A 230,686-nucleotide genomic window follows, 5' to 3' on the forward strand; every position below is an offset into this window, starting at 1 on the left:
GTGCAATACGTGTCGATCAAGTATTCCGAACGGTTGGCAGAGGCAGGTATCGAACCTTCCGTCGGAAGCGTCGGCGATAGCTACGACAACGCTCTCGCCGAAACGATCAACGGCCTTTACAAGGCTGAGGTCATCCATCGCCGAGGACCATGGCGCAACTTCGAAGCTGTGGAGTTCGCCACGCTGGAATGGGTCGATTGGTTCAACAACCGGCGTCTACTGGAGCCCATTGGAAACATTCCGCCTGCAGAGGCCGAGGAACGATACTACGCCATGCTGGACGCACCAGCATTGGCCGCATAACTTAAACCAAACGGTCTCCGGCAAAGCCGGTGCGGTTCACCTCGCATGGGTATGCCGCTACTAACCCCTCCATCTTGCACAAAGAATGGATCGCATCTCACTAAGGAAATGTAGTTTTCCACGGCTGTTTGGTTGAGGCCTTCCCAGATCACCTCGGAGAGCTTCAGTAATTTACTTTCTAAAGCCCCCTAGAATGAGGTTTCACCCATTGAAGGACCAAGGAATGGAGCGCATTCGCTTCACAAACAAGAGGTCGCTGGGTATTCTGAAGACGCAGCAACGCGAGCCTATCAATCTCCAACGGCAGCGAGTTCACCAGAAATGCCTGTGACAAGCGGACCAAACCACAGGGAATAGTGCCATCACTCGGACGTCCGAAACTGAGTGAACTCCGTAATATCCGACCATATTCACAAGGCATGTGTATCGATCCACAAAGGCTTCAACGCGACCATTGCATAAGATTCGACGCCGCAACTTAATGTTGCTGCCGCAGCAACTCTCGCTAATATGCCCGCTTGTAACGGGGGACAGCGGATGACGGTAGAAAGCTATGATGCTTCGGTCGCAGTGGCCGATGGTGAGGGAGAGCACGAATCTGGGTTCGGCGAGATCGGAGATGAAATCGCGAAACCAAAAGTCAAACGTCGTCGCGGCAACACACTGGAAAAGTGGGAAGCAGCCTTAGTTAAGGCGATGATCCGCCGCAAGACCTACAACGATCAGGACATCCTTTCCTACTTCACTCGCCCTACGCGGACCGTGAACCACCGACTGATCGGTGAGATAAGAACAGGTTTAAAACATAAGGCTGTGAAAGGCGTAGACGACGAGGAACTAGAAACCTTCCTCTCTACGTGGCCCGATATCGATCATGAAACGGGCTTGAGTGTCCGTGGTGACGAACTCCTGATCAAGGCTCGCGAAGCGATGATCGCCGCCGTTCATACTTTCAACAGCGCGGGCCTAACGTTCCGCGCCGAATTATTTGTTGTGACCGCTATCATCGCCTGGACGTATTTATTGCATGCATACTTCAAGCGAGAGGGTGTTCCCTATGTCTATAGGGCGAAGAAGACGCCCAATGGACAGGACCGCTTCTGGGACCTGACGCAATGTCTGGATACGGGCAAGTGCCCTCTATCTTTGGGGGTGAAAAACAATTTGCATTTCCTGATCGGACTGCGAAACGAGATCGAGCATCAATCCACCAGCAGGATCGATGACGCAGTTGGGGCGGAGCTTCAGTCCTGCTGCCTAAACTTCAACGACGCCTTGAAGGAGTTGTTTGGGCACCAGTTCGGTTTGGAAAAGCGCCTGCCCATTGCACTACAGTTTGTGTCGTTCGGTTTGGATCAGCGCACCGCATTAAAGAAAGCATCAAGCCTACCTGTTCACGTGTCCTCCTTTATATCTGCATTTGAACACGATCTGACAGAGGAGCAGGTCAAGGACCCGGCGTTCAGGTTGAAAGTAGCTTTCGTTCCTATAGCAGCGAAGAGGGCTGCAGGTGCCGATCAGGCTGTCGTGGTCGTTTCGCCCGGTTCTTCCCTCGCCGAACAGGTTGAGGTGGTTTTTAAAGAGGTGAACCGCACACGTTACATTAGGCAGGACATCCTCGATAAGGTCGCAGAAGCAGGGTTCCCGAAGTTCGGTTCAGGCGCACACACGAAACTGATGAACCAGCTTGATGCGAAGAATCCCGCTAAGGGGTACGGCTGCGTGGGTGACTATAAGGCCCACTGGGTATGGTTTGAGAAATGGCTGGAGACGGTTTTACAGCACTGCAAGGACAACGCAGAGAAGTACCTTTAATTCGGTCGAACGCTCCACTTGCGTTGACGGCGAAAGCGCTAATAAGCTTCTCCGCAACCTTATGTTGATCGATGAGTCGGAGAAGAGCTTGAGCGACTATTGGACAGACAGACCTGGCGCAGCGAGCAATCTCCGCCTCCTGACCCGGGAAGGAAAGTGGCTCGCATGGGAGGATCAGGAAGCCGACCCAGACGACGCCAGCAGCAGAAGGATCACTGGCGCTAAAGGACTTGTCAACGAGGTTCTGACGCAGTCAGTTCACGCGACCAATGTTTTGACGCTCCTTGGTTCAGGTGCTTCGTTCTGTGCGAAAAACGCTGACGCGCGGCAAGCACCTGGCATGGGCGATCTTTGGCACGCCGCTAGAACAAAAGTTTGCGATGAGAATCTGGCAGGCCATTCGGATTTCGACAGCGTTGTGCTGGAGATAATCGGCACGTTGCCGCCTGAAGACGGTGGGAAGCGACGAGCTGGCGACATCGAAAATCTCCTGAGCCTCTGCAAGATGAAACTTGAATTGATGGAGGTTCGAGCCACGGAAGCTGAAAAGGCTGATCCTGCAAGTCCGATCACCAGACTGAAGACCTTTATCACGAAAGCCGAAGGAGCAATTCTTGAAAAGGTCGATTTTGTTAGCCAAATGACGGAATTGCCCGCGCACAAAGGCCTAATCCAGAAATTTGCAAAACGTGCTGTAGATAAACATCGCGTCAAGTTGTTCACAACGAACTACGATCTTTGCGTCGAAGAAGCCGCTTCTCGCCTAGGCGTCGTGCTCATCGACGGCTTTTCCCATAGTGCTGAACAACGTTTCAACCGCGACTACTTCCAGCATGATATTGTAAGGCGGCAGACGTCCGGTACAAAGGCCGACTACATCGACGGCGTCTTCCAACTTTATAAGCTTCATGGTTCGGTCGACTGGCGACGACGTGCCGATGGCGTGGTCATCCGTTCCCGTGCTAACGATCCGTCCCTGATGCCGGTATTGATTTATCCTCGGTCCACAAAATATCAAGAAGCTTTTGAAATCCCCTATCTTGACATGTTCGCGGCATTTCAAGCTGCTCTTCGTGAACCAGATACCGCCCTTCTGATAGCCGGGTTTGGCTTCGGCGACGATCATATCAGCACTCCCATCTGGTCAGCACTGGAATCAAATCTCAGCCTCCGCCTTATTTTGGTCGATCCGTCTTTCATCCCATCGGTGAAGCTGGACGCCCATCCCGCTCCCGACCACCTTCTCGACGTTGGGCTACCGACAAGGAAATATCAAAATCGGATGGCTCGCCTGGTCACAGAAGGCGATCCACGAGTGACCTTGCTGAACGGTAGATTCGAGGACTTGGTCGATGCCATTCCCGCGATCACGGGCGAGTCAGATCGGCAACGCCTCCAGATGCGCCTCGATCAGATCAGGGATGCCGCAGTATGACCGATCCAATAATCGCGTTGATCGATCCTGACAAGCGCGTCGGCACTGTGACGAGGGTGAGCGCGTCTTCGATTGAGCTGACTATCCCGAAAGCGCTGGCTGCAAGCGGCCAACGAGGCTTGGCGAGAGGCGCGACCGGTGACTTCGTGTTCATCGATTGCGATCACGAAACGATCCTCGGCCGAATAACAGATGTCTTCATCCCCGACCGGCAACGGCCTGGATTAGAACGGCAGATGGAAATTGACGCGAGTGCCGAACCACAAGGTCGTGCCCAACTTCTTGCCACTGTGAACAAAGCAACTCACAAGGTCACGCGGGGTATCAATGTCAAGCCGCGCGTTGGTGACGGGGTCCATCTGGCAGATGGCAGAGCACTCGCGGCTGCCATCAGAGAAGCGCTGCAAGGAGAAGTCGAGCCGGGAAAGGATGAGCGCCTTCTGGTGAATCTCGGAAGGTTGTCTGGCATTGCGAACGCGACAATTGCGATGCCCCCGGAAAAGTTGTTTGGGCGGCACTGCGGAATATTTGGAGCAACCGGGGGCGGCAAGAGCTGGACATTGTCAAAGCTTCTGAATGAAACAGTCCGCCTTGGAGGAAAGTGTATCCTTTTTGATCCTACGGGCGAGTTTGCTGGCAAGGTGTCCGGCGCAACGGAGTTTTCGTTCTCGAAAGCGAATGACAAACAGCCTCTAGCGAGGTTTCCATATCGGCAACTTTCGGAAATCGACCTCTATGCTCTCCTAACACCGTCGGTTCAAAGCCAAGGCCCCAACCTTCGCAGCGCGATCAAGAGCCTGCGCCTGGTCACTGCCCTTCGTAAGACGCCTCACAGATATGCCCAAACTCTGGAGGGCGCAAACGAGCGCTATCAAATTGGAGACAGGGGGTACGTTGAGGTTCGACGTAAGGGTGTGGTAAAAAAAGCAGGAAACAGTCGGAATGCGCTGTCTGTGGCTGTGATTGAGTTGACCAGCGAGTTGGACTCTCATTTTTGCGACTTCGACATACGCCTCCTTTCTGATCAGATCAAAGAAGAGTGCATCAAGCAGCATACGCCTGACGAAATGGGAAAGTATGGCAACTATGACGATTTTTCTTTGGGTAACTGCAATTCCTTGAATGTCCGCATCGAAAACTATTTGTCTTCACCGGAAATGCGGTGTCTTTTCTCTGACGACGGCGCTAACATATGCGATGAGATAAAGAAATTCATCGACGATCCTAATCGGCACGCACTTGTTCTATCCTTCGAGCATGTCAGCTTCAAATATAATACGCGCGAACTGTTGTTGAACACCCTAGGCCGATACTTGCTCGGCCTTGCTCGGCAAAATGTCTTTCAAAGGTGCCCTCTGGTCTGTTTCTTGGACGAGGCCCACCAGTTTATCGGTCGATCCATTGGTGACGATACGAACCATGTGACACTCGATGCCTTCGGTCTAATTGCGAAGGAAGGCCGGAAGTACGGGCTAACGACGACCATAGCCACACAGCGCCCCAGAGACGTTCCCTCGGACGTCCTGAGTCAACTCGGTACCTTATTCGTCCACCGCCTCACGAACGACCGCGACCGGGAGACTATCGAGCGTTCATGTGGAGAACTGGATCGCGACGCTGCGGCGTTTATTCCCTCACTAGCTCAAGGAGAAGTGATCATCGTTGGCCCAGAGCTTCCCGCACCACTCCCCGTCCTCGTTGATCGCCCCGAGAAAGGGCAGCAGCCGGAATCCCATGGTCCTCGTTACCAAGCATATTGGGGTACTTCCCCTGACAAAGAGGACGCCGGGATTTAGAGCCGTGCGATATTTTTAGAACGTCACGCAACTAATCTTTGCGACATTACTTTCTTTGACGTGTGCTTCGGCATCACCGAGTAGAGCCTTGAGAATTGGTAAATAACTACAATCTTCCGATTGAACGATACTCAGTTTTTGAGAACCCAATGCCCCGCCACTCCTGGCTTTATGGCGAAACGTTCTTCGGGAGGCGTTGAGCTTTTGAGAATCTGGTGCATATCCATTAAAATCTCCCTCGCCTCCGAGACGTAACTGTGACCAAGTTCCAGCAAGCCTCCCTTCTCCACCTCAACGGTGTCCATCGAATCCATTAGAAACACTGGTGGTAAAAAACCAACGCGAGCGAACTGGTGCAGAATAGCGGACAGCTGTACCGCCTTATCTCTCGAACAAACGTAAGATGTGGTACTGCCAGAATTGCCAATCACATGTGCGCCGACATTTCGCATAGTATCTTGATCGACATCTGCAGCGGCAAAAATTAAGTGATTGAACCTCTTCAGTTTTTCTGGATTTGAAGACCCGATGATTTCGAGGGCCCCTGCTAAGCAGCGGCACCCCATGCTGTGAGCAAGGACATTAATCCTCCGCCCGCCAGCATTTTCAATGAAATCTAATAGGTATGATGCAAGATGATACTTGCTGGCCTCAACTGCCGCTTCGTCGGCCTGATACGCATGCACTTGGTCTCGTGATGGCCAACTGAAAAGATTTATCCCCCGCATCAAGCCTAGGTCATAACCGATCTGAGCGGCCCAAAGTACAGCTTGTTCGAACCCAACATTGTAACCGTGGATAACAACAGTTGGCGGCGTACTATTAAACAATTCCGAGAAATTCTTATGTACGAATTGCCAATATAAATCGCTGGTCAGGTAATATATCCGTCGAATTTGTAGTCGGTCGTCCCCCTTTAGCAACCGTTTCCAAAGTGGCGATCCTAACGACCCGACCTTGTGTGAACTTGGGACCAAAACCTGACAAGCGCCGTAGTGAAGCCTGCTATCTCTCTGTTCACCAAAAGTTACCCACTCACGCTCCCTAATAAGATTGCGGTTAGTCGCAAACGTGACCAGATAGGTCGGCTCTTTCTTCGGTGCTACCGTAGGCGTGTTAGCTTTGCGTGCCCCGAAAAACTCCTTGAAGCTGGCCTGAAGCCCGGAGTCCAGCCTAATAGGGGGTTCTTTTGAAATCTCTGCCCTCTGGCTGAGCGAGAGGCTGTCTGCCTCCGAAAAATCTGGAGCGAAATATGCGTCTCGCAGAATTGCATTTGTCCATTCAACATTTGGGAACCTAGCGTCCTGAAAGGAAGATTCTGCAGCAACAACGCCGTTGAGATTTGCGTTGTCGAAGGCTGCGCCATCGAAGCTACTAAGCGTGAGATCGGCATGGGAAAGGTCTGCTGATTTAAAATTTGCTTTCGAAAAATCCAAATCTATTAGCTTGGCGTTGCGGAGATTAGCTTCCGAAAAATCGTAACGAGAGAAGAAATTTGAATGCGGAGCGCTCAGAAACGCTTGGTCGAGAACTTCACGAAAGTCGACACCGGCCAGATCAGGCTTGAATTTCACTAGTTTTCGACGGCCGTTCCAAGCATCGCGGCCCTCTCTAAGCCATTCAACGTGATCAATATTTGCCATAGATGTCTCAGATAAATGGTGTTTGTTTTGGTCCGACGGGACGATGAAAGTTGTCGCAACTTAACGATGCATTCCTAAATGATCGGTTTCCCTGGATGCTTGCGTCGGCATTCTTTCCTCGAAAATACTCAATCAATTATGCGATCTGCCGCGTGAAGTAGTACACTGGTGGAGCAGTAGGCGGGGAATTTAATATCTCAGACAGGTCAACGCGCACCGGCGAGACCACCAGCCTGCAAATTCTCTTTGTAGAGGCCCATGAGCCGCCGTCTCTGACAGATTTTGCGCCAACCAAAATCTCAGGCGATTGTGGAAATGGAAGGAACAGAGAACACCGAATTTCCCTCGGATTCGCCCGTGAGGATATCAGCGTTCCGATTGGGCTGCGCCGGAATCAACCTCCGCCTCCGTTTGCTTTTGGAGGCCAAGGGTGTCGTCACCATCTGCCGAACGTTTAATTTACCGCAACACGAAAGAAGATGAAGTCGTCGTTGACGCTCGTGACCAACCTCTCTAAACCCCGCAGCCGGTGCTGGTTCGTTCCGGCGCGCCAGGGGATTTTCCGGAAGCCAGCCAGAACGAACACACCTTGCTTCCGCAGGCTGTAAAGCAGCGCCAGGAAGGAAAACGACATGTCGCTTTTTGATCGTGCAGGCATCGCCCTGCTAGCATTCGAAATCGTGTACTTCATGATCGCTCCGGCGATCTTGTCGTAAAACGAGATGTGCGGGGTACGGCAATACCCCGCACGTTCATCGGAAGTGAAACGACCGACTTTTTGATGATGCCAAGTTAAAGTTCGGCGGCATCAGTGTCAATTATCACGTCGGGAAAAATATCGCAGCGTTAGGCTCGACCTGATCAGACAGTTTTTATTAACCATATTTCCAACGCACAAACTTCCCCCGCTAGACTCGCGGTACCGCCCCTGACTATCTTCTGTCCCAGTTTCAAACACGGAGCCCCAAGATGATACGCATCGTCATTCTAGGAAAGACCTTCCTCAGCTCCATCTGACGTAAGGACATCGTGTCCTTTACCTCCGGATGGGCTGCCACCCATGTGCGCCCAGGAGGTATCTATGCGCCCATCAAAAAATGTTTTGCACCACGTGTTGGTGCGTCGTGCCATTCTGAACGAATTGCGCTCCGGTGCCGGAGAGGACATTCGCTCCCGATTTGAGGTGTTCCAGGACACCGGATCGGACGCGGATAAGCAGGCAATCGTCGGGATGCGTACGTCACGATGGTAAACAATCCCCAATCCCCCATTTTCATCGATGGCGAACCCCTGCTGTGGGTTGAACCGTTGCGCCACGAAGGCGTGCGTAACGTCACCCCCAAGCACCTGTTGAACACGAACGGTTCGAGCGTTTTCAATAATCGCGAGGTGCAGCACGAAAGCGGCACCGAGAAAAAGGTCGCTTCGGTGCTTAAGGCACGGCCCGGCGTTGTCGAGGTGCGCTCGCAGTTCATGACAGTTGAGTATCATGACGAGGAAGGCGTGCTTCACAAACACACCATCGACTATTGCGTCCGTGATAAACGCGGCCGTTGGGAGGCCGTTGCGGTCAAGCAGGAGAAGAAGAAGGCGGAAGTCGAGGCCGTCTTTAAGGGTATGTTGCCCGAGTATCGTGATCGCTTTCATAAACTGACGATCATGACCGAGCACGATGTTCCTTGGTGGGTCGTGCGCAATGCCGATAGCATCCTGTTTTATCGAGAATTGCACGACGACCATCACGTTCAAACCCTGCTGGATGAGCTTCAGCAGCGAGCCGAGGCTAAGGTGTGCTTCTACCAGATGTACACGTTGGGCATCGACCGGCCGTCCCGTACGGCCGCCATATGGCGGCTCATCGACCTTGGGTACCTAAAGCCCGAGCCAGGCCTCATCAATGAGCTGACCTGGTTCATGGTCGAAATCTAATCGCCCCCTAGCCCACAACCCATTCCATCCCAGCCCAGCCCAGCCACTTCGAGCACCTTTCGGAGCACGGCGAAGCTATGTCCAAGGAGGACACCATGACTGACAACTCTGACGCCAACGGCAAGCTTGAACTGCGCCCCGCTCCGGAAAGCACACCTTCAATCCCCCTCATGACGTCGAACGACCGTTTCGTCTATGAGGGCACCCCCCTCATCGCCATTTCGTACCGGGCGACGGATACGTTGTTCTTTCACGAGAGCGATCCAATGACGCACAAGCGCATCAAGCATACCGAAATCGAACTCGCAATCGATGAGGGTCGCGCGCAGTTTTACCCAGGTTTTTATACCGAGGCAGGTGTGAAGGCTTACGAGCGGTTCGGCAACAAAACCGTCGACGAGTTTAAACCCGACGGCGTTGCCATTGCTCGCTACCACGAATTCCTCGTCTTGAAACACCGTGCCTGGTGTGTCGAGGTCGGGCAGTATGTGCCCCGCAGCCTGAAACCAGCAGCGGAAATGCCTGGCGGGCGTTCCATGGAAGAGCTGTTGCTGAATTGGACCGTCGAGTATCAGCTGCTTCAGAAGGAAAAAAACGAAGAGACTGGGAAAGTACGAAAGAAACGTGCCGGTAAGAAGACCAACGGCTTTGAAGTGCCAACAGTACGCAGCTTCAACTCCTACGTTAGCAAATATGAAGGCTGTGGTGACGATGTGCGTGCGCTCATTCCCCAGCAGAAAGGTCCGAAACGCCGCCATTTGCAGGTCGAATGCGCCGAAAGCTATGCGATCTGGCGGCAGGCTGCTGCCGAATATGCTTCGAAACGCAAAGTGCCGATGTCGAAGGCACGGAAAATCGCGAACGCCCGCATCCACGAAGCCAACAAGGCGCGAACTGAAGACCAATCCAAACTGATCTTTGTCGAGCGTAAGCGCTTTGAGAATATGATTAAACAGCTGAGGGCTTTCGACGTTCTCGCTGCTCATGAAGGCGAGCCTTACGCTCATGCAGTCTACAAGCCGAAAATGGATTCTTACGACGTAGTTCGCCCCGGTGAGCGTGTCGAATTCGACGACTGGAATGTCGATTGCATTACCCTGATGAAAGAAACCGGCGTCTGGTTGCGTCTTCCTGCCAAATTTCAGACCGCCCTGGAAAAAGCCTCAGCAGACAAACCCCAGCGCATTTGGTTCGTGGGTGCAATTGACGCCGCGACCGCCATGCCTTTGGCGCTGAAGGCAACTCGAAAGCCTTGTGCTTCCGCCGTAGTCGAGGCCCTCGAAATGGTAATGTCGGATAAGACACACATTTCGAACCTCGTGGGTGCAAAGACCCCTTGGGCCGCAAAAGTGCGGCCGGAGAACGTGGTCACTGATAACGGGACGCCCTACATCGCTGATATCACACGTGACGCCTTCCTCATGAGCAGCGTGTCCCTGACTCGACCGCCAGCGGGTCAAGCATGGAAACGACCGTTCATCGAATCGCTGTTCAAGACATTTGCGAAAGACTTGATGTCGTATTTCGATGGTCGCACGTTTTCCAACGTTGTCGAACGTCGCGACTACGATTCCGTCGCTAATGCAACCCTAATCGTCGACGAGTTCATGGTGATCGTTTATCGCTGGCTTTGCGATGTGTTCATGAACACTCCCAGTGCCCGCCTGAACGGATTGACGCCCTATGAGGCGTGGGAACTGAAAAAGCGTACCTATCCGATGCGCCCAGTTCCTGGTCGACACGAAAAACGTCACATCTTCGGAGTGAAGAAGGACAAGATTATCCGCAGCGAAGGCATTTTCCTTCACGGCATTCCATACAACTCCGATGAACTCCAGTCGTACCGCCGTAAGCACGGTTCGAAGAAGCTCTTCCCCGTCCGCTTCCATCCTCGCGACCTGGAATCGATTTCCGTCCACACTGAGGACGGATGGTTGACGGTCGGAAATTGCATTGGAGTACCTCCGTATGTTTGCCTCGAAGAATGGTACTTGGCGAAAAAAGAACTTGAGCGGCTAAACGAAGAGCGATCAGCGCGCTCCGCGCCCACCATGTATGACGGCATCAACTGGGTACATGGCGTCGTAGATGCTGCTGCTCTGCGTGGTGGTATTTCCCCCCATATGCGCAGTGCCGAAGACATGTCTCGCGCCACTGCGAGGCTTTTCGAAGGCCGCGCCATCACGAAGGCAGAAGCTGGTGAGCTGGCACTTCTGGCAACTCCTGCTCCTCAGGCAACTCCTTTGCTTCAGGGGCGTGTTGGAGAGCTTCCTGCTGAAATCCTGGCCACGAAGACCCCGAAAAAGAAGGCTGTCGAGCCCGAGGTCCCCATCATCCCTGAGGTAGATGAGGCTGTTGCCGACATTGATGAGGACGACGAAGATTCCCAGCTCGGAGATTACAAGTAATGAGCGATTTCAGCAACATGTCCATTGAGGACCGCAAGCTCCATATGGAGCTGAAATACTACCTTCAGCTCAAAGACAGAGAGCTTGAGGACATGGTGACCGATCTCGTCAATAACGCGAAGCGCTGCGAGAGGGGAGGCGGATCGAAAGATCGTATTCTCTTCGTAATCGGAAACTCTGACACTGGCAAAAGTACCGCCCTCGCACGCCTCTTCAAACAAATGGAAGCGTTCCAGCCGTACGAAGATGAGTTCGGAAAGCGCGTGGTTCCATTGTTGAGCATAAGGTGTCCGCCCGACTGCTCACCCAAAAGCTTGGCCGACACCGTTTTGAACAAATGGAATCTGTACGCTAAAGCCAACCAGAATGCGGTTTCGCGATGGGCCATGATTGCCCGCCAACTGCAATTTAGAGGGATCAGGTACCTGCACTTCGATGAAATGCAACACGTGAATACAGGTGGGACTGAAGGCGCGATACTGCAGGTGCAAGATTTTGTGAAGGGCTTAACGGAGATTGACGATTGGCCGCTTCACTTGATCCTTTCCGGTACGCCCAAGATGAAACGCTTTATGGAGAGCGATGAGGTTGCCAATCGAGCGAAGGTCCAACGCTTCCATCTCGTGAAATTCACAAAGAAAAACGCGGAAGCTATCGGCAAGGTCGTGCGCCAAATCGTGGAAGACGACGCAGGGCTACAGATTGGGTGGACTGAGGAAGACGAGCTGATTGCCCGGCTGATCGTGGCGTCTAAGGGTGCATTTGGGACCATGATCAAGATTACCCAGAAAGCGTGTTTTCGCGTCCTGGATAGCGCCGGGACAAACGTGACCGTTGGGGACTTTGCCGCCGCCTACAAATCCCGTCGCGGGAACCTCGCAGCTGACAACCCATTCACGACTAGCGATTGGAGGAGCATCAATCCTTCGCACTCCCTGTCTGATATGGATTAGGCGGAAGGAGACTAAAAATGAGCAATTCTGGTCGACTTCCATATGTCGTGTTGCCCTTTGACGACGAGACGGCGGAGAGCTTTGTAGCGCGGTTGGTGTGGGCGAATGGCTTTCATTCTCTGGCAGAGTTTTGCGACTTTACCGGTACCCGCCAGGCCGGAATCATTGCAATGGATCGCGATGAACTCGCTGCGATAACTCGGTGGAGCGGCGTGTCGGAAGCACGCCTGCAGGCGTTCGCCATCAGGCGAGATGGCATCGTTGCTTTTGGTTCTGCGCAAGTGAAGCGTACACAGTTGAGGGCAACCCACCGCAGGTACTGTCCGCACTGCTTTTCGGACGACATTCGAAACGGGACAGGTCATCCTAGAACCCGCATTTACATGCGGGCAACTTGGCGTTTAAGCGTGATCTCTAGGTGCTCGCGACACGGAGTTCCGCTTGTCGATCTTCCCGAGGATTTTGACACTCTTGATCTGAAAGCCCTTACAGATATCAACGTGAAGGATGCAGTGGCATCTGGCGCATTGCCGCATGATCGGTACTTTTCAGAGCGACTGTTAGAACCACCTGCCACTTCTTATCTCGACACGCTGCCCCTCTACGTTGGCGCTGAACTTTGCGCGGTTCTCGGAGGGCTTCATCACTTCGCGGCCGAAGGAAAGATTTCTGATCGCGTGCCGGGAGGCATGACGAACCCCGAGTGTCTGGCGTCAGGATATGCAATCGCTGCGGAAGGGCGAGAGGCAGTCTGGGATTTCCTGACGTCATACATCGTGAAGATGGTCGGTAAAGCTTCCAAATACCCGATGGTCTATTCGCTGCCGTTGAGATGGCTGCGAGACGAGGTCCCCGGCGGTGATTACGGCTCCATCAGGGAACTGTTTCAGGATCACGCCGAGAAACATCTTCCGCTTGAACAGGGCGAAACATTTCTGACTGTCGTCAGCCGCAGGCGGGTTCACACCGTATATTCTGCAGCAAAGGAATATGGATTGCCGGAGGCTCGCGTTCGAGATGTTGTCATCAATCAGGGAGGTGGGAACGCCGTCATCGCGGTTTTTGGGAGTCGCAGTGTCGTTTTTCGAAAAGACGAGGCCCATGGGTCGCTGATTGAGGCCGCATCGCAGCTGACAACGACCCAGGCCGCCGAACGTCTGGGATGTGCGATGACGCAAATGGAAGCGTTGTTGAACGAGGGATATCTCCCATTCACAACAAATGGCGAGGCAATGGGCCGAGTGTACCGTTGGGTATCGGCTGATGAGGTGCAGCGGTTTCGGGATCGCGTTAAGGCTCGTCTTTCGCTTATTCCAACAGAACATAATCTCGTCCCGGTATTGGACGCCACTAAAATTTGCCATCGGACGTTCATTGAGATCATCGCACTCATCCTGGATGGCAAGCTGGCCCACGTTCAGATGTCCGCACCTGATTTTCGGCTCGATAAAATCATGGTCAACCCGACTGAGATTGACGAGCTTTCTGCATCATGGTTCGGCGGAGAATTCCTTGATCGCGCGAGTGCTGCTGCTGCGTTGGGTACTCGCCGGGAGACTATCAACGATCTTTTCGACCTGGGTATCGTCCCTACGATGACGGTCCCGCATCGAAAGATTAGGAGCCAAATTCTCGTCGTACGATCAGACGATCTGGAAAGGTTTTCGCAAGATCATGTTTTGCTCGATGTCCTTGCAAAAGAACGGGGTGAAGCCGCAATTGTTGTACGTAGGCAGCTTGAGAAATTGGGTACCTATCCCGTGTACGAGACCAGTCGTAAAGCAACCAAAATCTACCGTAGAAGTGATATCGAGCGTGTAGGCCTTTAAACCCCAAATTTTTGTCTGCACTTTGAAAGCCCGCTATTGGCGGGCTTTTTTGCGCTATAAGCTTTTCTAGGAAAGTTGTTAAGGGGCGCAGTCTCGCGGCACTTGGCGAACACGAACTTGAAATTAGTAAATGATTTCAGTAAACCGGCTCAGTTAGGGAAAATCGTTAAGGGCCGCACCAGAGACCTTATCCGGTCAAGGATCATCCTACGTCGCCAGATAAAAACGTCTGGCATTGCCATGACCGATATCTGCCTGCTCATCCGGTGAAAGCGCCGACAGAAACGCTCTCGTCATGGCGATCCACTCCGGCAGGCCGGAGCCGAGATCGACCACCGGCCAGTCGCCGCCCCAGACCATTCTTTGGGGGCCGAACAGCGTCAATACGGTTTCCACGTAAGGTCTCACGTTTTCCAGCGTCGTTTGCCCCGGCGCACAATAGGCGGTGACACCCGAAAGCTTGACGGAGAGATTGGGCAGGCTGGCCAGATCGGCCATGCGCTCGCTCCAGGCGGAAAAATCGTTTCCGGCGATATCAGGCGTGCCGCAATGGTCGAGCATGAAGCGGACATTGGGGCAGGCACGGACAAGTTCGGCGGCAATGGCCAGCTGACGGGAATGAAAACACAGATCGACCGGCCACCCGGCCTTGCCGATCTTACGCACATTTCGGCGATAGTTTTCCGCACGGCTGGTATCGTCGGGCATGACCTGGAGGATACGCCGGAAGCCGACCACTTTGAGGTGGCGGCATTCCTCCAGCCAGGCATCGAACCCCTGATCCGTTTCCGGCCGGCAGCTGGCGATCTGGCCGAACATCGGCAAGGTCCCTTCCCCAACCATGCCGGCCACAAGCCGGGCTTCCGCCCGATAATCACTGTCATCGACCCCGGTTTCCATGAAGATCGTGCCGACGACACCGCTGCCCTCGACAAGAGCTGCATAGTCCACCCGGGTGAAGCTTCCCGCAAGGCTCGGCTCGCCGCGCGTCCAGGCATAACCGAGTTTGCCCCGCAAGATCAGATGCTGGTGGGTGTCAATGAGGTCCATGGCGTCCTTCTCCCTGTCGTGCCAGTCAATCTTCAAGAGCGAGCGCGTCAAAACCCGCCCAGGCGGCGTCCGGCACGGCCGTTTCGAAAATAGATAGATTGCGCCGGAGGCTGTCCGGTTTTGCCGTGCCTATCAGCACGCTGGCGACATCGGCGTTTTGCAGCGGAAAATGCAAAGCGGCCGCCGCGAGCGCGACGCCGTGGCTGACGGCGTGATCTTCCATGGCGCGCACCCGCTCCATGACATCAGGCGCAGCTTCATTGTAATTGAAGGTCGCGCCCGGCTTTGCACCGGTTGCAAGAATGCCCGAGTTGAAGACACCACCGATCACAAGCGCGGTGCCGGTTTCCGCGCAACGCCCAAGCAGCCGCACCGCCGCCGACCGGTCGAGCAGCGTATAACGGCCTGCCAGAAGGATGCAGTCGATTTCGTCGATCTCCATGAGGTTCAGACAGGCCGGAACCTCGTTCACGCCAAGGCCGAACGCGCCGATCCGGCCTTTCGCCTTCAACTCGTGCAGCGCCTCGATGCCGCTTTCGGTGAATATTCCGAAATGATGGCGATAGGCTTCCTCTCCAAGCGTGGTCTCCTCCAGATCGTGGACATAGAGAATATCCACCGAACCGAGACCAAGCCGGGCGAGGCTCTGCTCATGCGAGCGCATGATGCCGTCATAGCTGTAGTCGTATTCCACCACGAAAGGCAGCGCGTCGACAAAACCGTAATCCGGTGTCACGCCCGCTTCAGCCGGTTTCAGGATCCGCCCGACCTTGGTGGACAGCACGAATTCGTCGCGTGGTTTTCCCTGAAGAAAATCCCCGACGCGTCGTTCGGAAAGGCCCTGCCCGTAATAAGGTGCGGTATCGAAATAACGGATACCGGCGTCCCAGGCGGTTTGCAGCGTCGCCATCGCATCCTCGCGGCTGACGCTGCGGTAGAGATTGCCGATACCGGCAGCGCCGAAGGAAAGCTCGCTCAGCGACAGCGCCGTGCGGCCAAGTTTGCGGGTTTTCATGCGGCCCCCTCCTCGCGGCGAAGCTGGCGTTCGACGGTGCGGATGACACCACGGAGTTCGCCGAGACCCTTCATGCGGCCGATATAGGAATAGCCGGGGTTGGTCTTTTTGGTGATGTCATCACCCAGCAGATGGCCGTGGTCAGGTCGCATTGGAATATTGGTGCGGCGGCCAGCCTTGGCGGCGGCCCGCTCCTCGCGCAACAATGCCTCAATGACGCCGATCATGTCCGTTCCGCCATCCAGATGATCGTCCTCGAAGAAGGAACCATCCGCTTCAACGGTCACATTCCTCAGATGGGCGAAATTGACGCGGGACGCGAACTCTCGTGCCATTGCCACGAGATCGTTGTCGCTGCGGGCGCCGTAGGAGCCGGTACAAAGGGTGATGCCGTTGTTCGGGCTTTCAACGGCCGAGAGGATGGTGCGGATATCGGCAGGTGTCGAGACCACGCGCGGCAGGCCGAACAGCGAGAATGGAGGATCGTCAGGGTGGATGCCGAGATGCACGCCCACTTCTTCCGCAACTGGCACGACTTCCCGCAGAAAGGCGAGAAGATTGCCCTGCATGGTCGTGCTGTCGATACCATCGAACGACGCGATCAGCGCGGCGATGGACTGGCGCGTCTGCACCAGCGCGCCGCCTGGCAGACCGGCTATGATGTTGTGCTCCAGAAGAGACTGCTCCTCTTCGCTCATGTGCGCAAAACGCGCTTCGGCCCGTGCAACCAGCGCAGGATCGTAATTTTCCGCCGCACGAACACGCTTCAGGATGAAGACGTCATAAGCGACGAAATCCGCCATTTCGAAGCGCAGCGCCAATCCGGTATTACGTGCCTGCCAGCGCAGGTTCGTGCGCGTCCAGTCCACGACAGGCATGAAATTGTAGCAAACGACGGGAACGCCAGCGCGGCCGAGACGGGCGAGCGTATCCTTCCAGCGCGCAATCGCCTTCGGGGCATCTGCATCACCACGCTTGACGGACTGTTCCATGGGAATGGATTCGCAGACACTCCATTCCAGACCGGCCGCCTCGATCATCGCCTTGCGTTTGGCGATCTCTTCCGCCGGCCACGCCGTGCCGTCGGGGATCTGGTGCAGCGCTGTTACAACGCCGCTCGCACCCGTCTGCCGCACATGCTCAAGGGTGATCGGGTCCGATTCTCCGAACCAGCGCCAGGTTTCCTTCATAGTTTACTCCTCCGAAAAATGCCGGTCGATGGCGCCGAGAGCGCCGTATTGGACGATGTCGCGGTGGGCGGCCCGAAACGCCGTGACGAACGCCTCGTCCGCCTGCCACTCAGGCCCGAAGACGCGACGGAATGTTAAAAACCGGTCGATGACCGCGTCCGGCTCCTCGCCGCTCCCGGTAGGCGCACCCCACTCCGCAAAGGCCGGATCAGCCATGACAATTGCCTCTCCCTCCTCGTTCAGCGCTGCGCAGGACCGTATCCACATCGCAACCGCAAAAAGAGCGGCCGTATTCGGCGCGCCTGCGGCACGCAGCTCCGCAAGCGGCGCGAGAATGCGTTGCGGCACTTTCTGTGAAGCGTCAGAGGCGATCTGGGCGGCGCGATGACGAAGGGCGGGGTTGGCAAAACGCTGGCGCAGACCGGCAACATAGTCCGGACCGCTGACGGCCGGGCTCAAGGTCGAACCGACCTCCCGCCAGTAATGGTCGATGTAACCGCGGACACGCGCATCGGCATAGATATCGGCGATCGTCTCAAGCCCGCTGCATTGACCGATTGCGGCCATGGCGGTGTGGGCGCCATTCAGCATCCTGAGCTTCATATGCTCATAGGGCTCGACCTCGTCAACGATTTCGGCACCTGACAGCTCGATGCCAGGGCGACCGTGCGGAAAGCGATCCTCGATCACCCAACGGAAATAAGGTTCCGCAATTACCGGCCAGGCATCCTCGCAGCCGAGACGCGCCGTCACACGCTCACGGTCAGTTGCGGTGGTGGCGGGTACGATGCGGTCCACCATGACGCAGGGGCAGGAGAGATTTTCCGCGATGAACGCAGCGAGATCCTCGTCGGTGATACCAGCCATCTCCACCAGAAGACGGTGCAGGATGCGTCCGTTGGACGGAAGATTGTCGCAGGAGAGCAAAGTCAGCGGCACAGCCCCCGCGGCCCGCCGGCGTCTTGTTGCTTCCAGCAGAAAACCGAGCGCGGAGCGCGGCTTTTGTGGATGCGCCAGATCATGAACAACGTCGGGATGGTCACGAAGAAGCGCGCCCGCCGACAAATCGGCGAGGTAACCCTTTTCCGTCACCGTCAAAGTGACGATCCTGATACGCGGATCGGTCATGGCTTGCAGCAGCCGCTCCGGATCTTCAGGGGCGACGATGGTCTCGAGGATGGAACCGACAATCCGCAGCGTCTCGTTTTCACCGTCACGCAGGCAGAACGTATAGAGATTGTCCTGTGGCGCGATGGCATCGCGCGTATCGGGGCTGCGCAGCGATGCAGCAACAATGCCCCAGCCGGTTTCGCCACGCGCGAGACAATCATCGATGAATACGGCCTGATGGGCGCGGTGAAAGGCGCCGACGCCGAGATGCACGATGCCCGGTGTGACCGCTTTGCGGTCATAAGCTGGCACGAGCACGTCTTGCGGAAGATGGGGCAGTGCAAGGGAAGAAAGACGATTGGTCACGTTTGTTGTCTCCGTATCTCAGCCGAATTGCAGGCCGCCATTCATGTCGACGACAGTGCCGGTCATGAAGCCGGACAGCGGCGAGGCAAGGAAACGCACGGCATGGGCCACCTCTTCCGGCTGGCAGAACCGCCCGACGGGAATGGCTGCGAGTTGCCGCTGACGGTCTTCCTCAGACAATTGCTCCATGATCATCGGCGAAACCACATAGGCCGGTGCGACTGCATTGGCGGTAACGCCGAAAGGCGCAAGCTCGCGAGCGGACGAGTAGGTGAGGCCGACCATCGCCGATTTTGACACCGAATAGGCCGTGCCCGCCGTTAGTCCGCCGGATTTCCAGGCGTAAGAGGAAATGTTGATCAGTCGCCCCCAGCGGTTTTCCTTCATGGCGGGAACGACGGCCTGCGTCAGTAGCAGGGCGGCATCAAGATTGACGGCCATCAGCTTGTGCCATTCGTCAAGCGTGGTCGCGGCCAGTTTGTGCGGAGACAGCACACCGGCATTGTTGACGAGAATGTCGATGACTTCGAAACGATTGGCGACATCTTTCATGACGGCCTGTAGTGCCGCCGCATCACCGAGATCGACGGCAATGGGATCACAGGCGTTGCCGAACCCCTCCGCGAGCGCTGTAACAGCCTCGATATCGCGATCGAAGGCGAGCACCCTTGCCCCTTGCGCCACCAGCGCCGCGACTACGGCGCGGCCGATGCCGCCGCACGCGCCCGTCACGAGCGCGGTCTTGTGTTTCAGTTCCATTCCGTCTCCTCCACGTCCACTATCAAATGGACAAATGCTTGCGCTCTTCTTCGGGCAGCTGTTCGTAGATCACAAAAACCATATCCAGATGCGTCACCAGCGCCTTTTCCGCGGCGTCGGCATCGCCCTGATCGAGGGCGTCGACGACCGCCAGGTGCTCCTCGATCACGGCGGGCAGGCGCTCCGGTTTCGCCCAGTAGCGATGGAACCGCGACAGCGTCACCTTGGCGGCAAGGATTGCCTGCCAGACGCCCTCACGGCCGGAAAATGTGCCGAGCAGCCGATGAAACGCCTCGTCGGCATGAAAGAAGCCGGATGCGTCGTTGGCGGCGATCACCCGTTCCTGCTCGGCGATGACGTCGCGCATCGTGCGGCTCATCTCTTTCGTCCATTTCGGCGCAACTTCGCGCAGCAGCGCCACTTCCAGCGAACGGCGGATAAAATGGCTGTCCTGAATTTCACCGAGCCTGATCGGTGCGACGAAGCTGCCGAGCTGGGGATAGACATCCACAAGCCCCTCTTCAGACAGGCGCTGGATGGCGGCGCGCACCGGCGTGCGCGACACGGAAAACTGACGGCAGATGGAGTTCTCGCTGATTGGCGCACCGGGCGCCAGCCGCACTTCGACAATGGCCTGACGCAGGGCCGCATGAACCTGATCGGCCACGGATCCATAGCGGTTGACCACAAGCTCCACGCTTTCGATTCCAGGGCCTGAGGCCTCCTGATGGCCGCCGCGTCCGGCAAAGCCGGCATTGGTGTTTTTCGTCATGAACGCTCCCCTTTTGAAAGGCCGTCGTGAAAATCTGATTGCAACTTGGATACAAGTATACTAGGGTCCATAGTGCTTACGCAAGTCGGCTGTTGGGAGAAAAAGCGATTAAGGGAGGTTCCAGTCGCTTTTTTAAAGAAACAGGCCGTTTCATGGAGGAGAGAAACATGACGCATTTCATGCGCAGCCTCGTCGCTGCCGCAATCATCGGCGCTGGAGCCTGCGGTGTTGCGCAGGCGGCGGACGCCAGCAAGGTCGCCCTCGTTCCGGGTGGTCCGCACCCTTATTTCGCCGCCTGGGAACAGGCTGGAAAAGACGCCGCCAAGGACTTTGGTCTGGCGGGCGCGGATTATAAGGTGCCGCAGAAATGGGAACTGGCGCAGCAGAACCAGCTTCTCGAAAGCCTTCTGAGCCAGGGTTATAACGGCTTCCTGATTTTCCCCGGCGATCCCGTCGGCGCGGTCTCCACGGCTGAAGAACTGACCGGCAACGGCGCAAACGTGATTGCCGGTGCCGGCTGCTTCAAAGACCCCTCGCCTGCCGCCTTCTGCCTCGGCACCGACACCGGCAATTCGGCCTATCTCGGCACCAAGGAACTCATCAAGGCGATGGGAACAGGCAAAAAACGCATCGCCCATTTCACCGGCTTCCTTGTCGATCCCAACACCCAGCTCCGCATCGATGCCGTGAAGAAGGCGGCTGACGAGGCTGGCGCCGAGGTCGTACAGGTCATCGCCGATATCGACGCGCCGGAACCGGCCGAAGAAAAGATCAACGCCTACCTCGCCGCTCACGCCTCGGAAGTGGATGGCATCGTCACCACGGCCTGGGTTCCGGCAGTTGTCGCCTCCAACGCGCTGCGCAAGATCGGCGACAAGCGCATCCACATGGTCGGCATCGACCACGACGAAGTGGTGCTGAAGGCGATCAAGGACGGTTTCGTTGACGGCACGATGCTGCAGAACCCCTATGGCCAGGGTTATGTCGGCTCCTTCGCGCTGAGCAAATTGCAGTCCGGCTGCAAGGTGAAGGCAGATGCGCCGTTCAAGTCCAACGCGCTGACGACCAAGTTCATCGATTCCGGCACCGCCTATGTCGATGCCACAAAGGTCGATAACTATGTCGATGCCATGCGCGCCGAGACCAAAAAGCTGCTGGCGAACTTCGATACGACGTATCTGAGCTGCAAATAAGCAAGCCTTTTGCGGTCGCCGGGCGGCTGACGAGCACGCCCGGCAACCAGCTCTGCCGGAAAAACGTCTTCCGGCGGGAGTATAACGTCGAGGCCACCCGGAGAGGTGCCTCGGGCCGAACCAATACCGGGACAATTTCATGACCGTGAACGATAGTTTGCTCACAAAAGGCGTGCAGGAGGCAGACGAACGAATGGGTTCCGGCCTTTCGCACGGCCGCTTTTTTCTTACCAATGAATTCGGCCTCATTCTGCTGATTGTCGTCTTCGCCGTTATTTTCGGCGTGGCGGCCAGCGGCTTCCTTTCGCCTTTCAACCTGTTCACGCTCGGACGCAGTGCCGCAATCAACATCATGATCGGCCTGTCTATGATGGCGGTGATCGTGACCGGCGGCCTCAATCTTGCCGTTGGAGCGATCGGCGTCTCGGCCGCCATGGCCTGTGGTTATCTGATCGAGATGCTTGGCGTCCCCTGGCCGCTCGCTGTCATTGGCGGTCTCGCCACAGGTGCAGCGCTCGGTTTTGTGAATGGCTGGACCGTCATTCGCACGGGGCTGCACAGCTTCATCATCACGCTTGCCACCATGAGCATCTTTTTCGGGGTGATGATCTTCCTGACGCGGGCCGAGGCCTATCGTGGCCTGCCGCCCATCTTCGCAGCCTTCGGAAAGATGAAGCTCGCGACCTATTTCTCGCCGCTGCTTCTCGTCACGCTCGCAACGGCCCTCGCCCTGTCCTTTCTCTACCGGCGCACCGTTCTTGGCCGCGAAATGCTGGCAGCAGGCGCACGCCCGGAAGCGGCGGAACTTTCCGGCATCCGCGTCGACCGCATCTTTATTGCGTGCCATATGCTGTCGGGCCTGCTTGCCGCACTTGCTGCCCTGATGCTGGTAACCCGCACGGGTGCGGCCATTCCTTCCATGGCCGGCCAACTCGGGCAGGACTGGCTGTTGCCAGCCTTCCTGGGGCCTGTCCTCGGTGGCACGCTGTTGCAGGGCGGCAAGGTTTCGGTTCTAGGCACCTGTCTCGGCGCACTTTTGGTCACCATGCTGACCAGCGGCCTGCTGCTGCTCCAGCTCGGTGAATTCTGGGTCCAGACATTTCTTGGCCTGCTGCTGTTGCTGGCGGTTTTGATGGACAAGGCGCGGCGAAGCTATCTCGCCCGGCGCAATCTGGCTTGAGGACTGGACGATGACGACCGACAACACCCTTCTACGCCTTGCCAGAACCGACTGGTTCGGCCCCCTGCTGGTCACGGTGCTGGCAATTGTGCTGATCCGCGGCTTCAGCCCCAACTTCCTGTCTTCCTTTAATATCCAGATCCTGCTTCTGGCCATCTCGGTCAATGCGCTCATCGCCTTTTCACAGATGATCATCATCGCCATCGGCCAGATGAACCTCTCCGTCGGCGCAATCGGGGGCCTTGCGGCAATCTCCTTTGCAGGACTGATGCAGGTCTGGGGGCTTCCGGCACCGGTGGCTGCCATTGCCGCTGTGCTGATCGGTATTGTCTGCGGCATGCTCAACGGCCTGCTGATTGCCATCACCGGCATTTCCGCCTTCGTCATCACGCTCGCGACACTGTCGATCTACAAGGGTATCAACCTCGGCATCACGAGGGCGGAGCCCTTCTATGGCATACCTGAATCGGTGAAAGACTTCGGTTCGGCCCTCATTGCCGGGCCCGTGCCATGGCTTGCTGTCCCGACCATCATCATCGCATTCGCCCTGTGGTTCATGCTGCGACGCCAGCCGATAGGCCGCTTCATCCTTGCTATCGGCGGCAACAGCCATGCGGCGGAGCTTTCCGGCATCTCGGTGCGCATGACGGTTATCGTGGCGCATGGCATTTCCGGCTTTCTGGCATCGGTAGCGGGCATTCTGCTCGTTTCCCGTCTGCAGATCGGCCAGCCTTCGATCGGTGACGACTGGCTCATCCTGTCCTTTGCCGCCCCCGTCATCGGCGGCGCCGTGCTGGCCGGCGGGCATGTCAGCGTCGGGGCGACCCTGCTCGGCGTCGTCATCGTCGCCATCATCACGCAGGCACTGGTGTTGTTCTCCATCGATCCGTTCCTCGTGCAGGTGGTGCTGGGCGCGATGATCCTCGCCGCCGTCGGTATCAACCGCCTGCGCGAAACGCATCTCGGCAAAAAGACAGGGAAGGCCTGACACCATGGACAAACAACCCGTTTTTCAGGCGCGAAACGTCGAAAAAGTCTTTCCCGGCGTCAGAGCCCTCAAGGGCGTCAATCTTTCGCTGCAACCCGGCTCGATCCATGCCCTGCTTGGGGAGAACGGCGCCGGCAAATCGACGCTGATCAAGGTCATCACCGGTGTCCATCATCAAAGCAGCGGCCAGATTCTCGTTGATGGGCAGGAAGTGCGCTTCAGCAATCCGCGCGAGGCGATTGCCCGCGGCATAGGTGTCGTCCATCAGGAACGCAACCTCATTCCGCGCTTCTCGATTGCCGAAAATATCCATATGGAAAAGCTCGGGGCGCATTATCTCAAACCCATCGACTACGCCGCGCTGAACCGCGATGCGCGCCGCTGGCTTGCAGCGCTCAATCTGGAAATCGATCCGGCAACACCGGTATCCGGGCTTTCCGTCGCGCAGATGCAGCTGGTGGAAATCGCCAAGGCGCTTTCCCTGCAAAGCCGTGTGCTGCTCCTCGATGAACCGACGACCTCGTTGACGCCGAGCGAAACGGACAATCTCTTCCGCGTTCTGCGCCGCCTGCGCGACGATGGCGCAAGCCTCGTCTTCGTCAGCCACAAGCTGGAGGAGGTTCTCGACATCTGCGACCGGGTGACGGTTTTGCGGGATGGTGAAAACGCCTGCGAAAGCCGCTCCATGGAAGGCCTCGGGCGTCAGGATCTCGTGCGCTTTATGATCGGACGCGCCGAAAGCGGCGGCGGCTGGCGCAAACGCACGGTCGAACACCATCCCATGGTGCTGGAACTTGAGGGTGTATCGACCGCGATCGGTCACCGCGATGTCAGCCTGTCCGTGCGCAAGGGCGAGATCGTCGGCCTTTACGGGCTGGTCGGCGCCGGTCGCACTGAACTCGCAAAATCGATCATGGGCAAATTCGCGGTCACGGCCGGCGACCTGCGTATTTCGGGCCGGCCGGCACGCATCCGCTCCGTTGCCGAAGCGATCCACGACTACGGTGTCGGTTATGTCAGCGAAGACCGCAAGGGTGATGGCCTCATTCTCCAGCACTCCGTTCTTGCCAATGCAGGCGTTCCCATCTGGCGCAAACTCTCGAATACGTTCGGCGTGCTTTCGGATGGGCGCATCCGGGCGGCGGTAACGCCTTTTCTGAAAAAGCTGGAGGTGAAGACGCCAAGCCTCAGCCAGACCGTCGGCAATCTGTCCGGCGGCAATCAGCAGAAAATCAGTGTCGCCAAATGGCTCGCCGCCGATGTCAAACTGCTGATCGTCGACGAACCCTCCGTCGGCATCGACATCAAAACCAAGGCCTATCTGCATGACCTGCTGCGCGAACTGGCAGATAACGGCACCGCCATTCTCGTCATTACCAGCGACATGCCGGAAATGGTGGCACTGGCAGACCGCATCGTCGTGATGGACCAATACAGAGTGAAGGGTATCGTGGAAAACAATGGCGTCTATGCCGATATGAGCCAGCACATCATGGCACACATTCACCATCCGCAGGAGAGCGACGTCAGCCTCCTCACGGCGTAGACGCTTCGCCGAGGACTTACGGTCGGCCCTGTGTTTCAGCCCCCGGAGGGGGGCGGCTGCGGTGCGCGTCCGCTTTGTGTAACGACGCCGACCTCGATCGCTTTACGAAGCCCTTGAAAGGGCGCCGTCATGACGGGCGCGATCGCAACCCTCACGAAACTTTGCTTGTTCATCCTGCCAATAGTGCCGGGCTTTCATTTGCCAGACGCAGCGGACTGGATTAGACGAATCCCGTTACACCGTGGAAATCGGCGACTTAATTTCGCCATCACGCCCGCCTTTTTGAAAGCCCGTCCGGGATATCTGCTTCTTTTCGAAGTTTGAGGAAAACAACATGGCCAATGCGACCACCGCCGACAACAGCCGCACGCTCGCCGCCCTCGGCGTCACGGCGGGAATGATCTTCACCGTCGGCTCCGCCCTCGGTTTCCAGCATATTGGCGGTTATACGCCCTGTGCGCTTTGCCTGTTGCAGCGCGATCCCTATTATTACGCCATTCCGCTGGGCATATTGGCCATTGCGACCAGCGTCTTCAAACTGCCGACCCCGATCACAAGACTGCTTCTTGCCCTTATTGGCGTGGCGATGCTGATCGGCGCCGGGCTTGGCGTCTATCATGCCGGCGTCGAATGGGGTTTCTGGGCAGGCCCGATCACCTGCGCGACCGGCGCTCCTTCCATAACCACCAACGCCGGCGACCTACTGGGTAATCTGAACGCCATCAAGGCACCCTCCTGCAACGACGCCGCATTGCGGGTGCTCGGCCTTTCCTTTGCGGGCTGGAATGTCATCGCAAGCATTGCACTTGCGGCAGTCGCCTTTTTTGGCGCGAGCCGTAAAAGCTGGTAAGCGGAAAAACCTCTTCGCAGTCCTGAACGGTCAGGGCTGGAGTTCGGTATCCCAGTAGAGATAGTCCATCCAGCTTTCGTGCAGATAGTTGGGCGGGAACAACCGTCCGTTATTGTGCAGATCCTGAACCGTCGGCTGGAAAGGCTTCTGCGCCGGGAACATGCCCGCCTGCTTGGGAAGCTTGCTGCCTTTTTTAAGGTTGCAGGGAGAGCACGCCGCAACGACATTGTGCCAGGTGGTTTCACCGCCATGCGCGCGGGGAATGACGTGGTCGAAGGTCAATTCGTCCCGCGTGCCGCAATACTGGCATTCGAACTTGTCCCGAAGGAAAACGTTGAAGCGGGTGAAGGCGGGGTTGCGGGTGGGCTGCACATAGGTCTTGAGGCTGACGACGCTCGGCAGCCGCATGGAAAAGCTGGGGGACGACACCGCGTGATCATATTCTGCAATGATGTTCACACGGTCTAGAAAGACGGCCTTGATCGCGTCCTGCCAGGACCATAACGACAAGGGATAATAACTCAGTGGCCTGTAGTCTGCGTTCAGAACGAGCGCCGGCAGGGCCTGTGGTGAAACTGCAATCGTCAAGGGCTTCTCCTGAGCGATTCGGCATCTGCACTTGTATATTAGGTCCGTTGTTACAGGATTGTGAAGCCTATAAATGCAGCGGCGAAGAGCTTAATTTTTGAGCCGTAAAATGGCCTTTTTTGCATTCCTGACGATCGAACAGCACGGTGACACCTCCTGGCGTTGTGACACCGCTGGCCGATGCGGCAGGAAGGCGATTCGGACCTTCGCCAGGCACAAATCCTTCTCACACCGGATGCACTATCGGTGATATGATTACCCCCGACGGACGACTGGAAAATCAATGCGCGCCGGGCATGGCAAATGTGCGGCGGCGGCATTCACCATTTCCGTCAATGGAGGAAGGGGCATGAGGTTGGGCAGGCAACAAGCGGCAGCATTGCGGGGCGGCCTGGCGGCCGGCGTCCTGACCGCCATCATCTGCCTCTCCGTGGGCGCCCGTGCCCAGCAGTATCAGAATTTCGAAGTGACGCCGGATGGCCGCGGCGGGGCGCAGGGAACGATCGGCGGGCGCAATTTCGAAGTTTACCGAAATTACGACCGGCCGCCGGCAAGCCGCGCCTCCCCCGAGACCCGGCGTGAACTCAGGCGGGCTGTCCCGCAGCAAACCTGTATTGGCGACACCGAGGGCAGAACCCGATGCAGGTGAGCGCGAACCCGGCTTTCCGGCTGTTTTCAGCGCGCTGTAACAAAATTAGATTTCGTTAAAATGCAATCTATCGACTTAAACGGCCCGCAAGAATGGGTCGCTATGGTGCCAGGCACAAGACAAGACAATTGTGCAGGGGCAAGGACATGGCGAAGAGAACAATCCGTCTGGCAAAGATTTTTGCCGTCGCTGCCGTCGTGGCGGCAAGTGTTGCAACAACGGCATCGGCAGTCCAGCTTGGTGGCCTTGCCCAGACGCCCGGCGCTTCGCGGCCCGGCCAGTTCATGACCACGAGCCGTCCAACCATCGCACCCATTGCCTTTGCGAAATTCTGTGAAAACGCCGCCGACCAGTGCCTCCGGATTGGCGACCGCGATGCAGTGGAACTGAGCAAGCAGAAGCGCACGGAACTCCAGCGCATCAACGCCGAGATCAACACCTCGATAATCTATGCCAGCGAACAGGACGGCGAAGACGACTGGAAACTGAACCCGGCAAGCGGCGACTGCGAAGATTTCGCGGTGACCAAGCGGCAACGCCTCCTGCGCGCCGGCTGGCCTTCAGGCGCCCTGCGCATCGCCACAGCCCGCACGACGGATGGCATAGGACATGCCGTTCTGGTCGTCAGCACCAGCCAGGGCGATCTGGTGCTGGATAACCGCACCAATGTCGTCAAGCCATGGAAAGCGGTGGATCTGAAATGGATCAAGATCCAGTCGCACGAGGACCCGCGTGTCTGGCTGAAACTCTAGAACACTGTTTCAGGCTGAAGCCGCCCTTTCGGAGGGCAGCCATTTCGGTTAACGGTTTAAGGCGCCGTATCTTTCGACCATCAAAACGGGTATCCTTTCCCAGCAGAATCGGCGCGTCAACGCAGCTTTGGCGGGCAATGCGACAGCCGCCTTCAACGCTCTTGACCTTGTGCGGGAGAGACAGTATCGGCAGCTATGCCCAAGGTGCTCAACTGGATTCGCGGTCGTAAACAACCAGCCTCCCGCGACGACCGGAGGCGGCGCAGAATTGACCTTGGCGACAAGCCGGCCTCCTTCCCGATCTATGCCATCGGCGACGTGCATGGCAGTCTTGACCTGCTGTTGCAGGCGGAGCGGAAAATCCTTGCCGATCTGGGGCACGACCCTTCTCCCGCGCTGGTCGTTCTCCTCGGCGACTATGTCGATCGCGGGCGCGATTCCCGTGGCGTTCTCGAACATTTGCTGCAGCCGCCGCCCACGCCGCTGCGCCGCATTGCGCTTTGCGGCAACCATGAGCAGCTCTTCCATGACTTTCTCGAAAATCCGCAGCAGAATATGCACTGGCTCGACTTCGGTGGCCGCCAAACGCTTTTATCCTACGGCGTCGATATCGAATATTTCCTGCTAAAGGGGCGCCTGAGACTGCAGCCATTCAGGGACGCCCTGCTCGGCGCAATTCCGCAAACCCACCGCCAGCTTTTATCCAGCCTGCCGATCTACGCCCGGATAGGACCCTATATTTTCGTGCATGCCGGCTTGAGACCGGGATTGCCGCTGGAGGCGCAGACGGATGAGGACATGCTCTGGATCCGGGAACCGTTCCTGTCGCAAGGGGCCGGGCTGGACCTCGTCGTCATCCACGGCCACACGCCGGTAACCGAACCGGAAACCGGCCCGCAACGGATCGGCATCGACACGGGTGCATTCACCACGGGCAGGCTTACCGTTCTCAGGCTTTCGGATGCGGGCTTGCACCTAATAGGCTAACCCAGGTATTTCTGTACCTACAAAAATCTTGCATATATCGCCAATTTATTGTACGTACAAAATATGAAAATCACTTATTACGAAACGAAGCGGCTGACGAATATCGAGAAGCATGGCCTCGATTTTGCCGATCTGACGATAGAGTTCTTTGCAAGCTCTATCGTTCTTCCCGCCAAGGAAGACCGCTTTATGGCTATAGGTGAGTTTCAGGGTCGCATCATCGTTGCGGTGGTGTTCAGCCCGCTAGGTTCGCAGGCCCTGTCCGTCATTTCCATGCGGCCAGCCAGCACCAGAGAAAGGAGGCTCTCATGCCCGTAAAGTTTTCTTCGAAACGCCCGCTTACCAATAAGGAAGAAGCTGAGATTCAGAAAATGATTGCGTCCGATCCGGACGCCGCCGAAGTTACCGATAAAGAGATGGCGCAAGCCAAACCGTTCGGGGCGGTTTTTCCTGACCTTGCCAAGAGCATTGATCGGGAAATTGCGCGCCGTGGCAGGCCAAAGGCGGATGCACCGAAAACGCCGGTTACGATCCGTCTCGATCCTGATTTAGTGGAGCACTACAAAGCCATGGGCAAGGGCTGGCAGTCACGCATCAATAGCGACCTGAGAAAGCTATCCGGTCTTCCCTGACCACTCGAACGCTCAAAGCCGCCCCGCCTGCGTTAGACCGCGCGACCAAGAGAAGACTCGATGGCGGCATCAAGGTCTGGTTTCAACCAGCCTACCTGGCGCTCAGAATATCATCGAGGACCGCCATTTGCTGGCGATTCCATTCAACGGCGTCCTCAAACGCCCTGTTTCCCAGTTCGTGCCGCTGATCGCGGCTGGAGGCGAGCTGCAGGATCGCGTCGGAGAAAGCCCGATGGTCATTATCTTCCACAATGACCACGCCACGCCGGTATCGCTCCGAAAGGCCCCTCACACCTGTGCGGGTGCTGATCGTCGGAACACCGGCAGCCAGGGCATCGAGCAGTTTTATATTGATGCCCGTTCCGAGCGTGATGGGATTGATGGAGAGTGGCGCGCGCGCGAAGGCGTCCTTCAGATTACCCACGCGACCGAGCTTGAGAATACCCTCTCCGTCTTCGATCTTGCCGCATATGCCGCCCGCCAGAACCAGACGAATATCCGGCCGGGCCGCCCTGACCAGCGGCATGACGTTTTGCACGAACCCCTTCAGGGAAATAATGTTGGCGTCGTTGCCGGAACCGAGGAACAAGAAGTCGCTCGGCGTGAAGTCTTCCACCCTTTCACCGAGATCGAGAATATGGCTGACGGTCGCAACAACCGGCGGCTCTGCCCCCAGCCGCTGCCTGAACGTCCGCTCCTCTTCCTCCTGAATGGCGACAACGACATCCGCACGGCGGAAAGCCTTGCTTTCCATTTTCGGCGGAACGGAAAACCAGTATCCGTATTTGTTCGCGGTATTGACGAAAGCCCTGTGTCGGTCGGCGAAGGAATCATGAGTGTCGAGAATGCGCAGCACACCCTTCGGCAACCCCAGGAACGCCCGCGAATGAAAGGCATATTCGACAATGACGGCATCGAGACCAAGCCGGCGCTGAAGGTCCCGAACCTGCCGGCCGATTTCCGGGTAATAGAACTCGTCGAGGTGATTATAAAAACCGCTGTCGTGACCGGAAAGGCGGTGGACCTTTCGGACGGCTCGAAACGCTATGACTTCAGCTTCGAAACCCAGATCCCCGATAAGCCGTGTTTCAAAGCGGTTTCGCTGCCGTGATACGAAATGCAGGCGTCCGGAACCGAATTCCGCTTCATGCGTGGCCGGATCGAAATCGGCGGCAATCGGGGTATCAATATAGACGAAATGCACCTCATGTCCCAGGCTGCGAACCGCACGTGTCAGCTGGAGAATCCGGCTGCGATTGCCCTCTGACGCAGGAACGGCGGGAATGGCTGAGACGAAAGCAACTTTCATGAGAACGATTGATTCTGTTTTGGAAAGGACTCGAAAATCTGAAAATTGTTTTTTGACAGACTGAGAACATCAGGCAGTTTCCGCTTGACCTGCTCGCGAAGGTCATCCGCATTCTCGACGAACTCCATCAAGGCATTCCTTATTCCGTCATCGCTATAGAAGGCGGAGGGAGCGAGCAGTTCTGACGAAGATAGGGCGAAATGCTGGTATAGCCCTTCGAATTTCCCCTGATAGGCGATGCATATGACCGGAACGCCTTTACCCAGCCCTGCTATTGCGAGATGCATACGCCCACTGACAATTCCATCCAGTTGCGCTGCAATGCCCTTGAGAACGGACGCGGACCACTTGCCGTTCAGATATCGAACCCTATCTGCCAGCGAATCTGGAACCTGCCCGGCAATCGCCTGAAGGCAAAATTGGTCACCGAAACCCTCCCGGTAATCATGCGGCATAAGCAGCCAGCAGACAGGTCGTGCATCCGCCACAAAGTGCAATGCCTCGGCTCCCCGCTTGATGATGGTATCGACCTGGCTGCGATCAGCATTTTTGAACAGCATGGGATGCAGGTTGAAGCCCATCACCCTGTATCCCTCGTCACGTTTCCGTTTGATCCAGGCGACGGTATCCTCATCCGGTTCTGAGGCAACAAGGCTGAACGCCGAATCGGCGACCAGTACCGCGTTTGTCCTGGCGAAGGATTGCAGGCGGCTGAGGGAAACCGGATCGCGCACATTAATCGAGACGTCGGGATGCAAGGCGCTATAAAACATAGCCAGAGCGGGATGAGGCGCTTGATTGAAACTGAAACCGAGGATGACATTTTTTATCCCGGCAGCCGCAGCCAAATCAGCACTTGCCAAGAGTTTTGCGCTGACCAACGGATGGTAATATCCATCCATGACATCCGCCCCAACCACCACGACGCAATCGTACCGCCGCGCTTCAAAGTGGTTACCCAGTGCTCCGGCAAAATCAATTTCGCCAAAGAGATCGACGGGATTAAACCCCCTCTGGCGAACCAAGTCCGCGGCATCTGTTCCCTCGACCAATATATCGACTTCGACATCAGGATTTCTTGCGCGAGCATGCTGAACTGTCGCGGTGATCATGGCATCATCACCGATAGAGCCAAAAACGGAATAGGGATCGCAGGCGACAATCAAAACCCGATTTATATGATCTCCACCGGGGAGTTTTTTTATACGCCGCTTCTGCTCCTGCAGCGCGTGAAAGAAGTGACGAATGGCAACATCCTGATTGCGGCGTTCATTGTACTTCACCCATTCACGATGCAGCGGCGCGGGAATGATTTTTTTTATGAGCTTACGCATTCACTTCCTTCCGTGGGAGTACCTTGCTCGTGACGAAAAGAACGGCCGACCGCGCCTGCGTTCGGGCAACCAGCGCTATGAGCAAAAAATAAGTTAAGACGAAAATGGATCCGAGCAGTATTGCAGACATGAAATCGCCTAAACCCAGGGCGGCAATTTCAGCGCGCATCCATTGAACAATGACAAAGCAGAGACCGCTGGTGGCAAAACTCGGCAGAAGCAGAGACATTATTCTTCGGAGCGGCACGCCCAATTCGCGCGAAACATAAAAGAACGTAAAAGGCGTGGAAGCAAGCTGGCCAAATACGTAAACAATAACGAGTTCATCGATACTGCTTGTCGGTATGAAGACAATCATCAGAATTGTGGCAATCGATTTGACGGCGCCGGCAATCAATACCTTGTTCGGGCTGCCGCGTGCGGAGAGAAACGGGCCGTTTTGAAATTGTACACATTGTAAAGCACCGAGAAGCAGCAGGGGTCTCGCGATCTCATCTGCTCCTTGCCACTGCGCCCCAAACAAAACGCGGCAAATCTCCGGCGTCAATGCCGCAAAAAGCACAAAGGCTGGTGTCGAGACAATTGCGGATATTGCGATCAACTGCTTGTAAAGTTCCGCCATGCGTTCGCGCTCGTGCGAGACGCGCGAAAGCACCGTCAGCGACACGTCATAAAGTGCCGACTGAAGCAATTGCATGAGAAGTTGATAAAGGCGGCTGCCGACGGTGTAGAGGCCAAAGAGCGCGACCCCGTAACGCCCCAGGATCATGAAATCGATCAGGCGCGTGGCCGCGAAATCGACAATGCGAAGGCCGAGCGCCGACGAACCGAAGCGAAGCAGTTCGACGAAGGTGCCGGGGTTGAGAGTGGTGCCCGGCAGCCAGTGCGGCTTTCGCCAGAGCCAGATCAGCGTGACGATGGTGGCGACATAGGTCTGCACGACAAGGCTCCAGACGCCCATGCCCATGAGCGCGAAAACAATCGCCACGCCGCCGCCGACGATGTTCGATATGAATGTTCTGATTGCCAGCGGCTTGAAAGCCAGTGCGCGGCGATAATTCACCTCCTGAAACATCGATGCCGTGTTCAGCGGCAGCAATATGCAGATAGCCACGATCACCGGCGCCAGCCCTTCGACCTCAAACCAGCGTTCCAGTTCCGGTGAGAACACGCAGACGGTAATGGCCAGCACCGTTGCAACCGCAACCGAGGCATAAAAGGGCAGATTGACGTCGCCGGGTTCCAGGTTGCGTTTCTGCACGATCGCATCCGCGAATCCGAACTCCGACACCATCTGGATCAGCATCAGCACCAGCCCGGCGGTTGCGACCATGCCGTAATCGGTGGGGCTGAGGAAACGGGCCAGAACGATGAAGAGAATGGAGGTGAAAAGCTTGCCACCCCAGTTCTGGACGATGGACCAGAACACGCCTTTCAGGGCAGCATTGCCTATCGACGCAGCTTCGGACATCAATCCACCAACCGTAAAACCGGCCGCGTCGACGCAACATGCGCAGCGACCGCAAAATAGTCTAAGCCCAGGCCGTGAAAGCGGAGGCTGCCCTTATTGCTTCCCACCATATGCTCTCTCCTTCGAAGAAAACCGCTTCAACGGACCGGGTCCGTTGCCGGTTAAGATGCACGCAGGGTTCGGCTTTGCCTGTAGCGCGTCAGGACGTCCTCGTAGAGCTTCACGTAATTCTCACCCACTCGCCGCGAGGTGGATTCCTCGACGATGTTTCCGAAATCCGCTTCCGTCGGCAATTCTTCGCGCGAGAGCGTCAGCACGCGGCGGATACGGGCAGCAAGGTCGCTGGCGTTGCCCGGCTCGAACAGCCAGTCATGGTTGGTCTCGCCAATCAGCTCCGGAATGCCGCCGGAGGCTGCGCCGATGACCGGCACGCCCATGGCATAAGCCTCGTAGATCGTGCGTGGCGAAGGCTCCGCCCAGAAGGAAGGAACTATGAGCACGTCGATCTCGTCGAGAAACTCTTTCGGTTTCGCCCAGCCGACGAATTCGATCGGCAGATCGCCGGCCTGAGCCGTGAAGCGTTCGATGGAATCGTCCATCGCATGGCCGGCGACCAGACAGCGCCAGTTGCCGTGACCGATTTCCTTGAAGGCATCGACCATGTTGCCGACGCCTTTTTCCGTATTGATACGGCCGATATAACCGAAGGTCAGCGGCCGGCCAGTGCGGTCGATCTGCCGGCGGGCGACGGGATCGCCCTCGGGAACCGTGCAGGAATAAAAGATGACGCGGCGCAGGCTTTCCGGAATGTGGTGGAAAAGCCCGTGATTGACATGCGTCTTGAGGATTTCCGTGCCGACGCTTGCGACAGCACCGATATAGCGCTGGGTGAATTTCTTGGTGAAATTCACCGCCTGGCAGCCGAGATGTATGTGCTCGCAGGGCTTGCCGCCCTTGAACATGGCGGCATTGCCGCACAGGAGATCATATTCGCAGATCGTGTGAACGATCGGAATGCCGCGCTTATGCGCCGCCCGCCACACCAGCGTCGTCACATCCAGAAGCGAGTGGGTGTTGAGAACGTCAGGTTTGAAATCGTCGAGAACGGCTTCGAACTGCTTTTCGACGTCGAAATTCCACTGCTGCTTGAGTTTCTGCATGCGCCGCTGCTGCGGCGAATATTGCGGCCAGTCCTCGAGCCAGAAATCGTTATTGTGGAACATGCGGTAGACGGAGACGCCGTTGCGCATGGTTTTCGGTTCGGCCTGCCGCTCGATACAGGCGGCGCCGACGGTATGTCCCATGGAAACGAGTTCCTCGGCGAGATGTTCGACCGAGCGTTCGCATCCACCAACGATATGCGGCGGATAAAGGCTGCTAAGATGGAGAATTCTCATGCGGATACGCTCTGTTTTCCTTCATCGAAAATCTATGGCGTCCATCCCGGGCTCGTTCGTCTCCCTTCACTCCAGGAGACCAGTGAGACATCTGCGAAAATAAAAGAGCCGGAGCAGAACTAATGTTTGAAAATATGAATTACCAAAATCTACTTTTCAAAAAGCACGGGAATCGACGCTATTTCAAGTGATTTTTTTCGCGGCGCGGCAAAAGCCATGCGGTGTTGCGAAAAGAACCGGTCTCGTGTTACGGTTTAGCCACTTTAAAGTGCAGGCGATCGGGGGAAATCGGTTGCATTGCTGCTCGTGATTATATTCCAGTTGATAATATCTGTTTTATTTCAAACACATAGATTTCAAGGCAATTATAGATGCCGAAAACTTCCAGGACATTCTGATCTCAACGTGTTGAGAGGCATCATCGCCATTTAAGCGGTGACGTCCATGTGATGACGTCTGGTTTATATTTTCTTCGGAGATACCAGGAGGCGCAGATGAATGGAAAAACGCCGATAGCCATGGGCAGCCTGACACGGCGCAACCTGCTTTCAGCCGCGCCGCTTGCATTGGTCGCCGCCTCCGGTTTGCAGGCCATTCCCGCACGGGCGCAGACGGTTGCTTCGGCCAGTACCGAAGTCTTTCTGGACAGCGTAGGGGTGTGCGGCCACTTCACCCGCCCCACGGGCATCTATCCGGAACAGTTCGAGCGGATCGTGCCCGAACTCGAAGCACTGGGTGTCCGGCATTTGCGCGATGACGGGCTCATCACCACGAGAGACAGTCGCGACAGCCCCGTCTTTCGGCGGCTGCGCCGGATCGTAGCGGCAGGCGTTCGCCTCACCATCATCTGTTACGACAATCTCAACCCTTACGTTTCCACGCCGCTCGACAGGCTGGCGGATTTCTACGACTGGTGTGACGCGGGTATCGATATTTTCGAGGGCAGCAATGAGCCTAACCTGACGAAGGACCCGCAAAATGCTCCGCGTATTTCGGCGGAGCATCAGGCGGCGCTGCACGACACCATCCGCTCGGTTCCGCGCCTGAATGCGGTGCCCGTTGCGGCGCCAAGCTATGTCCTGTCGAACAGAGCGCTGGCGCTGGACCTGAAAAATGCCTGCGACTACGGCAATATCCACGCTTATGCCGGGATGGAGCACCCCGAAACCACGGGTCCGGGGGCGCTCTCGAAATCCATCGCCGCTTCGGCGCATATAGCGGCCGGCAGGCCGGTGCTCGCCACGGAAATGGGCTACCATACCTCGCTGCAAACCAAGACATTTCATTTCCCCGTCACCGAAGGCATCAAGGCGCGCTATATGCCGCGCATGCTGCTCTGGTGCTTCATCAGCGGTATCCGCCGGTCCTACATCTATGAAATGGTTTCAAGCTTCGCCGCCGATCAGACAAACCCGGAATCCTCCTTCGGCCTCCTGCGCCACGATCTGAGCCGCACCCCGGCTTACGGGGCCGTTCGCGCCCTTCTTTCCCTCTGCAGGGCAGAACGGCAAACCGGACCGGAGGAACGACAGCTCGATTTCCTCACTGCCGATTCCCAAAGGTTGTCGCTTCATCTGGCGAGACCGGACGGTGCTTTGCTCGTGCCTGTCTGGCTTGGAATTTCCGGCTGGCAATGGCCGGCCCGCATCGAAAACCCGCCCGCCGAACGGGTTGCGACATTTTCGGTGGCCGGCCAGCATAGTCAGGTTATCGCACACCGTTTCCGCGATGACGGCTCCGTTAGCCAGCAGACAATCACACAGGAAAGCGGACAATACCGGCTTTCGGTCAGCGACCAGCTTACGGTTCTGGAAGTTTTCTGAATGGCGCGGAGGAAATGCCGCACCGCAAAATTGTGTGTATCGCGTCCGTCCATTGCATGATAGCCTGCTTGAATACTGGACTTCTGGCCCCGTAAGAGCGGCCGCAATATAATACCAAATATATCTTTATTTTTATAGATTGACGATGATGAAAAACTTTAAAGAAGCGCCCGCTGCAGGGGCGCAACGTCTTGATGTTCTTCAGGTGATGCGCGCCCTCGCGGCAACCATGATTGTTGCGCTGCACGCGGACGTGAACTGGCAATTCACGCTTTTCCCACTGCATCTGCTGAGGCTTGGCGGCGGTGTCGACCTGTTTTTCGTCATTTCCGGCTTCGTCATCGTTTATGCATCCCGGCCCTATTTCGCCGCAACAGGCGGTCGTTCCGCGTTTCTGCTGCGCCGGTTCCTGCGCATCGTCCCGCTTTACTGGTTTGTGCTGACCCTGCGGCTTGCCATGGCCGCTAGCGTGACCATTATCAGTGCAAAAGCCTTTCCGCCGTTACAGTCGATCCTCACCTCCTACCTGTTTATTCCCTATGACAGCATGGGTTATGGCGACGCCTATCCGTTTCCGCTGATCGATCTCGGCTGGACGCTGAATTACGAGATGTTCTTTTACATCGTTTTCGCAGCGTTCATCTTCCTGCCGCTGGAGCGGGCGGTATTCACGACAGCCGGCGTGCTGTTTGCCGCCGTCATGATCGGCTCCGCCTTCGATCTCGGCCTGCCGTTCAGCTTCTGGTTCCAGCCGATCATTCTCGAATTCGTCGCAGGCATGTTCATTGCGGTCCTCTTCCTGCGAGGCGTTCGCCTACCGCCCCTGCTCGGGCTTGCAACGGCCCTGTGCGGCCTGGCGATCTGGATGCTGACCGATCTGAGCAGGATCGGATTCCAGTGCGATCCCGGCTGTTATTCCTTTTCGCGGCTGCTGGTTTTCGGCGGCGGCGCGATTTTGCTGATGGCGGCGGCGACCTTGACCAGAAACATCTCCCTGCCCCGTTTCGCATGGCCGCTGGCAAAACTCGGCGATTCTTCCTATGCGCTTTACCTGCTGCACCCGTTTATTTTCCGGGGCTTCAAGATTGCGCTCGGCGGCGTTACTTTCCCGCCCGAGTGGAGCAACCTCGTTTATCTCGTCATCGTCGTCAGCACCGTCGCCATAGCCCACACCTTCCACGTCCTTGTCGAAACGCCGGCCAATATCTGGCTGCGTGACCGGCTGATAACATCGCCACGGAAAGTCGCCGTGTCATGAACAAACCGGAGAAAGGCAAGGCGGCCGTTAACAATAGCTGAGGGTTTCCGCCGCAGGTTTATTTTAGCGCTTGATCCTTTGCTTGGGCTGTGCGATTTAAAAAGAAATTTTAGATGTTGGGTAACCTTGCCCGGCATTGGATGTATTTAAAGTCGTATTTTAAAAGATTTGGAGAGTTGGATGCCCCGCATTCGTAACGGCTCGATGCTCGTTGGTGCGATGTTTATTGCCAGCATGGGTCTCTTTTCCGCTGTCGCAAACGCACAGAACGTGGAAACCGCACCGCCGGCCGCACCGCAGCAGGCGCCCTCGGTTGAGAGCGCCGCAACAGGCGCGCCCGTCAAGGCCGCCGATGAAACCACCGCTGCATTTCTGAGCCGCGTCAACACCACCAATCCGGACACGGTTTCGATTGCCGCAGCGGAACTGTTCAAGCAGTCTCCGACGCAGGGAATGATCATGGATCTGGTCACCATCGCTTCCAGCACGGATGCGGCAACGGCCGACGTAACCGGAAAAGTGACGAGCGGGTTTCCGATCATCGCCGTTTCCACCAGCGCGGCGCAGTTCTCCGAACAGCTGTCCGGCCTCATCCTGAGTGACTCCGGCCAGTTGCCCACCATCGTCGCACTGGCCCAGAAGGTCGGCAACAAGGACTTCTCCGAAGTCGTCGGAGAAGGTCTGGCGCTTGCCCACGCCACCGCGATGAGGAACGGCAACACGATACTCGCAGCCGCCATCCAGTTGCAGACAAAGGGCGCCAACGTGCCCGCCGATCTGCTGATCGCCTTTAGCGAGAATATCGAGGGAACGGCTGCCGGTCCGGCCGCCCCTGCGGCTGCCGCAGCGGCGGCCTCGCCGATCGGCGGCGCCGGTTCCTCGCCGGCAAACGCCAACAGCATCGGCGGCTCGGGAACGGCAGGCGCCGCAGAGGGAACCGCTCAGGCGGGTGGCGGCAGTGCACCCGTAGGCGGCGGCGGCGGCAGTGGCGGAACGACAGGTGGCAGCGGCACGTCCTTCACCACGATCAATAATTTCTTCTCGACCGGCAGCACCACCACGCCTGTCAGCACAAGTCCCGTTTGAGTTTGGCTTTATCGCCTTTCCCGTGAGGAAGGCTGCCGCCAGTTCTGTGATGCAACCGTGACTTGGCGGGCCCTGCGCCCGCCGAAAAGAGCGAGGCTGACAGTTGTTACAAAGGCACGATCCCCTGACGATGGCTGACTACGATAAAAGCGGGCTGACGGCCGAATTTATCGATATCGACGCCGTTCTTGCGATGATCCGCCGGCAGTGGCGCATCGTGCTCGCCGCCGTCGCAGTCGCCGGGGCAATCGGCCTCGCTTTTGCCGCAACGGCCGTTCCGATCTATTCGGCGACGGCGACCCTGCTGATCGACCGCAACAACAGCCAGATTGTCGAACAGCTTTCGACGATCGGCGGCGTCATAGAGGATGAAGCTTCCATTCTCAGCCAGGTAGAGGTCCTGCAATCGGAAACCATCGGGCTTGCCGTTGTCGATAGTCTCAACCTCACGGAAAATCAGGAATTCAGGGCAACACGCGCATCACTTCTAAGCTCGATATTCGGCACCGTCCGCTCGCTCGTCAATGTTTCGCAATGGTTCTCGCCAGCGAAGAAAAAAGAGGCGGTGGTTGACGATGGAACCCTGAAGAGATCGCTGTCGGACCAGCTGCTCAACGGCCTCAGCGTCAAGCGCATCGGCCGAACCTACGCGCTTGAACTCACCTATAATTCGACATCGCCGGTTCTCGCGGCGCAGATCGTCAACGCCGTGGCCTCGGCCTATCTGGTGGACAAGCTGAATTCCAAATACGAGGCGACGCGGCGGGCCAGCGACTGGTTGTCCGACCGTATTGCCGAGTTGCGCCAGCGGGCGCTCGAAACCGATCTGGCCGTGCAGAAGTTTCGCGCCGAACATAATCTGATCTCGACCGGCAATGACGGCCTGCTCTCCGATCAGCAGCTGGCGGAATCCAACAGCGCGCTGATTTTGGCGCAGTCGGAAACGGCCAGGGCGCGGGCGCGGGTGCAACGCATCGAACATATTCTCGCCACCGACGATGTCGATGCGGTCGTTACCGATATTCTCGACAGCTCGGTCGCCAACGATCTGCGCAAAAAATATCTCGAAGCCTCCAAGACTGAGGCGGAAATTACCAGCAGGCTCGGCAGCAACCACATTCAGGCGGTGCGTCTGCGCAATGAAATGCAGGAATACCGGCGGTTGATGTTCCAGGAAATCAGCCGCATCGCGCAAAGTTACAAAAGCGATCTGGAAGTCTCCGAAGCAAGGGAAAAATCGCTCGCCGAAAGTGTCGCCAAGGCGACCGACATCAGCAACTCGGCCAGCGAGACACAGGTTCAGCTGCGCGAATTGCAGCGCGAGGCCGAAACCTACAAGAATATGTACCAGACCTTCCTGCAGCGATATCAGGAAGCGATGCAGCAGCAATCCTTCCCCGTGACGGAAGCGCGCGTGATTTCCAAGGCGATGCCGCCCAGAATTCCGAGCAAGCCGAATAAAACCATGATTTTGGCCCTGTTCATGATCATGGGCGCCGCAGCCGGCGGCGGCATTGCCGTGTTCCGCGAATTCCGGGATCGTTTTTTCCGCACCGGGGAACAGGTTCGAGACGTTCTCGGGCTGGAATTCCTCGGCAATACCCCTCTCATCCAGAACAAGGCCATAGTGGAAGATCAGGAAGGCGGCCATCCGGCCCTGACGCGCCCCACCAGCGTTGCGCGCTACGCGGTCGACCATCCGCTCTCCTCCTTCGCCGAAACCCTGCGCAGCACCAGGCTTGCCATCGATCTCGGCATTCCCGCCAAAAGCGGAGCGCGGATTGTCGGTGTCGTCTCGGCCTTGCCGAGCGAAGGGAAATCAACGATCTCCATCAATCTGGCTCAACTGCTCGCCGGTCAGGGTGCGCGGGTCCTGTTGCTGGATGCCGATATTCGCAATCCCGGCGCCACGCGCGCCATGGCGCGTCACGCGAACGAGGGCCTGCTCGAAGTATTGCTGGAAGGCCGCAGCGTGCAGGATGTGCTGCTTCGTGACGAAAAGACACGTCTCGCTTTCCTGCCCACGGTGGTCAAACAGCGTGTCCCTCATTCCTCGGAACTGCTGACCTCGGCGCAAATGCACAAGCTCCTGGCCGAAGCTAGCAATGCTTTCGACTATATCATCGTCGACCTGCCCCCGCTCGGGCCTGTGGTCGATGCCCGCGCCATGGCGGGGCGGATCGACGGTTTCATCTTCGTCACCGAATGGGGCAAAACCGCCCGCAGGGCGGTGCGAAACACGGTGGAGAATGAGGTTCATATCCGCAAGAAGTGCCTCGGCGTCATCCTCAACAAGGTGGACACCGAAAAGCTGAAGCTTTATCGCGCCTATGGTTCGAGCGAATATTATCATTCGCGCTATACACGATATTACCATGACCAGACGTGATGGCGTGATGCGCCTGCGGAAAATCCTCGCGGTCGTACCGGTCCTCGTCATTTCCATCTTTGTCCTGTCCGTCGCGGCGCATGCCTTTTCGCAAAGCCGGCGTTTTTCCGATATTGTCGCATTGGCGCGTATCGCCGACGACAATAATGGCCTCGCGCCTGATCTCCTTGCGGAAACTGTCCCTGAACTTCAGCCCATCGTTAGCGAAAAAATCTGCCGTTCGGATATCGTCAAAGCCGGACTAAGGCTCGTTCTAGCCGATCTCGATGCAAATGGCGTCGATCCGGCATCCGATTCCGGCGCGGCGCGTCTCGGTTTTGCCGAGACCTTTATTCGCCATTCGCTCTCTTGTTTTCCCGCAAATGGCGATGTCTGGCTGCGTCTTGCCATGGTTCGCTCGCTGCGCAACGCCTCGCCCATGGAAGTCGCCGTGCTGATGAATTTCTCCCAGCTCTATGGACCTGCCGATGCCAATCTGATCCGTGGGCGTTTCGTGATGTGGCAGCAGTTTCCGAAGAACACCTTGCCCGAGGCCGAGGCGGCCCGCGAGGCGGACACGGCCGTCGTCTGCGGCAGACAGGGAGAAATCCTGCGATGGACACTGGCGGAAGTCTGCCCAAAGCCACCGCCGGCAGACACAAAACGTCCCGCGCCGCTGTCATGATCTGAAATAATGAAACGGCTGGGCCTCGTCGATATTCGCGGCATAGCCACCACAAACAATTCTGACAAAGCCCAAAGATATGTCGCTCACCGAAGCCCGATCAGAACCGCTCTCCTCCTCGCAACCCTCACCGGTGGCGGTTCGGGACTATGTCCGGCCGGTCGCAATAGTCGCATTCTGGGCAATATTTCTGCTGGCGCTTCTCAATAGGGGCGCAACGGAAATAGAAAGTCGCATCGTCGTCACGGCCGGGATCTATCTCCTGCTGGTGCCAGCAATCCTCCTGTTCGGACCACCGAAGGCCGGTGCGGGCAAGGTACTCGCGGCAGCCTGCCTTTTATTGGGAGCGCTCATCGTTCAGGTGCTGTTGCAGACCTCCTCCATACCCGGCATCGCGCGCCTCAATCCGGCATGGTCCATCGCCGCCATGTTCATGCAGAATGCGCCAGCCGCCACAATCTCGCTGACGCCTGCGGATGACCGGCTCGGCCTCATGAGCGCCGCCCTGCCCTTCGGCGCCTTCATGGCCGGCCTCGTGCTTTTCGATAGCGACGAGCGTGCGGCAAAGACGCTGCGATGGTTCGCAATTGCCGGTGGCTGGCTCGCGCTGTTTTCCATCGTGCAATTCGTGCTTTTCCCCGAAGCTCTCGGCCTCATCCAGAAGCGCTTCTACCTCGGCAGCCTTACCGGCCTTTTTGTCAACCGCAATACCGCCGCGACCTTCTTCGGTCTCATCCTTCTCACGCTCGCCGCACTATTACACAAAAGCCTCCTCGCTCCGGATTGGGCCAAGGTAAAGGCGCTCGTGGCAAATCGCCTGACCGTGCCGGCGGAGCAGAAACAGCTTATCCGCAGGGCCGCTTTTCTCGCTGTCCTCGCGGGCTTTTGTTTCATCGCGTTAATGTTGACGGGATCACGTGCGGGGATCGGCTCAAGCCTCGCAGCGCTGATTGTCCTGATCCTGCTGATTGTCTTCAACTCCCCCGCCAGAGCCGGCCGCAATGGAGCCTCCAGCCGGCGCAGGCAGCGCGGGACGAGACGTCGTGCCGCGCTCCTGATCGCAATCGCCATCGCCCTCTTCGCGCTTTTCGCCAACCGGGTGGCGCTTCGCATGGAAACGCGTTTGGAAGACGATATGCGCTTCTGCTACATGCCGGGCATCGCCCGCGCCATCGCCGACAATTGGCCGCAGGGGTCGGGCCTTGCAAGCTTTACGGAAGTCTATGCGCCCTATCATGTGGCGCGGTGCGGGGTGGACGCCGTCGTCACCCATGCCCACAACGTCTACGCCGAAGGGCTGCTGACACTCGGTGCGGCCTTCCCGTTTTATCTCGCTTTTTTTGTGCTCATCCAACTGGTGATTTTCGTTCGCGGGGCACTGAAACGCAGAAATTATCGTTATGCCTCTCATCTGGGCCTTGCCGCGCTGCTACTCGTCCTGCTGCATTCGACGCTTGATTTTTCACTGCAGATTCCAGGCTTTGCGATGGCCTATGCCGTTTTCCTCGCCCCGGTCGTCACGCTTTGCCTGAACCCGCCGGGAATGGAGCGGGAAGGCCGCAAACGGCGGAGACAATTTCCGGAAGACGCTGCAATGCCGGCGCCGGGCCATTCAGGCCAGACAGTACAAACGCCGCTTCGTCTGCAATAACGTATTTTACGAATGCAAAACAGGTTTCGTGATCTTGAACGCGCAGGAATTTGAGCATGCGGATATTGCAAGTAACCTCGCTGTTTTCTCCGGATCGGGTGGGCGGTGCTGAAATATTCGTGGAAGACCTTGCGCGTCGACTTGCGGATAAGGGGCACACCGTCGCGGTGGCCGCCATCTCGCGTGAAGAGCAGGCAGCACAACAACGCGACGGTTTCACCATTCACCGCCTCGGGCATACCACGCCGTTCTTTATCGGCGACTGGGGGCAACAACCGGAATGGAAGCGAAAATACTATAAGATCGCTGTGCAGCTGGATCCGCGCCTCGTTCGCCGGCTTGCGCGTGTCATCGATGATTTCCGGCCGGACGTGGTCAATACCCATTCGCTATCGGAACTGACGCCGCTGATCTGGCCGATGATTCGCAAGCGCGGCGTTCCGCTGGTTCATTCGCTGCATGATTTCACGAGCATGTGCACCAATGGTTCCCTGTTTCATGACGGGCATATCTGCGATGGCAGCAGCAAAAAATGCCGTGCCTTTTCTTATCTCCACCGGCGTTGCCAATGCGCACTCGATGCGGTCGCCGGCGTCGGTCGCGATATCGTCGAACGCCACGTGCGGGCCGGTTTTTTCACCCATGTTCCCGAAAACCGCCGCACGGTGATCTGGAATGCCATCTCACCGCCCGTTTCGCCAGAACCGCGCATTCCCCGCACGCCCGGCGAACCGCTGGTTTTCGGCTATCTGGGCCGCATCGAAGCGGCGAAAGGGGCTGACTTGCTGATAGAAGCGTTGCGGCTTTTGCCGCCGCAGGGCTGGCGGGCGGTCATGGCGGGCCGCGCGCCGGATGGCATCGAGGCCTATCAGCAAAAGGCAGCCGGCCTGCCTGTCGAATTTCCGGGCTATGTGGAGGCCGATCGTTTCTTCGCCGGCATAGATTGCCTCATCGTGCCGCCCCTATGGCCGGAGGCGTTCGGCCGCACCGTCGCTGAAGCCATTTTGCGCGGCATACCCGTCATCGGCTCAAATATTGCGGGTGTCGCCGAACAGATCGGCGCGGACAGGCCGGAACACCTGTTCGCCCCGGGCAATGCCGCCGAACTGGCCGCACGCATGGCAGAGGCGATGCGCAATCCCGCCATGCTTGCGGAAACACCTGAAACCCGGGAGCGAATTCGTCAAGGCGTTGAGCCCAAAGGGGTCGTCGCGGCGTATGAGAAGCTCTATGCGGATGTGTGCAAAACCGCATGACCGTGACGACAGCGTCCATCTTCAGGCTGCGGCCCCTTGCTTGAAAAGCCGCGCGTAGCTCTCCGCCGCCTTCCGCCACGAATATAATTTGCGGTTTTCATAACCCGCCTGGCGGAGATTTTCTGCCAGTTCCGGATTGTCCAAAAGTCGCTCAAGCGTGTCGACAAGGCTCTGAGCATCCGCCGGATCGAAGGTCAGGGCGCCTTCGCCGGCAATCTCCGGTGTTGCCGAACGATTGGAGCAGACGACCGGGCATCCCAGCTGCTGGGCTTCCAGCACCGGCAGGCAGAAGCCTTCATAAGTGGAGGGGACGCAAAGGCAGGCTGCGTGTCGGTAAAGTTCGGCCAGTTGCCGGTCATCTATGCCGGAAAGCCGGATCACCCGGCCCTGCAGCTCCGGATCGTCCAGCGCACCGGCGATTTCCTCCGCCTCGTCGCGGCCAACATGCACGATGCGCAAATCCGGCCATTTTTTACCGAGTATGGTAAAGGCTTTGCCCAGGAGAGCGAAATTCTTATTGGACGTCGCGTTTCCGACCGCCAGTATGTAGCGTCCGGGAACAGACGACACCGTGTCGAAAACCCCGGGATCGACATTCAGTGTGCTATCGGAATGAATGGTGATGCTCTTATCGGCAGCGGCTGGATAGAAACGCCCCAGATCCTTCTGCGTCGCTTCGGATACGCAGATGACCCGATCCGAACCGGCCATCATCAGCTTGAAGATGAAATCGGTCGTCAGGGTCGCCCGCCAGCCGATCTGTTCGGGAATCGTTTTGAAATAAAGATCATGAACAAGGGTGAGACGCCGTTTGCCCCCGAGGGGACTTCCGAAAGGATCGGCATTAAAAAGCACATCGATACCGTGCCGGCGGCAGAGCGCGGGCAGCATCGCGGCCTGACGCACCACATCGAAAACCATGACGCGCGGCCGTGGAGTCTCGATGAGCTGCAACCGGCTGTCGCGCAGGTTTTCAGGCAGTTGCGCCCGCGTCCAGGGAGAGCGCAGAACATAGTCATCACCCGTCTGCTCCAGCAGCCGCTCCAGCAGGCTGAAGGTCACGCGGGCCACACCAGAGGCCTTGCCACCATATTGGCTCGGCATGTTTACGAGAATGCGCATCCTGATCCTTCCGCCTGCCGGCATTGCCTGTTCCTGTCGATCGCCGAGCGAAACCTCACGCCGCCTCCGTCAGCAGCGCGGAAACGGAGCGGCAGGTTTCCTCCAGCGAGAAACGCTGGCGCACATCCTCCTGCCCCTTTTGCGCCAGCCTTTCCGCCAGTGCTGGTTGCGACAGGACACAGCCGATCGCCGCTGCCAGCGCCGATGCATCCCCCGGCGGCACGAGAAGGCCGGTTTCGCCGTCACGGATGATTTCGGTAACACCGCCGCCGCGCGTGGCGACAACCGGACGCCCGCACATCATTGCCTCCACCACCACACGGCCGAAAGGCTCGGCAACAATCGAGGTATGAGCAACCACATCCATCGCCGCCATCAGTTCCGGCACATCCGGGCGGAAACCGAGAAAACGGACGCGACCCTCGAGACCGAGACGGGACGCCTGTTCGCGGATGCGCGCTTCATAGGCCTCCTGCCCGAAAAGCGCACCGCCGACGATGACCGCCTGCACGCCCTCCATCGCCGCAATCGCGTCCAGAAACACATGCTGTCCCTTCCATTCGCTCAGCCGGCCAAAAAGGCCGACAAGCGGTTGCGGACCAAGGCCCAGTTCCGCACGCAGCCGCGCGGCGACGCCAGGCTCGTGAAGCCTTGCTTTCGCAGGGTCGAAGCCGTTGTAAACGATGCGAACCTTATCCGCCTCGCCGCCGGCCTCGATGAAAGCCCGGCCCGTCTCTTCGGAATTGACAGCCACCAGCCTGGCGAAAAGGCGCGCAAATGCCAGCGAGGCGCGGCGATTGGTAGCGCTGAAAGCCGGATCGGTGACGATATCGTGTAAAATCCAGACAAGCGGCCGGCGGCTGAGCTTCGCGGCCAAGGCGCAGACAAAAAGCGCCTTTTGCGAGTTGGCGCAGATCACATCATAGTGCCTCGCCTCCCGGCTCAATTGCCAGGCAACCGCCATCACGTCGGCCGCTCCGCGCAACAAAGCCCCGAAGGACGCGTTGCGGCGGATCGACAGCATTTTTTCTCCGGCAGACAGCATGATCGGAACTCGCCCTGCATCAACGAGATCATCTGCGGCCGCACCACCACTGAGAAAACAGGCGCGCCAGGAGTGCGGGCCAGCCTTGACGAGGTCCGTCAGAAAAAGTTCGGCGCCGCCCTTCTCTCCGGTATGGCTGACGAAAAGAGCAGATGTCATGACATCTCCCCTGCCGGATGAGAGGACCCACGATGCGTCTGTCTATGATTGCGGGCATGACGAGCCGGCCGGCGGAAAGAACGGAGCTGCCCGAAAGCTAAGTGGAAACGCATATCGCTAGATAAAAACACCAGCATCAAAACCTTTATTCACAATAAAATTCAATAATAACAATAATAAGTAGAATAATATTCTATTTTCACACTTCAAGCGAAATCAAAGAAAAATTCCTGACGCTCGTTTTCATGCGCTGTTTTCTGTTTCGCGCCCGGCACTTTTCCCCGGTCCTCGTGGCGGAACTATGCTGAAGCCAGACCAGGAGAACGAACGATGACACCGCCCGAACACAACATATGCATATATACGGCGCGAACGGAAGAGGTGGTCGCATGATCGGCTTAACGCTCGGCATACGTCCCCGAAACATGGGTGACATCGGTTTTTCCCTTCCCGCGTTCTCGCCCTTGCGGGTCCGTCTGGCAGCCGGCCAGAATGCCACGATCTTCGTGAACGGCGACAGCACCGCCCATGCCGAAGCCGGACCATTTCAACAATTTGCGATGATGCTCGGCGATCTGCACGATACGACTGTTGTTTTATACCGTTGGGCGGAATGGGAGACGAGCGCCGCCACCGGGCCAAAAACCTATGCGGCCCCGGTCACGCTGCGCGCCGGCAAGGAGGCGACGCTGACGCTCTATCTTGCGACGCTGCCCGGCGGCATGGCGGGTTACATGCTTGCGGAACAGCGCGCAGCAGCGCTGAAGATTCCCCGTCCCGATCTCTGCATCATGCATCAGGGCCACAATATGCAGACCTTCGAAGCGTACGGCGGCATTTTGAGCTCCGGACGATCCACCCTGCTCGGACCGCTGGGAATGACCGAATGGCAGTGGCCAAACGCTCCACAACTCATCACCACCCAGAACCCGTGGCGGGATGGGACGGGTTACGACAAGGTCTATCAGGCAATCCTCGACCTGGCCCGAGCCCATCCGAACCTCACGCTGGTGGATACGCATGCCGCATTTCTGGCGAAGGGCAAGGACGCCGCCCTTTATCGGGACAATATCCACCCGAACGAGGCGGGCTCCCGGCTAATCGCCCGGACCCTGTTCGATTCCTATCTGGGATCGGCACGCAATAACAGCTTCCAGACACCTTGCTGGCCGAAGCTGCCTGCCGCCAATCTCATCGGCAATGGCGATTTCACCGATTGGACTGGTTCCGTTCCGACAGGCTGGAGTTCAGTCGCGCCGGGTTCCGCCACGAAAATCGCCGACATCATTTTTTCCCCATTCTTCACCAGCAGCCTCGCGCTCTATGCCAATGGTAGCCAGACGGCAGGGCTAACACGCTATTTCCGCAATGCGGAGGCCGCAGCGATGATCGGCAAGACCGTTTCCTTCGCCGTGCTTTATAAAAACAACGAGAGGCAGCGTTTGCCCTACGTCACGCTGGTTGCGAAAAGCGGTGGCGCAGTCCGGACAATCGTTTGCTCCGCCCTGCAATTCGGAGGTGCCAACATCGCCGGCAATAGCGGCTGGATGTGGGCGATCGCCAACGGGGTCGCCATAGACCCTGACATCAACCCGGCGGGATATAGTTTCTATCTGCGAATCCTGCCGGCATTCGGTACCAGCGCGCCCACCTCAAATGAACCAGTTCACATTCAGCGGATCATTGCCGTCGAAGGGGATTTGCCGAAAGGCAATCTGATCTCATGACGAAACGATAAAATATCTTGCGCGGCGACATCATCGAGCCCACTAATAGTCGCCATATTATATTGATTGCCACGCGGTAGCGCTGTCCTGTGGACAGTCAAAATCCGCTTACAAAAGATTGAGACCGCGGATGAAAAGACCAGCAAATCATGCGGCATCGCGCCAGCCCGCTATACCGGGTTTTGTTTTGGCAATGCCGCTTTACCCTTCAAAGACAATCAATATTCCCGGCATCTTTCTCACGACATTCGTTTTCGCTATTGGTTTCTTCATTCAATGCAATGTGGCGACCAGCAATATCGGCCTGCGTTTCCTCAATATTACCGACATGCTGGTGCTGATGACGCTGCCCGTCATCGCCCTGCTTTACATTCGCTGCCTGACGCCGTCGATTATCCTGTTTTATCTTCTCCCGCTGACGGTGCTGTTTGTTCTCACGACGCTCTTTGCCGATGCGCGCGGCGATGGCGAATTTTATACAACCGCGATGACCTATTTTTATGCGGTCTATTTTCTGTTCTTTGCCTATATGCTGTTCAAGGAAAACCTGCTCGAACTGTTCTGCTGGGGCATATTTGCGGGCTTCATCGCGGTGACGATCCTGCTTTTCCTGGACATCGTCATCCATGACCAGCTCGCCTCCCTCGGTTTGTCCTTCATGTTCGATGAGGCGGGCGTGCTGGAGCTTGCGGCAAAAGGTGAGATAACCCCGCTCCTTTTGCGCGTCGAAAAGGCAGGCGGCATCTGGCCCGTGGGCAACACGGCTGGACCGGTCTTCGCGCTGGCCGGAGCAGCAGCGGCCTATGTCGCCGAACGCCACAAGCGCCCCGCGCTGTTTGCCGTGTTTCTGCTCGTATATCTTGCGAGCTTTACCCTTACGCTTAACCGCTCGGGGGTGTTTGCCGTCCTTGCCATCGGACTCTATTTCTACGTCCGGAATTTTTCGGTCAAAATGCTGCTTAGCACCTATTTCGGTTTTGCCTTGTGCGCCCTCGTCATCGCCGCCGTTTTACCGCTCGGCGCTTTCGACTTTGCGGAACAGGCCTTTTCGAAACGTTTTCTCGAGGACAGCAATAGCAGCAACAACTTGCATGAGCGGTGGGAGACGATCACAGGTGGCTTTCAGGTCATGTTCCAGCATCCTTTGGGCATAGGATTTACCGCGCGATACGAAGAGCTTGCGCGGATATCGAGGATCGGTACGCCACATAATGGTTTTATGGCCACCGCATACGCGTCCGGGTTGGGATTTTGCATCATGAGCGCCTTCGCGCTTTTTTATGCAATTTTCCGGAAACGGAAAATCGGCTTTTTCGCCTATTCGGCAATCGGCGTCATTATCGGCTATCAATTTGAAGAGCTGAATTTCAACCCCGTCTTCATGGCCCATGTGGGACTTGCGCTTGCCTATGCCGCCATTGATCTGGACTTCAGGCTTTTCCTGAAAAACACGATGATGCGGATGCTAGGAACGGCAGACAATGCCCGCAACCGGGAAGAGGCAAATCTCATCGGCAACAGGCCTGGTCTAAGTCCACCTATGTTCTGACCGAACGCTTCAGGCGACGTCGACGATCTCGATCTCCCTCCCGCCCAAACTGACGAGATCGCCGGCCGCTTTTCCCATCAGCACCCTTGCAACCGGGGAAACATAGGACATCGTTCCCGCCGCAGGATCGGCCTCGTCCTCGCCGACGATCCGGAACCGTTGCGTTCGCCCGTCATCGCGGCTGAACGTCACCAGGCTGCCGAAAGCGACAACGCCATCCGCTGGCGGATCAGGCATCAATTGCGCGGTGCGGACCCGCTCTGAGAAATATCGCAGATCGCGAAGCGGGCTGGCGGAAATGCGCCGTCTTTCATTGATGTCTTCAATGGCATTGGCCGCCTCGCAGGCTTCGCGCGCCGCCCGCAACTGCTCTTCCAGCGCCTTCAGCCCGGACTGCGTTACCAGATTGGGATGCGGCGAGATTACCCGATCCGGCAGAACGGTTTCGGCTGCGGTTTCCGCACTGTCTTCCTTGGTAAAGGCTACGCTCAATCCTGACACTCCATTGCCGATATGCCCAATCCTGCCATCGCCCGCAGGGGCACCGCAAGACCGCGCTGCGCCGGCTCAAAAACGAATATGTAACAGGCGGAAGCGGGTCATGACAACGCGCCCGTTCAACAGCTGAATGCAACCGCAACGGAACATACCCCTCATATTTCGGCCTAACAGGAGGCTTTTTGCCCTGTTAGGGTGTGCGACAGGAGGAGTGAGACACCAACGCTAACGGACAGGAGACGGTTCATGGCCCGGACAGTAGTGAATGCGCTTGGAGACACACTCTATTACAGCGGCAGTTCCACGGGATTTTTCTCCGCCACGGGTTCCGGCCCGCTGCTCACCGGCACTGCAGGCAATGATTCCATGTGGGGCGACAGTTCCGTCAACGTGACCATGGCGGGCGGTACGGGCGACGATATTTATTATCTCTATTCCAGCATCAATCGCGCCGCCGAAAATGCCGGGGAAGGTATCGACACCATCGATACCTGGATGAGTTACACCCTGCCCGACAATTTCGAGAATTTGCGGGTAACGGGTGACGGGCGTTATGCCTTCGGCAATTCGCTCGACAATATCATCACCGGCGGGTCGGGCAGCCAGACGATCGATGGTGGGGCTGGCAACGACGTGCTGATCGGCGGCGGCGGAGCCGACACCTTTGTTTTCACGAGCGGCAACGGCACCGATCTCATCACGGATTTCAGCGCCAATGACACGATCCGGCTCAATGGCTACGGCATCACATCTTTCGACCAGCTTGTCGGCAGCGCCACGCAGCAAGGCAGCGACCTGTGGCTCAATTTTTCGAATGGCGAGGCCATCGTTCTTGCTGGAACGACCATAGACGACCTTCAGGCCGACCAGTTCGAACTCAGCCTTGACCGATCGTCCCTCACCCAGACCTTTGCCGATGAATTCGATACGCTGTCGCTGCGCAGCGGCGATCAGGGCACCTGGGACGCCAAATATTGGTGGGCGCCGGAAAAGGGAAGCTCGCTGACGACGAATGGCGAGGCGCAATGGTATATCAACCCGGCCTATGCCGGCACATCGGAGGTCAACCCTTTCAGCGTCGAAAACGGCGTCTTGACCATTACCGCCGAGGAGACCCCGCAGTCGATTGCCGACGAGGTCGAAGGTTATGATTACACCTCGGGGATGCTGAACACCTATTCCTCCTTCAGCCAGACCTATGGTTATTTCGAAATCTGCGCCGATATGCCGACCGACCGGGGCGCCTGGCCTGCCTTCTGGCTCCTGCCCGAAGACGGCTCCTGGCCGCCTGAACTCGATGTCATCGAAATGCGCGGTCAGAATCCCAATACGCTCATCATGTCCGCTCATTCCAACGCCACCGGTGAACAGACCTCAGTCATCAACAATGTCAGCGTGCCGAGCACCGAAGGGTTTCATACTTACGGCCTGTTGTGGGATGCCGAGCACATAACCTGGTATTTCGACGATGTCGCCGTGGCGCAGACGGATACGCCCGATGATATGCATGACCCCATGTATATGGTCGTCAACCTTGCCGTCGGCGGTACTGCGGGCACGCCATCGGACGCGGATTTCAGCGACGGCTCCCAGATGATGATCGATTACATCAGGGCCTATTCACTCTCCGACTGGGCCGCATGAATTAAAACACCGGCAGTCGCATCGGGACTGCCGGTGTTTCAAACATCAGCCTGTCGGCTTACGCCTCGTTCAGGCCCATCACTCGGCCGCGAGCTGGGTGCGGGCGCTATTTAGCAAGATCAAATGCCGCGCCGTTTCGAGGCTTGCCGGCTGTTCGGCGCGATAACGGCGGCCGATTTCCATCATCAGCACGGTGTCGGGCAGGAAGGAAAGTTCCGAGAAGATGTCCTGCCAGTCGATATCGCCCCAGCCGAGCGGCATGTGCAGATCGCCGATGCCGAGTGCTGTGTTTTCCTGCGGAAAATAGGGCTGATAGAAGCCCTGCGGGCGGCCGAAGGAATCGTGCACATGCAGATGGCCGGCAACCGGCGCCATGGCGCGAAGCTCATCGCGGAAATCGAGGCCACGATAGGTGGATTCGAGATAGGCATGGCTGAAGTCGATCAGCGCGACGAGATTGTCGTGACCGACAGCCTTCACGGTCGCTGCCACTTCGGCCGGCGTCTGGCGATATTGGCCGGGTTCGGTGGAGAAGATATTCTCAAGGGCGATGCGCACGCCATAGGGCCGGCAAAACTCCGCCAGTTCGAAAAGCGCTTCCCGCTCGCGGCTGTCTGCATCGGCCCGTTCGGCGATCTGGTCGGCACGCAGCGCGCCGCTATGCTGGACGAGAATGCCCGCGCCGATACGGTCGCATAGAACGGCAAGCGCCTTGGCCGCATCGATCTGGTAACGGCATGTCACCGGATCCATGAAATTCGAAGAGACGAGACCGTGCACGGTGTAGCGGAAGTCGAACTGCTTTGCGAGCGACACAAAACGGTCGGCGCGCTCCTCAATGATCCGGCCGCCGGCGATCATGTCGAGGCTTGTTGCGGCGATTTCCACGGTATCGCAGCCAATTTCGGCAAGCGCACGCAGATCGTTTTCGAGGGTGGCCAGTTCGCCATCGTCCGAGCCGGCGTTGAAGCCGGTACCTATAAGATTGCTCACTTCGTCATCTCCAGGGCAAGAAAGGTCATGGGAGTTCGGACGCCGCCCATGCGACGCCACTTCAAACAGGTCCGGGCGGTCGATATTGACGTCGTCTATCCCGGGCGATGCGATGTCGTAAAAAGGTCCGCTGCCGTGTTGGTAAAAAGCGACCGGAACATGGTGATCCGTTTCCGTTGAAACCGATCACTCAATTAAGTTTCTTCATTTACAGCTTTATGACATTTCCGCAGGCAAACAGCAGGGAGAACGGGCCTTCGCGGCTGGACAGGCGGCAGCCCCAAATTGCGGCGATGGTTCTGCGCAGCAGCGGGCTGAAACCGGATGTCTTCCGGCGGGAGCTGCTAACCGAGATTGTGCACCATGAAATAAATCAGCCAGCAATGCGCGATGGCCAATATAGCCCAGGCCCATTTTGCGGCCCTGATATCGGCATCGACAACCTTGTTTCGGATTTCGGCCCCGCCCGATACTTCTTTTACGGCTAGATCATCGCCGACGGCGGATGCGGGCAATGTCTGGGAAACGGGCTCGCTGACAACATAGAGCCTGTCGCTGCGCAGAAGCGGGCACGGCTCGTCCTCAACGCTCTCCGCATCGGAAAGCGTATCGTCGTCGGAAACGCAATTCACCGCCACAAGCTGCGATGACATCCCCCCGTTACGCATTTGACCTCTATTGGGCATCATAATGTTCCACACAATAAAAATAAAAATATTCCCGGGTGACTTCCGATAAAGCCGTGCTTTACCGGACATGCCGCAATACGCGCATCCATGCCTTCCGCCCGTTGACCCAAAGAGCGCCCCCGCAATCAGGCCACCGGGACTCCCGGCAGACCACGCCTGCCCGCATAGGGTTTTGCCTCCCGCTGGATCAGGAAGACGGACTTTTCCACCGGCAGCGGCTCGATCGTCCGGTAGCGCTGAAACCGCCTGGAATATTCGAACCGGATGAGCCTGTCGTCGAACTTCCCCGCCAGAACGCGATAGCCGTTGACGAATTCATTCAGGATTTCCAGTTCTTCTCCCCACACCCAGCCGCCGTAGGACGTTCCCTCATTCGAACGCAGCACGATCTCGAAAAAGTGCCCGCCCGCCACCAACGGCATGCGAAAGAGAATATCGAGATTATCCTCGTCCTCTTCGTCGCCCTTTTCCGCCGACAGCCTGGCATGCGCGACCTTCGCATGGACCAGCGCCGAGACCGGATAGAACGGACGGCCCTTGAACCACATGAATTCACTGACCGCATATCCGACGTCGTCGGCACGCTGGTAAGGCTCAATGCGCGGCTCGAAGGCCATGTAGCTACCGCTAAACGCTATCACTGTCGAAAATTCCCGATGCCTGCCCGTCGCATGTCCGCTGTTTTCCACCCGTCATTCATGCTTCTGTCTGCGACAATAGGCAGGCCGCGTCACACCAGCGTCAAATGGAACGCTATGATGACTTTCAATTTCCCGGACACGTTGTTAGATGATGATTCATGAGGGGACGAAAGTGGCTGGGAACGCTGAACTGATACCGATCCGGCTTTTTGGCACCCCGCGCTGTGATGCGGTGCGGGAGGCATTTTTTCCGTCCAAGGGCTTCGCCCTCACCGCCGCCCTCATCCTTGCGCCGAACCAGTCCCTTTCCCGCCAGCATGCCGCATCTCTTTTGTGGGAAAATGTCGAGCAGAAAAGGGCTCTCGGTAATTTGCGGCAGCTCATTCTCCGCCTGCAGAAACTGCCCAATGAGGACGATGCCATCCTTCTGACCGAAGGAAACGACCTGAAGGCCGGCAAGCTGGCGCAGCGCACCGACCTTGCCATCTTCCTTGCCGGCGCAAGGGCCGAAGACCCGATGCGGCGGCTCAATGCGCTGCTCGAATTCGGCGGCGAGTTGCTGGAGGGGCTGGAGGCCGGGCAGGACCATCTTTATCTCTGGCTGCTTTCGGAGCGCCGCCGTCTCAGGGACCTGTTTTTTTCGAGCTACACCCAGCTTCTGGAGGAATTGACACGGTTCGGCCGCGCCAGCTCGAACGACATCGCCAGACTTGCCGAATGCGCCTGCAAGATCGAACCGGAGCGCGAAGAAACCTACCGCGCCGCCATGGCGGCCTATGCGCGGATCGGAAATATCAGCGCCTGCGAGGGCATGTACCAGCTTCTGATGGAGCAGCTTCGTCAGGAAAGTCGTTCGCCGGAAGCCGAGACCGTGGCGCTGAGGCGCAGAATACAAAGTCTGGCCGTCACGATAACGGCCCCCGCCGAACGGGAAGAAGGCAGTCGCCGAAAATCAATGGCAAAACCGCGTGTCGCATTCGTGCGCCCGACACGGGTCGACGGGCAGCCGGTCTCGCCGGTCATGCACGCCTTCGTCGAGGATGTCGCCAACAGCCTTGTCCGATACCGAACCTTCACCGTCCTTTCGCCGCACAGCACCTTTGCGCTGGCGCATGACCGGGCCGATGACGGCTACGCCATGCTGCGGGCGGATTACCGCATCATTTCGACCGTGTTCGACGAAACCCGCATGTCGGTTGCACTGATCGAGGATGCAAGCGGTGAAATCGTCTGGTCATTGGAAGCGGTCCTGACCGAACGGCATATCCACGCCGCCTTCCGGCTGCTCTCCAAACAGGTGGCGGCAGCGCTTGCCCGGGAAATCGAGCGGCTTCAGGTGGAGCCCGACCGCAATCATAGCGGCGAGGCCTATCGGCAATTGCTGGAAGGCCAGCAGCTTCTGCGCGGCAAATGCGATCTGCCGCTTCTCAGAAGAGCCCGTTCGATGTTCCGCAAGGCCGTCGATCTCGACCACAGCATGGCGGTTGCCCGCGCCCGCGTGGCGCAGAGCCTGCAACTGGAATGGCTGATGCTGGGCGGCAACGACCCCCATCTCCTGCATCGCGCCAAGGCGGAGGCAGACTCCTCCGTCGAAATCGACCCCGCCCTTGGGGTGGGCCACTGGATGTGCGCGGTGGTGGCGCTCTACCAGCGGGATTTCGATGTCTCAGCCGAAAAATTCTTCGAGGCGGAGGCGTTGGCGCCCAACTCGGCCGACCTCCTGCTCCAGCATGCCGACGCGCTTGCTCATTTCGGCGATGCGGAAATCGCCTGGGAGAAATTTCAGCAGGCCATCGATCTCAATCCTCTGGCGCCCGACATCTACTGGTGGGCCGGCGCCAGCATCGCGTTCAAGCGCGAGGATTACGGCACGGCGGTGGAACTGTGCGGGCGAATGGAAAATGACGAGCCTGCGTTGCGCGTCCTGACCGCAAGCCACGCCCTGCATGGCGATCTGGCCGCCGCTCTGGAAACCGGCAACAGGCTTCAGGAAAACTATCCGGGTATGACGGCGAGGGAGATCAGCAGTCTGTCTCCGGACCGGGACCCGGTAGCGAATGAAAAATTCTATCACGCACTTCGATTAGCTGGGATTAAATAGGAGATATTATGTCCTCGCATTTCTTCATTGTCGGAAAAAAGGGTTTTGGCGTTCTCTTCATTCGCACGGCGCCGCTCAGGGTCGCGTCCGTGTCGCATGAGACAATTGCCGCGTATGAAACCAGCCATCCGGGCGTGGATGGCTATGCCCGTGTGGCCGCGGCCGCAAAGTCCATGCTCGTTCGCCAGGACGGCCAGCCGGAAGCGGAACTGGATCAGGTGCAGATCCAGGGCATCGAAGCCCTCGTCGCCGGCGGCGCCGTGGTTTCCGAAGCCGATTTCGCCTTTATCGGCGAAGTGGTCGACGCCGGCTGGGATTTCAACCGCATGGTACAGGCGCCGATCGAAGCGGCCCTGAAGGCTGTCGGCCCGGCCGGCTCCGTCACCGGTGAGCTGTTCGACGCCATCCTTGCCGACGATAGCAACACGGCGCCCTGATCGCGGTTTCGCAGCCTTGACCGGCGCCGATGCTCCCATATCAGCGACAGCGGCTTCAAGGCATGCCGACGCTTCGTTCTTCGATCCCGGACTGCTTCGGCGGTTCGGGATTACCCGTGTCGGCGACGTGACCGGCCTCGATATTATCGGCATTCCCGTCTGGTTCGCGGCCCGGCCCAATTCGCGCGGGCTGTCGGTCTCGCAGGGCAAGGGGCTTGTCGCGGAACAGGCCCGGCTATCGGCGATCATGGAGGCGATCGAAGGCGCGGTTGCCGAAGAAACCCGCAAACATATCGCCGCCTTCAGCTCCGTTCAGGAGATGTGGGACAAAGGGGTCCCTCTCATTCCCTTCGAAACCGTCGGCAGGGTCGATCCGGACGCGCTCGATCCGCGAAAGCAACGCGCCTGGGTGAAGGGGACTTCCATTCGCCAGCAGCGGGAGATTTTTGCGCCCTACGAGCTCATCGGCATGGATTTCCGCGTGGATTTCCCATGGGACCGGCGGGCTTTCCGCATGAGTTCCCAAGGGCTCGCGGCAGGGTTCGACCATGACCATGCGGTCCTCCATGCCCTGCTCGAACTCATTGAAAATGACGCCTGCGTCCTTGTCGACACTTTCGAGACGCGCGCCATCGCACCGCGACCGGCCCTCATTCCGGCGGGCGTCGATCCTTCCTTCGACGGTCTTGTCCAGCATCTGTCGGATATCGGCCTGCCGCCGTCCTTCTTCGACATGACGAATGGGCTAGGCGTGCCGGTGGTGATGGCGAGCCTGCCCCGGTCGCTTCAGGCGCAGGACGGGCCTGCCACCCGCAGCGCCGCGGGCGCCGCCTGCCGGCCTGATATCCATGGCGCCGCGATTGCAGCCTTGCTGGAGGCGATCCAGTCGCGATTGACCGATATCAGCGGCGCGAGGGACGATCTTTCCCCTCTCCGCTACCAGCGGGATATGGTTGCGGCCGGGTCTTCGGCCCCCGGCGTGCAGCCGATGGAAAGGGTGCCGGCCAATCTCGATTTTATACATGACGCCGCGTCTTCGCCGCCATGGCGTCAACTTGCGACGCACCTGTTCGCCGGCGGCATCGAGGATATCTATGTCTTTCCGCTGGAAACGGAGGTATCCGGCCTGCATGTGGTGCGGGTTCTGGCAAGCGGCCTTGCTCCGGCCGGCGGCGGCCTGCAACACATCTCGCAGCGCACCCTCGATCACCTGCTGAGCGTCGGAGGCCTCGGATGAAGCCGGTGGTTTTTGCAGGCCCGTCCATCCACGGCATCGCGGGCGAATATACGTCCGCTCTCGATGTTCGCGGTCCGGCCGCCTGCGGCGATATTTTCGATGCGGTTCGGCAAGGTGTGGGGACAATCGGGCTGATCGACGGGCTTTACGGCGATTGCGCCGCCGTCTGGCACAAGGAAATTCTGTTTGCACTGGCGAGCGGCGTCACCGTTTTCGGCGCCGCCAGCATGGGGGCGCTCAGGGCGGCGGAATGCGCCCCCTTCGGCATGATCGGCATCGGCGAGATTTTCGAGGCCTATCGGGATGAGCGGCGTTTTTCCGATGCCGATGTGGCGGTGAGCCATGCACCCGGCGCGCTCGATTACCGCCCGCTGACAGTCGCGCTGGTCGATGCCGAGGCGACGCTTGCCGCCTGCCGCGATACGGTCGCTCCAGAGGAATATGACGCGCTCACCCGCGCAGCCAACAATCTGCATTTTACCCGCAGGACATGGCGCGCCATCGCCGCGGAAGCCGGCCTCGGCTCCGAGACGGCAAATCAGCTCGCGGCGAATGCGGTTTCCGTCAAAAGAAACGATGCGATGAGGCTTCTGGCAATGCTCACGGGCGAAACGTTGCCATCCCCACCGCCGCCATCATGGAAGCTTCAGAACACGATGTTTTTCCAGCAATTGGCGGCAAGGCGGGCGGCAGGGGACAAAAGGTCTTGAGCGCCATCCAGCCCCTGCCTCTGATGCCCGATTGCGGCGGGCTGATCCGCACGATTGCGCTCGCACTACCGGCCGCTTTTTTTGCGGAAAACAGGGCCACTGACACTGTTTCACCGCTCATTCCAATCGGAAATCTGCTCTCGGCCCTGCCTGCGGATATCACCGCTTTTATCGTGACCGATCGTGCCAGTCTCGGGTCAGCGCGGGACTGGCTCGGCAGACTGCCAGCCTCCTGCGGCACCGAACTGATACCCCTTGCCGGAAACGACGGCATTTCGCATCCGTGGATACAGGACATGTTCCATGTGCGTGCGGTTGATCCCGCGACAGAATTCGTCCCGGTGGCGGAGAAGGCCATCGGCGTCAGCTTGGCCGAATATCTGGGAGCGGCAACCACGCATTCGGATGTCGCCTTGGCAGGCGGCAACCAGCTTGTCGGCCCGGATTTTCGGCTGGTGGGCCATTCCAGCCTGCAGGATGACAGGGGGATAGGAAGGAATGCGGCCATCCCTTCGCAGCGGTGGCGAAAAATTCAGGCTCTCGACGGCAGAAACATCTTCAGTTTCGGATATCGGCCGGAAGATCTCGGCAAAGTCCCGGTCTCCTCCGATTTTTCCGCGATGGAAACTTGCGGAGCGGAGATTGCCGGCAAAAAAATGCACCAATGCGGCTTCCACGTTGACCAGTTCGTTTCCGTCACCGGTCTGAGAAGCGGCGGCCGGCCGCTATTGCTCGTTGCCGACCCTGTCGCGCATGGCGGACGCAGTGTCCGCGCCGCGACCGAGCTGAAACGAAAACTGGACGCCTCGACACTTTGGCTCGCGCGGCAGGGTTTTGCGATAGAACGAAATCCCATCCCGCTTTCGCCGGCCATCGACACCAACAAATGCCTGCCCAGACTTTATAACAATGTCCTTCTTGAAAATGTCATACGTTCCGGTCAGAAACGGCCATTCGTCTGGGTTCCGCATTTCGGCGATACCGAGTCGCTTGAGGAATTCGATGCAATGAACCGAGAAATTTGGGACAGAATCGGCTTTCAGACCATCGGCGTGGCCGGATGGAGCCATCTTTCCAGCCGCAACGGGGCGTTGCGTTGTGCAACAAAAATAATAAATCGCGGGCCGGACACGCGATTATGAACGAAAAATCGTGCAATTTCGTCAATAAAGCGTCATAATACCCGTGGAAATTGTGTTGAATGTATACCTTCAACGATATTAATTGATCATCGGATTTAGGAACCTCAACCGGAGGAATTTGTAATGCACGCCAAACTACCCAGCCCGATCGACGTCCATGTCGGCGCACAAATCAGAATGCGCCGCAAGTCGCTCGGCATGAGCCAGAGTGCACTGGCCGGGCGATTGGGCATCACCTTCCAGCAGGTCCAGAAGTATGAAAAGGGTGCCAATCGTGTCGGCGCGTCCCGTCTGCAGGCCATTGCGTCGATTCTCGGCGTTGAGGTCAGCTCCCTGTTCGCCAATGCCACGCCCGATGGCGACCCGGCCAATCCGGCCCTTGGCACGATCAATGCCATGCAGACCTTCGTGGCCTCGAATGAAGGCTTTTCGCTCAATCAGGCCTTTTCGCGCATCAAGAGCGCCGCCGTGCGCAGAAGCATCGTCGCTCTCGTGACATCGCTCGCCGCCACTGAAGCGGCGGAAAATGCCGCCGCGCCGGCGGACAAAAAGGACGATTGACGCAGGTGTGACGCTCGCGTGACGCTCGATGTGGTCGAAAATGAACAACGCAACATCATCGCGTTTTCATACTGTCGACTGTCGAGAGGGAATCATGGCGGCGTCTACCACAGATATACTTGAACAGGACAATGCAGACGAGATTCTGGCGCTCGGGCGGATGGTTTCCTATCTTTGCCAGCGTTCGAAATCTCTGGAACTGGGCATGTCGACCTATTTCCTGGAAATGGCATTGTTGTCGCTGGCCCAGGACATCAATCAGCAGGGTCTGCCGCCGGTAAGCGCAGAGCTTAATGTCGGCGCCTTCGCTCAGGCCGATCTGCATTGAGCGCTTTCGCAACGGCGTAGATTCGCCGGGATTGAGCGTTTCCATACCGATCTCCAGTCGCAGCCCGGAAACGTTCTCTCTGCCTGTCCGGCTGGCTCCATCCTCCCGGAGAGGCATTCATATGCCCTCCCCCACATTTTTCAGGCGTAAGCCATGATGGAGGCCCGGTTCTCGCCGGGCCTCCATTCATATCAAAGCACCGCGCGGCGAAGCTCGGCAGCGGCGGCGACCATGTTGACCAGGGCGGGCCTCACCTCTTCCCATTTACGCGTCTTCAAGCCGCAATCCGGATTGATCCAGAGCTGCCGGTCGTCAAGCCGCTCTCGCGCCAGCGCCAGAAGATCGACCATTTCTCCAACCGCCGGCACGCGCGGCGAGTGGATGTCATAAACGCCGGGACCGATCTGGTTCGGGTATTTGTAGCTCCGAAACGCATCCAGCAATTCCATCTTCGAACGCGAGGTCTCGATGGAGATCACGTCGGCGTCCATGGCAGCAATGGCATCGATAATCTGGTTGAATTCGGAATAGCACATATGGGTGTGAACCTGAGTGCGGTCGCGCACGCCGCTGGAGCAAATGCGGAAGCATTCCACCGCCCAGCCGAGATAATCCTGCCAGTCCCGGTGCCGAAGCGGCAGTCCTTCACGAAGAGCCGCCTCATCGATCTGGATCATCTGCGCGCCGGCTGCTTCGAGATCATTGACCTCATCGCGGATGGCGAGCGCGATCTGGCGGCATGTCAGGCTTCTGGCGATATCGTCGCGCACGAAAGACCAGTTGAGGATCGTCACCGGCCCGGTCAGCATGCCCTTGACGGGTTTGTCGGTGAGCGACTGCGAATATTCCCACCAGCGAACCGTCATCGCTTTCGGACGCGACACGTCGCCGAAAATGATGGGCGGGCGCACATAACGCGAACCGTAACTCTGCACCCATGCATGTTGAGTGAAGGCGAAGCCGGAAAGCTGCTCGCCAAAATATTGCACCATGTCATTGCGCTCGAACTCGCCGTGCACGAGAACGTCGAGACCGATTTCCTCCTGCCAGCGAATGGTCGCTTCGGTTTCCTTCTGCAGGAATTTTTCATATTGCGCATCCGTCAGAGCGCCCTTGGAATGTGCCGATCTGGCCTTGCGCACCTCCGGCGTCTGCGGGAAGGAGCCAATGGTCGTCGTCGGGAAAAGCGGCAACGCAATGGCCTGCGACTGCACTTTCTGCCGCTCGGCAAACGGGCTCGCCCGCTTCCTGTCGGCCTCGCCAATCGTCGCAATACGCTTCTGCACGGCGGCGTCCGTTACCTTCGGCGAGGATGCACGCGCGGCAACGGCCTTCGAGGCAGCCTCCAGTTCCGCCGCGATAGCAGCCTTGCCCTTACCGAGAGCCTTGCCAAGCGTGGCAAGTTCGCCGAGCTTCTGGGTGGCGAAGGAAAGCCAGCTTTTGAGATCGGCATCGAGGCCGGTTTCCAGTTCGAGATCGACCGGAACATGCAGCAGCGAGCAGGACGGCGCGATCTGAAACGCCGCCGCACCGCGTACCGCGATGGCGGATTCCAATCGGGTAATGATTGCAGCGAGATCAGCGCGCCAGATGTTGCGGCCGTCGATGATACCCAGCGACAGGACGTGATTTTCCGGCAACGCATTTAACGCCGTCTCCAGCGCATCGGGCGCCCGCACCAGATCGATATGAAGGCCCGCGACCGGAAGCGACGCGACGGCTTCGAGATTGTCCTCAAGCCCACCGAAATAGGTGGCGAGCAGGATTTTCAGATCCGGCGCGGCCTTCGACAAAGCCCGATAGGCCACAGCCAGCGCGTGACGCTCCCCCTCGGAAAGATCGAGCACGGCGACCGGCTCGTCGATCTGCACCCAGTCCGCACCGGCCGCGCGCAGGCGACGCAGCAGCTCTTCATAGACGGGCAGCAGCCTCGCCAGCAGATCGAGCGGCTTGAAGGCTGCCTCGCGCGACTTGGCAAGCTTCAGGAACGTGACCGGGCCGAGAATGACCGGACGCGTATGGATGCCGAGCGCCTTCGCCTCAAGGAAGTGGTCGACCGGCTTTTGCGAGGTGAGCACGAAGTGCTGATCCTCTGAAACCTCCGGCACCATATAGTGATAGTTGGTGTCGAACCATTTGGTCATTTCCAGCGCCGGAACGCCCTGACCATGATGCGAGTGTCCTTCATGCCCATGGCCGCAGCCTGCATGCCCTTCGCTCTGGCTGCCGCGCGCCATGGCGAAATAGGTGGAGAGGGAAACATCTCCACCCGCCCGTCCATAGAGGGATGGAATGGCGCCCACCATCACGGCTGTATCTAGGACATGATCGTAAAGGGAGAAATCGTTGGACGGGATATGGGTAATCCCCTTCTCAAGCTGAAGCGCCCAGTTTTCGGCGCGCAGCCTAGCTGCGGTTTCGAGCAGTTCCGTCTCGGAAATCTTGCCGGACCAGAAGCCTTCAAGCGCGAACTTCAGTTCACGATGGCGTCCGATCCTCGGAAAACCGAGCGATGCGACTGGAATGGTCTTGTCTGGCATTGTCATACCCCATTTGGTTGTGGGGGCATGGGTAAAGCGGACGCGTGCAGGCCCGGCCTTTGCCGGACCATTGCAGCAACCACTGGGACACCCCGCCCGTGGACGTTATTTTGTCCTGGCAGGTCTCCTGGCTTACGGGTCGTCGCCTTTGTCCGTCTTCCCGGGGTTTACCCCAGTGACGTGTTGGACAAAGGCTCGCCGCTTACAGTTGCGGGGGCAGCTCCGGTCTTGCCGATCGTCGGCGCACCGGATTCCCTCTTAGCTCCGGGATCGAACGAGCCCGGAGAACCATGACACCCGCATTTCTCACCACGGGCGTCACGATGTCAATAGACATAAAGAAATCTTTATATCTTTATTTCACTGAGCTCAGAGCGCCACCGCACCCGGCCCCGGCACCGCACCGGCCGGCACCTTGCCCAGAATGATCATGCCAAGCACCTCGTCCTTGGTGACATCCTGCGTGCGGGCATGGCCCACCACCTTGCCGTTCTTCATCACGAAGACCCGGTCGGCCAGATCGAAGACATCGTGAATATCGTGGCTGATGAGGAAGATGCCGATGCCCTGCCGTTTCAACTCCTTGACGAGATCGCCCACCTGCGCCGTTTCCTGCGGGCCGAGTGCGGCGGTCGGCTCGTCCATGATGAGGATGCGGGCATCGAACAGAATGGCGCGGGCAATGGCGACGGACTGCCGCTGGCCGCCGGACAATGCCTTCACCGGCTCCTTGAACCGCCGGAAGTTGGGGTTGAGACGCCCCATGACTTCGCGAGCGGAAGCTTCCATGGCGACATCGTCAAGCGTGCCCCATTTCGTCTTCAGCTCGCGGCCGAGATAAAGGTTGGCCGCCGCATCGACATTATCGGCCACGGCCAGTGTCTGGTAGATGGTCTCGATGCCATATTTCTTGGCATCGCGTGGATTGCGGATATCGGCGTCCTCGCCATTGATGAGAATATCGCCGCCATCGCGCCGATAGGCGCCGGAGAGGATTTTGATCAGCGTCGATTTGCCCGCACCATTGTGGCCGAGAAGGGCAACCACCTCACCGGGGAAAAGATCGACAGAGGCGTTTTCCACTGCATGGATGCCGCCGAAGGAAATGGAAATATTGCGCATTTCCACGAGGGGCGTGACTTGGTCCGTCATAGGAGTTCTCCTCGGTTCTTACTTGGCGCGGGCGCGGTAGATGGTGTCGAGCCAGACGGCGACGACCAGGACCACACCGACGACGATGCGCTGGAAGGGCGTATCGATGCCCACCAGCACCATGCCGGATTGCAGCGACTGCATGACGAGCGCGCCGAGCATCGCGCCCGCTATGGTTCCGACACCGCCGGCAAGCGAGGTGCCGCCGATGACGGCCGCCGCGATGGTATAAAGCTCGTCCAGCTCGCCCTGGGCATTGGTTGCCGCGTTGAGGCGGGCGGTGGAGATGGCGGCGGCGATGGCGCACAGAACGCCCATCAGCGTGAAGATCTTCACCGTCACCCAGCGGGTCTTGATGCCGGCGAGTTCGGCCGCTTCCGGATTGCCGCCGATGGCGAAGACGTAACGTCCGAAACGCAGCCGTGTGGCGATGAAGGTCATGACCGCACCCACGGCAAGCGCCATCAGCACCGGAATGGCGATGCCGTGCGAAATGAACAGACCGCCTTCAGGCCAGGCGATGCCATTGGCGTCGGCATAGTTGCGGGCGATGTTGACCGGCCATGGATAGCTGTTGACCACCGCCACGAAACCGATGACGACAAGGCAACCCAGCGCGGCCAGAAAATATTCCGCCCAGACGGGCCGCAACGGAAAGCCGAAACGGCGGCGCTGATGGCGGGAGTTCAGGATGGCCGCAATGATGGCGACGCAGGCGATGACAGCGGCGATCCAGCTCCATGTCGCGCCGATCGAGCCGCTGGTGCCTCCGCCCATCAGGCGGAAGGTGGAATCCATCGGCGCCACGGTGCGGCCGCTGGTGATGAACCAGGTGCCGCCGCGCCAGACAAGCAGGCCGCCGAGCGTGACGATGAAGGACGGCACGTTGAGGAAGGCGATGATGGAGCCCTGCAGCATGCCGATGGCGCCCCCGACGAGAATGCCGACCATAAGCGTGACGATCCATGTCGCCCAATGTTCGAAGCCGAGGATCTGCGGCAGGATTTCCGCCTGCATGACGCCCATGATCATGCCGGAAAAACCGAGGATCGACCCGACCGAAAGGTCGATGTTGCGGGTGACGATGACGAGCACCATGCCGGTTGCCATGACAGCCACGGAGGCGGTCTGCACGGAAAGGTTCCAGAGGTTTCGCGGCGTCAGGAACAGCCCGCCGGACAGGATATGAAATCCGATCCAGATCAGAAGAAGCGCGCCGACCATGCCGAGCAGTCTGGTATCCAGCTCCGTGGCGTTGATGAAGCGCGTTATCGAGCCTGTTTTTTCCGTCTTTTGCGACGCTGTAGTATTGGACTGGGTCATATCGGCCATGAACTGCCGGTGCTCCTCACATCTTAGAGCGTTTTCGCTTTTCGCTGAATCGCGAAAACGCTCCAAATCTTTGTCTGGCGCATTTCCGGAGGGAAAACCGGGCTCGACTTTTCCTGGAAATACTCTAAAGGCGCCGCGCCATGAACCATGGCGCAGCGCCCGAACCGGGACCTATTCGATCAATCGCAGGCTTTGACCGTTTTAGCCTTCACGCCCTGGCAGGCCGTTTCCTTCTTGATCCAGCCGGCGTCGATGACGACGTTCAGATTGTCCTTCGTGATGGCGATAGGCTTGAGGAAGACCGACTGCATCTTCACTTTTTTCGGACCGCCTTCAAAGGTGGAGACACCCTTGATCTCGGTCATCTTCTTGCCGCCGGCCAGTTCCAGCGCAATGCCAGCCGCTTCCTTGCCAAGTTCACGGCTGTCCTTCCAGACCGACACCGTCTGCGTGCCGAGCGCGACGCGGTTGAGCGCGGCGAAATCGGCATCCTGACCGGAAACGGGAACCGAACCTGCCATGCCCTGCGCGGCGAGAGCGGCGATTGCACCGCCGGCCGTGCCGTCATTCGAGGCGACGACCGCATCGACCTTGTTGTTATTCTTGGTCAGGAACTGTTCCATGTTCTTCTGGGCATTTTCCGGCTTCCAGCCATCGGTATAGGCTTCGCCGACATTCTTGATCTTGCCGCCGTCAATGGCCGCCTTCAGCACTTCCTGCTGACCGGCGAACAGGAAGTCCGCATTCGGGTCGGAAGAAGAGCCCTTGATGAAGACGTAATTGCCTTCCGGCTTCACCTTGAAGACTTCGGCAGCCTGCAGACGGCCGACTTCCTTGTTGTCGAAGGTGATGTAGAAGGCGTTCTGGTTTTCGATCAGGCGGTCGTAACCCACGACCGGAATGCCCTCGGCAACGGCCTTTTCAACGGCCGGGCCAATCGCGTCGCTGTCCTGCGCCAGAATGATCAGCGCGTTGGCGCCCTGCGAGATCAGCGATTCCACGTCGGTCAGCTGCTTTGCGGCGGATGACTGCGCATCGGCGGAGATGTATTTCGCGCCGGCCTTGTCGAGCGCTGCCTTGATGGCCGCCTCATCCGTTTTCCAGCGTTCTTCCTGGAAATTCGACCAGGAAACGCCGACGACGAGATCGGCCGCGATAGCCGCGGTATGCAGGGAAACGAGTACGGCTGTACCCGCCAAAAGCTTGGCAAAAGAATTCATGATGTCCTCCCGGTAAGGGCGAAGCCCCGCACCTCCATGCAGGAAAAACGCCCGGAAAAAGCTGCCGGTCTCTGTGGTTCCACAATTTTCTCGACAGTCGAGAAAATTAATGTCAGAGATTCCCCATGCTGTCAACAACGGCTGCGGGCAGCATCCGGGTGCCTTGATCTTCGCTCTGGCATGCGCCATCAGAGTGGATCAGCACGACAGGAAAAAGGCCGTTCAGGGAGCATGCCCCAGCCCATGTCCGCCATTGCAAGTACGGAACTGGTGCGCCAGAAAAACAGCCTGTCGGTTATGGCGGCGCTGCGCCTGCACGGCAGCCTTTCCCATACCGACATGTCGTCCTTCACCGGCCTTGCCTCCGCAACCGTCTCCGCCATCACCACCGAGCTTGAGCGGGCCGGGCTCATTCTGCGGAAAGAGCAGCTCGCCACCGCCGGCCGTGGCCGGCCGCGCATTCTCTTCGGCCCGCGCGGCGCTTTCTGTCATGTCGCCATCGTCATCATCTCATCCGACAGCGTGCAATATTCGCTGGTCGATTATGCCGGCAAGCTGGTGGACCGCTTCACCGAACAGAGGATTGCGGCTGAAAAAGGCACATTCGGCGGCGTGATCCTCGCTGGCCTCGCAAGACTTGCCGATCGCTCGCGCATCGACCGTCACGACATCCTTCAGGTCTCGATCAGCAGCAAGGGGCTGGTGGATGCGGCCACGGCAACGCTTGTCTGGTCGCCGGTTCTCGGTGACGAAAGGATCGATTTCCAGCGGCTCGTTTCCTGGGACGGCCGCATTCGCGTGACGCTGAACAACGAGACGCTGCTGGCCGCAAAAGCCATCTGGATGCGGGAGCAGGCACGGGAAAACTCAGCGCCGGAAGCCCTCGTCACCCTGTCGCTCGGCCACAGCATCGGCCTTGGCATCGCCCGCTCGACGGGCGGCGCAATCGAGGTCAGCGCTCCCAATTTCGGCCACATGCTGCATCTGGCCGACGGCGCACTGTGCCGTTGCGGCACCAAAGGCTGCATCGAGGCCTATTCCGGGTTTTACGCCATCCTGCGTTCTGCTTTCGAAGCCCCGCCGCAGGCGGAACCGGCGAAATTCGTGCCGATTGCCGAGGTGGACAAGATCGCCGCTTCAGCCCGCAACGGCGCGCGCATGGCGCGGTTCGCCTTCCGCACCGCCGGACTTGCACTCGGCAACGGTCTTTCACGCCTCTTCAGCCTGCATGGCCATATGCCGGTCTTCATCACCGGCCCCGGCACCCGCTATTTCGATCTTCTGGAAAGCGGCCTGCGCGACGGTCTGGCGCAATCGCAGGCGGTGCGTTTCGGCGGCATGCCGAAAATTGCGATAGCGCCCAACGAACCGGAACTGGTGTTCGAAGGGCACATGGAACACGCCCTTTCAACTGCAGACGACTATATCCTGAGCGCCGACGGCCCGGAGAGGCCGGTGAGGAATTCCGGGAGCTGACGGGGCAACCGGCGGATTTTCAGGCCCGCTCCGCCACGGCTTCGGCCTTTTCCTTGCCGCCCGTCAGCACAGCCACGAATTCATCGAGACCGGCAGCCTCGTCCTTGCTCAGGCGCAGGCCCTGTTTTGTGCGCCGCCAGAGAATATCCTCGGCCGCGCAAGCCCATTCGTGCTCTACTAGCCAGCGCACCTCGCATTCATAAAGCGTGCCGCCGAAATGCCGGCCGAGGCCGGAGACATCGGTGGCGCTGCCCAACAGTTCCGCCGCCTTGGTGCCGTAGTTTCTGACAAGTCGCTCCGCATGGCGTCCGTCAAGGAAGGGATAACGGGAGACGAGCGCCCGCACCTGCGCCTCATATCTCTCAGCACCGAAATCGCCGCCCGGCAGGTGGGTGCCCGCCGTCCACGGCTTGCCCTTTTCGCCAATCGCCGCACCGATCTTTTCCAGCGCATGTTCCGCCAGCCGCCGATAGGTGGTGAGCTTGCCGCCGAAAATATTGAGGAGGGGAGCCTCTCCCTCTTCAACCTTCAGCACATAATCGCGTGTGGCTTCCTGCGCTTTCGAAGCGCCGTCATCAAAAAGCGGTCGCACGCCGGAATAGGTCCAGACGATATCTTCCGGCCGGACCGGCTCGCTGAAATAGTCGCTTGCCGCGTTGCAGAGATAGGAAATCTCTTCCTCGGAAATGCAAACCTTGGCCGGATCCCCCTTGTAATCGCGATCCGTTGTACCGATCAGCGTGAAATCCCGCTCATAGGGAATGGCGAAGATGATGCGGTTGTCCGGGTTCTGGAAGAAATAGGCGCGCGGGTCGGAAAACTTCTTGCGCACGATGATATGGCTGCCCTGTACGAGCCGGACATTATGAACATCCTTGCGGCCGAAGACGCCTGAAAGCACGGTATCCACCCAGGGACCGGCGGCATTCACCAGCATGCGCGCCTTGTGCGTGGCCGCCCGTCCGGTTTTTTCGTCCAGCGTCTCGATGAGCCACAGCCCGCCTTCGCGCCGCGCCGAAACGACGCGTGTGCGGTTCATGATCGTCGCGCCGCGATTGGCCGCGTCGCGCGCGTTGAGGACCACGAAACGGGCATCATCCACCCAGCCATCGGAATATTCGAAAGCTCTGGCAAAAGCCGGCTTCAGCGGCTTGCCCGCCGGATCCCTGCGAAGATCGAGCGTGCGGGTCGCCGGCAGAAGCTTGCGGCCGCCGAGATTATCATAAAGAAACAGGCCGAGCCGGACCATCCAGGCCGGGCGCACGCCGCCTTTCTGGATGGGCAGGACGAAACGCATGGGCCAGATGACATGCGGGGCCATGGCCCAGAGGATTTCCCGCTCCATCAGCGCTTCGCGCACTAGGCGAAACTCGTAATGCTCGAGATAACGCAGGCCGCCATGGATGAGCTTGGTGGCGGCGGAAGACGTGCCTGAAGCGAAATCGCCCTTTTCCGCAAGCGCCACGGCATAGCCCCTGCCCACGGCATCGCGGGCAATGCCGCAGCCATTGATGCCGCCACCGATGACAAAAAGATCGAAAATATTCTCGCCGGACATAGAGCCTCCACGACAGCGTCGGGGGATCGCGTCCCCATCGTTGAAAGACAATTGCCATAAAAACGAAAATAAAACGAATGTCAAAAGAAAACAAACGAAACACGTTCCGGCAAAGGCGAACGGGCGCTGCGCGCCGTCCACCGTATGGCCAGCCTCTTACGGGGTCTGTGTTTCAGCCATGTGTCTGGGAAACCTGCTCAAGCTCATAGAGCACGCCACCCATATCCTTCGGATGGAGGAAAAGAACGGGATTGCCATGCGCGCCGATCTTCGGCTCGCCGTCCCCCAGAATTCGAACGCCCTTTTTGACGAGATCGTCGCGCGCCGCGACAATGTCAGGCACTTCGAAGCAGAGATGATGCGTGCCGCCCCCCGGATTTCTCTCGAGAAAAGCGGCAATCGGCGAATTTTCGGCAAGCGGATAAAGAAGCTCGATCTTGGTATTGTCAGCCTGAATGAAAACCACCGTCACGCCGTGTTCGGGTAGCGATTGCGGTTCCGACATCTCTGCGCCCAACAGCCTGTAGCGGGCAATTGCGGCATTAAGATCGGGCACCGCGATAGCGACGTGATTCAATCTTCCGAACATGGCCGTCTTTCCCTCACGCGTTGCGCCTGATGCCTTCTAGCAGGTCGAGCACCTTGTTGGCAGCATCCATGACATTGGTGCCGGGGCCGAAAATCGCGGAGACACCGTGGTCGAGCAGGAACTGATAATCCTGCCGAGGAATGACGCCGCCCACGACGACGATGATGTCTTCCGCGCCCTTCTGTTTCAGCGCCTCGACCAGCTGCGGCGCCAGCGTCTTGTGACCGGCGGCGAGCGACGACATGCCGACCACATGCACCCTGTTCTGGACGGCGAGATCGGCTGCTTCAACAGGTGTCTGAAACAGGGGCCCGGCCAGCACATCGAAACCGATATCGCCGAAGGCAGAGGCAATGACCTTCGCGCCGCGATCATGCCCATCCTGCCCGAGCTTGGCGACCATGATGCGCGGCTTGGTGCCGATCCTCTCAGCCACACCGGAAAGCCGGGCGGCGAGCGTGGCAAGTTCCGGCTCGTCCTTGTAGGCCTCGCCGTAAATATCGCTCACCACCTCCGGCACGGCGGCATGGTCGCCGAAGGCTGCACGCAGCGCATCGGAAATCTCTCCCACCGTCGCGCGGGCGCGGGCGGCGACAACCGCGGCTTCGAGAATATTGCCCTTGCCGCTGCGGGCGATCTCGGAAAGTGCTGCCAAAGCGGCGGTCACGTCCTTGCCATCGCGGCGGCGGCGCGTTTCTTCGATGCGGCGGATTTGTGCGGCCCGCACGGCGGCGTTGTCAATATCGAGAACATCGATATCCTCTTCATTTTCCAGACGATAACGGTTGACGCCAACGATAACCTCCTCGCCCTTGTCCACCGCCGCCTGCCGTCGCGTTGCCGCCTCTTCGATCAGCCGTTTCGGCAAACCTTCCGCCACCGCCTTGGTCATGCCGCCAAGCGCCTCGACCTCCTCGATCAGCGCCCAGGCCTTCTCTGCCAGTTCGTCCGTCAGGCTTTCGACATAATAGGAGCCGGCCAGCGGATCGACGACTTTTGTGACGCCGGTTTCGTGCTGAAGGATAAGCTGGGTATTCCGGGCGATGCGGGCGGAAAACTCCGTCGGCAGGGCAATCGCCTCATCGAAGGAATTGGTGTGCAGCGACTGCGTGCCGCCGAGCACGGCGGACATGGCCTCGAAAGCGGTGCGAACGATATTGTTATAAGGGTCCTGCTCCTGAAGCGAGACACCCGAGGTCTGGCAATGGGTGCGCAGCATCAGCGACGACGCCTTCTGCGGCTTGAACTCCTCCATGATGCGCGACCAGAGCAGGCGCGCGGCGCGCAGCTTGGCAGCCTCCATGAAGAAATTCATGCCGATGGCGAAAAAGAACGACAGGCGCCCGGCGAAATCATCGACGTTCAGTCCCTTGGCCAGCGCCGCCCGCACATATTCGCGGCCATCCGCCAGCGTGAAGGCCAGCTCCTGCGTAAGCGTCGCGCCCGCTTCCTGCATGTGATAGCCGGAAATGGAGATGGAATTGAATTTCGGCATCTCCCTCGCCGTATATTCGATGATATCGGCAATGATCCGCATCGAGGGTTCCGGCGGATAGATATAGGTGTTGCGGACCATGAACTCCTTGAGGATGTCGTTCTGAATGGTGCCGGAAAGGGCGGCGCGGGGCACACCCTGTTCTTCACCCGCAACGATGAAACTGGCGAGCACCGGAATGACAGCACCGTTCATGGTCATCGACACCGAGACTTTTTCGAGCGGGATGCCGTCGAACAGGATTTTCATGTCCTCGACGCTGTCTATCGCCACGCCGGCCTTGCCGACATCGCCCTCCACACGCGGATGATCGCTGTCATAACCGCGATGGGTGGCAAGATCGAAGGCAACTGAAACGCCCTGCTGACCGGCGGCGAGCGCCTTGCGGTAAAAGGCGTTCGAGGCTTCGGCCGTGGAAAAACCGGCATATTGGCGGATGGTCCAGGGCCGGCCGGCATACATGGTAGCGCGCGGGCCGCGCGTGAAAGGTGCAAAGCCCGGCAGGCCGTCGAGATGCGAAATCTTCTGAAGATCGTCAACCGTATAGAGCGGCTTGACCTCAATGCCTTCGGGCGTGTGCCAGACGAGCGTTTCCGGTGAACGCTTCAGCTCTTTCTCGGCAAGCTGCAGCCAATCCCGCACCGTTTTTTCACCCGACATGCATCTCTCCCCTTCTGCATTTCATTTTAGCACCGTGGCCGGTGATCGTGACGAAAATCGAACGATCCGCCCGCAGGTCCGACCCCGTAAACAGCTCCGGCCCACATGCGTTCCGGAAAAAACGGCAGCGGCCATCATTCGAATTCGAGGATAACTTCATCCACCGCGAGGCTGTCGCCCGGTTTTGCCGCCACTCTGGCAACGCGGCCGCGTTTTTCCGCGCGAAGGATGTTTTCCATCTTCATGGCCTCCACCGTCGCCAGCGCCTGCCCGGCCTCCACCTCATCGCCCTCACCCACGGAAATACCGGTGATGACGCCCGGCATGGGGCAGAGCAGCAGTTTCGATGTATCCGGCGGCAGTTTTTCCGGCATCAGCAGCGCCAGTTCCGCCACATGCGGGCTGCGCACATGGGCACGAATATCCATGCCGCGCCAGCGCAGGCGGATCGCAGCACCTGCTAGCTCGACCTTGGCGGCGATAACCTCACCCGCTACCGTGAACAGGCCAAGGCTCTGGCCGGGAAGCCAGCCGGTATCGACGCTGAGCGCCGTCCCGTCTTCAAAACGAACCGCTGTGCCATCCGTGCCGGTTTCAACGCCGACCCTGTGGCGGGATGCGCCAAACGACACCACCCAGTCCTGACCGACAATGCGGCGGTGATTTCCGATGGTGCCGGAAATTTCGACTGCGCGGCTCTGCAGCCGCTGATGGATGATGGCGGCGATGGCGGAAAGCTGGCGCGCCGTGGCCTCATCCGGTTCCACGCCGGAAAATCCCTCCGGAAATTCTTCCGCGATAAAACCCGTCGTCAGGCGGCCGGCGCGGAAACGCTCATGCTGCATGACGGCCGACAGGAAGGGCAGATTATGGCCGATGCCCTCCACCTCGAAACGATCCAGCGCCTGCCCCATGGCGTCGATGGCGGTTTCACGATCCTTGCCGAGAGCGCACAGCTTGGCGATCATCGGATCGTAATACATCGAGATTTCGCCGCCTTCGAACACGCCGGTATCGTTGCGGATGACGGTGCCGTTTTCCTGCGCACCCTCCTGCGGCGGGCGATATCGCGTCAGCCGGCCGATGGAGGGCAGGAAGTTGCGATAGGGGTCTTCGGCATAAAGCCGGCTCTCGATGGCCCAGCCGTTCAGTTTCACATCCGCCTGTCCGAAGGAGAGCTTTTCACCTGATGCCACACGGATCATCTGTTCGACCAGATCGATGCCGGTGATGAGTTCCGTTACCGGATGCTCCACCTGCAGGCGGGTGTTCATTTCCAGAAAGTAGAAATTCCTCTCGCCATCGACGATGAATTCCACCGTGCCGGCCGAATGGTAACCGACGGCTCTCGCCAGCGCCACGGCCTGCTCGCCCATGGCTTTGCGGGTGGCTTCGTCCAGAAAGGGCGATGGCGCTTCCTCGATGACTTTCTGGTTACGGCGCTGGATCGAGCATTCTCGCTCACCCAGATAAAGTGTGTTGCCGTGCTTGTCGCCCAGCACCTGAATTTCAATATGGCGCGGCTGGGTGACGAATTTCTCGATGAAGATGCGGTCATCGCCAAAGGAGGATTTCGCCTCGTTTCTCGAGGACTGGAAACCCTCGCGCGCCTCGGCATCGTTGAAAGCGATGCGCATGCCCTTGCCACCGCCGCCGGCCGACGCCTTGATCATGACGGGATAACCGATCTGCGAGGCGATCCTCACCGCCTCATCCGCATCTTCGATCAGCCCCATATGGCCGGGAACGGTGGAAACACCCGCTTCCGCGGCCAGTTTCTTGGAAGTGATCTTGTCACCCATGGCCTTGATGGCGCCAACAGGCGGACCGATGAAGACGACGCCCGCCTTTTCCAGCGCCTCGGCGAAGACAGCGTTTTCCGACAGGAAACCGTAGCCGGGATGAACAGCATCCGCCCCGGTCTTCGCGATTGCCTCAAGAATCCTGTCAATGACGATATAGGACTGCGATGAAGGGGCCGGGCCGATATGAACGGCCTCATCCGCTTGTCTCACATGCAGCGCATTGGCATCCGCATCCGAATAGACCGCGACAGTGGCGATGCCCATCTTGCTTGCTGTCTTGATGACCCGGCAGGCAATCTCGCCGCGATTGGCGATGAGGATTTTCTTGATCATGCGGTTATTCTCCCCTCGCATCGTCATCATCGTCGCGGAATTTCTTTTCATAGGGCATCATCAGGATCGCCGAGGCAGTGGCGGCGGCGCCGAACAGGGATGCAATGGGCATGACGACCAGCAGCACGGGCACGACCGGATTTGCCGCACGGGCGATGCGCGCGCCCAAACCGCCAATGTCGAGAAAGATCAGCGCTGCACCAACGCAGACACCGATCAGCACACCAACTGCCGCATTGAGCGCCAAGAAACGCAACATCTGCCGATGATCGAGCCGGGCGGCCTCCGGCGTCATCTTTGGTTTCGGATCACGACCGCCGGATGCCCTGCCTGCGTTGCCACCACGACGTTGTTCCAGCCAGCGTCGCAGCCATTGCAGGTCCATATGAAGTATGTCGACAATCATGTTCCTCCTCCCCCTCAGGAAAAATGTCGCCGCCTGCCCTCAAATCTCGAAAAAATTCTCGAAGGATTCCGGGAAGTTCTGCCGGGCGACACGTTCGTCAATGACAAGCATCGCCTGATAGGAAAGCGGATCGAAGTTCTTTTCCGCCGGCACCACCTCGCGGCCGAAGAGCAGGTTGAGGCGGGCGGCGTCGAGATTGCCACGCTCGAAGGGTTCGGCACCGAAATGGTGCCAGAGCGAGTGCAGAAAGGCGGCATCGATGCGATGCTCCTTGGAATCGTCGCGCGCCCTGCGAGGTATCATCTTGATAGGCGTTACCCCCTTGGGGTTCGCGCGGCGGATGGTGAACTGGACGCCCGTGCTCGGCATACCGGAGGGAAACCCCTTGTGTTTGGTCATTTCGGGCAGGTTCGCCATTTTTTGTCCTTCGAAAAGCATGTCCAGTAAAAGCGGGTTCGCCTTTACCTGCGGACAATGCGTAGTTCAAATAATTAGAGCGCTTTCATGGTCCATTAAAACCAGAAGCGCTCTAGTCTTTTCATTATGCCTTGCTGATCTTGTCCTGCGTCTTCGTGTCGAAGTCGGAGGCATCGTGGCGTTCATGCAATTGTTCAGACGGATCGCCGGAGGTCTTGTTGACGATCACGCCGCGTTTGACAGCAGGGCGTCCGCCGATTTCCAGCGTCCAGCGCATCAGGTTCTTATAGCCGTCCGCCTCCAGAAATGCACCCGCATCGCCATAGGCCTGGCCGAGCGCGATCTTGCCATACCATGGCCAGACGGCCATATCGGCAATCGTGTATTCGGAGCCGGCGAGATATTGGTTTTCAGCAAGGTGGCGGTCGAGCACGTCGAGCTGGCGCTTGACTTCCATGGCGTAACGGTCGATCGCATATTTGATCTTGATCGGCGCATAGGCATAAAAATGGCCGAAACCGCCGCCGAGGAAGGGGGCGGAGCCCATCTGCCAGAACAGCCAGTTCAGCGCCTGGGTGCGGGCATTGCCCTCTTTCGGCAGGAAGGCGCCGAATTTTTCCGCGAGATAAACGAGAATGGAGCCGCTTTCGAAAACGCGCGTCGGCTCAGGCGTCGAGTGATCCATCAGTGCCGGGATTTTGGAATTCGGATTGACGCCGACAAAACCGGAACCGAACTGGTCGCCTTCACCGATCTTGATCAGCCAGGCATCATAATCTGCGCCCTTGTGGCCGGCGGCCAGCAATTCTTCCAGCATGATGGTGACCTTCTGGCCATTCGGCGTCGCCAGCGAATAAAGCTGCAGCGGGTGCTTGCCGACGGGCAGTTCCTTTTCATGGGTGGGACCGGCAATCGGACGGTTGATATTGGCGAACTGGCCGCCATTGCCCTTGTCCCAGGTCCAGACCTTGGGCACCTCATATCCGGCGGGGAAATTATCTGCGGAGGAATTTTCGGCCATGAAAATGTGTCCTTGTGCGTTTCGGGAGGACATCCGGACATCCGGGCGCCTGAACAAACATATAGTAAGGTGGCCGAAGCATTTTTCCAGCCCTACAGCAGATCAGAGCGGAATGGTGTCGTGTTTCTTCCAGCGGGTTTCCACGCTCTTGTTGCGCAGCGACGCGAAGGCGCGGGCGATGCGACGGCGTGAGGAATGCGGCATGATGACCTCATCGATGAAACCGCGTTCCGCCGCCACAAAGGGATTGGCGAAACGCTCCTCATATTCCTTCGTGCGCGCGGCGATCTTTTCCGGATCGGCAAGCTCGGAACGATAGAGGATTTCCGCCGCACCCTTCGCGCCCATCACGGCGATTTCCGCCGTCGGCCAGGCGTAATTCACATCCGCGCCGATATGTTTCGACGCCATCACGTCATAAGCGCCGCCATAGGCCTTGCGGGTGATCAGCGTCACCATCGGCACCGTCGCTTCCGAATAGGCGAAGAGAAGTTTCGCGCCGTGCTTGATGACGCCGCCATATTCCTGTGCCGTTCCGGGCAGGAAACCCGGCACATCCACCAGCGTCAACAGCGGAATATTGAAGGCATCGCAGAAGCGCACGAAACGCGCCGCCTTGCGCGAACTGTCGATATCGAGGCAGCCGGCCAGCACCATCGGCTGGTTGGCGACGACGCCCACCGTCTGGCCTTCGAGACGGATGAAACCGGTGATGATGTTGCGGGCAAAGGCCTCCTGCAACTCGAAGAAATCGCCCTCATCGGCCAGCGCGTGGATCAGTTCCTTCATGTCATAGGGCTTGTTGGAACTATCAGGGATCAGCGTATCAAGACGTGCTTCCAGCCGTGCGGGATCGTCATGAAACGGCCGGACCGGTGGCTTTTCGCGATTGTTGAGCGGCAGGAAATCGAACAGCAGCCGCACATGTTCCAGCGTCTCAATGTCGTTTTCATAAGCGCCATCGGCGACCGAGGATTTTTTCGTGTGGGTGGAGGCTCCGCCCAGTTCCTCAGCCGTAACGATCTCGTTGGTCACGGTTTTGACCACATCCGGCCCGGTCACGAACATGTAGGAGGTATCGCGCACCATGAAGATGAAATCGGTCATGGCCGGCGAATAAACCGCACCGCCCGCACAAGGTCCCATGATGACAGAGATTTGCGGCACGACGCCGGAGGCGACGACATTGCGCTTGAACACATCGGCATAACCGCCGAGCGAGGCCACGCCTTCCTGAATACGCGCGCCGCCGCTGTCGTTGAGGCCGATCACCGGCGCGCCGTTGCGCACCGCCATATCCATGATCTTGCAAATCTTCTGGGCATGGGTTTCCGAGAGCGAACCGCCAAGAACGGTGAAATCCTGCGAAAACACATAGACCTGTCGGCCATTGATGGTGCCCCAGCCGGTGACGACACCGTCGCCCGCCACCTTCTGCTCCGCCATGCCGAAATCCACCGCCCGGTGGGTGACGTACATGTCATACTCTTCGAAGGAACCTTCATCCAGGAGCACGTCGATACGCTCGCGCGCCGTCAGCTTGCCTTTGCCATGCTGCGCCTCGATGCGCTTGACGCCGCCGCCGAGCCGCGCCTCAGCGCGCCGCGTTTCCAATTGCTCCAGAATGCCGGGCATGTTTCCTCCATGCGTTGTGCCACGATCAATAGCCCATAAAACATTCGCCAAGAAGCCTTGATCGTGCGCGTATGCGTGCCATAAATATTTGCAATGTTTAATTTTGCAAAGTTGCAACATGGCGACGGAAAAACTCTTCATCGGCCGTAAGGTTCGCGGCCTTCGCGAAAACGCCCGCGCCACGCAGGCGCAATTTGCGGAACGGCTCGGCATTTCCGCGAGCTACCTGAACCAGATCGAGAATAACCAACGCCCCGTTTCGGCCAGCGTTCTGGTGACGCTGGTGGAAAAATTCCAGCTCGACATGGCGGAACTCGCGACCGGTGAAAGCGACCGGCTGGTTTCCGCCGTGCGCGAGGCGCTGAAGGACCCGCTGTTCCTGAATTACGAGCCGGGGCTTCAGGAGTTGAAGCTGATTGCCCAGAACGCGCCGGGTTTTGCCCATGCGCTGCTGCGCGCCCATCAGGCCTATCGCCAGAACAGCGAGCAGCTGGTGCAGCTGGATGACCGGCTAGGCCGCGGCACCGCGCAGGTGGAAAGAACCCCCTACGAGGAGGTGCGCGACTTCTTCCACTTCGTCGACAATTACGTTGCCGAGATCGATCTTCTGGCCGAGGAGCTGGCGGAAGAACTGGAGATAGAAGGCGGCGAGACCTATGGCATTCTGGCGGCGCATCTGAAGAGCCGTTACGGCATCCATATCACCCGAACCGAGGCGGCGGGTGGTCTGATCCGGCACTTCGATCCTGCCGGCAAGACCCTCGCCCTCAGCTCCTACATGGCCGCGCCGACCCGCTGTTTTCAGCTTGCATTGCAGATCGCCCAGCTTCACGCCGGCCCAACGGTGGACAGGGTGCTGGCCGGCGCCGGTTTCCGCAATTCGGAAGCCGCGGAAATCTGTCGTATCGGGCTGCACAATTATTTCGCCGCAGCCCTCATCCTGCCCTATGGGCAATTTCATCGGGCGGCGCAGGAACTGCGCCACGATCTTGAGCTTCTGGCCGTGCGTTTCGGCGCGAGCCTTGAGCAGGTGGCCCACCGGCTGAGCACGTTGCAACGGCCGGGCATGAAGGGCGTGCCGATCTTTTTCGCCAAGATCGACCGCGCCGGCAACATCACCAAACGCCACAGCGCCACGCGGCTGCAATTTGCCCGTTTCGGCGCGGCCTGTCCGCTGTGGAATATCCACCAGGCCTTCGAAAGCTCCGACAGGATCGTGCGGCAATTGGCGGAAACGCCTGACGGCGTGCGCTATCTTTCCATCGCCACGCAGATCGAAAAGGCCGGCGCCGGCTTCAATACGGAAAGACCGCGTTATGCCATCGCGCTCGGCTGCGAAATTTCCCATGCGCAGAATTTCGTTTATGCCGACACGCTCGATCTTGGCAATGCGGCCTCCTTCAAACCGATCGGCATTTCCTGTCGGGTCTGCGAGAGGGTGGATTGCGTGCAACGCGCCGTGCCGCCGCTGAAACGCAAGCTGCATTTCGATCATCTTTCGCGCGGAGCCTTGCCCTACAGTATAGCCGATTTTTAACCCCGCTCAGGGCAGCGGCACCATGGCGCGCCGCATGATGTTGGCGTAGTAGCCCCAGAAAAGCCGCGCGGCCACGGAGCGCCATGGCGACCAGATTGTTGCCCGCTCCGCCAGCCACTTCGCATCTGGCCTCACCTCCAGGGCAAGCGCATGCGCCACCGCCGATCTCAGCGCCACATCGCCGACCGGAAAAATATCCGGGTGCCCGCCGCAGAACATCAGATAGACCTCCGCCGTCCACGGGCCGATACCGCGAAGCGCAACCAGCTCGGAAACGGCAGCGCGTCCCTCCTTGCGCACCACGCCGTCAAGATCGATCTGCCCTTCCGTGACGGCGCGCGCCAGTCCTTCCAGCGTCGTCGCCTTGGCGCGCGAAAGGCCAAAGGTGGCGCGCAATTCCTCGGGTACGCCGAGATAATTTTCCGCCGTGACCACGCCGCCGGTGCCGGCAAGGATACGCGCCCATATGGCATTGGCGCTGGCGCGCGACACCATTTGCGAGACGACGATGTGGGCAAGGCCGGAAAAGCCGGGCTCATGAATGCGCAGTTCCAGCGGACCGGCTTTTTCGATGACGAGGCCGAGAGCCGGATCGAGTTGGGCGAGATGCTCCAGCCCTTCGCTGATGTCGTCCATCCCGGTAATGATTTTCATGTCCGTCATTCCATATGCCGCCAGCCGCTGGCGGGGTGCTTTAAAACATGGCAGAAGAAACCATGCCTTCGCCTCTCCGTCAAAAACCGGTTTACCGTTTTGCGCCAAGCCCCAATGGCCTGCTGCATCTCGGCCACGCGCTTTCCGCCTTCCTGAACCACGATATGGCGCGAGACAATGACGGCCGCTTTCTGCTGCGCATCGAGGATATCGACCAGACGCGCTGCACCCCGGAGCTGGAACAGGCGATCTATGACGATCTTGGCTGGCTGGGTCTCGACTGGGAGAAACCGGTGCGGCGGCAATCGGAGCATTTCGATGCGTACCGTGTTGCGCTGGAAAGTTTGATCAAGGCAGGACTTGCTTACCCGGCTTTTCTGAGCCGTGGAGAAACCAAGGCAATCGTTCGTACTTTCGAGGCGGAGGGAGGGTCGTGGCCCCGCGATCCCGATGGCGCGCCGCTTTACCCGGCCATAGACCGGGAAAGGCCAAAGGCGGAACGGGATGCGCTGCTCGCCTCCGGCCGTCCGCACGCCTGGCGGCTCGACATGGAAAAGGCGACCCGTGCCGCCGGCAGCCCCCTGTTCTGGCAGGAAAGCGGCGATGGCGAGACGGGACAAATCGAGGCCCTGCCCGCGGTTTGGGGCGATGTGGTGCTGTCGCGTTCCGACGCGCCTTCAAGCTATCATCTTTCCGTTGTGGTGGACGATGCGCTGCAGGGCATCACCCATGTGGTGCGCGGTATGGATCTCTATCACGCCACCGCCATTCACCGGCTGTTGCAACACCTGCTGAACCTGCCGCAGCCGGCCTACCACCATCACCGGCTGATCCTGGGCGCGGACGGGCGCAAGCTCTCGAAAAGCGAAGGCAGCACCGGGCTTTCCGCCCTTCGTTCGGAAGGCGTTGCGCCCTCAGATATCCGCCGGCTTGTCGGGCTCCTCTAGAACCTGACCGCGGCGCGCGCCGTTGCCGCCGATATTGCGGCGGATGATCTGGCGGACCTTGTATTTCATCAGCGCGGCATTCACCTCAGCCCCCAGCATGAAGATGACGCCGACCATATAAAGAAACACCAACACCACCATCACCGAGGCGAGACCGGCATAGGTGGCGGCATAATTGGCGAAGGTGGAGAGATAATAGGCGAAGATCGCGGCACCGATGACCCAGAAGATCATCGTCAGGAGAATGCCCGGCCAGACATCCCAGATGCGGCGCTTGCCGGCCGGAAGCCACAGATGCGCCGCCACCAGCCCCGCCGTCAGCACCACGATGGTGCCGTATAGACCGAGGCTGGAGATGGTGTTCAGCACATCCGTCAGCCACGGGAACCGCTGCTCGGCAAAAGATGTGGCGACCGGCACGGCGACCAGCACGATGCTGATGCCGGCAAAGACCACGACGGCGATCAGCACATAAAGCAGGCTGAGCAGGCGGGTGACATACCACCAGCGCGTTTCGGTGACACGATAGGCGCGGTTCAATGAAATGCGCAGCGCCTCGACACCATTGGACGCAAAATAGGCGGCCGCCAGCACCGAAATCGTCAGCAGCCCGCCGCGCGGAATGGTCAGCACCTGCTGCACCTGCGCCGCCAGCGGCCCGGCAATCGCCTCCGGCCAGGTGTCGAAAATCAGATGCACTGCCGTTTCGGAAAATTGGTCGGCCCCCAAAAAACCGGCGAGTGCCGTGCCGAAGATCAGGAACGGAAACAGGGCCAGCAGGATGGACAGCGCCATATGGCTCGCCATCGCCCAGCCGTCATCCTCGGCGAAATGGGAATAGGCATCGAAGGCAACCTTGCCTGCCAGGCGCACTGCGGCAACCATGTCACCTCCATTCATCGGCATTTCATTTGTAACTTCGCCCCGAATATGGGAAATCAGCTTCGCTTTGTACAGCGCGCAAGCTGGCCTTTCGGTTCCAGAAGGGCACGGATTTCGCGCGATCGGATTTTAACGGGCCGGGCAATCGGGCCAGAGCAACAGTCGGTTTCCCGGAGCGGCAAATGTCTGAAAAACCCGTCATCATCATTACCGGATGTTCCTCGGGCATCGGCGCCCATTGCGCCGGCGCGCTCCACCGCGACGGCTGGCGGGTTTTCGCCACCGTGCGGCGCATCGCCGACATGGCCGCACTCGAAAACCAGGGCATCGAGACCCTGATCATGGATTACACCAAGCCGGAGACGATTGCCGCGCTGGTGGACACCGTCGCAGCCCGGACCGGCGGCCGCATCGATGCGCTTTTCAACAACGGCGCCTATGGTCAGCCGGGCGCGGTGGAGGATTTGCCTGTCGAGGCGCTGCGGGCACAGTTCGAAACCAATGTCTTCGGCTGGCACGATCTGACGCGGCGGGTCATTCCCTTCATGCGCGCCCGGGGTGCGGGGCGCATCGTGCATTGCTCCTCCATTCTCGGTCTCGTTCCCTATCGCTATCGCGGCGCTTACACCGCCTCGAAATTCGCGCTTGAGGGGCTGGGCGTCACGCTGCGCATGGAGCTTCAGGGCAGCGGCATTCATGTGAGCCTGATCGAACCGGGGCCGATCACCTCGAAATTCACCGCGACGGCGCTTGCCCATCTCAACGAGCACATCGATCTCGAAAATTCCGCCCATGCGGCGGAATATAAACGCCAGCTGGCGCGCATGGATGGTTCCGGCCCCGTCAACCGCCACAAGCTCGGCCCGGACGCCGTTTATGCCGTATTGAAACATGCCCTGACCGCCAAAAGGCCGAAACCGCATTATCCCGTTACCGTGCCCGCCAAACAGGGGCTTGTGCTGAAACGGCTCTTGCCTGCCGGACTTTTCTATCGTCTGCTGCGCAGATTCGATTGAGGAGGAGTAATACCGCATGTCCGGCTTCACCACCGTTCTGGCCCTTATCGTCATGGGCCTCGTCGTCATCGTGCTGATACGCGGCCTCTTCAACATGCTGAAGGGACAGGACGCCAACCGCTCCAACAAACTGATGCAGCTTCGCCTGCTTTTGCAGGCCGTGGCGATTGTGCTGATCATGTTCACCCTCTGGCTCACCGGCGGTGGCCGCTGACATGGTGAAGCTGAACAAGATCTACACCCGTACCGGCGACAAGGGCACCACGGCGCTGGTTTCCGGCCCGCGCCGCCTGAAGCACGATCTTCGCGTCGAGGCCTATGGCACGGTGGACGAAACCAATTCGGCGATCGGCGTCGCGCGACTTCATACGGGCGGGATGGAAAAGCTGGATGCCATGCTTTTCCGCATCCAGAACGATCTTTTCGATCTTGGCGCCGATCTCGCCACGCCGGAAAGCGGCGAGCCGCTTTCCTATGAGCCGCTGCGCATCGTCGAAAGCCAGGTCACGCGGCTGGAAAACGAAATCGACGATCTCAATGCCGCCCTCGAACCGCTGACCTCTTTTGTGCTGCCGGGCGGCAGTGCTGCGGCGGCCAGCCTGCATATGGCGCGCACCGTCTGCAGGCGCGGGGAAAGACTGATGGTGGAACTTTCCGTCACTGAAAATGAGATCGTCAGCCCGGCGGCGCTGAAATATGCCAACCGCCTGTCCGACTTCCTGTTCGTCGCCGCCCGTTTCGCCAATGATGCCGGCAAGGCCGATATATTGTGGGTCCCCGGCAAGAACCGCTAAAGCGTTTCAATGACGCAACCAAAGGGCGTTCGATGTTCATACCGCTGCACGATGCGAATTCCCTCAAACATATCCGGCTGCAATATGTCACCATCGGCCTGATCGCGGTCAATGTGCTGGTCTGGCTGTTTACCGGGGTGCTTGCCAGCGATACTGAGGCCAATGCGGCAGCCCTCGGCCTCGGTTTCATTCCGGCAGTGGTGTTCGACTACGCCTATCTGGAACCCGCCCTGCAGGTCGTGCCCGATGACCTGACCGTTGTCACCTATGCTTTCCTGCATCTCGATTTCTGGCATCTGGCCGGCAACATGCTGTTTCTCTGGGTCTTCGGCGACAATGTCGAGGATGCGCTCGGCCATTTCCGTTTCCTGATTTTCTATATCGCCTGCGCCATCGCCGGCGCGCTGTTTCACGGTTTCGTCGCCCCCACCTCCGAAGGTCCGCTGATCGGCGCTTCGGGTGCGGTTTCCGGCGTCGTCGCGGCCTATTTCCTGCTGCATCCCAAGGTGCGCGTCTGGGTGCTGGTTCTCATGCGCATTCCGCTTCCTTTGCCCGCCTTCATTCCGCTGGCGCTGTGGATCGGCCAGCAGTTCCTGATGCTGGCGCTCGGGCTCGAGGAAAACGTTTCCTGGGGCGCGCATGTGGGTGGCATCATGGCGGGCGCAATCATGGTGATTTTCATGCGCAGGCGGGGCGTTCCCCTATTTGACCGCACCATTGTTCCGCCGAGGGCGGCGCAGTTCAAGAATCCGTCGCAAACGGCGGGGTTGTCGCAAATCGAACGGGGCTATGACGGGAGCAGATGAGCTCTTGTGAAAGAGATAGAGTATTTACGTGAACGTCAACGTAAGATATGCCTTACGTGCATGTGATAATGAAGATTGCTCCGTTGTAATTGCGGGAAAAATGCTTATCCATGTCGCCAACCTGTTTTTGGAGGTCCGCGCGGTCAACTGACCAAAGCGGACAGGAGTTTGAGGAAAGCCGCCGATGAAAATCCTTGTCCCCGTTAAACGAGTCGTCGATTACAACGTGAAGATCCGCGTAAAATCGGATGGTTCAGGCGTTGAGCTTGCCAATGTGAAGATGTCGATGAACCCGTTCGACGAAATCTCGGTGGAAGAGGCGCTGCGCCTGAAGGAAGCCGGTAAGGCCGAAGAGGTTGTGGTCGTCTCCATCGGCCCGGCCAAGGCGGAAGAAACGCTGCGCACCGCGCTCGCCATGGGCGCCGACCGCGCCATCCTGATCGAGACCGATGAAACGGTCGAGCCGCTCGCCGTCGCCAAGCTTCTGAAGGGCGTGGCGGAAGCCGAGCAGCCCGGCCTCGTCATCGTCGGCAAGCAGGCAATCGATGACGATTCGAACCAGACTGGCCAGATGCTGGCCGCCCTTCTCGGCTGGGGCCAGGGCACCTTCGCCTCCAAGGTCGTGCCCGCAGATGGCAAGGTCGCAGTCACCCGCGAAGTTGATGGCGGTTTGCAGACGGTGGAGCTGAAGCTTCCCGCCGTCGTCACCACCGATCTTCGTCTCAATGAGCCGCGTTATGCATCCCTGCCGAACATCATGAAGGCGAAGAAGAAGCCGCTCGATAAAAAGGCTCCGGCCGATTTCGGCGTCGATGTTTCACCGCGCCTGAAGGTGCTGAAGACCGAAGAGCCGGCAGGCCGCAAGGCCGGCATCAAGGTCGGCTCGGTTGCCGAGCTGGTCGAAAAGCTCAAAGCCGACGGCGTCCTCTAAGGTTTCGGAAAAGGGAGATATTCTTATGGCCATTCTTCTTCTGGCAGAACACGACAACGCAACCCTTTCCGACCTGACGGCAAAGACGCTGACGGCGGCAACCCAGATCGGCGGCGACGTCCACGTGCTGGTCGCTGGCTCAGGCGCCAAGGGTGCCGCCGACGCTGCCGCGAAACTCTCCGGCGTATCCAAGGTGCTGCTCGCCGACGACGCGTCCTATGCCAATGCGCTGGCAGAACCGCTGGCGGCGCTGATCGTCTCGCTCGCCCCTTCCTATGACGTCATCATCGCGCCGGCCACCGCCTCGGCCAAGAACGTGACGCCGCGCGTTGCGGCCCTTCTCGATGTTGCGCAGGTCTCGGAAATCATCGAGGTCGTCAGCCCTGATACCTTCAAGCGGCCGATCTATGCCGGTAACGCCATCCAGACGGTGCAGGCGACCGATGCGAAGAAGGTCATCACCGTGCGTCCGACCGCCTTTGCAGCCGCCGCCGAAGGCGGTTCGGCAGCGGTTGAAACCATCGGCGCGGCCGCAAACCCCGGCCTTTCCAGCTTCGTTTCCGATGCTCTGGCATCGTCCGACCGTCCGGAGCTGACATCGGCCAAGATCATCATCTCGGGTGGCCGTGCGCTCGGTTCGTCGGAGAAGTTCAAGGAAGTCATCCTTCCCGTCGCCGACAAGCTGGGTGCTGCCGTTGGCGCCAGCCGTGCGGCTGTCGATGCCGGTTATGCGCCGAACGACTGGCAGGTTGGCCAGACCGGCAAGGTGGTTGCGCCGCAGCTTTATATCGCTGCGGGCATCTCGGGCGCCATCCAGCATCTGGCCGGCATGAAGGATTCGAAGGTCATCGTTGCCATCAACAAGGACGAAGAAGCGCCGATCTTCCAGGTGGCCGACTACGGCCTCGTCGCAGACCTCTTCGAGGCGCTGCCGGAACTCGAAAAATCGCTGTAATTTAAGCATAAATTGGAGGCGGCGCGTTTTTTAAACGCGCCGCCTTCTCTTTTTCGGCGATATGCGTAACATCGCCGGCAATAACGCAGACAAAATCCCTGAGAGGAGACCAGCCTATGACCGCCCCCTTTAAGAACATCGGTGTCATTGGAGCCGGTCAAATGGGATGCGGCATTGCGCATGTCTCCGCCATCGCCGGCTACAAGGTCCATATCTACGATCTTTCCAAGGAAGGCATCGAGGCTGGTCTTGCCACGATCAACGGCAATCTCGCCCGCCAGGTCACCAATGGCAAGCTTTCCGACGACGCCCGCAAGCAGGCGCTGGCGCTCATCAGCGGTTCGACCGACATCAACGATCTGGCAGCCATGGACCTCGTCATCGAGGCCGCGACGGAAAACGAGGAGATCAAGCGCAAGATTTATGCGCAGGTCTGCCCGATCCTGAAGCCCGAGGCGCTGCTCGCCACCAATACCTCGTCGCTCTCCATCACCCGGCTTGCATCCGCCACCGACCGTCCCGAACAGTTCATGGGCATCCACTTCATGAATCCGGTGCCGGTCATGAAGCTGGTTGAACTGGTGCGCGGCATCGCCACCAATGAAAAGACCTTCGACGCGGCGAAGGACTATGTGCGGACGCTGGAAAAGGCGATCACCGTTGCCGAGGATTTCCCGGCCTTCATCGTCAACCGCATCCTGCTGCCGATGATCAACGAGGCGATCTATACGCTTTACGAGGGCGTCGGCTCCGTGGAAGCCATCGATACCGCCATGCGCCTCGGCGCAAACCACCCGATGGGTCCGCTGCAGCTTGCCGATTTCATCGGCCTCGATACGTGTTTGTCGATCATGCAGGTGCTGCATGACGGTCTCTCCGACAGCAAATACCGCCCCTGCCCGCTGCTGGTCAAATATGTCGAGGCCGGCTGGCTCGGCCGCAAATCCGGCCGCGGCTTCTACGACTATCGCGGAGAAACGCCGGTTCCGACCCGCTGATCCCCTTCACCTGAACCCTCAGGCAATGAGCAGGTAAATGATCGATCCGACGCCGGCGGCGACGACGGATGCGGCCGTGAGCAACCCGCAATAAACGAGCGTTCCGGAAACGGCGGCGACGAATACGCGCCCTACCGCGTTGGCGGCGAGTGCAGCGAGGATCGCGCTCGCCACGATATCCGGCGACAGATTCTGTGCGCTGGTTCGCAACGCACTGAGAACGGCGACATCGGCATCGAATATGGCCGACAAGGCCGTGAGGGCGATGAAGCCGCCCGCGCCGATCCAGACCAGCAGAACGGCATTCAGCGTTCTCGTCGCGGCAAAGAGCGTGGCGAAAATGGCAAGCGGCGCCAGTTCGAACGGGTTCTTTGCGTCGATTTCCTGTCCGGGCTGCATATCCTGCAGCCTTATCAGGCCGGCGCCGCTCAACCCGAGAACCAGTGCGGCGGCCAGTACTGCCGGTGCGATAAGGGAAATTGTCGTCAGCGAAAGGGCAAGAACGATAACGAGGACCCGGAGCAGCGATACGGTCGCGGCCAGCGCCGCCACACCGGCCAGAGGCCACACGTTTTCACCGCTTTTCGCCTTCTGCCCGAAGCTGGCGGTTACGGCGGTCGATGAAACGAGGGCGCCCGCCAGCCCGGTCACCAGCAGGCCACGGGTTGAGCCTAGGAGGCGCACGGCAATATAACCGCAATAGGAAATCGTGGCGCTGAGCACGGTGAACAGCCATATTTCCCAGGGGTTGAAGCCGCCCCACGGATCGATCGTCCGGTTTGGAAGGATCGACAGGCCAACGGCGGTCATCACGGCAAGCACCAGCGCGGAGCGAAGTTCGATCCATGTCAGCCGTTTCAGCAGGCGGTGAAGAACTTCCCTGCCAGCGAGCAATGCCGCAAGGGCAGCACCACAAGCCGCCGCCGCCTGATATTGCGCCGTTACCGCAAGCCCCCCGAGGGCAAAGACGCAGAGCGCCGCAACCACGCCGGTGACACTGAAATCATTGTCATGGCGCGCCTCGCGCAGCTTGAACCATGAAAAACTGAATGCGAACCCCAGAAAACCCGCCGCGAAGGCGAAGGCGCTGTTCTGTTCGGCGGCCAATACGCCGAAGACGCCACCCAGCAGACCGGCAATGCCATAGGTCCTCATCCCGGCGGTGCGGCTGCCCGCCGGCGCATCGCGCTCCCGCCAGCCGCGCTCAAGACCGACAAGCAGGCCGATGGCGAGGGCAAGACCAAGCCGGGGAATAAGCAACTCCATATCGGCACCCATTCATGGCGGAAGCCAGGATCATTATACGAGGCAGGTACGGGCTTGTCTGCACCGGCCCATCCGCTGGAAAGGCCGGCTCTGAAGAGCGGTTGCGGCCTAAAGCCCTCAATGTCCAGCCGCCGGCATTATTTTCCCGTCGCGGCTGTCACCAGCGCCTTGGCATCCTCGCTGTCCCACGCCGCTGGGCCGTTCATTGCCGCAAGCAGGCAACCGTTTTCATCCAGCAGCAGGGTTGCCGGCAGGCCGAAAGCGAGACCTTCCTTTTTCAGAACGTTGAAGACGCCCATGGAACTGTCGCGGTAATGCTTCAGGGCATCGATCCTGTATTCATCCATGAAGGCTTTCGGTTTTTCATCCGCGCCGGTATCGATATTGACGGCCACGACCTCGAAAGCGCTACCGCCCTTTTCTTTTTCAAGCGCGTTCAGCGCCGGCATTTCCTCACGACAGGGCACGCACCATGTGGCCCAGAGGTTGAGAAGAACCGCCTTGCCCTTGAGATCGGCAAGCGTCATGTCCTGCGCCTGCGGCCCCTTGAAGGAGAGGGGAATGACGCGCGGCGTGTCCGTGGCCGACATGGCCGCCACCTGCCCCTTCAGAAACGGCTTCAGTGAGGCGATGCGGTTCGCCGCCCCCTCACATAAACCGGCGTCAGTCACCGCTGCCCCTTGAACCGGGCTCTCAGACCCAATATGCCTGAACCAGACCGCGCCCGCGCCGCTTAAGACACCGGCAACGGCAGCAATTGCAACCAACTTGGCGGAAGGAAGCCTGAACGGCCTTTTTTCTGTCATCGAATACTCCAGGGCACTGCGAACATGGCTGACGGCACAGATCAGAAATCCTCCAACCAGATGTGGGGCGGACGTTTCGCTTCCGGGCCGTCTGCCATCATGGAAGAGATAAATGCCTCCATCGGCTTCGACAAGAAGCTTTACGCCCAGGATATCCGCGGCTCTATGGCGCATGCCGCCATGCTGGCATCTAAAGGCATTATTTCGCCGGAAGATAAAGACAAGATCACCGATGGCCTGAACACGATCCTGTCAGAGATCGAATCCGGCAGCTTCGAATTCTCGCGCAAGCTCGAAGACATTCACATGAACATTGAGGCGCGGCTTGCAACGCTGATCGGCCCCGCCGCCGGCCGCCTGCACACCGCCCGCTCGCGCAACGACCAGGTGGCGCTCGATTTCCGCCTGTGGGTCAAGGAAGAACTGCAAAAGACGGAGGGTATGCTGACCGCCCTCATCGCCGCCTTCCTCGACCGTGCCGAAGAAAATGCCGACACGGTGATGCCGGGCTTCACCCATCTGCAGACGGCCCAGCCCGTGACCTTCGGCCATCATTGCATGGCCTATGTGGAAATGTTCGGCCGTGACCGCGCCCGCGTGCGCCACGCCATCGAACATATGGATGAAAGCCCGATCGGCGCGGCTGCCCTTGCTGGCACCGGTTATCCCATCGACCGCCATATGACGGCCAAGGCGCTCGGTTTCCGCGAGCCGACCCGCAATTCCATCGACACCGTCTCCGACCGCGATTTCGCGCTGGAGTTCCTGTCGATCGCCTCCATCTGCGCCACGCATCTGTCGCGCCTCGCCGAAGAAATCGTCATCTGGTCGACGCCGCAATTCGGCTTCATCCGCCTGTCGGATGCCTTCTCCACCGGCTCCTCGATCATGCCGCAGAAGAAGAACCCCGACGCCGCCGAACTGGTACGCGCCAAGACCGGCCGCATCAACGGCTCGCTGATCGCCCTTCTGACAGTGATGAAGGGCCTGCCGCTCGCCTATTCCAAGGACATGCAGGAAGACAAGGAACAGGTTTTCGACGCCGCCGAGAGCCTGGAACTGGCGATTGCCGCCATGACCGGCATGATCCGCGACCTGGAAGTGCGCAAGGACCGCATGCGCGCCGCCGCCGGTTCGGGTTATTCCACCGCCACCGATCTTGCCGACTGGCTGGTGCGCGAAGCGGGCCTGCCCTTCCGCGATGCCCACCATGTGACCGGCAATGCCGTGGCGCTGGCGGAAAAAAAAGGCTGCGATCTCGCCGATCTTTCGCTGGAAGAATTGCAGGCCATCCACCCCGGCATCACCAAGGGCGTTTTCGACGTTCTGTCCGTAGAAGCATCGGTCGCCAGCCGCACGAGTTTCGGCGGCACGGCGCCTTCGGAAGTGAAGAAGCAGATCGCCTGGTGGCGCGGACGCAACTGATAAGCCGATCTGACGTCGTCACCCCGGACTTGATCCGGGGTCCAGCGCGATCAAGTCTTTGATCGCAAAAGACTCTTTTCACGGCGCGGACGCGCCGTGGCTGGATGCCGGATCAAGTCCGGCATGACGGAGGAGAGATTTTCGCGCTTTGCTCCAGTCTGAGGGTGCACAAGCGCCCTGTTTTTCGTTATCAGAGAGGCACATATTTCCGTTGGACAGGCCCATGCTTTCAAAAACCGCGCGCAAACTCATCGTTCCCATCGGCATGACGCTCGCCGTCAGCCTTATTCTCAGCGCCTGCGGGCGTAAGGGCGACATCGACCCGCCGAGCACGCCGGTCGAAATGCGCAACAAGCGCAATGCCGACGGAACGGAGACAAAGCCGGCGACGGCGGAACGGCCGTTCATTCTCGACAAGCTTCTCTGACGGATAAAAGCCTGTGAACCATTTCGGCTATATCGACGGCGTGCTGCACGCCGAAAACGTGCCTGTGCCTGAGATCGCCAAGGCGGTCGGCACGCCATTCTACATCTATTCGACTGCGACGCTGGAGCGCCATTACAAGGTGTTTTCCGACGCCTTTGCGGATGTGGACGCCATGGTCTGTTACGCCATGAAGGCCAATTCCAATCAGGCGGTTTTGAAGACGCTGGCAAAGCTCGGCGCGGGCATCGACGTCGTCTCGGGCGGCGAATTGCGCCGTGCGCTCGTAGCCGGCGTTCCGGCAAGCCGCATCATGTTTTCCGGCGTCGGCAAGACGGTTGCGGAAATGGATTATGCGCTGGAAGCCGGCATCTACTGTTTCAACATCGAATCCGAGCCGGAACTGGAAGTCCTCAACCTGCGCGCCGTGAAAGTGGGCAAGCGGGCGCATGTCTCCTTCCGTATCAATCCGGATGTGGATGCGCGCACCCACGCCAAGATTTCCACCGGCAAGAAAGAAAACAAGTTCGGCATTTCCTATGAGCGCGCCCGCGCGGTCTATGCCCATGCCGCCACCCTGCCCGGCATCGAAGTGACCGGCATCGACATGCATATCGGCAGCCAGATCACCGAATTGCAGCCTTTCGAGGACGCTTTCCGGCTGCTGCGCGAACTTGTCGAGGCGCTGCGCACTGACGGCCACACGATCAGCCACGTCGATATTGGCGGCGGTCTCGGCATCCCCTATCGCGATGACAATAATCCGCCGCCGCTGCCGGATGCCTATGCGCATATCGTCAAGAACGAACTAAAGAGCCTCAACTGCAAGATCGTAACCGAGCCCGGCCGCCTGATTGTCGGCAATGCCGGCATTCTGGTGACCGAAGTGATTTATGTGAAGGACGGCGGCGAAAAGACCTTCGTGATCGTCGACGGCGCGATGAACGATCTCATCCGCCCGACGCTTTATGAGGCCTATCACGGCATCCGCCCTGTGGTGCAGCCGGCAGAGAATACGCCGCGCATCAAGGCCGATATCGTCGGCCCGGTTTGCGAGACCGGCGATTATCTGGCGCTGGACCGGGAGATGGCTGCCCCGCAGCCGGGCGATCTGATCGCCGTCAGTTCCGCAGGTGCTTATGGCGCGGTGCAGGCCGGCACCTACAACTCGCGCCTGCTGGTGCCGGAAGTGCTGGTGAAGGATGACCAGTTCCACGTCATCCGTCCGCGCGGCACCTATGAAGAGCTGATCGCGCTCGATTCCGTGCCCGCCTGGCTCGATTGATCTCGCTTGCAGCACCGGTTCGCCGATCACAATCAAGCGAAGCTGCCTAAAAAATGGGGGTGAGGGCCTGGGCGCCCTCGTCTTCGCCACAAAGAATGTTATCCTCGCTCCCGTGATATAAACAGCGCGCCGTTCCGGGAATGGCGTTCGACGTGGCCAGAACCGGGAGAACGGATTGATGACCACAGCCGGAGAGGACAGGACAGGCAGAAAGCGCCCGACCGGCGCATTCGCGCAGCGGCCGGACCTTGCCCGCCGGGTTGCCGGCAAGCGCTTCTTCGCGAAAATCGTCCTGCTTTCGGAAAAAATTGCGCCGAAAACGCTCTGGCCGCTCTCCATCGCCGCCGTGTTTCTGGCGCTTGGCTGGTTCGGCCTCTACCGGCAGATGCCGGATTTCCTGCGGCTCGGCGTTGTCTTCGTGCTCGTCTTCTCCTTCATCGCCACTCTCCTGCCAATCCTGCGGCTAAAATGGCCGACGGACCACGATGCATCCCGCCTGCTTGAAGACCGCAACGGTCTCGCGCACCAGCCGGTTGGCGTGCAGGAGGACGAACCGGCCTTCGATACGCCCTTTTCCCGAACGCTGTGGAAAGAACACCAGATCCGCATGGCGGAGCGCATCGCCGCGCTGAATGCCGGCCTGCCGAAACCCGATATCGCCCGTTATGACCGCCTCGCGCTGCGCGCCGTTCCCGCCCTTCTTCTCGCCGCCGCCTTCGGTTTTTCCTATTCCAACGGCGCCGGCACGATTGCCGATGCCTTCCGCAGCCAGCCGGCCGTCGGTCCGCTCAATCCCGATATCCGTCTCGATGCCTGGGTCACGCCGCCATCCTATACCGGCCGCGCGCCGATTTTCCTGACCGGACGCGATGCCACCAACCGTAATGCGGTTTCCGTGCCGCAATCCTCCAAGCTGACGATCCGCATGACCGGCGGCGATGGCGGCGAGGAAGTGACCTTCGAACCGGAAATGGCAGGCGCGCTGCAAAAGCTTGCGCCGGAAGCGGCACGCGCCGATAGCGCAAGCGGCGACGTAGCCGTTCAAACGCCGGCTCGATCGGCAGACCAGCCCGTCGCGCCGCGCACTTTCGCCATGGATGTTACCGAAAGCGGCATGATCACCGCGAATGGCGAACAATGGGTGTTCAACGTCATTCCCGACCAGCCGCCCAGCATCGCCTTCGACAATATGCCGCGCCGGGCCGTCAATGGCGCGCTGGAAGTGGGCTTTACCGCCAAGGACGATTATGGGCTTAAAGAAGCCCATGCCATCATCGAGCCGATTGGCGTTGCGGAAGGTGCGACCGCGCTTTACCCACCGCCGGAATTCAAGCTGGACCTGCCGCGGCAGAACAATCGCGAGATCAAGGGCCTGACCAGCCGCAACCTGACCGAACATCCGATGGCGGGAAAACGTGTGCGCATCACGCTGGTGGCGACGGATGGCGCCGGCCAGACCGGCCGCAGCCCCGCGCATGAAATGGTGCTGCCGGGCCGCAATTTCTCCGAACCGCTGGCCGCCTCCATTGCCGAGCAGCGGCAGATATTCTCGCTCGATACGCGCCAGATGCCGAAGGCGATCGCCTATAACGAGGCGGTGGGCCTGCGCCCGGAAGAGACCATTCCCAACACCACCCATTACCTCCTGCTGCAATCGGCGCAGACCCGCATGCGGCTCGCCTATAATGAGGAGATGCTGAAGGATACGGCCGATTATCTCTGGGAAATCGCGCTCGGCATTGAGGACGGCGATCTTTCGCAGGCCGAAAGACGCCTGCGCGATGCGCAGAATGCGCTTTCCGAAGCGCTTCAGCGCAATGCCTCCGACGAAGAAATCGCCAAGCTGATGCAGGAACTGCGCGAAGCCATGCAGCAGTTCATGAGCGAGCTTGCCCAGCGCATGCAGAATGCGCCGCAGGCCAACATGAACCAGCAGACGCAGAACGTATTGCGACAGCGCGATCTGGAAAACATGATGAACCAGATCGAGAACCTTGCCCGCTCCGGCAATCGCGACGCGGCGCAGGAAATGCTCTCGCAGCTGCAGCGCATGATGAACAATCTGCAGGCGGGCCGCCCGCAGCGTCAGGGCCAGCAAGGGCAGCAGCAGAGCAGCAAGATGCGCCAGCAGATCGACAAGCTGGGCGAAATCCTGCAACAGCAGCAGAAGCTGATGGATGAGACCTTCAAGCTGGATCAGGCGCTGCGCGACCGGATGCAGCGCGGCGACCCGCAACAGGGCGGCGAAGGCGAAAACGACCAGCAGATGGGCGAAAACGGCCAACAGCCGCAGCAGGGTCAGCAAGGCGAACAGGGTCAAAATGGTCAGCAGGGCGGACAACAGCCGAGCGACCAGATGACCGCTGAACAGCTACGCGAGGCGCTGAAAAACCTGCGGGCGCAGCAGGATGCGCTCGGCAAACAGCTCGGCGAATTGCAGCAGGGCCTTCGCGATCTCGGTATGGAACCGGGCGAAAACTTCGGCAAGGCGCAGCAGGAAATGCAAGGCGCCGGCGAGGCGCTGGGCAAGGGTCAGGGCGAACAGGCTGTCGAAGGACAGGGCAATGCGCTGAATGCGCTGCGTCAGGGCGCACAGGACATGATGGGCCAGATCATGCAGGCCATGCGCCAGCAGGGCCAGCAGCCGGGGCAAGGTCAGGAGGGCATGGCGGGCCAGGGCGGCCAGAACGGCCGTGATCCGCTCGGCCGCCCGCGCAGCACCACCGGCCCGGATTTCGGCGACCAGGTGAAGGTGCCGGATGAAATTGACGTGCAGCGCGCCCGCGAAATCCTCGAGGCGATCCGCGAGAAGCTCGGCAACAATCCGCCCGGTGAAATCGAGCGGCGGTATCTGGAGCGGTTGCTGGATATACAGTGAGGGTTACGCACGGATCATAGTGCGCTTCGATACGTCCTCAGCGCCTAAACTTTTCCGTCATGCCGGACCTGATCCGGCATCCAGTTGCTGCGCGTCTGCGCGGCGGAAAGAGTTCTTTCAGCCCAAGGACTTGGGCTGGCTGGATTCCGGCTCAAGGCCGGAATGACGGAGGCAGGAAACTGCGCTGAGCCAGAGGCTGACCAACAAAAAAGGCGGCCTAACAGCCGCCTTTCAATCTCTTCGCCCTTATCACTCAGGCCGCCAGCGCCCGCGCCACGGCCTTGCGGATATCCGGAAGCGCAAAGGGTTTGGAAACCACGTCCACAATCTTTGTCGCCAGATCGTCAGCCCGTTCGCGCTGCTCGGCATAACCCGTCATCAGCAAAATGCGCATGGCCGGGAAGCGTTCGGCGGCGCGGTGCGCCAGCTCGATGCCATCCATGACCGGCATGCGGATATCCGAGAGAAGAAGATCGAAACTGGTTTCCTGAAGCTTTTCCAGCCCCTGCTCGCCATCCGCCGCCTCATGGGTCTCGTGACCGTCGAGACGCAGCGCGCGAGCGACGAAAGCCCGCAATGCATCCTCGTCTTCGGTAATCAGAATCTTCGCCATTACTCATTGCTCCTGGGCATCATTTCCAGCCGTGAGCACCATCGCAGGCTCCTCTTTTCAAGAGGTAAACACCCAGCCCTTCGCTGGGTGAATGGTTAATGAGGCGTCTCCGCGCTGTGCCGTTCCGGCACGGCAGGTATGCTCAGGCGTCGCCGGTCACGACGCCGACAAAGGGCAGTTCGCGGAAGGCATAAGCGACATCCATGCCGTAACCCACGACGAAATAATCCGGACATTCGAAACCGACATAATCGGCCTCCAGATCTTCCTTGCGCTTGACCTTCTTGTCGAGCAGCACGGCGATGGTGACGTTGCGGGCGCCACGCTCGTAGAGCAGTTCCTTGGCGAAACGCAATGTGCGGCCGGATTCGAGAATATCGTCGATCAAGAGGACATCGCGGTCCTTCACGTCGCTGTCGATATCCTTGACGATCCTCACACCTTGGGAAACCGTGCCGGCGCCATAGCTCGACAGCGTGATGAACTCGACTTCAGGGGCAAGGCCGCTGTCATGCAGCGCGCGGATAAGATCGGCCGCGAAAATGAACGATCCCTTGAGCACGGCAATGACCAGCAAATCCTTGGTCGGGCCGCTGGCAATGTGCTTGGCCATATCGCGATTGCGCTCGGCGATCTGCTCGGCGCTATAAAGCGGCTCGATATTTTTTCCACGGACGACGGGCATTCTTTCTCCTGTGCTGCGCCTTGTCGATTTTACCTTTCAGTAAAAATACGAAGACCACGCGTTAGCACAGTCAGCGTTCGGACGCACCCGCCTCAACAAAGGAAAGCTTGATCTCAGGCGTTTTTCCACCGGGATGGCGCAACTTTGCCGAAAAACCGTGGCTGAAACCAGGCTGCATTTCTTTCACCGGCGGTTCGATAACCATGCTGGCCACCAGCTGTCCCTTGGCGGCGAAGAGATCGGCGCGGAGGGCCGGCACCTCTTCAAGATTGCCGCCATTGTTTTCGACGATGCCATTGATGAGCAGAGTATCCATGCCGTCCGCCTCCATCGGGGTCACGGTGACGTGGGAAATGGCGAGCGGGTTCACCGAAGCGGCAACAGCCGGCTTTTCCGGCACGACCACCGAAAGACCGCCCGAGCAGACGAAGACGAAAATCGCGAGCCCCGCCACCAGCGCCGAATAGGCATCTGCCGAAAGACGGGACAATCTGCGGTCCAGCCAGCCGATGAATGCGAGGCCGAGCACACCGATGGTGACGGGTGGTTTTGCCGCCTGCCGGCGCGCAGCACCACGATTGTCGTTTCCGGGTTGCCGCGCACGGTTTTCCTTGATGGTGACAAATTCCGCGTCTACCACATCGCGGTTGGGATTTGCCGCCCGCGCCGTGCGGCGCACCGGCGTTTCCGGCATCAGGAGGTCGAAATCGAATGCCGCTTGCCGGCGAGATGAACGGAACATAGCCATAGAATTCCTTGGGTGAGGTTTTCCGGCCCGCAAAACTGGGCATTGCAACGAATCCTGCCAAGTTTTAAATTTAATTGGTTAATGCTTCGCAAAAACGGCTCGCACAGGCTGCCGGATCCGGGTTAAACCCCGACATCCGAACCCCACGCGCCAGCGGCTTGCGAACCACCACGAAACGAAGAGACTGGAAGTCCGTTGATCCATTTCGAAAATGTCGGGTTGCGTTACGGCATGGGACCCGAGATCCTGAGGGACATGACCTTCGATATCCCCAAGGGTTCGTTCCAGTTTCTGACCGGCCCATCGGGCGCCGGCAAGACGACGCTGCTCCGCCTGCTTTTAATGTCGCTGCAGCCGACACGCGGCAATATCCGCATGTTCAACCGCGATGTGTCGCGCATTCCGCGCAGCGAGTTGCCGATGCTGCGCCGCCGCGTCGGTATCGTGTTTCAAGATTTCCGGCTGCTCGATCATCTGACGACCTATGAGAACGTCGCCCTGCCGCTGCGTGTGCGCGGCAAGGAAGAGAGCGCCTATCGCAACGATGTGATCGAGCTTCTGAAGTGGGTGGGGCTCGGCGAGCGCATCAATGTTCTGCCGGCCATTCTTTCCGGCGGGGAAAAGCAGCGCGCCGCCATTGCCCGCGCCTTGATGGACCAGCCCGAAATCCTGCTGGCCGACGAGCCGACCGGCAACGTCGATCCGCCGATGGCCAAGCGCCTTCTCAACCTTTTTCTGGAACTCAACCGGCTGGGCACGGCCGTCGTCATCGCCACCCATGATTTCGGCCTGATGGACCAGATCGATGCGCGCCGGATGATCCTGACCGAAGGGCGGCTCGACATCTATGAATGAGATCAACCGCAAACAATTGAAGCCGGAAACGGCCCAGCCGAAGCGCCCGCCCATGCGCATACGCCCGATGGCGCCCATCCTGCCGCCCTCCAATATTCAGGGCAATGCGCTGATGGTGGTGATCGCCATCATGGCCTTTCTCGCCTGCCTGACGCTGGGCGCCGTCTCCATGGTGCGCGCCACCGCCGCCACCTGGCAGAGCCAGATTTCCCGTGAGATCACCATCCAGATCAAGCCCGAGGACGGGCTGGACATGGATGCGGCGCTGAATAAGGCGCGCAACCTGGCGCTCACCTTCGTCGGCACGCGGGATGGCACCATCCTCGACGATGCGGCGACATCGCGCCTTTTGGAGCCTTGGCTCGGCAGCGGTCTCGATCTTTCCGAATTGCCGGTGCCGCGTCTCGTCGTCATCACCATCGACGAAAACAATCCGCCCGATTTCCAGGCGATGCGCGATATGCTGAAGGCGGAGATTCCGCAGGCATTTCTGGACGACCACCGCACCTGGGTCGACAGGCTGGTCTCCATGGCCAGAACCACCGTCATGATCGGCGTCGGCGTTCTTATCCTCGTCTTTACCGCCATGGTGCTGACCGTGGTGTTTGCGACGCGCGGCGCGCTTTCCGGCAACCGGCATATCGTTGAGGTGCTGCATTTCGTTGGCGCGGAAAGCAGTTTTGTAGCGCGCGAATTTCAGAAACACTTCCTGAAGATCAGCCTCAAGGGGGCGGCGGCGGGCAGCGCTCTGGCCGCGGCGGTTTTCCTTGTCGCCGGTTTCTGGCAATCGAGCACGGTCGCCACGCCGCAGAGCGATCAGGCGAGCGCGCTTTTCGGCTCGTTTTCGGTCGGTCTCGGCGGTTATTTCGGCATTGCCATGACGATGATCATCATCGCGCTTTTGACCACAATCACGGCGCGCGTGACCGTCATCCGCACCATCGACGATATCGACCGCGTCCGCTCCGATCCATCGAAAAGCGACGGCCTTGCATCGTGAGAACACCCCCGGAATCCTGCGGTAAGACTGAAAGCGTCACAAGCCGGATGTAACCTGCAGACGGTGGACAAAAATGCCTGTTCCTTGCCTTAATCGGCGAGTATTCAGGAGGAATGTTTGTGAGTCGGATGGACCAGGATCAGGCGACAGCGCGACCGGCCAGAAAGGGCCTGTTGTCGCGGCGCGGTCCTCTGCGCCGTTTTATTCGCGGCCTCATCCTGCTTTGCGTCATTGTGCTCGGCGCATTTTCCGGCGGTTTCCTTTGGTTTGCCGATTCCGTCGCCTCCATGCGTCCGCCGGAAGGGGCAAGAGGCGATGCCATCATCGTGCTTACCGGCGGTTATCAGCGTATCGAACAGGCGGTCGGCCTGCTGAGAGACGGCGTGGGCAAACGGCTTCTGATTTCCGGCGTCAACCCGGCCACCACCCGCTCGCAAATCCGCAAGATGACGCAAGGGTCATCCGACATGTTTTCCTGCTGCGTGGATATGGGCTACAAGGCGATAGACACAATCGGCAACGCCAGTGAGGCGGCAAGCTGGATACGCGACCACAATTATTCCTCCATCGTCGTCGTCACCAATAATTATCACATGCATCGCAGCCTGCATGAATTGCGCAGCGCCAGCCCGCAGACGCAATTCATCGCCTATCCCGTCATCAGCGCCGATCTTGCCCGCACCAACTGGTTCGTGGAACCGGATGTGGTGAGAACCATGCTTTACGAATATCTGAAGTTCGTGGCGGCGGCGGGACGCGACCTCACCGGTTTCGGCAAGGGTGACGGTCTGCGCAAGGCCGCCGCCGATCATTCCCGGATAAAGACGACAAGCGCTTCATCCTGACCGGCGAGAACGCGCTTGCTGCGGCCCCTTGTTTTCGTGTAGGCGTCTGGCATCGGCATCCGGCATCGAGGCCTGTCCAAGGCTTCGGAACGGCTGCGCTCCGGGAAGGCTGTTGATGCTCAAGCTGCGCTCTTTTCTTTTCAATACGCTGTTTTATCTCAACCTGATTGTCCGCATGATCGTGCTGACGCCGATCTATTTCATCCTGCCGCGCAAGATCGCCTATGAAATTCCCAAGAACTGGGCGCGATCCAACCACTGGCTGATGAAAACCATCGTCGGCACCACCTTCGAGGTCGAAGGGCTGGAAAACATTCCCGAAACCGGCTGCATCTTCGCACCCAAACACCAGTCCTTCTGGGACACCTATGCGCTGCTGCCCAATCTTCCCGATCCGGTCTATATTCTGAAGCGCGAGCTTTTGTGGATTCCGCTGTTCGGCTGGTACGCCATGAAACAGCGCATGATCCCGGTCAACCGCGCCGCACGCGGCAAGGTGATGCTGAAGGTGATGGAGCGGGCAAAAGAGGAAATGGCCGCCGGTCGCGAACTCATCATTTATCCCGAGGGCACGCGCCGCCCGCCGGGCGCCGAGCCCGAATACCGTTACGGCATCGCAAGGCTTTACCGCGATCTGCAGGTTCCGGTCATTCCCGTCGCCATGCATCCCGGCCTGTTCTGGCCGCGCCGGTCCACCATGCGCTATCCCGGCCATTTCAAGGTGCGTATCCTGCCGGCCATCGAGCCGGGTCTGGACCCCGACGTGTTTTTCAAGCGCCTGATCGATGTAACGGAAAAGGCGAGCGACGAGTTGCTGCTGGAAACCGTGCGCAACAACCCGCATTTGCCGCTGCCGCCGACCGCCGTGAAGCGGATCGCCGAACTTCAGGGCAAGGAAACCGCCGCCGGCTGAGCGGCAAGCGCGCCGACATTTTTGGCGATGCTCTCCAGCAGGGAATCGCGAATGCCCATCTCCTGCAGATGCTGCACGGTGTTGAAGACATAATCCGTATTCGGCCCGGACCGGCCCGATGCGGCTGCGACGATGGTCGCCGATTCGGCAACGCCGAGACCGCCGATATATTGCTCATGCGCGGGATCGGCCACATAGGTCACCGCGCTGCTGCGCCTGCCATCGGAAAGCGCGATGGAAACCAGCCGCTCCTTATAAACATTCGTCACCAGTTCGCGCTCGCGCAGATAGATCATGACCGGCTCGCGGTCCTGTCCGCGCACGCGGAAAGCGACGCCAAGGCAGGAGCCGCCGCGCTCCAGGCCGAGAACGAGACCGGGCTTTTCTTCGGTGCCTCTATAAAAGTTGGAACTGATACAAAGCGAGCGCCGATACCCGTGCAGCCGCGCCTGCTGCCGCTCTTCAAAGGCGAAGCCGGGGTTCCACATCAACGAACCGTAGCCAAAGACCCAAAAATCGTCCATATCCCAAGCCAAATCGAAATTGTCTGAAGTCTGTTCATCGGAGATCAATATGGCAGCGTCAAGCCAATCCGGCACCGCCAAAAAATTCCTCTGGCTCGCCATCGCCATCCTCGTGGTCATCGGACTTTATACCGCCGGGTGGTTTTACGCCGCCGACAGGCTGAAGCAGACGGTTCTGAACGTCATTGCCCCCTCGCAGGCCCGCAGCGTCAGCGGCGAATGCGGCGATATCGCCTTCAAGGGTTATCCCTTCCGGATCGGCCTCTTCTGCTCCAAAGTGACGGTGGATGACAAGGAGAACGGCGTTTCCGCTTCCTTCGGCGAACTTCGCTCGGCAGCGCAGGTCTATAATCCCGGCCACATCGTCTGGGAACTCGATTCGCCCGCGGAGATCCGTTCCGCCCATGGCCTGACAATTTCGGCCGCCTGGCAGAACATGCAGTCCAGCATCGTCACCAAGTTGAAGGGCATCGACCGCAGCTCGCTCGTCATCGACGGGCTGAAGGCGCAGGCGGTTTCTTCCGTCACCGGCCAGACCATCGATTTCGATGCGGTCAAAACGGAAATGCATCTGCGCCAGAACGGCGCGGATCTCGACGGGGCCATCACGCTCACCGACTCCACAACCGTCATCAAGGACTGGCCACAGCTTCTGCCGCGCCTCAACGCCATCGCCGATGTCACCCTTGCCGGCAAGGCGGGCATGGTGGATGGCAGCGACAGATCGGGCCTTTATGGCGCGAGCGGCGAGCTTCGCAGGCTGGTGGCCGATATTGGCGAGGGCCGCACCATGCGCATCAGCGGCCCCTTCTCCTTCGACAATGAGGGCTATCTCTCCGGCCAGTTCAAGCTGGAAATCGAAAAGCTCGGCGCATGGTCGGACAATGCCAAGCAGGTCTTCCCGCAGCTGCAGTCCACCATCGATACGGCCCGCAAGCTGCTCGGCGCGCTCGCCGGCGGCGGTGACCGGGCATCCGTCGATCTCGTTGTGGATCGTGGCCGCGCCACGGTCAGCGGCTTTATTCCGCTTGGGAAAATCCCGCCGATTTGACGTTTAGCGCCATATTCGGGCTTGTCCCGAGGATCTGCAACCGGTTGTTTGTGTTGATGTGTTTAGATCCTTGGGACAAGCCCAAGGATGACGAAAGCAAAGCTCTGACACTTTGCCAGCGGTCTGATGGCCGGATCAAATCCGGCCATGACTGTCGCCAGCGGCGATTTATTTCTTCTGGTCCAGCGCGTGACGGCCGAAGTCCGGTGCGTCAACATCCTGGCCTGCCTGCACGATAGAACGGCGGATGGCGCGGGTGCGGGAAAACAGTTCGAACAGCTTGTCGCCCTCTCCCCAGCGGATCGCCCTTTGCAGGGACGCCAAGTCTTCGGAAAACCGCGCCAGCATTTCAAGGATCGCATCCTTGTTATGCAGGCAGACATCGCGCCACATGGTGGGATCGGAGGCGGCGAGACGGGTGAAATCGCGGAAACCGGAGGCGGAATATTTGATGACTTCCGATTCGGTTACCGTCTCCAGATCGTCCGCCGTGCCGACGATATTGTAAGCGATGATATGCGGCAGATGCGACACGATCGCCAAGACCTTGTCGTGATGTTCGGCATCCATCTCATCGACGCGCGAACCAAGCGCCCGCCAGAAATCCTTCAGCCTCTCCAGAGCCTCGGCATCCGTGCCCGGCACCGGCGTGAAGATGCACCAGCGGTCGCGGAAGAGACCGGCAAAACCGGCATCCGGGCCGGATTTTTCCGTACCCGCCAGCGGATGGCCGGGAATGAAATGCACATTGTCAGGCATATGCGGCGCCATCTGTGCGATGACCGAAGCCTTGGTGGAGCCGACATCGGTGACGATGGCGCCCGGCTTCAGATGTGGCGCGATCTGCTGCGCAACGCTCTCGGAAGCACCGACCGGCACCGAGACGATGACGAGATCGGCATCCGTGACCGCCTCCGCCGCCGAAACGGTGTAATCCGTGCCAAGCGCCAGTTCTTCCGCCCGTTTCAGCGTGTCTTCACTGCGGGTGGAAATGGTCACATGGCGGGCAAGCCCCAGCTCTTTGACATCGCGGGCAATCGACGAGCCGATCAGGCCGATGCCGATCAGCGCGATGCGTTCAAACATGATCTCAGCCATCACGCCTGCCCCATGAACTCGGTAAGGGCCGCGATGACGCCGAGATTGGCCTCTTCCGAACCGACGGTCATTCTCAGTGCATTCGGGAAACCGTAGCCACGTACCGCACGCAGAATGTAACCGCGGCGGCTCAGGAACTCGTCCGCATCCGCCGCGCGCTTGCCGTCCTGATCCGGGAAATGGATGAGGATGAAGTTGGTGACCGAAGGCGTGACGGTGAGGCCAAGGCCGGTAAAGGTCGTGACCAGCTTTTCCATCCACAGCGCGTTATGCGCCACGGCCTTCTCTACGAAGGCCTGATCGCGGATGGCCGCAGCACCCGCCGCGATAGCCGGCGCGCTCATGTTAAACGGGCCGCGCACGCGGTTCAATGCATCGATGACAGCGGCAGGGCCGTACATCCAGCCGACGCGCAGGGCGGCAAGGCCGTATACCTTGGAGAAGGTGCGCGTCATCACCACGTTGCGGTTGCCGGAGACCAACTCGAGACCGGCCTCGTAATCATTCTTGCGAACATATTCGGCATAGGCCGCATCCAGCACCAGCACGACATGTTTCGGCAGGCCGGCCTGCAGGCGGCGGATTTCCGCAACGGGAACATAGGTGCCGGTGGGATTGCCCGGATTGGCGACGAAAACCATCTTGGTCTTCGGCGTCACGGCGGCGAGGATCGCATCCACATCCACCGCACAATCCTTTTCCTTCACCGTCACCGGGGTCGCGCCCGCGCCCATGATCTGGATCTTGTAAACGAGGAAACCGTGTTCGGTGATGATCGCCTCATCGCCGGCGCCCAGATAAACGTGGCAAAGCAGGCCGAGAAGCTCGTCCGAACCGTTGCCGCACATGATATTCGCGATGTTGAGACCGTGCACGTCGGCAATCGCCTGACGCAGCGCGATCGCCTGTCCGTCCGGATAAATTTCCAGATGGCTGGCGGCAGCGCCAAAAGCCTCAATCGCCTTCGGGCTGGGCCCAAGCGGTGTCTCATTGGAGGAGAGCTTATAAACCTTCGCAACGCCGTCCACATGTTCCTTGCCCGGAACATAAGCGGCGATATCCAGAATACCCGGACGCGGAACAGGTTGGCTAAGCTCTGCACTCATTTGATCGACCTTTGGAAAAGCGCCGGAGAACCCGGCAAAAGCAATGCCGGAGGCATTAGACCGGAATGGGCGCTTTGTCGAGGGTCAGCGCGGCTTTCCTTGGCCTGCGGCAGTGCGGGTGGTGGGCACCCCCTGCGGGGCCAGCACGGGCACAAAAACGCGACGCGAGGCGCGCTGGGTGACGGGCAATCCCTGATAGAGACGCTTCTGGGCTTCCACCACGATGACACCGGAAAAAAGCGGCCACAGCCGGCGGCCGGTATGTTCGAGATAGCGGCGGAATTTCAGTATCGGCCGGCTGGTGGTGGGCGGGAAGAACAGCGCCTCGGCGGTGGCGCCCGGCGTGAAATTGGTTTCCCGCAAAAGCGCCGTCAGCTGTCCGCGTGAATAGGGCCTTCCGGAACCGAAGGGCGTATGTTCCATGCGTGCCCAGACGCCGCGCCGGTTCGGCACCACGATCACCAGACGGCCGCCGGGCGCCAGCACCCGCCACAGTTCCTTCAGGCTTTCGCGCGGATTTTCGGCAAATTCCAGCGCGTGCACCATCAAGACCCGGTCTATCGACGCATCGGGCAGCGGCAGTTCCTCGTCGAAAACCAGCGCCGTGGAAGACAGCTCGCCCGCCGGCCAGTTCACCGCCCCCTGCCCCGCCGGCATGAAGGCGAAGGTGCGCTCCGTATCGCGACGAAACCGCTCCAGAAACGGCACGGCGTAACCAAGCCCGACCAGCCGCTCTTCCGGCAAAGGCGGCCATAGCGTCGAAAGCGCCATGGTGATCGCCTGCTCGGCCGAACGGCCAAGCGGAGAATGATAGAATTCGCGCAGATCGACGATATCGGTATTCATGGGCGAGAATGTAGCATCAGGCGGTTGGACTTCAAGGCGTCTGCCCTTACATAGAAGGTCAGGCGGGCGATGCGCCGGTTTTGGCCGGCAAATGGAGAGGATAAGATGAAACCTTTGGAAATAGACGTCTTTCTTTGCCGCAGCGACAATTTCGGGGTTCTCCTGCACGATCCCGAAAGCGGCGCGACAGCCACCATAGACGCACCGGAAGAAGGACCTATCCTGCAGGCGCTCGACGGCCACGGCTGGAAGCTCACCCATATCTTCACCACCCACCACCATCAGGACCATGTGGAAGCCAATCTGGCCCTGAAAGACAAGTTCCGCTGCGAAATTCACGGCCCCTACGACGAAGCGGTTGCGATCCCCGGTCTCGACCGTTCGCAGGCCGATGGCGACGAATTCGAATTCGCCGGCCGTCGCGTTCAGGTCATCGCCACGCCCGGCCATACGGCGGGACATATCTGTTATTACCTGCCCGATGACGGGCTGCTGTTTGCCGCCGATACGCTGTTTGCCATGGGCTGCGGCCGCCTGTTCGAACGTCCGGCGGCGGATATGTGGCATTCCTTCCAGAAACTCATGGCGCTGCCGGATGAGACCAAGGTTTACTTCGGCCATGAATATACACTGACGAATGCCCGTTTCGCCCTCACCGTCGATCCGGAGAATGCTGTGCTGAGCGAGCGCGCGGCCCACATCGAGAAGGCGCGGCAGGCGAATGAATTCACCATTCCCACCACCATCGGGCTCGAAAAACAGACCAATCCCTATATGCGGGTGGCCGATGCCGGTATTCGCAAATATCTTGGCCTTGAAAGCGCCACCGATGCCGATGTTTTCGCGGAAATCCGCACACGCAAGGACAATTTCTGATGGGAACGGATATATCGGCGCAGGCGATCATTCGCGAACTGGGGCTGGAGCCGCATCCCGAGGGCGGTTTTTATCACCAGACGTTCCGCGATAAGGCGGGCGGTGAGCGCGGCCATTCGACGGCGATCTACTACCTTCTGGAAAAGGGCGACCGCTCGCACTGGCACCGGGTTACCGATGCGGTAGAGGTGTGGCACTATTATGCCGGCACGCCCATCGCATTGCATCTTTCGCAGGACGGCCGGGAAGTGCAGACCTTCACGCTCGGCCCCGCCATTCTTGAAGGCGAGCGCCCGCAGGTCATCGTTCCCGCCAATTGCTGGCAATCGGCCGAAAGCCTCGGGGACTTCACGCTCGTCGGCTGTACCGTCTCGCCGGGCTTTGCCTTTTCGAGTTTCGTTATGGCAGAGCCCGGCTGGTCGCCGGGCGATGCGCCGTAATTGCCTCAGCCGCCGTATTTCGTGGCGGTGATGTAAACCTGCCCCACCCGGGTCGGAATGATGGCATAGACGGGCGCATAGACATCCATGTTGTTCGATTTGGCGAACCAGATCTCCATGGAGATGGATTTCAGATATTCGATATCCTTGCGCCCCTGCCTGTAACCCGACTTCGGCACATACCGCGCCTTGCAGACGATGGCGTCGCCATTAAAACCATTGGTCTTGAACGGCTTGGTGCCGCTGGAGCTCAAAACCAGATCGAGTCGCGATTCGCCGTCATAGATCGGCAGGCGGGTCGGGCAGATGCGGCCGCCCGCGGGAATGATGAGGCCGGAGATCGGATCGAGAACCGAGCGCAGGTCGCGGTCCTTCACATCCACCCAGTTGTCCGGCCGGGCTTTCGGCTCAGGCTTCACCGTCGTCGATGTGACGTTGCCGTTGCGATAGACAACGTCATAGGTGCGCACCCGCTTGCCGTCCTTGTAGACCAGCGAATATTCGTTGGCCTGCAGCCGGTGGCCGCGCTTGGCGCCGGAAACGGTCGTCTTGCCGGAAATATCCTTGAGGATGCTGGCAAGGCCGGCGGCGCTGAAGGAACCGGAGATCGAATAATTCGGTCCATCCATGCGAGTCGAGAAACTCGCTTTGGCAATCGGCAAAATGCCGAGATTGATGCTGTATTCGCTTGTGTGGCGCGCTTCGGCGGCGAGCGAGGGGGAGACGCCCGCTAACGCTATTGTCGCGGCCACGAAAATGCTTTTTCCTCTGGCAATCATTTCGATATCACCTTAAAAGAGGCGCGGAAGCGGCCTTATCGGGCGATCATATACGCTGACTTGTGGCAATAAAAAAGCGGATGCCGGTTGAAAACGCCGGAATTTCCTTTCATTTGATCGCGAGCGGCTTGACTGTTAAGTCTCGTCTGACTATAGAACCGCAACTTTCCAATCATGGCCAGTTGGATTGCCACGCCGGTTTTGCCGGTGGCGAGCCAGTGGTGAAACAGACGAAACGAAATAGGTGTACCCATGTCCCGTGTATGCGAATTGACCGGCAAGGGCGTCCAGACGGGCAACAACGTCAGCCACGCCAACAACAAGACCAAGCGCCGGTTCCTTCCGAACCTCTGCCAGGTCACGTTGATCTCCGATGCTCTCGGCCAGCGTTTCCGCCTGCGTGTTTCCGCAGCAGCTCTGCGCTCCGTTGAACACCGTGGCGGCCTCGATGCCTTCCTTCTGAAGTCCGGCGAAAACGAACTGAGCATGCGCGCTCGTCTCCTGCGCCGCCAGATCGCCAAGAAGACGGCCGAAGCTGCTTAATAGCGGTTTCGACATCATCTGAATTCAGAAGGCTTGAATGGCTTTGCCGCTCAAGCCTTTTGTTTGTTCCAGATTTTCGTTGCATCGGGTTTCGCGAAAACCGTTTGAGATGTTTTCCTCCGATGCTTGGCTCCAACTGGTGGCATCACCCAGGATAAAAAAAATGCCCTATCTGCGCTTTACGCTTATCTATGTCCTGCTGATGACTTTGGTGGTCGTCGCGTCCAATATTCTGGTGCAATACCCGCTTTCCGGCTCGTTGTTCGGCGTCAATCTGGGCGATCTTCTGACCTGGGGCGCCTTCACCTATCCGATCGCCTTCCTCGTCACGGACCTGACCAACCGCCAGTTCGGCCCCTCCATCGCCCGCCGCGTCGTGCTTGCCGGCTTCGTCGTCGGGGTCACGCTGTCCTTCTGGACATCCATTCCGCGCATCGCGGTCGCTTCCGGCACCGCCTATCTGATCGGCCAGCTGCTGGATATTTCCGTTTTCAACCGCCTGCGCCGCCAGCGCTGGTGGCACGCGCCGCTTGCCGGCTCCATGCTGGGATCGGTGCTGGATACGGCCCTGTTCTTCTCCATCGCCTTTGCGGCAAGCTTCTCCTTCGTCGGCCCCAACGATGCCTTCGCCATCGAAAACGCTCCCATTCTCGGTGTTTTCGCCGTGGAAGCGCCCCGTTGGATATCCTGGGCGCTGGGTGATCTTTCGGTGAAGGTTCTCGTCGGCCTCGTCATGCTCCTGCCTTACGGCGCGCTGATGAACACGCTGAAGCCGATGCCGCCTGCAAAAGTGCTGTGAAAAGCCGATTGGAAGCCCGCGCGATCGGGCTTTTTATTCCACCAGCTTGAATTCCAGCATCAGGTTGCGCTGGAGGAACGAGTGATTGTCATCGGAAACGATGATGAGGCGCGTCGAGCCGTCCGGCCCCTTCACCACATCCATGCCTTCCATATTGTCGATCTGGTAGGCCATGCCGGCTTCCATGAGGATTTCGCCATCCACCACCGCGCCCGGCCGGATATCGGCCCCACGGATGCGACGGATGCGCATGCCCACGCCTTCGGCGAAATTGAAGCGGCGCTCAAGAAGCAGCAGGTCGCCATTCGGCAGGAACGCCCCGTCCGTCACGTCGAATGACGGATGATGCTTGACGGCAAATGTGCCCTTGCGCGGACCTTCCAGTATGGCGGCGAGAAGATTGCCGTCCGTGTCGATACTTTTTTCAGCCACCACGACCAGAGCGCCGGCGAGCGGCGAATCGGCGGGCGATACCGCGAGAGCCTCCAGGCCGCCATTATGGCGCAACTCGTTGCTGGGGATGAGATATGGCAGGCGGTCGAGCGGCTTTGCGGTGGCGAAGCCCGGATCGGGATAGATATCGATCCTGTGGCGCTGCTCGTAACTGACGAAAACCCTGCCCTCGCGTAGCGCCAGCCCTTCCGCATCCATCTCCATCTTGCGGGGCGGTTCGCGCCCGCTCATGTCCAGCATGGGAGTGATACGGGCATCGGCAAGCCCGGACAAAGCACCGCGAGCGTCACGCAAGACCCTGCCCGTCAGCCAATGGCCGGTATCCAGCACCGCAACGAAATCCTCCCCATTTGGGCGGAAACGGATGGAGGATATCGCCCCAAACAGCTTTTCCGGCGCGCTCATCACCATGCCGCCGATAAATTCCAGCTTGCCGAAACGTTTTTCGCTGGTGCCGACCTCGAAAGAGGAAAGCAGGCGCACGCTCACCGGCATATCGATGGTGGAAGCACCGATGGAAACCGGACACAACGATGCGGCCGCCAGAATGGCGGCCATCGCAAGCGTTTTGCAGGCGGAAGAAGCCCGGCCCCGCTTATCCCGCACGGCGAACCCTGCGGGACGAACCGGAAGCGCCGCTCGTATCCTCGAAGAGCGCCGCAAGCTGCTCGGTCATCGCGCCGGCCAGCTCGTCCGCATCCACGATGGTCACCGCGCGGCGATAATAACGCGTCACGTCGTGGCCGATACCGATAGCCAGCAGTTCCACCGGCGAGCGCGTTTCGATCTGCTCGATGACCGCGCGCAGGTGCCGCTCCAGATAATTGCCCGGATTGACCGACAGGGTCGAATCGTCCACCGGCGCACCGTCGGAGATCATCATCATGATCTTGCGCTGCTCGGGGCGGCCGATCAGGCGGTTATGCGCCCACATCAGCGCTTCGCCGTCGATATTTTCCTTCAGCAGGCCCTCGCGCATCATCAAGCCGAGATTGCGCCGCGCGCGCCGCCACGGAGCGTCCGCCGATTTGTAGATGATATGGCGCAGATCGTTGAGACGGCCCGGCGACGCCGGCTTGCCATTGGCAAGCCACTGTTCGCGCGATTGCCCGCCCTTCCAGGCCTTGGTGGTGAAGCCCAGAATCTCCACCTTCACGCCCGAGCGCTCCAGCGTGCGCGCCAGAATATCAGCGCAGGTGGCAGCCACGGTAATGGGACGGCCGCGCATCGAACCGGAATTGTCGATGACCAGCGAAACCACGGTATCGCGGAACTTGGTGTCGCGCTCCTTCTTGAAGGAAAGCGGCTGCATGGGATCGATGATGAGCCTGACAAGCCGGGCCGGATCGAGATAGCCCTCTTCCAGATCGAAATCCCAGGAGCGGTTCTGCTGCGCCATCAGGCGGCGCTGCAGACGGTTCGCTAAGCGCCCGACCGCGCCCTGAAGATGGGCGAGCTGCTTGTCGAGGAAGGCGCGCAGACGGTCAAGCTCGGCCTCGTCGCACAGTTCCTCGGCGTGGATTTCCTCGTCGAATTCCTGGGTGAAGATGCGGTAGTCGACCTTCTCGTTGAAATCGTCGAAGGGGCTGTTGGGACGGCGGGTCTCGCCGGGCGTTTCGGAATCCTCGTCGAGATCGTCGGACATTTCCTCGTCCGACATCTCGGCGCCGTCCATCTCGCCTTCTTCCATTTCCTCCTGCGAGGCCTCGTTTTCATCGGCAGGCGTCGCGTCCGAGCCGGCCTCTTCCTCGACCTGCTCTTCTTCCGTCTCGTTGGTGCGCGGCTGGTCCTCGTTGGATTCCGCTTCCTGGCTCTCGGGCTCGTTATCCTCGTCGCCGAAATCTTCCGCCATCTGCATGGAGGTCAGCATCTTGCGTACCAGCCGCGAAAACGCCTTCTGGTCGGTGATGACGCTGGAGAGATCCTTGAGGTCGCCGGCCGCCTTGTCCTCGATGAAATCGCGCCACAGATCGACAACCTTGCCGGCGCTTTCCGGCGGCTTCTCACCGGTCAGCTTCTCGCGCACCAAAAGCGCCACGGCTTCTGCAAGCGGCGCGTCGTCCTTGTTGTTGATGCCGGCGAAGTTGGCCTTGGCGTATTTTTCCGTGTTCATGGCATGGATGTTGGAGGCCATGCCCGGCATGCGCAGCGCGCCGATGGATTCCACGCGCGCCTGTTCGACAGCATCGAAGATCAGCCGCGCTTCGGCGCCCTGCGGCGACATCACTGCATGGGTATCGGCATCATGGCAGGCAAGACGCAGCGCCATGGAATCGCCGAGGCCACGGGTAATCGCGATTTCCTGCGCAGTCGGCTTCTTGGAGATTTCCGGCAGGCGCATGCGCTCACCGGCAAGACCCGGTCGCTCATTGGCGAAGACGACTTCGACTTCGGCATCGCCGGCGACGGATCGCACGCATCCGGCAATCGCCTGACGCAACGGCTCCGTATCGACCGCCGTACCCGGTTTTGCTCTGGAATTGTCGCCGCGCCCTGCCATTGTCTTTCCTGTCATTTGTCGGCGCCTGCGGCACGCGATCGGAAGATCGCGCGCCCCACCGGCGTCTTCAAGTCATCGGTGATCTTCTCCGGACAAGCCGGGGACGATCAGGCGCTGAGAACGATGTTCGCAGCGCTTTCCTTCAGCTCGACGCCGAAAGCCCGCTGATATTGCTCAGCCACCAGCGTGCGCTCCAGCTCGTCACACTTGTTGAGGAAGGTTACGCGGAAGGCAAAGGCGAGATCGCCGAAGATTTCCGAATTTTCCGCCCAGGTGATGACGGTACGCGGGCTCATGACCGTGGAAAGATCGCCATTGATGAAAGCCGAACGGGTGAGATCGGCCACGCGTACCATCTTGGAGACGGTTTCACGGCCCTTCGGATTGTCGAAGCTCTTCACCTTGGCGGCAATGATGTTCACTTCCTGCTCATGCGGCAGGTAGTTCAGCGTGGTGACGATGGACCAGCGGTCCATCTGCGCCTGGTTGATCTGCTGCGTGCCGTGATAAAGGCCGGTCGTATCGCCAAGGCCGATGGTGTTGGCGGTTGCGAAAATGCGGAAGGCCGGGTGAGGACGGATGACGCGGCTCTGGTCGAGCAGGGTCAGGCGGCCGGAGGATTCCAGCACGCGCTGGATGACGAACATCACGTCCGGGCGACCAGCGTCGTATTCGTCGAAAACGAGCGCGACATTGTGCTGGTAGGCCCAGGGCAGAATGCCGTCCTTGAATTCGGTGACCTGCTTGCCGTCTTTAAGCACGATGGCGTCCTTGCCGACGAGATCGATACGGCTGACATGGCTGTCGAGGTTGACGCGAACGCAGGGCCAGTTGAGGCGCGCAGCCACCTGCTCGATATGGGTGGATTTACCCGTGCCGTGGAAACCGGAGACCATGACACGTCGGTTGTGAGCAAAACCGGCAAGGATCGCGAGCGTCGTGTCGCGGTCGAAAAGATAGTCGGGATCGAGGTCAGGCACATAGGCGTCGCCCTGGGAATAGGCGGGAACCCGCAGATCCGTATCAATGCCGAAAACCTCCCGCACGGACACCGTCGTGTCGGGCAGGTTGGAAATATCAAGGTCGATTTTGCTCATCACGTCTCCAAGGCGGGCGGCAGCCACCCGGCCACATCATCAATCAGGCGGTAAACACATAAGTTGGCTTAGCAGAAACCTGACTGCTTTAACAATTGATATGCTTGAACAACAGCCCGAAAACGCTCTTCCGAACCACGATCGCCACCATTAGCATCAGGATGGTGCTTTTTGACAAGCTCCTTGTAGCGCCTTTTTATGTCTTCCTGCTTTGCGGTGGAAGAAAGACCGAGCGTATCGAAGGCTTTTGCCTCCAGCGTCTTCAATTTTCGGTCCTGCTGCATGCGGGTGCCGCCTGCCCTTGCGCCGCCCGCAAAACCGCCGGCGAAGCCGAAAGGATCGCGGATACGGGCGTTCCCGCTTGCCGTGCCGGAACGCAGCGTGGAGTGCAGCGGGCTGTCGCGCGCCGTCTTGTTGACGCCCACTGTCCAGGTGGGGCGATGGCCGGTGATCGCTTCCTTCTGGTAACGGGCGATCTCGCTGTCGGACAGGCCGGAAAAATAATTATAGCCCTTGTTGTATTCCTTCACATGCTCAAAACAGAACAGGAAGAATTGCCCCTCGGCATTGCGGCCGACGGGTGCCCGGTGAATACCCGGTTTGTCGCATCCGTCCCACTGGCAGGTGGGGGCCTGAACCTCAGGTTCCCTCTCCCTTTTCCGGCGCGTGCGGATGCGATCGAAATATTTCGAATCCAGTTTCATGATGCCCTGATTATGGGGTGCGAAAAGCCGCACAACAAGAATTGACAAAGCGGAATGTTGCTGGCTTTTAGGTAGCCCCCTTCAAGACCAGCCAACGAGAATGGAGCCCGTCGCATGTCCCTGCGAGAACGCATAGAAACGAAGCTTCGGGAAAGCTTTTCACCGGAGCGCCTGAGGGTCGTCGATGAAAGCCTGATGCATGCCGGCCACCAGCCGGATATGACCGGCACGGGCGAGACGCATATGCGTGTTCAGATAGTGTCGGAAAGCTTTTCCGGCAAGTCTCGCGTCGAGCGCCACCGGGCGATCAACGCGCTTTTGAAGCCGGAACTCGATGCCGGCCTGCATGCACTGGCGATTGAGGCGGCCGCGCCGGGGGAAGCGGTGCGGTTCTAGGCACGGCCTCCTTTGTCTCGCGGCCTTAACCCGGATGCTTTTCCGACAGGAAGGACTGTACCTCGGACGCCGCAACATCATCGGCCACGAAGGACTGGCCGATGCCGTGGGTGAGGATGAAGGTGAGCTTGCCGCCCTTCACCTTCTTGTCCTGCGCGATTGCCGCCATCAGCGTTTCGACCGGCGGCAACGCGCCGGGAATATCCTTCATCGTCGTCGGCAGGCCGACGGCCTTCAGATGCGCCTCTACGCGGGCGGCATCGTCCGGGCTTGCGAGGTTAAGGCGGGCGGAGAACTGGTGCGCCAGCACCATGCCGATGGCGACGCCTTCGCCATGCACCAGCCGCTTGCTGTCGTAACTGGTCGCCGCTTCCAGAGCGTGGCCGAATGTATGGCCGAGGTTCAGAAGGGCGCGCACGCCATTTTCTTTCTCGTCGGCCACCACCACATCGGCTTTCGCCTGGCAGCTCGTCGCAATCGCCTGAATGCGGGCGGGGCCGCCGGTGCGGATTTCATCCCAGTTCTTTTCCAGCCAGAAGAAGAAATCCGGCTTGTCGATCAGGCCGTATTTGACGACTTCGGCGTAGCCGGCGCGAAACTCGCGCGGACTGAGCGTATCGAGCACCGCCGTATCGGCCAGAACCAGATCGGGCTGGTGGAAAACACCGATCAGGTTCTTTCCATGACGGGTGTTAATGCCGGTCTTGCCGCCGACCGAGGAATCCACCTGCGCCAAAAGCGAGGTCGGTATCTGCACGAAACGAACGCCGCGGCGGACGATACCGGCCGCAAAACCGGCGAGATCGCCGATCACGCCGCCGCCGAGCGCGATTACCGCATCGTTACGCTCCACCCTTGCGGCGAGAACCGCATCGCAGACGGTGACGAGATGCTCGAAACTCTTGGTCTTTTCGCCCGCCGGCAAAGTCAGCGAAACGGCCTCGATACCATCCGTCTGCAAGCCGTCCATCAGGCCTTCGAGGTAGAGCGGGGCGACATGTTCATCGGTGATGATGGCCGCGCGCCGGCCCTTCATCCGCGCCGAAATTTCGCCGCCCGCACGTCCGATGAGGCCCGGTCCGATCAGAATGTCATAGGCGCGCTCGCCGAGCGGCACATGCACGAGACGTTCATCGGCGTGGATTTCGGAAGGCGTCATGGGGATCAGTCTTTCTGTTCGATGCCGGCTATGGCGGCCAGCACTTCTGTCACGATGATTTCCTTGCGGACATCGCGGGATTCGATGGTCAGATCCGCTTCCGCATAGATCGGATAGCGCTTCTCCATCAGGGCCGCCAGCGTCGCCTTGGGGTTTTCGGTCTTGAGAAGCGGGCGGTGGTCGCGCTTGTTGACCCTCTCCCACAACACCTCAAGATCGGCCTTCAGCCACAATGAAATGCCGCCGCGCGTGATGTGCCGGCGGGTATTGTCGTTGATGAAGGCGCCGCCGCCGGTGGAGATGACCTTGGGACCGCCGCGAAGCAGCCGCTTGATGACCCGCGTTTCCAGCGCCCGGAATTCTTCCTCGCCATAGGTGGCAAAAAGTTCGGATATTGTCATGCGCGAAACGCGCTCGATTTCGACATCCGTATCGATGAAAGGAACCCTGAGCTGCTGGGCGACCATGCGGCCCACCGCCGACTTTCCAGCCCCCATCAGCCCGACGAAGACGATGTTTCGCCGTCCGAGCTTTGCCCGCGCTTGCTCCCCGAGTGTGGCCGGGACGGATAAATTCGTTTCATTCATAGATTTGAAAGCCCGTTTGGCATGGATATCTGCAAATGTTTACGAAGCGTCAAGCCAAATTGCTGACTGAATTGCGGTGAATCACAATCATCGCCGCATGCGGCACGGGCGGAGCGGGCATTTTGATCTTGTCGCCGCTTTCGCCGCACCGCATATACGTTTCGACCGCCACCTGCACGGAGCCGCCATGCCCACCCTCTTCCGCTTCACGATGATACTGGCGACCATCGCGGGGCTGATCTATGGCGGCATGGTGCTGCTCGTCATGGTCGTCAAACCGCGCGACCGCGAAGTGACGGTACGCATTCCTTCCGAGCGACTGAACCCGCCGTCGACCGAACCGGCAAGGCGCACCCCATGAGCGGACCGGCAGGAGGGCGCGACGGCGCGCGGCTGGAAAGTTTTCTGGAAATGATGAGCGCCGAACGCGGGGCAGCCGCCAACACGCTCTCTTCCTATGAGCGCGACCTTGCTGACCTGCGCGAATTTCTCGGCCGTCGCGGCCAGACCCTGACGGAAGCGCAGACGCCTGACCTTTCCGCCTATCTGACCCATCTTTCCGCTCAGGGTTTTGCCGCAACCTCACAGGCGCGACGTCTTTCCACCATGCGGCAATTCTATCGTTTTCTCTATTCGGAAGGGCTGCGCGGCGACGACCCGACCGGCATCATCGATGCGCCGAGGAAAGGGCTCGCTTTACCGAAAACGATGAGCGTCGCCGATGTGAACCGGCTTCTTAGCCTTGCCGCGCAGGAAGCCGCCACATCCGGTCCCGGCCAGATGGCGCGCATCCGCATGCATCTGCTGCTCGAACTGCTTTATGCCACCGGCATGCGTGTCAGCGAACTCGTCTCGCTGCCGGTCAAGGTGCTGCGTCAGGAAGGCCGCTTCCTGATGATACGCGGCAAGGGCAACAAGGACCGCATGGTTCTTCTTTCCCGCGCCGCCATCGAGGCGATGGAAAAATACGAGGCTGCCAGAAAGGCGCTCGCATCGGAGAAAAGCAAGGTGGCCGCTTCGCAGAAAAAACCGGAGACACCGGAAAGCCCGTGGCTGTTTCCTTCCAACAGCAAGGAAGGCCACCTGCCCCGCCAGGTCTTTGCCCGCGACCTCAAGGACATCGCCATCCGTGCGGGCCTGACCCCGTCTGCGATATCGCCGCATGTGCTGCGCCACGCCTTTGCCAGCCACCTTCTGCAGAACGGCGCGGATTTGCGCGCGGTGCAGGAACTGCTCGGCCATTCCGACATTTCCACGACACAAATCTATACACATGTGCTGGAAGAACGCTTGCAAGAGCTGGTACAAACACATCACCCCCTTGCCAAACAGGGCAAAAACCTTGATTAGAGCGACCGGAACCGCCGGATAATCCGGTCAAACCTTGCGCAAAACGATCGGAAACGGATCTCATGCACAATTATCTCGACTTCGAAAAACCTATCTCGGACCTTGAGGGCAAGATCATCGAGCTGAAGAAGCTTGCCGATGAAGACGAGAGCATAGACACCTCGGAGGAGATCAACCGTCTGGAATCGCGCGTCAACGACGCGATGCAGGACATTTATTCCAAGCTCAACGCCTGGCAGAAAACGCAGGTCGCGCGCCATCCGCAGCGTCCGCATTTCGTCGATTACGCCAAGGCGCTGTTCACCGATTTCACGCCGCTGGCCGGCGACCGCAAGTTTGCCGAAGACGCCGCCATTCAGGCAGGCCTCGGCCGCTTCAACGGTCAGCCCGTCGCCATTATCGGCCAGGAAAAGGGCAACGACACCAAAAGCCGCCTGAAGCATAATTTCGGCAGCCCGCGCCCGGAAGGTTACCGCAAGGCAATCCGCGTGCTGGAACTGGCCGACCGTTTCTCGCTGCCGGTTATAACCCTCATCGATACGGCAGGCGCCTATCCCGGCGTCGGCGCGGAAGAACGCGGCCAGGCCGAAGCCATCGCCCGCTCGACGGAAATGTGCCTCAACGTGAAGGTGCCGATCGTCTCCGTCGTCATCGGCGAAGGCGGCTCGGGCGGCGCAATCGCGATCGCCACCGGCAACCGCGTCTACATGCTCGAACATGCGATCTATTCGGTGATCTCGCCGGAAGGTGCGGCCTCCATTCTCTGGCGCGATTCGACCCGCGCCAAGGAAGCCGCAACCAACATGAAGATCACCTCGGAAGATCTGAAGGCGCTCGGCGTCATCGACGGAATCATTCCGGAGCCGATCGGCGGCGCACACCGTGCTCCGGAAACCGTGATCGGTGCGACCGGCGATATCATCGCCAAGGCGCTGGCGGATCTCTCCCAGCGTTCCGGCACACAGCTGCGCGCTGAACGCCGCCAGAAGTTCCTGGATATTGGCCGGAATCTCTAACGCCGGCCTTATTTTCCTTGAATCTCGCCCCAACTCGGCCATAGTCCGGTCACATCAAAAGATGTATCGGCGGCCGCGGGGCGGATCCGATTTGAGTTAAGAAGATGTAAACGGTTAATACCGTATTTAAAATATACACGGGACGGTGTAGAACTGCCGCCGCTTCGTGCCATCGTCTTTCGGATCAGATCATGCGTTTGACACATTTTGCACTTCTTGCCTGCACCGCGCTCGTTCTTGCCGGCTGCAACGATACGCTCGAAACCGTTGAACGCGACGTCTCCCACGTCAAGAACAAGGTCGATTACCCGCTGTCTCCGGCCATCCTTGCCGAGATCGACAAAAGGGGCATGGACCGCACCTCGCCGATCATGATCCGCATCTTCAAGGAAGAAGGTGCCTTGGAAATCTGGAAAGCCAGGCGCGACAACCGTTTCGAGAAGATTGCCAGCTATGAGATTTGCGCATGGTCCGGCAAACTCGGCCCGAAGGTGAAGGAAGGCGACCGGCAGGCGCCGGAAGGTTTCTACAACCTGACGCCCGCGCATCTCAATCCGAACTCGAAATATTATCTCGCCATCAATACCGGCTTCCCGAACCGCTACGATGCCGCCAATGGCCGCAATGGCACCAATCTGATGATCCATGGCGCCTGCTCGTCCTCCGGCTGTTATTCGATGACGGATGCGCAGATTCTTGAAATCTACGGTTTTGCGCGCGACGCCTTCAAGGGCGGCCAGAAGACCGTGCAGCTGCAGGCCTTTCCCTTCCGCATGACAGCGGAAAACATGGCCCGCCACCGCCAGAGCGAACATCTCGAATTCTGGAAGATGCTGAAGGTCGGTTACGACAATTTCGAGGTGACCAAACGCCCGCCGGAAGTGAATGTCTGCGAGAAGAAATATGTCTTCAACCAGCAGACGGAAGGCGGCAGCTTCAACGCGTCTGCCCAATGCCCGGCCATGAGCACACCGCCGGCGCTCGTCAGCGCGCTTTCGAGCTACGAGAAGACCTACGATCTCGCCTATGAAAAGGCGATGAAGAAATATGACGGCATGGCCTGGTACGACCCGAGCGAAGCCGAGCGCAAGGCGCTGGTCGCCGAAAAGCGCAAGGGCCGCGAGCCCGCCTATGCCCCGACCGGCTCGGCGCTGAAGGCCGGCAAGCTGATGAAGGAAACGGAATATGCCGCGCTGATGGAGAAAAAGGCGCAGCAGGTGACCACCTCCTCTCCGGCCACGACCGCAACCGCTTCTTCCCTGCGCGGCCCACGGCCTTCGGCTGTACAGCCCGCCACGGCACCGCAATCGAACCCGGCCCCGGCGGCACCGACGATGGTTGCCTCGGCTACACCCGCAGCAGCCGGCCAGACCGGAGCTGCCGCCCAGAGCATCCCGGTTCCGGCCATGAACCCGCTTGCCTATTCCGCAGCACCTGCACCCGAAGCGCCGGAAAAGAAGCCATTCTGGAAGTTCTGGGCCAAGGAATGAGCGACACGGCCGAGATTGTCTATGATTTGAGGGGGCTTAAATGCCCCCTTCCGGTTTTGAGAAGCCGCAAGAAACTCGCAACCCTGAAGGCGGGAGATGTTCTGACCGTCGAGACGACCGATCCGCTGGCGGTGATCGATATTACGCATATGTGCAATGAGGATGGGCATAGGCTGGTGGAAACCACTGCGCTGGAAAAGGGGCATCGGTTTCGCATTGTGAAGGGCGTGTAACCGAGGTCCAACGCTTACGCGCCGGGCTTACCCCCCTCTGCCCTGCCGGGCATCTCCCCCTCAAGGGGGGAGATCAGTTGTGGCGACCGCTCGCTTTCTCACAAGCTCTGCACTTCGGGCTACTGCATCGATAAGATGTTCGAAGCAAGCCGCTTGTCGATCTCCCCCCTTGAGGGGGAGATGCCCGGCAGGGCAGAGGGGGGTAACCCCACCCACTGATTTCAACGTCATCGCGTGATCTAAAACCGCAACCCCGAAACCGCCAGCGGATTATCTGTCATCGCCTGCCTGTCCGGCCGGTCGATGCCCGGTGCGCTTGTGAAGGCCGCGAACAGGTCCTGCACGAAAGCCTCCGGCAAATCCTTCGTAATCAGCACCATGCGGGTTCGCTGATCAGCCGGATCCGGCCACGCCGCAAGGCGCTCCGGCGTGTGGAAAATATTCTGCACCCCATGCAGCACCAGCGGCCGGGCCGGATTATCCGACAGCTTGACGATGGCCTTCATGCGCAGGAGCTTTTCACCATGTGCCGAGCGCAGCAGATCAACGAACATGTCGATCGCCATCGGGCTGACTGGCTGATCGTGAATGATCGAGAAGGAACGGATAGACGCATCGTGCCGGTTCACATCGTGATGATGGTGGTGATCGTCGTGATCGCCATGATGGTGGTGATGGTCGTGACCGTGATCATGATCGTGGCGATCGTGTACCGCCTCTTCGCCCAGCCAGCGGCCGACATCGGCATTCTTGCTGCCGGCATCGTAAAGGCCGTTATCGAGAAGCCCCGTAGCGCTCCACTCGGTTTTGTCGCCATCCTCGATGGTCGCGCGCGGATTGAGCGCTTGTAGACGGGCTGTGAGCGCGGAGATCGTGGCGGCATCGGCAAGCGTGCGCTTGGTCATCACCAGACGGTCAGCCACGGCGGCCTGTTTCACCGCCTCCTGATGATTGTCCAGCGTGGAAAGGCCGTTCACGGCATCCACCACCGTAATCATGCCGTTCAGCACGAAATTCTGCGCGATGACCGGGTTGCCCATGACCGACTGCATAACGGGGGCGGGATCGGCAAGGCCCGTGGTCTCGATCACCACCCGTTTTACCGGCTTCAGCTTGCCTGTCTGAATGCCGTCCATCAGTTCCGCCAGCGTATCCACCAGCTCGCCGCGCACCGTGCAGCACAGGCAGCCCTCCGCCAGTTCGATGATGCCTTCACCAGCACTTTCGACCAGCATGTGATCGATGCTGACATCGCCGAATTCATTGATGATGATCGCCGCATCGCTCATCGCCGGATCCTTGAGGAGCCGGTTGAGCAGCGTCGATTTTCCGGCGCCGAGAAATCCGGTGATGATGGAAACCGGGATGCGATCGCGAGACATGATTTGCCTGTGTGTTGATGGCCGCTCCGGCATGTCACTGGACGACACGAAACCCGGAGCCGCTTGCAGCTAAAGAAATCGCCCGCGCCTGGAAGCCGCGAGCGATACTGTAATATCATAACATCATCGACCTGCGAATACACAAACCGCATTGCGACCGCGAGGCTCGGCCTCGAGGCAGTTACCGATCATCAGAATGTCGGGCGCGGGATCGGGATCGGCACGTTGGCCAGTTCGCCCTTGCCGGCTCCCTTGGTGGCATTCACCGCCACCGTCTCGCTGCCCGGAATGAGACCGGCGAAGGAATATTCCGGCGGGCGGGTCATTTCCTGCACATAGGGCGAATGGATGACCATGCGGCCAGCCTCGTCGCGGCTTTCGCTGCGCACCTTGGCGGCCTTCGGGTTGCAGATTTCGGCGCTGATATCGTTGACATCACCGGTATCGCCATAGGGCGCCAGCGCGGCGAGCGAAACGCCTTGGCCCGAGGGCGCCGTCAGCCCCATCTGCAACAGATCGGCCGATTGATCGGTGCGTCCGGCGAGGCTGTCCGCGCCCAGCACGACCGTGATGACCGAGCGGCCATTGCGCACGGCCGACGACACCTGGTTGAAGCCGGAGGCACAGATGAAGCCGGTCTTCATACCATCCGCGCCATCGAAACGGCCAACCAGCATGTTGAAATTGGCGTAGTTCTTCTTGCCGGTGCTGACGCCTTCCAGCGAGAAATAATGGGCATATTCCGGAAACTCGCGCTTGATGATCAGCGCCAGCAGCGCCAGATCCCGGGCGGTCGTATATTGTCCCTTGCCGGGCAGGCCATTGGCGTTGATGTAACGGGTGGAGCTCATGCCCAGCCGCTGCGCCTGCGCATTCATCTGCGCCACGAAATTGTCGCTGGTGCCGCCGATGGTCTCGGCGATCGCCACGGCGATGTCATTGGCGGATTTGATGAGCAGCAGCTTCAAAGCGCTATCCATCGTCAGCTTCTGGCCGGGCTTGAAATACATTTTCGAGGCCGGCTGATCGGCGGCCTTCTTGCTCATCACCACTTCCGTCTGCGGGCTGATCTTGCCGGCCTTCATCTGCGAAAAGGCGATATAGGCGGTCATCAGCTTGGTGAGCGAAGCGGGATACCACTTGCGGAAGGCTTCCTGATGGGAAATCACCTTGCCGGTTTTGACATCGACCACCATTTTCGGATTGGCATTTGCCACGGGTGCTGCGGCAACGAGGCCTGCGGTCATGATGGCAACGGCTGCGGAGAGCCGTCTGGCGGCGATTGGCGATTTAAAAGTCTGTGGCAAGGCTTGTCCTCGAATTCCCGTCTTCGGTCGGGGAATGGCAATATTCACCATATATGTCCTAGCAATGGCAAAGTACATTGATTACGTCAATTATGCGGCGCACTATCCACCACGGAGGATAGGATTTTACGACACGCCGCACCGATGAACCCAGGAATGAACGAATGCCGATTTTGAACAGAGCCGCCGAACTCCAGCAGGAAGTCAGCGAATGGCGGCGTCACCTGCATGAAAATCCCGAGATTTTATATGATGTCGACAACACCGCGGCCTTCGTTGCGGAGAAGCTGAAATCTTTCGGCGTTGACGAAATCGTGACCGGTCTCGGCCGCACGGGTGTGGTCGGCATCATCAGGGGCAATCTTCCGGGCAATCGCACCATCGGCTTTCGCGCGGATATGGATGCTCTCCCAATTTTGGAGGAAACCGGCAAGCCCTGGGCCTCGAAAACCGCAGGCGCCATGCATGCCTGCGGCCATGACGGACACACGGCCATGCTGCTTGGCGCGGCCAAATATCTTACCGAGACCCGCAACTTCGCCGGCTCCATCGCCGTCATCTTCCAGCCGGCGGAAGAAGGGGGTGCGGGCGCGCTCGCCATGGTCGAGGACGGCCTGATGGAGCGTTTCGGCATTAACGAGGTCTACGGCATGCACAACATGCCGGGCATTCCGCTCGGCGCCTTCGCCATCCGCAAGGGCGGCATCATGGCTGCACCGGACAAATTCTCCATCACCGTCAAGGGCCGTGGCGGCCACGCCGCCCAGCCGCACCGCACCGTCGATCCCATCACCATCGGCGCGCAGATCGTCGGCAACCTGCAGATGATCGCCTCACGCAATGCCGACCCGATCCGCTCGGTGGTCGTCTCCGTCACCCGCTTTCAGGCCGGCTCCAGCCACAACATCATCCCCAACGAGGCATTGATCGCCGGCACGGTGCGCAGCCTCGATGAAACTGTGCGCGATCTGGCGCAGGATCGCATCAAGCAGATGGCGGAAGGCATTGCCCTTGCCAACGGCGCGGAAGCGGAAGTCGTCTATGAGCGTTATTGCCCGGTGACCTTCAACCATGCCGCCGAGACCGACCACGCCATCCGTGTGGCCCGCGATGTGGCGGGCGAACCGAATGTCGACCCCGATGTCGATCCTTCCATGGCGGGAGAGGATTTCTCCTTCATGCTGAAGGAAAGACCGGGATGCTTCATCTTCATCGGCAACGGCGATTCGGCCGGGCTTCACAATCCGGGGTATGATTTCAACGACGAGGCCATCGCTTACGGCATTTCCTACTGGGTGAAACTGGCCGAACAGCGCCTGACGAGCTGATTGCGGGCCAACGCGAAGAAAGCCGAGGAAGAGATCGACCGCGATGAAGAACGCGGTTGATCCGCAGGCATCGTCAGGTTAAAGAGCAATTCAGTGTCCACGTAGCTCAGCAGGATAGAGCACAGGATTCCTAAGACAAATTGGGGGTTGCGCCCGGAAACGACGCAATCGATCTGCTCAAAGTCGGGGAAAGCTTCGCTGGTCTTCCAGCATGCCAATCCCGAGCCAAGCTCCGGAGAAATCCGGTGAAGGTGTAGAGACTGGATGGGCAGCACCTAAAGGCCGCAAGGCCCATGGTGAAGGGACAGTCCAGACCACGAACGTCTTGCCGGCAAATGGCGGGACGGCGGCGAAAGCCGAAGCGGTATGAATCCTGGGGTCGGAGGTTCGAATCCTCTCGTGGACGCCAATTTCCTGCAAAACCCAGCAAAAACAACGTTATAGTTTGAGCGCGACCCAGCGGGGCCGATAGCCCTTTGGCAGGCCTCTACTTCGACCGGAGTCTCAGCGACATCCTTCACGAACACGGGAAATTAAAAGCTTCAAAAGGGAGCGTTGAAAGCGGGCAATTGCTTCCTATTTCCTATCTGTGATGATGAAGCGCCTGTCAAAATTAGTTGCGCTAGAGGAAGGAGATTTGATGATCGACGAATATGGTCCATATGTGCAGATGTCCACGCTTGGAGAACAGATGGCTGCCTGCTACCAGACGGATGCAAATCTCTTGCTGGAACCGCATCTGGCGCATTACATGGACGAGGTGGAGGTCAATATCGCCGCCGATAGTTTTAATCACGTTGGCTTTCTGAACAACATCACAAGCCGGCTACAGGTGACACTGACGGCAACGACCAATCCCAGGCGCCGGGAATTTCTACAAGCCGTTGTGGCTTCGCTTCAGGAGCGGATCCACCGCCATTCACTCGATGTGGCGTAATAGAGCTTAGGCACATCATCTTCGTCGTCACTCTTGTACAATCGCTTGCTGCATATCTTTGGCAAGACGGCGAAAAAGAACTGACGAGACGCTCGCGGCGCAAGCCCGGAGCAACCCCTCGTGCAGTTGGCCATCCCTGCTATTCGACGAAAACCCGCACGCTCGAGGCGCGGCCGTCGGCGTCGATGACCGTCAGTGTGGAAAACCCCTGGCCTTCCGGCCGCCATTCGCTGTTGCGGCGATGGGAAGCGTTCGGCAAAGGCAAACCATTGGCGAGCCAGCGGAAGGGTGCGCGCCCGCCCTGCAGCTTCAATACCAGCGGCGAGATGCCCGACTGGCCGGAAAGCTCCACGCGCGCGCCCTCCGGCGGGTAAACGATGCGCGGGGCGCTTTCACGTCTTGAAGCAGAAAGCAGGCCGCTGGCCGTCGTGGTAAAACGCCGCTGGTTGGCGGGGAGGTCATTGACCGCGACCCGCGCGACACCGGAAGGTGCGGCCGGCATCGGCGTGATCGCCACGCCGGATTTTTCGAAAGCCTCGAACAGGATCGGGGCGGCCGTCGCATAACCGGCAATGCCCGGCACCGCGCCATTGTCGGCCCGGCCGACCCAGACGCCCACCACATGCCGCCCGTCATACCCCACCGACCAGGCATCGCGATAGCCATAGCTGGTGCCGGTCTTGTAGGCGATGCCGCGCTGTTTCATGCCGAGCGGCGGCAGCACGCCGGAGAGGATGTCGGAGATGTTCCAGATAGCGGCATCGGAGAATAACCGGTCCCCCTCCAGCCGTTCCGGGGCGGAGCGGACGCCGTCTCCAAGCCGCACGGGATCGCCGCCGGCCAGTCCCGCATAAAGCTGCACCAGATCGACCAGCGAAATACCCGCGCCGCCAAGGGCTATGGCAAGCCCGGGCGCTTCATTGGCGGGAAGCACGAGTTTGACGCCCATCCGGCGGAACCGCACCATCAGCGCCGAGGGGCTGACGGCATCGAGCAGCTTGACGGCAGGCACATTGAGCGACAGTTGCAGCGCCTGCCGGATGCTGACATCGCCCTGATAATGCATGTCGAAATTGCGCGGCCTGTAACCGGAAAAGTCGGCCGGGCGATCCTCTATGATGGTTTCCTGCCCGACAAGACCGTCTTCGAAGGCAAGGCCGTAGATGAATGGCTTGAGGGTGGAGCCCGGCGAGCGAACGGCCCGGCTCATCTCCACGAAACCGCGTCTTGCCGTATCGAGATAATCCGCCGAACCCACTTCCGCCAGAATATCGCCGCTTTGCGCATCGGCCATGACGATGGCGACGGAGACCCTGTCGCCGAGCTTTTCCGCCGCATGGCGGGCAACACCCTCCAGCTCCCGCTGGATCGGCAGCTTCAGCGTGGAACGCACCTCGGCAGTATTCGGGAATTTCACCCGTGCGGCGACGGCCATATGCGGCGCATAGGCCGGCAGGTCCCGCCGGTTGGTGGGCACATTCGCAAGCGCCGACCGTTCCGCTTCCCCCTCACCCACCACGCGTTCCACGGCAAGCCGTTGCAGCACCCGCTCGCGCGCCTGCTTCGCCGCCTCCGGAAAGCGATCCGGGCGTCGCTTTTCCGGCAATTGCGGCAGCGCCACCAAAAGCGCTGCCTCCGCCGTATCGAGCCGGCCCGGTTCCTTGCCGAACCAGGCGAGACTTGCGGCGCGAATGCCTTCGAGATTGCCGCCATAGGGCGCGATATTCAGATAGAGATCGAGGATTTCCTCCTTGCTGAGCCTTCTCTCGATCTGGAGCGCGCGCGCGGCCTGCAGGAATTTCGCCGAAAAAGACCGGTCGGCGCGCGGCTCGATCAGCCGCGCCACCTGCATGGAAAGCGTCGATGCGCCGGAAACGATCCGGCCGTTGCTGGCCAATTGCCAGGCGGAGCGCAAAAGCGCCCAGGAATCGACGCCGTGATGCTCATAGAAACGCTGGTCTTCATAGGCCACCAGCATGCGCAGGAACTGTGCGTCGACTTCGGCGGCCGTGGTTTTCAGCCGCCAGCGGCCATCGGGTGTCGCAAAAGCGCGCAACAGTTTGCCGTCACGATCCAGAACCTCGAAGGATCGTTGCTGCGCAGCGTCCAGCGGCGGCGGATAGGCCTTGTCCAGCGCATCAAGACCAAAGGCCGCGCCGCCCATAAGCAGCGCGGCCGTCATGATGCCGACAATGATCGCCTTCTTCCGCCTCATGGGTTTGCCGAGCGCACCTCCATGCGGCCGGTTGCCGTGCGGGCGGCAAATTGCGGCCGGTACATATCCTCAACCGAAGCTGCCGGATGATCGTAGGTGCCGGGGGTAACGGCGCGGACCACATAGGCAAGCGCAATTTCCGAACTGTCGCCGGCCGAGCGATCGAAGGCCGCCACGAAACGGTCGTAGCGGAATTCCGTATGCGCCGCTTCCGTTTCCGGCAGCCAGTCGAAATTCGAAAGCTCAGCCGAATTGACGAGGCTCGGATTGTCGATTTCGAAACCGGAGGGCAACAGGTCCGTCACCAGAATGCGCGACTGCCAGTTATTCTGCGGCACCACATTCAGCACCACGACATACCGTTCGTTCTGGATCACCTCGCTCGGGTTCACCTCTTCGCCATCCATGGAATAATAGGTGCGGGTGATGGTGAAGCCTTCGCCGCCTGCGGCAAGCGGCTGCGCCGGCGGCGCCACCGTGGTGACGACGGCCGTGACCGGATCGGCCGAGGCATTGGCGATCTTTAAGGGTGCGGCCAGCAATTCATCGCCGCTCATCCGCTTGCCGAAGCCTCCGGTCTGCAGATCGCCGTTCACATCGAGACGGATATCCTTATCCTCGCCTTTGACGGCGCGGGCGGCCAGCAGCATCCATGCCTGTTCCTGGGTGCTGGTATAGGGCTTCTTTTCCCATTCCTTCGCCACCGCACCGGCAAGCTGCGGCACGACGGCCGGAACCGGCCGGCTTTCCGCCGCAAGCGCCAGCGTCGCCGCGCCGTCACGCAGAGCGGAGCCATAATCCGCGCGCGAGAAGCTGACATTGGTGGTGCGGCTTGCCATGTCGAGCGAAGCGCCGAATACGGCCTTCGAACGGGCCTGATCGCCATAAAGCGAGAGGGCGGCGGCAACCTGCGCCTTGGCGAGCGGTGTGGCGAAATCGGCCAGCGCCGTATCCGCGTAATAACGCAGATCGTTGATCGCCGCCTTGCGGTTGCGCGCCAGGACATAAAGCGAATAGGCGATCTCGTTGCCGCGATCCTTGACATTGCTGTCATAGGAAAGACCGTTTTGCAGGTTGTTCAGCGCCTGCACCATGGCGGCTTCGGGCACATCGTAATTCTGCTCGCGGGCGCGGGTCAGGAAGTCGCTGATATAGGCATCGAGCCACAGATCGCCGTAACCCGGCGACCAGAGGCCGAAGCTGCCCGAACTCGACTGGAAGGACAGCACGCGGTAGATCGCCTCCTGCACGCGCTTGCGGGTATCGGGGTCTTCTGCAAGGCCGCTATCCTTCGTCAGTTCCGAAACGTAAAGCAGCGGCAAAGCGCGGCTCGTCGTCTGTTCGGCGCAGCCGTAAGGATATTTGTCCAGCATCATCACCAGCGCCGGAATATCGAAGGCGGGCGAGCGCGTGACATTGACCGCGACGGACGAGCCGAGAAGCATGCTGTCGGCCAGAAGATCGCCATTGATCGTCAGGCTGCTATTGGGCGCGATCTTGATTTCGCGCCGCGTCGTCACCGGCAGAACGGCCGGGCGCACCGGCACGTTCAGAACCTGCTCCAGTGAAAGACCGGCGGCACTGGAAACCTTGATGGTAATCGCGCCGTTGCCGGGCTGTTCGCCCGTCAGCGGGACCGTCAGCGAAGACTTGCCGCCTTTCTGAAGCGCGAGAGTTTGCGACATCTCGCCCTGATCGACGGTCAGCGCCGTATTGCTGGTCACATCCAGCCGGTAATCGCCGGGCTCGCCATCGGTATTGGCGATATCGAGCCGCAATTGCGAGACATCGCCGGGTGCGAGGAATTTCGGCGCGCTGGCCGTGACCACGACAGGATCGCGAATGATGGCATCGGAGACCGCATGTCCCACGCCTGTCTTCGTCCAGGCCACCGCCATGATGCGGGCCGTGCCGTTGAACTGCGGAATATCGAAGCTGACCGTCGCCTTGCCGTCTGCGTCGAGTTCGACCGGACCGGCAAAGAAGGCCACGAGCTTTTCCGTGGGCGGACTGCCCTGAAGGGCTGCCTGCCCTCCGTCACCGCCGGTGCGCAGCCGGCCGGTGGCGCCAAGCGAACCGTCGATCAGGCGGCCATAAAGGTCGCGGATTTCCAGCCCCAGCCGGCGCTGGCCGAAATACCATTCATCCGGCTTTGGCGGCTCATAGCGGGTAAGGTTCAATATGCCGACATCGACGGCCGCAACGATGGCATAGGCCTTTTCGCCGACGCCGGCACCGGCGACGGTGATCGGAATTTCAAGCGGCTGGCGCGGCAGCGTTTTCTGAGGCGCACCGAGCGTGACGGCAAGCTTGCGCTCGGCCGGATCGACGGCGAGCCATTTGATGCCGATGGCGCGCATCGGCATACGGCTTTCCTGCGCATCGCCGGGACGGAACAGCGTGGCTGTCACATAAGCGCCAGCACCCCATTCCTCGGTGACGGGAATGTCGATCTCGCCGCCATCCTCGCCGATCTCGGCATTCTGCACGGCAATCAGCTTTTCCGAACCGGAAGTCACCATCAACTCGCCAGCAAAACGCGAGGAAACCTTGAGTTTGGCCGTATCGCCGATCTTGTAGCTCTGCTTGTCGAGAGCGATTTCCAGCGCATCTGGCGTTTCGGTCGAGCTTGCCTCCACATAAAAACCGGCATCGAACTCAACGCTGGAGACAGGCGCGCCATTGCCGGCGCCCTCCACTTCCAGCCGATAGCGACCCCAGGTGACGGGCACGGAAATCTCGCCGCCATTGGCATCGACCGAAAGCGTGCCCGCTTCCTGCTGCTTGGTATATTCCACCGGTTCGTAACGCCAGGAATTGCCCTGACGATACCATTGATAGTTCCGCTCGACCTTGATGAGCTTCCAGTTGAGGCCGCTCATCGCCTGTTTGGCACCGTCGGCACTGACGCCGATGATGTGGAAACGACCGACGGAATTCTGGGCAAGGTCGCCGGAAAACTGCGGTTTGATACCGATGACCGGCGCTTCAGCCTTGATGGGTAGCGTCAGGAAGCGCTCCACGGCGCGGCCGCCGGCCTCGCGCATGCGCACGGTGATGTTGGCGGAAAGAAGCTGCGTTGTGGATGGCAGATCGGTCAGATCGATATTGAAGCTCGCCTTGCCCTCTTCGTCCAGCGCCGGCAGATCGGCAAGCGTGGTGCGGTTTTCCTCTTCGCTTTCCTCATCGGCCAGACCGAAGAAATAACCTTCGAAATCGGCGCTGGTGCGCGTCGGTTTGATGGCGACCTCGCCTTCCAGCGTCAGGCCGGCTGCGGGCGCACCATAGAGATAGCGACCATCGACATCGATTGCCGTTTCCGCGCCAGGGTCGATCTGCTTTGCCTTGCTGGAAAGATCGAACTCGGTGCGGTCAGGCACGAAATCATCGACGAGGAAGCTCTTTTCGCTGATCGCAGGCGTTTTCGGATCGGTATGGATGCGCAATGTCCAGGTGCCGCGCATGGCATTTGCCTGCAACGGCAGATCGACCGCATGGCCGCCCAGTGCCTTGCCGTCGCTGACGAAACGCCGGTCCTCGACACCATCCGGGCGCGAGAAGATGAAGGTGAGCGGCAGATCCTCGATTGCCTTGCCGTCGACATCGCGGGCAAGGGCTGCGGCATGCACGGTCTCGCCGGCGCGGTAGATACCGCGTTCCGTCCAGCTGAACACGTCGATGGCGCCGGGGGCTGCACGGCCCGTCACGCCGCGATCCGAAAGATCGAATCCGGCGCGGGTCATGTCGAGGAACACATAGTCCTTGTCGCCGTTGCGCGCCGTCAGGATAGCAGGCGCCTGCGCCGCCGTGCCGCGCATCAGGCCGGCCGAGAACACCGCGCGGCCGTCCGCATCCGTCTTCGCGGTGCCCAGCACCTCATTATTCTTGGCGAGTAGCTGCAAATCCACATCTGCCAGCGGCTTGGCGCTGCCAAGGGCACGGACGAAGACATTGAGCCCATCGGTTCCGGCATAGGTGGTGATGCCGGTATCGGATACGAGGAACCATTGCGTGGCGCGCGAATCCCAGGTTTCCGGCGCGGTGCCCGGCGGTACGGCGGTCAGCACATAGATGCCGGGCTTGCGCTCGGGCAAGGCCTCATCCACCGGGAAGCTCGTCACCACATCCTTGTTGAGATCGGGCTGGATATCGATCGAGCCCTGCCAGACAAGCTCGCCAATTTCGTTTTCGATACGGTCGGCGTTATAACCGTCCATCTGTGTCAAAAACTGCGAGTTTGAAAGAAGTGAGGTGATGTTGCGGTCGCCGACGCGATAAAGCTTCAGGTCGGCCTTGTCGGCATTGACAGAGACGATTGGAATGCCGCGGCGCGCCGTGCCCGGCAGCACGAAATTCTCGCCGGTGAAGCGCACGCTGGCGGCACGGTCACGCACGTATATATCGAGATCGACCTGCTTTTCCAGAGGCTCTTCCACCGAAGACGGCAGGCCGGCGCGAAACGCGATCTTGTAACGCTGGCCATGGGTCAGGCCTTCCACGCAAATCTCGCTGCCCTTCGCCTCGATGGCCTTGGGCGCTGCCCCATCGAGCGTGATGAAGGAGGAATAATCGACGCCGTTCTTCACCAGCGGCTCGGAAAACTGCACGCAGGCGCGCGGGCTGATGCTATCGGTATCCACGGTATTGTTGATGACGCGGAAACCCTGCCGCGTGCGCAGATCGGCATAGGCCGCCTTGGTCTGTGCATTGTCGGTAAGCGCGAGGCTTTCCTTATAGGCATTGAGCGCCGCGCGATAATTCTGGGTTCGCTCAAAAGCCTTCGCCAGCCGGTTCAGGGCCTCGGTGCGGGCACTGACCGTGCGGCTGAGCTGATAGGCATTGATGGCAGCGGAAGCGGCTTGTCCCGCTATCGAATAATTATCGGTGACCTGCGCGGCCTTTTCCGACAATTCCGCCCAGAGCGCGCCATCGTCAGGTGTGATCGCAAGGGCCTGTTTATAGGTCGTGACTGCATCGGGAATATTGCCGGTGGCTGCCTGCTGCCGCGCCGTCTCCACGAGGGCTTCCAGACCCTGTTCGCCCTCACCGTCATTTGCCGCAAGGCCGGATTTCAGCCGGCGCGCTTCCTGCTGCAGGCTGTCGGTCACGAAGGACAGGCGCTGCGGTGCGCCGATATCGGCTTCCGCGGCCACTTCCACGATCTTGCCGGCAACTGCGCCAGGGAAGGCGTTCAGCTGATTGAAATCCGACTTGAGGAAGCACCATTTCACCTTGGGATTGTAGGTAAAGGCCTTGCAGGCGGTATCGCCGACGCAAATCTCGCCGCATTGTTCCAGCGAGACATTTTGCTCCGTCCTGAGATCGAAGCCGAAATAATCGCCATTTTGGGTCGTAACAACCTTGCGGGAGGGTTCCGCCGCCATGGCTGGCGGAAAAAACAGGGCGGTTGAGACCGCAACCAGCGAAATCCGGACGAGCGCGCGCAACGACATCAGTTTTCTCCCCGCAACAGACATGTCGGGCGGGACTCTGGTCAAATCCACGCATGGTTGTCAACGCATCTTCGTCAATTCACGACACGCAATATGTGAAGGCGGGCAAGCGGGAAGGTTAGTCTTCTATTTTTCTCGCTTCCGAAATCAGCATGATCGGCACACCATCGCGGATCGGATAAGCAAGCCTCGCGCTTTCGGAGATGAGTTCATTGCGGGCGCGGTCATAGGCAAGGCGCCCTTTCGTCAAAGGGCAGACCAGAAGCTCCAGCAGCTTGGGATCGACATTGCTCATCCTGTCGTCCATGGCGGCGATCCTATTGCAGCACGTTGCCGCCCTCGCCCGATCCCTGGGCAAGAACGATTTCGGTGATGGCGATCAATGTTTCGGCCCGCGTCTTCAGGTCCGGCGCTTCCAGCAGCGCCTGTTTTTCAGCCGGTCCGAAGGGAGACATCATGGAAAGCGAATTGACGAGGACGCGATTGCCCGCCCTTTCCACACTTTCCCAATCCGCTTCCAGCTGGTTGGCATCCAGAAACGAGCGGAATACCCGGAGCAGGTTTTCGCGGTCCACCGCATCCTCGTCATATTCGCCGGAAAGATCAGCGATGAAGGGCGCATGGCGGAAGCTGCGATAGGGTTTGCCCGCCTCCACCTCTTCCAGCAGGCGGAAACGGCACACGCCGGTCAGCGAAATGATATAACGGCCATCGCCGGTTTCGGAAAAGGACGTGATGCGGCCGAGGCAGCCGACCGCGCTCAGCGGACCGCCCTCAAGCCCCGCCTCGATGACATGCAGCGCGGGCTGCACCATGCCGATGATGCGATGGCCGGCCAAAGCCCGGTCGATCATGGCGAGATATCGAGGCTCGAAAATATTGAGTGGAAGATGGCCTTCCGGTAGAAGCAGCGCGCCCGGCAATGGAAAGACCGGCACGGTTTCCGGCAGATCGTCGTTCTTCACATATCTCGCATTTCCGACATGCATGGGAATCAAGCCCCCTGTTCACTGCTGCCCGGCCGGCGGTTCAACCGCCCTGGCCGGGATATGCCCGCATTACGAAAACAGTATCGCCGAAAGCTTCCTGCGGCCGGCAACGGTTGCCGGGTCCTTGAAGCCCCAGGCCTCGAAAAACTCCAGAAGCTGGCGGCGCGCGCCGTCATCGTCGAAGGTCCGGTCCTTGCGCATGATGTAGAGCAGATGGTCCGCAGCCTCATCGCGCCGCCCTTGAGCATTCAGCACCTTGGCAAGCTTCACCCGCGCCTCGTGACGATCGGGATCGAGCGCAAGCTCGCGCTCCAGCGCCACCGGGTCGCCGATCTTACGGGCTTCCTCATATTGCGCGATCTTTTTCGAAACGAGCTGAATGCCCGCATCCTCGTTGAGTCCCGCGGGCAGCGAAGAGAGCAGTTCGCTTGCTCGCTCATATTGGCCGGCGGCGATCATGCATTCCGCGATACCGGCAATCGCTGCCGGATTTTCGGGATCGGCCTGCATGACGGCGCCGAAAAGCTGCGCCGCGCCGTTGAAATCGCCATCCGCCAGAAGCTGCTTCGCCTCCGTCAGAACAGCCTCGATCTCCGCCTTAGGGTCGCCCGCATCAGGCCCGGCGATCTTCTCGATGAACTGCTTGATCTGGCTTTCCGGCACGGCACCCATGAAGCCATCCACCGGCCGGCCGTCGGCAAAGGCGACGATTGCCGGAATGGACTGGATACCGAGCTGGCCGGGAATCGACGGGTGGTCGTCAATATTCAGCTTCACGAGCTTCACGCGGCCATTCGCCTCGTTGATGACCTTCTCGAGCACCGGCGTCAGCTGCTTGCACGGACCACACCAGGGTGCCCAGAAATCCACCAGAACCGGCTGGCGACGCGATTCCTCAAGAACGTCCCTGGAGAAACCCGCCGTGGTGGTGTCCTTGATGTGGCCGGAGGCCGCACCGTTCAGCTCGCCATTATGATGGGCGCTTGCGGTCATCTGCCCGCTATAGGAACCGCCGTAAGGATTATTTTCGCCGCTCATGCCGGTCTCCCGTAACCTCTGTCATATGTCTTATTTGAAGCAAAGATCGTATCTCACTCGGTGACTTTCAAGACAAGCGGCGCATGTCCGGTTGCCTCGAGAAAGCGAATGAGATCCGTGGACGCGATCGTTGTCGTCTGGTCGTTGGAAAGCGGATGGCCATTGACCAGCTCGTTTTCCAGAAGCCCGCTGTCGAGCACGAAGGTGACCTGCCTGTCGGTGTCGTTGATGGCTCCGAACACCGTTACCGAGCCCGGCGCGACGCCCAGATATTCAAGCATCTTTTCCGGTCTGCCAAAGGACACGCGGCTTGCCGCACCGATGGTCTTGTGAACGCTTTTCAGATCGACGACCGCATTTTCCTCAACGGTCAGAACGAAATACTGATCCTTCTTGTCCTTTACAAAGAGGTTCTTTGTATGGCCGCCGGGAATGAGGTCGCGCAGCGACTGGGATTCGGCGACGGTAAACACCGGTTCATGCTGCTTCGTGGTGTGGGAAATGCCGAGTCCGTCGAGAAACTCGAACAGCTCTGTTGCCGTCTTCTGGGAATTTTCCGCCATATCCTGCCACCTGCCTCTGCCGATTCCACTATCCTTGTTTCCTGATTAAGCGGGCAACCGACGCTTGGCAACGCAGGAAAAAACAGCGGGATGAAAAATTCTCAATCATTTCCGCCGCTTGTCGCATTTCTCAAAGAAATTTTCGCGTTTTTGTCATTTCCCTGTTGCATTCCAAAATCGATTGAGCGATATAGCGCCCGTCGCCGCTTGGCGGCCCACGGTTCAGCGAACTACCCCGGACCGGTGGATTTGAGCGGGTGTAGCTCAGGGGTAGAGCACAACCTTGCCAAGGTTGGGGTCGAGGGTTCAAATCCCTTCGCCCGCTCCAAATTTCCCTAAAGATAGAATAATCGTCAAAGTACCCCTGTTCGCGCGTGACGCATTGTTCCGTGTCGTGAGGCTTAAAACTCGGCCTGCGCAGCCCCTCTGTCGGCAAGGCGCGACGGAAATTATTCCGCAAGCGGAACTTATGCCGAAGATGTCCGTTTCAGATCCGAGGCTCCTAACCTCAGTTCCCCTCTGATTGCCCGCCATGAGCGGGCATTTTTTTGCCGATGTCCCTGGAACAGCTTATGTGCGCAGCACGTTCTCCTGCATTGTTCAACGCGGGAAGAGCCATGTCCGCACATCCTGGAAGAATTCTCTTGATTGCCGCAGTCGCTACCTTGTCGATACCCGGCATATCGCCTGCCGCCGATATGACGGTTTATCGTGAGGAACGGGTTTCACCGCACAAAACACATCCTCAACCGCAGCGGATCGAAAATACCTATTCCAATCTCACGGAAATGCGCTGCACCGAAAATATCGTGTCCTATCGCTCCCCTTACCCACGGCACACGGAACAGGTCACGCTCTGCCATCCGCCATTAAACTGGCGAACAGGGCCATCAACCGCAACAATATGGTCGCCTTGATCTTGCCATAATTCATTCAATGTGCTTTTGTGCAGCCGCCCTTGTGGGAGGGGGTAGAGGTTGAGACCCGCTGGCTGCATTTTGGCAGTAAGCGGGTTTCCCTTTTTTTGGTCATAACTTACCGGCCGGCACCCTCGCATCCATCGTTTCTCCGGCTCGGAAAATCAATGAAACATGGCGCAGAATCGTGCGGTTTGGATTTTTCGTATGAAGGAAAGTGGTAGCGGGAGAGGGACTTGAACCCCCGACACGCGGATTATGATTCCGCTGCTCTAACCACCTGAGCTACCCCGCCACAGGGGAAACGTGACAGTCATGTGACCGGCCGTTCCATCAGGATGAGCGGCTTATAAGGTGCCGCTCCCCAAAGTGTCAAGCGCAAGATGCGCAAAAAATTCGCTTTCCGCATCGCTGCAAAAAGCGAATGGTTTCAGGCGGCAACCGGCTTTTCCAGAAGCGCCTTGAGCGACGCCTCGGCTTCCGCCGAGCGTTCCGACCGTTCGATGAAACCGCCGCCGTAAACGCGGGCATCGGCACCCGGCGCGGAATAAAGCACACAGGCCTGACCGGGAGCGACACCGGCTTCCCCGGTCATCAGGTCCACATAGATACCGTTTTCGTCCGCATGCAACATCGCTTCCGTCGGCGGGCGGGTGGAGCGCACCTTGGCGAAACAGGCAAAGCCCTGCCCGGCATCGTTCGCCAGCTCGCCGTCACCCAGCCAGTTCATGTCACGCAGATAGACCCGGCGGGTTTCCAGCGCCTCGCGCGGGCCAACGATGACCCGGCGGCCGCGTGCATCGAGATGCACGACATACAGCGGCTCCCCGGTCGCGACACCAATGCCGCGGCGCTGGCCGATCGTATAATGCACGATGCCATCGTGGCGGCCGAGCACGCGCCCGTCGAGATGGACGATATCGCCTGCCAATGCCGCATTCGGCTTCAGCTTGTTGATGATATCGGTATATTTGCCCTGCGGTACGAAACAGATGTCCTGGCTGTCGGCCTTCTTGGCGACGACCAGCCCCATATCTTCCGCCAGAGCGCGGGTCTCGGCCTTGGAGAGGCCACCGAGCGGAAAGCGCAGATAATCGATCTGTTCCTGCGTCGTGGCGAACAGGAACCAGCTCTGGTCACGGTCGCTATCGATCGGCCGATAAAGCGCACGCCGCCCCGGCTGGCCGGAAACGGGATTGGGACGCGAGCGAATGTAATGGCCGGTCGCCAGCGCATCGGCACCCAGTTCCTGGGCGGTGGCGAGCAGATCGGCGAATTTTACGGTCTGGTTGCAGGCCACGCAGGGGATCGGCGTTTCACCCATCGCATAGGCTTCGGCAAAGGGGTTGATGACGGTTTCGCGGAACCGCGCTTCGTAATCCAGCACATAGTGGGGAATGCCGAGCGTTTCGCAGACCCGGCGCGCATCGTCTATATCCTGCCCCGCGCAACAGGAGCCGGCGCGGTGCACGGCAGCACCGTGGTCATAGAGCTGGAGGGTAATGCCGAGGACATCATAGCCCTCGCGCTTGAGGATACCGGCCACCACCGAAGAATCGACGCCACCGGACATGGCGACAACGATCCGGGTATCTTCCGGCCTCTTGTCAAAATCGAGCGTATTCACGTTTTTTCCCATCGTCAGTCATAACGGGGGTAAAGGCCCCGCCGCCTGTCGGTCATCCGCCGCGAGAAACCTGGCCATCAATGGGGCCGACCTGTCTCGTCATCCTGCGGATTTAAGGGCTGCATATAGAAAGGAATGGCCGCGCACGCAAGTACGGGGCGGAAAACCGCCCCGCAAAGCCGTCAGATTCGGGCTGGGACCGGCCGTCAGGCGCCGGCCGTCTTCTGGCCGCTGCTGCCGAACCACTTGTCGCGCTCCCTCCACAGCGCTGGCAGGGCCAGCAATCCGATAGCCGTGAAGGCGATCAGCGTCTTGTTGAGCTGAGACAGTTCCGCCGTGCGGCCATCCAGATAATAGACACCATAGACGATGGCCACGTGCCAGACATAGACCTGCAGCGAATGGCGGCCGAGCAATTGCAGGAACTTAAGCGACAGCACCCAGATGACGCCCTCGGCGATGGCGCGCACGAGCGGACGGTGGTGCTTCGGACCTGCGATCACCAGCCACGTCAGGCCGACGCCGACAGCGAGGAAGTTGATGAGATAGACCGGGCCGAAATCGGCACGGATTTCCATGGTGGAGAATTTGCCCATCATGAATTCCGGCATCAGGCCCCAGGCTGTGGCGATGCGCAGCGGCATGAAGAACAGGCAGATGACGAGCGCCGCCTTCGGCAGCCACGTATGCTCAGGCGAGAAGATCGCCTTCCACGGAATGCGGTTCTGCGCCGTCATCGCGCCCATCACCAGCGCCGAATAGAATACGAGCTGCCAGCCGAGCAGATTGAAGCTGACGCGAATGCCCTGCTCGTCCGCACCCTTCACGAGTTCGTTGAGCGGGGTCGTCACGATCTGCTGCAGGCCGAGCTGACCGGCCATCCAGACCAGCAGGGAGCCGGCCATGACATAGGCCCACTTGCCATCAAGGCAGAGCTTCACCAGCACCGGCGCAAAGATCATGTAGACGATATATTGCGGCAGAATATCCATGAAGGTCGGCTGGAACAGGAATGTCGCAATCGCCGCCAGTCGCAGCGGATCGTCGAACGACGTCATGCCGAGCCAGTTGTACCAAATATAGGGTGCATGCGGGATGACCATGCGGAAGAACAGCACGGCGATGACGAGACCCATCGCGTAACGATAGAGTTCCAGCGCTCGGTTCCAGATCATCTGCTTGCCAGCGTCATAGCCGTATTTCATCATCTTGCGCGCATAGACCATGCCGATCAGCAGGCCGGACAGGAACACGAAGCCTTGGGCGTCCTCGACAAAGGCAAACTGCCGGTGATTGATTTCCACCAGCCAGAAACCGCCGGCAAACACCAGATGGTTGATCAGCATGAAGACGAGGAAGTAACCACGCATCCCGTCGATCAGGTCAAAGCGTTTCATCTCGATAGCTCTCCGTTCTCGCAGGGCCTGCATTGCCCAGCCACCCAGCCCGGCTTGGGAGGGGCCGGGGATTGGATTGTCAACGCTGTTTTGTGCCTGAGGTTCCCTTTCCAAAGCGGTTTAGAACCGGCACGAAAAGTCACATTGACGTGTATGCATTCTGGTTAGGATGCAGGGACTGAATGCGGGATGAATAAAAAAAGGCAATTCCGTGAAGCGAATGAGCCATGCGCGGGCAACATGCTGCGACAGGCAGGTCTCAAAGCGTTGCATAGCAGGGCGAAGCGGAATTCACCGCCGATGAGCGGGGGAGATATCACCCGTTAGATTTATCAGTCGTTTTTTTGACCGCATCTTTCCGCCCCTTTTGCGGAGCGAGCCTCGGCGTGACCGTGCTTTCTGGAAGCGAGACGAACAAAGGCCCGGCGGTCGCCAAACCGCCGGGCCTCTAACTGTTAAACGCATTCCGATTCGTCAGGCAGCGGCCTGAATAGCGGCCACCTGCCAGTTGTCGTTTCCGGGGCGACGAACGAAGGTCCACATCTCCACCGCCTCAGAAGGCTGGTGCTCGTCACCTTCGATTACCTTGCCGGAGGTGCGGTCGCGCATCACGTCGATGGCGGAGTAGCGCATCGCCACCGTTGCATAATCCTGACCCTCTTCGTGCCATGCTTCGGCAACATCGCCCTGTAGCAGCGTCACATCGCGCACGTCGTTTTTCACGCCGCTGGTGGCGTTGTCGCTCAGTTCCTCTGCGAGGTAAGACATGGCTTCCGGCGTCGTCAGCTTGCGCAAGGTGCCGTAATCCTCGGCGGCATAGGCGGCCTGTACGTCTTCCAGCATTTTCTGGAAAGTTTCGAGATCGCCCTGGGTAATGCCGATTTCATCGCCTTCCGACATGGCATTAGCATGAGGCACAGGCTTTGCCGTTGCGGCAGTGGCGGCCACACCGCCCGCAGCGCCGGCCAGCGCGCCGATCTTCGGAATCTTGAAAGAGGAAGCGGCAGAACCCGCCTGCGAACCGCCATTATAGGAGGAACCGGAATGATCCGTGCGCTGCGATCCGCCGGCCGAGCCATAAGCGGGCTGGCCCTGACGGCGCGAGGCGAAGAAACGCATGGCGAGCATGACCAGAAGACCGATCAGCGCCACCTGCAGCAGCATGCCGAAGAAACCGGCCATGCCACCAAAACCGCCACCCAGCAACATGCCGAACAGACCGCCCATCAGCAGGCCGCCCATCAAACCACCCATCATGCCGCCGAAAAGGCCACGATTTTGCTGCGGCGCCTGTGCGCCGGGACGTGCCGGCTGAGCAGCGCTCGGTGCCGCCTGGTTGGTATTGGGTGTCATGCTGCGGTTGATCGGCGCAGTCTGGCCGGGCGCAGTGCTGGTCGAAGGCGGAGCGGAATAGGTCCGTGTGCCACGGCTTCCGAAACCGCCGCTGGCGCGACGTGCCTCTGCCATATCAACCGCCACAAAAGACACCGCGATACCAAGCGCGGCGACTGCGAACAAACCCTTGAAGCGCCGAAAGGCAGCAAACATCGTTATCTCCTGTTGGCCACCCTCCCATGAGCGGCATCTCGCAAGTCGATATAGCAACTCATGATCATCATTTTTAGACCGGTTGGCTAAAATTTTTTGTGATATGCAACCAAAGCGCGATCCAGATAACAAAAGCCGCAACAATGACAACTGGAAAGCAAAAAACCGGCACAGGGTTTCCCCTGCACCGGTTCCTATTGTCCCCTTGGGAGGAACGATAGATCAGTCGACGTTGAACGTCAGCGGCTTGACCTGGCGGATGGCCGGGTTGGCGCGCAGCTTGTCCAGCACCTCTTCGGAAACCGGGCCGTCAACATAAAGCAGGGCGATGGCGTCGCCGCCTTCTTTTTCACGTCCGAGCTGGAAGTTGGCGATGTTGACGCCAGCCTCGCCGAGCGTGGTACCCATGAAGCCGATCATGCCGGGAACGTCGGTGTTGGTGATGTAGATCATGTGCGATCCGACATCGGCGTCCATGTTGATGTTCTTGATCTGGATGAAGCGCGGCTTGCCATCCGAGAACACTGTGCCGGCAACCGAACGGATCTGGTTTTCAGTCTTCACCGTCAGCTTGATGTAGCCGTCGTAAACACCGGTCTTGTCGCGCTTGACTTCGGAAAGGATGATACCCTTTTCCTTGATCATGACCGGGGCCGAAACCATGTTCACATCCGCAACCTGGCTGCGGATCAAGCCAGCCAGCAGGGCGCTGGTCAATGCCTTGGTGTTCATGCTGGCAGTTGCGCCATCATAAAGGATTTCGATTTCCTTGGTGGCGCTTTCCTGTACCTGGCCGACGAAAGACCCGAGAACATCCGCCAGACGAATGAAAGGCTTCAGGCGCGGTGCTTCGTCAGCCGTGATCGACGGCATGTTGATGGCGTTGGACACGGCACCCTTGACGAGGTAATCCGACATCTGCTCGGCAACCTGCAGAGCAACGTTTTCCTGCGCTTCCGTGGTCGAAGCGCCAAGATGCGGTGTGCAGACGACGTTCGGAAGGCCGAAAAGCGGGCTCTCGGTGGCGGGCTCGACTTCGAACACGTCAAAACCGGCACCGGCGACATGGCCCGACTTGATGGCTTCGGCAAGGGCCGCTTCATCCACCAGACCGCCACGGGCGCAGTTGACGATACGAACGCCCTTCTTGGTCTTGGCGAGGTTCTCTGCATTAAGGATGCCGCGGGTCTTATCGGTCATCGGCACATGCAGGGTGATGAAATCGGCCTGGGCCAGAAGCTCGTCCAGCTCAACCTTGGTGACGCCCATTTCCTGCGCACGTTCCGGCGACAGGAAGGGGTCATAAGCGAGAACATGCATCTTGAGGCCAAGCGCACGCGAGCAGACGATGGAGCCGATGTTGCCGGCGCCGATGACGCCGAGCGTCTTGCCGGTGATTTCGACACCCATGAATTTCGACTTTTCCCACTTGCCGGCCTGCGTGGAGCTGTCGGCGGCCGGAAGCTGGCGCGCAACGGCGAACATCAGCGCAATCGCGTGTTCTGCCGTTGTGATGGAGTTGCCGAAAGGCGTGTTCATGACGATGATACCGCGGCGCGAGGCGGCCGGAATATCGACATTGTCGACGCCGATGCCGGCGCGGCCGATAACCTTGAGGTTGGTCGCAGCCTCGATCAGCTTTTCGGTCGCCTTGGTGGCGGAACGAATGGCGAGACCATCGTAGTTGCCGATGATTTCGGCAAGCTTGTCCTTGTCCTTACCGAGCTTCGGCTGGAAATCGACTTCGACGCCACGATCGCGGAAAATCTGGACGGCGGTTTCCGACAGTTCGTCGGATACGAGTACGCGAGGTGCCATGGTTCACGGGCTCCTTGAAAAACGGTGAATCTATTATTTACGCATTTCCGGACGCAAAACCGGCTTCCACTTTTGCTGGAAATGCTCTCAAGCGGGGAATGTGCGGCCCTGCATCAGCGCAGGGCCGGTATAAAAATCAGGCGGCAGCCTTGGAAAGTGCTGCCTTCTGCGTCTGGTAGGCCCAGGCGAGCCAGGGCATGACGGCTTCCATATCCGCCGTCTCGATGGTGGCGCCGGCCCAGATGCGCAGACCGGACGGGGCGTCACGGTAAGCGCCGATATCGAGGGCGACATTTTCCTTTTCGAGCAGGGCGACGACGCCCTTGGCGAAATCGGCCTGTGCGGCGGCATCCAGCGCCTGTACCTCGGGATCGACGATCTTCAGGCAGACGGAGGTGTTGGAGCGGGTTTCCGGCTTGACGGCCAGGTTGGCGATCCAGTCGTTCTTCTCGATGAAGTCGTAAATAACCTTGGCATTGGCATCGGCACGGCCGATCAGCGCCTTGAGGCCGCCGAGATTTTTCGCCCACAGCAGCGCGTCGATGTAATCTTCAACGCAGAGCATGGACGGCGTGTTGATGGTTTCGCCGGTGAAGATGCCTTCGATCAGCTTGCCGCCGGAAACCATGCGGAAGATTTTCGGCAGAGGCCATGCCGGCGCGTAGCTCAAGAGACGCTCGACAGCGCGGGGCGAAAGAATGATGACGCCATGGCCGCCCTCACCGCCCAGAACCTTCTGCCAGGAGAAGGTGACGACGTCGAGCTTCGTAAAATCCATGTCCTGTGCGAAGGCCGCCGAAGTGGCGTCGCAGATGGTCAGACCCTTGCGGTCAGCCGGGATGAAATCGGCATTGGGAACGCGAACGCCGGAGGTTGTGCCGTTCCAGGTGAAAACCACGTCGCGGTCGAAGTCGACTTCGGCAAGGTTCGGCAGCAGGCCATAATCGGCCTCGAATTTGCGGACGTCCTTCAGCTTCAGCTGCTTGACGACGTCGGTGACCCAGCCCGCGCCGAAGCTTTCCCAGGCGAGCATATCGACGCCGCGTTCGCCGAGCAGCGACCAGAGCGCCATTTCAACGGCGCCGGTGTCGGATGCGGGAACGATACCGATGCGATAATCGGCAGGAACGTTCAAAACTTCACGGGTGAGATCGATGGCCTGCTTCAGCTTGGCTTTGCCAACCTTGGCGCGATGCGAGCGACCGAGCGGCGCATCAGAGAGAGCATCTAGCGACCAACCGGGACGCTTCGAGCAGGGACCAGAGGAAAAATGCGTATTGCCCGGACGGACGTCCGGCTTCACGATATCTGTCATTTAACTACCCTTTCAGATAGGCGCCTCTCGTTAGGGAGAGGTGTCCTGACGCCGTTGCTATTCCTCTGGCCGATCCCAGTCAAGCGGAATATGTCGCTACGCAGAAGAATTTTGGTCCATATGCGTCATGCCCCGTATCAGATGCCGGTAAAACAAAACCGCCCGCACCCGGAGGATGCGGACGGTCTGAAACTACCAGCTGGGCGTGACGTTTATTTATAAACGGCAGGCTGCAGCGGAATATCGGCGGGCGGCATGTATTGTGCGGTATCACAGCCGTTGAAGACATAACGGCCACCGACGCGCACTTCATGCGAATAAAGGCCCTTGTCACGGCCTGGACCGCCGCCATTCTCATAAGCGAACATATCGCCCTTGTTGATGTGGCGGAAACGATAGCCGATATCGGCCTTCAGATTACACGTGACGTCGATGGATGCGCCGGCCATCAGAGCATAGGCGAAGCGCCATTTGCCCTTGCCGCCATGTTCGGTCGTGGGGTCACAGCCTAGGCCATTGACGCTGCAGGATGTGTTGCGCAGCTTGTCCCACTTGACGTAGGAGCCGCCGATACCACCACCGACATAAGGCGTCACCCGCCCATAAGTGCCGAGATCGACGTAGGCATTCGCCATCAGAGTATAGGCGCGAACCGAGCTAAGGTCCTCCGAGACGCAGCGGCCGGGAACGGAACCGCAGAAACCACTCGTGGAGCCGCGGAAATCCGACTTACCCATATAGTCGAAGGTCACGTCACTGCGGAAATAGTTGTTGAACTGATAACCGACACCGGCACCGATGACATAGCTGTCCTTGATCGTCGCGGTATCAAAATCCGCGAGATAACCACCCGGACCACCCTGATAATAGTGAGCACCGCGTAGCTTGTTGAAGGAATAACCGACATCGCCGCGCAGATACCAGCCGCTCGCCTGGGTAACAGTAACCTCGGGAGCATCGACATAGGCCGGTGCAGGCTCAGCTTGATAAAGATCGGCAGCAATAGCGCTTGTACCGGTCAGCAGGACGGCCAGAAATCCGGCCAGGGCGTTTTTCATGACTTCCACTCCAGAAGAGGCACGTGCGGTTTCGGCAGCAGATGCCAGTGAACTGTTCAGTCATGGAGATTGACGTAAAATGGTTAAGTCCCGATTAACCACGATCATTCACTATATTTATTAGGAAATACTCAAAGAAAAAGCCGGCTGGACAGCCGGCTTCTTTAAGGCATTACTAACGCTGCGGCTTATGCGGCCGAGCGGGCATTGGCAATAACACCGACGAGATCGTTGACGATCTGCTCCACCTTCGCGCTATCGTCGCCTTCCGCCATGACGCGGATCAGCGGCTCCGTACCCGAAGGGCGAATGACGAGGCGGCCATTATTGGCCAGGGCACTCTCCGCATCCGCGATCGCCTGCTGCACGACAGGATTTTCCAGCGGCTTACCGCCGGAGATACGGACGTTCTTCAAAAGCTGCGGCACCGGCTCGAACTTGCGGCAGACTTCGCTGACCGTAAGACCGGAGCGCTTGACCTTGGCGAGAACCTGCAAGGCCGCAACGAGACCATCGCCTGTGGTGCCGTAATCCGACAGCACGATATGGCCGGACTGCTCGCCGCCGACGTTGAAATTGTGATTACGCATGTGTTCGACGACATAACGGTCGCCCACCTTGGTACGGGCAAGGGTAAGTCCCTTGTCGCCCAGGAAGCGTTCCAGCCCGAGATTCGACATGACGGTCGCCACGATACCGCCGCCGCGCAGCGTGTTGTCGGCAGCCCAGCTATCGGCGATGACGGCCATCAGCTGGTCGCCATCGACGATCTCGCCGCGCTCGTCGACGATGATGACGCGGTCCGCATCGCCATCGAGCGCGATGCCGATATCGGCCCGCACTTCATGCACCTTCTTCTGGAGCGCTTCCGGGTGGGTGGAGCCGCATTCGAGGTTGATATTGATGCCGTTCGGCTCATTGCCTATGGTGACGACTTCCGCACCGAGTTCCCAGAGCGCAGCGGGCGCCACCTTGTATGCCGCGCCATTGGCGCAGTCTATGGCGATCCGCAGTCCGCTCAGCGTCACATCACGCGGCAGGGTGCGCTTGACGAATTCGATATAACGATAGATGTCACCATCCACACGCTTGGCGCGACCAATCTCGCTTGGCTTGACAAGTTGCGCATAGATATCCTTGTCGAGAAGATCCTCGATCTCCAGTTCCAGCTCATCGGAAAGCTTGTAACCATCCGGTCCGAAAAGCTTGATGCCGTTATCGGAAAATGGGTTGTGCGAGGCCGAGATCATGACGCCGATATCGGCGCGCAGCGAGCGGGTCAGCATGGCGACGGCCGGCGTCGGGATGGGACCAAGGAGGAAGACATCAAGGCCGGCTGCGGTGAAGCCGGCAACCAGGGCGTTTTCCAGCATATAGCCGGAAAGCCGCGTATCTTTGCCGATGACGACGCGATGGCGATGATGGCCGCGCCGGAAGATCGTGCCGACCGCAATGCCCACCCGCATCGCCAGATCAGGCGTCATGGGGAAGACGTTCGATTGTCCGCGGATACCATCGGTTCCGAAATAACGGCGTGCCATTTGAACTCCAAATCTTTTCCAGCATTCCGGCAAAAGCTGAAAACAGCCGGAAGCGTTTTTGGCTAGATGCCACAAACCACGATAAACAGCACGTAAATTAGCGCAAAAATGGCTTATATCTTGTTACCAAAATGAAAAGGCCACCCGGAAACCCGGATGGCCTTTTACAATTTTTAGCTTGCGCGAACGATCAATGCGGTTGCGGCTCCATGCCGCCTTCGGCCTCGCCGTCGCCCTTGGCTTCGGTCGGGCCGTCCTTCTTGGTGCCTGCCTTCGGCACTGCCGAACCACGGCTGCCCGGAGAATCGTCACCCAGATCGCGGGCGGGCTTCTCGCCCTTCAGCAGGGCCTTGATCTCGTCGCCCGTCAGGGTTTCGTATTCAAGCAGACCCTCGGCAATCGCAACGAAACCATCGTGGTTTTCCGTCAGGATGCGACGCGCCTCGGCATAGGCCTCATCGATCAGGCGGCGAACTTCGGTGTCGATCGTCTGGGCCGTCGCTTCGGACACATTCTTCGACTGCGAGACGGAATGACCGAGGAAAACTTCCTGCTGGTTTTCACCATAGGAGACCTGACCGAGCGCATCGGAGAAGCCCCATTGCGTGACCATGGCGCGGGCAAGCTTGGTGGCCTGCTCGATATCCGAAGACGCGCCGGAGGTGATGTTTTCCTTGCCGAAGGTCAGTTCCTCGGCAACGCGGCCACCCATCATGATGACGAGACGCGACACCATCCACTTGTAGCTCATGGAGTAGCGGTCGCCTTCCGGCAGCTGCATGACCATGCCGAGCGCACGGCCGCGCGGGATGATCGTCGCCTTGTGCAACGGATCGGCCACGGCAACCTTCAGCGCGGTAATGGCGTGTCCGGCTTCGTGATAGGCGGTCAGCTTCTTTTCGGCCTCGGTCATGGCGGAGGAACGACGTTCCGCGCCCATCATGATCTTGTCCTTGGCGTCTTCGAATTCCTGCATGGTGACCACGCGCTTGTTGCGGCGGGCGGCCATAAGGGCAGCTTCGTTGACGAGGTTCATCAGGTCCGCACCCGAAAAACCGGGCGTACCACGGGCCAGAACCTTAAGGTCGACATTCGGCGCCAGCGGCACGTTGCGGATATGCACCTTGAGGATGCGCTCGCGGCCGACAATATCCGGGTTCGGCACGACGACCTGACGGTCGAAACGACCGGGACGCAGAAGTGCGGGGTCGAGAACGTCGGGGCGGTTGGTGGCGGCGATGAGGATGATGCCCTCATTCGCCTCGAAACCGTCCATCTCGACCAGAAGCTGGTTCAGCGTCTGCTCGCGCTCATCGTTACCGCCGCCAAGACCGGCGCCGCGATGGCGGCCGACGGCGTCGATTTCATCGATGAAGATGATGCAGGGCGCATTCTTCTTGGCCTGCTCGAACATGTCGCGCACACGGCTTGCGCCGACGCCGACGAACATTTCCACGAAATCCGAACCGGAAATGGTGAAGAACGGCACATTGGCTTCGCCAGCGACGGAACGCGCGAGAAGCGTCTTACCGGTACCCGGAGGGCCGACGAGCAGCACGCCGCGCGGGATTTTACCGCCGAGGCGCTGGAACTTCTGGGGATCACGCAGGAATTCGACGATTTCCTCGAGGTCCTGCTTGGCTTCGTCCACGCCTGCAACGTCGTCAAACGTTACGCGGCCATGCGCTTCCGTCAGAAGCTTGGCCTTGGACTTGCCAAAGCCCATCGCGCCGCGCGAACCACCCTGCATCTGCCGCATGAAAAACAGCCAGACACCGAGAATGAGGAACATCGGCAGAAGCGTGCCGAGATAGCTCAGGAAACCGGAGGAACCGTCGCTTTCGGGACGCGCCACGATGGTCACGTTCTTGCTCTGCAAGCGCTCCATCAGGCTGTCATCGATGACGGGGGAATAGGTCTGAAAGGCCGTGCCGTTTTCAGTATAGGTTCCGAGAACCCGGTTACCGGTGACGGTCACGTCGCGAACTCGCCCGGAATCCACATCGCGAAGAAACTGGGAATACGGAATTTCCCGCGAACCCGTTTGCGTCGGCGATGTCTGGAACATGCTGAACAATGCGATCAGCAAGAGGGCAATCACGGCCCACAAGGCGAAATTTCTGAAATTTGGGTTCATCGAACTCCCCGAACTCACACGGACAAATTTGCTGCCCGCTATAATGTGCCCCTAACATAAGGACGACATCTCCCGTTGCCAAGGCGAACGGCGTTATCTGATGCGTTTTGGTGTAAAAACTATTCCAAGGCAATTCACGAAAAAGAGGCCGGATTTAAACCGGGGGCTGTGGATAGGCGGCGCGCAGGAGGCGCATGGCAATCACATTGGCCAACTCAAGGTCGAAACGCGGAAGAAAAAGATCATAAGGCGCAAGCAGCGGGCGGATCGCCGCCACGCCGGAGCCCGGAAATGCCAGATCGTGATTTTCGCACACGAAGACCGGCATTGTCTGGCTGTGGCGTTTCAATATCCCTGGAGGAATGAGACCGGAAGGTTTGATCGGAATACCCGTTGTGTCTCCGGCGCCAAAAGCGCGGACGACTATCTCTGCATCGGAACGGTTGAACACGTCAAAGCGCTCGTCCCAAACCATCCTCGCGCCCGGCGGCATTCGCAGTGATGGAATGTTTCTGTTTTCCCGCATCAGGTAGAGGGCATCCTTGCGGTAATCGAACACGACGCGGTTCGCCGTTATCCTTCCCGGTTCTCGATTCGCGACAAGCGCCATCACCCTGTCCATCGTGTCAGAGGCCATGGGATATCGTCGACCGCCGATAACACCTGATAGCGCCGACAATGCGTACCGGATAACAGCGGGGTCTTCACCGAGGCTCTCAGCGTTTATCCTGATTAAACCAAGGGAAAAAAAACAAGAGTTATGATATACAAACCGGGCTGCGCGTGCGGATAATTCCGACCTTGTGTCTGACGTTCCGTACGGAAAAAGACGAGGCGTATCGTCCAGCGCCTGCCGCACCCTCACCCGCTCATATTTGCGGTTTTCATTGCTGGGATCATCGATCCAGCCTTGCGCCCTTTCGAGAAGATAATCGCGAATGGCTCGGCGCTCGCAATGCAGAAATGGCCGCATGACCCAGTGACGCCCACCATACAGCACGGCGTCTGCCATACCCGACAAGCCGAGATTATCAGCCCGTTTACCGCGGGCGGCGCGCATCGCAACCGTTTCCCGCTGGTCGCCCTGTGTATGCCCGGTCACGATGACATCGGCGCTCATCGTGTCCGCGACACCAGCAATCAGACGGTAACGCGCCAAGCGCGAGGCCTCGGCCAAACCGGAGGCGGGTTTTTGGTCATCCCAACGACGCACGGCATGAAAGATGCCAAGCCCGGCGCATAACGTGGCGACTTTTTTTGCCTCGTCAGCGGATTCGGGCCGTAGCGCATGATCGATCGTGACGGCCGACAGCCGCACCTGATCCCCTGAACCGATGGAAGCTTCGTGCAATGCGAGCAACAAACCGGTGGAATCGCTGCCGCCGGAAATTGCAACGAGAATATGCGCAGGTTTGCGCAGTTTCGCGACGAACAATCGCGCAGCCTCAAGCGGGACAAGCCCGGTTTCGTCTGGAATGCTGGTCTTGGCAGGCATGGACAGACCGCACTTCAACGGGAAATAGGGATCAGCAGCTCAACCGTTTCTGTTCGCTGGCAACCTTGCTCAGCACGGTCTTGGAAGCATTGGGATAACGCTTCGGCACCTCGCGCAGCGTGGCGCAGGCGGTTTCGGTATTGTCGAGAGCGGCAAGCGACATGCCGAGCTTCATCAGCATTTCCGGCGCCTTCGGGGATTTGCCATAGGCCTGATGGCCGTTCAGGAAGGTCTTTGCGGCCTCATTGAACTTGCCCTGGGAATATTGCGCCTCGCCCAGCCAAAAGCTCGCATCCGCGGCCTTCGTGCCCTTGGGATAACCCTGCAGATATTGCTGGAACCCCTGTTCCGCCAGCTTGTAGTCACCGGAAAGAACATGGCCGTAAGCGGCCTGATAAATATCGCCTTCGCTGGTAAGCGCCGCCGTATTCACCGGATCCGTCTTGCGCTGACTATTGCCCGTGCTGACGCCCGGAAGGCTGGCGGAGGAATTATTCGCGCCTTGATTCAAGGTGCCGCCAACCGGCATTCCCTTGGAATCAAGCTCGATGGAGCCGAGCGTCGTCTCTCCCGGTGCGCCTGTCGGGGCGGTGGAGGGAGCAGACGGAGAAACGGAAGCGCCACCCTCGGGTGGCGTTTCGATGATCGTTGCAACGTCGTCGGTCGGCGGTGAGGCCGGATTGACCGGACTGGCTTCCGCCTTCTTTTTCGGCGCGGCGGTCGGGCTTGCACCCTTGCCGCCGGCATTGCCGCTCTCCAGTTCCTGGAAGCGGAACTCATTGTCTTCCTGCGCCTTGCGGATCGTTTCCTGCATCTGCAGAAGCTGGAAGCTCATTTCCTCGATACGGCCGTTGAGCTGCCGGATCTGTTCTTCAAGCTGCTGAACCCGATAGGCTTCATTGGCCTGAACCCGGACGACCGGGGGCTGCTGAGAGTTGATCGTGCCGAAGCTACCCCCCGCACCGAACAGCGGACCCGAAACGGCGATGCCGCTCAAGCCGGTGCAGGCTGCAAGCCCCAGCATTCCCGCCACGACAAGTTTCTTCATCTCATTCGTCCTGCCTTAACTGATTTGCACCGGAATGGCGCAAGCCGGATTTTTTCCATATCAACCGAAAAAGCAACTTAACTTCGGCCAAACTATGAAAAAAACAAAAGGCGGCCCAAAGACCGCCTTTCATTCAAGATCACAATAACGTCAGGCAATCACATGCCCGCGCCACCGAGAACCGTCACGGCGCGGCGGTTCTGCGACCAGCAGGAGATGTCGTCGCAAACGGCGACCGGCTTTTCCTTGCCGTAGGAGATCGTCTTCATGCGGTTAGCCGGAACGCCCTGGGAAGCCAGGAAGTCGCGGGTTGCAGCCGCACGACGGGCGCCGAGCGCCAGGTTGTATTCGCGCGTGCCGCGTTCGTCGGCATGGCCTTCAACGGTGATGGCGTAGTTCGGGTAACGGGCGAGCCACTGAGCCTGGCGCTGCAGGGTCTGCTGGGCGTCAGCGCGGATAGAGGTCGAGTCGGTATCGAAGAAGATGCGGTCGCCGACATTGACCGTGAAGTCCTGCTGGGAGCCCGGCGTTGCGGAGCCCGCGCCACCAAGGCCAAGTTCACCGGCGCTGTTCGGCATGTTCTTCTTGTTCGCGCAGCCTGCAAGAGCAAGCGCGAGCGTCATGGCGATGACAGCCGGGTTACGGGCCAGTTTCTGCATGGGGCTGAGTGCCGAAATGTGTGTACGGCTCATCGCCGGTCTCTCCTTAGGATTTCAATAACGTTGCCGGACACTAACTGATCGCGGTTAATAGCCGGCAAACGCTTATGGTTAACAGAAAGGAAATGTCCCATTTTTTTGCTCCCTCACAACACTTTGCGGCAAGAAAGAGGCGCACTTCCCCATGGTATCAAGTAAAACATGACGGCGCCGGCATGAACCGGCGCCGTCATGGCAGTCATATCAGTCCAGAAGCGGCGACCATGCCGGATCCGAAGCGAAAGTCGGCGTCTTGATGAGCTGCTCGTTGTAGCCCGTCAGGTCGATCGAATAGAGCTGCGGACCGCCCGCACCGGCGTTCTGACGGAAGAACATCAGCACGCGGCCGTTCGGCGCCCAGGTCGGGCCTTCATTGTGGAAACCGCTGGTCAGGATGCGCTCGCCCGAACCGTCGGTCTTCATCACGCCGATCGAGAACTTGCCACCCGACTGCTTGGTGAAGGCGATCAGATCGCCGCGCGGCGACCAGACCGGCGTGGAATAGGAACCATCGCCGAAGGAAACGCGCTGCTGGCCGGAACCATCGGCATTCATGACGTAGATCTGCTGGCGGCCGCCGCGGTCGCTTTCGAAGGCGACGCGCTGACCGTCGGGCGAATAGGACGGCGCCGTATCGATCGCCGACGTGTTCGTCAGCCGCGTCGTGGTGCGAGAGCGCAGGTCCATCGTGTAGATATTGGCGTTGCCATCCTGCTGCAGGCTCATGATGACCTTCTGGCCATCCGGAGAGAAGCGCGGCGAGAAGGTCATGCCGGGGAAATTGCCAACAACTTCGCGCTGTCCGGTTTCCAGCTGCAGCAGATAAACGCGCGGCTGCTGGCCTTCGAAGGACATGTAGGTCACTTCCTGACGGTTCGGCGAGAAACGCGGCGTCAGGACGATGTCGTTCGAGTTGGTGAGGTTACGGACGTTGAAGCCATCCTGGTCCATGATCGAGAGCTGGCGCTTGCGGGCCGTCTTCGGGCCGCTTTCAGAAACGAAAACGACGCGGGTGTCGAAATAGCCCTTTTCACCGGTGATGCGCTCATAGATGGCGTCGGCGATGATGTGGGCGACGCGGCGCCAGTTTTCCGGCTGGGTAAAGAACTGCTGGCCAGTCATCTGCTGGTTGGCGAACGTATCCCACAGGCGGAATTCGGCGCGCAGGCGGCCATCGCTTTCACGCGTGACACGGCCGGTCACGAGCGCCTGGGCGTTGATGACCTTCCAGTCCTCGAAACGCGGCTGCTGATCCGGATTGCTGATCTTTTCGATGAAGGCGTTCTTGTTGACCGGCGCAAAAAGGCCGGAACGCTGCAGGTCGGCGGCAATGACCGCGGAAACCTGCGCGCCGATGCCGTCGCTCGACATGAAGTCGGTGATGGCGATGGGCAGCGGCTCGACATTGCCCTTGTTGATGTTGATTTCCACCCGCGCAAAAGCCGGTGCGGAGAAAACCGACATGAGGGCCGCGACAGCGAGCACCAGCCGGATCGGCGAAAATATCTTCATGTTGCCAGGCCTTTCAGCATTCATAGCAATTCACTGGGATCGAAGTTCACGACAACTTCGTTCCATGCGTCATATTTGTCGGCAGGAAGGTTGGTGAACGGAGCAGAACGCATGATGGCGCGATAGGCTCCGCCGGAAAGAGCACGACGCGTCCCTTCGGAACCGCCGGTCGCCTCGATCTCGGGCCGACCGATGATGGTTCCATCACGGTCGAGCTTCATGGTGACCCGGACGCGAACGTCCGAGGCATCCGCCATGCCGGGAATGATCTGCCAGTTCTTCTGGATCGCGCCACGCAGCGCATCCATTTCCGTCTGGCTGAGCGTCGAACCGCCCGTCGTCTTCTTGCCGCCAAGCGAGGCCTGCTGGGTGGAGCGCTTGGCGCCGCCGCCCGAGGGGGCCTGTTTGTTCAAAAGCGCGGCGATATCGTCAGCGTTAAAATCGCTTTCCTTCGAAGAAGCCGATTTCGCAGTCTCCTGCTTCTTCTCGCCGGGCTTCTTGTCGGAAGGTTTGTCGGTGGACTTCGCCTGATCGGGCTTGGTCTCGGCCGGTTTTTCCGCGGGCTTCTGCTCGGCAGGCTTGGTCTCGGCCTGCTTCGGCTCTTCCGGCTTCGGCGGCTCGGGACGGGAATTCGGACGCGGCACGTTCTGCGGTACGGGAATTTCGGCCGGTTCCTGCTGCGCGGGCGGCGGCTCTTCGGCCTTCGTTTCCTGCGGCGGCGGCTCCGTCTTCGGCTGCGGCGCGATCTCAGGCTTGGTCTGCGGCAAGGCGGCCATTTCCTGCGGCTTCGGAGCCGAGGTTTCTTCCTTGACGATTTCCTTCACCTCGTTCGCCTTGGTGTCTACGACGGGTTGCGGCTTTTCCTGCTTTGGCGGAGCGGCGGCGCTGATATTGTCGTTGGGCTTGGTGGTCGGCGTCGGCGGCGCGTCAAGATCGACCGTGTTGTTGCCGACATTCTGGGCGTTCTCGACGATATCCGGCCGCGTGGTCGGAACGGGGGCCGACTTTTCCGCTTTCGGCGCGTTCTTTTCGCCCTGCTGGATCTGGCTCAGCTCCTCGATGGGCACCAGTTCCACCGGCAGGGCCTCGGCCTGCGACACGTCAAGCGGCTCCGGCGAGCCCAGGGAAACGAGGGCGAAAGCCAGAAGCGACGCATGCACGATCGCGGATGTGGTAAGGCTGCCCTTCATTGCTTTACGTCAATTGTCCTGTTTCTGCTGGGTCACAAGGCCGATATTTTTGAAGCCGGCCGCCTGGATACGCGCCATCACATCGGCAACGACGCCGTAAGCGGCAACGGAATCCGCGCGCACGAAAATGCGTTCATTGTAGCCCGTCGTGGCGATTGCCTGCAGCTTGTCCGCCACTTCGGCCGCCTGAATTTCCGTTTCCTGCAAATGGATCTGGCCATTGGCGTTGACGGAAATGGTGATCGGCTGCGTGTCCGAGTTCAGCGCATTGGCGGATGTCTGCGGCAGATCGATCGGCACGCCGACCGTCATCATCGGTGCTGCCACCATGAAGATGATGAGCAGCACGAGCATGACGTCGACCAGCGGCGTCACGTTGATCTCGCTGATCGCGCCGCCCCTGCGTCGTCCGCCGCGCCCCCGGCGTCCACCGGAACCGCCGCCGCTGCCACCTGCTGACATACCCATATCATCTACTCCATTTTGCCTTGCGGCAAATTACTGCACAGCATGCGGCCGCTTACTGGGCGGCCTGCCGCGTCTGAAGTTTTTCATCGATCTGGCGCGACAGGATCGCGGAGAACTCGTCGGCGAAACCTTCCATGCGGGCGGAAAGCTTGTGCGCGTCGGCCGTGAACTTGTTGTAGGCGATAACCGCGGGAATAGCTGCGACAAGGCCGATGGCCGTTGCCAGAAGCGCTTCGGCGATACCCGGCGCCACGACCGCAAGGTTGGTGGACTTCGAACCGGCAATCGCCTGGAACGAGGTCATGATACCCACAACCGTACCGAAGAGACCGATGAAGGGACCGGCCGAACCGATGGTGGCGAGCGAACCGAGGCGCGCCTCGTATTGTTCGCTTTCACGCGCCATGGTCACGTCCATCGCCCGGTCGATGCGCATCTGCAGACCGATGGGCGAGCGTGCGCCGCGCTCGAAGGATTTTTTCCACTCGCGCATGGCGGAAACGAAAATCGCCGCAAGACCGCCATTCTGGCGTTCCGCCAGCGTCCGATAAAGCTCTTCGAGCGACTGGCCCGACCAGAAGACCTGTTCGAACTGGTCGAACTGGCGTCTTGCCTTGCCGAAGCTCACATATTTGTCAAAGACGATCGCCCACGTCCAGACCGAGGCGGCGATGAGTCCGATCATCACGAGCTTCACGATGAGGCCCGCCTGCATAAACAGTGCCCAGAGACTTACATCGTGCGTCGCCGCTGCCAAACCTGCCTGTTCCATAAATATCCAATCCCCGAATCCAAACGCCCGGTACGGGACCGGGCGATTCAAACGCGTGTTAACGCTCGAAGTCCTGCGGCAACAGCCGCCAACCCCTTAGCCATACCCCGATACTTGCCAGTAAGCCTTACTTGCCAATAAATTTGGTGAAAGGAAGGCGTGCGCCGCACAAATGCCAGTTGCTAAAGTAAGACACCATTATGGTTAAAGGAGTGTTACAGCGGGGCCACGCCGGACGGATTTACTGGATGGGACCGCCAATTACTTCAGGAATTTTTCCGCGACTGTCTCCGGAAGACGCCTCGGGCGACCATTGGCGTTGATGACGGCGATGATGACCTTGGCGGCGACCAGCAGTGTTTCACCGCGCCGGATTTCCTGATTGAGCACCATTTTCGCGCCGCCGGCCTTCTCGGTGATGGTCGTGATCGTCAAGACGTCATCCATCCGCGCCGGGCTTTTGAAATCGATCTCCATGCGATGCACGACAAAGACCAACCCTTCCTCATCGGCGGTTAGAAGCGCGCTCTGTTCGCAGCCGAGACAGCGCAGGTAGTCTGTACGGCCACGTTCGAGAAAATGCAGGTAACGCGCGTGATAAACGAGGCCGGAAAAATCCGTATCCTCGTAATAGACACGCTGCGTCAGGCGGTGGCCATGTTCGATAAGCTCACCCGAAAGCGAAACCACAAGCTCGCTCATACTATCTCCTTGGGAATTTCAACTGCATCGCGGCGTCCGTCACGGACAATAAGATGCTCATGCCGTTGCGGCAGCGCTTCGATACGCTCCGCGATGAAACGGGGCCTCAGATCGCTCTTCAGAAGCGCGGATGGCTGCGCGGGCAGCCAGCGGAACTCCACCTCGACGCGATCCAGCACCCGATGCACGATATCGCTTTCATGAAACGGCAGGGGCCGGCGAAGCGAAACGAGATAATAAAATCCGAGCTCATGCGCCGCAAAATCGTCGTAGGCGAAAAAATTCTCGGCCGACCAGAGAAGACGTTCGACCGAACAATCCCGGTCAAGCTCCTCGCCGATCTCGCGGATGATGGTTTCCTGCGAGCTCTCGCCGATTTCGGCACGCCCGCCGGGCAAGCCCCAGTAAGTGTCCTTCGTGCCGCGCTGGACGAGAACATGGCCGTTCTGAAAGATCAGCGCCGCCACGCGCATGCTGAAAAGCTGCGGTTTCCGGTCCAGCCGGATCATGTGGCGTTCAGGGGCAGAGGTCATTTATCGTCCAGATCGCCGTCATGCCAGACGAGGTGTCTCGTGGCCTTCGGCAGGTGCTCTATTTCGTCGGCGATGAAATAGGGCGGAATATCAAGCTCGGTCAATGCCTGACGGGTTGCGGCGACCCAGCGGAACTCCAGCTCGTTGTCGCCGTCCTGAACGCGGTGAATGATATCGGTCGGATGAAAGGCCAGCGTCTCCGGCAGGTCCATCAGGTAATAAAACCCGAGTTCGTGCCAGTCCTTGCCTTCGTAGTGGAAGAAATTTTCGACCGCCCAGAGAAGCCGCCCGATCTTGGCCTCGACGCCAAGCTCTTCTACCATTTCGCGCGCCAGCGTTTCTTCGGAGCGTTCGCCCATTTCGGCGCGGCCGCCCGGAAAGGTCCAGAATTTTTCATGCGACGCCCGGTGCACCAGCACATGGCCATCGCGAAACGCCAGTCCCGCCACCCGCATCTGGAAAATGCGCTTCGGCTTGAACTTGATGCGGATGCGGGTGTCCTGCTTGGTATCGTGTGTCATGTCGCTGACCTGCGGGCTGGAAACATCAAATCGGTTTCCGTCCACCCTAGCGCATCCATCTCATCTTTTCTCGCCTTTGCGTCATCTCCCACAATGAATTCATCCAGTTGCGGCGGCTTGATCGTGGTGCCGGACAACATCGCATGCGCCTGCCCGCGATGATGCGTCTGGTGCTGGAAGAGATGCGACAGAATATCGTCGCAACGATCATACTGGATACGCGCGCCGCGATGGATATTGACGCTAGCGGCAAGGCCGTCTTCATCGAGGCTGTCGACAAATGCGATCAGCACCTCGTCCAACTCCGTCTGGGCGACACGCAGATCCGCCATGGTGGCGAAAGGCTCTTCTTCAACAAAGGCTGCAAGGCCGAGCGTGCCGCCTTGCAGGGCATCGATATAAAAACGGTCCACGGTGTAGATGTGGTTCAGCGTCGCGCGCAGCGTTGGAAAGAAACTCACACGGGAGGCGACGAACGCTTCCTGCGAAAGCTGAAGACAGGCCTGATGCAGCCGAAAATTGGCCAGCCGGTTGTTGCGCGCGAGTTTGCGGAAGACCCGCAGCGGATCGTAAGACATGAAGGCTCCTCCATTGCCGCCGAAGGACGGCGTCGTTCAATCGACGCGCTCAAGCTCCGATCTGCTTTTCAGAACCCTGGCGCCGTCTTCCTGTTCGATCAGATAGGCAGGCTCCTGCCTGCTCGCTTTCCGCTTTATTCTGGAGCCGGCGATGGTGCGTTCGACATCATCCGTGAAAGTCTCGACGATTTTACCTTCACCGGTACCACTGCCCCAGTTCCATCGGACTTTCGTGCCCTTGCGATACACCGACATGATCATCTCCGTGCCAACGAAGATCAAATGCCGGCACGCCGGGCTTGTTCCCTCAATCCTCCTCCAGCGTCAGCCGGAACTGCGCTGCCTCAAGATCCTTGGGTGGCTGCATGCCCAGATGTTTCCAGGCCGTGCCGGTCAGAATACGGCCGCGCGGCGTGCGCTGGATGAAACCCTGCTGGATCATATAGGGCTCGATAATATCCTCGATGGCGTCGCGCGGCTCCGACAGGCCGGCGGCGATGGTTTCGATGCCAACCGGGCCTCCGCCGAAATTGACCGCGATCATGGTGAGATACCGCATGTCGAGCTGGTCGAGACCCATTTTGTCGACCAGAAGCCGGGTCAAGGCCTCATCGGCGATCTCGCGGGTAACGGCTTCCGCCCGCGCCACCTCGGCGAAATCGCGCACGCGGCGCAATAGCCGTCCAGCGATACGCGGCGTGCCGCGGGCACGCCTTGCCACCTCGCGCGCACCCTCGTCGGTCATGTTCAGCCCCATCAGCCGCGCGCCGCGTCGGACGATCAATTCCAGTTCGTCGACGGTGTAGAAAGCCAACCGGACGGGAATGCCGAAACGGTCGCGCAGCGGCGTCGTCAAAAGCCCAAGACGGGTCGTCGCGGCGACAAGGGTGAATTTGGAAAGATCGATCTTCACCGAACGTGCCGCCGGTCCTTCGCCGATGATGAGGTCGAGCTGGAAATCCTCCATTGCCGGATAGAGAATTTCTTCCACCGCCGGGTTGAGACGGTGGATTTCATCGATGAAGAGTACGTCGCGCTCCTCGAGATTGGTCAGAAGCGCGGCGAGATCGCCCGCCTTGGCGATGACGGGGCCGGAGGTGGATTTGAAGTTGACGCCAAGTTCCTTGGCCATGATCTGCGCCAGCGTGGTCTTGCCGAGACCGGGCGGGCCGACGAACAACACGTGATCCAGCGCTTCGCCACGGTTCTTGGCCGCCTCGATAAATACCTTGAGATTGGCGCGGGCCTCCGCCTGGCCGGTAAAATCGTCCAGCGACTGCGGGCGCAGGGTGGTGTCGATGTCCTCACCGCGCTTTTCGGGGGTGATAAGCCTTGCCGCATCACTCATGTCAGAAGTTCCATTCCGGGCAGCTTGCGAGCAGCCTTTTTGTCAAACGTATATGTCGCCACGCAGCCATTGACCCTGTTGCTTTCCGATACAATCGCGTCGGAAAAATCCGCATTTGTATTCCGGCATATGTCGATAGCATTGCCAATCGCCTCATAATCCGGAATTTCCAGTTCCCGCCGCTCAAGCATAAGCTGGAAAAACTCCAGAACGGCGCTTTTAGGATAACCGTAGAACTGGCCAAGTACCCACGCCGTCTCCAAAATCACAGCGAGACTTACAAGCAGGGTTTCTCCGTCCTCAAGCCGTGTAAGAAGACGCTTCACCGTTTCTTTTTGTTCGACATCGTCATCTACCACGATACGGAGCAGAATATTCGTGTCTATTCCGAAACGGCTGGTCATTCGTCTTCCGTCGTATCCGTAGAACGCTTGTACCGCGCAACAGCTCCCTCACCAATCGCATCATTCATCTGGTCGACGGTAAGCTTTTTGCCACTCGGGGGTTTACCGAGAATTCCGGCCAGATCGGCAAGAGATTTATTGCGAGGGACAACGATCATCTCCCCGTTACGAACCCAGGCGTAACATTTGTCGCCGGGCTTGATTTTCAATTGTTCGCGCACGTTCTTGGGAACTGTCATCTGCCCTTTGGAGGTGATTGTCACCTGAAAGCCCATGCTGCTGCCCTTTTCTTACTTTTCATCCATTGTAAGGAATTTAGCATCAAGCGTATCAACGCGAAAGCTCTTTCAGCCCGAGCCGGATCAGCTTGGCGCTGTCGCCGCCCTCCCCGCCGTTCTTCAGCGCGGCGGCAACCGCATTGGCGGCCTGGTCACGCGAATAGCCGAGATTGGTGAGCGCGGAGACGGCATCCGCTACCGGCGCGGACGCGACGCCTTCGCCAAGCTCCTGCTTGAGGCCGATCGAGGCGGAAGCCTCTCCGGCGAAGGCCGGCGCCTTGTTGCGAAGCTCGGTCACAAGACGCACCGCCACCTTCGGCCCGACGCCCGGCGCGCGTGAGATCATCGTTTTGTCCTGTAGCGCAATGGCATTGGCCAGTTCGGAGGGTGACAGCGTGGAAAGAACGGCCAAGGCCACTTTCGAGCCAACACCCTGCACGCTCTGCAAAAGGTTGAACCATTCCCGCTCCAGCGCCGAGAGAAAACCGAAAAGCTTTAGCTGGTCCTCACGCACATAGGTTTCGATGAACAGCACCACCGCCTCCCCCACGGAGCCGATTTTCGACAGCGTGCGCGCCGAACAATAGGCGACGTAACAGACGCCGTGCACATCCACCAGCACGTAATCCGCGCCGATTTCCTCGATGCTGCCTTTCAGTTTTCCGATCATGATGCCGCCCGCTGCAATGAGACTTTAAATATTCAACCGGCCGCCAGCAGTCGCCGCATCCTGTCACCGCCGCGATTATGGGCGTGGCAGATTGCGATGGCGAGCGCGTCCGCCGCATCGTTACCCTTGAATTCGGCCTTCGGCATCAGGATTTTCAGCATCATGTGAATTTGCTGCTTTTCGCCGTGCCCGACACCGATGACGGCCTTCTTCACCGCATTCGGCGCATATTCAAAAACCGGCAACCCTGCGCGCGCAGGAACCAGCATGGCGATGCCGCGCGCCTGGCCGAGTTTCAGGGTCGCAACCGCATCCTTGTTCACGAAAGTCTGCTCCACCGCCGCCTCGTCGGGCTGGTGGCTGTGCACAATATCCGCCAGCCCGTCATGCAGCTGGCAGAGCCGCGAGGCCAGATCCATATCACCGTCCGACGTCACCGTGCCGGAGGCGACAAACCGCAGACTGTTGCCGAGGGTGTCGATCACCCCCCAGCCGGTGCGCCTTAATCCGGGGTCAATGCCGATGATTCGAATCGTCTTTTGCATGAGGCACCTTATCTTTCCGGCTGCGACCCTGCCAGTGATAAGTGAACAAAACGACAACATTCATCAAATTTGCAGTGCAGCATTTACCTCTGCTTAAACCGCGTACCGCATTGTTCCCCCCACAAAATCAAAAAAGGGGAGCTGCGGACATGATGATCCGCAGCATAATATCTGAGCCATATCAGCCATCCGGTGGCGCCACATGCATGGCGCGGGAACTGATACGGCATTGGGGGCTGCATCGGCCATGCTGAACCGTTTTCATTCCATATCCACCAAAGTGCTGGCGATTTTTCTGGCGCTGATGGCGATCTCGACCGGGGCTCTGACACTTCTCGGTTATCAAAGCAGCAGCGGCGTTCTGGAAGAACAGGCGTCGAAATCCATGGAGAGCATTCTCGTCTTTCGCGGCGACATGCTCCAGGAGCGTCTTGAGCAACTGAAAACGCAGGCGGATTCCATCGCCAAGATCGAATCCCTGCAAATGGCTGTCGTTTCCATGCGCAGCGGCTGGGCGACCGTGCAGAAGAACTCGGGCGACGCGAAGGCGGAACTGCAGCGCGTCTTCGTCAAGGAAAACCCCTTCGGCGAAAAGGAAAAGCTGATCAAGCCGGAAAGCCCGAGCGGCTTTTATTATTCCACCCATGAAAAAACCCAGACGGATATTGGCGGTTATCTGCAGGGAACGCCGTTCAGCGACGTTCTCTTCATCGATCCCGCAGGCACGGTCTATTACTCTTACTTGAAAGGATCGGCTTTCGGGGAAACCGTCACCGGCGGCGTTTGGGCGGAAAGCGGCCTCGGCGCGGCCTTCGCACGCGGCGCCGGAAATGCCGAAAAGGCCGTGAGCGACGTGGCGCAGACCAGCTTCTCCGGCCTGCGCATCGATGCCGCCACGAAAGAGGCCGGCATTTATTTCGGCGTTCCAGTCGTCAAGTTCGGCGCTTTCAAGGGCATCGTCCTCTTCCGGGTCAAGGAAGAGGTCTTCAGCCAGATCCTCACGAAGGGTGTGACGGCCGGCAGTTCCGAACAGTCCGCAATCGTTTCCGCCGATGGCAAGGTTCTCGGCGTGGAGGGCAACAGGCTGGTCGGTCTCGATCCGGCAATCTATGGCTTCCACGGGCAGGCGCTGAATACAACGGGCATGACGATTGCCAAGATCGACCGTGCCGATGGCGAGGCCAATGCCTATGCCCGCCCCTTCTCCTTTGCCGGAGAAAAATATCTCGCGGTGGAAAGCATGCTGCGCAGCGAATTGAATGCGGGCTCGGTTTCGATTGCCGGCACGCTTGCCGTGATCGGCCTTTGCGTTCTGGCGGCCATGTGCGCGGCGACGGCCTTCTTTGCGCGACGCCTGTTCGCACCGCTGGAAAAGCTTGCGGGACTGACCGGCGAAGTGGCCGCAGGCCGTCTCGATGCGGAGATCGGCAATCAGGACCGGAAGGACGAGATCGGCCGCATGGCGCGGGCGCTTGGCAGTTTCCGCGAAAAGCTCATCCTGCAGCGGGAGATGGAAGAAACCGCTTCACGCACGCGGGAGGAAGCCGAAACGGCCCGCCGCGCGCATCTTGCGGAACGGGAGGCCGAGGCCGGCACCCTGCAGATGGTCGTGCATTCCCTGGATGAAGGTCTGGATCGGCTGGCGAACGGCAATCTCGCCTATCGTATCGAAACCATCTTCCCCGACGATCTCGAAAGCCTGCGCCATAACTTCAACACCGCACTTTCCCGGCTCAGCGAAACCATGCAGGCCATCGGCGGCAACTCCGCCGCCGTTCGTGGTGGTTCCGAGGAGATGCGGGTGGGAGCTGATCAGCTCGCCGAACGTACCGAGCGACAGGCAGCTTCCATCACCGAAACGGCAAGCGCCATCAAGGCGATCACCGAAGCCGTCCGCGACCAGATCCAACGCGCCGAACAGGCAACGCGGATCGCCCGCGATGCCAGCGCGGAGGCCACGGCATCCAGCCGCGTGATGGATCAGACCATCGCCGCCATGGAGGCGATCCAGACCTCGTCACGCCAGATCAACCAGATCATCGGCGTCATCGATGAAATCGCCTTCCAGACCAACCTTCTCGCCCTCAATGCCGGCGTGGAGGCAGCCCGTGCGGGCGAAGCAGGCAAGGGCTTTGCGGTGGTGGCGCAGGAGGTGCGCGAACTGGCGCAGCGTTCGGCAGCGGCCGCAAAGGAGATCACCAGCCTGCTGAAGCGCTCCACCGACGAGGTTTCCGCCGGCGTGGCGCTGGTGGAAAAAGCAGGCACGTCGCTTTCCGGCATCGACAAGCATGTGCAGACCATCAGCGCGCGCATCGAGGAAATCATGCACTCCACCCGCGAGGAAGCGCACACGCTCTCGGAAATCAACAGCACCGTCGCCAGCCTCGACACCATGACCCAGCAGAATGCCGCCATGGTGGAAGAAACGACGGCCGCCATTCACAATCTCGCCTCCGAAGCGGGTGAAATGGACGGCAGGCTTGGACAATTCACGCTGGCTTCCGACCGGGATGCAGCAGGTCATCGCGACGCCCGACAAATTCGGCGGGCAGGCTGAAAAAGCAAAGGGGCCTCTTCGGAGGCCCCAATTTTTTTGAACCATCCTTCAATTCTGCGCGACTTCACTGGTAAATCGGGACACGCGCCTTACATCCGCAGCAAAGATTTAAATTTCGCAGGAGCGTCGGATGATCCCCTTTTCCATTCTCGACCTTTCGCCCATCGGCGAAGGCGAGAGCGTCAGCGAGGCGCTTGAAAATTCCCGCCGAATGGCGATCAAAGCCGAAGAACACGGCTATAACCGTATCTGGCTGGCGGAGCACCACGGCATGCCGGGCATTGCCAGTGCGGCAACATCGCTCGTCATCGCCCATGTGGGCGCGGCCACGAAACATATCCGCGTCGGCTCCGGCGGCATCATGTTACCCAACCACTCCCCGCTCGTCATCGCCGAGCAGTTCGGCACGCTTGCGGCGCTGCTTCCCGGCCGTGTCGATCTCGGTCTTGGCCGTGCGCCCGGAACCGACATGCGCACGGCACGGGCGCTGCGCCGCAATCTCGATGCCGGCGCGGAAAACTTCCCGCACGATATCGTCGAACTCCAGCGTTACCTTGGTCCGCCGCAGCAGGATCAGGCTATTCTCGCCGTGCCCGGCATGAATTCGAATGTGCCGATCTGGCTGCTCGGCTCCAGCACCTATAGCGCGCATCTCGCCGCAGCCCTCGGCCTGCCCTATTCCTTCGCCTCGCATTTCGCGCCCGATATGCTGATGGAAGCGATCCATATCTATCGCGAGCGCTTCCAGCCCTCAGAAGTGCTGGACAAGCCCTATGTGATGGTGGGTGTGATGGGCGTCGGCGCCAAGACGGATGAGGAAGCGCAGCATCTCTTCACCTCGTCGCAGCAGCAATTCGTCAACCTGCGCCGCAACGTGCGTACGCAGTTTCCGAAGCCGGTGCACAGCATGGACGACTACTGGAACGAGATGGAACGTTTCTCGGTCGAACACACGCTTCGTTTCGCAGCCGTGGGCTCGCCTGAGACGATCCAGCGCCATCTCGACGGTTTCCTGGCGGAAACGCAGGCGGATGAGCTGATCGTTTCCATGCCGATCCATGACATCGAAAAGCGGCTGCGATCCGTGGAGATTTTTGCTGACGTGCGAACCTCCATAAAGAAGGCTGCCTAAACAAAAAAGCCCCGGAGCGGATCGCTGCCGGGGCTTTTTTTTGAAACATGAGACGTCAGGCGGAAAGCTTGGCGAGAATTTCTTCGGACACTTCGAAGTTGGAGTAGACGTTCTGCACGTCGTCATCGTCTTCGAGATTGTCGATGAGCTTCATCAGCGACTGTGCCTTTTCTTCATCCACCGGCACCGTGTTCTGCGGCTTCCAGATGGCCTTGACGCTTTCGGCTTCGCCCAGCACGCCTTCCAGCGCCTTGGAAACCTCGTTCATCGCTTCGAAACCGCAGATGATAGTGTGGCCGTCCTCGGAAGATTCAACGTCGTCGGCGCCGGCTTCGATCGCGGCTTCCATGACCTTGTCGGCATCGCCGACTTCGGCCTTGTAGGAGATTTCGCCAACCCGGTCGAAGGAGAAGGAGACCGAGCCGGTTTCGCCAAGAGCGCCGCCGGCCTTGGTGAAGATGGAGCGAACGTTGGAGGCAGTGCGGTTGCGGTTGTCCGTCAGGGCCTCGACGATGACGGCGACGCCGCCCGGGCCGTAACCCTCGTAACGGACTTCGTCATAGTTTTCGCCATCGGCGCCGGATGCCTTCTTGATCGCACGCTCGATATTGTCCTTCGGCATGGACTGTGCCTTGGCGTTCTGGATCGCCAGACGCAGGCGCGGGTTCATGTTCGGGTCGGGCATGCCCGTCTTTGCCGCAACGGTGATTTCGCGCGCAAGCTTGGAAAACATTTTGGACCGCACGGAGTCCTGCTTGCCCTTGCGGTGCATGATGTTCTTGAACTGTGAATGACCAGCCATGGAAAACCTGATTGTCGTAATTTGGAGATTGCGGGCCTTATAAGTGCGATAGCCGCGCCATTCAACCCCGCAAGCGCTTTCTCTTGCCGCAACAACGGAAGGAACCGATTTATCCGCTCTTCGTTCTGATCATGAACGCGGCGGAACAGGGCATTTTTCCTCCGTCGCAACATGAGACCCGAAGGAGAAAACATATGGTCAGCCTGACTGAAGCACGAGAGGCACCGGCCCGCCAGCTCTGGGACGAGATCAATTCCGTCCATGCCGGCATGCTCGGGCTGGAGGGACTGCACAACCATATGCAGCCCATGGCGCCTCATGCTGACCCCAAGACCAACACCATCTGGTTTTTCTCGAAAAAAGACACCGATCTGGTGAAATCGCTGAAATCCGGCTCCCGGGCGCATTTCTGCGTGGTGGGCAAGGACCATGACTACCACGCCTGCCTTTCAGGCATCCTCGAAGCGCGCGACGACAAAACCAAGATCGACGAATATTGGAACTCCGTCACCGCGGCCTGGTATGAACATGGCAAAAGCGACCCGCAACTGACGATGCTGGCGCTTCACGTCGATGATGCCGACATCTGGGCGTCGACCGACAGCACGCTGAAATTCGGCTGGGAAATCGCCAAGGCGAACATGTCGGATGACAAGACGCCTGACGTCGGTGTCCGCCAGCACCTCACCTTTGCCTGAGAAACGGCTCCCCCCGGCCTTCCTCGCCCGTCGCCATGCTACATGCCTTTTGGCACCAGTATCTGCGGCTGGCGGGGAAGGTTTCTCATCGAAACCCGGATCATCGGATCGGTCGCATAGGCAATGCGGAAACTTTCGCCGAACATCGTCAGAAACTGCTCCAGTGGCGGGCCGGTGCGGTGCATCGGCAGGATCAGCGCGGAGCGCAGGCGCTTGACCACCCGGCTCATGCTGTCGGCACCCATGGTCAGCCCGCCATCCACCGGCACCATCAGCACATCCAGACGGCCGATCTCGGCATAATGCGTATCCGTTAACTCATGATGCAGATGCCCGAGATGGCCGATGCACAGCCCGGCAACCTCGAAGATGAAGATGGAATTGCCGTTCTCCTGAAAGGATTCGTAGTCGCCCCAGCGGTTGCGGATGTCGGTTGCTACATTGCGGATATAGACATCGCCCACCAGAACCTTGTGCTCGGCCTTTTCTCCCGGCGTATCGCTCCAGCCATGCAGCACATATTGAATGGCCGGGTCCGGACTGAGGGTGAAATGCGTCGAATGCGCCCGGTTCATCGTCACCACCGTCGGCGTGACGGGCGGACGATAGACGCCGTTATAATCGGTGGCGATGGTCACACCGCCGGGGCTTTCGATCAGATAGGTGGAATGGCCGATGAAGCTGATCTTCACCTCTTCCTTTGCCGTCGCCTGCGCCAGCTGAACACCCGGCGGATTGAAGCTCGCGAACATGACGCCCGGAATGTTGTTGGCGATCGCCTGGCACTGGCTGACGGGAGGACGGCTCGCCGTCTGGGAGAAGGCCGCTCCAGAACAGGCGATCAGCCCCGATATTGCAAGCATTAGCACGCGCAGCATCATGCCACTCCCCTGAACTTGCGAAGCTGCGAGGATGGGACAGGTTTTGGCGAGCGTCCAGTTACAAGAGCAACGGAAGGCTCGCCCTCTCATCATTGTGAACGCTTCGGGGGAAGATTAAACCCAGAAGGACGGCAGGGTTTCCGAAAGCCGCGGCCCGATGCGCAGCGGCGCAATCTTTTCCGCCAGTCCGGTTCGGTCGGAAATCTCAACGCCGACACCGCAGATCGTCGCAGGTCCGCTGGCTGCCTCGAAACGGCCCTTCGGCATTTTGGAAATGAAGCGGTTGATCGGCTCTTCCTTCTCCATGCCAAGCGAGCTGTCATAATCGCCGCACATGCCGGCATCCGACATGTAAGCGGTTCCGCCATTCAATATCTGGGCATCGGCGGTCGGAACATGGGTGTGGGTACCGACAACGAAACTAGCGCGCCCATCGACGAAATGGCCGAAACACTGTTTTTCGCTGGTCGCTTCCGCGTGGAAATCGAAAATAATGGCGTCGGCCTGTTCCTTCAGCGGGCAGGCGGCAAGAATGTTTTCCGCCGACTTGAAGGGATCGTCCAGTTCCGGATGCATGAAGACCCGGCCCATGATGTTGGCAACCAGTATGCGCGCGCCGTTGCGGGCATAAAAAATACCCGAACCTTTGCCCGGCGTACCGTCAGGATAGTTGGCGGGCCGGAGAAACTGGTCGTGGCGCTCACAGAAGGAAACCGCTTCCTTCTGGTCCCAGACATGGTTACCGGTCGTTACCACATCGGCGCCGGCATTTATGGTCTCGAGATAGATATCCTCGGTGATCCCAAAACCGCCGGCAGCGTTTTCACCGTTGACGATGACGAAATCCAGCTTCAGATCGGAAATCAATCCCGGCAACCGCTCCCAGACAGCCGTGCGTCCGGTCTTGCCAACCATATCTCCGAGAAAAAGAAGCCTCATTCACCCGCCCCGATCTTGCGCATGTTTCTATATTTCGTCCCCTCTAGTGCATTTCCAGGAAAAGTGGAACCCGGTTTCCCGTCCGGAAATGCGACGAAACAAAGAGTTAGAGGGTCTTCGCCATTCAAGGAAAAGTGGAGACCCTCTAACCGGCAATCCATCTTTTAAAAAGTGCTAAAGCGCCTTTTGCCCACTATCGGAGATCGACAATGGGACGGAAAACCAGCGCAGGCCGCTTTCCGTCAGAATGGCGTGAAGCGAGACGTCATGCGGCTCCGCCGGTACGGACGGCACTTCCTGACAATCGAAGGCGACGCCGATGAGCACAGGCTGACGACCCCTGGCGTGCAATCGCGCAATGGCGCGGTCATAATGGCCCGCGCCATAACCGACCCGCTGACCTTTGCCATCGAAGACGGAGAGAGGTACGAGCAGAATATCCGGATCGAGAACCTCCGCATCCTCACCCGGGCCGGTCGTACCGAAGCCGGTCTTTACCAGCAGCGTATCCGTTTCAAAGGCGCGGAAGACGATGGTTTCACGATCCAGCACAACGGGCAGGACGAGGCGCCCGCCCCTTGTCCGCAACGCTTCCATCAGCGGCCGGGTATCGGCCTCGGAGCGGATCGGCATGAAGCCGGAAATTACGGTGCCCGGTGCAAAGGGGATATCGGAGGCGCCATGGGCCCTTATGGACTGGCTCTTCTGCTGGCGCTCCGCCAGCGTCAGCGCATCGCGCGCGGCGAGCCTTTCGCCGCGCAGCCTTGCTTTTTCGGCAACGTCACCGGGCATCAGGCGGCCCGGCTCACGAGAACCTTGTCGATGCGGTGGCCATCGAGATCGATGACCTCGAAACGCCAGCCATTGCGGGTGACGTGTTCGCCCAGTTCCGGCAGGCGGCGGAACTCGTCCAGAACCAGACCGGCAACGGTCTCGAACTCGGCATCCTCGTCAATCTGGAAACCCATGCGATAAGCGAACTCATCGGCGGGCATCCAGCCGGCGACGAGGAACGAACCGTCCTCGCGCTCGACCATCGCCGGCTCCTCGTCATTATCTTCCTGGAACGCGCCGGTAATGGCTTCCAGAACGTCGCCGGAGCTGACGATACCTTCGAAATGGCCGTATTCGTCATAGACCAGCACCATATGCACGGTGGAACGGCGCAGCGACTGGATGACGTCCACCGCGCTCGTCAGATCCGATACGACCGGAACTTCCCGCAGAAGCTCGCGAATGTTGAGTTCCTTGCCGGACGCGAGCGCATCGAAGGCATCCTTGGCGAAAAGCACACCGAGAATTTCATCCGAAGCACCGTTGCGCACCGGCAGGCGCGAACGCTGCGTCTGGCGAAGCTGCTCGCGGATTTCTTCGGCGCTGTCTTCGATATCGACCACTTCCACATCGCGACGCGGCGTCATCAGGCCGCGCGCATTGCGGTCGGCAAGACGCATGACGCTGGTGATCATCGCCGATTCCTCGGTCTCGATCACACCGGCGCTGTGAGCTTCGGCCAGAACCGTGCGGATTTCATCGTCGGTGACCGAAGCGTTGGATTCACCGCTATGGCCGAGAAGCGCCAGAACGGCCTTGCCCGACCGGTCGAGCAGCCACACCAGCGGCGCGCCGACCTTGGACAGCAGCATCATGGTGGGGGCGACGCGGGCGGCGACCTTTTCGGGATCGCGCAGCGCAATCTGCTTGGGCACCAGTTCCCCGACGATCAGCGACAGATAGGTGATGGCGACGACCACCGAGCCGACACCGAGCGCATCGGCGGCACGGTCGGGAACGCCCTGCTCCAGAAGCCACGCCGTGAAGCGGGCGCCGAGCGTGGCGCCGGAAAAAGCGCCGGAAAGAACGCCGACCAGCGTGATGCCGATCTGCACCGTGGAAAGAAAGCGTCCGGGATTTTCGGAAAGGCTGAGCGCCATTGTGGCGCCCTTGCTGCCTTGTGTGGCAAGCACTTTGAGCCTCGCCGGTCTGGAGGAGACAACGGCAAGCTCGGACATGGCAAGCACACCGTTCAATACGGTGAGCAGGACCACGATCATAATTTCAGTAAACAAGTTTAGCTCTTTGGGCTGTTGAACGGCACGTCGCGGTTTTGACCGCAGCGCCCTTTTTTAAAGGGCATGACAGACATACCAATCCGGATAATAGGGAATTGTTCCGCCATTGCAATGACGGCAATATAAAAAAGCCGCGTCCGGCAGTTATGAAAAATGACTGTCGAATATATCAAGGATACAGGGAAGCCCCGGAGGTTGATCCGATACTTCAAGCGCGATCCACGGCGACCGATGGAGATTTACGATCCTGGGTGCCTACAAAAGTAGGTGGGCACCGTGTGTCCAGCCCCACGGGACTGGCCAGGGACAGCTCCCTTTGGATCGAGTATGGCCCCAGGGATTGTGGTTCCTGTCGGGAAGCGCAGAACGCATAGAAGATATAGGACGGATCGGAGAAAACCGCCAGAGGGCAGCGCGCGAAATTTTGCCGCCTCAGAACCGTTCAGGCCATCAATGCGCGGCGGGCTTCGGCCGCGCGAGCAGTTTTTCGGTAATCCCGTTCAGGCGGTCGGCCAGATCGCCGATAGCGAGCGCCACCATCTCGTCTGATTTCGCCCGGTGCTCGGCCATGCCGTCGCGGTTGCGGGAAAGGGAGGCGACCTCTCCTTCCAGCTTCTCGATCTTGCGATTGAGTTCGGAAAGCTCGTCCATCACCATGATGCCCGCCATGACGGTCAGGCGAAGATCGCCGATTTCGCCGAACTGGCTCTTGAGGTGCCCGACATAACGGTCGAACCTCGTTGCGAGATCGGTCAGATGGTCTTCCTGCCCCGCCTCGCACGCCATGCGATAGGCCTTGCCGTCGATCATAACTGTGACTTGCGCCATGAGCCCGCTCCTATCGATCCAGCACCGCGCGGATCGTCTCCATCGCCGTCACCAGCCGGCGGGAAACCTCGCGATTGACTTCTTCAAGACGATTGGCGCGAAACTCCGCCTGATCCAGCTCATGCGCGAGCCTGGCGCGGTCGACATGGACCCGCTTGACCTCGTTATCGATCTCACCCGTCTCCCTTTGCCGCTCGATACGCATATCGATGGCATTTTCGAGATTTGTGATGGCAGCATTCAGCTCCGTCAGCGCAGATTGTACGGTCTTGTCAGCCGACATCGTTTTTTCCAACTCGCACGCCACCGGCCGAATCGTCCGGTTTCAGGCCTTTTCAACAATCACGAGGTTATTACCCGATTTACCATCCCGTCAATCAAACCAGTGCATTGAGACGTTTTGCTCTGTGGATGAACGAAGAGGCGGCAGCGCCTATCGCACGGATTTTGTCAGGATGCCCGATTTTCTAAACGATTTTTTCTCCCTCAGCGAACCGCAAACGCCCGTGGATTTATTGACTTGCCGGCCTCACCTGCTATGGATCAACCCGCTTTTTGGATAGTTGCGTAAAACTATCTCCTTTCACCCGGAAACAGACGGAAAAGCCATGATTTCTCGCGACAAACACAACCGGATGGCAAATGCGATCCGATTTCTTGCCATGGATGCAGTGGAGAAGGCCAATTCCGGCCATCCCGGTCTGCCGATGGGCGCCGCTGATGTCGCCACCGTTCTCTTCACCCGTTACCTGAAATTCGATCCCAAGGCGCCGCTCTGGGCGGATCGCGACCGCTTCGTGCTGTCGGCAGGTCATGGCTCGATGCTTCTTTACTCGCTGCTCTATCTGACGGGCTACGAGGACATGACGATCGACGAGATCAAGCGCTTCCGTCAGTTCGGTTCCAAGACCGCCGGCCACCCCGAATATGGCCACGCGACCGGCATCGAAACGACGACCGGCCCGCTCGGCCAGGGCATCGCCAACGCCGTCGGCATGGCGATTGCCGAGCGCAAGCTCGAAGAAGAATTCGGCTCCGACCTGCAGAGCCACTTCACCTACGTCCTTTGCGGCGACGGCTGCCTCATGGAAGGCATCAGCCACGAAGCCATCGCGCTTGCCGGCCACCTGAAGCTCAACAAGCTCGTTCTGTTCTGGGATGACAACAACATCACCATCGACGGCGAAGTCGGCCTCTCCGACAGCACCGACCAGATCGCCCGCTTCCAGGCCGTTCACTGGAACACCATCCGCGTCGACGGCCACGATCCGGACGCGATTGCCGCCGCCATCGAAGCCGCGCAGAAATCCGACCGCCCGACCTTCATCGCCTGCAAGACCGTGATCGGCTTCGGCGCGCCCAACAAGCAGGGCACCCACAAGGTTCACGGCAACCCGCTCGGCGCCGAAGAAATCGCCGCCACCCGCAAGCACCTGAACTGGGAAGCCGAAGCCTTCGTCGTTCCGGAAGACGTGCTGGATGCATGGCGTCTCGCCGGCCTGCGCTCCACCAAGACCCGCCAGGATTGGGAAGCCCGCCTTGAAGCCGCTGAAGCCGGCAAGAAGGCCGAATTCAAGCGCCGCTTCGCCGGCGACCTGCCCGGCAACTTCAACAGCGCCATCGATGCCTTCAAGAAGAAGATCATCGAGAACAACCCGACGGTCGCCACCCGCAAAGCTTCGGAAGATTCGCTCGAAGTCATCAACGGCGTCCTGCCGGAAATGATCGGCGGTTCGGCTGACCTGACGCCGTCCAACAACACCAAGACCAGCCAGATGAAGTCCATCACGCCGACGGACTTTTCCGGCCGTTACCTGCATTACGGCATCCGCGAGCACGGCATGGCGGCGGCGATGAACGGCATCGCGCTGCATGGCGGTCTCATTCCCTATGCCGGCGGCTTCCTGATCTTCTCGGACTATTGCCGTCCGTCGATCCGCCTTGCCGCACTCATGGGCATCCGTGTCGTCCACGTTCTGACGCATGATTCCATCGGCGTCGGCGAAGACGGCCCGACCCACCAGCCGGTGGAGCAGATCGCAGCCCTGCGCGCCATTCCGAACCTGCTCGTCTTCCGCCCGGCGGATGAAACCGAGACGGCGGAATGCTGGCAGCTGGCTCTCGAGCAGAAGCATCGTCCTTCCGCGCTGGCGCTTACCCGCCAGAACCTTGCGCCCTCGCGCAAGGAGTATGAAGAGAAGAACCTGTCTGCTTACGGCGCTTACGAACTCGTCTCCGCCAGCGACGCCAAGGTTTCGATCTTCGCATCCGGTTCGGAAGTCGAAGTGGCGCTGAAGGCCGCCGCAACGTTGAAGGACAACGGCGTTTCCGTCCGTGTCGTTTCCGTTCCCTGCTTCGAGCTTTTCAAGGAACAGCCGGAAACCTATCGCAACGCCATCATCGGCAAGGCTCCGGTGAAGATCGCGGTCGAAGCCGCCATCCGCCAGGGCTGGGATTATTTCATCGGCTCCGACGGCGCATTCGTCGGCATGCACTCCTTTGGAGCGTCCGCGCCGGCGAAGGATCTCTTCAAGCACTTCGGCATCACGGCGGAAGCCGTCGTCGCCGCAGTCGAGGCAAAACTTGCGTGAGGGCTTCCCAGGCCCTCACCATTCAGCAAAGACCACGCCCATTCTTGTTCGGGAGACTGTAAATGACTGTAAAAGTTGCCATTAACGGCTTCGGCCGCATCGGCCGCAACGTCCTGCGCGCCATCGTCGAATCCGGCCGCACCGATATCGAAGTCGTTGCCATCAACGACCTCGGCCCGGTGGAGACCAACGCCCACCTGCTGCGTTACGATTCGATCCACGGCAAGTTCCCGGCCGATGTGAAGGTAGAAGGCGACACGATCATCGTGGGCGGCGGCAAGCCGATCAAGGTTACGGCCGTTCGCGATCCGGCAACGCTGCCGCACAAGGAACTCGGCGTCGACATCGCGCTGGAATGCACGGGCATCTTCACCGCCCGCGACAAGGCTGCCGCTCACCTGACGGCCGGCGCAAAGCGCGTCATCGTTTCGGCTCCGGCTGACGGCGCAGACCTGACGGTCGTTTTCGGCGTCAACGACGACCAGCTGACGAAGGACCATCTGGTCATTTCCAACGCGTCCTGCACCACCAACTGCCTCGTGCCGGTCGTGAAGGTTCTCGATGACGTCGTTGGCATCGACCATGGCTTCATGACGACGATCCACTCCTACACCGGCGACCAGCCGACGCTGGACACCATGCACAAGGACCTGTACCGCGCCCGCGCCGCAGCCCTGTCCATGATCCCGACCTCGACGGGCGCTGCCAAGGCCGTTGGCCTCGTTCTGCCGCACCTCAAGGGCAAGCTGGACGGCACGTCGATCCGCGTTCCGACCCCGAACGTTTCGGTCGTGGACTTCAAGTTCATTGCCAAGCGCGCCACCACGGTTGAGGAAATCAACGAAGCGATCAAGTCTGCCGCCAATGGCAAGCTGAAGGGCATCCTCGGCTACACAGACGAGCCGCTGGTTTCCCGCGATTTCAACCACGACAGCCATTCGTCGATCTTCGCCAACGACCAGACCAAGGTCATGGAAGGCAATTTCGTGCGCGTCCTGTCCTGGTACGACAACGAGTGGGGCTTCTCCAACCGCATGTCGGACACGGCCGTCGCCTTCGCGAAGACCATCTAAGCAGGCATCGCTTCCATAAAAAACCGGCAGGAGCAATCCTGCCGGTTTTTGTTTGCCTGAAAAATGCCGGCGGAATGAGGAATCCCACCCCCGGCGTCGATCCCGAAGCAAGGCGGGGCGCTTCAGATCGAAAACCGGCACCGGCCAATCGACGATGCAGGTCGTCCCTCACCCAGCCGGAAGAGGCGCGCGCATTCGTCATTTTCTATTGTTGATAATGACCGGACCAGAATTGCCGGCACTGCTCCAGATCGTATCGAAGGTCTGTTGCCTCAATTCGCTTTGCTGCATGGAGAGTTTCATCATGCAGTCGGCGAAATCCCGCGAGCCTTCGTAGTAGCCGAAGACGCGACAGCGCTCTCGTTGCGCGGCCATGTTTTCTGCCGTCTGCTCCGTACTCGAGCAACCCGAAACCATCGGGCCGGCCGCCAGCAGCATCGTAAAGGTAAATATCCGTTTCATCCGATCGCTCCGATAATGGGTAAAAGCAATTCGGAGGCGAGAACTAACGCGGCTGCATTGTCTCTATGTTACGCTCAAACACCGGCGGGTGAATTGTCGGTGCAGGGTGTGCGCCGCTTCTCCAGGCCTTGCATGTTTTCCCTGCACGCCGAAAAAATTCCCATTTCCTGCCTTTGTCTGGTCCACTTTGGGACGGACAAGGGGGATAACGGTCGTGCGCAATGTACTTCGGCCCTGCCGTATCATTCGATACACCCCGCCTTGCGTCGCCTTTCAACGCCACCCGAAACAGCGCTGACAGACCGCAACCCGTGGCGCATTGACTGCAGACGCGCAGAGCATTCATTGCGCCACGGGTTGCGGTCTATCAACGCGGTTTGAATGAGGCGGTGGACGTGGAATCATTTTATCTTCTGTTGCTGGTCGCAACCGTTCTCGTTCTCGTCGCCGCCTTTTCGAGCCTTATCGCCTTCCGCTTCGGCGCACCGCTGCTGCTGCTTTTCCTGATGATCGGCCTTGGGGCCGGTGTGGACGGCCTCGGCATCGAATTCACCAACAATCCGCTGGCCTATATGCTCGGCTCGCTGGTGCTTGCCGTCATCCTGTTCGATTCCGGGTTCGGCACATCCATCCAGTCCTTCCGGCTTTCGGCGGCACCCGCCGTCGCTCTCGCCACAGTCGGCGTCATCCTCACATCCGTCTTTTTTGCCGGCGCGGCCGCCCTGCTGCTCGGGCTTTCCTGGCTGGAAGGCCTGCTGCTCGGCGCCATCGTCGCTTCCACCGATGCGGCGGCCGTGTTCTTCCTGCTGCGCATCGGCGGTATCCACATCCGCGATCAGGTGCGTTCGACGCTGGAAGTCGAATCCGGCACCAACGATCCGATGGCGATCTTCCTCACCATCGCCCTGGTCGAAATCATCGCCAAGGGCCAGGGGCTGGCCGGCATCGATAGCGGCTTTCTGCTGCTTTTCATTGAGCAGATGGGCCTTGGCGTGATTTTCGGCCTGCTCGGCGGCGTCATGATCGCCACCGTCGTCAACCGTTTCGCCGCTGACCGGGGGCTTGCGCCCATCTTCGTGCTGGCGCTGGCGCTGCTCGTCTTTTCCTTCACCGGCACAATTGGCGGCAGCGGTTTTCTGGCGGTCTATGTGGCTGGCATCGTTGCCGGCAACCGCCGGATCTTCGCCAAGGAAACCATCCGCCGTTTCCATGAGGGGCTGACCTGGCTTGCACAGATCATCATGTTCCTGATGCTCGGCCTGCTCGCCACCCCGTCGCAATTTCCGGCAATCGCCATTCCGGCCGTGCTGCTCGCGCTGTTCCTGATCTTCGTCGCCCGCCCGCTTGCGGTGTGGCTGAGCCTCATGCCCTTCAACTATACCCAGCAGGAAACCTCCTTCGTGGCATGGGTGGGCCTGCGCGGCGCGGTTTCCATCCTGCTCGCCATCATGCCCATTCTCGGCGGCCTTGACGATGCGCAGGTCTATTTCAACGCCGCCTTCATCATCGTGCTGGTGTCGCTGCTGGTACAGGGCTGGACCATCAAGCCGGTGGCGACAAGGCTCGGGCTGATCGTGCCGCCGCGCATGGGTGAGGTGGACAAGCTTGAGGTGGACCTTCCCGGCACCGCCAATCATGAGCTGATCTCCTACCGGGTCGCCAAGGGTAGCGCCATCATGCAGGGCGAGCGTATTCCGCGCTGGGCCATGCCTTCGCTGGTGGTGCGCGACGGCAAATCGATCCGCTACCAATATGCCGGGCGGCTGCGCGAGAACGATCTTGTCTACCTCTTCATCGCCCCAGGCTATTCACGCCTGATCGACCGGCTGTTCGCCAGCGCCCTACCGGTTGCCGATGACGACGCCGATTTCTTCGGCACCTTCGCGATCTCGCCCACCCGCCCGGCGAAGGAACTGGACGCAGCCTATGGTCCCGGCCTGCTTTCACCAGCCGAACAGGCGATGAGCGTCGCGGAACTCATCGAAGCGCGCCTTGCCGGAAAGGCCGATTATGCCGACCGCGTGCGCCTCGGCTCCATCGTGCTGATCGTTCGCACACTGGACGAACACGAGGCGATAACCGGTGTGGGCATCTCCCTAGAACCGGTGGAACCGGCGACCAGCCTGCCGATCTTCATCAGCTTTTCGGAAATCCTCAATCGTGTGCGCAACCATCTGGCAGAGAAGCGCCAGCCACGCTCCGCCAGCGTTGAAGAAAGCGCCCCCGCCGCTGCGAATACAGTGAGAGAAAATGAGGCCTGACCGGCTTGCGTCGTCAATCAGGCATAGTATGGTCCGTGCCGAACTCGCAACAAATCAGGATCGACCTATGCCCGCTTTCAAGACCCTCGACGACCTCAACGACATTGCCGGAAAGCGCGTTCTCGTCCGCGTTGATCTCAACGTGCCGGTCGCAGATGGCAAGGTGACGGACGCAACCCGTATCGAACGCGTTGCGCCGACCATTCTGGAACTGTCCTCCAAGGGCGCGAAAGTCATTCTGCTTGCCCATTTCGGCCGTCCGAAGGGCGAACCGGTGGCCGACATGTCGCTTTCCCAGATCGTACCCGCCGTCGAGGAAGTATTGGATCACGCCGTTTCCTTCGCGACCGACTGCATCGGCGCACCGGCGGCGGATGCCGTCGCGAAACTGAACGATGGCGATATCCTGCTTCTGGAAAATACCCGTTTCCACAAGGGCGAAGAAAAGAACGATCCCGCCTTCGTCGAAGCTTTGGCAGCGAATGGCGACATCTACGTGAACGACGCCTTCTCCGCCGCCCACCGCGCCCATGCCTCCACCGAGGGCCTTGCACGCCACCTGCCCGCCTATGCCGGCCGCACCATGCAGGCCGAGCTTGAGGCCCTGGAAAAGGGCCTCGGCCAGCCAGTCCGTCCGGTCGTCGCCATCGTCGGTGGCGCCAAGGTTTCAAGCAAGATCGATCTGCTGATGAACCTCGTCAAGAAGGTCGACGCCCTCGTCATCGGCGGCGGCATGGCCAACACCTTCCTCGCCGCCCGCGGTGCGCAGGTCGGCAAATCGCTTTGCGAGCATGATCTCGCCGAGACCGCAAAGCAGATCATGATCGAGGCAGCGACATCCGGCTGCGCCATCGTTCTGCCGGAGGACGGCGTTGTCGCCCGCGAATTCAAGGCCGGTGCGGCCAATGAAATCGTCGACATCAACGCCATTCCCGCTGATGCCATGGTTCTCGATGTCGGACCAAAATCGGTTGAAAGCATCAAGGCCTGGATTTCCCGCGCCGAAACGCTGGTCTGGAACGGCCCGCTCGGCGCCTTCGAAATCGAGCCCTTCGACGCGGCGACCGTTGCCGCTGCAAAACACGCGGCGGAATGCACCAAGGCCGGCAAGCTCGTCTCCGTCGCCGGCGGCGGCGATACCGTAGCTGCGCTCAACCATGCCGGTGTTTCCGAGGATTTCTCCTATGTTTCGACGGCCGGCGGCGCCTTCCTCGAATGGATGGAAGGCAAGGAATTGCCGGGCGTTGCCATCCTGACCGCCGCCAAGTAAACTCACCCTACTTGCCTGACACAAGGCCGGACAAGCCATGCTTGTCCGGCCTTGCTTTTTGGTAAGCGGCACCGGGAGGAAAAGTTTCAAACGATTGAAATCATTTCAATCGTTTCAATGAGTTAGCGTGCCATTTCCCTGCCCTGGAACTTCTGTTATCGGAAATTTATTGTGCCTTGGGAGAATAGCAAATGACCGAACGTCTCGAAGAAATCGCAATCAAAATGGTCGCCGACGGCAAGGGCCTGCTCGCCGCCGACGAATCCACGGGAACGATCAAAAAGCGTTTCGACAGCATCAATCTGGAGTCCACCGAGACCGCCCGCCGCGATTATCGCGAGATGCTGTTCCGTTCCGACGACGCCATGAAGAAATACATCTCCGGCGTCATCCTTTATGAAGAGACCCTGTTCCAGAGGGCCGCCGACGGCACGCCTTTCGTGGATATCATCAAGGCGGCCGGCAGCCTGCCAGGCATCAAGGTGGATATCGGCGCCAAGCCCATGGCTTTCCATCCGCATGAATTCATCACCGAAGGCCTGGACGGCCTTTACGAGCGCCTTCGCAAGTATCATGAAGCCGGCGCCCGTTTCGCCAAATGGCGCGGCGTCATCACCATCGGTGAGCAGCGTCCGAGCTGGGGTTCTATCAAGGCAAACTCCCAGTCGCTCGCCCGTTACGCCGCTCTCTGCCAGCAGGCGGATATCGTGCCGATCGTGGAGCCGGAAGTGCTGATGGACGGCGAGCCGGGCACGCATGACATCGACCGCTGTGCGGAAGTCACGCAATGGGTTCTCCAGACCGTCTTCGCGGATCTGTTCGATGCCCGTGTGAATCTTGAAGGCATGATCCTCAAGCCGAACATGATCATCGACGGCAAGAAGGCCCGCAAGGCTTCCGTCGAGGAAGTGGCGGAAAAGACCGTGAAGGTTCTGAAGGCAACCGTGCCTTCTGCCGTTCCGGGCATCGCCTTCCTTTCCGGCGGCCAGTCCTCCGAAGAGGCGACCGCCCATCTCTCCGCCATGAATGCCGGCTACGACCTGCCCTGGTCTTTGACCTATTCCTACGGCCGCGCGCTTCAGGATACGGCCCTCAAGACATGGGGCGGCAAGCAGGAAAACGTCGCCGCCGGCCAGCGCGCCTTTACGCACCGCGCCGCGATGAACAGCCTCGCCGCCAAGGGCAACTGGAAGCAGGAACTCGAAAAGGCAGCCTGAGGCTGACAGAGAACATCAGATAAACAGCAGCCGCCCCAACGGGCGGCTGCTGCGTTTGATAAGGCAAGATCATCCGTATTCCGTCACCCGGACCCAATCGTCTTTCATTTTACCCGACTGATAATTCTCAACCGTTTTGATTGTGCATCGCTACCTGCGTGGAAGCATGCCCACCATGGGCAGCCTTATCCGCTCAAGTCGTGCGACCTGACGACTCATGACCGTCATTGCCCCAATAGGCAGCAGATACGCTCCCCGACTTCTCCAGCGCGTAACGCCAGACCATCCGGCTCGCCCGGCATCACAAGCGCTGTCGTCTCGACGGGCTCCGAAAAGCCCTGGAAATTGCTGCGCGCTCGTTACATCACAGATAAATTTCAGTCAATTGTAGTATGATCCACTATGTGGACCTATAAACATGCTATGAAAACCGCGCAATACTGCATTTATACAGTTGATTTCGGCACTTATCCTGTGTATCCCGAATGCATAGTTTCTTAACGGTCCATATTGTGGAGGCAATATACCGCTAGTTTCAGGCTTTTGGAGGGGTCTGGCCGGTCTGGCAATGACAGATATATCCTGATGCGTCGGTCATGATATTGGCCTGGACGCGGATAACTCTCTTTGTCTGCCGCAGTCCGTTGCGAAGGTTGTTCTGTGGGAGAGGAGGCCCCGATGACCATGACCGCAAACGCGAATGACGACGTATTTGTACTCGATGGAGAGCTTTTGCATACCGGGCCGGTAACGGGCTCCTGGTTCATGCGACCCATCGAGGCTGTGGCGGCGGTGCTGCTGGCGGTGATGATCGGCCTGCTTCTGCTGGGTGTGACATCGCGCTATGCCCTGCATTTGCCAATCGTCTGGATCGATGAAACGGCGTCGTTGAGCTTCCTGTGGTTTGCCATGCTGGGTGCGGCAATTGCCATCGACCGCAGCGAACACCTGCGCCTGACGCTGTTTCTCAACATGTTTCCGCAGCGCATTCTGGGCTATGTCAATTCGCTCGCTTTGGTGCTGGTGGCGACATTTCTTGCGGCGATTATCAAGCCGGCGATAGAATATGCCATCGAGGAATGGGTCGTCACCTCGGCAGCGCTGAATATTCCAATGTCCTTCCGCGCCGCGGCATTGCCGGTTGGCGCCTGTCTGATGCTGCTGCTGGTCCTCAACAATCTCTTCCGCAGGGAAAATCTGCGGCACATCATCGCAGCCGTTGTCACCGTCGCGGTCGCCTCCGGCCTGCTCTATCTGGCATCGCCGACGCTCGAAACTTTCGGCAATTTCAATCTGGCGATCTTCCTCGGCCTGTTCGTGGCGGTGTTTCTGGTGCTGGGCGTACCGATCGCCTTCTGCTTCGGCCTTGGAACCCTCGCCTACCTGACCTTTACCACCTGGGTTCCGACCATCGTGATGATCGGGCGCATTGACGAGGGCATGTCAGGCATCATTCTGCTCTCGGTTCCGGTTTTCGTGCTGCTGGGCTGTGTGCTCGATGCCACCGGCATGGGCAAGGCGATTGTCGAACTGCTATCCTCCATGTTCGGCCATATTCGCGCCGGCATGTCCTATGTGCTGCTCGGCTCGCTGTTTCTGGTCTCGGGCATTTCCGGCTCCAAGGTTTCGGATATGGCGACAGTTGCACCGGCGCTGTTTCCGGAAATGAAGCGCCGTGGCCACAAGCCCAAGGAAATGATTGCGCTGCTCGCCACCGGCGCCGCCATGGCCGATACGGTTCCGCCCTCCATCGTGCTGATCGTTCTCGGTTCGGCGGCGGGCGTGTCGATTGCCGGCCTGTTCACTTCCGGCTTCATGATCGCCATGGTGCTGCTTCTGGTGCTGGCCGTTCTGGCCCGCTGGAAGGCGCGGCATGAAAACATGGAAGGCGCAAAACGCACCCCGTGGCCGTTGGTCGGCAAGGCGGCGCTGATTGCAGCACCTGCACTGGTTCTGCCCTTCCTCATCCGCAGCCTGGTCGGCGGCGGCGTGGCGACGGCGACCGAGGTTTCCACCATTGCCGTGCTCTATGCGATGATTATCGGTGCGGTGCTTTATGGCGGCATCAGCCTCAAAAAGCTCTATTCCATGCTGGTGGAGACGGCAGCCCTTTCCGGGGCGATCCTGCTGATCCTCGGCTGCGCCTCGGCCATGGCCTGGGGGTTGACGCAGAGCGGCTTTGCTTTCCAGTTGACCGCGATGATCACCGATCTGCCGGGCGGATGGATGACCTATATGGTCGTGTCGATCCTGATTTTCATGATCCTCGGCTGCGTGCTGGAAGGCCTGCCGGCAATCGTATTGCTCGCACCGATCATGTTCCCCATCGCCCGCACGCTTGGCATCAACGACATCCATTATTCGATGGTGGTGGTGGTCGCCATGAATATCGGCCTGATGGCACCACCCATCGGCATCGGTTTCTATATCGCCTGCAAGATAGGCAATGTTTCGCCTGATGAAGCCATGGGCGCCATCTGGCCCTATCTCGCAGCCATGGTCATCGGTCTGCTGCTGATTGCGGCAGTTCCGGGCTTCTCGACAATTCTGCTCTGAGACCGTGGCGGGTCCACCCGCCACGCCGATGAATGACACATGCTTTTATTTTGGGAGGAGAAAGCAATGAATATCAACAGACGTACCGTGTTGGCCGGCGCCGGTTCTGCCGTTCTTGCCACCGCTTTTGTGTCGCGCGCCCGCGCTGCGCAATTCAATTATAAATATGCCAACAACCTGCCTGCCGCGCACCCCATGAACATCCGCGCCAAGGAAGCGGCTGACCGTATCGCCAAGGAAACCGACGGCCAGGTGAATATCAACATCTTCCCCAGCAGCCAGTTGGGCGCTGATACCGATGTGTTGAGCCAGGTACGCTCTGGCGGCGTTGAATTCTTTACGCTTTCGCCACTGATCCTGTCGACGCTGGTGCCGAATGCATCCATCAGCGGCATCGGCTTCGCCTTCCCGAACTACGATTCGGTTTGGGCGGCCATGGATGGCGATCTCGGCAAATATGTGCGCGGCGAAATCGCCAAGCAGAATCTCGTTGCCATGGACACCATCTGGGATAACGGTTTCCGCCAGATCACCAGCGCTTCGAAACCCATCGCCACGCCGGCCGATCTCGAAAGCTTCAAGATCCGCGTGCCGGTAAGCCCGCTCTGGACCTCGATGTTCAAGGCCTTCAAGTCGGCCCCTGCCTCGATCAATTTCGCTGAAGTCTACACCGCCTTGCAGACCGGCGTTGTCGATGGCCAGGAAAACCCGCTGGCGATCATTTCCACCGCCAAGCTGTTCGAAGTGCAGAAATTCTGCTCGGTCACCAACCATATGTGGGACGGCTTCTGGTTCCTGGCGAACAAGCGCGCCTGGGAGCGCCTGCCGGATGACCTGCGCGCCATCGTCGCCAAGAACCTCAATCAGGCCGGCAAGGACGAGCGGGCCGATGTGGCGAAACTCAATGCCTCGGTGAAGGAAGACCTGATTGCGAAGGGCATGACCTTCAACGACACCGACGCCTCACTCTTCCGTGCAACCCTCAAGGAAGCCGGTTTCTATTCCGAATGGAAGGGCAAATATGGCGATGAAGCCTGGGCGATTCTCGAAAAGGCCGTTGGCGCCAGCCTGACCTGATCGGTCTGCTGAATAGCTGGCCCCGCATCGGGCGGGGCCGACCCGACTATTTCTGACGATTGTAATGGAGACTGTTTTGACAGGTCGCCTGACGGGAAAACGCGCCATAGTTTTTGGCGCAGGATCATCTGGTCCGGGTTTCGGCAATGGCAAGGCTGCGGCCGTGCAATTTGCCCGCGAAGGCGCGCGCGTGTCCTGTGTCGACCTCTCCGCTGACGCGGCCGAGGAAACCGCGCAGATCATTCGCGGCGAAGGTTTCGAGGCGATTGCGGTTGCTGCCGATGTCACGGAACTCGATTCCGTATCGGCCACGGTTGCGCGGACCTGCGAGGTCTTCGGCGGCATCGATATTCTGCACAACAATGTCGGCGTGACCCATATGGGCGGCCCGGTCGAGCTGGATGAGGAACGCTTCCGAGCCTCGGTCGATCTCAATATCGGCTCCGTTTATCGCACCGCCAAGGCGGTACTGCCGGTGATGCTGGCGCAGGGCGGTGGGGCCATCGTCAACATCTCATCGCTCGCCTCCATTCGCTGGACCGGCTATCCCTATTTTGCGTATTACGCCATGAAAGCCGCCGTAAACCAGGCAACCGTGGCGCTGGCAATGCAATATGCCCGCCAGGGCATTCGCGCCAATTGCGTTCTGCCCGGAATGATAGACACGCCGCTGATCTACAAGCAGATCAGCAATCAATATGCCTCCGTCGAGGACATGGTGGCGGCGCGCAATGCCGCAGTCCCAGTAGGCCGCATGGGCGATGCCTTCGATATCGCACGTGCGGCAGTCTTTCTGGCATCCGATGAAGCCAAGTTCATCACCGGCATCTGCCTGCCGGTCGATGGCGGGCAAAGCTGTGCGGTGGGGGCGTTTTCCTGATATGGCCACGATAATCCCGGCGGAAAACGACCTGACAGGCGCGCGCGCGGTAGACCGGGCGCTGGGACTTCTATCGATGGTGGGGCGTCATGCCGAACGCGGTGTGGCGCTTTCGGTCATCGTCACCGAAAGCGGGCTGAACAAGCCCACGGCCCGCCGCCTGCTACTGGCGCTGATCCGCGCAGGCCTGGTGGAGCAGGATGAGGAAACGCGGCGTTATTATCTGGGCGAGGAAGCCTACGTGCTCGGCAGTCTGTCATCGCGCCGTTTCGGCTTGCTGCAGATGGCCCAGGACAGTCTGACGCGCATTTCCCGCCGCACAGAGGATTCGAGCTTCCTTTCCGTGCGTCGCGATACATTTGCATTGTGCCTCTATCGCGAAGAAGGCACTTGGCCGGTGCGTACCCACGCGCTTCAGGCCGGTTTCGAGCACCCGCTGGGCATTGGCGCGGGATCGCTCGCCATGCTGGCGGCGCTGCCCGATGCCGAGGTGGAAAGCGTCATTGCCGCCAATAGCGGGCTGATTGCCGCGAACTATCCCGGCATCACGCTGGACGGACTGCGCCGCGATGTCGAATTGACGCGAACCAATGGTTATTCGCTCAATCCGGGTCTGATCCTCTCGAATTCCTGGGGTATCGGCGTTGCCATCCGAACACCGGATGGCGCGGTGGCGGGGGCGTTGAGCATTGCCGCCGTCGATAGCCGTATGCGACCGGAGCGCCAGCCGGAACTGGCCGCGCTGCTGCGCGAGGAAGTGACCCGCATCGAGACACGCATTGCGGAAATGATGGCCAGCCGCGCCCGCACGCGCGGCGAAGGCGACGCGAAACGGCAAACAAGGAGAACGAGCAAATGAGCAAAGCGCAGATCGTCGGCTGGGCGCATTCGCCTTTCGGCAAATCGGCCCTTGAAAATACCGAGCAACTGATGGCTTCGGTCGTGGCGCCGGCCATAGACCATGCCGGCGTCGATGTCGGCGATATAGACGGCATTTTCGTTGGCGTCATGAATAACGGTTTCTCGAAACAGGATTTTCAGGGCGCGCTGGTGGCCATGGGCGATGAGCGCCTCGCCTATACGCCCGCCGTGCGTTTCGAGAATGCCTGCTCGACGGGATCGGCCGCCCTTTACAGCGCCATGGATTTCATCGAGGCCGGGCGTGGACGCATCGCGCTCGTTGTCGGCGCCGAAAAAATGACGGCGCTGCCAACCGCCGAGGTGGGTGAAATCCTGCTATCCGCCTGCTACCGTGCTGAGGAAGCCGATATTTCCGGCGGCTTTGCCGGCCAGTTCGGACGTATCGCCGAGGCATATTTCCAGCGCTATGGCGATCGCTCGGAAGAACTGGCGATGATCGCCGCCAAGAACCACGCCAATGGCGCGGTCAATCCCTATGCCCATATGCGCAAGGATTTCGGCTTCGATTTCTGCAACACGGTATCGGAGAAGAACCCTTACGTCGCAGGCCCGCTGCGCCGCACCGACTGCTCGCTGATTTCCGATGGCGCCGCCGCCATCATTCTGGCCGATGAGGAAACCGCAGCGACACTCAACCGGGCCATCGGTTTCCGGGGCCGCAAGCATGTCAATGACATTCTGGCGCTCAGCCGCCGCGATCCGCTGGCCTTCGAGGGCGCGCGCCGCGCCTGGGCAGGTTCGCTGGAACTCGCAGGCGCAACGCTCGACGATCTTTCCTTCGTCGAAACCCATGATTGCTTCACCATTGCCGAACTCATCGAATATGAGGCGATGGGATTGGCGAAGCCCGGTGAAGGCCACCGGGTGGTGCGCGAAGGCACGGCCCTGAAAACCGGGCGCCTGCCGATCAACCCCTCCGGCGGGCTGAAATCCAAGGGACATCCGGTTGGAGCAACCGGGGTCTCCATGCATGTCATGGCGGCGATGCAATTGATGGGTGAAGCGGGCGACATGCAGATCCCCGGCGCCTCGCTCGCCGGTGTTTTCAACATGGGGGGAACTGCGGTTGCCAACTATGTCTCGATCATGGAGCGCGTGAAATGACGATACATCCTCCGGGCGGGGTTGCGCCTTCGACCACGCGGGTCATGAATCTCTCGCATTTCCTGACCCAGGCAGCGCGCCGCAACCCCGCCGACATCGGCTTCGTATGGGGTGACAAGAGCTGGACATGGGCTGAAATGGACGCCCGCGTCGATGCGATGGCACAGGCGCTGGTAACAGAATTCGGCGTCAGGAAAGGCGACCGCATTCTGGTGCAGTCTTCCAACAACAACCAGATGTTCGAATCCATGTTCGCCTGCTTCCGCGTGGGCGCGGTGTGGGTGCCGACCAATTATCGCCAGTCGCCCGATGAGGTGGCCTATCTGGCAAAAGCCAGCGGCGCACGCGGCATGATCTGCGCCAGCGCTTTTCCCGAGCATGCAAGGGCCAGCCGGGAGGCGACCGCGATCGATTTCACCATCGCCATTGGCACGGCCGAATTCGGCGAGGACTACGATACCATCGTGGCCCGTTATCTAGGCCAGAAAGTCAAAAGCCAGGCGGTGGATCGGGACGATCCCTGCTGGTTCTTCTTCACCTCCGGCACAACGGGTCGGCCCAAGGCGGCGGTACTGACCCATGGCCAGATGGCTTTCGTCATCACCAACCATCTTTGCGATCTGATGCCCGGCACCGGACCGGGCGACGCTTCCATCGTCGTTGCGCCGCTTTCGCATGGCGCGGGCATTCACCAGCTGGTGCAGGTGGCGCATGGGGCAAAAACGGTGCTTCCGGCTGCGGAAAAACTCGATGTGCCCGCGGTGTGGGCGCTGATCGAGAAATGGCGCGTCACCAATGCCTTTACCGTGCCGACCATTCTGAAAATGCTGATCGAAGACCCTTCCGTGGATCGTTTCGATCATTCCTCGCTGCGCTACGTCATCTATGCCGGTGCGCCCATGTATCGCGCCGATCAGAAACGGGCGCTCGCCAAGCTCGGCCCGGTGCTGGTGCAATATTTCGGCCTTGGCGAGGTGACCGGCAACATCACCGTGCTGCCGCCTTCCTTCCACAACGCCGAGGACGGCCCGGAGGCGCGGATCGGCACCTGCGGTTTTGATCGCACCGGCATGGAAGTGCAAATCCAGAACGATGCAGGCGAGGAGGTTTGCGCCGGTGAAACCGGAGAAATCTGCGTGATAGGTCCCGCTGTTTTCGCGGGTTATTACGATAATCCCGATGCCAATGCCAAAGCCTTCCGCAACGGCTGGTTCCGCACCGGCGATCTTGGCCACCGCGATGAGAACGGTTTCGTCTACATCACCGGCCGCGCCTCCGACATGTATATTTCCGGTGGCTCGAACATCTATCCGCGTGAGATCGAGGAGAAAATCCTCATGCATCCGGATATCAGCGAGACAGCGGTTCTGGGCGTGCCGGATGCGGTGTGGGGCGAGGTCGGCGTCGCCGTCTGCGTGGCGCGGGAGGGCGCGGATATCGCCGGCATCGACCTGAAAGCCTATCTCGACGGCAAGATGGCCCGTTACAAGCTGCCGAAAGCCGTTGTGTTCTGGGATGCCATGCCGAAATCCGCCTATGGCAAGATCACCAAGAAGATGATCCGCGAGGAGCTGGAAAAGCGCGGCCAGATGCCGGTTTTCGAGGAAAAACTGACTGGCTGAAGGCCGTAACGCATAACCGGGAGGAGACGGTATGACACAGCAGACGAGAGAGATGAAAGGCGCTGTCGCCATCACCGGCGGCGCATCGGGTATCGGCTTTTCCACGGCGCAGCTGTTGATGGCGCGCGGCTGGCAGCCATGGCTTTTGGACCTCAAGCGTGAGGCGCTGGATGCGGCCTGCGAAAAACTCGGCATCGATGCTTCGCGCGGCATCGTCTGCAACGTGGCGGATGAGAGGTCGATAGAAGAGGCTTTCGCCGCCTTGACGGCAGGCGGCGCCGATCTGGTGGCCGTCGTCAACAGCGCCGGCATCGGCATCGACAAGCTTTCCGTCGATACCAGCGTGGAAGAATTCCGTCGTATCGTTGACGTTAATCTCGTCGGCAGTTTCGCCGTGGCCCGCACCGCCGCGCGTTATTGGCTGGACCGCGCAATTTCCGGCTCGATCGTCAATATCAGCTCGGTTTCCGGCATGTGCGGCAATCGTGGCCGCAGCGCCTATGGCGCTTCAAAAGGCGGCGTCAATCTTCTGACGATGGTTATGGCAAACGAGCTGGGGCGATCTGGCATTCGCGTCAATGCGATTGCGCCCGGCCCCGTCGATACCCCCCTCACCCAGGCGGTTCATACGGAGAATGTTCGCAGCCAGTGGCACAGCCGCGTTCCCATGCACCGCTATGGCAGGACGGACGAGATCGCCTCTGCCGTGGCTTTCCTTGTGTCGGACGACGCGAGCTACATCAACGGTCAGGTGCTGGCCGTGGATGGCGGCTTCATTACCGCAGGGCTTGCGGTATGACGACAATGCCCCCGAAGGGGCTTCCGCGCAGCATCGTCCATCCGGGGCCGGCAACACCCGAACGCTTCCGCGTCGTCGGCTGCCACGCCCATCCGGTCAGGCTGAATGCCAGACCCGGTGTCTGCGTCAACGAAGCGATTGCAGAGGCCTTTGACGAACAGGGTTTCGATGGCGGTTATGTCAGACTGAAAAATGTGCCGATGAAGCGGTTGCACTATGTCATGCCTGCTGCCGCACCCGATGACGCCCATGCCGCCTGGTATAGCGAAACATTCTCCATGCCGGGAGGTACAATCATCGATGCCGGCCTGCATATGGGGCGGCGCGACGGTCAGCCGTTCCTGCACTGCCATGGTTCGTGGAAAAGTGCCGAAGGCGTTCTCTCCATGGGCCACCTGCTGCCTTTGGAGTCCGAATTTGCCGGAGAAACGCCGCTCGAGGCGCTGGCGCTGGATGGCGCAATTCTGGATGTGCAGAAGGACGAGGAAACCAATTTCCCCCTCTTCACGCCCATAGCACAAACGCGCAGCCGGAAAGATGCAGGGCTCCGGGCGCTGTTGTGCACCGTGCGGCCCAATACCGATATCTGCACGGCGCTTGAATCCGCCTGCAGACAGTTCAACCTGAGAGAGGCCGAGGTCAATGGTATCGGCAGCCTGATTGGTGCGGATTATGAAGACGGAACAAGTCTCACCGCCTATGCCAGCGAAATCCTCATCCGCAATGGCCGCATCCACCCCGCCGCCACGGGTGGCGAACGGGCAGTGCTGGATATTGCGATGGTCGATCTTACCACGCAGATCAGCGGCGGGCGGCTGGTGCGCGGCAAGAACCCGGTCTGCGTCACTTTCGAGCTGCTTCTAACCGAAAGACAGGGGGCGGCCGCATGAGTTGCGCCGTGCAACTCCACCGCCCCCCTTACCGTACCTCACGCCGCCTGCGGCTTTTCCGCAGGCAACCATTCTTCCAGCGTCACCTCAAAGGTCATGCACACCGGGTTGGCGCCGGCGATGAAGGGACCGCCGTAAACCGCGCCATCGGTGTCGGCGACAACACCGGTCAGCGCGGCGCGCAGGGAGCCATCGGGCTGGGCGCGCACCTCACCGGCAATCGAAACGATTTCAACGGCAGGACCGCTTATCTGCAAAAACGCGCCGCTGCGGGTGCCGAGGCACGCATCCACCAGACTGCCCAGCGCGCCGCGCACGAAGGCGTTGCGGAAACCTTCGGCCAGACACAGTTTCTCGACGCCGAGCACGAGGTCTTCATTGGGCGCGATGCGGGCATAGGCCACGCGGCCCATGGAGCCGGATTCGACAGTGTTATGCGTGTTCATCGGCGGGCTCCGTGCGGTTCCTGGGTTGAAGAAGGGGAATATTGGTTTCGGGATCGAAGGACTGCTGCAGCACGAAACTGTCGAGCGAGGTCACAAGGGCGGAAATGCCGCCTTCTCCGACGATACAGGATTCCGTCAGCAAATGGCCGCCTTTGACCACACCCGCTGCGGTCCGCATGGCGGCATGGCAATGCACGATCGGCTCGCCCTTCATGCTCCGCCCCAGCGTGGCGTTGCCGAAAACCAGCCAGGCCGCCCCGGCATCGATGGGTTTCGTATAGGCGATGACCGCCCTGCCGGAGGGATCGGGTGGAGCCACGCAATAGGACAGGATGTCGAAATAACCGCCGAGAATGGTCAAAGAGGCATTTTCAATGCCGTTTTCGGCCAAAGACCGCACGATCCCATCGTAAAGGCTGCACCCCGGCGCGATGAACAGCCGCATGTGGCGCGCAGATGGCGAGCGCAGGCTGTTGATACGCACCGGCGAAGAAATACCGGGGTGTATCAGCGTTCTCGGCCTTGGGAAATGCTGTTGCCGTGTGGGTGCCATGCCTACTCCTCCCTGCTGCCTGTACCTTGCAGTACGGTACTCAAAGACCAGCCAAAGGTGCTTTCGAATGGCGCCGCCAAAGTGCCCTTCGGAAAACACTTCTTTCCCGAGCGGCCCCGCGGACGGCAGATTTTTTTGCGATACATTTCAGGGAGACCGGCATGACGAAGCCGCTGGACAGAATTGACCGCAAAATATTGCGGGCCCTGCTGGAGAACGGCAGGCTGAGCAATACGGAACTATCGGAAAAGGTGGGGCTGTCGCCCAGCCCTTGCTGGCAGCGCGTCAAGCGGCTGGAAGACGAAGGGGTCATTCGCGGCTATACGGCCATTCTCGATCAGGCCCATCTGGGACTGACGGAGACGGTGATCATCGAGGTCATGCTGGAACGTCACGACGATGAGGTTCTGGAACGTTTCGGTAAGGCCATGGCCGCTCTTCCCGAAGTGCTGGAAGCCTATCTGACAACCGGCGAATATGATTATCTCATCAAGGTGGCGGTGGCGGGAACCGCGGGCTACGAGCAGTTTCTGCGCCGCAAGCTTTACAAGATCGAGGGTGTGCGCCATTCCCGCTCCTGTTTCGCACTTAAATGCCTCAAGCATACTTTATCGGTCGTGCCAGATGCGGAGCCGCCACCCGCCTGAAAGGAGCCTGCCTCCGCGGCGGCTTTTCGTTACGGGCGCAGAAGCAGCGTCACCGACCAGATGACAAAGGCGGCAACCGCGATCTTCCAGCAATCGCCTCTTTTTTTCAGGCCCGGCAGACCGAGCGGCCGGATGATCTGGACCACCATGGCCAGCAGTAAAAAAAGGCCGATCGCCTTTGTCATTTATTGAGCCTTTTCTTTATTTCTGCATCGTCACAGGCTGGACATTTTTACCGTTCACCAGAAGAGTGCAACTCATTCGGGTAACGCCCGTCCTATGACCTGTCCGACCGTCCGTCCGAACGCATGAGAGTGTTTTCATGAGCAGAAATCTTCTACCCGTATTCGCTCTTTTATCCAGCACTCTGTTTCTTTTTCTCGGCAACGGCCTTCAGGGCCTCGTGCTGCCGGTGCGTGGTTCGGCGGAAGGTTACTCCAATGAAATTCTTGGCTTTCTGGGCACTTCTTGGGCGGCGGGATTCGTCGTCGGTTGCTTTGTCGCGCCTGCCATCGTGCGCCGCGCTGGCCATGTTAGGGCATTCGGGTCATTCGTGGCGCTGGTGTGCCTGACGGTGCTGATGACCGGCCTTATCATCGACGACACCTCATGGATCGCGCTACGCGCGCTTACCGGTTTCTGCACGGCCGGAACCTCGATGATCATCGAAAGCTGGCTGAACGAGCGCGCCACCAACGAAAGTCGTGGCATGATCTTCTCGCTTTATATCGCCATCACGCTGCTCGGCGTCGTGGCGGGGCAGATGATCGTGCCGATGGGGGATATCAGCAATACCTCGCTGTTCATGATCTGCGGCATCATCTATTGCATCGCCATTCTGCCGGCCACACTTTCGAAAGCGGCGAGCCCACAGCCGTTGCAGAAGGTGAAGCTGGATCTGCCGGCCCTTTACCGCAACTCACCGGTTTCCTTCATCGGCATTCTGATGATCGGCATTGCCAACGGCGCTTACGGTACGCTCGGCGCCGTCTTCGGTGCGCGGGCAGGGCTGGACCCGACCATGATCGCCATCATGGTGTCCGTCACGATTTTCGTCGGTGCGCTGGCGCAATTTCCCGCAGGCCGGCTTTCAGACCGGATAGACCGCCGCTATGTGCTTGCCGGGCTTGCCGGGCTTGGCGCGGTCGCGGGCCTGGCTGTCGCGGTGGTCCAGCCGCACGATGTCTATGTGCTGATTTCGATGATCGCCATTTATGGCGCCGCCGCCAATGCGCTCTATCCCATCGCCGTGGCACATGCCAACGACTTCGCGGCATCGGAAGACTTCGTCAAGGTTTCCGGTGGTCTGCTGCTGCTTTATGGCATCGGCACCATCATCGGCCCGACGCTCGGCGGCGCGATCATGACCCATTTCGGCCCCTATGCGCTGTTTCTGGTCACGGCTGTGGCGCATCTGCTCATCACCGCCTATGCCATCATCAGAAGCCGCCGGCGCGCAGCACTTTCAACCGAGGAAAAAGACAATTTCTCGACGATGATGCCAACAACGCCCTCACCGCTCGTCACGCCGGAAAGTATTGCGCTTGACCCGCGCGCGCCGCAATATCCAGGCGACGATGGCGACTATGTGGAAAAAGGAGCAGGCATATGAGCCTCTTTGACGATGACCGTCCGCAAAAACCGGCAGCGCATGAGATCGGTGGCGATCTCAGCCTTCTTTCCGTGGACGAGCTGAGCAGCCGTATCGATCTTCTGCAAGCCGAAATCACCCGACTCGAAGAGGAGAGGACACGGAAATCCGCCGGAAGGCAAGCGGCGGAAAATCTCTTCCGATCCTGACGCGCACTGCAGAATAGGTACACGACTGCACTTCCGCTGCCGTAAGCTAAGGCTCAGCCAGCGCCGAAAAATGAATATTACGGGGCAGTCTTTCGTTTACCATTAACCAAAAATTAAGCTTTCTGAGAGATTACTATACATGTCCAGTTCTTCTGGACCTCAGGCATCTTCTCCATACGGCGAATTGGTCTGATTTTTCTCCCTGTTTTACCTTGAGAGCCGCTTTCGCGGCTCTTTTTTTGCCGCTGGCCGGTTTCCGTAAAACTGTGGGTATTAACCCTTCTTTAATAATTGCCTTGCGCATTTCAGGTAAAGATACCATCCTGAAAACACTAAAGGCCGGAACAAAATATCCGCGTCGTCGTTGCCTGACAGTGTGGTGCGTGAGCAGGGATTTAAAGAAAATGTCGGAACAGGTTTTAAATACCATAAGCTTTGCGGGTCGCGCGGCTGCTTCCAACCAGTTCAAGACCCTCTATACCGAAGGCATGACCTTGGTTGAGGAAACGGCAAGTTATCTCGACGGCGCCGGCCGCGCCGCCTCCAAGGTGCTGCCGCGTATGGCCTCGGTTCTTTATGCGGCGGAATCGATGCGCCTCACCACCCGCCTGATGCAGATGGCCTCCTGGCTGCTTCTGCAGCGCGCCGTCAACAACGGTGAAATGACGCGCGATCAGGTTCTGAGCGAAAAGAACAAGGTGCGACTCGACAGCTTCAACGTCGACCGCAATGCGCCCGGCTGGAACGACCTGCCGGAATCCTTCCGCGACCTCATCGAGCGCTCGCTGCGTCTCCAGAATCGCATCGCCCTGCTCGACCGCGAAATCTATCGCCCGTCCGAAGCCGCCAAGGTGCCGGACAATGAAAACAGCGTGCAGGCGCAGCTCAACCTCCTGCGCACGGCTTTCTCGATCAACTGAGAAAAGACGACCTTATCCGGACAATTTGAAAAGCAGGCTCACCGGCCTGCTTTTTTCTTTTGCGTGCTACGCGGGCGCGAGCGCCATCGCCGAAAAATGGCAACAAAAAAGCCCGGCAAAACCGGGCTTTTTTTAAACGATCCGTCCGCAAGAGGATCAGAGGCCGAGGCCGCCGAAACGCTTGTTGAACTTGGAAACGCGACCACCGCGGTCCATAAGCTGCTGGTTGCCGCCCGTCCATGCCGGATGGGACTTGGGGTCGATTTCAAGGTTCATGACGGCGCCTTCCGAACCCCAGGTGGAGCGGGTTTCGTATTCGGTGCCATCGGTCATGACCACCTTGATCGTGTGATAATCGGGATGGATATCAGCCTTCATGACAATCTTCCTGGTTAAGTGACGTGCGGTCCATTTGCCGCAATTGCGTCAACTGAGCCATTTCAATAAATGAAGCCATAGACCAGATGGGCTATGGCTTCCCAATTCGATGCGGAGCCTATACATGAAGGTCGCCCAGATAACAAGAGCCTGCAATCCCCTTGTGAAGGGAGATGGCCAAAGGGGCGGGAATTTTGCCGCACGCGTGAAATTCACACGCAAAAGGCCCAAAACGGCAGGCAATGAGGAGCATAGAGGACGTGGCAGACATTGACGAGCAGAAAGCGGCGAAACAACGAAGCCTGAAGCCGCTTCTTGGCCTGTTTCCCTATCTACGGCGTTATCGCGGCCTGATGGCGGCCGCCCTTTTCGCTCTCGTGCTTTCTTCCGCCACGACACTCGCCCTGCCGCTTGCCGTTCGCCGCATTATCGATCACGGATTCCAGACGCCGGATAGCGGCATGATCAACAGCTATTTCGCCATGCTTCTGGCGATTGCCGTTGTCCTCGCGCTCGCCAGCGCCATGCGTTATTATTACGTCATGACCATCGGTGAAAGGGTCGTAGCCGATCTGCGCCGCGATGTCTTTGCCCACCTCACCACCCTGTCGCAGCAGTTTTTCGATAGCAATCGATCCGGCGAACTCACCTCGCGGCTGACCGCCGATACCGTGCAGATTCGCTCGGCTTTTGGCTCGTCCGCCTCGGTAGCGCTGCGTAACATCATCATGTGCTGCGGCGCGGTGGCGATGATGATCTATACCAGCCCCGGCCTTTCCGGCCTTGCGCTGCTTGCCATTCCGTTCATCGTTTTTCCGCTGATCGCCTTCGGACGCTCGGTTCGCGCCCGCTCCCGCACCACGCAGGACACATTGGCCAATTCCGCCGCCTATGCTTCCGAGACGATTGCGGCGAGCCGCACCGTGCAGTCCTTTAATGCCGAGGTGCTGGCGAATGCCCGTTATGGCGCCTCCGTGGAAGCCGCCTATCAGGGCGCACGCGCCGCCATCGGCGCCCGCTCCATCCTCACCGCCGTCGCCATTGCGCTCGTCTTCGGCAGCGTCGTCGGCATTCTCTGGTATGGCGCGCAAAGCGTGCTCTCGGGCACTATGACGGCCGGTACGCTCGGCCAGTTCGTGCTTTATTCGGTCATCGCGGCAAGCGGTCTCGGTCAGCTCTCGGAAGTTTGGGGTGAACTGGCGCAGGCGGGTGGCGCGGCCGAACGGCTTTCCGAACTGCTGAACGAGCACTCGCCCGTCGCAGAACCCACATCGCCCGTCGCCATGCCGCAGCCGCCACGCGGCGAGCCGGAATTCGAGAATGTCGATTTCGTTTATCCACTCGCGACAGAACGGCCGATCGTTTCCGGCCTCTCCTTCAAGGTCAGCGCCGGCGAAACCGTCGCCATCGTCGGGCCTTCCGGTGCCGGCAAGAGCACGGTCTTTTCGCTGCTGATGCGCTTTTACGATCCGCAGCAGGGCCGCATCACCGTCGATGGCACGGATATTCGCGACGTCACCCTTGCCGATCTGCGCGCGCGCCTGTCCATCGTTCCGCAGGATGTGGCGATATTCGCCTCCTCCATCCACGATAATATCGCCTTTGGCCGACCTGACGCGACACGCGAGGAGGTGCGAGCCGCCGCCATCGCCGCACAGGCCGACAGCTTCATCGAACGTCTTACCGACGGATATGATACGCAGGTGGGTGAACGCGGCGTGACGCTTTCCGGCGGCCAGCGCCAGCGCATCGCCATTGCCCGCGCCATCCTGCGCAATGCGCCAATCCTGCTGCTGGACGAAGCCACCTCGGCGTTGGATGCGGAAAGCGAAACACTGGTGCAGAAGGCGCTCGATGAGCTGATGAAAACCCGCACCACCATCGTCATCGCTCATCGCCTCGCCACTGTGCTGAAGGCTGACCGTATTCTGGTGATGGATGAGGGCCGCATCATCGAAGAGGGCACGCATCAGAGCCTCATTCGCCAGAATGGCCTTTATGCGCGGCTTGCCCGGCTGCAATTCCAGACCGGGCCGGACGAATTGCGCGCCCAGGCCTAGATCACGCCAGCACTTTGCGCCCCGCAACGCGGCCGGAAAACAGGCATCCGCCAAGGAACGTGCCCTCCAGCGCATTATAGCCATGCATGCCGCCGCCCCCGAAACCCGCCACTTCGCCGGCGGCATAAAGGCCCGGAACCGGCGCACCGGCAGCATCCAGCACCCGCCCCTCAAGATCGGTGTGAAGGCCACCAAGCGTCTTGCGCGTCAGCACATGCAGCCGCACGGCGATCAACGGCGCCATTGCCGGATCAAGCAGCCGGTGCGGTTTTGCCGTCCGCATCAGCCGGTCGCCGAGATAACGGCGCGCCCCGTGTATCGCCGTTACCTGCGCATCCTTGCTGAAACCGTTTTCGATTTCGCGGTCGCGCGCCTCTATCTGATGACGGATATGGTCTATATGCAGCCGGTCGTCGCCGCTGATGGCATTCATCGCCGTCACGAGTTCTTCGAGCGTATCCCGGACGGCGAAATCTTCGCCGCGCTCCATGAAGGCACGCACCGGCCCCGGCGGTTCCTTGCCCAGTCTTTTGAGCAGCAGCCTTATATCCTTGCCAGTCAGATCCGGATTCTGTTCCGAGCCTGAAAGCGCAAATTCCTTCTTGATGATCGCCTTGGTCAGAATGAACCAGCTATGGGCGCTGCCGCGTTCACCCAGCATTTTTAGCGTGCCGAGCGTATCGAAACCCGGCATGGCCGGGGCGGCAAGGCGGTTTCCATCCGCATCGCACCAGAAGGACGAGGGGCCGGGCAGGATGCGGATGCCGTGACCCGGCCAGATCGGATCGTGGTTCTTCACGCCCTCGGTATAATGCCACATGCGGTCACGGTTGATGACGGCTCCACCGGCGGTTTCCGTAATGGCGATCATGCGGCCATCCACATGCCCGGGAACACCGCAGACCATGCTGGCAGGAGGCTCGCCCAGCCGTTCCACCGGCCAGTTGCGCCGCACCAGTTCCTGATTGCCGCCGATACCGCCAGAACTGACGATGACGGCAGCAGCGGAGAAGACAAAATCGCCCTGCTCTTCCCGGCTGCTCTCCTGCCCGCGCTGCACCTGGTCGGGTGCAAGAACGGAGCCTGAAACACCGGTCACCCGGCCGTCGGCGATCACCAGACGATCAACCCGGTGGCGAAAGCGAAAGGTCAGCCGGCCGGTTGCCGCCATGACCTTCGCCTTTTTTACGAAGGGTGCAAGTACGCCCGGACCCGTGCCCCAGGTTACATGGAAACGCGGAACGGAATTGCCATGGCCATGGGCGAGGCTGCCGCCGCGCTCGGCCCAGCCGACAACGGGAAACCAGCGCATGCCCATGCGGTGCAGCCATTCGCGTTTCTCACCGGCAGCAAAATCGAGATAAGCCTCCGCCCAGCGGCGCGGCCAATAATCCTCCGGACGGTCGAAACCGGCCGAACCGAACCAGTCCTGTCTTGCAAGATCGAGACTGTCTCGCACCCGCATCCGGCGCTGTTCGGGACTATCGATGAAAAACAGTCCGCCCAGCGACCAGAAGGCCTGCCCGCCAAGGTTCTGCTCGCCCTCCTGATCCACGACGCAGACGCTGAAACCCCGCTCAGCCGCCTCGGTTGCCGCCACCAGCCCGGCAAGCCCCGCGCCGACAACGATCACATCATAGCCTTCCATCAGCCCCTCCCAGATATGACGGAATTACTTTTACGCGAACGTAAATTTACTTTCATCAGAAGGCAACCGCGATGACGCGGTCCGCGATTTCAGCGTTCGGTGAGCTTGAGTTCGATACGGCGGTTCTGCTGCCGTGCTTCCGGCGTATCGCCTTCGGCAATCGGCTGATATTCGCCGAAACCGGCGGCGACCAGCCGGTTTGCCGGTACGCCCTTCGAGATCAGGAATTTCACCACCGAGGTGGCGCGGGCCGAGGAGAGTTCCCAATTGTCCCGGTATCGCCCGGAACCGGAAAGCTGGACATTGTCCGTATGGCCATCCACGCGCAGCACCCAGTTGATCTCAGCCGGAATCTCCTTGGCGAGATCGAGCAGCGCGATAGCAAGCTTCTCCATCTCCGCCTGCCCTTCCGGGTTGAGTTCATTGCCGCCGGAGGGGAAGAGCACTTCGGACTGGAAGACAAACCGGTCGCCGACGATGCGGATGTTTTCGCGGTCCGACAGGATTTCGCGAAGCCGCCCGAAGAAATCGGACCGATAACGGTTCAGTTCCTGCACCCGCTGTGCCAGTGCAACATTGAGACGGCGGCCGAGATCGGCGATCTTGACCTGAGAAGAGGCATCCTTGGCTTCCGAGGCCTGAAGCGCGGCTTCGACCGAGGCAATCTGCGCTCTCAGCGCCGCAATCTGCTGGTTGAGCAATTCGATCTGTGCGGAGGCGCGGGAATTGGCCTGCCGCTGCTCGTCCAGCTCACCGGTCAGGCTGCCGATCCGGGCATTGGCATTCGCATTGCTGCCAGATCCCGCATCGAGGAGCGCCTGCAGGCGCGAGCGCTCGTTTTCGGATGCGGCAAGGGTGGATTGCAGGCTCGCGAGCGCGTCCTCAATATCCTGCTTGTTGCCTTTTTCCATGGCCAGAAGTTCGGTCAGTTCGGCAATCTGGCTGTTAAGACGTGTCAGCACCTCGTCCTTGCCAGTGATTTCCCGCGACAGAACGAATTGCGCCAGCACGAAGACCGTGAGCAGAAACATGATGGCCATGAGCAGCGTCGACAGGGCATCGACGAAACCCGGCCAATAGTCCACACCCCTGTCGCGGCGGCGGTTGCGCGCAAGCGCCATGGCTACTCGCTCCCGTTATCGTGCCGGGTGCGTCCGGAAGATTTCGTGTCGCTGTCGATCCGCGCCGACAGCCGGTCGAGCGTGCGGCGGAGCGATTTCGATTCTTCCTGCTGCGCTTCGATCCAGTCACGCAACATCTGCTGTTCGCTGCGCATGTTCTTGACCAGGCCCTGAATGCCTTCGGCAAGGCTGGTCATGGCCGCAAGCGAGCGCTCGGTGCTGACCACGGCGCCGGGTTCGCCCTTGAACTCCCGCGGCCCTTCGGTGGTATCCGTCACCGAGGAAAGCCAGTTTTCGAGCTGTGTATAGAAACGGTTCTGGGCGCGGCCGGCCTGAAGATCGAGGAAGCCGAGAATCAGCGACCCCGAAAGACCAAGCAGCGACGAGGAAAACGCCGTTCCCATGCCCGCCAGCGGCGCAGTCAGGCCGGCCTTGAGGGAGCCGAGAATATCGTTGCTGTCACCGGCGCTCGGATCGAGCGACTGGATGACATTGCTGATGGCGCCAATGGTGCCGATCAGGCCCCAGAAGGTGCCGAGCAGGCCGAGAAACACCAGCAGGCCGACAAGATAACGTGATGTGTCACGCGTCTCATCGAGGCGCGTCGCGATGGAATCGAGGATCGTCCGCTGCGTAACGGCAGAGAGCCGGACTTCGCCACGCTTGCCGATCAGCGTGCTCATCGGCGCAAGCAGCTTGGGCGCACGGCCGACCTTTTCGACGCTGCCGGCAGCGCGAAAGGCATTGAACCAGCGAACTTCGGAACGCAGGCTCATCGTCTGTGTAAACACCAGAATAATGCCGATAGCCAGCACGCCGAGAATGAAGCCGTTGAGCCCCGGATTGGTCATGAAGGCGGTGTGGGCCTGCCGGTAAAGAATGGCCGCCAGAAAGCCCACGAGGATCAGAAACAGAACCATCGTCCAGAGAAACGGTGTCGGGCTGGACAGCTTGTGGCTGTATTGCCGTGTGGTCACCGGTTTCTCGACGCCAAGATCGAGCAGCTCCGAATCCGCCATAACGTTCGCATTCCCTTTGGTCAGCTATCCAGCGGAAGCTATTTGAAAATTGCGACGATTTGAAGCGAAAAGCCGGTCTTTCGTCACAGGCGTTTCACGAAAACAGCCTGGAACCGGATGACGGAAAACAAAAACACCCGGCGAATATTCGCCGGGCGTCTAAAACTTGCAGAAAACGGCAGGTTTTCCGCCGAAAACCAATCAGCGGCCCGGAATGGGACGGTTGGCGACCTCAACGAGCGCCTTGTGGATATATTCGTTACCGGCAGCGACGGAGCTGCTGCCGAAGATATCCGTGCCGCCCTTGATGTCGGAGGCGAAACCGCCGGCTTCACGAATCAGCACCAGGCCTGCCGCCATGTCCCAGGGCGAAAGATCGGCTTCCCAGTAACCATCTAGACGGCCAGCGGCAACGTAGGCGAGATCGAGCGACGCCGCACCCATGCGGCGGATGCCGGCTGCCTCACCCATGACGTGGCGAAGTTCGACCAGGAACTTGCCGTGATTGCCGCGGCCGAGATGCGGCACGCCGCAACCGATGACGCAATCGGTCAGCGCCTTGCGCGCAGCGACGCGGATACGGCGATCGTTGAGGAACGCGCCGCCGCCGCGCTCGGCGGTGTAGAGTTCGTCGGTGGCCGGATTGAAGATCACGCCGGCGACGACTTCACCGTTACGCTCGAGCGCGATGGAAACCGCGAAATGCGGAATGCCGTGCAGGAAGTTGGTGGTGCCATCCAGCGGATCGACGATCCAGCGATGTGCGCCGTCCGTGCCTTTTTCCTCGCCGCCTTCTTCACCCAGGAAGTCGTAGGTCGGGCGGGCCTTCATCAGCTCGTCGCGCACGATCTTCTCGGCTTTCAGGTCCGCCTGCGAGACGAAATCGCTCGGTCCCTTGACCGAGACCTGAAGGTTCTGCACTTCACCGAAGTCACGCGACAAAGACTTACCCGCCTTGATGGCGGCCTGAACCATGACATTGAGAAGGGCTGAACGGGCCATCGATGTTGTTTCCTGGAAAGCTTGCGAACCGCCCGGAAGCTCACCGGGCAGGCACGTCATTATTTTCTTGAATTGAAAGTTTGCGGTTCAAGACCACAAAACGCGCGGAAATTCAAGGCAAAAAGCCCATGGGTCAACGCCAGCGTGGCGAGGCCACCCTTCCATCACGTCGGGCGGAAACGATTTGCGGCCTCAATCGCCTTCTTCTGCTGCTCGTCGGTGATGCCGAGATAAAAGTCCTCGAGAGACGGATCCTTCAGCCCGGCGCGGCGGGAAAGCACATACCATTTGGCCGCTTCGACCGGATCGGGCCGGGTGCCGAGCGCCTGAATGTAAAGATGCGCCACCTTGTTCTGCGCCACGACATTGCCGCGCTGTGCCGCACCATAGAGCCAGCGGAAGCCCTCATCCAGATTGCGCTCACCGCCGAAACCATTGACCAGCCAGATGCCGAGATCGACCTGCGCAGTATCGTAGCCCGCCTTCGCGGCCCGTGTCAGCCAGTCCCGCGCCTTTGCCTTCTTCTCGGCCGGCACATCCTTGAGCGACCAGTAAATCTGCGACACCGCATATTGCGCATCGGCAATGCCCTGTTCAGCGGATTTCTCATAGAACGGCAAAGCCATCAAAAGACCCTTGGCGCCGGGATTTTCCGAAACCAGTATCTGACCCCAGTTGAACTGGGCAGAGGCGTTGCCAGCTTCCGCCGCACGGCGCATGAAATCGTCGGCCTTCGCCTTGTCGCGGGTGACGAATTTGCCTTCCATCAGGATCAGCGCGAATTTGAACATGGCGACGGGATCGCCACCCTGAGCCGCCTGCTGGTACCAGAAAGCGGCTGTCTTCTCGTCACGGGCGATGCCCAGACCACGCGACATCATTTCCGCCACCAGCGTCTGGGCAGCTGCGTCACCGTTCTGCGCGCGGTTCAGCGCCTTGTCGAGCGCCTGCACATATTCGCCGCGCTGGAAATGCCCGTAAGCTTCGTCCACCCGGCCCTTGAATTCCTTTTCAGGCGGCAGCGCCGGCAATTCCGCACCCATGCGCTGATAGACATTCACGCCTGCCGACGGCTGCAAGTCCTTCTGCTCTTCGGATTGCACCCGGCCCTGACGGGTCGGCTGAGCCTCATTTTCCAGCTGGCGGGACAGCGCATTGCTTTCGCTCTGCGGCCCGGACTGGGCAAAAGCGACACCCGCCGGCGCGCCGAAAGCGAGCGCCAGCAGCGAAACGGAAAGGCAGAGGTGAACCGAGCGCATGATCATCGCCTGTATCAACCGTCAAACCGTGGCGCTTTTTCGTCAAGCAGGGCGTTGATTTCAGAAACGGCCTGGGCAGCGCCGGTGGCGTTATCGAAAACGCCGCTGCGCATCGCCACGAACTCCACACCGGTTTCGGCCACGGCAACCACCGAGGACACATCGGTACCACCCATGACGATGGCCGGGATTTCGATCATCGAGGCCCACCACTCGCCGAGCGCCAGGTTTTTGGGGTGTGCTTCCGGCTTGATGTCGCCTTCGAGCTTTCCGAAAAACACGTAATCCGGATTGGCCTCGCCCTGCTCCAGCGCCTTGTGACGGTCATCCGCATTGCCGCCGCCGACGATGAGCTTCGGGGTGAATTTTTCCACGGCCTCGGCAAGCGCCTCGCCATTGCCAACCACATGCAGGCCATCCGCCTTCACGCGACCGGCAACGCGGCTGTCGCCGGCGATGAGCGCTGCCGCACCTGCCTTCTGGACAAGCGGCACGATCAGTTCGGCGCGTTTCTGGAAAGCGGCGTCATCCAGACCATATTGCGGAATGATGACGGAAGCGACATCGCCGCCCCGCAATGCATCTTCCACCTCTGTCGCCTGCTTTTGCGCGTCGTCCGATTGCGGAACGATCAGGACAAGGCGGCAACGATCTTCAACTAGGGTCATCGGTTCGTCCATTTCCGACAGAAGACGCTTACCGCGCAATCTGCACTCGTTTTCATATGACAAATCCGATAAACCGGACCGGCGAAAGGATCAACTGTCCATCCATGCTCACCGATTTTCATTTTTATCTCGTCGCCATCCCCGCAGTCGTGCTCGTCGGCCTTTCCAAGGGCGGGCTGGGCGGCGCTCTCGCCCTTATGGGCGTGCCGCTGATGGCGCTTGCCGTATCGCCCGTGCAGGCGGCGGCCATCTTCCTGCCGATCCTGATCGTCATGGATATCGTGGCGCTTTTTGCCTGGCGGCATTACAACCACCGGGAAACGCTCCTCATCATGCTGCCGGGAGCAATCGCCGGTATCGCGCTCGGCTGGGCGACCTCGAGCCTCATTTCCGCGGACGCCATGCGTCTCGTCGTCGCCTCTGTCACGATCCTGTTCGTACTGCGTTACTTCTATGAGAGCTTCAAAAGCCGCAAAGGCCAGGAAATTCCGGCCAAGCCGCAAAGACCGGCTGCTGCAACCCTCTGGTCCAGCCTGTCGGGTTATGCGAGTTTCGTGGCTCATGCGGGCGGTCCGCCCTTTCAGATCTATGTTCTGCCGCTGAAGCTCGATCCGAAGACCTATACCGGCATGAGCGTGCGCTTCTTCGCCATCATGAATGCGATCAAGCTCATTCCCTATTTCGCGCTCGGCGCGCTGGACGCCACCAACCTCAAGACATCGGCAAGCCTGCTGCCGGTGGCGATGCTGGCGACGCTTGCCGGCGCCAGGGTGGTGAAATATCTGAAACCGGCCGTGTTTTACCCACTCATGTATGCCATGGCGCTGATTGCAGCGCTTAAACTGCTATGGGACGGACTGCCGTTCTAAATCCGACAATAAAAAAGCTCTGGCAGCAGGTTTTCGCCGCCAGAGCTCCAAAGGCTCAGCCCGTCGGCCCCTCATTCATCGAGGGCCGACGGGCTGGCATAAATCAATGTCTTGTCGAGGCCTTGAGCCTCTGCAGTTCATCCTTCAGGCGCAGTTTTCGACGTTTAAGGTCCGCGATCTCTCTATCGTCAGACGACGGGGAAGCAAGAATACTTTCGAGCTCCTCCTCCAGAGCACCGTGTTTCTTTTCGAGCGATGCAATATGAGCCTGAATGGTCATGCGGCACGTCCTTCCTTTTTGAACCTACCTCCAGCTCTCCATCGCTGGAGTTTCAGGTTTACGACGGCAATGTGACACGGATCGCGCCGCTTGTCGAAGGCGAAATGAAGGCAATAAGTGGGCAATTTGGTCGCAAGGGATAACTTCCCGTTACCGCGATTTGATGATAGAGGCTCGTGAACGATCACAGACGCGCCGGAGCCGATCCGGCTGGCATAAAATGGGGATGACGAGATGCCCGATCAGGACCAGGCGGACATCAGGCTCACGCTGGCGCGGCTGCGCCAGGAGCATGAGGATTATGACGCGGCGATCAACGCGATGATCCAGACCAGCTGCGATGCGCTGAGAATACAGCGCATGAAAAAGAAGAAGCTGGCCGTCAAGGACAAGATGACCCAGCTCGAAGACCAGGTCATTCCCGATATCATCGCCTGAGCCCGGAGACATTACGTGACAGCAGAAACGCCCCCCGTCGCCATCATCATGGGCAGCCAGTCCGACTGGGAGACCATGAAGAACGCCGCCGATACGCTGGATGCGCTCGACATCGAATACGAAGCCCGCATCATTTCCGCCCACCGCACCCCGGACCGGCTTTATGACTTCGCCAATGGCGCGAAGGACGAAGGCTTCAAGGTCATCATCGCCGGTGCGGGCGGCGCCGCCCATCTGCCTGGCATGACGGCCTCAATGACGCCGCTTCCCGTCTTTGGCGTTCCGGTTCAGTCCAAGACCATGTCCGGCCAGGACAGCCTCTATTCCATCGTGCAGATGCCCGCCGGCATTCCGGTCGGCACGCTCGCCATCGGCAAGGCCGGCGCGATCAATGCGGCCCTTCTTGCCGCCGCGGTTCTGGCGCTGAGCGACGACGACCTCGCCGACCGGCTGGATGCCTGGCGCGCGCGCCAGTCGGCGGCTGTCGCGGAATATCCCATGGACAGCGCCCAGTGACGACAAAAGTGATGGCAAAGACGACCAACCTGACTATCGGCATCATCGGTGGCGGGCAGCTCGGGCGTATGCTGGCGATGGCCGCAACCCGCCTCAACCACCGTACCATCGTACTTGAACCGCAGGCCGATTGTCCGGCTGCGCAGGCCTGCAACGAGCAGATCGTGGCGGAATATGACGACGAAAACGCGCTTGCGGAACTCGCAAGCCGTTGCGATGTCGTGACCTACGAATTCGAGAACGTGCCTGTTGCGGCCGCCGAAAAGCTCAGCCTCTCCGTTCCCGTCTATCCGCCTCCGAAAGCGCTCAGCGCCTCGCAGGACCGGTTGACGGAAAAGCGCTTCCTCAATGGCTGCGGCATCCCGACTGCTGATTTCCGTGCCGTGGACAGTCAGGAAGAGCTGGAGGCCGCATTGGCCGCCTTCGGTGGCAAGGGCGTTCTGAAAACCCGTCGCATGGGTTATGACGGCAAGGGCCAGCGACTTTTCCGCGGTGGAGAAGACCTCGCAGGTGCCTTTGCGGCGCTCGGCGGCGTGCCGCTGATTCTCGAGAGCTTCATCTCCTTCGAGCGGGAAATTTCGATCATCGCCGCCCGCTTCCTGGATGGGACCGTCACCTGTTACGATCCCGCCGAGAATGTCCATCTGAACGGCATTCTACACACGTCCACCGTTCCGGCCGCACTTTCCGACGCCGCTAGGGAAGTTGCCGTGCAATCGGCGGAAAAGCTTCTGGCCGCGCAGGATTATGTCGGCGTCATCGGCATCGAGTTTTTCGTCCTGCCGGACGGTTCGCTGGTCGCCAATGAAATGGCGCCGCGCGTTCACAATACCGGCCACTGGACGGAGGCGGCCTGCGTAATCTCGCAATTCGAACAGCACATCCGCGCCGTATCGGGCCTTACTCCCGGCAGCACGGATCGCCATTCGGATTGCGTCATGACCAACCTCATCGGCGACGACATCGACGATGTACCGGCATGGCTGTCGAAAAAAGACTGTCTCGTGCATCTCTACGGCAAGACGGAAGCACGGCCGGGCCGCAAGATGGGCCATGTGACCGAGCTTTTGCGCACAGGAAAAGCCTAGTCTTTTAAGGCAAAGACACGGGCAAGTGTTGACAGGCAGGGCTCAAACAGGTATCTGCCTGCCAACCGAAAAGAGCGCGCCCTGTTGCGCGCTTTTGATTGTTTGAATAGCACGGCAAAATCCGTGCAAAACTGCGGACCAGTAAAATGAAGATCAAGAATTCGCTTAAAGCGCTTAAGGCCCGTCATCGCGATAACCGCCTGGTTCGCCGCAAGGGCCGCGTCTACATCATCAACAAGCAGAACCCGCGCTTCAAGGCTCGTCAGGGCTGATTGACCGCGACTGCGGTTCGCGATGTTTCGCAGATCACTTTGTTGACAGTGCAGAAGTTTGCATTTGATATTGGGCGCAGCCGGGTTAAGCTTTAACCCATGCGCCCAAATAGTTTTTGCACAGCACTCATTCTCGCTCAGGGCTTCCTGTTTTCAAGCCTCCCTTTTCCGGGAATGGCTGCCATTGCCCACGCGGCGGACGGGCAACCGCCTGCTCTTGCGGACTCCGCGCCTTCACCCGCCAAGACGATCGACACGCTTTTCGCATCGCTGAAAAAAGAACGGAATGCGGTCAAGGCGCGCAGCATCGCCAACCAGATCGCCTCCGAATGGAATGATTCCGGCAGCGCAACGGTCAACCTGCTGATGCAATGGGCGAGCGAAGCCGCCGACGAAAAGCGCAACGCCGCCGCTTACGATTTTCTCGACCAGGTCATTCTGCTCGATCCGGACTATGTGCAGGCGCCCTATCGCCGCGCCATGGTGCATTTTGCCGATGGCGACACCCGCAAGGCGATGGCGGATATCAACCTGACTCTGGAAAGGGAGCCGCGCTATTTCCCGGCGCTGGCAAGCCTCGCTAACATCCTCGAAGCCTCGGGCCGAGACGAGCTGGCGCTGAAGGCGTGGGAACGTTATCTGGCGCTTTACCCCGCCGACAAGGACGCCCGCAAGGAGGCCGTCGACCTTTCGGAAAAGCTGGCCGGCACGCGCGGCTGAATTCGCAAGATGCTCAAACAAAAATCGCCGCAAAAGCGGCGATTTTTCATTGAGGCGTTTCCAGCCGATCATTCCATGCCGAGCGCGGCCATATAGGTCTGGAGAATGGTTTCTTCTTCGATGCGCTCATTGGCATCCTTCTTGCGCAGGCGGATGATGGTGCGGATCGCCTTGGTGTCGTAACCACGGCCCTTCGCCTCGCCCATGACATCCTTGATATCACCCTGTATGGCGGCCTTTTCTTCTTCGAGGCGCTCGACGCGCTCGATGAACTGGCGCAGTTCCGCGGCGGCGACGGTTTCGGTGGTGCTGGTATCGTCCATCATGTCATCCTTCATTGGCGGCCCGCATGCGAGCCTTGTTCATTATTTCCGGGCGAAGCTTTCGCCGGTCGCTGCCGGCAGGCAGCAGAATTCCGGCCTGTGAACTGCCCACTGAAAGGCGTCGCGTCAAGTCGTTTCCGTCGATCGGGGTTATTCCCTGGGCCTGTTCTGCTCAAAGGCGGCTTTCTGGGCATCACTCGCCTCCGCCTGATATTTTTCCTTCCAGTCATCATAGGGCATGCCGTAGACGATTTCCCGGGACTCTTCCTTGCTGAGCGGAACACCGGCCTCTTCGGCCGCTTCCCGGTACCAGTTGGACAGGCAGTTGCGGCAAAAGCCGGCGAGATTCATCAGGTCGATGTTCTGCACGTCGTGGCGTTCGCGAAGGTGCTGCACGAGACGGCGAAATGCCGCCGCCTCGAATTCGACCTGCCGATTGTCGTTCTCATTCGTCATGGCAAAACTCCAGGCTCAGTAGGGACCGGTGCGGGAGGCGAACTGCTGATATTCATGCAGGACGGGATCGTCGTTCATTGCGGCGAAAATGGGAGCGAGCCGGTCCGACCATTCGGCGATCCCCCCTTCATTCGCAATCAGATCCTGCCGAACCTCGAGAAGGGCATGCGGTATGCCCTTCGTCATGCAATGGCGATACATGGTATCGCCCTTGAGCGCTCCGTCATAGGGTTCGTTGTCACCGACGAGGATGTCGCCCGTGGCCCGCAGATGCGCCAGAAGCGGATCGACCGCACGATGATCCGTATCCCACAGAACCGCCGCATGCCACGGCCGCGGCGTTTCCTTCCAGAATGGCGTGTAGGAATGCAGCGACAGAACCAGCGGCGCTTCTTCCGAGGCCTCGGCCACGCCGGTCAGCACACGATCCACGGCATTGTGATAGGGCCGGTGGAAAATCTCGATCCGCCTTTGCCATTCCTCGTCCGAAATCGGATGATTGCCAGGGATGATCGCCCCGTCGGAAATCTTCATGATGAGAGTGGGATCATCCTCGCCGCGATTCGGATCGATCAGCAGCCGGGAAAACCGCCCGAGCACCGCCGGCACGCCAAGGCGTGCGGCAAGTGAGCGCGTCAGCCCCTCTATACCGATATCAAATGCGATATGGCGATGAAAAGCGGTTTGCGGAAGGCCAAGTTTGCCGTAGTGTGCCGGCAGGAGGTTCATGGCATGGTCCGCCAGAAGAACCATGCCTTTGTCATAATCGCCTTCTATGATTTCATAGGGTATGAAGTCGTTCATCGATGATTTTCTGGGGCAGGATTGAGGAGAGAAGCTTGATGGCATGGCTTGAGGCCGGGCGCAAGTTGCGGCGAAAGAACAGCCATCTACCTTATCGCACTCACGATCCCACGAACAATATAATCGATTAAAATCGCGTTGACTTTCTTGGGCGGCCACGCCAAGAAGTGTGTTCATTATAACCATGGAATCCGGATGGAAGCCGTGACTCAGTCATCTCTCGCTCTTCCTCGCCACTTTCGGCATATCGCCCGTCTTTTTTCCGCAGCGGCATTGTTTCTGACCCCGTTCATGATCGCGGCGCCCGCGCATGCGGATTTTCGCGTGTGCAACAGCACGCAGAACCTCGTGGGGGTCGCAATCGGCTACCGGGCACAGGAGGGCTGGGTCAGCGAAGGCTGGTGGCAGGTCCCCTCCTCGACCTGCGCGACGTTGATCGAGGGTGAGCTGCAGTCACGTTATTATTATCTCTATGCCGAAGATGCCGCCCATGGCGGCCGCTGGACCGGTGACGTCAACATGTGCGTGGCGGAAAACGAGTTCAAGATCAACGGCGTGGACGATTGTTTTGCCCGCAGCTTCCAGAGAATGGGTTTCAAGGAATATGACACGGGCAGACAGGGCAGCTGGATGGTCCAGCTCTCCGATACGCCAGGCACACAGGGAAATCAAAACTGATGAAGCGTAACCGCAAAGTCAAAATTCTTGCAACTCTCGGCCCGGCCTCTTCCGAAGAGGCGATGATCGAGAAGCTGCATCTTGCTGGCGCAGATCTTTTCCGGATCAACATGAGCCATGCGAGCCACGACGTGATGCGGACGCTCATTCAGCGTATCCGTTCTGTCGAGAGCCGTACCGGCCGCCCCATCGGCATTCTGGCCGACCTGCAGGGTCCCAAGCTGCGCGTCGGAAAATTCGCCGAAAGCAAGGTCGAGCTCGTTCCGGGCCAGACCTTCACGCTGGACAATAACGACACGCCTGGTGACAACACCCGCGTTTTCCTTCCCCATCCGGAAATTCTCGAGGCGGTCAAGCCCGGCCATCGCCTGCTGATCGACGACGGCAAGCTGCATCTGCGCGCTGAAAAGAGCGACGGCAAGAGCATCGTCACCACCGTCATTTCCGGCACCCGCATTTCTGATCGCAAGGGCATCAGCCTGCCCGATACGCTGCTCGGCGTCGGCGTTCTGACCGACAAGGACCGCGTCGATCTCGACGCCGTTCTCGCCACCGGCGAAGTCGACTGGGTGGCGCTTTCCTTCGTCCAGCGTCCGGAAGACCTTGCCGAAGTGCGCAAGATCGCACGCGGCCGCGTCGGCCTGATGTCCAAGATCGAAAAGCCGCAGGCTGTCGAGCGCATCGAGGAAATCATCGAACTTTCCGACGCGCTGATGGTCGCCCGTGGCGATCTCGGCGTCGAAATGCCGCTGGAGGCCGTTCCGGGCATCCAGAAGCAGCTGACCCGCGCCTGCCGCCGCGCCGGCAAGCCGGTCGTGGTAGCCACGCAGATGCTGGAATCGATGATCACCGCACCTGTACCGACCCGCGCCGAAGTCTCCGACGTCGCGACCGCCGTCTTCGAAGGCGCAGACGCCATCATGCTTTCTGCTGAATCTGCCTCCGGCGACTACCCGGTCGAAGCGGTTTCCACCATGGCATCCATTGCCAGCACGGTGGAGCAGGACCCCTATTATTCCAATATCATCTATGCGCAGCGCGCCCAGCCGGAACCGACCGGCGCCGACGCCATTTCGCTTGCCGCGCGCCAGATCGCCGAAACCCTGAAGCTTGCGGCAATCGTCACCTATACGTCCTCGGGCACGACCGGCCTGCGCGCCGCGCGTGAGCGGCCACAGGTTCCGATCATCGCGCTGTCGCCGATCATCCAGACCGCCCGCCGCCTGTCGGTCGTCTGGGGCCTGCACTGCGTCGTCACCGGCGATGCCAGCGACCTCGACGACATGGTGAACCGCGCTTGTCGGATCGTGGTTTCCGAAGGTTTCGGCAAGCCGGGCGATCGTATCATCATCTCCGCAGGCGTGCCCCTCGGCACCCCGGGCGCGACCAATATGGTCCGCATCGCCTATATCGGCTCGGACGGCCAGAGCGGCGTCTAAAGCTTCAATATCCAGCATAAAAAAACCCGCCGGTAACGGCGGGTTTTTTGTTGGCCTCTCGGCCGTCTTACCTACGAAAGCAGGCTCAGTGCATCTTCACAGGCGTGCTGAAGCGGCTGGATTCGATGGCAACGGCACCGGGCTTGAAGCTCGCCGAGGTCGCGGACGCCGACATGTCGTTGCTGAGCATGCGGTTGGCGACAACACGCGGCGCCTTTACCGAGCGCCCGGTCGTACCCTTGTTCTGATTGAGCGCCCAATCCGAAATCAGATCCTGCGTCAGGCGTCCACCGCCCACCATGGCTTGCTGGGAAACGGCGGCATCCTGCCTGCTCGGGCGCGAACCCTTGGTCGGCATGCCGGCGCTGAGGCCGCCATTGATGGCAGGCTTCAGGTCGAAAGCATCACCGAAGCCAGCCTGCGGTTCAACCTTGGCCGTTTCGGCGGGTGCGACGGTAACCTTATGGTTGACGGCGGCCGGGAATGGCGCGGCTGTCGGCATGGCAGCCGACTGGACCTGCGACCGGGCGGCCTGACCGCTCTGTTCAAGTGCGGCAACCACCGTCGGCGAAAGCGTATCCTCCTGCGCCTCGGCGAGATCGTCCTCACCTTCAGGGTCGGCATTGGCCGCCGCCAGCAGGGCTTCCGCCACGGCCGGACGATTGGCAGGAACCGGAACAGAGGCGAGTTCGCCGGTCGCAGCCGGTGTCGCACCATCTGCGGACGCCGTCAGAATCGATCCTTCCGCATCACCTTTCATGCCACGCGGCCCAAGAAGTGTGGGCACCGGCACGGATACTTCAGCTAGATCGGCAAATTGCTGGCGCTCGGCCGGCGCGGAAGCCGGAGTCGGCGTGGTCGCTGCCTGCAGGGCATCCTGTGCGGCATTGCGGGCCGGCGAATAAAGCGCAGTCGCAAGGCCGGTATTGGCCGGCGGCTGGTTACCGAAGGCAGGTCGAGCCGTTGGCAGCGGTGCATCGTTCACGCCGGGAAGCGCCTGTGCCGAAGCAACTGCAATGGTGGGTTCAGGCTCCGGAGCCGCCTGCTGCGGAGCCGCCGGACGGGCGACAGCCGGGCGTTCTGCGGGCTCCGGCGCTGCGATGCTATCGGGATCTTCATCCTCGTCGCCACCACCAAAGAGCGCCTGCAACAGGGTCTTGCGCTTGCCGCCGCCAGATGAGGCAGGGCCGGCACCGGCGCTGGAAGCAACCTGAATGGAGGAGGAGCTGACGCGCTTCTTGTAATCGGCAAGCGCCTGCTCATAACCGGGAAGCGGCTTGCCGTCGGAAGGAAGATGCAGCGTATTGCCGTTCGGGAAGATGCGGACGAGTTCCTGGCGGCTCATGCGCGGCCAGGCGCGAACGCCGCCGACATCCATGTGCACGAAGGGGGAGCCCGACGTCGGATAGAAACCGACGCCACCGATCTGCATCTGCATACCGATTTCACGAAGGCGGGCAAGCTTCACACCGGGGATATAAAAATCCATGGCCTTGCCGAGCATATGCTGGCTTTTTTCCGCGACACCCTTGGTGCGTGTCCGCAGCAAACCGTTGGTCTCCGGCGAGCGGAAGGCCGAAACGACGTTGATATAGTCGGTCGCGCCGCTGCGGCGATAAACTTCCCAGACGAGATCGAAAAGGCGCGGGTCCATGCGTGTCGGCTGGTTGCGCCGCCAGTCGCGCAGGAAGCGGTTCAGCTCCTGCAGACCTTTCTGGTCATATTTTCCATTGCGCTTGAAGGTGATGACCGCCTTCTCGCGTGTATGGATATAATACAGTTTGAGGCTTCGCGTCTCGGCGGCGGCTTCCGTCGCCGAAACACCTACGAAAGGCATTGCGGCGAGCATCAGGCAGGCAAAGGTGACAGCGCGCGCCGACAGCTTCGTGCATATATCCTTGATCAAGCCGCGCGCGATCTTAGTCGAAAGCGCGTTATTCCGATGCAGATATGGCAATTCGATCCCCGCCTGGAAGACAATTTCTGTCACATTGCCTCAAATGAACGTCAAATACGGTGACACGATGGCAAAATTGCCACACACATACAACCTTCCTCTACATAGTGAATCAGCCACTAACAAGAGGTTTATAGACGGTAAGCGGATATCCTTGCTCAGAAGTTAACGAATTTACGATCTGCCTTCGAATGCGGGGTTTGTGCGCTCAGGCTGCATCTCGAAGGGGATCGTCGGGATCGATGCCATAATCTTTCAGCTTTCGGTAAAGAGTCGAACGGCCGATACCAAGCTTTCTGGCGACCTGGCTCATCTGCCCGCGATAGAAGCGCAGGGCGAAACGGATGAGCTCCTCCTCGATCTCGGCCAGTTTGCGGATGTTGCCCGATTCATCCATGCTGGAGATCAGGTTTCCGCCCCGGTAAATGGTGGTGGAAATATCCGACGGCTCCTCGATGACGGCGTGGTTTTCAGCGGCCGGTGGCGGGGCCGGCGAATAGGCCGCAAGCTTCAGCGACGCTCCAGATGGTGTGCGGATGACATCGTCCGCATCATCGCCGGTCGAAAATTCCGGCAGCTGAAGCGCGATCTGCGGAAAATCGGAATCCGACAGTTCCTCGCCCTGTGAGAGCACTACCGCACGGAAGACGGCGTTTTCGAGCTGGCGGATATTGCCCGGCCAGTCATAGGCCGTCAGCAGCGCCAGCGCGCTGGCATTGAGGCCGACGGGATTTGGCAATTTCTGTTCTGCCGAAAAGCGCTCGGCGAAAACCCGCGCCAGATGGGGAATATCTTCCTTGCGGCGGCGCAGCGCTGGAATGGTGATCGGGAAGACATTGAGGCGATAATAAAGGTCTTCGCGGAAGCGACCTTCCTTCACCTCTTCGATGAGGTTCTTGTTGGTGGCGGAGATCAGCCGCACATTCACCTTCTGCACGCGTGCGGAGCCGACGGTTTCAATTTCGCCCTGCTGGACCGCGCGGAGCAGCTTCACCTGCACGTCCAGCGGCAGATCGCCGATTTCATCGAGGAACAGCGTGCCGCCATCCGCCTCCATGAATTTGCCGACATGTTTTTCCGTCGCGCCTGTGAAGGCTCCCTTTTCGTGGCCGAAGAGGATGCTTTCCACGAGATTATGGGGAATGGCGCCGCAATTGACGGTGATGAACGGCTTGCTCGCCCTGTCGCCGGCCGACTGGATGGCGCGGGCGACCATTTCCTTGCCCACACCGGATTCGCCTTCCAGCACCACGGGAATGCTGGACTGGGCGGCGCGCTGCGCGAGTTCGATGACCCTCAGCATTGCGGGGCTTGCGGAAACGATATCGGTAAAATTCACTGCATTGCTCCGTCCGCGCCGGCCCGTGCGGGCCTTTGCCTCTCTCCTGTCGAGCTTGAGCGCATTGGAGATGGCAGCGCCGATCCTTTCCGGCGAAACCGGCTTGACGACAAAATCGAAAGCGCCGGCGCGCATGGCCTGCACGACGGTATCGATGCCGCCCTGCCCCGTCTGGACAATGACGGGAACATCGGTGCCGAGTTCGCCGATAGCTTTGAGAAAGGTAAGCCCGTCCATTTCAGGCATCATGAGGTCGAGGACGATGACATTGATCTCGCCGCTATATTGCTTGAGCAGTTCCAGCCCCGCCTTGCCGTTTTCGGCGAGCAAGGCGAGATGCCCATAACGTTCCACCGCATTTTTGAGCAGGCGGCGCTGGACGGGATCATCGTCTATCACGAGAACATGCGCGGTCATTTTTAGCTCCGGTTTCCGGTTTATGGACCTGCTTCATGCGGTCCCTTATTCCGCACTCTGGCATGGGAGACTTGAACATCCAGTTTTGAGAATTGCTTGCATTTTATCCATTGCCGCGGGAAACAAGGTCCCCATATGCTTCGCACGCATAATCAGAAGGACACGTTCGATGACCCTCAACCGCCCTACCCCGCAACCCGTCTTCTCCCTTGCCGAAACTGCCGGTCCGGCGCTTGGCGACCTGCCCGGCTGGAAGCTCTCGGACCTCTATCCGTCGGGTGATTCGCCGGAATACAAGGGCGATCTCGACAAGGCGGCGTCGATGGCGGCGGCTTTCGAGAAGAAATGGAAGGGCAAGCTTGAAGCAGCCGCGAAGGCGACGGGCGAAAACGGCATCGGCGCCGCGCTCAAGGAATATGAAGCGCTGGACGATCTCATCGGCCGCATCGGCTCCTTTGCCGGGCTCACCTATTTTTCCGATACGTCGAACCCGGCAAACGGCAAGCTTTACGGCGATGCCCAGGCAAAGCTGACGGATATTTCCTCTCACCTCCTGTTCTTCACCCTTGAGCTCAACCGCATCGATGACGCCACGATGGACGCCTGCATGGCGAATGACGCCGCGGCGGGTCACTACCGCCCATGGCTGGTGGATTTGCGCAAGGACAAGCCGCACCAGCTCGACGACCAGCTGGAGCAGCTATTCCTCGAAAAATCGATGACCAGCGCGGCGGCCTTCAACCGCCTGTTCGACGAGACGATGGCCGATCTGCGTTTCGACATTGACGGCGCGAGCCTGCCGCTGGAGGTGACGCTCAACATGCTGCAGGAGCCGGAGCCGGAAACCCGAAAAAAAGCGGCTCAGGCGCTGAGCGCCACCTTCAAGGACAATCTGCGCGTCTTCACGCTCATCACCAACACGCTTGCCAAGGACAAGGATATTTCCGACCGCTGGCGCAAATTCGAGGATATTGCCGATAGCCGCCATCTCGCCAACCGCGTCGAGCGCGAGGTGGTCGATGCCTTGGCGGCGGCGGTCAAGAAGGCCTATCCGCGCCTCTCCCATCGTTATTACGCCATGAAGGCGAGATGGCTCGGCATGGAACAAATGAATTATTGGGACCGCAACGCGCCGCTTCCCGATACGTCGAACACCATCATTCCCTGGGATGAGGCAAAGGACACCGTGCTTTCCGCCTATGGCAATTTCGCCCCCGAGATGGCCAATATTGCCCGCCGTTTCTTCGATGAAGAGTGGATCGACGCCCCCGCCCGCCCCGGCAAGGCGCCGGGCGCCTTCGCGCATCCGACCGTGCCCTCGGCTCATCCTTACGTGCTCGTCAACTATCTCGGTAAACCGCGCGACGTGATGACGCTTGCCCATGAGCTTGGCCATGGCGTGCATCAGGTTCTGGCCGGGGAGCAGGGCGCACTGATGTGCTCAACACCGCTGACGCTTGCCGAAACTGCCTCCGTCTTCGGGGAAATGCTGACTTTCCGCAAGCTGCTCGACGACACGAAAGATGTCCGGGAACGCAAGGCCATGCTCGCCCGCAAGGTCGAGGACATGATCAACACGGTCGTGCGCCAGATCGCTTTTTATGAATTCGAGCGCAAGCTGCACACCGCCCGCAAACAGGGAGAACTGACCTCCGAGCAGATCGGCGAACTGTGGCTGTCCGTTCAGGCCGAGAGCCTTGGTCCGGCAATCCGGATTTCCGAAGGCTACGAGACATGGTGGACCTACATCCCCCATTTCATTCACTCGCCGTTTTATGTTTATGCCTATGCCTTCGGCGACTGCCTGGTAAACTCGCTCTACGCGGTTTACCAGAAGGCCGAGACAGGTTTTCAGGAGAAATATTTCGAGCTTCTGAAGGCGGGCGGCACCAAGCACCATTCGGAGCTTCTGAAACCCTTCGGCCTCGATGCGACCGATCCCTCTTTCTGGGACAAGGGGCTTTCGATGATCGAGGGACTGATCGACGAGCTGGAAGCGCTGGATAACAAACAGGCTTAATCTCTTCCGCCGGCAGGGCTATCCTATTTCGGACAAGCTTTGCCGGTTGATATTGCCGGCAGAAGACACCGGCAACAATTCAGGCGACGAGCACAGGCAATGAAACGGAAACCCGCCGATCTGACCTTGAGGGAAACCCTGCGCTGGGAGCCGCAGACCGGCTTTCAGCGCATCGACCAGCATATGCGCCGACTGCTGCGCTCCGCCGACGCGCTCGGTTTTCGCGCGCCGGTCAATGCGGTTCAGGTGCTGGAAAAGAAGGTGGGTGGCGAAAAGCCGCTCTGCGTTAGGCTGGTCATGAACTACAAGGGCGAACTCGATATCGAAACCGCCGACTTCCAGCCGTTGCGGCAGGATGCCCTCTGGCGGGTTCGCATCGCCCGGCAGACCACGCTCGACTCCTCCGACACCTTCTATCGCCACAAGTCCTCACGCCGCGAGCCCTATGATGCCGCCCGGGCCGAATTTTCAGCCGGGGAGGCCGACGAGGTGCTGCTGCTCAACGAGCGCGGCGAGTTGTGCGAGGGATCGTCCACCAGCATTTTCGTCGAAATGCCGGATGGGCAATTGCTGACGCCGCCGCTCGACAGCGGCATTCTGCCGGGTGTGCTGCGCGCCGATCTGATCCGCGAACGCAGGGCACGTGGACAGGCGCTGAAACCGGAAGACATTGCCGGCCGGAAACTCTTCGTCGGCAATTCACTGCATGGGTTGATTGCGGCGGAACTCGTTTAAACAGTCACCGCCAGAAGCCGGTCGCGGCCCTTTTCCTTGGCCGCATAAAGAGCCTGATCCGCCCGCATGAAAACATCGTCGGCGCTCTCGGGCGCGCGATAGACCGTTAGCCCGGCCGAGCAGCTATAGGAAAAATCCGGAAATTCGGAGAGGGGCCTCGAAAGGCGCACCTTCTGCAGCAGCCGTTCGACGATCTCCCGGCCCTCGGCCACCGTGCTGCGCGGCAGGATGAGCATGAATTCCTCACCGCCGATCCTGCCGAAACAATCCACCCGCCGGATGACGGAATGGGCGATGCCGACGAAATCGCGAAGCACCGCATCCCCGCATTTATGACCGAAACGGTCGTTGATCTGCTTGAAGAAATCGATATCGAGCGTGCACAGGCAAAAAGGCGTTTCCAGCCCCTTGGCAACCCGTTCCACCTGCAAAGCCAGCTTGGCGAAGACGAAACGGCGGTTTGCCGTTCCCGTCAATTCATCCGTCTGCGAGGCGCGGACTGCCAGATCCCGGTCCTGCCGCAGCGTTCTGTAGCCCTGGCGCAATTCGGTGACGTCGCTTGCAACGCACAGCATCCAGCCATCCTGCTGCACCGTTTCCGTCATCCAGAACCAGCGGCCGTCATGCATATCCATCTCAAAGGCGCGGTAGGGCAGCTTGCCGCGCCGGGACTGCGCCGACAGCAGCCATCCCTCGAAATCGTTGTTGCGGACGACGACACCGGTGCGCAGCCGATGGTTCAGCCGCATGATATCCGCCCAGGTGGGGAAATCGCCGGCGGCGAGCTGAAAGCTTTCCCGAAACGACGGATTGGCATGGCGCAACCGGTCCTCGGAATCGTAAAGCGCAATAAGAACGGGGGTGGCACTCTGAAGCGCTGCGACACGCTCGATAAGATTATTCAACAGGCAACTCTCCCGTGATGGCGAAAATTCCCCCGTCGTCATCCGGCCAAAGCCCCCAAGCCTTTGGACATAGAGAGGAAAAGAAGAACTTAATTATAAACTCACTATCTAAAATGCGAAGAGGCAGAATGCAGTGGAAAGGGTGCGCGCGACCGTCTTGCCGTCGCCATCGTCATATGTCCGTCATCCACCTGCCCTTTATTGTGGCACGCTTTTGTGATCTAGCTTACTTATTGGCTAAAAAAGGAAAATTGACGAATGACGGATAAAAACCACCCGATTTACGGCGATATTGACGGCCCCATCATCATGATCGGCTTCGGCTCCATCGGGCGCGGCACTCTTCCGTTGATCGAACGTCATTTCAATTTCGACAGGACCCGGCTCGTCGTCATCGACCCGCGCGAAGACATCGCCGCCTTTCTGGCCGAAAGGAACATCCGCCATATCCAGACGCATCTGACCAAGGAAAACTACCGCGAGATTCTCAAGCCGCTCCTCAAGGGCGTTCAGGGCCAGGGCTTCTGCGTCAATCTTTCGGTCGATGCCGCCTCCGTCGATCTGATGCGGATCTGTCGCAAGCATGGCATGCTCTACATCGACACGGTCGTCGAACCCTGGCCCGGTTTTTATTTCGACGCCGATGCCGATAATGCGGCCAGAACCAATTATTCGCTGCGCGAAACCATGTTGAAGGAGAGGGCACGCAAGCCGGGCGGCACGACTGCGGTTTCCACCTGCGGCGCCAATCCGGGCATGGTGTCCTGGTTCGTGAAACAGGCACTCGTCAATCTCGCCAAAGATACCGGCCTCGACATCGAGGAGCCGCAGCCGCATGACCGGGAAGGCTGGGCAAACTTGATGAAGCGGCTTGGCGTCAAGGGCGTGCATGTGGCCGAGCGCGATACCCAACGGGCGAAAGAGCCGAAACCCTTCGGCGCTTTCTGGAACACATGGTCGGTCGAAGGTTTTATCGCGGAAGGTTTTCAGCCGGCCGAACTCGGCTGGGGAACGCATGAAAACTGGATGCCGAAAAACGCAAAAAAGCAGAAAAAGGGAAGCAAGGCGGCGATCTATCTCGATCAGCCCGGCGCCAATACGCGGGTGCGGACATGGTGTCCGGGCCTTGGGCCGCAATACGGGTTTCTCGTCACGCATAACGAAGCGATTTCGATTTCCGACTATTTCACCGTCCGCAACGATGATGGCGACGTGACCTATCGGCCGACCTGCCACTATGCCTACCATCCCTGCAATGACGCCATTCTTTCCCTGCATGAGCTTTTCGGCAATGGCGGCACCCCCCAGCAGATCCAGCATGTGCTCGGCGAAGACGAGCTTGTCGACGGCGCCGATGAACTCGGCGTTCTTCTTTATGGCCATGACAGGAATGCCTATTGGTATGGCTCGCGGTTGAGCCTGCAGGAAGCACGCTCACTCGCCCCCAACCAGAATGCGACCGGATTGCAGGTCAGCTCCGCTGTGCTCGCGGGTATGGTCTGGGCGATCGAAAATCCGCAAGCCGGCATCGTCGAGGCGGATGAAATGGATTACCGCCGTTGCCTTGAGGTACAGCGCCCTTATCTCGGACCCGTCGAGGGACATTATACCGACTGGAAGCCGACCGATGGCCGCCCCGGTCTGTTTCCCGACAATATCGATACGTCCGATCCCTGGCAGTTTCGCAACATCCTCGTGCGCTGACGGGGCGGAGTCTCATATTTGTCACGCAGGGGCTTTCCTGCAGGACATCAGGAACCGGGGAGAGCGAACAACGTTGCCTTGAAATAAGCAACGCTTCGCGGCATGGTCGAAGCACAGAAGGTTTCATCGAATCGCAGGAGAACAGGCCCATGAACTTCAAGACAAGCGCTGCTTTGCTTTCAGCCGCCATCGCGGTGTCTTCATGCGTCGCGCCGGGTCCCTCCCAGCAGACCTCGATGGCGCCTTCGCTTTCCCGCGGCCCGGCCGTCGACGGTCGCTGGATCGACCGCAACGGCATCGTATCGACATTCCAGAACGGCGCCTTCTCCACCCGTTCGACCGATACCAACACGCTTCTGGCCTCCGGCACCTATGTGACGATTTCGCCGACGCTTTACGAAATCAACATGACCTCGCTAGTGCGCAACACGCAGTCGCGCGTCAACTGCGCCCTCGTCTCCCCGTCACAATTGAACTGCACGACGGACACGAACAGCCAGTTCTCGCTGACGCGCCAGGGCTGATAACGTCACCTTTTCAAAGAGATGATCTTCTGGAACGCACGCCTCAGGCGTGCGTTTTTGTTTATTGTGCGCCTGTCATAATTTCGCTTGCGGCGATTGCCGCTAAATGGAAACATCGCGCTTTGAAAGACTGACATGATTTCAGATTAGAAAATGAGCACGGCCGGAGGATGATCGACCCCCGGGCTTCCGCTTTGAACAGGAGAGAGGGACCATGAAGAAAATTTTGGGACTGGGCATGCTGAGCGTTTCGGCGATAACGCTTTCGGCCGGAGCGGCTCTGGCCGATTATGAGCTCAACATTCTTCACATCAACGATTTTCACTCCCGTATCGAATCGATCAACAAGTTCGACTCGACCTGCTCGGCGGAAGAAGAAGGCAAAAACGAATGCTTCGGCGGCGCCGCCCGTCTTTTGACCGCAATCAATCAGACCCGTGATGCCCTGAAGGCTCAAGGCAAGAATGTCCTCCTGCTCAATGCCGGCGACAATTTCCAGGGATCGCTGTTCTACACCACCTACAAGGGCACGGTGGAAGCGGAAGTGCTGAACGCCATGAAGTTCGACGCCATGACCGTCGGCAACCATGAGTTCGACGACAGCGAGGACGGGCTTGCCGGCTTCCTCGACAAGGTGCAGTTCCCCGTCGTTACCGCCAATGTGGTGGCCACCGCCGCCTCGAAAATCGGCGATCGCGTCAAGCCGTCCATCGTGCTCGAAGTCGGCGGACAGAAAATCGGTATTGTCGGCGCGGTCGCGAACGACACGGCGGAACTGGCAACGCCCGGTCCCAATATCACCATCGCCGAAGATGTCGCGAAAATCAGCGAGCAGGTGCAGAAGCTGAAGCAGGACGGCGTCGACAAGATCATCGCGCTCACCCATGTCGGCTATCCGCGCGATCTCGAATTCATCGCCAAAATCCCTGACGTCGACGTCGTGGTCGGCGGCCACACACATACGCTGCTTTCCAACACCGACCAGAAGGCCGAAGGCCCCTATCCGACCCTCGTCGACAATCCCGGCGGCTACAAGGTTCCGGTCGTTCAGGCCGGACAGTACAGCAAATATCTGGGCGACCTCAAAGTGGTCTTCGACGACAGTGGCGTGGTCAAGGAAAGCAAGGGCGATCCAATTCTCATCGACTCCTCCTTCAAGCCCGATGAAGCCACGCTGAAGCGCATCGATGAGCTGAAGGCGCCGATCGAGGCTCTGAAATCGAAGGTCGTCGGCTCTTCGGAAGGCCCGATCGAGGGAGACCGCAAGGTTTGCCGCGTGAAGGAATGCTCCATGGGCAATCTGGTGGCAGATGCAACGCTTGCGCGCGTCAAGGATCAGGGCGTGACCATCGCTTTCGCCAATAGCGGCGGCCTGCGCTCCTCCATCGATGCCGGCGATGTCTCCATGGGCGAAGTGCTCACGGTTCTGCCGTTCCAGAACACCGTCGCGACCTTCCAGCTGAAGGGCGAGGATATTCGCGCCGCCCTCGAAAACGGCGTCAGCCAGATCGACGACGGCGCTGGTCGTTTCATGCAGGTCTCCGGCCTGAAATATTCCTTCGACCGCTCGAAGCCGGCCGGCGGCCGGGTCGTTTCGGTCGAGGTCAAGGAAGGCGACGCTTTCGTGCCTCTCGATCCCGCCAAGACCTATATCGTCGCGGCCAATAATTACGTGCGTACCGGCGGCGATGGCTTCAAGGTCTTTGCGACCAAGGCCATCAACGCCTATGACTTCGGCCCCAACCTCGAGGAAGCCGTTGCGGCCTATATCACCGCCAACAGCCCCTATAAGCCCTACACGGATGGCCGTATCAGCGAAGTGACGCCTGCCGGTTATGTCGCGCCGGCAAAGCCTGCGGCAGCTGCGCCGGCCGCAACCGCACCTGCGCCGACCGCTACACCCGCTCCCGCAGCACCTGCTGCCACAGCACCGGCCGCCACGGCTCCGGCCACGGCGACGCCCGCCGCAGCCGCTGCCGCCGCCAGCAAATATGTCGTTGAAAAGGGCGACTCGCTCTGGAAGATCGCAGCCGAGAAATATGGCGACGGCGCTCTCTGGAGCAGGATTGCCAAGGCAAACACGCTGAGGCATCCGAACCACATCGAGATCGGCGAGGAGCTGGAACTGCCGGCTCAATAAGCTGGACGGGAACAGACAGGGCAATTTGCCGCAGACAGGAAGCCGGCCCTCGGAGATCGGGGCCGGCTTCTTATTTTCCTTTTAAAAACAAATCCTTACAGATCAAATTTTGGCAAAGGACATCCTGCAGCGCCCCCCGCCCCGGAAATAGCCTCCGCCGGTGGTTTAATCCTGAAAAATTTCGTCTAGAACACGTGAACAAATTGACGGCACGAGCGTATAGCTCGGGCATTGCCGGCCCAACCCCGTCGCGGTTTGCGTTCGGCGCGCATAAACAGAAGATGGAGCGTTTCCGCCCTTGTCCGAAACGGAACCGCTCCTTCATACAACCAGTCCGAGTTTCAGGGTGTCATTCATGGCGACAGAACTATCCGCACTCCCCGCAAACCATCCCCGCACGGCATTTGGCAAGGTCGGCGTCCTGCTCGTCAACCTCGGCACGCCTGACGGTACGGACTATTGGCCGATGCGCCGTTATCTGGCGGAATTCTTGAGCGACAAGCGGGTAATCGAATGGTCGCGTCTCTACTGGTATCCGATCCTTTACGGCATTGTCCTCAACAAGCGCCCGCAGAAAGTCGGTAAGGCCTATGAAGAAATCTGGAACCACGAGCGCAATGAAAGCTATCTGCGCACCTATACTCGCAGCCAGGGAGAACTGCTGGCGGAAGCACTGAAGGACCTGCCCAATGTCGCTGTCGACTGGGGCATGCGTTACGGCCAGCCCTCCATCGCCTCGAAGATCGACGCGCTGAAGGAACAGGGTTGCGAAAAAATCCTGCTTTTCCCGCTTTACCCGCAATATGCCGCCTCGACGACGGCAACCGTGAACGACAAGGCTTTCGAGCATCTGATGAAGCTGCGCTGGCAGCCCGCCATCCGCACCGTACCGCCCTATCACGACGATCCGGCCTATATCGAAGCGCTCGCCGCCTCCGTCAAAAACCATCTGGCGACGCTGGACTGGGAGCCGGAAATGCTGATCACCTCTTTCCACGGCATTCCGCAATCCTATTTCAAAAAGGGCGATCCCTATTATTGTCACTGCCAGAAAACCGCACGGCTGCTGCGCGAGGCACTGGGGCGGACAGAGAAAAATTTCATGATCACCTTCCAGTCGCGTTTCGGACCGGAAGAATGGTTGCAGCCCTATACCGACAAGACCGTGGAAAAGCTGGCGTCGGAAGGCATCAAGCGCATCGCCGTGATGAATCCCGGCTTCGTTTCGGATTGTCTTGAGACACTGGAAGAAATCGCCGGTGAAGCGGGCGAGATTTTCCTGCATAATGGCGGAGAGAAATTTACCCATATTCCCTGCCTGAACGACAGCGCCGAGGGCATGAATGTTCTCGAAAAGGTTGTGCGGCGGGAGTTGCAAGGATGGGTGTAATCTTGCCATAACGATGCCGGGGTAAAACCCGGACGGTTCCGATCAGGAGGAAAAGTGATGATTGCATTGGGCGGTTTCGACATCGTCGTCATGGCAGCGGTGGTTCTCGTTATTCTGGTGCTGTTTGCCGGCATCAAGACCGTCCCCCAGGGGCATCGTTACACGGTTGAACGGTTCGGGCGCTACACCCGCACGCTCGAACCCGGCCTGAACCTCATCGTACCGTTCTTCGAAAGCATCGGCTCGAAAATGAATGTGATGGAGCAGGTGCTCCACATCCCGACGCAGGAAGTCATTACCCGCGACAATGCCAGTGTCTCCGCCGACGCCGTCACCTTCTATCAGGTCCTCAATGCGGCGCAGGCCGCCTATCAGATCGCCAATCTGGAAATGGCCATCGAAAACCTCACCATGACCAATATCCGTTCGGTGATGGGCTCGATGGACCTCGACGAATTGCTGTCGAACCGCGACGCCATCAACGACCGCCTGCTGCGTGTGGTGGACGAGGCGGTGGGACCATGGGGCATCAAGGTCACCCGTATCGAAATCAAGGACATCGCACCGCCGAAGGATCTCGTCGATTCCATGGCGCGGCAGATGAAGGCCGAGCGCGAAAAACGCGCGCAGGTGCTGGAAGCCGAAGGCGCCCGCAATGCCCAGATCCTGCGCGCGGAAGGCGCAAAGCAATCCGCCATTCTGGAGGCGGAAGGCCAGCGCGAGGCGGCATTCCGCGATGCCGAGGCGCGCGAGCGTCTGGCCGAGGCCGAAGCCAACGCCACCCGCATGGTCTCGGAAGCCATCGCCGCCGGCAATGTCCACGCCATCAACTATTTCGTCGCCCAGAAATATACCGAGGCTCTCGCAGAGATCGGCACGGCGAAGAATTCCAAGATCGTGCTGATGCCGATGGAGGCTTCGGCGCTGATCGGTTCCCTCGGCGGTATCGGCACGATTGCGAAAGAGGTCTTCGGTGACAGGGGCGATGCGCCGACTGCGCCTGCCACTTCCACCTCGTCCCGCTCCGTGCCGCCGACGCGGCCTTCCGGCCAGAGCATCAACGTCACGACCCCCGGCAATCCCTTCGGTTCCTCGTCGGAGAAGTGATGATGCTGCAACGGCTTGCCACTGAGCTGGGACCATGGAGCTGGTGGATTGTCGCCTTCGTGCTTCTGGCCGCCGAACTCATCGCTCCCGGCGTATTCCTGATCTGGATCGGCCTCGCCGCGCTGGTCATAGGCGCGGTCTCGCTGCTTTTATGGGATGCGGCATTCTGGGCCTGGCAATTGCAGCTGGTGCTGTTTGCCGCGCTTTCCGTCGTCTTCGCCCTGCTCGGACGGAAATATTTCGGCAGGAACCGGGCGGCAAGCGACGAGCCCTTCCTCAACCAGCGTGAGGCAAGCCTTGTCGGCCGCACCGCTACCCTCCAGGAACCGATTGTCGAAGGGCGTGGCCGGATCAGGCTGGACGATACCTGGTGGCCGGTCAACGGCGAAGACCTGCCGGCCGGCACCCGTGTGAGAATTGCTTCCGCACGCGGACGCACGCTGACAATCGAGCCGTTGGACCGATAGATTCAGACCAGCTTTTTCAGGATCGGCGGTGGCTTCAAGCCACGCCAATTCTCAAGAGATCGTGGAAATGCACCAGCCCGATGGGCCGGTTGTCATCATCGATGACAATCAGCGCGCCAATGTGGAATTTTTCCAGCGTCGCCAGTGCGCTGGTCGCCAGCACCGATTTTTTGACGGTCTTCGGCGTGCGGGTCATGATGTCATCGACCGTCATTTCGGCGAGGTTGCGCGACAGGTTGCGCGCCATATCGCCTTCGGTGACGATGCCGCACAGGCGGCCATCCTCGTCCAGAATGCCGACACAGCCGAAATGCTTGCGGGAGAGAACCCCGACCGCTTCCGGCATGGCCGTTCCCTTGTTGACCAGCGGCACACGATCACCGGTATGCATGATATCGCTGACCAGCGTCAGGCTCGCCCCCAGCTTGCCGCCGGGATGAAACACCTTGAAATCGCCCGCGGTGAAATTGCGCGCCTCCAGCAGCGCAACGGCAAGGGCATCGCCCAGCGCAAGCTGCATCAACGTAGAGGTCGTCGGCGCAAGGCCAAGCGGGCAGGCTTCCTGCTCATTGGGAACCAGCAGCACGATATCGGAAGCCTGTGCCAGCGATGAATTTTCCGAGCAGGTGAGCGCGATCAACGGAATGGAGAAACGGCGCGAATAGTTGATGATGCTACGCAGTTCCGCGCTTTCGCCGCCCTTGGAAATGGCCAGCACAACATCATCGCCGCCGATCATGCCGAGATCGCCGTGATTGGCCTCCGCCGCATGCACAAAAAAGGCAGGCGTCCCGGTAGAGGCGAAAGTGGCGGCAAGCTTCGCGCCTATGTGGCCGCTTTTACCGACCCCGGTAATAATGAGACGGCCATTCGACTGGCCGATGGTCTCGATCGCCTTGCAGAAGGGGGCTGAAAGACCGTTCCTCAAAGCATCCTCAAGGGCGGCAAGGCCAGCCCGCTCCATCGAAATCGTCCGCACGGCGGATTCGATTGCATTGTCTTCGACCAGTTTGACGGCGCGCGTAATCATGGCCGACTGTTACTCTTTCAGCCAGAATAAGTCCACTCTCCAGCCGACAGGCACCGGGTTTTAGTCGATGTCGTCCAAAAATGTTCGACGGTTTCAGTCCAACGACATGTCATCAATGACGCCGGTCCGGCGGAGAAATCTCCTCCATCGTTCCAAGCCGCTTGAAAGGGATGTTTTCCTCGTCGACCAGATATCGCCCGAGCGTCCTTACCCATGAGACCGAGCCGTCGCTGCGGCGCACGGCATATTCCTGATTATAAAAACTCGCGGCCTTCAGGGTGATCAACGCCGTTTCGATCACGTGGTTTCGATGATCGAGGTCCACTTTTTCAAGCATCTGAAAAATGCTGATGCCCTGCATCGCCTCCCGCAGCGGAATCCCGAAGAGTTCAGCACATACTTCATCTAGGTAGAAACGGTCATTGGTAATATCCCAACAATAAAAACCGACCTGCTTGGCGTTCAAAACGGGATTCATGAAACGACGCTGTCACACAAAATAAAATTCAATACCACTTGCTGCGCAATAGACGATCAGCCGCTGTAAACTATAGGGCGATTCCGTGCCAAATTGAAACGTTTTAATCTTCTCATATTAGAATTTTTTTGCATTTATGACTATTCTTCTCCAGTAACCGAGGTGAGTGAAATCGGCCCACCGGGTCTGATGATCGGCGCCGTTGGCTTTGCGCCCCTGCCATAACACTGAAATCCCGTCGATCTTTATCAACTGTTAACCATAAAAAACCTATTGTTAAAGCGATGTTAAAACTTGCGTCGCCTGTCTGGTCCCTGGTTTCTTCACGTCATTTCATCGGCCTGTCACTCATCGGGCCTGAGGAGATGTCTTGTTGGCCCTTCGATCCGGCATCGGCCCAACTTGCCGGGTGAAAAGGAATGAATGTGAAGGGCACCGCCACACGTCTGCCGACGTCGCGGAAAGCAGCAACCCTGCTGCTCGCCTGCACGATTTTTTACCCGCAGGGAAGCACCTTCGCGCAGACTGCAACGACAGCCATACCGGTATTGCCGGGCAGCGCTTCTGCCGTCGACGGAGCAGCTTCATCCACACCGGCCACGGACAATGGGGTGAGCACTAGCACTAGCACGGGCACTGTCCCTTCCACAGCTACGCCCACGCCCGAACAGCAACTCTGGCGTCCGTCCAACAATCCCGGCGATCCGATTTACGAACAGCAGGACGAAGCGGGCCAACCCTATGCCGAGGGCGAAAACCCCTATGAGCCGACGGTGGACGGTGGCGAAAATCCACGGATAGCCACCGAACCGGGTCAGACGCCCGGCATCCGGCTCGGCACATTCCTGCTGCGGCCTTCGATCAGCCAGACGATCAATACGGAAAAGCAGACGAATACCGGCGGCCCTTCCAGACGCAATTATCTGACGACAGGCATACGCGGTACGCTCACCAGCGACTGGTCCCGTCACGCCTTGACGGTGACGGGCGACGGCGCCTGGGAGAAAAATTTCGGCAGCGACAAGGACGGCGAAGAACCCCGGGCCAGGATAGAGGCCGATCTGCGCCTTGATCTCGGCGAAGAAACGACGGCCAATCTCAAGGCCGGTTACGATTTCAGCCGCGAAGACACGACGGACCCCAATGCTCTCACCGGCGCTGCCGTGCAGGGCGGAGAACACCGCTTCACCACCAGCG

Annotated in this window: 211 protein-coding genes, 2 tRNA genes, 1 other RNA gene, 2 pseudogenes and 1 riboswitch (1 of these 217 cut by a window edge); of the genes and pseudogenes, 105 read left to right on the forward strand and 111 right to left on the reverse strand. The window is 59.5% G+C overall.

Annotated features, from left to right (window positions below):
* The 4 genes from F3H58_RS16040 to F3H58_RS16055 all read left to right on the forward strand — a co-directional run.
* A partial coding sequence (locus F3H58_RS16040; protein ID WP_149742882.1) for an integrase core domain-containing protein occupies positions 1-303 on the forward strand: 303 nt, incomplete at its 5' end.
* Between the two features lie 537 nt (positions 304-840).
* Positions 841-2,118, forward strand: a complete 1,278-nt coding sequence (locus F3H58_RS16045) for a DUF3644 domain-containing protein (RefSeq protein WP_149742883.1) — start codon at positions 841-843, stop codon at positions 2,116-2,118.
* Positions 2,119-2,206: 88 nt separating this feature from the next.
* A complete protein-coding gene (locus F3H58_RS16050) occupies positions 2,207-3,553 on the forward strand; it encodes an SIR2 family protein (protein ID WP_149742884.1) in 1,347 nt (448 codons plus the stop codon).
* Positions 3,550-5,349 carry an ATP-binding protein gene (locus F3H58_RS16055; RefSeq protein ID WP_149742885.1) on the forward strand — a complete coding sequence of 600 codons (1,800 nt, stop codon included), beginning with the start codon at positions 3,550-3,552 and terminating at the stop codon, positions 5,347-5,349. Before F3H58_RS16050 ends, F3H58_RS16055 begins: the two co-directional genes overlap by 4 nt.
* Positions 5,350-5,480: 131 nt before the next feature.
* Here F3H58_RS16055 and F3H58_RS16060 read toward each other — a convergent pair whose 3' ends face one another.
* Positions 5,481-6,992 carry an alpha/beta hydrolase gene (locus tag F3H58_RS16060; RefSeq protein WP_149742886.1) on the reverse strand — a complete coding sequence of 504 codons (1,512 nt, stop codon included), beginning with the start codon at positions 6,990-6,992 and terminating at the stop codon, positions 5,481-5,483.
* Positions 6,993-7,446: 454 nt separating this feature from the next.
* Entirely contained in the window at positions 7,447-7,683 is a 237-nt protein-coding gene (locus tag F3H58_RS16065) for a hypothetical protein (RefSeq protein ID WP_149742887.1), read from the reverse strand.
* Positions 7,684-8,237: 554 nt separating this feature from the next.
* On the opposite strand from F3H58_RS16065, the gene F3H58_RS16070 reads away from it, so the two are divergent.
* The 4 genes from F3H58_RS16070 (at position 8,238) to F3H58_RS16085 (ending at position 14,111) form a co-directional block, all read left to right on the forward strand.
* On the forward strand, positions 8,238-8,921 hold the full coding sequence (locus F3H58_RS16070) for a PDDEXK family nuclease (protein ID WP_149742888.1): 684 nt from the start codon (positions 8,238-8,240) through the stop codon (positions 8,919-8,921).
* Between the two features lie 95 nt (positions 8,922-9,016).
* Positions 9,017-11,329: a TnsB C-terminal domain-containing protein gene (locus F3H58_RS16075; RefSeq protein WP_188128950.1), complete on the forward strand. Its 2,313-nt coding sequence runs from the start codon at positions 9,017-9,019 to the stop codon at positions 11,327-11,329.
* On the forward strand, positions 11,329-12,282 hold the full coding sequence (locus F3H58_RS16080; protein ID WP_149742890.1) for an ATP-binding protein: 954 nt from the start codon (positions 11,329-11,331) through the stop codon (positions 12,280-12,282). The genes F3H58_RS16075 and F3H58_RS16080 overlap by 1 nt, the downstream gene beginning before the upstream one ends.
* 17 nt (positions 12,283-12,299) lie before the next feature.
* Positions 12,300-14,111 carry a TniQ family protein gene (locus F3H58_RS16085; protein ID WP_149742891.1) on the forward strand — a complete coding sequence of 604 codons (1,812 nt, stop codon included), beginning with the start codon at positions 12,300-12,302 and terminating at the stop codon, positions 14,109-14,111.
* A 207-nt stretch (positions 14,112-14,318) separates the two neighbouring features.
* Here F3H58_RS16085 and F3H58_RS16090 read toward each other — a convergent pair whose 3' ends face one another.
* From F3H58_RS16090 to F3H58_RS16115, 6 genes are read right to left on the reverse strand one after another with little or no spacing between them, the layout of a single operon-like run.
* Entirely contained in the window at positions 14,319-15,161 is an 843-nt protein-coding gene (locus tag F3H58_RS16090; RefSeq protein ID WP_149742892.1) for an amidohydrolase family protein, read from the reverse strand.
* Positions 15,162-15,186: 25 nt separating this feature from the next.
* Positions 15,187-16,176 (reverse strand): aldo/keto reductase, encoded by a 990-nt coding sequence (locus F3H58_RS16095; protein WP_149742893.1) that lies wholly within the window; start codon positions 16,174-16,176, stop codon positions 15,187-15,189.
* Entirely contained in the window at positions 16,173-17,366 is a 1,194-nt protein-coding gene (uxuA, locus tag F3H58_RS16100) for a mannonate dehydratase (RefSeq protein WP_149742894.1), read from the reverse strand. The genes F3H58_RS16095 and uxuA overlap by 4 nt, the downstream gene beginning before the upstream one ends.
* Before the next feature lie 3 nt (positions 17,367-17,369).
* Complete coding sequence (locus F3H58_RS16105; RefSeq protein ID WP_149742895.1) at positions 17,370-18,842, reverse strand: mannitol dehydrogenase family protein; 1,473 nt, start codon at positions 18,840-18,842, stop codon at positions 17,370-17,372.
* An 18-nt stretch (positions 18,843-18,860) separates the two neighbouring features.
* Positions 18,861-19,601, reverse strand: coding sequence for an SDR family NAD(P)-dependent oxidoreductase (locus tag F3H58_RS16110; protein ID WP_149742896.1), 741 nt, complete (start codon positions 19,599-19,601; stop codon positions 18,861-18,863).
* Between the two features lie 22 nt (positions 19,602-19,623).
* Complete coding sequence (locus F3H58_RS16115) at positions 19,624-20,373, reverse strand: GntR family transcriptional regulator (RefSeq protein ID WP_149742897.1); 750 nt, start codon at positions 20,371-20,373, stop codon at positions 19,624-19,626.
* A 152-nt stretch (positions 20,374-20,525) separates the two neighbouring features.
* Between F3H58_RS16115 and F3H58_RS16120 the strand changes: the two genes are divergently transcribed.
* The 5 genes from F3H58_RS16120 to F3H58_RS16140 all read left to right on the forward strand — a co-directional run bounded on the left by F3H58_RS16120 (position 20,526) and on the right by F3H58_RS16140 (position 26,130).
* The gene (locus F3H58_RS16120) at positions 20,526-21,566 is read left to right on the forward strand and encodes a sugar ABC transporter substrate-binding protein (protein ID WP_149742898.1); all 1,041 of its coding nucleotides are present in this window, start codon (positions 20,526-20,528) and stop codon (positions 21,564-21,566) included.
* A 139-nt stretch (positions 21,567-21,705) separates the two neighbouring features.
* Positions 21,706-22,746 (forward strand): ABC transporter permease, encoded by a 1,041-nt coding sequence (locus F3H58_RS16125; protein ID WP_149742899.1) that lies wholly within the window; start codon positions 21,706-21,708, stop codon positions 22,744-22,746.
* A gap of 10 nt (positions 22,747-22,756) precedes the next feature.
* On the forward strand, positions 22,757-23,734 hold the full coding sequence (locus tag F3H58_RS16130) for an ABC transporter permease (protein WP_149742900.1): 978 nt from the start codon (positions 22,757-22,759) through the stop codon (positions 23,732-23,734).
* A 4-nt stretch (positions 23,735-23,738) separates the two neighbouring features.
* Positions 23,739-25,280, forward strand: a complete 1,542-nt coding sequence (locus tag F3H58_RS16135) for a sugar ABC transporter ATP-binding protein (protein WP_149742901.1) — start codon at positions 23,739-23,741, stop codon at positions 25,278-25,280.
* Between the two features lie 334 nt (positions 25,281-25,614).
* Positions 25,615-26,130, forward strand: coding sequence for a disulfide bond formation protein B (locus F3H58_RS16140; RefSeq protein ID WP_149742902.1), 516 nt, complete (start codon positions 25,615-25,617; stop codon positions 26,128-26,130).
* A 30-nt stretch (positions 26,131-26,160) separates the two neighbouring features.
* On the opposite strand, the gene F3H58_RS16145 is transcribed toward F3H58_RS16140, so the two are convergent.
* Positions 26,161-26,718: an HNH endonuclease gene (locus tag F3H58_RS16145; RefSeq protein WP_003585610.1), complete on the reverse strand. Its 558-nt coding sequence runs from the start codon at positions 26,716-26,718 to the stop codon at positions 26,161-26,163.
* A 349-nt stretch (positions 26,719-27,067) separates the two neighbouring features.
* Here F3H58_RS16145 and F3H58_RS16150 point away from each other — a divergent pair, with 349 nt between their 5' ends.
* From F3H58_RS16150 to F3H58_RS16170, 5 genes are all read left to right on the forward strand, one after another.
* A complete protein-coding gene (locus F3H58_RS16150; protein ID WP_286169635.1) occupies positions 27,068-27,367 on the forward strand; it encodes a hypothetical protein in 300 nt (99 codons plus the stop codon).
* 146 nt (positions 27,368-27,513) lie between these two features.
* Positions 27,514-28,119, forward strand: a complete 606-nt coding sequence (locus F3H58_RS16155; protein ID WP_149742904.1) for a transglutaminase-like cysteine peptidase — start codon at positions 27,514-27,516, stop codon at positions 28,117-28,119.
* A gap of 195 nt (positions 28,120-28,314) precedes the next feature.
* Positions 28,315-29,106 carry a metallophosphoesterase family protein gene (locus tag F3H58_RS16160; RefSeq protein WP_149742905.1) on the forward strand — a complete coding sequence of 264 codons (792 nt, stop codon included), beginning with the start codon at positions 28,315-28,317 and terminating at the stop codon, positions 29,104-29,106.
* Between the two features lie 63 nt (positions 29,107-29,169).
* Entirely contained in the window at positions 29,170-29,424 is a 255-nt protein-coding gene (locus F3H58_RS16165; protein ID WP_149742906.1) for a BrnT family toxin, read from the forward strand.
* Positions 29,415-29,738 (forward strand): BrnA antitoxin family protein, encoded by a 324-nt coding sequence (locus F3H58_RS16170; protein ID WP_149742907.1) that lies wholly within the window; start codon positions 29,415-29,417, stop codon positions 29,736-29,738. The genes F3H58_RS16165 and F3H58_RS16170 overlap by 10 nt, the downstream gene beginning before the upstream one ends.
* 91 nt (positions 29,739-29,829) lie before the next feature.
* Here F3H58_RS16170 and F3H58_RS16175 read toward each other — a convergent pair whose 3' ends face one another.
* From F3H58_RS16175 to F3H58_RS16190, 4 genes are all read right to left on the reverse strand, one after another.
* Positions 29,830-31,047, reverse strand: coding sequence for a glycosyltransferase family 4 protein (locus F3H58_RS16175; RefSeq protein WP_149742908.1), 1,218 nt, complete (start codon positions 31,045-31,047; stop codon positions 29,830-29,832).
* The gene (locus F3H58_RS16180; RefSeq protein ID WP_149742909.1) at positions 31,044-32,381 is read right to left on the reverse strand and encodes a polysaccharide pyruvyl transferase family protein; all 1,338 of its coding nucleotides are present in this window, start codon (positions 32,379-32,381) and stop codon (positions 31,044-31,046) included. The genes F3H58_RS16175 and F3H58_RS16180 overlap by 4 nt, the downstream gene beginning before the upstream one ends.
* Entirely contained in the window at positions 32,374-33,852 is a 1,479-nt protein-coding gene (locus F3H58_RS16185; RefSeq protein WP_149742910.1) for a lipopolysaccharide biosynthesis protein, read from the reverse strand. The genes F3H58_RS16180 and F3H58_RS16185 overlap by 8 nt, the downstream gene beginning before the upstream one ends.
* Positions 33,853-34,013: 161 nt before the next feature.
* Complete coding sequence (locus F3H58_RS16190) at positions 34,014-35,249, reverse strand: glycosyltransferase family 4 protein (RefSeq protein ID WP_149742911.1); 1,236 nt, start codon at positions 35,247-35,249, stop codon at positions 34,014-34,016.
* Between the two features lie 494 nt (positions 35,250-35,743).
* On the opposite strand from F3H58_RS16190, the gene F3H58_RS16195 reads away from it, so the two are divergent.
* From F3H58_RS16195 to F3H58_RS16225, 7 genes are all read left to right on the forward strand, one after another.
* On the forward strand, positions 35,744-37,072 hold the full coding sequence (locus F3H58_RS16195) for a hypothetical protein (RefSeq protein WP_149742912.1): 1,329 nt from the start codon (positions 35,744-35,746) through the stop codon (positions 37,070-37,072).
* A gap of 145 nt (positions 37,073-37,217) precedes the next feature.
* Positions 37,218-38,330, forward strand: a complete 1,113-nt coding sequence (locus tag F3H58_RS16200) for an acyltransferase family protein (RefSeq protein ID WP_149742913.1) — start codon at positions 37,218-37,220, stop codon at positions 38,328-38,330.
* Between the two features lie 180 nt (positions 38,331-38,510).
* Positions 38,511-39,416 (forward strand): hypothetical protein, encoded by a 906-nt coding sequence (locus F3H58_RS16205; RefSeq protein ID WP_149742914.1) that lies wholly within the window; start codon positions 38,511-38,513, stop codon positions 39,414-39,416.
* A 130-nt stretch (positions 39,417-39,546) separates the two neighbouring features.
* Complete coding sequence (locus F3H58_RS16210; RefSeq protein ID WP_149742915.1) at positions 39,547-41,805, forward strand: polysaccharide biosynthesis tyrosine autokinase; 2,259 nt, start codon at positions 39,547-39,549, stop codon at positions 41,803-41,805.
* Positions 41,792-42,469 carry a hypothetical protein gene (locus tag F3H58_RS16215; RefSeq protein WP_286169638.1) on the forward strand — a complete coding sequence of 226 codons (678 nt, stop codon included), beginning with the start codon at positions 41,792-41,794 and terminating at the stop codon, positions 42,467-42,469. The genes F3H58_RS16210 and F3H58_RS16215 overlap by 14 nt, the downstream gene beginning before the upstream one ends.
* Positions 42,470-42,548: 79 nt before the next feature.
* Entirely contained in the window at positions 42,549-44,120 is a 1,572-nt protein-coding gene (locus F3H58_RS16220) for an O-antigen ligase family protein (RefSeq protein ID WP_149742916.1), read from the forward strand.
* Positions 44,121-44,176: 56 nt separating this feature from the next.
* On the forward strand, positions 44,177-45,376 hold the full coding sequence (locus F3H58_RS16225) for a glycosyltransferase family 4 protein (protein ID WP_149742917.1): 1,200 nt from the start codon (positions 44,177-44,179) through the stop codon (positions 45,374-45,376).
* Between the two features lie 21 nt (positions 45,377-45,397).
* On the opposite strand, the gene F3H58_RS16230 is transcribed toward F3H58_RS16225, so the two are convergent.
* Both F3H58_RS16230 and F3H58_RS16235 read right to left on the reverse strand, forming a co-directional pair.
* The gene (locus F3H58_RS16230; protein ID WP_149742918.1) at positions 45,398-46,498 is read right to left on the reverse strand and encodes a glycosyltransferase family 4 protein; all 1,101 of its coding nucleotides are present in this window, start codon (positions 46,496-46,498) and stop codon (positions 45,398-45,400) included.
* A 55-nt stretch (positions 46,499-46,553) separates the two neighbouring features.
* The gene (locus F3H58_RS16235; protein WP_149742919.1) at positions 46,554-47,702 is read right to left on the reverse strand and encodes a glycosyltransferase family 4 protein; all 1,149 of its coding nucleotides are present in this window, start codon (positions 47,700-47,702) and stop codon (positions 46,554-46,556) included.
* A gap of 389 nt (positions 47,703-48,091) precedes the next feature.
* Here F3H58_RS16235 and F3H58_RS16240 point away from each other — a divergent pair, with 389 nt between their 5' ends.
* Together F3H58_RS16240 and F3H58_RS27250 are read left to right on the forward strand one after the other, a co-directional pair.
* Positions 48,092-49,429 carry an SGNH/GDSL hydrolase family protein gene (locus F3H58_RS16240; protein WP_188128951.1) on the forward strand — a complete coding sequence of 446 codons (1,338 nt, stop codon included), beginning with the start codon at positions 48,092-48,094 and terminating at the stop codon, positions 49,427-49,429.
* Positions 49,430-49,559: 130 nt separating this feature from the next.
* Complete coding sequence (locus tag F3H58_RS27250; protein WP_188128952.1) at positions 49,560-50,978, forward strand: O-antigen ligase family protein; 1,419 nt, start codon at positions 49,560-49,562, stop codon at positions 50,976-50,978.
* A 9-nt stretch (positions 50,979-50,987) separates the two neighbouring features.
* On the opposite strand, the gene greA is transcribed toward F3H58_RS27250, so the two are convergent.
* Positions 50,988-51,470, reverse strand: coding sequence for a transcription elongation factor GreA (greA, locus tag F3H58_RS16255; protein WP_149742923.1), 483 nt, complete (start codon positions 51,468-51,470; stop codon positions 50,988-50,990).
* Positions 51,471-51,722: 252 nt separating this feature from the next.
* Here greA and eglC point away from each other — a divergent pair, with 252 nt between their 5' ends.
* Positions 51,723-53,120, forward strand: coding sequence for an endo-1,3-1,4-beta-glycanase EglC (gene eglC / locus F3H58_RS16260; RefSeq protein ID WP_149742924.1), 1,398 nt, complete (start codon positions 51,723-51,725; stop codon positions 53,118-53,120).
* A gap of 78 nt (positions 53,121-53,198) precedes the next feature.
* On the opposite strand, the gene F3H58_RS16265 is transcribed toward eglC, so the two are convergent.
* From F3H58_RS16265 to F3H58_RS16275, 3 genes are all read right to left on the reverse strand, one after another.
* Positions 53,199-54,113, reverse strand: a complete 915-nt coding sequence (locus tag F3H58_RS16265; protein WP_188128953.1) for a TIM barrel protein — start codon at positions 54,111-54,113, stop codon at positions 53,199-53,201.
* A 344-nt stretch (positions 54,114-54,457) separates the two neighbouring features.
* On the reverse strand, positions 54,458-54,781 hold the full coding sequence (locus F3H58_RS16270; protein WP_286169639.1) for a hypothetical protein: 324 nt from the start codon (positions 54,779-54,781) through the stop codon (positions 54,458-54,460).
* Positions 54,782-54,927: 146 nt separating this feature from the next.
* Positions 54,928-55,419: a hypothetical protein gene (locus F3H58_RS16275; RefSeq protein ID WP_065657082.1), complete on the reverse strand. Its 492-nt coding sequence runs from the start codon at positions 55,417-55,419 to the stop codon at positions 54,928-54,930.
* Positions 55,420-55,591: 172 nt separating this feature from the next.
* Between F3H58_RS16275 and F3H58_RS16280 the strand changes: the two genes are divergently transcribed.
* From F3H58_RS16280 to F3H58_RS16310, 7 genes are all read left to right on the forward strand, one after another.
* Positions 55,592-57,544 (forward strand): AfsR/SARP family transcriptional regulator, encoded by a 1,953-nt coding sequence (locus F3H58_RS16280; RefSeq protein ID WP_188128954.1) that lies wholly within the window; start codon positions 55,592-55,594, stop codon positions 57,542-57,544.
* Between the two features lie 8 nt (positions 57,545-57,552).
* On the forward strand, positions 57,553-57,981 hold the full coding sequence (locus tag F3H58_RS16285) for a hypothetical protein (RefSeq protein ID WP_149742928.1): 429 nt from the start codon (positions 57,553-57,555) through the stop codon (positions 57,979-57,981).
* A 37-nt stretch (positions 57,982-58,018) separates the two neighbouring features.
* Complete coding sequence (locus F3H58_RS16290) at positions 58,019-59,218, forward strand: YcaO-like family protein (protein ID WP_149743016.1); 1,200 nt, start codon at positions 58,019-58,021, stop codon at positions 59,216-59,218.
* Positions 59,215-59,928: a TfuA-like protein gene (locus F3H58_RS16295; RefSeq protein ID WP_149742929.1), complete on the forward strand. Its 714-nt coding sequence runs from the start codon at positions 59,215-59,217 to the stop codon at positions 59,926-59,928. The genes F3H58_RS16290 and F3H58_RS16295 overlap by 4 nt, the downstream gene beginning before the upstream one ends.
* Entirely contained in the window at positions 59,925-61,070 is a 1,146-nt protein-coding gene (locus F3H58_RS16300) for a hypothetical protein (RefSeq protein ID WP_149742930.1), read from the forward strand. The genes F3H58_RS16295 and F3H58_RS16300 overlap by 4 nt, the downstream gene beginning before the upstream one ends.
* A gap of 123 nt (positions 61,071-61,193) precedes the next feature.
* Positions 61,194-61,631, forward strand: a complete 438-nt coding sequence (locus F3H58_RS16305) for a helix-turn-helix domain-containing protein (protein WP_149742931.1) — start codon at positions 61,194-61,196, stop codon at positions 61,629-61,631.
* A 94-nt stretch (positions 61,632-61,725) separates the two neighbouring features.
* Positions 61,726-61,959, forward strand: coding sequence for a hypothetical protein (locus tag F3H58_RS16310; RefSeq protein WP_065657079.1), 234 nt, complete (start codon positions 61,726-61,728; stop codon positions 61,957-61,959).
* A 191-nt stretch (positions 61,960-62,150) separates the two neighbouring features.
* Here the strand turns inward: F3H58_RS16310 and metE are convergent, their stop codons facing one another.
* The 4 genes from metE to xylF all read right to left on the reverse strand — a co-directional run bounded on the left by metE (position 62,151) and on the right by xylF (position 68,203).
* On the reverse strand, positions 62,151-64,499 hold the full coding sequence (metE, locus tag F3H58_RS16315) for a 5-methyltetrahydropteroyltriglutamate--homocysteine S-methyltransferase (RefSeq protein WP_149742932.1): 2,349 nt from the start codon (positions 64,497-64,499) through the stop codon (positions 62,151-62,153).
* Positions 64,500-64,599: 100 nt separating this feature from the next.
* Positions 64,600-64,807, reverse strand: a riboswitch (cobalamin riboswitch).
* Between the two features lie 61 nt (positions 64,808-64,868).
* Entirely contained in the window at positions 64,869-65,651 is a 783-nt protein-coding gene (locus F3H58_RS16320; RefSeq protein WP_059753655.1) for an ATP-binding cassette domain-containing protein, read from the reverse strand.
* Between the two features lie 18 nt (positions 65,652-65,669).
* Positions 65,670-66,983: a sugar ABC transporter permease gene (locus tag F3H58_RS16325; RefSeq protein ID WP_078053353.1), complete on the reverse strand. Its 1,314-nt coding sequence runs from the start codon at positions 66,981-66,983 to the stop codon at positions 65,670-65,672.
* 179 nt (positions 66,984-67,162) lie between these two features.
* Positions 67,163-68,203 (reverse strand): D-xylose ABC transporter substrate-binding protein, encoded by a 1,041-nt coding sequence (gene xylF / locus F3H58_RS16330; protein WP_065657077.1) that lies wholly within the window; start codon positions 68,201-68,203, stop codon positions 67,163-67,165.
* 243 nt (positions 68,204-68,446) lie between these two features.
* Between xylF and F3H58_RS16335 the strand changes: the two genes are divergently transcribed.
* Positions 68,447-69,679, forward strand: a complete 1,233-nt coding sequence (locus tag F3H58_RS16335) for an ROK family transcriptional regulator (RefSeq protein WP_188128955.1) — start codon at positions 68,447-68,449, stop codon at positions 69,677-69,679.
* Between the two features lie 19 nt (positions 69,680-69,698).
* Here the strand turns inward: F3H58_RS16335 and F3H58_RS16340 are convergent, their stop codons facing one another.
* The 8 genes from F3H58_RS16340 to F3H58_RS16375 all read right to left on the reverse strand — a co-directional run bounded on the left by F3H58_RS16340 (position 69,699) and on the right by F3H58_RS16375 (position 79,598).
* A complete protein-coding gene (locus F3H58_RS16340; RefSeq protein WP_149742934.1) occupies positions 69,699-71,237 on the reverse strand; it encodes a glycerol-3-phosphate dehydrogenase in 1,539 nt (512 codons plus the stop codon).
* Positions 71,238-71,409: 172 nt separating this feature from the next.
* Positions 71,410-71,826, reverse strand: coding sequence for a methylmalonyl-CoA epimerase (gene mce, locus F3H58_RS16345; RefSeq protein WP_149742935.1), 417 nt, complete (start codon positions 71,824-71,826; stop codon positions 71,410-71,412).
* Positions 71,827-71,839: 13 nt separating this feature from the next.
* Positions 71,840-73,981 carry a methylmalonyl-CoA mutase gene (scpA, locus tag F3H58_RS16350; protein WP_149742936.1) on the reverse strand — a complete coding sequence of 714 codons (2,142 nt, stop codon included), beginning with the start codon at positions 73,979-73,981 and terminating at the stop codon, positions 71,840-71,842.
* 134 nt (positions 73,982-74,115) lie between these two features.
* Positions 74,116-76,119 (reverse strand): acetyl-CoA carboxylase biotin carboxylase subunit, encoded by a 2,004-nt coding sequence (locus tag F3H58_RS16355; protein WP_149742937.1) that lies wholly within the window; start codon positions 76,117-76,119, stop codon positions 74,116-74,118.
* A gap of 4 nt (positions 76,120-76,123) precedes the next feature.
* Positions 76,124-76,525, reverse strand: coding sequence for a hypothetical protein (locus F3H58_RS16360; protein ID WP_149742938.1), 402 nt, complete (start codon positions 76,523-76,525; stop codon positions 76,124-76,126).
* 39 nt (positions 76,526-76,564) lie between these two features.
* Positions 76,565-76,942 (reverse strand): hypothetical protein, encoded by a 378-nt coding sequence (locus F3H58_RS16365; protein WP_149742939.1) that lies wholly within the window; start codon positions 76,940-76,942, stop codon positions 76,565-76,567.
* 124 nt (positions 76,943-77,066) lie between these two features.
* Positions 77,067-77,963 carry a glutathione-dependent disulfide-bond oxidoreductase gene (gene yghU, locus F3H58_RS16370; RefSeq protein WP_149742940.1) on the reverse strand — a complete coding sequence of 299 codons (897 nt, stop codon included), beginning with the start codon at positions 77,961-77,963 and terminating at the stop codon, positions 77,067-77,069.
* A gap of 102 nt (positions 77,964-78,065) precedes the next feature.
* Positions 78,066-79,598: an acyl-CoA carboxylase subunit beta gene (locus F3H58_RS16375; protein WP_149742941.1), complete on the reverse strand. Its 1,533-nt coding sequence runs from the start codon at positions 79,596-79,598 to the stop codon at positions 78,066-78,068.
* 118 nt (positions 79,599-79,716) lie between these two features.
* Here F3H58_RS16375 and F3H58_RS16380 point away from each other — a divergent pair, with 118 nt between their 5' ends.
* On the forward strand, positions 79,717-81,135 hold the full coding sequence (locus tag F3H58_RS16380) for a helix-turn-helix domain-containing protein (RefSeq protein ID WP_149742942.1): 1,419 nt from the start codon (positions 79,717-79,719) through the stop codon (positions 81,133-81,135).
* A 6-nt stretch (positions 81,136-81,141) separates the two neighbouring features.
* Here the strand turns inward: F3H58_RS16380 and F3H58_RS16385 are convergent, their stop codons facing one another.
* The gene (locus F3H58_RS16385; protein ID WP_188128956.1) at positions 81,142-81,798 is read right to left on the reverse strand and encodes a DNA-3-methyladenine glycosylase family protein; all 657 of its coding nucleotides are present in this window, start codon (positions 81,796-81,798) and stop codon (positions 81,142-81,144) included.
* Positions 81,799-81,836: 38 nt separating this feature from the next.
* On the opposite strand from F3H58_RS16385, the gene gluQRS reads away from it, so the two are divergent.
* Positions 81,837-82,736: a tRNA glutamyl-Q(34) synthetase GluQRS gene (gene gluQRS, locus F3H58_RS16390; protein ID WP_149742944.1), complete on the forward strand. Its 900-nt coding sequence runs from the start codon at positions 81,837-81,839 to the stop codon at positions 82,734-82,736.
* Here the strand turns inward: gluQRS and F3H58_RS16395 are convergent.
* Entirely contained in the window at positions 82,704-83,621 is a 918-nt protein-coding gene (locus tag F3H58_RS16395; protein WP_149742945.1) for a YihY/virulence factor BrkB family protein, read from the reverse strand. The genes gluQRS and F3H58_RS16395 overlap by 33 nt on opposite strands.
* A gap of 179 nt (positions 83,622-83,800) precedes the next feature.
* Here F3H58_RS16395 and F3H58_RS16400 point away from each other — a divergent pair, with 179 nt between their 5' ends.
* The 7 genes from F3H58_RS16400 to F3H58_RS16430 all read left to right on the forward strand — a co-directional run bounded on the left by F3H58_RS16400 (position 83,801) and on the right by F3H58_RS16430 (position 89,118).
* Positions 83,801-84,634 (forward strand): SDR family oxidoreductase, encoded by an 834-nt coding sequence (locus F3H58_RS16400; protein WP_149742946.1) that lies wholly within the window; start codon positions 83,801-83,803, stop codon positions 84,632-84,634.
* A 16-nt stretch (positions 84,635-84,650) separates the two neighbouring features.
* Positions 84,651-84,848 (forward strand): twin transmembrane helix small protein, encoded by a 198-nt coding sequence (locus tag F3H58_RS16405; RefSeq protein ID WP_003520830.1) that lies wholly within the window; start codon positions 84,651-84,653, stop codon positions 84,846-84,848.
* A gap of 1 nt (position 84,849) precedes the next feature.
* Positions 84,850-85,428 carry a cob(I)yrinic acid a,c-diamide adenosyltransferase gene (locus F3H58_RS16410; protein WP_149742947.1) on the forward strand — a complete coding sequence of 193 codons (579 nt, stop codon included), beginning with the start codon at positions 84,850-84,852 and terminating at the stop codon, positions 85,426-85,428.
* Positions 85,429-85,460: 32 nt separating this feature from the next.
* Positions 85,461-86,234 carry a rhomboid family intramembrane serine protease gene (locus tag F3H58_RS16415; RefSeq protein WP_149742948.1) on the forward strand — a complete coding sequence of 258 codons (774 nt, stop codon included), beginning with the start codon at positions 85,461-85,463 and terminating at the stop codon, positions 86,232-86,234.
* A 184-nt stretch (positions 86,235-86,418) separates the two neighbouring features.
* Entirely contained in the window at positions 86,419-87,165 is a 747-nt protein-coding gene (locus F3H58_RS16420; RefSeq protein ID WP_010973172.1) for an electron transfer flavoprotein subunit beta/FixA family protein, read from the forward strand.
* Positions 87,166-87,190: 25 nt separating this feature from the next.
* Entirely contained in the window at positions 87,191-88,120 is a 930-nt protein-coding gene (locus F3H58_RS16425; protein WP_078053341.1) for an electron transfer flavoprotein subunit alpha/FixB family protein, read from the forward strand.
* 116 nt (positions 88,121-88,236) lie between these two features.
* Positions 88,237-89,118 carry a 3-hydroxybutyryl-CoA dehydrogenase gene (locus F3H58_RS16430; RefSeq protein WP_003523331.1) on the forward strand — a complete coding sequence of 294 codons (882 nt, stop codon included), beginning with the start codon at positions 88,237-88,239 and terminating at the stop codon, positions 89,116-89,118.
* Positions 89,119-89,136: 18 nt separating this feature from the next.
* Here the strand turns inward: F3H58_RS16430 and F3H58_RS16435 are convergent, their stop codons facing one another.
* A complete protein-coding gene (locus F3H58_RS16435) occupies positions 89,137-90,384 on the reverse strand; it encodes an MgtC/SapB family protein (RefSeq protein ID WP_149742949.1) in 1,248 nt (415 codons plus the stop codon).
* Between the two features lie 137 nt (positions 90,385-90,521).
* Positions 90,522-91,190 carry a thiol:disulfide interchange protein TlpA gene (gene tlpA, locus F3H58_RS16440; protein ID WP_149742950.1) on the reverse strand — a complete coding sequence of 223 codons (669 nt, stop codon included), beginning with the start codon at positions 91,188-91,190 and terminating at the stop codon, positions 90,522-90,524.
* 24 nt (positions 91,191-91,214) lie between these two features.
* Here tlpA and argH point away from each other — a divergent pair, with 24 nt between their 5' ends.
* From argH to F3H58_RS16460, 4 genes are all read left to right on the forward strand, one after another.
* On the forward strand, positions 91,215-92,615 hold the full coding sequence (gene argH / locus F3H58_RS16445; RefSeq protein ID WP_035262163.1) for an argininosuccinate lyase: 1,401 nt from the start codon (positions 91,215-91,217) through the stop codon (positions 92,613-92,615).
* A gap of 223 nt (positions 92,616-92,838) precedes the next feature.
* Positions 92,839-93,042, forward strand: a complete 204-nt coding sequence (gene lptM / locus F3H58_RS16450; protein ID WP_188128957.1) for an LPS translocon maturation chaperone LptM — start codon at positions 92,839-92,841, stop codon at positions 93,040-93,042.
* Between the two features lie 13 nt (positions 93,043-93,055).
* Positions 93,056-94,324, forward strand: a complete 1,269-nt coding sequence (gene lysA / locus F3H58_RS16455; RefSeq protein WP_149742952.1) for a diaminopimelate decarboxylase — start codon at positions 93,056-93,058, stop codon at positions 94,322-94,324.
* A 178-nt stretch (positions 94,325-94,502) separates the two neighbouring features.
* Positions 94,503-97,202, forward strand: a complete 2,700-nt coding sequence (locus tag F3H58_RS16460) for a TIGR02302 family protein (protein ID WP_149742953.1) — start codon at positions 94,503-94,505, stop codon at positions 97,200-97,202.
* A 253-nt stretch (positions 97,203-97,455) separates the two neighbouring features.
* Here F3H58_RS16460 and F3H58_RS16465 read toward each other — a convergent pair whose 3' ends face one another.
* From F3H58_RS16465 to F3H58_RS16475, 3 genes are all read right to left on the reverse strand, one after another.
* Positions 97,456-97,815: a response regulator gene (locus F3H58_RS16465; RefSeq protein ID WP_046799828.1), complete on the reverse strand. Its 360-nt coding sequence runs from the start codon at positions 97,813-97,815 to the stop codon at positions 97,456-97,458.
* A gap of 142 nt (positions 97,816-97,957) precedes the next feature.
* Positions 97,958-98,500, reverse strand: a complete 543-nt coding sequence (hpt, locus tag F3H58_RS16470; RefSeq protein WP_077985217.1) for a hypoxanthine phosphoribosyltransferase — start codon at positions 98,498-98,500, stop codon at positions 97,958-97,960.
* A gap of 70 nt (positions 98,501-98,570) precedes the next feature.
* Positions 98,571-99,242: a DUF3426 domain-containing protein gene (locus tag F3H58_RS16475; protein ID WP_149742954.1), complete on the reverse strand. Its 672-nt coding sequence runs from the start codon at positions 99,240-99,242 to the stop codon at positions 98,571-98,573.
* 201 nt (positions 99,243-99,443) lie between these two features.
* Between F3H58_RS16475 and ftsE the strand changes: the two genes are divergently transcribed.
* The 4 genes from ftsE (at position 99,444) to F3H58_RS16495 (ending at position 102,861) form a co-directional block, all read left to right on the forward strand.
* A complete protein-coding gene (gene ftsE, locus F3H58_RS16480; RefSeq protein ID WP_003497447.1) occupies positions 99,444-100,103 on the forward strand; it encodes a cell division ATP-binding protein FtsE in 660 nt (219 codons plus the stop codon).
* The gene (locus tag F3H58_RS16485; protein WP_078053333.1) at positions 100,096-101,103 is read left to right on the forward strand and encodes a cell division protein FtsX; all 1,008 of its coding nucleotides are present in this window, start codon (positions 100,096-100,098) and stop codon (positions 101,101-101,103) included. Before ftsE ends, F3H58_RS16485 begins: the two co-directional genes overlap by 8 nt.
* Before the next feature lie 128 nt (positions 101,104-101,231).
* Positions 101,232-101,948, forward strand: a complete 717-nt coding sequence (locus F3H58_RS16490; RefSeq protein ID WP_188128962.1) for a YdcF family protein — start codon at positions 101,232-101,234, stop codon at positions 101,946-101,948.
* A gap of 115 nt (positions 101,949-102,063) precedes the next feature.
* Positions 102,064-102,861: a lysophospholipid acyltransferase family protein gene (locus F3H58_RS16495; protein ID WP_065657055.1), complete on the forward strand. Its 798-nt coding sequence runs from the start codon at positions 102,064-102,066 to the stop codon at positions 102,859-102,861.
* Here F3H58_RS16495 and F3H58_RS16500 read toward each other — a convergent pair.
* A complete protein-coding gene (locus F3H58_RS16500; protein WP_137004980.1) occupies positions 102,834-103,385 on the reverse strand; it encodes a gamma-glutamylcyclotransferase in 552 nt (183 codons plus the stop codon). The genes F3H58_RS16495 and F3H58_RS16500 overlap by 28 nt on opposite strands.
* A gap of 49 nt (positions 103,386-103,434) precedes the next feature.
* On the opposite strand from F3H58_RS16500, the gene F3H58_RS16505 reads away from it, so the two are divergent.
* Entirely contained in the window at positions 103,435-104,436 is a 1,002-nt protein-coding gene (locus F3H58_RS16505) for a DUF2125 domain-containing protein (protein ID WP_149742956.1), read from the forward strand.
* A gap of 168 nt (positions 104,437-104,604) precedes the next feature.
* Here the strand turns inward: F3H58_RS16505 and F3H58_RS16510 are convergent.
* The 3 genes and pseudogenes from F3H58_RS16510 to F3H58_RS16520 all read right to left on the reverse strand — a co-directional run.
* Positions 104,605-105,540 (reverse strand): annotated as a pseudogene (locus tag F3H58_RS16510) (prephenate/arogenate dehydrogenase family protein); the annotation flags it as partial.
* The gene (gene hisC / locus F3H58_RS16515) at positions 105,534-106,640 is read right to left on the reverse strand and encodes a histidinol-phosphate transaminase (RefSeq protein ID WP_080857443.1); all 1,107 of its coding nucleotides are present in this window, start codon (positions 106,638-106,640) and stop codon (positions 105,534-105,536) included. The pseudogene F3H58_RS16510 and the gene hisC, both read right to left, overlap by 7 nt.
* A gap of 84 nt (positions 106,641-106,724) precedes the next feature.
* Positions 106,725-107,486 (reverse strand): class I SAM-dependent methyltransferase, encoded by a 762-nt coding sequence (locus F3H58_RS16520; RefSeq protein WP_078051970.1) that lies wholly within the window; start codon positions 107,484-107,486, stop codon positions 106,725-106,727.
* 105 nt (positions 107,487-107,591) lie between these two features.
* Between F3H58_RS16520 and gloB the strand changes: the two genes are divergently transcribed.
* A complete protein-coding gene (gene gloB, locus F3H58_RS16525) occupies positions 107,592-108,362 on the forward strand; it encodes a hydroxyacylglutathione hydrolase (protein ID WP_003523305.1) in 771 nt (256 codons plus the stop codon).
* On the forward strand, positions 108,362-108,802 hold the full coding sequence (locus F3H58_RS16530; protein ID WP_188128958.1) for a cupin domain-containing protein: 441 nt from the start codon (positions 108,362-108,364) through the stop codon (positions 108,800-108,802). The genes gloB and F3H58_RS16530 overlap by 1 nt, the downstream gene beginning before the upstream one ends.
* 5 nt (positions 108,803-108,807) lie before the next feature.
* Here the strand turns inward: F3H58_RS16530 and F3H58_RS16535 are convergent, their stop codons facing one another.
* Positions 108,808-109,581, reverse strand: a complete 774-nt coding sequence (locus tag F3H58_RS16535; RefSeq protein WP_125144924.1) for a DUF3108 domain-containing protein — start codon at positions 109,579-109,581, stop codon at positions 108,808-108,810.
* Positions 109,582-109,833: 252 nt separating this feature from the next.
* On the opposite strand from F3H58_RS16535, the gene rpmB reads away from it, so the two are divergent.
* Positions 109,834-110,124 carry a 50S ribosomal protein L28 gene (rpmB, locus tag F3H58_RS16540; protein WP_003509888.1) on the forward strand — a complete coding sequence of 97 codons (291 nt, stop codon included), beginning with the start codon at positions 109,834-109,836 and terminating at the stop codon, positions 110,122-110,124.
* A 163-nt stretch (positions 110,125-110,287) separates the two neighbouring features.
* A complete protein-coding gene (locus F3H58_RS16545; RefSeq protein ID WP_149742958.1) occupies positions 110,288-110,923 on the forward strand; it encodes a queuosine precursor transporter in 636 nt (211 codons plus the stop codon).
* Positions 110,924-110,956: 33 nt separating this feature from the next.
* On the opposite strand, the gene F3H58_RS16550 is transcribed toward F3H58_RS16545, so the two are convergent.
* The 4 genes from F3H58_RS16550 to F3H58_RS16565 all read right to left on the reverse strand — a co-directional run bounded on the left by F3H58_RS16550 (position 110,957) and on the right by F3H58_RS16565 (position 115,677).
* On the reverse strand, positions 110,957-111,934 hold the full coding sequence (locus F3H58_RS16550) for an esterase-like activity of phytase family protein (RefSeq protein WP_188128963.1): 978 nt from the start codon (positions 111,932-111,934) through the stop codon (positions 110,957-110,959).
* A gap of 37 nt (positions 111,935-111,971) precedes the next feature.
* Positions 111,972-113,876 (reverse strand): cobaltochelatase subunit CobT, encoded by a 1,905-nt coding sequence (gene cobT / locus F3H58_RS16555; protein ID WP_127755896.1) that lies wholly within the window; start codon positions 113,874-113,876, stop codon positions 111,972-111,974.
* A 107-nt stretch (positions 113,877-113,983) separates the two neighbouring features.
* On the reverse strand, positions 113,984-114,973 hold the full coding sequence (cobS, locus tag F3H58_RS16560; protein WP_149742960.1) for a cobaltochelatase subunit CobS: 990 nt from the start codon (positions 114,971-114,973) through the stop codon (positions 113,984-113,986).
* Positions 114,974-115,041: 68 nt separating this feature from the next.
* A complete protein-coding gene (locus tag F3H58_RS16565; protein WP_059755848.1) occupies positions 115,042-115,677 on the reverse strand; it encodes a J domain-containing protein in 636 nt (211 codons plus the stop codon).
* 114 nt (positions 115,678-115,791) lie between these two features.
* On the opposite strand from F3H58_RS16565, the gene F3H58_RS16570 reads away from it, so the two are divergent.
* The gene (locus tag F3H58_RS16570) at positions 115,792-116,073 is read left to right on the forward strand and encodes a BolA family protein (protein ID WP_065656776.1); all 282 of its coding nucleotides are present in this window, start codon (positions 115,792-115,794) and stop codon (positions 116,071-116,073) included.
* A gap of 25 nt (positions 116,074-116,098) precedes the next feature.
* Here F3H58_RS16570 and aroB read toward each other — a convergent pair whose 3' ends face one another.
* The gene (gene aroB / locus F3H58_RS16575) at positions 116,099-117,232 is read right to left on the reverse strand and encodes a 3-dehydroquinate synthase (protein ID WP_149742961.1); all 1,134 of its coding nucleotides are present in this window, start codon (positions 117,230-117,232) and stop codon (positions 116,099-116,101) included.
* 5 nt (positions 117,233-117,237) lie between these two features.
* On the reverse strand, positions 117,238-117,819 hold the full coding sequence (locus F3H58_RS16580; protein WP_035262338.1) for a shikimate kinase: 582 nt from the start codon (positions 117,817-117,819) through the stop codon (positions 117,238-117,240).
* A gap of 187 nt (positions 117,820-118,006) precedes the next feature.
* Between F3H58_RS16580 and F3H58_RS16590 the strand changes: the two genes are divergently transcribed.
* The 5 genes from F3H58_RS16590 (at position 118,007) to F3H58_RS16610 (ending at position 121,908) form a co-directional block, all read left to right on the forward strand.
* Positions 118,007-118,180: a hypothetical protein gene (locus F3H58_RS16590; RefSeq protein WP_035239639.1), complete on the forward strand. Its 174-nt coding sequence runs from the start codon at positions 118,007-118,009 to the stop codon at positions 118,178-118,180.
* Positions 118,177-119,169, forward strand: a complete 993-nt coding sequence (gene xerD / locus F3H58_RS16595) for a site-specific tyrosine recombinase XerD (RefSeq protein WP_149742962.1) — start codon at positions 118,177-118,179, stop codon at positions 119,167-119,169. Before F3H58_RS16590 ends, xerD begins: the two co-directional genes overlap by 4 nt.
* 62 nt (positions 119,170-119,231) lie before the next feature.
* Entirely contained in the window at positions 119,232-120,185 is a 954-nt protein-coding gene (locus F3H58_RS16600; RefSeq protein ID WP_149742963.1) for an acetyl-CoA carboxylase carboxyltransferase subunit alpha, read from the forward strand.
* Between the two features lie 191 nt (positions 120,186-120,376).
* A complete protein-coding gene (locus F3H58_RS16605; protein ID WP_149742964.1) occupies positions 120,377-121,675 on the forward strand; it encodes a L,D-transpeptidase family protein in 1,299 nt (432 codons plus the stop codon).
* Positions 121,672-121,908, forward strand: a complete 237-nt coding sequence (locus tag F3H58_RS16610) for a sulfurtransferase TusA family protein (RefSeq protein WP_137004993.1) — start codon at positions 121,672-121,674, stop codon at positions 121,906-121,908. The genes F3H58_RS16605 and F3H58_RS16610 overlap by 4 nt, the downstream gene beginning before the upstream one ends.
* A 239-nt stretch (positions 121,909-122,147) precedes the next feature.
* On the opposite strand, the gene F3H58_RS16620 is transcribed toward F3H58_RS16610, so the two are convergent.
* Entirely contained in the window at positions 122,148-123,290 is a 1,143-nt protein-coding gene (locus F3H58_RS16620; protein WP_149742965.1) for a CobW family GTP-binding protein, read from the reverse strand.
* Between the two features lie 191 nt (positions 123,291-123,481).
* A complete protein-coding gene (locus F3H58_RS16625; RefSeq protein WP_161988025.1) occupies positions 123,482-124,537 on the reverse strand; it encodes a D-alanyl-D-alanine carboxypeptidase family protein in 1,056 nt (351 codons plus the stop codon).
* 224 nt (positions 124,538-124,761) lie between these two features.
* On the opposite strand from F3H58_RS16625, the gene F3H58_RS16630 reads away from it, so the two are divergent.
* Positions 124,762-125,925 carry a M20 aminoacylase family protein gene (locus tag F3H58_RS16630; protein WP_149742967.1) on the forward strand — a complete coding sequence of 388 codons (1,164 nt, stop codon included), beginning with the start codon at positions 124,762-124,764 and terminating at the stop codon, positions 125,923-125,925.
* Positions 125,926-126,565: 640 nt separating this feature from the next.
* A complete protein-coding gene (locus F3H58_RS16635) occupies positions 126,566-126,862 on the forward strand; it encodes a hypothetical protein (RefSeq protein WP_003523270.1) in 297 nt (98 codons plus the stop codon).
* A gap of 139 nt (positions 126,863-127,001) precedes the next feature.
* On the opposite strand, the gene pbpC is transcribed toward F3H58_RS16635, so the two are convergent.
* From pbpC to F3H58_RS16665, 6 genes are all read right to left on the reverse strand, one after another.
* The gene (pbpC, locus tag F3H58_RS16640; RefSeq protein WP_188128959.1) at positions 127,002-129,077 is read right to left on the reverse strand and encodes a penicillin-binding protein 1C; all 2,076 of its coding nucleotides are present in this window, start codon (positions 129,075-129,077) and stop codon (positions 127,002-127,004) included.
* Complete coding sequence (locus F3H58_RS16645; protein ID WP_149742968.1) at positions 129,074-134,530, reverse strand: alpha-2-macroglobulin family protein; 5,457 nt, start codon at positions 134,528-134,530, stop codon at positions 129,074-129,076. The genes pbpC and F3H58_RS16645 overlap by 4 nt, the downstream gene beginning before the upstream one ends.
* Positions 134,531-134,648: 118 nt before the next feature.
* Positions 134,649-134,837: a Trm112 family protein gene (locus tag F3H58_RS16650; protein ID WP_003523265.1), complete on the reverse strand. Its 189-nt coding sequence runs from the start codon at positions 134,835-134,837 to the stop codon at positions 134,649-134,651.
* Between the two features lie 10 nt (positions 134,838-134,847).
* A complete protein-coding gene (locus tag F3H58_RS16655; RefSeq protein ID WP_161987908.1) occupies positions 134,848-135,519 on the reverse strand; it encodes an LON peptidase substrate-binding domain-containing protein in 672 nt (223 codons plus the stop codon).
* A 69-nt stretch (positions 135,520-135,588) separates the two neighbouring features.
* Entirely contained in the window at positions 135,589-136,557 is a 969-nt protein-coding gene (gene trxA / locus F3H58_RS16660; protein ID WP_149742969.1) for a thioredoxin, read from the reverse strand.
* A 53-nt stretch (positions 136,558-136,610) separates the two neighbouring features.
* Positions 136,611-137,120, reverse strand: coding sequence for a prolyl-tRNA synthetase associated domain-containing protein (locus F3H58_RS16665; RefSeq protein WP_142780680.1), 510 nt, complete (start codon positions 137,118-137,120; stop codon positions 136,611-136,613).
* 253 nt (positions 137,121-137,373) lie between these two features.
* On the opposite strand from F3H58_RS16665, the gene F3H58_RS16670 reads away from it, so the two are divergent.
* Positions 137,374-137,448: transfer RNA gene (locus F3H58_RS16670), tRNA-Gly, on the forward strand.
* Positions 137,449-138,255: 807 nt separating this feature from the next.
* Here the strand turns inward: F3H58_RS16670 and F3H58_RS16675 are convergent.
* The 26 genes from F3H58_RS16675 to ruvC form a co-directional block, all read right to left on the reverse strand.
* A tRNA-Met gene (locus F3H58_RS16675) sits at positions 138,256-138,332 on the reverse strand.
* Between the two features lie 135 nt (positions 138,333-138,467).
* Positions 138,468-139,664, reverse strand: a complete 1,197-nt coding sequence (gene mnmA / locus F3H58_RS16680) for a tRNA 2-thiouridine(34) synthase MnmA (protein WP_080854270.1) — start codon at positions 139,662-139,664, stop codon at positions 138,468-138,470.
* A gap of 206 nt (positions 139,665-139,870) precedes the next feature.
* Entirely contained in the window at positions 139,871-141,061 is a 1,191-nt protein-coding gene (locus tag F3H58_RS16685) for an OpgC family protein (RefSeq protein WP_149742970.1), read from the reverse strand.
* Positions 141,062-141,535: 474 nt separating this feature from the next.
* Positions 141,536-142,609, reverse strand: a complete 1,074-nt coding sequence (locus F3H58_RS16690) for a Tim44 domain-containing protein (protein WP_149742971.1) — start codon at positions 142,607-142,609, stop codon at positions 141,536-141,538.
* A gap of 222 nt (positions 142,610-142,831) precedes the next feature.
* Positions 142,832-144,427, reverse strand: coding sequence for a phosphoglycerate dehydrogenase (gene serA / locus F3H58_RS16695; RefSeq protein WP_149742972.1), 1,596 nt, complete (start codon positions 144,425-144,427; stop codon positions 142,832-142,834).
* A gap of 136 nt (positions 144,428-144,563) precedes the next feature.
* Positions 144,564-145,742 (reverse strand): phosphoserine transaminase, encoded by a 1,179-nt coding sequence (locus tag F3H58_RS16700; RefSeq protein ID WP_065656473.1) that lies wholly within the window; start codon positions 145,740-145,742, stop codon positions 144,564-144,566.
* Positions 145,743-145,954: 212 nt separating this feature from the next.
* Positions 145,955-146,800, reverse strand: coding sequence for an outer membrane protein (locus F3H58_RS16705; protein WP_149742973.1), 846 nt, complete (start codon positions 146,798-146,800; stop codon positions 145,955-145,957).
* A gap of 188 nt (positions 146,801-146,988) precedes the next feature.
* Positions 146,989-148,341 carry a phosphoglucosamine mutase gene (gene glmM, locus F3H58_RS16710; protein ID WP_149742974.1) on the reverse strand — a complete coding sequence of 451 codons (1,353 nt, stop codon included), beginning with the start codon at positions 148,339-148,341 and terminating at the stop codon, positions 146,989-146,991.
* Positions 148,342-148,531: 190 nt separating this feature from the next.
* Positions 148,532-150,478, reverse strand: coding sequence for an ATP-dependent zinc metalloprotease FtsH (ftsH, locus tag F3H58_RS16715; protein ID WP_149742975.1), 1,947 nt, complete (start codon positions 150,476-150,478; stop codon positions 148,532-148,534).
* A 154-nt stretch (positions 150,479-150,632) separates the two neighbouring features.
* The gene (gene tilS, locus F3H58_RS16720) at positions 150,633-151,973 is read right to left on the reverse strand and encodes a tRNA lysidine(34) synthetase TilS (protein WP_149742976.1); all 1,341 of its coding nucleotides are present in this window, start codon (positions 151,971-151,973) and stop codon (positions 150,633-150,635) included.
* Positions 151,974-152,004: 31 nt separating this feature from the next.
* Entirely contained in the window at positions 152,005-153,021 is a 1,017-nt protein-coding gene (gene ybgF / locus F3H58_RS16725) for a tol-pal system protein YbgF (RefSeq protein ID WP_003523244.1), read from the reverse strand.
* Positions 153,022-153,179: 158 nt separating this feature from the next.
* A complete protein-coding gene (pal, locus tag F3H58_RS16730) occupies positions 153,180-153,713 on the reverse strand; it encodes a peptidoglycan-associated lipoprotein Pal (protein WP_003506243.1) in 534 nt (177 codons plus the stop codon).
* Between the two features lie 210 nt (positions 153,714-153,923).
* Positions 153,924-155,231: a Tol-Pal system beta propeller repeat protein TolB gene (gene tolB / locus F3H58_RS16735; protein ID WP_003523242.1), complete on the reverse strand. Its 1,308-nt coding sequence runs from the start codon at positions 155,229-155,231 to the stop codon at positions 153,924-153,926.
* Between the two features lie 20 nt (positions 155,232-155,251).
* Positions 155,252-156,421: a cell envelope integrity protein TolA gene (gene tolA / locus F3H58_RS16740; RefSeq protein WP_149742977.1), complete on the reverse strand. Its 1,170-nt coding sequence runs from the start codon at positions 156,419-156,421 to the stop codon at positions 155,252-155,254.
* 9 nt (positions 156,422-156,430) lie between these two features.
* On the reverse strand, positions 156,431-156,889 hold the full coding sequence (gene tolR, locus F3H58_RS16745) for a protein TolR (RefSeq protein ID WP_003523240.1): 459 nt from the start codon (positions 156,887-156,889) through the stop codon (positions 156,431-156,433).
* 52 nt (positions 156,890-156,941) lie between these two features.
* Positions 156,942-157,661 carry a protein TolQ gene (tolQ, locus tag F3H58_RS16750; RefSeq protein ID WP_003523238.1) on the reverse strand — a complete coding sequence of 240 codons (720 nt, stop codon included), beginning with the start codon at positions 157,659-157,661 and terminating at the stop codon, positions 156,942-156,944.
* A 261-nt stretch (positions 157,662-157,922) separates the two neighbouring features.
* Entirely contained in the window at positions 157,923-158,363 is a 441-nt protein-coding gene (ybgC, locus tag F3H58_RS16755; RefSeq protein ID WP_065656478.1) for a tol-pal system-associated acyl-CoA thioesterase, read from the reverse strand.
* The gene (locus tag F3H58_RS16760) at positions 158,360-158,896 is read right to left on the reverse strand and encodes an NUDIX hydrolase (protein ID WP_149742978.1); all 537 of its coding nucleotides are present in this window, start codon (positions 158,894-158,896) and stop codon (positions 158,360-158,362) included. Before F3H58_RS16760 ends, ybgC begins: the two co-directional genes overlap by 4 nt.
* Complete coding sequence (locus F3H58_RS16765) at positions 158,893-159,417, reverse strand: NUDIX hydrolase (RefSeq protein WP_078052024.1); 525 nt, start codon at positions 159,415-159,417, stop codon at positions 158,893-158,895. The genes F3H58_RS16760 and F3H58_RS16765 overlap by 4 nt, the downstream gene beginning before the upstream one ends.
* Positions 159,414-159,995, reverse strand: coding sequence for a DinB family protein (locus F3H58_RS16770; protein WP_149742979.1), 582 nt, complete (start codon positions 159,993-159,995; stop codon positions 159,414-159,416). Before F3H58_RS16770 ends, F3H58_RS16765 begins: the two co-directional genes overlap by 4 nt.
* Before the next feature lie 36 nt (positions 159,996-160,031).
* Complete coding sequence (locus F3H58_RS16775; RefSeq protein WP_080629651.1) at positions 160,032-160,250, reverse strand: hypervirulence associated TUDOR domain-containing protein; 219 nt, start codon at positions 160,248-160,250, stop codon at positions 160,032-160,034.
* Between the two features lie 52 nt (positions 160,251-160,302).
* On the reverse strand, positions 160,303-161,343 hold the full coding sequence (gene ruvB / locus F3H58_RS16780; RefSeq protein ID WP_065656483.1) for a Holliday junction branch migration DNA helicase RuvB: 1,041 nt from the start codon (positions 161,341-161,343) through the stop codon (positions 160,303-160,305).
* Positions 161,340-161,747, reverse strand: a complete 408-nt coding sequence (locus F3H58_RS16785; RefSeq protein ID WP_065656484.1) for a type II toxin-antitoxin system VapC family toxin — start codon at positions 161,745-161,747, stop codon at positions 161,340-161,342. Before F3H58_RS16785 ends, ruvB begins: the two co-directional genes overlap by 4 nt.
* Positions 161,744-162,022: an AbrB/MazE/SpoVT family DNA-binding domain-containing protein gene (locus F3H58_RS16790; RefSeq protein WP_149742980.1), complete on the reverse strand. Its 279-nt coding sequence runs from the start codon at positions 162,020-162,022 to the stop codon at positions 161,744-161,746. Before F3H58_RS16790 ends, F3H58_RS16785 begins: the two co-directional genes overlap by 4 nt.
* Before the next feature lie 55 nt (positions 162,023-162,077).
* Positions 162,078-162,695: a Holliday junction branch migration protein RuvA gene (gene ruvA / locus F3H58_RS16795; RefSeq protein WP_003523218.1), complete on the reverse strand. Its 618-nt coding sequence runs from the start codon at positions 162,693-162,695 to the stop codon at positions 162,078-162,080.
* Positions 162,696-162,727: 32 nt separating this feature from the next.
* Positions 162,728-163,240, reverse strand: a complete 513-nt coding sequence (ruvC, locus tag F3H58_RS16800) for a crossover junction endodeoxyribonuclease RuvC (protein ID WP_003523217.1) — start codon at positions 163,238-163,240, stop codon at positions 162,728-162,730.
* 247 nt (positions 163,241-163,487) lie between these two features.
* Between ruvC and F3H58_RS16805 the strand changes: the two genes are divergently transcribed.
* Together F3H58_RS16805 and F3H58_RS16810 are read left to right on the forward strand one after the other, a co-directional pair.
* Positions 163,488-165,797: a methyl-accepting chemotaxis protein gene (locus F3H58_RS16805; RefSeq protein ID WP_149742981.1), complete on the forward strand. Its 2,310-nt coding sequence runs from the start codon at positions 163,488-163,490 to the stop codon at positions 165,795-165,797.
* A 130-nt stretch (positions 165,798-165,927) separates the two neighbouring features.
* Positions 165,928-166,929, forward strand: a complete 1,002-nt coding sequence (locus F3H58_RS16810) for an LLM class flavin-dependent oxidoreductase (protein ID WP_149742982.1) — start codon at positions 165,928-165,930, stop codon at positions 166,927-166,929.
* 55 nt (positions 166,930-166,984) lie between these two features.
* Here the strand turns inward: F3H58_RS16810 and F3H58_RS16815 are convergent, their stop codons facing one another.
* Entirely contained in the window at positions 166,985-167,731 is a 747-nt protein-coding gene (locus F3H58_RS16815) for a YebC/PmpR family DNA-binding transcriptional regulator (protein WP_003523214.1), read from the reverse strand.
* A 194-nt stretch (positions 167,732-167,925) separates the two neighbouring features.
* On the opposite strand from F3H58_RS16815, the gene F3H58_RS16820 reads away from it, so the two are divergent.
* Positions 167,926-168,429, forward strand: coding sequence for a pyridoxamine 5'-phosphate oxidase family protein (locus F3H58_RS16820; RefSeq protein WP_031234299.1), 504 nt, complete (start codon positions 167,926-167,928; stop codon positions 168,427-168,429).
* 38 nt (positions 168,430-168,467) lie between these two features.
* On the opposite strand, the gene F3H58_RS16825 is transcribed toward F3H58_RS16820, so the two are convergent.
* The 7 genes from F3H58_RS16825 to F3H58_RS16860 all read right to left on the reverse strand — a co-directional run bounded on the left by F3H58_RS16825 (position 168,468) and on the right by F3H58_RS16860 (position 173,432).
* Complete coding sequence (locus tag F3H58_RS16825; RefSeq protein ID WP_149742983.1) at positions 168,468-169,310, reverse strand: MBL fold metallo-hydrolase; 843 nt, start codon at positions 169,308-169,310, stop codon at positions 168,468-168,470.
* A 114-nt stretch (positions 169,311-169,424) separates the two neighbouring features.
* Positions 169,425-170,249 (reverse strand): TIGR00282 family metallophosphoesterase, encoded by an 825-nt coding sequence (locus F3H58_RS16830; protein WP_003523211.1) that lies wholly within the window; start codon positions 170,247-170,249, stop codon positions 169,425-169,427.
* Between the two features lie 174 nt (positions 170,250-170,423).
* Complete coding sequence (locus F3H58_RS16835) at positions 170,424-171,041, reverse strand: 5-formyltetrahydrofolate cyclo-ligase (RefSeq protein ID WP_149742984.1); 618 nt, start codon at positions 171,039-171,041, stop codon at positions 170,424-170,426.
* Entirely contained in the window at positions 171,041-172,303 is a 1,263-nt protein-coding gene (locus tag F3H58_RS16840; protein ID WP_188128964.1) for a hemolysin family protein, read from the reverse strand. The genes F3H58_RS16835 and F3H58_RS16840 overlap by 1 nt, the downstream gene beginning before the upstream one ends.
* Positions 172,304-172,533: 230 nt before the next feature.
* Positions 172,534-172,692: non-coding RNA, 6S RNA (gene ssrS, locus F3H58_RS16850), on the reverse strand.
* A gap of 79 nt (positions 172,693-172,771) precedes the next feature.
* Positions 172,772-173,149, reverse strand: coding sequence for a cell division protein ZapA (locus F3H58_RS16855; protein ID WP_003523207.1), 378 nt, complete (start codon positions 173,147-173,149; stop codon positions 172,772-172,774).
* A 10-nt stretch (positions 173,150-173,159) separates the two neighbouring features.
* The gene (locus F3H58_RS16860; protein ID WP_035263131.1) at positions 173,160-173,432 is read right to left on the reverse strand and encodes a DUF4164 domain-containing protein; all 273 of its coding nucleotides are present in this window, start codon (positions 173,430-173,432) and stop codon (positions 173,160-173,162) included.
* Positions 173,433-173,757: 325 nt separating this feature from the next.
* Here F3H58_RS16860 and tkt point away from each other — a divergent pair, with 325 nt between their 5' ends.
* Positions 173,758-175,740: a transketolase gene (gene tkt, locus F3H58_RS16865; RefSeq protein ID WP_149742986.1), complete on the forward strand. Its 1,983-nt coding sequence runs from the start codon at positions 173,758-173,760 to the stop codon at positions 175,738-175,740.
* Positions 175,741-175,802: 62 nt separating this feature from the next.
* Positions 175,803-176,813 (forward strand): type I glyceraldehyde-3-phosphate dehydrogenase, encoded by a 1,011-nt coding sequence (gap, locus tag F3H58_RS16870; protein WP_059755800.1) that lies wholly within the window; start codon positions 175,803-175,805, stop codon positions 176,811-176,813.
* 198 nt (positions 176,814-177,011) lie between these two features.
* Here gap and F3H58_RS16875 read toward each other — a convergent pair whose 3' ends face one another.
* Positions 177,012-177,275 (reverse strand): hypothetical protein, encoded by a 264-nt coding sequence (locus F3H58_RS16875; RefSeq protein WP_149742987.1) that lies wholly within the window; start codon positions 177,273-177,275, stop codon positions 177,012-177,014.
* Between the two features lie 395 nt (positions 177,276-177,670).
* Between F3H58_RS16875 and F3H58_RS16885 the strand changes: the two genes are divergently transcribed.
* From F3H58_RS16885 to F3H58_RS16935, 11 genes are all read left to right on the forward strand, one after another.
* Positions 177,671-179,536: a potassium/proton antiporter gene (locus F3H58_RS16885; protein ID WP_149742989.1), complete on the forward strand. Its 1,866-nt coding sequence runs from the start codon at positions 177,671-177,673 to the stop codon at positions 179,534-179,536.
* Between the two features lie 67 nt (positions 179,537-179,603).
* Positions 179,604-180,806 carry a phosphoglycerate kinase gene (locus F3H58_RS16890; RefSeq protein ID WP_003523198.1) on the forward strand — a complete coding sequence of 401 codons (1,203 nt, stop codon included), beginning with the start codon at positions 179,604-179,606 and terminating at the stop codon, positions 180,804-180,806.
* A gap of 191 nt (positions 180,807-180,997) precedes the next feature.
* Complete coding sequence (locus F3H58_RS16895; RefSeq protein ID WP_149742990.1) at positions 180,998-182,023, forward strand: class I fructose-bisphosphate aldolase; 1,026 nt, start codon at positions 180,998-181,000, stop codon at positions 182,021-182,023.
* A gap of 678 nt (positions 182,024-182,701) precedes the next feature.
* Complete coding sequence (locus F3H58_RS16900) at positions 182,702-184,579, forward strand: TRAP transporter large permease (protein WP_149742991.1); 1,878 nt, start codon at positions 182,702-182,704, stop codon at positions 184,577-184,579.
* A 66-nt stretch (positions 184,580-184,645) separates the two neighbouring features.
* A complete protein-coding gene (locus tag F3H58_RS16905; protein WP_003520342.1) occupies positions 184,646-185,656 on the forward strand; it encodes a TRAP transporter substrate-binding protein in 1,011 nt (336 codons plus the stop codon).
* A 76-nt stretch (positions 185,657-185,732) separates the two neighbouring features.
* Positions 185,733-186,536 (forward strand): SDR family NAD(P)-dependent oxidoreductase, encoded by an 804-nt coding sequence (locus F3H58_RS16910; protein WP_188128960.1) that lies wholly within the window; start codon positions 185,733-185,735, stop codon positions 186,534-186,536.
* Between the two features lies 1 nt (position 186,537).
* Entirely contained in the window at positions 186,538-187,395 is an 858-nt protein-coding gene (locus tag F3H58_RS16915) for an IclR family transcriptional regulator (RefSeq protein WP_149742993.1), read from the forward strand.
* Positions 187,392-188,561, forward strand: coding sequence for an acetyl-CoA acetyltransferase (locus tag F3H58_RS16920; RefSeq protein WP_059755809.1), 1,170 nt, complete (start codon positions 187,392-187,394; stop codon positions 188,559-188,561). The genes F3H58_RS16915 and F3H58_RS16920 overlap by 4 nt, the downstream gene beginning before the upstream one ends.
* Positions 188,558-190,183: an acyl-CoA synthetase gene (locus F3H58_RS16925; protein ID WP_149742994.1), complete on the forward strand. Its 1,626-nt coding sequence runs from the start codon at positions 188,558-188,560 to the stop codon at positions 190,181-190,183. Before F3H58_RS16920 ends, F3H58_RS16925 begins: the two co-directional genes overlap by 4 nt.
* Positions 190,184-190,214: 31 nt before the next feature.
* Positions 190,215-190,982: an SDR family NAD(P)-dependent oxidoreductase gene (locus tag F3H58_RS16930; RefSeq protein WP_149742995.1), complete on the forward strand. Its 768-nt coding sequence runs from the start codon at positions 190,215-190,217 to the stop codon at positions 190,980-190,982.
* Positions 190,979-191,872, forward strand: coding sequence for a PCC domain-containing protein (locus tag F3H58_RS16935; protein ID WP_149742996.1), 894 nt, complete (start codon positions 190,979-190,981; stop codon positions 191,870-191,872). The genes F3H58_RS16930 and F3H58_RS16935 overlap by 4 nt, the downstream gene beginning before the upstream one ends.
* 38 nt (positions 191,873-191,910) lie before the next feature.
* Here F3H58_RS16935 and F3H58_RS16940 read toward each other — a convergent pair whose 3' ends face one another.
* Positions 191,911-192,318: a PPC domain-containing DNA-binding protein gene (locus tag F3H58_RS16940; RefSeq protein WP_003520351.1), complete on the reverse strand. Its 408-nt coding sequence runs from the start codon at positions 192,316-192,318 to the stop codon at positions 191,911-191,913.
* On the reverse strand, positions 192,305-192,871 hold the full coding sequence (locus F3H58_RS16945) for a PCC domain-containing protein (protein WP_162934194.1): 567 nt from the start codon (positions 192,869-192,871) through the stop codon (positions 192,305-192,307). Before F3H58_RS16945 ends, F3H58_RS16940 begins: the two co-directional genes overlap by 14 nt.
* A 161-nt stretch (positions 192,872-193,032) precedes the next feature.
* On the opposite strand from F3H58_RS16945, the gene F3H58_RS16950 reads away from it, so the two are divergent.
* The gene (locus F3H58_RS16950; protein ID WP_065656502.1) at positions 193,033-193,518 is read left to right on the forward strand and encodes an Lrp/AsnC family transcriptional regulator; all 486 of its coding nucleotides are present in this window, start codon (positions 193,033-193,035) and stop codon (positions 193,516-193,518) included.
* A 29-nt stretch (positions 193,519-193,547) separates the two neighbouring features.
* Here the strand turns inward: F3H58_RS16950 and F3H58_RS27255 are convergent, their stop codons facing one another.
* A complete protein-coding gene (locus tag F3H58_RS27255; protein ID WP_003520354.1) occupies positions 193,548-193,703 on the reverse strand; it encodes a hypothetical protein in 156 nt (51 codons plus the stop codon).
* Between the two features lie 137 nt (positions 193,704-193,840).
* Between F3H58_RS27255 and F3H58_RS16955 the strand changes: the two genes are divergently transcribed.
* From F3H58_RS16955 to rcdA, 3 genes are all read left to right on the forward strand, one after another.
* On the forward strand, positions 193,841-195,130 hold the full coding sequence (locus F3H58_RS16955; RefSeq protein WP_035262904.1) for an MFS transporter: 1,290 nt from the start codon (positions 193,841-193,843) through the stop codon (positions 195,128-195,130).
* Entirely contained in the window at positions 195,127-195,318 is a 192-nt protein-coding gene (locus F3H58_RS16960; protein WP_003506186.1) for a DUF1192 domain-containing protein, read from the forward strand. Before F3H58_RS16955 ends, F3H58_RS16960 begins: the two co-directional genes overlap by 4 nt.
* 404 nt (positions 195,319-195,722) lie before the next feature.
* Positions 195,723-196,238: a protease adaptor protein RcdA gene (gene rcdA, locus F3H58_RS16965; protein WP_003506184.1), complete on the forward strand. Its 516-nt coding sequence runs from the start codon at positions 195,723-195,725 to the stop codon at positions 196,236-196,238.
* 156 nt (positions 196,239-196,394) lie between these two features.
* On the opposite strand, the gene rpmE is transcribed toward rcdA, so the two are convergent.
* Positions 196,395-196,616, reverse strand: coding sequence for a 50S ribosomal protein L31 (gene rpmE / locus F3H58_RS16970; protein ID WP_003497640.1), 222 nt, complete (start codon positions 196,614-196,616; stop codon positions 196,395-196,397).
* Between the two features lie 260 nt (positions 196,617-196,876).
* Here rpmE and F3H58_RS16975 point away from each other — a divergent pair, with 260 nt between their 5' ends.
* Positions 196,877-198,676, forward strand: a complete 1,800-nt coding sequence (locus F3H58_RS16975) for an ABC transporter transmembrane domain-containing protein (protein ID WP_149742998.1) — start codon at positions 196,877-196,879, stop codon at positions 198,674-198,676.
* A gap of 1 nt (position 198,677) precedes the next feature.
* On the opposite strand, the gene F3H58_RS16980 is transcribed toward F3H58_RS16975, so the two are convergent.
* From F3H58_RS16980 to F3H58_RS17005, 6 genes are all read right to left on the reverse strand, one after another.
* Entirely contained in the window at positions 198,678-200,324 is a 1,647-nt protein-coding gene (locus tag F3H58_RS16980; protein WP_149742999.1) for an FAD-binding dehydrogenase, read from the reverse strand.
* 89 nt (positions 200,325-200,413) lie between these two features.
* Positions 200,414-201,445 (reverse strand): peptidoglycan -binding protein, encoded by a 1,032-nt coding sequence (locus F3H58_RS16985; RefSeq protein ID WP_149743000.1) that lies wholly within the window; start codon positions 201,443-201,445, stop codon positions 200,414-200,416.
* A 2-nt stretch (positions 201,446-201,447) separates the two neighbouring features.
* Positions 201,448-202,464 (reverse strand): hypothetical protein, encoded by a 1,017-nt coding sequence (locus F3H58_RS16990; protein ID WP_003520359.1) that lies wholly within the window; start codon positions 202,462-202,464, stop codon positions 201,448-201,450.
* Between the two features lie 201 nt (positions 202,465-202,665).
* Positions 202,666-203,466, reverse strand: coding sequence for an inositol monophosphatase family protein (locus F3H58_RS16995; protein ID WP_003520360.1), 801 nt, complete (start codon positions 203,464-203,466; stop codon positions 202,666-202,668).
* Positions 203,467-203,630: 164 nt separating this feature from the next.
* Positions 203,631-204,731: a tetratricopeptide repeat protein gene (locus F3H58_RS17000; RefSeq protein ID WP_035262893.1), complete on the reverse strand. Its 1,101-nt coding sequence runs from the start codon at positions 204,729-204,731 to the stop codon at positions 203,631-203,633.
* Positions 204,732-204,739: 8 nt separating this feature from the next.
* Complete coding sequence (locus F3H58_RS17005) at positions 204,740-205,393, reverse strand: thiamine phosphate synthase (protein WP_065656695.1); 654 nt, start codon at positions 205,391-205,393, stop codon at positions 204,740-204,742.
* Between the two features lie 104 nt (positions 205,394-205,497).
* Here F3H58_RS17005 and F3H58_RS17010 point away from each other — a divergent pair, with 104 nt between their 5' ends.
* A complete protein-coding gene (locus tag F3H58_RS17010) occupies positions 205,498-206,262 on the forward strand; it encodes a sulfite exporter TauE/SafE family protein (protein ID WP_003520365.1) in 765 nt (254 codons plus the stop codon).
* A 103-nt stretch (positions 206,263-206,365) separates the two neighbouring features.
* Here the strand turns inward: F3H58_RS17010 and F3H58_RS17015 are convergent, their stop codons facing one another.
* Entirely contained in the window at positions 206,366-206,542 is a 177-nt protein-coding gene (locus tag F3H58_RS17015) for a YdcH family protein (RefSeq protein ID WP_003506164.1), read from the reverse strand.
* A gap of 234 nt (positions 206,543-206,776) precedes the next feature.
* Between F3H58_RS17015 and F3H58_RS17020 the strand changes: the two genes are divergently transcribed.
* From F3H58_RS17020 to F3H58_RS17040, 5 genes are all read left to right on the forward strand, one after another.
* Complete coding sequence (locus F3H58_RS17020) at positions 206,777-206,980, forward strand: YdcH family protein (protein WP_003497661.1); 204 nt, start codon at positions 206,777-206,779, stop codon at positions 206,978-206,980.
* 15 nt (positions 206,981-206,995) lie between these two features.
* On the forward strand, positions 206,996-207,496 hold the full coding sequence (purE, locus tag F3H58_RS17025) for a 5-(carboxyamino)imidazole ribonucleotide mutase (protein ID WP_149743001.1): 501 nt from the start codon (positions 206,996-206,998) through the stop codon (positions 207,494-207,496).
* An 11-nt stretch (positions 207,497-207,507) separates the two neighbouring features.
* A complete protein-coding gene (locus F3H58_RS17030; RefSeq protein ID WP_149743002.1) occupies positions 207,508-208,584 on the forward strand; it encodes a 5-(carboxyamino)imidazole ribonucleotide synthase in 1,077 nt (358 codons plus the stop codon).
* Between the two features lie 146 nt (positions 208,585-208,730).
* Positions 208,731-208,856, forward strand: a complete 126-nt coding sequence (gene ykgO, locus F3H58_RS17035; RefSeq protein WP_003497670.1) for a type B 50S ribosomal protein L36 — start codon at positions 208,731-208,733, stop codon at positions 208,854-208,856.
* Between the two features lie 99 nt (positions 208,857-208,955).
* On the forward strand, positions 208,956-209,576 hold the full coding sequence (locus tag F3H58_RS17040) for a tetratricopeptide repeat protein (RefSeq protein WP_149743003.1): 621 nt from the start codon (positions 208,956-208,958) through the stop codon (positions 209,574-209,576).
* A gap of 68 nt (positions 209,577-209,644) precedes the next feature.
* On the opposite strand, the gene F3H58_RS17045 is transcribed toward F3H58_RS17040, so the two are convergent.
* From F3H58_RS17045 to F3H58_RS17055, 3 genes are all read right to left on the reverse strand, one after another.
* A complete protein-coding gene (locus tag F3H58_RS17045; protein ID WP_020812069.1) occupies positions 209,645-209,902 on the reverse strand; it encodes a DUF2312 domain-containing protein in 258 nt (85 codons plus the stop codon).
* Between the two features lie 147 nt (positions 209,903-210,049).
* On the reverse strand, positions 210,050-210,355 hold the full coding sequence (locus F3H58_RS17050) for a DUF1244 domain-containing protein (protein ID WP_149743004.1): 306 nt from the start codon (positions 210,353-210,355) through the stop codon (positions 210,050-210,052).
* Positions 210,356-210,370: 15 nt separating this feature from the next.
* On the reverse strand, positions 210,371-211,159 hold the full coding sequence (locus tag F3H58_RS17055) for an N-formylglutamate amidohydrolase (RefSeq protein ID WP_149743005.1): 789 nt from the start codon (positions 211,157-211,159) through the stop codon (positions 210,371-210,373).
* 291 nt (positions 211,160-211,450) lie between these two features.
* Here F3H58_RS17055 and F3H58_RS17060 point away from each other — a divergent pair, with 291 nt between their 5' ends.
* Positions 211,451-211,837 carry a DUF1036 domain-containing protein gene (locus F3H58_RS17060; protein ID WP_020012242.1) on the forward strand — a complete coding sequence of 129 codons (387 nt, stop codon included), beginning with the start codon at positions 211,451-211,453 and terminating at the stop codon, positions 211,835-211,837.
* Positions 211,837-213,276: a pyruvate kinase gene (gene pyk, locus F3H58_RS17065; protein ID WP_065656511.1), complete on the forward strand. Its 1,440-nt coding sequence runs from the start codon at positions 211,837-211,839 to the stop codon at positions 213,274-213,276. The genes F3H58_RS17060 and pyk overlap by 1 nt, the downstream gene beginning before the upstream one ends.
* An 85-nt stretch (positions 213,277-213,361) precedes the next feature.
* Here the strand turns inward: pyk and F3H58_RS17070 are convergent, their stop codons facing one another.
* Together F3H58_RS17070 and F3H58_RS17075 are read right to left on the reverse strand one after the other, a co-directional pair.
* Entirely contained in the window at positions 213,362-215,266 is a 1,905-nt protein-coding gene (locus F3H58_RS17070) for a peptidoglycan L,D-endopeptidase MepK (protein WP_188128961.1), read from the reverse strand.
* A 175-nt stretch (positions 215,267-215,441) separates the two neighbouring features.
* Complete coding sequence (locus F3H58_RS17075) at positions 215,442-216,989, reverse strand: sigma-54-dependent transcriptional regulator (RefSeq protein ID WP_003520377.1); 1,548 nt, start codon at positions 216,987-216,989, stop codon at positions 215,442-215,444.
* Between the two features lie 169 nt (positions 216,990-217,158).
* Here F3H58_RS17075 and F3H58_RS17080 point away from each other — a divergent pair, with 169 nt between their 5' ends.
* Together F3H58_RS17080 and F3H58_RS17085 are read left to right on the forward strand one after the other, a co-directional pair.
* Entirely contained in the window at positions 217,159-219,009 is a 1,851-nt protein-coding gene (locus F3H58_RS17080; RefSeq protein ID WP_149743006.1) for a M3 family oligoendopeptidase, read from the forward strand.
* 99 nt (positions 219,010-219,108) lie between these two features.
* Positions 219,109-219,744: an aminotransferase class IV family protein gene (locus F3H58_RS17085; protein ID WP_149743007.1), complete on the forward strand. Its 636-nt coding sequence runs from the start codon at positions 219,109-219,111 to the stop codon at positions 219,742-219,744.
* Here the strand turns inward: F3H58_RS17085 and F3H58_RS17090 are convergent.
* Entirely contained in the window at positions 219,741-220,649 is a 909-nt protein-coding gene (locus tag F3H58_RS17090; RefSeq protein ID WP_020809358.1) for a sensor domain-containing diguanylate cyclase, read from the reverse strand. The two genes, F3H58_RS17085 and F3H58_RS17090, sit on opposite strands and share 4 nt — an antisense overlap.
* Positions 220,650-220,907: 258 nt before the next feature.
* Between F3H58_RS17090 and F3H58_RS17095 the strand changes: the two genes are divergently transcribed.
* From F3H58_RS17095 to F3H58_RS17120, 6 genes and pseudogenes are all read left to right on the forward strand, one after another.
* Positions 220,908-222,353, forward strand: a complete 1,446-nt coding sequence (locus tag F3H58_RS17095) for a homospermidine synthase (protein ID WP_149743008.1) — start codon at positions 220,908-220,910, stop codon at positions 222,351-222,353.
* Positions 222,354-222,502: 149 nt separating this feature from the next.
* Positions 222,503-222,877, forward strand: coding sequence for an outer membrane lipoprotein Omp10 (gene omp10 / locus F3H58_RS17100; RefSeq protein ID WP_003506132.1), 375 nt, complete (start codon positions 222,503-222,505; stop codon positions 222,875-222,877).
* Positions 222,878-223,091: 214 nt separating this feature from the next.
* A complete protein-coding gene (locus tag F3H58_RS17105) occupies positions 223,092-225,017 on the forward strand; it encodes a 5'-nucleotidase C-terminal domain-containing protein (RefSeq protein WP_149743009.1) in 1,926 nt (641 codons plus the stop codon).
* 355 nt (positions 225,018-225,372) lie between these two features.
* Positions 225,373-226,407: a ferrochelatase gene (hemH, locus tag F3H58_RS17110; protein ID WP_142780764.1), complete on the forward strand. Its 1,035-nt coding sequence runs from the start codon at positions 225,373-225,375 to the stop codon at positions 226,405-226,407.
* A gap of 90 nt (positions 226,408-226,497) precedes the next feature.
* Positions 226,498-227,085 (forward strand): annotated as a pseudogene (locus F3H58_RS27815) (SPFH domain-containing protein); the annotation flags it as partial.
* Between the two features lie 431 nt (positions 227,086-227,516).
* Entirely contained in the window at positions 227,517-227,981 is a 465-nt protein-coding gene (locus F3H58_RS17120; protein ID WP_031233584.1) for an NfeD family protein, read from the forward strand.
* 34 nt (positions 227,982-228,015) lie between these two features.
* Here F3H58_RS17120 and F3H58_RS17125 read toward each other — a convergent pair whose 3' ends face one another.
* A complete protein-coding gene (locus tag F3H58_RS17125; protein ID WP_149743010.1) occupies positions 228,016-229,011 on the reverse strand; it encodes a KpsF/GutQ family sugar-phosphate isomerase in 996 nt (331 codons plus the stop codon).
* A 112-nt stretch (positions 229,012-229,123) separates the two neighbouring features.
* A complete protein-coding gene (locus F3H58_RS17130) occupies positions 229,124-229,489 on the reverse strand; it encodes a PAS domain-containing protein (RefSeq protein ID WP_149743011.1) in 366 nt (121 codons plus the stop codon).
* Positions 229,490-229,908: 419 nt separating this feature from the next.
* Here F3H58_RS17130 and uppP point away from each other — a divergent pair, with 419 nt between their 5' ends.
* On the forward strand, positions 229,909-230,686 hold the 5' portion of the coding sequence (gene uppP, locus F3H58_RS17140; RefSeq protein WP_149743012.1) for a polysaccharide biosynthesis protein UppP. It continues 734 nt past the right edge of the window; the window shows 778 of its 1,512 coding nt (coding positions 1-778); the start codon lies at positions 229,909-229,911; its stop codon lies beyond the right edge, outside the window.

Source organism: Rhizobium sp. NFACC06-2 (assembly GCF_900101425.1).
Taxonomy (GTDB): domain Bacteria; phylum Pseudomonadota; class Alphaproteobacteria; order Rhizobiales; family Rhizobiaceae; genus Agrobacterium; species Agrobacterium leguminum.

Bases quoted from the DNA above. Each gene is read 5' to 3' on its own strand.
- F3H58_RS16190 (WP_149742911.1), bottom strand. From the start codon at position 35,249: ATGAGAATTCTCCATCTTAGCAGCCTTTATCCGCCGCATATCGTTGGT.
- F3H58_RS16875 (WP_149742987.1), bottom strand. From the start codon at position 177,275: ATGAAACGGATATTTACCTTTACGATGCTGCTGGCGGCCGGCCCGATG.
- F3H58_RS16535 (WP_125144924.1), bottom strand. From the start codon at position 109,581: ATGATTGCCAGAGGAAAAAGCATTTTCGTGGCCGCGACAATAGCGTTA.
- rcdA (WP_003506184.1), top strand. From the start codon at position 195,723: ATGTCGGAACAGGTTTTAAATACCATAAGCTTTGCGGGTCGCGCGGCT.
- F3H58_RS17050 (WP_149743004.1), bottom strand. From the start codon at position 210,355: ATGACGAATGAGAACGACAATCGGCAGGTCGAATTCGAGGCGGCGGCA.
- F3H58_RS16430 (WP_003523331.1), top strand. From the start codon at position 88,237: ATGACCGCCCCCTTTAAGAACATCGGTGTCATTGGAGCCGGTCAAATG.
- F3H58_RS16155 (WP_149742904.1), top strand. From the start codon at position 27,514: ATGGCGAAGAGAACAATCCGTCTGGCAAAGATTTTTGCCGTCGCTGCC.
- F3H58_RS17080 (WP_149743006.1), top strand. From the start codon at position 217,159: ATGACCCTCAACCGCCCTACCCCGCAACCCGTCTTCTCCCTTGCCGAA.
- F3H58_RS16375 (WP_149742941.1), bottom strand. From the start codon at position 79,598: ATGCCCGGCATTCTGGAGCAATTGGAAACGCGGCGCGCTGAGGCGCGG.
- F3H58_RS16805 (WP_149742981.1), top strand. From the start codon at position 163,488: ATGCTGAACCGTTTTCATTCCATATCCACCAAAGTGCTGGCGATTTTT.
- ybgC (WP_065656478.1), bottom strand. From the start codon at position 158,363: ATGAGCGAGCTTGTGGTTTCGCTTTCGGGTGAGCTTATCGAACATGGC.
- F3H58_RS27255 (WP_003520354.1), bottom strand. From the start codon at position 193,703: ATGACAAAGGCGATCGGCCTTTTTTTACTGCTGGCCATGGTGGTCCAG.
- F3H58_RS17030 (WP_149743002.1), top strand. From the start codon at position 207,508: ATGGCAAAGACGACCAACCTGACTATCGGCATCATCGGTGGCGGGCAG.
- F3H58_RS16760 (WP_149742978.1), bottom strand. From the start codon at position 158,896: ATGACCTCTGCCCCTGAACGCCACATGATCCGGCTGGACCGGAAACCG.
- F3H58_RS16485 (WP_078053333.1), top strand. From the start codon at position 100,096: ATGAATGAGATCAACCGCAAACAATTGAAGCCGGAAACGGCCCAGCCG.
- ftsH (WP_149742975.1), bottom strand. From the start codon at position 150,478: ATGAACCCAAATTTCAGAAATTTCGCCTTGTGGGCCGTGATTGCCCTC.
- F3H58_RS16495 (WP_065657055.1), top strand. From the start codon at position 102,064: ATGCTCAAGCTGCGCTCTTTTCTTTTCAATACGCTGTTTTATCTCAAC.
- F3H58_RS16120 (WP_149742898.1), top strand. From the start codon at position 20,526: ATGGAGGAGAGAAACATGACGCATTTCATGCGCAGCCTCGTCGCTGCC.
- gap (WP_059755800.1), top strand. From the start codon at position 175,803: ATGACTGTAAAAGTTGCCATTAACGGCTTCGGCCGCATCGGCCGCAAC.
- F3H58_RS16565 (WP_059755848.1), bottom strand. From the start codon at position 115,677: ATGAAACTGGATTCGAAATATTTCGATCGCATCCGCACGCGCCGGAAA.
- F3H58_RS16550 (WP_188128963.1), bottom strand. From the start codon at position 111,934: ATGGCCGCCATTCTGGCGGCCGCATCGTTGTGTCCGGTTTCCATCGGT.
- ybgF (WP_003523244.1), bottom strand. From the start codon at position 153,021: ATGAAGAAACTTGTCGTGGCGGGAATGCTGGGGCTTGCAGCCTGCACC.
- F3H58_RS17125 (WP_149743010.1), bottom strand. From the start codon at position 229,011: ATGATTACGCGCGCCGTCAAACTGGTCGAAGACAATGCAATCGAATCC.
- F3H58_RS16090 (WP_149742892.1), bottom strand. From the start codon at position 15,161: ATGGACCTCATTGACACCCACCAGCATCTGATCTTGCGGGGCAAACTC.
- yghU (WP_149742940.1), bottom strand. From the start codon at position 77,963: ATGGCCGAAAATTCCTCCGCAGATAATTTCCCCGCCGGATATGAGGTG.
- F3H58_RS16815 (WP_003523214.1), bottom strand. From the start codon at position 167,731: ATGGCTGGTCATTCACAGTTCAAGAACATCATGCACCGCAAGGGCAAG.
- F3H58_RS16600 (WP_149742963.1), top strand. From the start codon at position 119,232: ATGCACAATTATCTCGACTTCGAAAAACCTATCTCGGACCTTGAGGGC.
- F3H58_RS16900 (WP_149742991.1), top strand. From the start codon at position 182,702: ATGACCATGACCGCAAACGCGAATGACGACGTATTTGTACTCGATGGA.
- F3H58_RS16150 (WP_286169635.1), top strand. From the start codon at position 27,068: ATGAGGTTGGGCAGGCAACAAGCGGCAGCATTGCGGGGCGGCCTGGCG.
- F3H58_RS16580 (WP_035262338.1), bottom strand. From the start codon at position 117,819: ATGAATGAAACGAATTTATCCGTCCCGGCCACACTCGGGGAGCAAGCG.
- F3H58_RS16960 (WP_003506186.1), top strand. From the start codon at position 195,127: ATGAGCCTCTTTGACGATGACCGTCCGCAAAAACCGGCAGCGCATGAG.
- F3H58_RS17005 (WP_065656695.1), bottom strand. From the start codon at position 205,393: ATGACCCTAGTTGAAGATCGTTGCCGCCTTGTCCTGATCGTTCCGCAA.
- F3H58_RS16385 (WP_188128956.1), bottom strand. From the start codon at position 81,798: ATGACGGACATGAAAATCATTACCGGGATGGACGACATCAGCGAAGGG.
- F3H58_RS17130 (WP_149743011.1), bottom strand. From the start codon at position 229,489: ATGAATCCCGTTTTGAACGCCAAGCAGGTCGGTTTTTATTGTTGGGAT.
- F3H58_RS16240 (WP_188128951.1), top strand. From the start codon at position 48,092: ATGATCGGCTTAACGCTCGGCATACGTCCCCGAAACATGGGTGACATC.
- gluQRS (WP_149742944.1), top strand. From the start codon at position 81,837: ATGGCAGAAGAAACCATGCCTTCGCCTCTCCGTCAAAAACCGGTTTAC.
- F3H58_RS16890 (WP_003523198.1), top strand. From the start codon at position 179,604: ATGCCCGCTTTCAAGACCCTCGACGACCTCAACGACATTGCCGGAAAG.
- F3H58_RS16570 (WP_065656776.1), top strand. From the start codon at position 115,792: ATGTCCCTGCGAGAACGCATAGAAACGAAGCTTCGGGAAAGCTTTTCA.
- tolB (WP_003523242.1), bottom strand. From the start codon at position 155,231: ATGAAGATATTTTCGCCGATCCGGCTGGTGCTCGCTGTCGCGGCCCTC.
- F3H58_RS16235 (WP_149742919.1), bottom strand. From the start codon at position 47,702: ATGACATCTGCTCTTTTCGTCAGCCATACCGGAGAGAAGGGCGGCGCC.
- F3H58_RS16520 (WP_078051970.1), bottom strand. From the start codon at position 107,486: ATGAATACCGATATCGTCGATCTGCGCGAATTCTATCATTCTCCGCTT.
- F3H58_RS16995 (WP_003520360.1), bottom strand. From the start codon at position 203,466: ATGGCCCGTTCAGCCCTTCTCAATGTCATGGTTCAGGCCGCCATCAAG.
- F3H58_RS16340 (WP_149742934.1), bottom strand. From the start codon at position 71,237: ATGTCCGGCGAGAATATTTTCGATCTTTTTGTCATCGGTGGCGGCATC.
- F3H58_RS16395 (WP_149742945.1), bottom strand. From the start codon at position 83,621: ATGGTTGCCGCAGTGCGCCTGGCAGGCAAGGTTGCCTTCGATGCCTAT.
- tolR (WP_003523240.1), bottom strand. From the start codon at position 156,889: ATGGGTATGTCAGCAGGTGGCAGCGGCGGCGGTTCCGGTGGACGCCGG.
- F3H58_RS16465 (WP_046799828.1), bottom strand. From the start codon at position 97,815: ATGGCGAAGATTCTGATTACCGAAGACGAGGATGCATTGCGGGCTTTC.
- F3H58_RS16165 (WP_149742906.1), top strand. From the start codon at position 29,170: ATGAAAATCACTTATTACGAAACGAAGCGGCTGACGAATATCGAGAAG.
- F3H58_RS16950 (WP_065656502.1), top strand. From the start codon at position 193,033: ATGACGAAGCCGCTGGACAGAATTGACCGCAAAATATTGCGGGCCCTG.
- F3H58_RS16945 (WP_162934194.1), bottom strand. From the start codon at position 192,871: ATGGCACCCACACGGCAACAGCATTTCCCAAGGCCGAGAACGCTGATA.
- F3H58_RS16305 (WP_149742931.1), top strand. From the start codon at position 61,194: ATGCACGCCAAACTACCCAGCCCGATCGACGTCCATGTCGGCGCACAA.
- F3H58_RS16225 (WP_149742917.1), top strand. From the start codon at position 44,177: ATGCGGATATTGCAAGTAACCTCGCTGTTTTCTCCGGATCGGGTGGGC.
- F3H58_RS16160 (WP_149742905.1), top strand. From the start codon at position 28,315: ATGCCCAAGGTGCTCAACTGGATTCGCGGTCGTAAACAACCAGCCTCC.
- F3H58_RS16985 (WP_149743000.1), bottom strand. From the start codon at position 201,445: ATGGCGCTTGCGCGCAACCGCCGCCGCGACAGGGGTGTGGACTATTGG.
- F3H58_RS16855 (WP_003523207.1), bottom strand. From the start codon at position 173,149: ATGGCGCAAGTCACAGTTATGATCGACGGCAAGGCCTATCGCATGGCG.
- F3H58_RS27250 (WP_188128952.1), top strand. From the start codon at position 49,560: ATGAAAAGACCAGCAAATCATGCGGCATCGCGCCAGCCCGCTATACCG.
- F3H58_RS16355 (WP_149742937.1), bottom strand. From the start codon at position 76,119: ATGATCAAGAAAATCCTCATCGCCAATCGCGGCGAGATTGCCTGCCGG.
- F3H58_RS16980 (WP_149742999.1), bottom strand. From the start codon at position 200,324: ATGGAAGGCTATGATGTGATCGTTGTCGGCGCGGGGCTTGCCGGGCTG.
- argH (WP_035262163.1), top strand. From the start codon at position 91,215: ATGGCTGACGGCACAGATCAGAAATCCTCCAACCAGATGTGGGGCGGA.
- ruvB (WP_065656483.1), bottom strand. From the start codon at position 161,343: ATGAGTGATGCGGCAAGGCTTATCACCCCCGAAAAGCGCGGTGAGGAC.
- F3H58_RS16940 (WP_003520351.1), bottom strand. From the start codon at position 192,318: ATGAACACGCATAACACTGTCGAATCCGGCTCCATGGGCCGCGTGGCC.
- tolA (WP_149742977.1), bottom strand. From the start codon at position 156,421: ATGAAGGGCAGCCTTACCACATCCGCGATCGTGCATGCGTCGCTTCTG.
- tilS (WP_149742976.1), bottom strand. From the start codon at position 151,973: ATGCCTGCCAAGACCAGCATTCCAGACGAAACCGGGCTTGTCCCGCTT.
- F3H58_RS16635 (WP_003523270.1), top strand. From the start codon at position 126,566: ATGATCGACGAATATGGTCCATATGTGCAGATGTCCACGCTTGGAGAA.
- F3H58_RS16420 (WP_010973172.1), top strand. From the start codon at position 86,419: ATGAAAATCCTTGTCCCCGTTAAACGAGTCGTCGATTACAACGTGAAG.
- F3H58_RS16775 (WP_080629651.1), bottom strand. From the start codon at position 160,250: ATGTCGGTGTATCGCAAGGGCACGAAAGTCCGATGGAACTGGGGCAGT.
- omp10 (WP_003506132.1), top strand. From the start codon at position 222,503: ATGAACTTCAAGACAAGCGCTGCTTTGCTTTCAGCCGCCATCGCGGTG.
- F3H58_RS16185 (WP_149742910.1), bottom strand. From the start codon at position 33,852: ATGTCCGAAGCTGCGTCGATAGGCAATGCTGCCCTGAAAGGCGTGTTC.
- scpA (WP_149742936.1), bottom strand. From the start codon at position 73,981: ATGTCGGGTGAAAAAACGGTGCGGGATTGGCTGCAGCTTGCCGAGAAA.
- F3H58_RS16425 (WP_078053341.1), top strand. From the start codon at position 87,191: ATGGCCATTCTTCTTCTGGCAGAACACGACAACGCAACCCTTTCCGAC.
- F3H58_RS16830 (WP_003523211.1), bottom strand. From the start codon at position 170,249: ATGAGGCTTCTTTTTCTCGGAGATATGGTTGGCAAGACCGGACGCACG.
- F3H58_RS17015 (WP_003506164.1), bottom strand. From the start codon at position 206,542: ATGACCATTCAGGCTCATATTGCATCGCTCGAAAAGAAACACGGTGCT.
- F3H58_RS16195 (WP_149742912.1), top strand. From the start codon at position 35,744: ATGAATGGAAAAACGCCGATAGCCATGGGCAGCCTGACACGGCGCAAC.
- F3H58_RS16205 (WP_149742914.1), top strand. From the start codon at position 38,511: ATGCCCCGCATTCGTAACGGCTCGATGCTCGTTGGTGCGATGTTTATT.
- F3H58_RS16530 (WP_188128958.1), top strand. From the start codon at position 108,362: ATGGGAACGGATATATCGGCGCAGGCGATCATTCGCGAACTGGGGCTG.
- F3H58_RS16110 (WP_149742896.1), bottom strand. From the start codon at position 19,601: ATGGAACTGAAACACAAGACCGCGCTCGTGACGGGCGCGTGCGGCGGC.
- F3H58_RS16860 (WP_035263131.1), bottom strand. From the start codon at position 173,432: ATGTCGGCTGACAAGACCGTACAATCTGCGCTGACGGAGCTGAATGCT.
- F3H58_RS16460 (WP_149742953.1), top strand. From the start codon at position 94,503: ATGACCACAGCCGGAGAGGACAGGACAGGCAGAAAGCGCCCGACCGGC.
- tlpA (WP_149742950.1), bottom strand. From the start codon at position 91,190: ATGACAGAAAAAAGGCCGTTCAGGCTTCCTTCCGCCAAGTTGGTTGCA.
- F3H58_RS16700 (WP_065656473.1), bottom strand. From the start codon at position 145,742: ATGACAGATATCGTGAAGCCGGACGTCCGTCCGGGCAATACGCATTTT.
- F3H58_RS16490 (WP_188128962.1), top strand. From the start codon at position 101,232: ATGGACCAGGATCAGGCGACAGCGCGACCGGCCAGAAAGGGCCTGTTG.
- rpmE (WP_003497640.1), bottom strand. From the start codon at position 196,616: ATGAAGGCTGATATCCATCCCGATTATCACACGATCAAGGTGGTCATG.
- F3H58_RS16380 (WP_149742942.1), top strand. From the start codon at position 79,717: ATGGCGACGGAAAAACTCTTCATCGGCCGTAAGGTTCGCGGCCTTCGC.
- F3H58_RS16295 (WP_149742929.1), top strand. From the start codon at position 59,215: ATGAAGCCGGTGGTTTTTGCAGGCCCGTCCATCCACGGCATCGCGGGC.
- uxuA (WP_149742894.1), bottom strand. From the start codon at position 17,366: ATGAAGGAAACCTGGCGCTGGTTCGGAGAATCGGACCCGATCACCCTT.
- hemH (WP_142780764.1), top strand. From the start codon at position 225,373: ATGGCGACAGAACTATCCGCACTCCCCGCAAACCATCCCCGCACGGCA.
- F3H58_RS16705 (WP_149742973.1), bottom strand. From the start codon at position 146,800: ATGAAAAACGCCCTGGCCGGATTTCTGGCCGTCCTGCTGACCGGTACA.
- F3H58_RS16655 (WP_161987908.1), bottom strand. From the start codon at position 135,519: ATGCATGTCGGAAATGCGAGATATGTGAAGAACGACGATCTGCCGGAA.
- ruvA (WP_003523218.1), bottom strand. From the start codon at position 162,695: ATGATCGGAAAACTGAAAGGCAGCATCGAGGAAATCGGCGCGGATTAC.
- tolQ (WP_003523238.1), bottom strand. From the start codon at position 157,661: ATGGAACAGGCAGGTTTGGCAGCGGCGACGCACGATGTAAGTCTCTGG.
- trxA (WP_149742969.1), bottom strand. From the start codon at position 136,557: ATGAGCGGCGAAAATAATCCTTACGGCGGTTCCTATAGCGGGCAGATG.
- xylF (WP_065657077.1), bottom strand. From the start codon at position 68,203: ATGAATTCTTTTGCCAAGCTTTTGGCGGGTACAGCCGTACTCGTTTCC.
- F3H58_RS16840 (WP_188128964.1), bottom strand. From the start codon at position 172,303: ATGATCGTGGTCCTGCTCACCGTATTGAACGGTGTGCTTGCCATGTCC.
- F3H58_RS16060 (WP_149742886.1), bottom strand. From the start codon at position 6,992: ATGGCAAATATTGATCACGTTGAATGGCTTAGAGAGGGCCGCGATGCT.
- F3H58_RS17075 (WP_003520377.1), bottom strand. From the start codon at position 216,989: ATGACCGCGCATGTTCTCGTGATAGACGATGATCCCGTCCAGCGCCGC.
- F3H58_RS16790 (WP_149742980.1), bottom strand. From the start codon at position 162,022: ATGGGCTTTCAGGTGACAATCACCTCCAAAGGGCAGATGACAGTTCCC.
- F3H58_RS16360 (WP_149742938.1), bottom strand. From the start codon at position 76,525: ATGATTGTCGACATACTTCATATGGACCTGCAATGGCTGCGACGCTGG.
- F3H58_RS16920 (WP_059755809.1), top strand. From the start codon at position 187,392: ATGAGCAAAGCGCAGATCGTCGGCTGGGCGCATTCGCCTTTCGGCAAA.
- F3H58_RS16645 (WP_149742968.1), bottom strand. From the start codon at position 134,530: ATGTCGTTGCGCGCGCTCGTCCGGATTTCGCTGGTTGCGGTCTCAACC.
- F3H58_RS17095 (WP_149743008.1), top strand. From the start codon at position 220,908: ATGACGGATAAAAACCACCCGATTTACGGCGATATTGACGGCCCCATC.
- F3H58_RS17060 (WP_020012242.1), top strand. From the start codon at position 211,451: ATGATCGCGGCGCCCGCGCATGCGGATTTTCGCGTGTGCAACAGCACG.
- F3H58_RS16115 (WP_149742897.1), bottom strand. From the start codon at position 20,373: ATGACGAAAAACACCAATGCCGGCTTTGCCGGACGCGGCGGCCATCAG.
- F3H58_RS16820 (WP_031234299.1), top strand. From the start codon at position 167,926: ATGGTCAGCCTGACTGAAGCACGAGAGGCACCGGCCCGCCAGCTCTGG.
- F3H58_RS16475 (WP_149742954.1), bottom strand. From the start codon at position 99,242: ATGTTCCGTTCATCTCGCCGGCAAGCGGCATTCGATTTCGACCTCCTG.
- F3H58_RS16095 (WP_149742893.1), bottom strand. From the start codon at position 16,176: ATGAAAACCCGCAAACTTGGCCGCACGGCGCTGTCGCTGAGCGAGCTT.
- F3H58_RS16130 (WP_149742900.1), top strand. From the start codon at position 22,757: ATGACGACCGACAACACCCTTCTACGCCTTGCCAGAACCGACTGGTTC.
- F3H58_RS16230 (WP_149742918.1), bottom strand. From the start codon at position 46,498: ATGCGCATTCTCGTAAACATGCCGAGCCAATATGGTGGCAAGGCCTCT.
- metE (WP_149742932.1), bottom strand. From the start codon at position 64,499: ATGCCAGACAAGACCATTCCAGTCGCATCGCTCGGTTTTCCGAGGATC.
- F3H58_RS16065 (WP_149742887.1), bottom strand. From the start codon at position 7,683: ATGAAGTACACGATTTCGAATGCTAGCAGGGCGATGCCTGCACGATCA.
- F3H58_RS16135 (WP_149742901.1), top strand. From the start codon at position 23,739: ATGGACAAACAACCCGTTTTTCAGGCGCGAAACGTCGAAAAAGTCTTT.
- mce (WP_149742935.1), bottom strand. From the start codon at position 71,826: ATGTTCGGAAGATTGAATCACGTCGCTATCGCGGTGCCCGATCTTAAT.
- F3H58_RS16220 (WP_149742916.1), top strand. From the start codon at position 42,549: ATGTCGCTCACCGAAGCCCGATCAGAACCGCTCTCCTCCTCGCAACCC.
- F3H58_RS17020 (WP_003497661.1), top strand. From the start codon at position 206,777: ATGCCCGATCAGGACCAGGCGGACATCAGGCTCACGCTGGCGCGGCTG.
- xerD (WP_149742962.1), top strand. From the start codon at position 118,177: ATGAGCGGACCGGCAGGAGGGCGCGACGGCGCGCGGCTGGAAAGTTTT.
- hpt (WP_077985217.1), bottom strand. From the start codon at position 98,500: ATGCCCGTCGTCCGTGGAAAAAATATCGAGCCGCTTTATAGCGCCGAG.
- F3H58_RS16930 (WP_149742995.1), top strand. From the start codon at position 190,215: ATGACACAGCAGACGAGAGAGATGAAAGGCGCTGTCGCCATCACCGGC.
- F3H58_RS16070 (WP_149742888.1), top strand. From the start codon at position 8,238: ATGGTAAACAATCCCCAATCCCCCATTTTCATCGATGGCGAACCCCTG.
- F3H58_RS17120 (WP_031233584.1), top strand. From the start codon at position 227,517: ATGCTGCAACGGCTTGCCACTGAGCTGGGACCATGGAGCTGGTGGATT.
- F3H58_RS16955 (WP_035262904.1), top strand. From the start codon at position 193,841: ATGAGCAGAAATCTTCTACCCGTATTCGCTCTTTTATCCAGCACTCTG.
- eglC (WP_149742924.1), top strand. From the start codon at position 51,723: ATGGCCCGGACAGTAGTGAATGCGCTTGGAGACACACTCTATTACAGC.
- F3H58_RS16590 (WP_035239639.1), top strand. From the start codon at position 118,007: ATGCCCACCCTCTTCCGCTTCACGATGATACTGGCGACCATCGCGGGG.
- pbpC (WP_188128959.1), bottom strand. From the start codon at position 129,077: ATGAGGCGGAAGAAGGCGATCATTGTCGGCATCATGACGGCCGCGCTG.
- cobT (WP_127755896.1), bottom strand. From the start codon at position 113,876: ATGGCAGGGCGCGGCGACAATTCCAGAGCAAAACCGGGTACGGCGGTC.
- F3H58_RS16215 (WP_286169638.1), top strand. From the start codon at position 41,792: ATGACCAGACGTGATGGCGTGATGCGCCTGCGGAAAATCCTCGCGGTC.
- F3H58_RS16915 (WP_149742993.1), top strand. From the start codon at position 186,538: ATGGCCACGATAATCCCGGCGGAAAACGACCTGACAGGCGCGCGCGCG.
- F3H58_RS16140 (WP_149742902.1), top strand. From the start codon at position 25,615: ATGGCCAATGCGACCACCGCCGACAACAGCCGCACGCTCGCCGCCCTC.
- F3H58_RS16500 (WP_137004980.1), bottom strand. From the start codon at position 103,385: ATGGACGATTTTTGGGTCTTTGGCTACGGTTCGTTGATGTGGAACCCC.
- F3H58_RS16320 (WP_059753655.1), bottom strand. From the start codon at position 65,651: ATGACGGACCAAGTCACGCCCCTCGTGGAAATGCGCAATATTTCCATT.
- aroB (WP_149742961.1), bottom strand. From the start codon at position 117,232: ATGACGCCTTCCGAAATCCACGCCGATGAACGTCTCGTGCATGTGCCG.
- F3H58_RS16835 (WP_149742984.1), bottom strand. From the start codon at position 171,041: ATGCCCGGTGACGTTGCCGAAAAAGCAAGGCTGCGCGGCGAAAGGCTC.
- F3H58_RS16045 (WP_149742883.1), top strand. From the start codon at position 841: ATGACGGTAGAAAGCTATGATGCTTCGGTCGCAGTGGCCGATGGTGAG.
- pal (WP_003506243.1), bottom strand. From the start codon at position 153,713: ATGAGCCGTACACACATTTCGGCACTCAGCCCCATGCAGAAACTGGCC.
- F3H58_RS16415 (WP_149742948.1), top strand. From the start codon at position 85,461: ATGTTCATACCGCTGCACGATGCGAATTCCCTCAAACATATCCGGCTG.
- F3H58_RS16625 (WP_161988025.1), bottom strand. From the start codon at position 124,537: ATGACCGCAGGCCTCGTTGCCGCAGCACCCGTGGCAAATGCCAATCCG.
- F3H58_RS16825 (WP_149742983.1), bottom strand. From the start codon at position 169,310: ATGATGCTGCGCGTGCTAATGCTTGCAATATCGGGGCTGATCGCCTGT.
- hisC (WP_080857443.1), bottom strand. From the start codon at position 106,640: ATGAGTGCAGAGCTTAGCCAACCTGTTCCGCGTCCGGGTATTCTGGAT.
- F3H58_RS16200 (WP_149742913.1), top strand. From the start codon at position 37,218: ATGATGAAAAACTTTAAAGAAGCGCCCGCTGCAGGGGCGCAACGTCTT.
- F3H58_RS16545 (WP_149742958.1), top strand. From the start codon at position 110,288: ATGCCCTATCTGCGCTTTACGCTTATCTATGTCCTGCTGATGACTTTG.
- F3H58_RS16175 (WP_149742908.1), bottom strand. From the start codon at position 31,047: ATGAAAGTTGCTTTCGTCTCAGCCATTCCCGCCGTTCCTGCGTCAGAG.
- serA (WP_149742972.1), bottom strand. From the start codon at position 144,427: ATGGCACCTCGCGTACTCGTATCCGACGAACTGTCGGAAACCGCCGTC.
- F3H58_RS17040 (WP_149743003.1), top strand. From the start codon at position 208,956: ATGCGCCCAAATAGTTTTTGCACAGCACTCATTCTCGCTCAGGGCTTC.
- ykgO (WP_003497670.1), top strand. From the start codon at position 208,731: ATGAAGATCAAGAATTCGCTTAAAGCGCTTAAGGCCCGTCATCGCGAT.
- lptM (WP_188128957.1), top strand. From the start codon at position 92,839: ATGCTTTCAAAAACCGCGCGCAAACTCATCGTTCCCATCGGCATGACG.
- F3H58_RS16785 (WP_065656484.1), bottom strand. From the start codon at position 161,747: ATGACCAGCCGTTTCGGAATAGACACGAATATTCTGCTCCGTATCGTG.
- F3H58_RS16365 (WP_149742939.1), bottom strand. From the start codon at position 76,942: ATGGCGAACCTGCCCGAAATGACCAAACACAAGGGGTTTCCCTCCGGT.
- F3H58_RS16650 (WP_003523265.1), bottom strand. From the start codon at position 134,837: ATGGACGACAGGATGAGCAATGTCGATCCCAAGCTGCTGGAGCTTCTG.
- F3H58_RS16280 (WP_188128954.1), top strand. From the start codon at position 55,592: ATGATGATTCATGAGGGGACGAAAGTGGCTGGGAACGCTGAACTGATA.
- F3H58_RS16665 (WP_142780680.1), bottom strand. From the start codon at position 137,120: ATGGCGGAAAATTCCCAGAAGACGGCAACAGAGCTGTTCGAGTTTCTC.
- tkt (WP_149742986.1), top strand. From the start codon at position 173,758: ATGATTTCTCGCGACAAACACAACCGGATGGCAAATGCGATCCGATTT.
- F3H58_RS16270 (WP_286169639.1), bottom strand. From the start codon at position 54,781: ATGCGTAACGGGGGGATGTCATCGCAGCTTGTGGCGGTGAATTGCGTT.
- gloB (WP_003523305.1), top strand. From the start codon at position 107,592: ATGAAACCTTTGGAAATAGACGTCTTTCTTTGCCGCAGCGACAATTTC.
- F3H58_RS16765 (WP_078052024.1), bottom strand. From the start codon at position 159,417: ATGACACACGATACCAAGCAGGACACCCGCATCCGCATCAAGTTCAAG.
- F3H58_RS17010 (WP_003520365.1), top strand. From the start codon at position 205,498: ATGCTCACCGATTTTCATTTTTATCTCGTCGCCATCCCCGCAGTCGTG.
- F3H58_RS16905 (WP_003520342.1), top strand. From the start codon at position 184,646: ATGAATATCAACAGACGTACCGTGTTGGCCGGCGCCGGTTCTGCCGTT.
- F3H58_RS16505 (WP_149742956.1), top strand. From the start codon at position 103,435: ATGGCAGCGTCAAGCCAATCCGGCACCGCCAAAAAATTCCTCTGGCTC.
- F3H58_RS16990 (WP_003520359.1), bottom strand. From the start codon at position 202,464: ATGGCGGATTCGGAGCTGCTCGATCTTGGCGTCGAGAAACCGGTGACC.
- F3H58_RS16400 (WP_149742946.1), top strand. From the start codon at position 83,801: ATGTCTGAAAAACCCGTCATCATCATTACCGGATGTTCCTCGGGCATC.
- glmM (WP_149742974.1), bottom strand. From the start codon at position 148,341: ATGGCACGCCGTTATTTCGGAACCGATGGTATCCGCGGACAATCGAAC.
- rpmB (WP_003509888.1), top strand. From the start codon at position 109,834: ATGTCCCGTGTATGCGAATTGACCGGCAAGGGCGTCCAGACGGGCAAC.
- F3H58_RS17105 (WP_149743009.1), top strand. From the start codon at position 223,092: ATGAAGAAAATTTTGGGACTGGGCATGCTGAGCGTTTCGGCGATAACG.
- cobS (WP_149742960.1), bottom strand. From the start codon at position 114,973: ATGAGCAAAATCGACCTTGATATTTCCAACCTGCCCGACACGACGGTG.
- F3H58_RS16075 (WP_188128950.1), top strand. From the start codon at position 9,017: ATGACTGACAACTCTGACGCCAACGGCAAGCTTGAACTGCGCCCCGCT.
- F3H58_RS16180 (WP_149742909.1), bottom strand. From the start codon at position 32,381: ATGCGTAAGCTCATAAAAAAAATCATTCCCGCGCCGCTGCATCGTGAA.
- F3H58_RS16310 (WP_065657079.1), top strand. From the start codon at position 61,726: ATGGCGGCGTCTACCACAGATATACTTGAACAGGACAATGCAGACGAG.
- F3H58_RS16690 (WP_149742971.1), bottom strand. From the start codon at position 142,609: ATGTTTGCTGCCTTTCGGCGCTTCAAGGGTTTGTTCGCAGTCGCCGCG.
- F3H58_RS16085 (WP_149742891.1), top strand. From the start codon at position 12,300: ATGAGCAATTCTGGTCGACTTCCATATGTCGTGTTGCCCTTTGACGAC.
- F3H58_RS16810 (WP_149742982.1), top strand. From the start codon at position 165,928: ATGATCCCCTTTTCCATTCTCGACCTTTCGCCCATCGGCGAAGGCGAG.
- F3H58_RS16435 (WP_149742949.1), bottom strand. From the start codon at position 90,384: ATGGAGTTGCTTATTCCCCGGCTTGGTCTTGCCCTCGCCATCGGCCTG.
- F3H58_RS16055 (WP_149742885.1), top strand. From the start codon at position 3,550: ATGACCGATCCAATAATCGCGTTGATCGATCCTGACAAGCGCGTCGGC.
- F3H58_RS16170 (WP_149742907.1), top strand. From the start codon at position 29,415: ATGCCCGTAAAGTTTTCTTCGAAACGCCCGCTTACCAATAAGGAAGAA.
- F3H58_RS16630 (WP_149742967.1), top strand. From the start codon at position 124,762: ATGCCGATTTTGAACAGAGCCGCCGAACTCCAGCAGGAAGTCAGCGAA.
- F3H58_RS16275 (WP_065657082.1), bottom strand. From the start codon at position 55,419: ATGGCCTTCGAGCCGCGCATTGAGCCTTACCAGCGTGCCGACGACGTC.
- F3H58_RS16405 (WP_003520830.1), top strand. From the start codon at position 84,651: ATGTCCGGCTTCACCACCGTTCTGGCCCTTATCGTCATGGGCCTCGTC.
- F3H58_RS16770 (WP_149742979.1), bottom strand. From the start codon at position 159,995: ATGTCTTACGATCCGCTGCGGGTCTTCCGCAAACTCGCGCGCAACAAC.
- F3H58_RS16325 (WP_078053353.1), bottom strand. From the start codon at position 66,983: ATGGCCGATATGACCCAGTCCAATACTACAGCGTCGCAAAAGACGGAA.
- F3H58_RS16080 (WP_149742890.1), top strand. From the start codon at position 11,329: ATGAGCGATTTCAGCAACATGTCCATTGAGGACCGCAAGCTCCATATG.
- F3H58_RS17000 (WP_035262893.1), bottom strand. From the start codon at position 204,731: ATGATCATGCGCTCGGTTCACCTCTGCCTTTCCGTTTCGCTGCTGGCG.
- F3H58_RS16410 (WP_149742947.1), top strand. From the start codon at position 84,850: ATGGTGAAGCTGAACAAGATCTACACCCGTACCGGCGACAAGGGCACC.
- F3H58_RS16125 (WP_149742899.1), top strand. From the start codon at position 21,706: ATGACCGTGAACGATAGTTTGCTCACAAAAGGCGTGCAGGAGGCAGAC.
- F3H58_RS16620 (WP_149742965.1), bottom strand. From the start codon at position 123,290: ATGTCTCGCGATCGCATCCCGGTTTCCATCATCACCGGATTTCTCGGC.
- F3H58_RS17085 (WP_149743007.1), top strand. From the start codon at position 219,109: ATGAAACGGAAACCCGCCGATCTGACCTTGAGGGAAACCCTGCGCTGG.
- F3H58_RS16210 (WP_149742915.1), top strand. From the start codon at position 39,547: ATGGCTGACTACGATAAAAGCGGGCTGACGGCCGAATTTATCGATATC.
- pyk (WP_065656511.1), top strand. From the start codon at position 211,837: ATGAAGCGTAACCGCAAAGTCAAAATTCTTGCAACTCTCGGCCCGGCC.
- F3H58_RS17055 (WP_149743005.1), bottom strand. From the start codon at position 211,159: ATGAACGACTTCATACCCTATGAAATCATAGAAGGCGATTATGACAAA.
- F3H58_RS16335 (WP_188128955.1), top strand. From the start codon at position 68,447: ATGTCCGCCATTGCAAGTACGGAACTGGTGCGCCAGAAAAACAGCCTG.
- F3H58_RS17045 (WP_020812069.1), bottom strand. From the start codon at position 209,902: ATGATGGACGATACCAGCACCACCGAAACCGTCGCCGCCGCGGAACTG.
- F3H58_RS16895 (WP_149742990.1), top strand. From the start codon at position 180,998: ATGACCGAACGTCTCGAAGAAATCGCAATCAAAATGGTCGCCGACGGC.
- F3H58_RS16605 (WP_149742964.1), top strand. From the start codon at position 120,377: ATGCGTTTGACACATTTTGCACTTCTTGCCTGCACCGCGCTCGTTCTT.
- F3H58_RS16935 (WP_149742996.1), top strand. From the start codon at position 190,979: ATGACGACAATGCCCCCGAAGGGGCTTCCGCGCAGCATCGTCCATCCG.
- F3H58_RS16285 (WP_149742928.1), top strand. From the start codon at position 57,553: ATGTCCTCGCATTTCTTCATTGTCGGAAAAAAGGGTTTTGGCGTTCTC.
- F3H58_RS16685 (WP_149742970.1), bottom strand. From the start codon at position 141,061: ATGAAACGCTTTGACCTGATCGACGGGATGCGTGGTTACTTCCTCGTC.
- ruvC (WP_003523217.1), bottom strand. From the start codon at position 163,240: ATGCAAAAGACGATTCGAATCATCGGCATTGACCCCGGATTAAGGCGC.
- F3H58_RS16610 (WP_137004993.1), top strand. From the start codon at position 121,672: ATGAGCGACACGGCCGAGATTGTCTATGATTTGAGGGGGCTTAAATGC.
- F3H58_RS16925 (WP_149742994.1), top strand. From the start codon at position 188,558: ATGACGATACATCCTCCGGGCGGGGTTGCGCCTTCGACCACGCGGGTC.